The following is a 228979-nucleotide window of genomic DNA, read 5'->3' as shown; positions in this document are numbered from 1 at the left end:
GCGCCGAGCTGGAGCACGTCGCTGGCCGCGGGCGCCACGGCGACGATCGGCTTCACCGCGACCGGGCCGTCCTCGCCGGCCCCGAGCAACGTACGCCTCAACGGTGCGGCCTGCGCCTGACCTTGCCGCCCACCCGAGTACCGGCGCGTCCATCTGTTTAGGACAATGGACGCGCCGGGAACATGGCACCTGGCGTCCTGCATCGATCCCACCGGCGATCGCCGGAGATGGGCGCCAGGTCTCGCCGGCCCGAGTGCGACCGCCGCACCGGGCCGGCGAGGTTCTCACCCCGCCCCCACCTGCCGCAACTCTTAAAGAGTCGCGGCTTCACGGCCACCCCGTAGCCGCGACTCTTCAAGAGTTGCGGCACGGGTGGGACGGCGGCGTGGGGTTAGGAGGTGGGTGGGGTGAGGCCGGCGAGGCGGAGGAGGAGGGGTTTCACGTCGGTGGCGGCGAAGGCGTCACGCTGCTGGGACGGGTCGGAGCAGATGAGTAGGGGGCCGTCGGCGGCGTCGGTGGGCAGGCGGCCGTGGGAGCCGCGGACGGCTCGGGCGCCCGCGTCGAGGCCGACGACGTTCATCAGGTAGCGCATGCCCGCCTTCTTGCGGAGCAGGGCGGTGGCGGCGCGGCGTTTGGCGGCGGCGGGGGCGGCCGGGTCGAAGAACAGCTCGGCGGGGTCGTAGCCGGGCTTGCGGTGGATCTCGACTAGGCGGGCGAAGTCAGGGGCCTTGGTGTCGTCGAGCCAGTAGTAGTAGGTGAACCAGGCGTCCGGTTCGGCGACCAGGACCAGCTCGCCGGAGCGGGGGTGGTCGAGGCCGTAGGCGGCCTTGCCCGCCTCGTCGAGCACCTGGGCCACGCCTGGGAGGTTCGCGCAGATCTTGGCGGCCACGGCCCGGTCGGCGGGATCGGCCACGTAGACGTGCGCGACCTGGTGGTCGGCGACGGCGAAGGCCCGCGAGGTCCACGGATCGAGGTATTCCATGCCGGCCTGGGTGTGCACGCGCAGCAGGCCCTCGGCCCGCAGCGCCCGGTTGATGTCCACGGGCCGGCGCACCGGCGTGATGCCGTACTCCGACAGCGCCACCACGGTCGCCCCGCGTGCTTGCGCGGCGTCGAGCAGCGGACCGAGCACCTCGTCGAGTTCGCGCGCGGCCGCGGCGGCCTCGGGACCGTACGGGCCGAAGCGCTGCAGGTCGTAGTCGAGGTGCGGCAGGTAGACCAGGGTCAGGTCGGGTGAGTGGGCGGCCATGATGTGCCGGGCCGCGGCGGCGATCCAGCGGGTCGAGGCGATGCCGGCCCCCGGCCCCCAGAACTGGAACAGCGGGAACGTGCCCAGCTCGGCGGTGAGCGCGTCGTGCAGCTGCGGCGGGTCGGTGTAGCAGTCGGGCTCCTTGCGCCCGTCCGCCCGGTACACGGGCCGCGGCGTGACGGTCCAGTCGACGTCGGCGCCCATGGCGTACCACCAGCAGACGTTGGCCACCGTGTAGCCGGGGCGGGCCTTGCGCGCCGCCTGCCAGACCTTCTCGCCGCCGACCAGCGCGTGGTGCTGCCGCCACAGCAGCACCTCGCCGAGGTCGCGGAAGTACCAGCCGTTGCCGACGATGCCGTGCTGGGCCGGCATGACGCCGGTGAGCAGGGTCGACTGCGCCGAGCAGGTGACCGCGGGCAGCACGGTGCCGAGCGGGGCGGCGAAGCCGGTGTCGGCGAGCGCCCGCAGCCGGGGCATGTGCTCCAGCAGGCGGGAGGTCAGCCCGACGACGTCGAGCACGACCAGCGGGGTCACGGTGTCCACGGGCGGACCTCCTGCAGTTCCATCATCTCCAGCGGCGCGGTCGGGCCGCCCGGGGTCAGCCCGAGCGCGATCAGCTCGTCGCGGGCGAACGCCAGCTCCGCCGCGATCCCCGCGGCCAGCTGCGCGGGGGTGACCGGCCGCTGTGCCGGGGGCAGCACGTTCCAGGTGTACGTCTCCACGTCCACGTGGTCGCAGCCCGCGGTCGGCCCGCCGAACAGCTCCTTGAGCGCGACCCGCAGCTCGGGCAGGGTGCTGCCGAGCGGCGCGGCCGGTTCGGCGTGCAGCGGCACGTGGTAGTGCACCCGCCACGGCTGCGGGGTGCGGCGCGGGCGCGGCAGCAGCCGGTCCAGGGCTTCGCCGAGGTCGTCGGCGGCCTCGCCGCGCGAGCCCCGGGTCTGGTGCAGGAAACGCGGCTCGTCGTAGCCGCGCAGCACGGCCTGGGCCGCGACCGGGTCGTCGGCGGTCAGCGCGGCGGACACCTGCACCTTCATCACCGGCAGCCCGGCCCGCGCGAGCCGGGACAGCGCCTCGGCGGGCTCCTCCCACGCGCAGGCCAGGTGCGCGAGGTCGAGGCATACGCCGAGCCAGTCGCCGTCCATGCCGGCCCACAGCCGGGCGGCCTGCTCGGTGGTCTCCACCACGCAGCCGGGCTCGGGTTCGAAGCCGACCTGCACGGTGCGGCCGGTGCGCCCGGCGATGGCGGCCAGGCCGTCGGCCAGCTCGTCCAGCACCCGCCCGGCCGTGCCGGCGCGCTCGGTGTCCCAGGGTTCGCGCCAGGCCAGCGGCAGCGTCGAGATGGAGCCGCGCACCGCGTCGTCGGGCAGCAGGTCGGCCAGCACCACGGCCAGGTCCAGGGTGTAGCGCAGCCGCTCCGGGGTGGTCCAGTCCGGGTGGTACACCGCGTGCTTGACGACCTCGGCCTGGAACGACTGGTACGGGAACCCGTTGAGGGTGACCACCTCCAGCCCGCGCGAGTCCAGCTCCCGCCGCAGCGTGCGGCGCAGGTGCGGCTCGGCGGCCAGCGCGGACGCCGCGGGCGCGGCCAGCCACAGGCCCAGCCCCAGCACATCCGCGTCCAGTTCCCGGCGGATCGCGGTGCCGTACGTGTCGAGCTGCGCCACGATGCCGTCGAGGTCCTCGGCCGGGTGCACGTTGGTGCAGTAGCTCAGGTGCACGGTCTGCCCGTCGGGATGGAACAGCCGCATCAGGCGCCACCCCGCTTGATCGAGTTCCCGGCGAAGTCGGCGGGCGCGTCCGCGTCGGACAGGTCGAGCCGCCCGGACTGGCCGTAGAACTCGACCGGGTTGCGCCACAGCACCCGGTCCACGTCGTCGTCGCTGAACCCGGCCGCGAGCATCGCCTCGCCGGTGCGCCGGGTGAGCAGCGGGTCGGAGCGGCCCCAGTCGGCCGCCGAGTTGACCAGCATGCGCTCGGTGCCGTGGCGGCGCAGCAGCTCCACCATGCGCGGCGGCGACATCTTGGTGTCCGGATAGATCGAGAAGCCCAGCCAGCACCCGCTGTCGCGGACCAGCTCGACGGTCACCTCGTTGAGATGGTCGATGACCACCCGGGCCGGGTCTATGCCGGACTCCTTGACCACGTCCAGGCTGCGCTGCGTGCCGCGTACCTTGTCCCGGTGCGGCGTGTGCACCAGCGCCGGCAGATCGAACTCCACCGCCAGCCCCAGCTGTACCGCGAACGCGTGGTCCTCCTGCGGCGTCATCGAGTCGTACCCGATCTCCCCGACCGCGACCACTGCGTCCTTGTCCAGGTAGCGCGGGACCAGTTCGAGCACCTCGCGGCAGCGCGGGTCGTTGGCCTCCTTCGGGTTCAGCGCGATCGTGGCGAAGTGCCGGATGCCGAACTGCCCGGCCCGGAACGGCTCCCAGCCGATCAGCGCGTCGAAGTAGTCGGCGAAGGAACCCGGGCTGGTACGCGGCTGGCCCAGCCAGAACGCGGGCTCCACCACGGCACGCACCCCGGCGGCGGCCATCGCCTCGTAGTCGTCGGTGGTGCGTGAGGTCATGTGCACGTGCGGGTCGAAGATGCGCATCAGATCCCCTTCTCGGCTTTGAGCCGGGCCAGCAGCGCCGCGGCGTCGGCGGGCAGCTCGCGCCCGGCGGCGTGGCGCTCGTCGGCGACCCCGGCCAGCATCGCGGCGAGTTCGCTGTCGGCCCGGTGGTCCAGGTCGTCCACGCAGGTCAGCGCGATGCCCATGAACACGCACTTGACGACGGCCTGGCGCCAGGCGGCGGCGTCCAGATGTGCCGCGTACGGGCCCAGCGCCGCGGCGACCAGCCGGGTGTCGTTGGTGCGGATCGCGTCATGCAGCAGCTCGACCGCGCTCGCGCCGACCGGCAGCAGCGGCAGCGCGCGCAGCACGGCCCGCTTCTCCGCGGCGTCGCCGTGCCGGTAGAGCGCGCGGGCCTGCGCCACCGCCCGTTCGGCGGGCAGCGTGGCCAGCAGCACCGCGCGGGCTGCCTCGTCGGCGGTCCAGCCGGGCAGGACCTCGCCCCGTCCGCATCGGCGGGCCGCGGCCGGGAACAGCCGGCTGATCACGGACGGGTCGGCGGCCACCCGGCGCAGCGCCTCGTCCAGCCAGCCGCCGTCGTCCACGGCGGCCAGGGCTGCCCGCAGCACCTCCGGCGCGGGCACCGCCCCGGCCGGGCGGCGCTGCCCCGGGGCACGCTGCCCCAGCGTGGGGGCACGGTCGGCCGCGCCACCGGACTGCCCGGCGGCGGCGCGCAGGAACGTCAGCGAGCGCCCTGCCACGTCCGGGGCGGCGTGCGAGTGCCGGGGCAGTTCCACCCCGACCAGGCCGCGGTATCCGATGTCGGCCAGCGCCCGCAGCACCGGCGGGAACTCGATCTCGCCCTCGCCGAACTCCAGGTGCTCGTGCACGCCCCGGCGCATGTCCTCGATCTGCACGTTGACCAGCCACGGCGCGGCCGCCACGACGCAGTCGGCGACCGGCTCGGGCTCCAGGCACCGGCAGTGCCCGAGATCGAGGGTCAGCCCGAACGCGCGCGGCATGCCCAGCGCCCGGTGCAGCGTCCGCCACCCCGCCAGGTCCTGCACGAACATGCCCGGCTCCGGCTCGAAACCGACCGGCACCGCGGCCTTGGACGCCGCCTCGGTGAGCCGCGCACAGCCGTCGACCAGCCGGTCCCAGGCCAGCTGCGGATCGACCGACGGCGGGCGCACCCCCGACCAGCACGACATCGCCTCCGCACCCAGGTCGGACGCGATGGACACGGCGCGCAGCAGGAAGTCCAGCCGCACCTCACGCTCGTCGTGCAGCAGCGTCGGCGCGTGTTTGCGGCGCGGGTCGAGCAGGTAGCGCGCGCCCGTCTCGATCACCACGGACAGGCCCAGCTCCATCAGCCGGGTGGCCAGGCCGGAGACCCGGCGGGCCAGGCCGGGGGCGTACGGGTCGAGGTGGTGGTGGTCGAGGGTCAGCGCGACGCCGTCGTAGCCGAGGTCGGCGAGCACCGCCAGCGCGTCGCCGAGGCGGTGGTTGGCGAAGCCGTTGGTGCCGTACCCGAAGCGCAGGTTCATGTGGCCGAGATCCTCCGGACCAGGCGCCGGGCCAGCGGCGCGAGAGCGGCCAGCGCCAGCCCGGTGACACCTGCCCCGGTCCGGGCGGCCAGGGTGCCCTGCAACGTGGGCAGGCCGGTGATGCCCGAGCCGACGGCGGCGCGGACCCGGGCCGCGTCCGGCTGGGCCGCCGCGCGCGCCTGCGCCCGGCCGTAGTGGGTGAGATACCAGCCGGCCAGCGCCACGGGCAGCACGGCCCGCCAGCCCTTCTGCCGGCTCGCCCCGGCCGCGGTCGCGGCGACGGCCACCGTCCCGGCCAGCGTCGCCACCGGCAGGCTCGCGTCCGTGCCGGACACCTCGCGCCGCGACAGCGCGGTGACGGTGTACGTGTGCGCGGCCACCGTCAGCGCCGCGGGCAGCGCCTTCGCGGCCCGCCCGGTCGACGCGCCGAGCAGCACGTCCAGCCCCCGGCAGGCGGCCATGACGGCCGGTCCCGCCGCGGTGTTCTTGGCCTTCACGTCATACGCCCACACGGTGGCGGCCAGCGGCACCGCGGTGGCCAGCCCGCGGCGGCCGCCCGCCCACGCGGCCAGGCCCACCCCGGCAGCCGTCAGCCCGGCGGCCAGGCCGAGCGCGGCCCGGGGCGACACCCGTCCGCTGGGGATCGGCCGCTCCGGCCGCTCGACCGCGTCGAGGTCCCGATCGGCCCAGTCGTTGGCGGCCATGCCCGCCCAGTACAGGCACACCGACGCCGCCGCCAGCCCCGGCGTGCGCCGGTTCAGCGTTCCCGCGGCCGCCGCCCCGGCGATCACGTCCCCCGGCACCGACAGCGCCGCGGGTGCCCGCACCAGCTCAGCCAGGTCGCGCACCATGCCCGCCCAGCGGCTGCCCGCCCAGCGGCTGCCCGAGCCGCGCGCCGGAGCCGCGGCGACGGCTCCCTCGGCGCTCGCTCCGCGCCCGCCCGGCACCCCCCGACCATGGATCTTGTGCAGTTCGTGTCGCTCTGACGACCTCAACCGCACAAGATTCACTTCTCGCGGGCGGCGAGCGGTCATGCGCCGGCCCTGGGCGGCGCGCAGGGCGCGGGCGGCGGGCAGCGCCGCGGCGCGCTGCGCCTCGGTCAGCGCGGTCACGCCAGGCCCTCGACCATCCGGACCAGGGCGTCGAACTGGGCGGACAGCCCGTGCTCGACGTCGCCGAGCGGGTCCTTGAAGAAGAACGCCAGCTCCGGCAGCGGTCCGCAACGCCCGGCGCGGTGCGCGGCGGCGGTGAGCCGGACCAGGTCCAGCACGAGCGGGGCGGCCAGCGCCGAGTCGCAGCCGTGCCAGCTGAACTCCATCCGCATCGCGGTGCCCAGGAACCCGCGGAACGTGATCAGATCCCAGGCGGTCTTGAACTCGCCCAGGTCCTCGACGTACTCGATGCGGGTGTCGCCCTGCGGCTGGTGGCCCAGCGTCTCGGCGAGCACCCGCTGCTTGCTGGCTGCCTTGGCCGCGTTCGGCGCGGGCTGGGCCAGGTTGGCCCCGTCCCCGCCGCCGAGCAGGTTCGCGCCGGACCAGCTGCGCACATCCAGGCCGCGCATCGCGAACATGGGCGCGAGCACCGACTTGACCAGGGTCTCCCCCGTCTTGCCGTCGTGCCCGCCGTACGGCACGCCGCGCTCGTACGCCAGCTGCGACAGCGCCGGCAGCCGCGCCCCGGTCGAAGGCGTGAAGTCGACATACGAGCACCCGGCGGTGAACGCCGCGTACGCGTACAGCGAGCTGGGCGGCAGCACCGGCACCGGCCCGCGCAAGGCCTCGCGCAGCACGTCGAGGGCTGCGTGCGCCTCGTGCGGCTCGGCGGCGGGCTCGGTCGACGACACGTTGACGACCACCACCCGCCCCAGCTCGTGGCGGCGGCGGAACTCGTCGATGTCGGCGGCGACCAGCGCCGCGGTCTCGGCCTGGGTCGCCCCGCGCGGTGCGGGACGCACCTCGGCGTCGAGCGCGGCGAGCTCCGGCTGCAGGGCCGTGACCAGGCGGCCGGGCAGCACACCCGCGTCGGCGAGCGCCTCGGCCTTCTTGAGGATCGGGGTGGCGATCACGTCGTGCCCGCCGAACACCAGGTCGGCGAGCTGGGGCAGTTGGGGGTGCCGCAGTTGCGGCAGTTCCGTGACGCAGCCGGTGGGCTCGGCGAGCCCCGCGCGCAGCGCGACGGCTCCGACCATGCTGGTGACGGCGACCGACCCCCGCCCACCGACCAGCCAAACACCTGTTCGCATGCGGTCTCCCGGGGAGATGGAGGAGAAACCAAGACAGATTACTCGATTTAGCCGAGACTACCCAGATTCGGACCTACCGGCGTTTCGCGAATCATCGTCGCAGCTCACCCCCGCGTTTCGAACGAAGGAAGGGCACCTTCCCATCGCTTTGCGATGTAGAAGGTGCCCTTCTTAACGTTCGCTCCGGCTCCGGCGCTCCGGGTGCGGGCGAAGATCGCCGTTTCGGGTCAAGAACTGCGGTCAGACCGCAGGTTTCGACCGCAAACAGCGATCTTCGCCCGCACCGCGCGGCAGACCGCGCGGCAGACCTCGCGACTACTGCGCGACGGACCAAGTGTCGCCGCGGTGCGCGCACCGGCCGCAAGACCGACCAGTGCCGACCGGTGTGTGAAGCGGTGCAGGCCGACGCGGGGCGCGCCGGGGTCAGCAGGTGGCGCAGGCGGAGTCGGTCGGGGTCGGCTGGACGGGGGGCTTGCCGATGGTGGGCAGGCCGAGCATCACCCCGGCGGTACGCGCCACCCGCCCCGCCTCGTACGCGTCCCCGGCCCGGGTACGCCGGTGCGACACCAGCGCCCCGTCGCAGTTCAGGTGGTGCGGGGCCGCGTAGTCGACCACGGTGTGCACGATGTCGCCCGGACGCACCAGCGCGACCTGCTCCGGCGCCACCGCGAAGTGCACCAGCCGGCCATCCCGGGCCCGCCCGGACATCCGGCCCGTGGCCTGGTCCTTGCGGCCCTCGCCGACGGCGACCAGCACCTCGACCTCGCGCCCGACCAGCCGCTTGTTCTCCGCCCAGGTGATCTCCTCCAGGGTGGCCACGAGCCGCTCGTAGCGCTCCTGCACCACCGCCTTGGGCACCTGGCCGTCCATCGTCGCCGCGGGCGTGCCGGGCCGGATCGAGTACTGGAACGTGAACGCGCTGGCAAAGCGCGACTCCCGCACCACCCGCAGCGTTTCCTCGAAGTCCGCCTCGGTCTCCCCAGGGAACCCGACGATGATGTCGGTGGTGATCGCCGCGTCCGGCATGGCCGCACGCACCTTGTCGATGATCGACAGATACCGGTCGGACCGGTACGAGCGCTTCATCGCCTTGAGCACCGCATCCGACCCCGACTGCAGCGGCATGTGCAGCGAGTGGCAGACGTTGTCCGTCTCGGCCATCGCCTCGATCACGTCGTCGGTGAACGCCGCCGGGTGCGGGCTGGTGAAACGCACCCGCTCCAGCCCCTTGTCCCGCAGCTGCCCGGTGGCCCGCAGCAGCTTGCCGAACGCCAGCCGGTCGCCGAACTCGACGCCGTACGTGTTCACGTTCTGGCCGAGCAGGGTCACTTCGAGCACGCCCTCGGCGACCAGCGCCTCGACCTCGGCGAGCACGTCGCCGGGGCGGCGGTCCTTCTCCTTGCCGCGCAGGGCGGGCACGATGCAGAAGGTGCAGGTGTTGTTGCAGCCGACCGAGATCGACACCCAGCCGGAGTACGTCGACTCGCGCCGGGTCGGCAGCGTCGACGGGAACACCTCCAGTGACTCCAGCAGCTCGACCTGGGCCTGCTCGTTGTGGCGGGCCCGCTCCAGCAGCACCGGCAGCGAGCCGATGTTGTGGGTGCCGAACACCACGTCGACCCAGGGCGCCTTCTTGACGATCTCGCCCTGGTCCTTCTGCGCCAGGCAGCCGCCGACGGCGATCTGCATCCCCGGGTGCTTGTCCTTGACCGGGCGCAGGTGGCCGAGGTTGCCGTAGAGGCGGTTGTCGGCGTTCTCGCGCACCGCGCAGGTGTTGAAAACGACGATGTCCGGGGTGCGACCGGGCTCGGCGGCCGGGTCGAGCCGGACGTATCCGGCACCGTCGAGCAGCCCCGAGATGCGCTCGGAGTCGTGCACGTTCATCTGGCACCCGTACGTGCGCACCTCGTAGGTGCGGGCGGGTGCGCTCTGGGTTTCAGGCTGGCTAGTCATCTCAACCGACCAGGGTATCCGGTCGCGGGCACGGGCACGGAATCCGGGGAAGTTACCCGGTCGTGACCATCCAGCGCCGCTGCCGTCGCTTCGGCCGCACTAAGTTCGGTGGGACGACGATGTACGTACGCCGAAAGGACGGTGGCATGTCCCACGAACCGCTCATTGTGCTGGACGCGGTGAACAAGTGGTTCGGAGACCTGCACGTGCTGCGCGACGTGAGCCTGACCGTCGACCGCGGCGAGGTCGTGGTGGTGATCGGCCCGTCGGGCTCCGGCAAGTCGACGCTGTGCCGCGCCGTCAACCGGCTGGAGACGATCAACTCGGGCTCCATCCGCTTCGACGGCAAGGACCTGCCCGCCGAGGGCCGCGCCCTGGCGAAGCTGCGCAGCGAGGTCGGCATGGTCTTCCAGTCGTTCAACCTCTTCGCCCACATGAGCATCCTCGACAACGTGATGCTCGGCCCGGTCAAGGTCCGCGGCGAGAGCAAGGCCGCCGCCCGCGAGCGCGCCCTGGCGCTGCTGGACCGGGTGGGCATCGCCAGCCAGGCCGACAAGCTGCCGGTGCAGCTGTCCGGCGGCCAGCAGCAGCGGGCCGCGATCGCCCGCGCGCTGGCGATGCAGCCCAAGGCGATGCTGTTCGACGAGCCCACCAGCGCGCTGGACCCGGAGATGGTCGGCGAGGTGCTGGAGGTCATGACCTCGCTGGCCAAGGAGGGCATGACCATGATCGTGGTGACCCACGAGATGGGCTTCGCCCGCGCCGCCGCCGACCGCGTCGCCTTCATGGCCGACGGGCAGCTCGTCGAGCTGGCCCCGCCGGCCGAGTTCTTCGGCAACCCGAAGAGCGAGCGGGCGCGCGACTTCCTGTCGAAGATCCTGCAGCACTGACAGACTCCGCCGCCTCACCAGGCGGCGGCATGGAACGCCTGACGTCGCGCACGCGGCGCGCGGGCTCATAGGGAGGGACACCAATGCGCATCAAGCGTCTTGCCGCCATCGCGGCCGTCGCCGTGCTCGCGTTCGGGGCCGCCGCCTGCGGCAGCGACAGCGACACGCCGAGCACCCCGTCGGGCGAGAGCCCGCTGGTCGCGAAGGCGAAGGCGGGCCAGCTCAAGTTCGGTGTCAAGGCCGACCAGCCGGGCCTCGGCCTGCAGGCCGGCAGCGCCTACGAGGGCTTCGACATCGAGATCGCGAAGATCATCGCGAAGGGTCTCGGTGGCGACGCCGCCAAGAACACCTACGTGACCACCGTGTCGGCCAACCGCGAGCCCTTCATCCAGACGGGCCAGGTGGACATCGTCGTGGCGACGTACACCATCAACGACGACCGCAAGAAGAAGGTCAACTTCGCGGGCCCGTACTTCACCGCCGGCCAGGACCTGCTGGTCCCGACCGCCTCCACGATCACCGGCCCCGAGGGCCTGGACGGCAAGAAGGTCTGCTCGGTGACGGGCTCGACGCCGGCCAAGCGGATCAAGGAGAAGTACCCGAAGGCGCAGCTGCAGGAGTTCGACGCCTACTCCAAGTGCATCGAGGCGCTGAACACCGGCACCGTCGACGCGGTGACCACCGATGACATCATCCTCGCGGGCTACGCGGCGCAGTCGCAGTACGCGGGCAAGTTCAAGCTGGTCGGCAAGCCCTTCTCCAGCGAGCCCTACGGCATCGGCCTCAAGCTCGAGGACAAGGCCGGCTGCACCAAGATCAACGAGATCCTGAAGGCGTCGGTCACCGACGGCTCGTACAAGGCGGCCTGGGACGCCACGCTCGGCAAGAGCGGCACCCCGGCGCCGACCCTGGACGTCTCCAAGCTGACCAACTGCCCCGCCTGAGCTACCCCCGGGTGGGACGGGCACACGCCCGTCCCACCCGTTTCATGAAGTCCGATCTTTCTGGAGGAGCGGGATGGACGTCTTCCTCGATCCGGCGAACCGGCAGGCGTACCTTGACGGCTTCTTGACGATCCTGAAGCTGACCGGCGCGTCCGCGCTGCTGGCGCTCGTGCTCGGCATGCTGCTGGCGGCCTGCCGGGTGTCGCCGGTGCCGGTGCTGCGCGCGCTGGGCGCGGGCTGGGTGCACCTGTTCCGCAACACCCCGCTGACGCTGGTCATCCTGTTCTGCTTCTTCGGCCTCTACAGCGCGGTCGGCGTGGAGTTCTCCGAGGACATCCACATCAACAACTACTGGCTGGCGGTGACCGGCCTGTCGGCGTACACGGCCGCGTTCGTCTGCGAGGCGATCCGCTCCGGCATCAACACCGTGCCGGTCGGCCAGGCCGAAGCCGCACGCGCGCTGGGCCTGTCGTTCAGCCAGAACCTGCGCCTGATCATCCTGCCGCAGGCCATGCGCTCGGTGGTCGCACCGCTGGGCAGCATCCTGATCGCGCTCACCAAGAACGCCACCATCGCCGGGGTCATCGGCGTCGCCGAGGCGTCCAGCGCGATGAAGGCGCTCATCGAGAGCAACGGCGACCAGACCATCGCGATCTTCGCGGTGTTCGCGCTGACCTTCGTGGCCCTGCTGGTGCCGGTCGGCTACGCCTTCAGCGCCCTGGCCAACCGCCTGGTGGTGCGCCGATGAGCCGCACCCCGTCCCGCCACTACGTTCTCCAGGAGGCGTGATGAGCGCGAGCGTGCTCTACGACCACCCGGGCCCGCGCGCCCGGGCGCGCAACCGGGTGCTCAGCGTCGTGTTCGCCGTGCTGCTGGTCGCCGGGCTGTACGGGATCTACCGCGCGTTCGACAGCACCCAGCAGTGGACCTGGCAGAAGTGGCAGCCGTTCTTCGAGACGGTCACCGTCAACGGCCAGACCGCCAACTTCTGGACCGACTACGCCTGGCCCGGCCTGCTCGCCACACTGCAGGCCGCCGCCACCGCGATGCTGCTGGCGCTGGCCTTCGGCCTGGTGTTCAGCGTCGCGCGACTGTCGGAGCACTGGTGGATCCGGGTGCCCGCGGGCGTGGTGGTGGAGTTCTTCCGCGCCGTGCCCGTGCTGCTGATGATCTTCTTCCTGTCGTTCGGCGGGTTCTGGGTCTTCGGCACGCTGATCCCGCCGTTCTGGTCGGTCGTCATCGGCCTGACCCTCTACAACGGGTCGGTGCTGGCCGAGGCGTTCCGGGCCGGCATCCGGGCCGTGCCCAAGGGGCAGTCGGAGGCGGCGTACAGCCTCGGCCTGACCAAGGGCCAGGTCATGCGCGTCATCCTGATCCCGCAGGCGGCCCGCAGCATGCTGCCGGTGATCGTCAGCCAGCTCGTCGTCGTGCTCAAGGACACCGCGCTCGGCTACATCGTGTCCTACCCCGAGCTGATGCTCGAGGGCAGCAAGGGCTATGCCGTGTTCACCAACGCGGTGCCGACCTTCATGGTGCTCGCGCTGATCTACATCGTGATCAACGGTCTGCTGACCCTGGTCGCCCACCTGCTGGAGCGCCGCGCCAACCGCCTCGGCGTCACCAACCCCGCCACCAAGGCGGCCACGGCCGCGACGGCGGCCACCGGCCTCGGCGGCGGAGGCGGCGGCAGCGGAGCCTGACCGGCTCCCCCGCGCCGCTCCACCCGCCCCGCGCCTATCTGTCAAGATCGCTGTTTCGTGTCACAACCTGGGGTCTGACCCGAGGTTCTGACACGAAACAGCGATCTTCGTTTCCACCGTGACCACCGGTCAGCGGGCGATCTCCGTGGTACGGGATTCGCGGACGACGGTGATACGGATCTGGCCGGGGTAGGTCAGTTCCTCTTCGATCTGCTTGGCGACGTCGCGGGCGAGGACGGCGGCGCCGATCTCGTCGACCTCCTCGGGGCGGACCATGACCCGGATCTCCCGGCCGGCCTGCATCGCGAACACCTTGTCCACGCCGCTCTTGGCCCCGGCGATCTCCTCGATGCGCTCCAGCCGCTTGACGTACGCCTCCAGCGACTCCCGCCGTGCCCCCGGCCGCCCGCCCGAGCAGGCGTCCGACGCCTGGGTCAGCACGGCCTCGATGGTCTGCGGCTGCACCTCGTTGTGGTGCGCCTCGATCGCGTGGACGACCTCGTCGCTCTCCCCGAAGCGCCGGGCCACGTCCGCGCCGATCAGCGCGTGCGAGCCCTCCACCTCGTGGGTGAGCGCCTTGCCGATGTCGTGCAGGAACGCCGACCGCTTGATCAGCTCGGGGTCGAGCTTCAGCTCCGAGGCCATGATCCCGGCGATGTGCGCGGTCTCCACCAGGTGCTTGAGCACGTTCTGCCCGTACGACGTCCGGTAGCGCAGCCGCCCCAGCAGGGTCACCAGCTCCGGGTGGATGTCGGTGATGCCGACCTCGACCAGTGCGTCCTCCGCAGCGCGCTGGCACATCCGCTCGACCTCGAACCTGGCGACGTCGTACACCTCCTCGATGCGGTGCGGATGGATCCGCCCGTCGAGGACCAGCTTCTCCAGGGTGAGCCGGCCGACCTCCCGGCGCACCGGGTCGAAGCAGGACAGCAGCACCGCCTCGGGGGTGTCGTCGATGATCAGGTTGACGCCGGTGACCGTCTCGAAGGCCCGGATGTTGCGGCCCTCGCGGCCGATGATCCGGCCCTTCATCTCGTCGCTGGGCAGGTGCAGCACGCTGACCACGCTCTCGGCGGTCTGCTCGCTGGCCACCCGCTGGATCGCGTCGACCACGATGTGGCGGGCCCGGGACTCGCCGGTGGACCGGGCGTCGGCCTCGATGTCGCGCACCAGCAGCGCGGCCTCGCGCTTGGCCTGGTTCTCGATGGTCTCCACCAGCTCGCCCTTGGCGGCATCGGCGGTCAGCCCGGCGACCCGCTCCAGCTCCTTGCGCCGCTGCTCCTGCGCCTGGGCCAGCTCCTGCTCCTTACCCTGCAGGCTCAGCTCCCACTTGGCCAGCTCGGCTTCGGCGGCGGCGATGCGGCGGTCGCGCTCGGCGAGGCGCTCGGCCTCCTCCACGTTCTGGCGCTCGCGCTCGGCCAGGCGCTCGGCCTCGGCCGCGTGCATCCGTTCCCGCTCGTCGAGGCGCTGCAGCCGGCGCTCGGCCTCCGCGGCCTGGTCCTTGGCGGTGGAGGTGAGCATCGCGATCTCACGCTCGCCGGTGCGCCGGGCGGTCGACCGGACCTGCTCGGCGTCCTCCTCGGCCTGCCGGTGCGCCCGCTGGAGCACGGTGTCGGCCTCGGCGTGGGCCGCGTCCAGCACCCGCTGCGCCTCGGCGCGCGACGTGGTGACCTCGGCCTTGGCGGCGGCGTTCTCGGCGCGTACGGCGGTGGCCTCGGCGCGGGCGGCGGCTACGGACCGGCGCTCGGCCTCCAGCGCGGTCTGCGCGTCGGAGACGGAGTTCTGCAGCTCGACCAGAGTCTGGCGCTGGCGCTCGCGCTCGGCCACCGCCTCCGGGTCGTCCACGATCACGCTCAGCGGCTGACCGGTCGGGGCGGTGGGGGCAGCCAGCCGGCGCACCAGGCGCACGCCGATCGCCAGCATCCCCGCCACCATCAGCGCGAGGAGGACGATCGCCGCCAGCAGCAGCCCTTCCATCGTGGTCATGCCACTCGCCCGTCGTACTCGGTCATGGCCCGCCTCCTGACGTTCCGAACCGCCGACACGGTGGTGACGGCGCGGAGGCAACCCGACCAGGTGTGCGGACCCGCCACACGACGCGCACGGCACGGCCCGGCGACACCTGCCGTTTGGCGGGTGCGACCGACGCGCCGAAGCCCGCGAACCGCTTCAACGGCCCTGAGCTGCGACTACATGTAGGCAGCCGCAGGGGTACGGCGGCTGCACGTGTCCTCACCAGGAAAAACTGTTGTCGTACTGTTACACGTTCTATGTTGTGTGGTTTAACACGAACTGGTCGGTGATACCTCTCCTGCGAGGCTAGGTTGCCGATGGCGGTCCGGTCAAGAACTCATGATCGGACACCAAGACGGACGCATCGCCCATTGTGTCCGGTTGTCAGGCGGGCGGTCGATGCCGAACCGTGACCTGACCGGCGAACCGACGCCATGCCCGGCATGTCGCGAACCCGACCGAAGGCTGAGAAAATCACTGCTCCGGCGTGTCGAACAGATCGGGGTCGAGCAGCTCCGCCAGCTCCGCGTCCTCGGCACTGCGCGCGGCCAGGGCGTCCTTCACGGCACGCACCGCCACTCCGCCCGGGTAGCCCTTACGCGCGAGCGCGCCCACCACCCGCCGGAACACCGCGTCCGGCTCGCCGCGCGTCGTGCGCAGCTTGCGCACCGCCAGCTCGTACGCCGTCTGCGCCTGGGTCTCGTCGTCCAGCTCGGCGAGGGCCTCGGTGACGACCTCCTGGTCGACACCCCGTCGGCGCAGCTCCTGGCCCAGCGCCCGGGACGCCAGGCCCTTGCCGTGGTGGCGGCTGGACACCCAGGCCCGCGCGAACGCGGCATCGTCGATCATGCCGACCTCGTCGTAGCGGTCGAGCACCGCCTCGGCGACCTCGTCGGCCACGTCCTTGGCCCGCATCGCCGCGGCCAGCTCCGCCCGGGTGCGCGGACGCACGGAAAGCTGGCGCAGGCAGATCTCCCGCGCCAGCTCGTGTGGATCTCGTTGCGCCTGCCGGCGCGCGGCCCGCTCCGCCCGTGGCGAGGCGTCCTCGCCGGGACCCTCGCCTTCCGGCGAGCCGGTGCCGTCGTCGCCGGGGCGCGCGGACCTGGCCGGGGCGGACGGTTTCGCGTCCCATCCCCGGCCGGTGCGCGCACCTCGGCGTCGTCCCACCATGACGGTCGGTCAGCTGCTCAGGCGTCGATCAGAAGTCGACCGGCGGCAGCGCCGGGCCGCCCGCGGCGTCCGACACGCTCGACTGGCCGACGCCCAGCTTCTCCAGGATCTTCTTCTCGATCTCGGCGGCGACGTCCGGGTTCTCCTTGAGGAACTCGCGCGCCTTCTCCTTGCCCTGGCCCAGCTGGTCGCCCTCGTACGTGTACCAGGCGCCGGCCTTGCGGATGATGTTCTGCTCGACGCCGACGTCGATCAGCGAACCCTCACGCGAGATGCCCTTGCCGTACATGATGTCGAACTCGGCCTGCTTGAACGGCGAGGCGACCTTGTTCTTGACCACCTTGACGCGGGTGCGGTTACCCACGACCTCGGTGCCGTCCTTCAGGCTCTCGATGCGGCGGATGTCCAGGCGCACCGAGGCGTAGAACTTCAGCGCCTTGCCACCGGTGGTGGTCTCCGGGCTGCCGAACATGACGCCGATCTTCTCGCGGAGCTGGTTGATGAAGATCGCGGTGGTGTTGGAGCTGTGCAGGCCACCGGTCATCTTGCGCAGCGCCTGGCTCATCAGGCGGGCCTGCAGACCGACGTGGCTGTCGCCCATCTCACCCTCGATCTCGGCGCGGGGCACCAGCGCCGCCACCGAGTCGATCACGATGAGGTCCAGCGCGCCGGAGCGCACCAGCATGTCCGCGATCTCCAGCGCCTGCTCACCGGTGTCGGGCTGGGAGACCAGCAGGGCGTCGGTGTCCACGCCGAGGTTCTTCGCGTACTCCGGGTCCAGGGCGTGCTCGGCGTCGATGATCGCCGCGATGCCGCCGTTGCGCTGCACGTTCGCGATCGCGTGCAGGGCCAGCGAGGTCTTGCCGCTGGACTCCGGGCCGTAGATCTCGACGATGCGCCCGCGCGGCAGGCCGCCGATGCCCAGCGCCACGTCCAGCGCGATGGAGCCGGTGGGGATGATCGCCATCTGGACCTGCGGCCGCTCGCCGAGGCGCATCACCGAGCCCTTGCCGAACTGCTTGTCGATCTGGGCGAGCGCCAGGTCGAGGGCCTTGCTCTTATCGGGATTAGCCGCCATCTTCGTCGCCACCTCTTTTAGGGCACTGTCAGTCGCCGACTTCGCAGCCTTCTTCGTCACGCCGACACGCTAGGCGCTGGGTCCGACAAAGGCGATACGGGCACGCCGGGCCTGTGGACAACCGCGGCATGCACAAAGCACTGGTTGTGGACGATAGCCGAACACGTGTACGAGCGCCATCCTGCCACGCCGTAGGTGTGCTCGCACACGGAAACCCGCGCCGGTCGATCAGCGCAGGCGGCCAGGCACCCGTTCGGAGTACTGCTCGCACACGGCGCGCCAGATCACGTGCACTTCCTCCCCGTCGGCCAGGGCGGTGTCGATCGTCCGCCCGCCCAGCTGCGGGAGCACCTGGTCGGCGGCGACGCTGGCGGCGTAGGCGGGACCGAACACCTCGGTCAGCCGCTCGTAGAAGTCGGTCCGTCGCATCGGGCTAGTCTGCCACCTTCACCGCGGCGAGCGTGGCCGGCCGCAGCGCCAGCGCGATCAGCGGGATCGTGGCCAGCCCGGCGAGCAGCGCCAGCACCGCGTACCCGGACAGCTCGACGACGATCCCCGACAGCACCCCGGCGCTCGCTCCGGACAACCCGGTGACCAGGTCCGACAGGCCCTGCGCGCGCGGCTTGGCCGGGGCGGGCAGCGACTCGGTGAACAGCGTCGAGCCGGCGACCATGGTGCCGGACCAGCCCAGCCCCAGCATCAGCAGCGCGGTGGTGAGCAGCGCCGTGTCGTGGCCCGCGGTGGCGGCGACCGCGCACGCGGCGATGAGCAGCGCCACCCCGCCCAGGATCACCGGCACCCGACCCGCCCGGTCGGTGAGCCAGCCCACCACCGGCGCCAGGCCGTACATCCCGGCCACGTGCACGCTCAGCACGAAACCGACGATGCGCAGCGTGTCCGGTGCGCTGTGCGTCTCGCCGATGTGCACCGGCGTCATCGCCATCACCGCCACCATGACCAGGTGGCCCAGCGCCATCGCGGCCATGCCCAGCCGGGCCGCGGGCGAGGCCAGCACCGCCCGCGCCGCCGAGCCCAGGGTGTGCCGCTCGGCCTGCCCCGGCGGCCCGTCCCCGGCCGCATGGTCCGCCGCCCCGGCCCCGCCGGTCGCCGAGGTCGGCTCGCCCGGACCGGGCACACCAGCCGCCGCCTGTGCCGTGAGCAGCGGGTCGGGACGCAGGAACACAGTTAGCAGGAGGGCGCTGAGCAGGAACGACGCGGATGCGAAGGCGAACGGACCGGCCAGTTCCGGGATGCCGAAGCGCGACAGCGAGCCGCCCAGCGGGGCGGCCAGGTTCGGGCCGATCACCGCGCCGAGCGTGGTGGACCACACCACCAGCGAGAGCTGGCGGCCGCGGCGCTGCGGCTCGGCCAGGTCGGTGGCGGCGTAGCGGGACTGCAGCTTCGCCGTGCTGCCCGCACCGAACAGGAAGAAGCCGACGAACAGCAGCGGGATGGAGTCCAGCGACGCCGAGGCCAGCACCGCCACCCCACCCACCGCGCCGGTGAGATAGCACAGGGCCAGGCCGGGCCGCCTGCCGTACCGGCTCATCAGGGCGGCGGCGGGCACGGCCAGCACGCCGCCGCCGACGACCGCCGCACTCTGCGCCGCCCCGGACAGGGCGGTGCCCGCCATAGCCCGGGTGAGCAGCGCGCCGACCGAGATGCCCATGGCCACCCCCAGGCCGCTGACGACCTCGACGACCATGAGCAGGCGGATGGTCCTGGCCTGGACCGCACTGCGCACGGCGACGGCAGACGTCATGAGGAGGGCTCCCGGGGGTAAGGGGTGTGGGCGCTTCCCCTACCTTGCCCGATCTGCCCCGTCCCCGCCGCCCCGGCCCACCGCTTCCCCACCGGGCCGGCCCACCGCAAGATCGCTGTTTCGGGTCAGAGCCTGCGGTCAGACCCGGTCTTCCGACCGGAAACGCCGATCAGCGGGCCGCCGCGCCGCACCCTCAGCGGAGATCCTCGGGGAGGAGGTCCATCAGGAGGCCGTCGTGCCAGGAGCCGTCGGGGCCGAGTTCGTAGCGGCGCATCACGCCCACCGGCTGGAAGCCGACCTTGGCGTAGCAGGCGATGGCCGCGGTGTTGTCCGCGGCGGGGTCGATGACGAGCCGGTGGTGCCCCAGCTCGTGGATCAGGTGCCGGGACAGCGTGCGCACCGCGTCCGAGCCCAGGCCACGGCCGTGCACCGCCGGGTCGAGGTACAGGTCCATGCCCGCATGGCGGTACATGGCGTCGGTCTCCTCGTGCCACTGGATGGCGCCGACGGTCCGGCCCTCGTGCTCGATGGTCAGCAGTTCGAGATCGGGATCGGCCAGGTCGTCCTTGATCTCCGCGGCGAGGTCGTCGCCCTGCCACCGGACGCGGACCTCGGGCGTGGCCCGGATCGCGGCGAGGTCGTCCACGTCCGCGGGACCGGCCGGCCGCAGCGTGACCCGCTCGCCGTGCAACGTCGTCATGCCGTCACCGTACGGCCCGCTCCGCCTCCCGTCCCGCGGATTAGCCATGATCGACTATGGACGCGAGTGGGTAGGCTCGGCCGCATGCAGATGACATGCCCGAAATGCCATGGACAGATGCGGCAGTACGAGCGCAACGGCGTCACCGTCGACCAGTGCACCGAGTGCCGCGGCATCTTCCTCGACCGCGGTGAGCTGGAGCGGCTGACCGCCGCCGAGAACGCCTGGCACGGCAACCAGCAGCACGGCAGCCAGCAGCACGCCGCCCCGCCGCCCCCGCAGCAGCAGTACGGCTACTCCGACCCGTCGTACCCCCGCCACGACCAGCACCGCCACGACGACCACGGCCACCACAAGAAGCACAAGAAGCAGGAGTCCTTCTTCGAGGACCTCTTCGGCTGACCAACCCCGCGAGCGGGCCGCCACCCGGCCCGCTCGCCCCGCCCCACCCCCGCCTTACATAGACGTTGGCCTATTAGATCGATTATTCGTAGATCGAACTCGATGCAATAGGCCAACGTCTATCGCAAAGCCGAGCCGCGCCGCGCTCAGCGCAGCACCGCGGCCGGGGACGGGAGCACCGCGGCGGCCACGGCCTCGGCCAGCGGCTCGACCTCGTCGGGGCGCAGCGTCGCGACGGTGATCCGGATCCCCGGCCCGGTCACGGTGCGGTACACGTGCCCCGGCACCACCGCCCACCCGGCGTCGCGCAGCGCGGTCACCGCCCCGGTCTCGTCCGGCACCGGCACCCACACGTTGATCCCGGTGCGCCCGCTCGCAGCGACACCCCGCCGGCGCAGCGCCTCGACCAGCGCGGAGCGGCGTTCGTCGTACACCCGCCCGGCCCGCGCCACGGTCCGCTGCGCCGCCGGGTCCTGCCACAGCCCCAGCAGCGTGCGCTGGAGCAGCCCGGACACCCACCCCGGGCCGAGCCGCGCCCGCCCCGCCACCCGCGACACCGTCTCGGCGTCCCCGGCGATCACCGCGCAGCGCAGGTCGGGGCCGTACGGCTTGCTGGCGCTGCGGACGAACGCCCAGTGCGCCCCGCCGGCGACCGGGTGCGACGGCACCGCCGCCAGCTCTCCGGCATGGTCGTCCTCGATCACGAACACATCGCGCAGCAACGGCCGCAGCTCCCGGGCCCGTGCCGCGCTCACCGCGGCCCCGGTCGGGTTCTGCGCCCGGGTCGTGATCACCGCGGCCCGCGCGCCCGCGGCGACGGCTGCCCGCACCCCGTCGGGCAGCGGCCCCTCGTCGTCGACTGGCATCGAGACCGGCACCAGGCCCAGCGCGGCGATCAGGTGCAGCAGCGCGCCCCAGCCCGGATCCTCGACCGCCACCCGGTCACCGGGCCGCAGCCGGGCGCCGAGCAGCCGATCGATGCCGTCCAAGGCCCCACTGACCAGGGTGTACTCCGCCCCGTCCGGCAGCTCGGGCAGCCGGGTGCGGGCATGGTCGATCAGTTCCGGCAGCGGCCCGGCGTCGGCATACCGCAGCGGGGTCTCGCCTGCGGCGAACGCGTCGGCGACGTGCCGCAGCACCGGGGCCAGGTCCGGCAGCAGGGCCGGGTCCGGCTCGCCGTCGGACAGGTCGCGCACGCCCGCGGGCAGCGGCAGGGGGCGGACAGCCCGGCCGGTCGCGATCGGGGTCACCGGGCGCACCCGGGTGCCGTGTCGGCCTGCGGTCACCACGATGCCCCGGTCACGCAGCCGCTGGTACGCGGCCGCGACGGTGGCGGGGCTGACGGACAGCTCCTCGGCCAGGGCCCGCACGCTGGGCAGCGCGTCCCCGGGCACGAGCACGCCCCGGCGCACGCCCTCCTCCACGCAGGACGCGATAGCCGTTGCCGTGCCCCCGGTGATCGGATATCGTACTGTCACAAAGCCAAGTATGTACTAGTACATTATTCGAGTCAAGGAGGCGGGCGTGACCACCTACCCGCAGACTTCGCGCACCACCGCACTGCGGATGCGCGAGCGCATGTCCTACGAGCGCGACGCCGCGCACGCGATCCTCGACGAAGCCTGGCACTGCACCCTGTCCTTCGTGCTCGACGGCGAGCCGCGGGCGCTGCCCACCCTGCACATACGCGTCGACGACACGCTCTACCTGCACGGCTCCAGCGGCGGCCGGATGGGCCTGGAGGCGCGTCGCGGCCTGCGCGTGGCCGCCTGCGTCACCCACCTGGACGGCCTGGTGCTGGCCCGCTCGCAGTTCCACCACAGCGCCAACTACCGCTCGGTCATCGCGCACGGCACCGCCACGCTGGTCACCGACGAGCAGGAGAAGCTGCGCGTCTTCACCGCGCTGGCCGAGAAGATCGGCGAGGGCCACGCCGCCCGGACGCGCCCCCCGTCGGCCAAGGAGCTGGCCCAGACGGCGCTGCTGGCACTACCGCTGGACGAGGTCTCGGTGCGCGCCCGCACCGGCACCGCCGGCGACGACGAGGAGGACCTGGCCCTGCCGTACTGGGCGGGCGTGCTCCCGCTCAAGGTCACCGCCGGTCCCGCCGAACCCGCCCCCGGCGTCACCGTGCCCGCCCCCGCCTACCTGCGCGCCGATCGCGGCCCGTGGCACGAGCCCGTGATGCTGCGCGGCTCCGTGGTGACCCTGGAGCCGCTCGACATGTCCCACGTCGACGGCCTGTACGCCGCCGCCGGAAACGACGAAGAGGTGTGGCGCTGGCTTTTCAACCCCGCCCCGCGCAGCAGCGAGGAGATGGCCGCCGTCGTCTCCGACGCGCTGGCCGCGCAGGCGCGCGGCGAGCGGGTCCCGTGGGTGCAGCGGTCCACCGCCACCGGCGAGATCCTCGGCACCACCTCGTACTACGCCATCGACCCGGTACGCCGGCAGCTCGGCATCGGCCACACCTTCCTGGGCCGCAAGGCCTGGCGCACCGGCGTCAACACCGAGTCCAAGCTGCTCCTGCTCGAACGCGCCTTCGACGTCCTCGGGGCAGAACGCGTCGAGTGGCACACCCACCACAACAACCAGCGCTCCCAGGCCGCCATCGCCCGCCTCGGCGCGGTCCGCGAGGGCGTCCTGCGCCACCACCGCATGCACCACGACGGCCAGTGGCGCGACACCGTCACCTTCTCCATGCTCGCCGCCGAATGGCCCACCGCCCGCACCCGCCTGACCGCAGCAAGGCCGCCGTCGACGGGCCGGTGACGTAGGGCACCTCCGGGGTGTCCTATCGGCCGAGGCCGCCACCAGGTCACTCAGGAGAGGATGTAAGGCATGCTCGGCGTTACGGACCTGTACACCTTCGTGCTCGGCACGATCGCCATCGTGCTGCTGCCCGGCCCGAACTCGTTGTACGTGCTCGCCGTCGCGGCCCGCCGCGGAGTACGGCAGGGCTACCGCGGGGCGATGGGCGTCTTCTGCGGCGACGGCGTGCTCATGCTGGTTTCCGCGGCGGGCATGGCATCCCTGCTGCGGGCCGTCCCCGCGCTGTTCATGGTCGTCAAATACGCCGGTGCCGCCTACCTGGGCTTCGTCGGCGTCAAGATGCTGGTCGGCGCGATCCGCGGCTGGCGGGACCGGTCCGCCGGCCGCGTCATGGCCCAGGTCGCGGCGAGCCCGCCCGAGCCTGCGCCCAAGGCCGAGAACCCGTTCCGGCGGGCGTTCACGATCAGCCTGATGAACCCGAAGGCGATCCTGTTCTTCGTCTCGTTCTTCATCCAGTTCGTCGACCCCGGGTACGCCTACCCGGCGGTGTCGTTCCTGCTGCTGGCGATCATCGTGCAGATCTGCAGCGCCCTCTACCTCAGCGCACTGATCTTCAGCGGGAACCGGCTGGCCGCCGCGTTCCGCACCCGGCGCAGGCTGGCCGCGGCCGGCACCAGCGCCATCGGCGCCCTCTTCGTCGGCTTCGGCGTCAAACTCGCCACCTCATCCCTGACCTGACGCACCCGGGGAGCGCGGCGCCGCGTACCACAAAAAGACGTTGGCCTATCTGGATGACAATTCGGCGATCGAACTCATCCAGATAGGCCAACGTCTATGCCAAGTCGGGGCCGACGTCCATAAAAAACGGCGGTCGGCTTCAGGGAGCCGGTCGCACGTCGGCGGTTCGGGGCGGGGCTCAGGCTACGGCCGGCTCCGGGATCAGCAGGTCGTGGCGGCCGAGGTCGCGGATGATGTCGTTGACCACCCACACGTCCACGTGCGCGGGGCGCGCGTGCGTGTGCGGGTGCCGGGCGTCGCGGTTGCGCACCACGAAGTAGTGCACGGCGGCGCGCACCCGGGCCCGGTCGACGGCGCTGGCTCGCACCGTGTCGCGGATCAGCTGGCGCAGGTGCGCCGCGATGCGCTCGGCCAGGGCCAGTTCGTGGCCGGAGTGCTGCGTCTGGGACTGGCCTGCCTGCAGCCGGGCGAGGTGCCCGTCGAGCTGGCGCAGCAGGACGTCCGATTCGTGGCGGCTGTTCTTCCTGTCGACTGCCGGTGTGGTCTGTCGTTCGGTCATGCCTACCCTCCGCACACCGTGTTCGATGGACTACTCATCGTGAGCAAGACGGTACGTGATTCGGGCGCATCCGGGCAAGACTCCCAACCAAACCGTCTCATCCACTGGGCCTACCCCTGCGGGGAGTGTGGTTAACGCCTCACCTGCGGCATCACCCGTACGAGACCCGAAACATGTGCCAGGCGATTGTCGGTGGCTGGGGGCAGGATGGGCGGTGATGAACACGCCCGCCGCCCCGTTCGGCCCTGCCACGCAGGCCTGGTTCGACGCGGCTTTCGCCGCGCCCACCCCGGCCCAGGCGGGTGCCTGGAAGGCCGTCAGCGCCGGCGACCACGCCCTGGTGGTGGCCCCGACCGGCTCGGGCAAGACCCTGGCCGCGTTCCTCTGGGCGCTGGACCGCCTCGCCCACGAGCCGCTGCCCGAGGACCCCACGCGGCGCTGCCGGGTGCTCTACGTCAGCCCGCTCAAGGCCCTGGCCGTGGACGTCGAGCGCAACCTGCGCACCCCGCTCACCGGCATCAGGCACGCGGCAGCCCGGCTCGGCCTGAAAGAACCGGACATCACGGTCGGCATGCGTACGGGCGACACCCCCGCGGACGAACGCCGCACCTTCAACCGACGCCCGCCGGACATCCTGATCACCACACCGGAGTCGTTGTTCCTGCTGCTCACCTCGCAGGCGCGGGAGTCGCTGCGGGGCGTCGAGACGGTGATCGTCGACGAGGTGCACGCGGTCACCGGCACCAAGCGCGGCGCGCACCTGGCGCTGTCCCTGGAGCGCCTCGACGCGCTGCTGGCCAAACCCGCGCAGCGGATCGGCCTGTCGGCGACGGTCGAGCCGGTCGAGGCGGCGGCGCAGTTCCTCGGCGGGGCCGCGCCGGTGCGCGTGGTGCAGCCGAAGTCCGCCAAGACCATCGAGGTCAGCGTCGAGGTGCCGGTCGAGGACATGACCGCGCTCGACGAGGGCAGACCCGACGACGAGGGCCCGCGCCGGGCCTCGATCTGGCCGGCGGTCGAGGAGCGGGTGTACGAGCTGATCGGCCGGCACCGCAGCACCATCGTCTTCACCAACTCCCGCCGCGGAGCCGAGCGCCTCTGCGCCCGGCTCAACGAACTGGCCGCCGAGCACCTGGTCACGGCCGTGCCGCCGCCCGCGCAGATCATGGCCCAGTCCGGCGCGGCGTACGGCGCCACCGCCCAGATCGCCCGCGCGCACCACGGCTCGGTCTCCAAGGAGGAGCGCAAGCAGATCGAGGAGGAGCTGAAGTCCGGGCGGCTGCCCGCCGTGGTGGCCACCTCCAGCCTCGAACTCGGCATCGACATGGGCGCGGTCGACCTGGTCGTGCAGGTCGGCGCGCCGCCCAGCGTGGCCGCCGGGCTGCAGCGGGTGGGCCGGGCCGGGCACCAGGTGGGCGCGGTCTCGCGTGGCGTGGTGTTCCCGACGCACCGCGGCGACCTGCTGTCCTGTGCCGTGGTCGCGGGGCGGATGACCGCGGGCCGCCTGGAGCCTCTCGCGTTCCCGCACAGCCCGCTCGACGTGCTCGCCCAGCACATCGTGGCGATGACGGCGCTGGACGAGTGGACCGTCGCCGAGCTGTCGACGCTGGTACGCCGGGCCGCGCCGTTCGCCGCGCTGCCCGAGTCGGCACTGCACGCGGTGCTGGACATGCTCGCCGGGCGCTACCCGTCGACGGCCTTCGCCGAGCTGCGCCCGCGCATCGTCTGGGACCGCGCCGCGGACCGGCTCACCGGCCGCCCCGGCAACCAGCGCCTGGCGGTCACCTCCGGCGGCACCATCCCCGACCGCGGCCTGTTCGGCGTCTTCCTGGCCGGGTCGGAGAAGGCGTCGCGGGTCGGCGAGCTGGACGAGGAGATGGTGTACGAGTCCCGCGTCGGCGACGTGTTCGCGCTGGGCACCAGCTCCTGGCGGATCGAGGACATCACGCCCGACCGGGTGCTGGTCTCCCCCGCCCCGGGCCAGCCCGCCCGGCTGCCGTTCTGGAAGGGCGACCAGGCGGGACGGCCCGTCGCCCTCGGCAAGGCGCTCGGTGCGTTCCTGCGCAATCCGACCGGGATGGAGAACCTCGACCCGTCCGCCGTGGGGAACCTGACGGCATACCTGGAGGAGCAGCGAGCGGCCACCCGGCACCTGCCGGACGACCGGACCGTGCTGGTCGAGCGCTTCCGTGACGAGCTGGGCGACTGGCGCATCGTGCTGCACAACGTGCTCGGCGCGCCGGTCAACGCCCCGTGGGCGCTGGCCATCGGGCAGCGGCTGCGCGAGCGGTACGGCGTGGACGCGCAGGTGCACGCCGCCGACGACGGCATCGTGATCCGGCTGCCGGAGACCGCCGAGGAGCCGCCGGGCGCGGACACGTTCGCCTTCGACGCCGACGAGATCGAGCCGCTGGTCGCCGAGACCGTCGGCGGCTCGGCGCTGTTCGCGTCCCGGTTCCGCGAGTGCGCGGCCCGGTCGCTGCTGCTGCCCCGGCGCGACCCCGGCAGGCGCCAGCCGCTGTGGCAGCAGCGCCAGCGCGCCGCCCAGCTGCTCGACGTGGCCCGGGAGTACCCGGACTTCCCGGTGACCCTGGAGGCGGCCCGGGAGTGCCTGCGCGACGTGTTCGACCTGCCGTCGCTGGCCACGATGATGCGCGACATCGCCTCGCGGAAGATCCGCATGATCGAGGTGTCGACCCCGCAGCCGTCCCCGTTCGCCCGCTCGCTGCTGTTCGGGTACGTGGGCGCGTTCCTGTACGGCGAGGACACCCCGCTGGCCGAGCGCCGGGCCGCCGCGCTCTCCCTGGACCCGACGCTGCTCGGCGAGCTGCTCGGCCGGGTGGAGCTGCGCGAGCTGCTGGACCCGGCGGTCATCGAGGCGACCGCGCTGCGGCTGCGCTGGACCGACCGGCGGGTGCGCGACGCCGAGGACACCGTCGAGATGCTGCGCCAGCTCGGCGACCTGTCCCCGGACGAGCTGGCCGAACGCGGCGTGGAGCCCGGCTGGCTCGACGAGCTGGCCCGCACCGGCCGCATCCTGGCGGTCCGGGTCGCCGGGCAGGAGCGGTACATCATCGCCGAGGACGCGGGCCGCTACCGGGACGCGCTGGGCGTCGCGCTGCCGCCCGGCCTGCCCGCCGCGTACACCACGGCCGTCGCCGACCCGCTGCTCGACCTGATCAGCCGGTACGCGCGAACCCACGGCCCGTTCCGCGCCGATGACACGGCGATCCGGTTCGGGCTGGGTGTGGCGGTGGTCGAGCACACGCTGCGGCGGCTGTCCGCCTCCGGGCGGCTGGTGCAGGGCGAGTTCACCGCGTCGTCGGATGGCGGGTTCATCGAGTGGTGCGACGCGGAGGTGCTGCGTACCCTGCGCCGGCGCAGCCTGGCCGCGCTGCGCAAGGAGATCGAGCCGGTCCCGCCGGACGTGCTGGGCCGCTTCCTGCCCGCCTGGCAGCACATCGGGCGGCGCAGCGAGGGCATCGACGCGGTCGCCGCCGCCATCGACCAGATCCAGGGTGTGCCCGTGCCCGCCTCGGCCCTGGAGCGCCTCATCCTGCCCGCCCGGGTCGCCGACTACCGCCCGTCCTACCTGGACGAGCTGTGCGCCACCGGCGAGGTCGTCTGGGCGGGCGCGGGACCGATCGGCGGCAACGACGGCTGGATCGTGCTGGCCTTCGCCGACGCCGCCCCGCTGCTGCTGCCACCGCCCGCCGAACTCGCCCGGACCGGTGTGCACGAGTCGCTGCTGTCCGCCCTCGGCGGCGGCGCGCTGTTCTTCCGGCAGCTCGCCGACCAGGTCGAGGCCGAGCACGACGAGCTGCTGTCCGCCCTGTGGGACCTGGTCTGGGCCGGGCTGGTCGGCAACGACACGCTTGCCCCGGTGCGGGCGCGGCTGTCCGGCGGCGGCGCGCACCGGGCCAAACCGACTCCGGGCCGGGCCCGTTACCGGCGGCCGAGCCTGACCGGGGGCCGCTCCCTGGCGGCTGCCCGGGGCCCGGCGCACCTGCCCGCGGCGGCGGGTCGCTGGCATGCGCTCGACGAACGGGACACCGACCCCACCGCGCGGGCCGCGGCACTGGCCGACGCGCTGCTGGAACGGTACGGCGTGGTGATCCGGGGCGCGGTCGCCGCCGAGAACCAGCCGGGCGGGTTCGCCGCGGTCTACCCCGTGCTGGCCGCCCTGGAGGACCGGGGCGCGGCCCGCCGCGGCTACTTCGTGGAGGGGCTCGGGGCGGCGCAGTTCGCACTGCCGGGGGCGGTGGACCGGTTGCGCTCGTACGCCGACTTGCGCGACGGCACGCCCCGGGCGCTGGTGCTGGCCGCCACCGACCCTGCCAATCCGTACGGCGCGGCGCTGCCCTGGCCGCACAACACCGAGGGCCACCGCCCCGGCCGCAAGGCCGGCGCACTGGTCGTCCTTGTCAACGGAGCCCTCGCGCTGTACGTCGAGCGCGGTGGCCGCACCCTGCTGTCCTTCAGCGATGACGAGGCGGTCATGGCGGCCGCCGCGGCGTCGCTCACCGAGGCTGTGACCAGCGGTGCGCTCGGTCCGCTGACCGTGGAGCGGGCCGACGGCGAGTCCGTCACCGGCAGCCCGCTGGGCGCGGCGCTGGAGGCGGCCGGGTTCCGGATCACGCCCCGCGGGCTGCGGTTACGCGGCTGAGGGCGGTCCCCTAGGCGGCCATCAGGGAAAGACCGGGGAAACCCGTGTCGGATTCGCGCTGGCGGGTCGCGCCGCGCCGGTGGCATGCTGCGGTTCATGAGCACCGCCGCCGCCCCCGCGCGCCGTGACACCTATGTGGACTTCCTCCGGGCGTTGAGCCTGATCGTGGTCGTGGTCTGGCATTGGGCGTTCACGATCCTCGACTGGCGCGCCGACGGCCCGCACGCCACCAGCCCCCTCGGCTTCACCCGCGGCCTGTGGCTGGCGACCTGGCTGTTCCAGGTCATGCCGCTGTTCTTCTTCATCGGCGGCTTCGTGCACATCCGCAGCTGGGAGCGGGCACAGGCACGAGGCGTCAGCATGGGCGCGTTCGTCTGGCGGCGCATGCGCCAGCTGCTCATCCCGGCCGGCATCGTGCTGCTGGTGTGGATCGCGCTCGGCGGCCTGATCGGCAGCTACTTCAACCTCACCGGCGTCGGCCGGGCGGTGAAGCTGGTGGTGAGCCCGCTGTGGTTCCTCGCCGTGTACCTGATGCTGATCGCCCTGCTTCCGATCGGGTTGTGGCTGCACCGCAAGGCGGGGCTGCTGGCCCTGGTGTGGCTGGCCGGCGCGGCGATGGTGGTCGACGTGGCCCGCTTCGGCAAGGGCATGGAGGACATCGGCTGGCTCAACATGGTGCTGGTGTGGGGCCTGGCCCACCAGGCCGGCTTCTTCTACCAGAATGTCGTCGACTCGCCCCGGCGCAACGATTGGGCGCTGCTCTGGGCGGGCCTGTTCGGCCTGGTCGGGCTCGTCGGGTCGGGGCTCTATCCGGGCTCCATGGTCGGGGTGCCCGGCGAGCGCTTCTCGAACATGGCCCCGCCCACCTTCGTCATCGTGGCGCTGCTGCTGTTCCAGATCGGCTTCGCCGAGCTGATGCGCCCGCGGATGCAGATCCTGCTGGAACGCCCGCGCTGGAAGCGCCTCAACGAGCTGATCAACGAGTTCTCGCTGCCGCTCTACCTGGTGCACACCACCGGCATGGCGCTGTTCCTGTTCCTGACCTGGCTGTGGCTGCGCTACGACATGGACAAGCCCGCCGATGTCGACCTGGGCTGGTGGCTGACCCGGCCGCTTGCCATCATCGGGCCGCTGATCTGCACCATCCCGGTGCTGCTGCTGTTCCGCAAGATCCAGCGCCGGAACACGGCGAGCAAGGCGGCCACCGCCCCGGGCGCCGTCCCCGCCCAGCGCGGACAGGCGTTCGACGGATCCGCCGAGCGCGCTGCGGCGCCCGCGAGCGGGCCTGCCGGGGCCGGTGCGGCGCCGTCGGGCGGCGCGGACGCCGAGCGCTCCGACGCGGATGCGCAGGAGGAGATCGGCTCGCCGCAGCGACCATAGTGGACAACGGGCCGGATCGGTCTACCTTCATAGGCATGCCCGGATATGACTACATCTCGTTCACGACCGACTACGGGCTGTCGGACGGCTTCGTCGCCGCCTGCCACGGCGTGATCGCCCGGACCGCGCCGGCCGCCCGGGTCCTCGACGTCACGCACCTGATCGCGCCCGGCGACGTCACCCGGGGTGCGGCGGTGCTGGCGCAGACCGTGCCGTACCTGCCCGACGCCGTGCACCTCGCGGTCGTCGACCCCGGCGTCGGCAGCCCACGCCGTGCCGTCGTCGTGCAGACCCCGCGCGGGCTGCTCGTCGGGCCCGACAACGGGCTGCTCATCTGGGCCGCGCAGGCGCTCGGCGGCCCGTCCGCGGCGTACGAGCTGGCCAGCGAGGACTGGTTCGCCCCGAACGTGTCGCGCACCTTCCACGGCCGCGACGTCTTCGCCCCGGTCGCGGCCCGCCTGGCCCGCGGCGCGGACCCGGCCGACGCGGGCCCCGCGGTCGCCCTGGACAGCCTGATCGTGCTGCCCGAGCCGGTGGTGGCCTGGGGCGACGGCTGGCTGGAAGCCGAGGTGCTGACCGTCGACCGCTTCGGCAACGTGCAGCTCGCCGCCACCGGTTCGGCCCTCGAACTGCTCCCCGACCGGCTCACCGTCGGCGGCTGCCGCGCGATCCGCGGTACCACCTTCGCCGACGCGCCCTCCGGCGGCCTGGTCGTCTTCGCCGACTCCGCCGACCGTGTCGGCATCGCCGTCAACGGCGGCCGCGCCGCCGTCATGCTCGCCGTAACCCCCGGCGACCTGGTCCGCATCTCCTGACCCACCCCCACCCCCGCGTTGATCATGAACTTATGGCACGGCTCGACGGCGTGTCCCTGCCACAACTTCATGATCAACGCGGGGGTGTCAGCGCCCGGCGATCTAGGCGTTGACAAGTTTGCGGGTTCGTGAAAATCTTGTCGACGTCAAGATGCATTCTTAGTGTCACTACATTAGGGAGGTAGGCGATGTCCGAGACGGTGGCCCCGGCGCTGGTGCGTCGGATGTGGCAGGTGCTGGAGCCGGTGCATGCGGCGATCTACTACGCGCCGCAGGCCGATGAGGAGGCGGCGGCGCTGGGCTACGGCACCGAGGCGCGCTGGGCGAGCTACTTCGCGTGGCGGTCGGCGCCGCTCGGCGCGGCCGGTCCCGAACTGGTGACCGCGACCTACTACAGCTTCAGCCCCGCGATGATCCGCACCTACGTCCCCGCGATCTGGGAGACCGCCACACCGGATCAGGTGCTGGCCGCCCGGGTGCGGGCCGTGGACCGCAGCCTGCGCGCGCTGCTGCCCGACGCCATCGGCACCCCGGAACTGGCCGAGGCCGCAGCGCTCGCCCGTCACGCCGCGCAGGCGGCCGTCACCGCGGGCCGCCCGCTGGCCGCCGCCAACGCCGACCTGCCCTGGCCGGACGAGCCGCACCTGGTGCTCTGGCACGCCGCCTCGCTGCTGCGCGAACACCGCGGCGACGGGCACCTCGCGGCACTGCTCGCCGCCGGACTCGACCCGTGCGAGGCCCTGGTGTCGTTCGCGGCCGTCGGCGCGGCACCGGTCGAGGTCTTCGCCGGTCGCGGCTGGACCGCCGATGAGTGGCAGGCAGCACGGGAGCGGCTGACCGCCCGGGGCTGGCTCGGCGCGGACGGCCTCGCCACCGAGGCGGGACAGGCCGGGCGGGACGAGGTCGAGCGGCTCACCGACGAACTCGCCGCCGGCCCGTGGCGGGCACTCGGCCCGGCAGGCGCCGGGCGGCTGGCTCAGCTGGTCGGCCCGCGGTCACCCTGGCCCGCTCGGGGATCTTCCCCAGGCAGAGCACGCTGGGCCTGGGCGCACGGCGCTGACGACACGCAAGCGGGCGGCAGGCAGCACGGCAGCCGCCCGCTTGCGGACGGCTGTTAGCTGCGGCAGGCGGCACGCTCATCGCGTGCCCACGAGCCGGTGGAGCGTCCTCAGACGCCGACGACCTCGCGGCCGCGCGCGTTGCCGGCGTTGCCCGGACGCATGTTGCGGGTGGTCCGCAGCGTGGTACGCAGCGGATTGTCCCGCCGGACCGTGACCGAGACCTGGCCGTCGGTGGCCACCTCGGTCCGCGGCCGGTGCGTGATCTCCGCCACCTGCTGGTCACCGCGCGGCAGCGGCGTGAGCACGCCGTTGACCTGTTCGGCGACGGCCATGGTGTCGCTGACCTCGCGCAGGACCTCGGACAGCCGCGCGCCGAGGGCGTCGCAGATCGAGGTCAGCAGCTCGCTGGACGCCTCCTTCTGCCCACGCTCGATCTCGGACAGGTATCCGAGACTCACGTTGGCAGCGGTGGAGACCTCACGCAGGGTGCGGTGCTGTCCCTGCCGGCGGGCACGGAGGGCATCACCGATCACTCGACGCAGAAGCACCATGTTCGCACCCCCTGGACTGTTCCCCGTCACGACGCTGGTCGGCTGATATGCCGTCAGCCGCCGGTTGTCACCGACGGCTGAGAAGAACCGTACTCTCTTCATGCCAGTTCGACACCCCGCCCCGCCGGGGGCGGATCCCGAACTCACTCGGCGGCCGACGCCACTTTGATACACAGTACGACAGTTCTGCCAAACCTCGCACAGGTCACGAGGAGATCACGTCTCACGAATCGATCACGGCGGCGCGGAGCAGGCCCAGCACAGCCGCCACGGCGGTGTCCCGCACCTGCTGGCGGTCCCCGTCGACGTGCAGCTCACGGACGTCTGCCTGGCCGTCCGGCCCGGCCAGCGCGACGTACACGGTTCCCGCGGGTTTCCCGTCCTGCGGACCCGGTCCGGCCACCCCCGTGGTGGACAGGCCCCAGTCCGCGCCGCAGCGCTCGCGCGCCCCCCGGGCCAGCGCCAGCGCCACGTCCGGATCGACCGGACCCCGCTCGGCCAGCAGCGCGGCGTCGACCCCGGCCAGGCTGTGCTTGAGATCGGTGGCGTAGACCACCAGGCCACCCCGCAGCACCCGGCTCACCCCCGGCACGGTGACCAGGGTCGCGGTGAGCAGCCCGCCGGTCAGCGACTCCGCCGCCGCTACGGTCTGCCGCCGCGCGACCAGCCTGCCGACCAGGTCCTCGACCTCGGTCATCCCGCGGCCAGCGGAGCCGGCTCGGCCGGGCGGCGTGCCGCCGGCAGCAGGTCGCCGGCAGGCGGGGCGTCCGCGGCCTGCCGCTCGGCGAGCCGCCGTGCCGTCCACTCCTCATGTGCGGCCATCGCGCCGGGCCAAAGCTCGTCGAGGTCGTCGCCGGTCAGGCCGAAGAGCCCGGCGAGCACCTCCCGCCAGCGCTCGCGGGTCGCCAGGTGCTCCTCGCGACGCCCGGCGGCGTCGATGGTCAGCAGCAGGCAGCCGCGCAGGATCTCCACCCCGCCGGCGGTCCGCCGCTGGGCCGTGAGCAGCCGGGTGAACGGCGAATCGGCCGAGGTCGACAGGCGCTCGTGCGCCCCGGCGAAGTCGCCGAGCACGGCCGGCGCGGCGACGATGTCGCAGGCCGCGAAGGACCCCGCCGGGTCGTGGTGGAGCCGCCAGCCGCCCTCCGGGCGGGGCGAGGCTGCCAGGGTGTACCCGAAGGGACCCTGCACGTGCTCCCCGTCGACCAGCGGCAGCGGCTCGAACAGCGCGTCGCCGAGTCCGGCGTCGGCCAGCCACCCCCCGCCCGGGTTCGCCGGGTCCGGCAGGTCGTGCACCAGCAGGGCCAGGTGGTTCAGCGCCGGGTCCACCTCGTCGAGGGCCGCGATCACGTAGCCGCGGTGCAGGGTGACGGTGAAGCCCAGCGCCCGCAGCAGCTCGCTGAAGGCCGCGTTCAGGTGGAAGCAGTAACCGCCGAGCCCGGCCGTGATCCGGCGCAGCGCCTCGTCGGCCGTGACCGTGCCCGGCCTGCCCAGCATGATCTCCGCGTTGGTGTACGCCACCCGGGCCACGTGCGCCCGGTGCAGCTCGCGCAGGTACGCCGCCGAGGGCGCCCGTCGGGGCACCCCGAGCAGGCCCAGGTACGCCTCGATCACGAGATCGGTCGGGGCGCGCCGCGGCGCAGGCGGATCGCCGCGATCACATAGTCGACGCCGGTCACCACGGTCACCAGCAGCGCCGCTCCCATGAGCCACGGGCCGACCGCCGACCAGGGGGCCGGGAACGGCCACAGGTACCAGGCGATCGCCGCGATCTGGAGCACGGTCTTGAGCTTGCCGCCGCGGCTGGCCGCGATCACGCCGTACCGGATGACCCAGAAGCGCAGCAGCGTGATGCCCCACTCGCGGACCAGGATCACCAGGGTGACCCACCAGGGCAGCAGGTCGTACCAGCTCAGCAGGACCAGCGCGGACCCGGTCAGGGCCTTGTCCGCGATCGGGTCGGCGACCTTGCCGAACGAGGTGACCAGCTCGAAGCGGCGGGCGATCCAGCCGTCGACGTAGTCGGTGAACGACGCGATGCCGAACGTGATCGCGGCCGCGATCCGCCAGCGGTTGTCGGTCATCCCAGAAACGATCACCAGTGCCACGAAGACCGGCACCAGCACGATGCGCACGACCGTGAGGACGTTGGCGGCGTTGAGCAGCGGTGGCACCCGGCGTGAACGTTCCTGCACGGCAGACACGCTAACCAGCCACCACGGCCAGCGCGGGGCGACCGGCGGGAGCCGCGTCGAGCATTTCCACGGGCACGGCCACCAGGTCGACCCCCTCGGTCCCGGTCACCCGGGCCCGGACCAGGTCACCGGGGTGCAGCGCGCCCAGGTCGACCCCGTCGGCCCCGGCGACCAGCATGGTCGAGCCGTCCACCTCCGGCGCCTGGTGCGCAGCCCGCCCCTCGACGCCGTTGTCGTCGACGGTGTCGACGAGCACGTCCACGAAGCTGCCCAGGCGCTCCTCGGCCCGCTGGCCGCACAGCTCCTCGACCAGGCTCAGCATCTTGTCGTACCGGCTGCGGATCGTCTTCGCGCCGACCTTGCCGTCCATGGTCGCGGCCTCGGTGCCGTCCTCGTCGCTGTAGTCGAACACGCCGATCGCGTCGAGCCGCGCCTCGCTGACGAAACGCACCAGCTCCTCGTAGTCGGCGCGGGTCTCACCCGGGAAGCCGACGATGAAGTTGCTCCGCGCGCCCGCCTCCGGGGCCAGCTTGCGGGCGCTGTCCAGCAGCTCCAGGAAGCGCTCCGTGGAACCGAACCGGCGCATGCGGCGCAGCACCGGCTCGGACGAGTGCTGGAACGACAGGTCGAAGTACGGCGCGACGCCGGGGGTGGTGGCGATCGCCTCGACCAGGCCGGGCCGGGTCTCGGCGGGCTGCAGGTAGCTCACCCGCACCCGGACCAGGCCCCGGATCGCGGCGAGCTGCGGCAGCAGCTTCTCCAGCGCCCGCGGGTCGCCCAGGTCCTTGCCGTACGACGTCGAGTTCTCGCTGACCAGCACCAGCTCGCGCACGCCCGTGCCGGCCAGCCACTCGGCCTCGGCCAGCAGCTCGTCCGGGGTGCGGCTGACGAACGAGCCGCGGAACGCCGGGATGGCGCAGAACGAGCACCGGCGGTCGCAGCCGCTGGCCAGCTTCAGCGAGGCCACCGGGCTGCTGTCGAGCCGGTGCCGCAGCACGGGCCGCAGGTGCGCCGGGGTGTGCTCGTCGTTGGTGAAGGCCGCGTGGCCGGGCACGATCACACCGGTCTCGCGGCGCTTGGCCGGGGCGATCGGCAGCAGCTCGCGGCGGTCGCGCGGGGTGTGCGCGTCGTGCGCCTCGCCGCGCAGCACCGAGCCGAGCGCGGCGGAGATCGACGGATAGTCGTCGAAGCCGAGCACCGCGTCGGCTTCGGGCAGGCTCTTGGCCAGCTCGTTGCCGTACCGCTCGGCCATGCAGCCCGCGGCCACGACCTTGGCGCCGGTGTCGGCGGCGGCCAGCAGCGTGTCGATCGAGTCCTGCTTGGCCTTCTCCACGAAGCCGCAGGTGTTGACGAGGACCACGTCCGCGCCCTCGCCGTCGGTGCTGACCTGCCAGCCGTCGGCTGCCAGGCGGGCGGCCAGCTCCTCCGAGTCGACCTCGTTGCGGGCGCAGCCCAGGGTCAGCAGCGCGACCCGCCGCCCACTCTCGGGCACAGGAAGATCATGGAAAGACGGGGAGTTTACTGGCACCCGACCAGGCTACCGGGCCGACCCGACATCCCACCTACTGCCTTCCATGTAAGGAAGGGCACCTTCTTATCGTTATCCGTAGTAAAAGGTGCCCTTCTTAACTCGATCGAGCTAGCCTTGGCGGCGGCCGCGCCCTTCGGCGCCTGCCCCGGACGACCGCTCGCCGTACCCGGAACGACAAGACGGCGCGCAGAACACACGATCATGAACCACGACGTGCTGCAGATCATCGGCGCGCTGACCGTGCTCGCCGGGTACGTGGCGGGCCAGCTCGGCTGGACCACGCCCCGCTCGATCGGCTATCTGACCGCGAACACCCTCGGCGCCGGCGTGCTGGCCTGGCTCGCCTGGACCAGCCAGGACTGGGGCTTCCTCCTCCTGGAGGGCGTCTGGTCCGCCGTCAGCGCCATAGCCCTGGTCTCCATCCTGCGCACTCGCCACACGCCGCAGGCCACCCCGTCAGCCTGACCGGCCCCGCGCCCAGTCGTGTTGATCATGAACTTGTGGCAGCGACACGCCGTCGAGCCGTGCCATAAGTTCATGATCAACAGGGTGGGGGTCAGTCGTCGACGCCGAGGGAGGCGAGGACCTCGGCGAGCTCGTCCGGCTTGACCAGGACCTCGCGGGCCTTGGAGCCTTCGGACGGGCCGACGATGCCGCGGGTCTCCATCAGGTCCATCAGGCGGCCCGCCTTGGCGAAGCCGACGCGCAGCTTGCGCTGGAGCATGCTGGTGGAGCCGAGCTGGGACACCACGACCAGCTCGATCGCCTGGATGAGCAGGGTCAGGTCGTCGCCGATCTCCTCGTCGACCTTCTTCTTGGTGTCCTGCACCGGGGCCACCACCTCGGGGCGGAACTCCGGCTCGCGCTGGCGCTTGCAGAACGCGACGATGTCGTTCATCTCGTTCTCGCTGACCCAGGAGCCCTGGATGCGCTGCGGCTTGCTGGCGCCCATGGGCAGGAACAGCGCATCGCCGCGGCCGATCAGCTTCTCCGCGCCGGGCTGGTCCAGGATGACCCGGGAGTCGGCCAGCGAGCTGGTCGCGAACGCCAGCCGGGACGGCACGTTCGCCTTGATCAGACCGGTCACCACGTCCACCGAGGGACGCTGGGTGGCCAGCACCAGGTGGATGCCGGCCGCGCGGGCCAGCTGGGTGATCCGCACGATCGAGTCCTCGACGTCGCGCGGCGCGACCATCATCAGGTCGGCCAGCTCGTCGACGACCACCAGCAGGTACGGGTACGGCTTGAGCACGCGTTCCGAGCCCGGCGGCGGCTTGATCTGCCCGGCCCGCAGCTTGCGGTTGTAGTCGTCGATGTGGCGCACCCCGGCGGCCGCGAGGTCGTCGTAGCGCATGTCCATCTCGCGGACGACCCACTCCAGCGCGTCCGCGGCCTTTTTCGGGTTCGTCACGATCGGGGTGACCAGGTGCGGGATGCCCTCGTAGTTGGTCATCTCGACGCGCTTGGGGTCGATCAGCAGCAGCCGCACCTGGTCGGGTGTGGCGCGGGCCAGGATCGACACCAGCAGCGAGTTGAGGCAGGACGACTTGCCCGCGCCGGTCGCGCCCGCGATCAGGATGTGCGGCATCTTGGCCAGGTTGGCCACCACGTAGCCGCCCTCGATGTCCTTGCCGAGCGCCACCACCATCGGGTGCGTCTCGGAGGTGGCCACCCGGGAGCGCAGCACGTCGCCGAGGGCGACGTCCTCCCGGTCGGTGTTGGGGATCTCCACGCCGACCGCGCTCTTGCCCGGGATGGGGCTGAGGATGCGCACGTCGGGGCTCTTCACCGCGTACGCGATGTTGCGCGACAGCGCGGTGATGCGCTCCACCTTCACACCGAGCCCCAGCTCGACCTCGTACCGGGTGACCGTCGGCCCGCGGGTGAACCCGGTGACCGCGGCGTCCACGTCGAACTGGTCGAACACGTGCGCCAGCGCGGCGATGACCTCGTCGTTGGCCTTGGACCGGGTCTTGGCGACCTCGCCGGCCTTGAGCAGGTTGGCGGGCGGCAGCGTGTAGTCGCCGCCGAGGCTGGGCAGCAACAGCTGCTCGGTCTTGGTGGGCGGCGGGGTGTGCTGCGGCGGCTCCGGCTTGCGGCGGCGGGGCGTGCGGTCGATGGCGACCGTCTCCTGCGCGGCGAGCCGCTCCAGCTCCTCGGCGTCGAAGTCGTCGTCGGGGTCCGGCGGGCTGAACGCCGCGGGCGGGGTGAGCCGCTTGCGGCGGCGCGGCGCGGGGATGTCCTCGGCGTCCTCGGCGTCCTCTTCGGAGCGCTCCGGCGTGGCCACGCCCAGGAAGCTGTCCCGCAGGCCCGCCAGCCGCTCCGGGATCTTGTTCACCGGGGTCGCCGTGATAACCAATACGCCGAAGGTGAGCAGGAGGAGGAAGAGGAGCACTGCCACGAAGTTCGACAGCACGTTGCCGAGCCCGCCGCCGATGAACTTGCCGAGCAGGCCCCCGGCCTGTTCGAGCTGAATCACGTCGACCGGCGCACGGGCGATGTGCAGCAGCGCGGTCGCCGCGACGGTGAGCGCCGTCCAGCCGACGATGCCACGGCCCCGCTGGGCGGGGTCCGGTTCGGAGCGCATCGCCCGGATCCCGCTGACCACCAGCAGCAGTGGCAGCGCGGCGGCGGTGGCGCCGATGAAGAAGCGGGTGGTGTCGCCCAGCCAGATGCCGAACGTGCCGCCGCCACCCTGGCCGGAGCCCCAGATGGCGACGCCGAACAGGATGGCCAGGGCGATCAGCAGCAGGCCGAGTCCGTCACGGCGGTGCTCGGGGTCCAGATCGCGGGCCTTGCCCGCCTGGGTGCCGACGGCACGCAACATCCAGCCGAGGCCGTGCGCGATCGCCATCCAGATGCCGCCGAGCAGCCGGCCGAGCAGCGCCGCCGGGTTGACCGTCGCGCGGGTCCGGCGGCGCGCGGCAGGCCGCCGGGCCGGCGCACGACGGGCGGGCGCGCGCCCGGTCTGTCGGGTACGCGCGGCCGTCGCCTTCGTCGGCGTGGCAGCTCGACGACGGCTCGATGAGGAACTACGGCCCGCCATGTCCACACCGTAGTCCCTCCGCGTTGATCATGAACTTATGGAACGGTTCGACGGCGTGTCGCTGCCATAACTTCATGATCAACGCGGAGGGGGGATCCACGGCGGACTGTCGGGGTCAGACTTCCAGGACGTTGGGGACGATCATGGGACGGCGGCGGTAGGCCTCGTTGACCCAGCGGCCGACGACCCGGCGGACGATCTGCTGGAGCTGGTGGGAGTCGGTGACCCCGTCCAGCGCCGCGCGGTCCAGGGCCTCGGTGACCAGCGGGAGCGCGGGGTCGAAGGCGGTCGGGTCCTCGGAGAAGCCCTTCGCCGACAGCAGCGGGCCACCGACCACCTTGCCGGTGACCGAGTCGACCACCACGGTGACCGCGATGAAGCCGCCGTCGCCCAGCACCCGGCGCTCGGTGAGCAGGCTCTCGCCGACGTCGCCGATGGCCAGACCGTCCACATAGACGTACCGGCTCTTCACGTGGCCGACCAGCTTCGCGTGGCCCTCGACGAGGTCGACGACGTCGCCGTCCTCGCACAGCACCACCCGCGCCGGGTCCACCCCGGAGTCGACACCGAGCTGCGCGTGCGCGCGCAGGTGCCGCCACTCGCCGTGCACCGGCATCAGGTTGCTCGGCTTCACCACGTTGAGCAGGTAGAGCAGCTCGCCCGCGGGAGCGTGGCCGCTGACGTGCACCTTGGCCACCTCCTTGTGGATGACGTTCGCGCCGAGCCGGGCCAGCTGGTTGATCACCCGGTACACGCTGGTCTCGTTGCCGGGGACCAGCGAGCTCGCCAGTACCACGGTGTCGTTCGGGCCGACCATGATGTGGCGGTGGTCGCCGGTGGCCATCCGGCCCAGCGCGCTCATCGGCTCGCCCTGCGAACCGGTCGACATCAGCACGATCTCATTCGGCGGCAGGTTCGCCGCCTCCTCCATGTTGACGATCAGACCGGCCTTGACCTTCAGCAGGCCGAGGTCGCGGGCGATGCCCATGTTGCGCACCATGGACCGGCCGATCAGAGCGACCTTGCGGCCGTGCTCCTCGGCGGCGTCGAACACCTGCTGCACGCGGTGCACGTGCGAGGCGAACGAGGCCACGATGATGCGCCCGGTCGCCTTGCCGAAGATCGAGCTGAGCACCGGGCCGATCTGCTTCTCCGGCGAGACGAAACCGGGGATCTCCGCGTTGGTGGAGTCCGACAGCAGCAGGTCGACGCCCTCCATGCCGAGCCGGGCGAAGCCGGCCAGGTCGGTGATGCGCCCGTCCAGCGGCAGCTGGTCCATCTTGAAGTCGCCGGTGTGCAGCACCAGGCCCGCCTCGGTGCGGATGGCGACCGCCAGCGCGTCCGGGATCGAGTGGTTGACCGCGAAGAACTCCAGCTCGAACGGCCCGAGCCGCTCCCGCTGCCCCTCGGCGACGGTCAGCGTGTACGGCGTGATGCGCCGCTCGGCCAGCTTCGCCTCGATCAGCGCCAGCGTGAACTGGGAGCCGACCAGCGGGATGTCGTTCTTGTGGGCCAGCAGGTACGGCACGGCGCCGATGTGGTCCTCGTGGCCGTGCGTGAGCACGATGGCCTGGACGTCGCCGAGGCGGTCCAGGATCGGTGCGAAGTCCGGCAGGATCAGATCCACACCGGGCTGGTCGGCGGTGTCCGGGAACAGCACGCCGCAGTCGACGATCAGCAGCTTGCCGCCGAACTCGAACACGGTCATGTTGCGGCCGATGGCCCCCAGCCCGCCCAGCGGGATGATCCGCAGGCCGCCCTCGGGCAGCGGCGGGGGCGCGCCCAGATTGGCGCTACGCCCGGTCTCCAGTTGCGGCGCGGTCAATGAACATCACTCCTTATGTTCTCCGGCGCGGGTGCCGCCGTTTCAGGGCTGCGGCACGCGGCGCGCCGTTCGTGCTGGGGCTTCGCGCCCCGTTGGCGTCTTAGAGCGGCAGGCCGGCGTCCGCGCAGTCGATGCGCAGTTGCGCCAGCTCCGCCTCGGTCGCGTCGACCAGTGGCGGGCGGACCGGCCCGGCGGGCAGTCCGCGGGCGGTCAGGCCCGCCTTGACCAGGATGGTGCCCTGGGTGCGGAAGATTCCGGTGTACAGCGGGAGCAGCGCCAGGTGCAGGCGCTGGGCCTCGGCGACGTCTCCGCGCTCGTACGCCTCGATCATGTCTTTGGTGCCCACCCCGGTGAAGTGGGTGGAGGTGCCGACGACGCCGACGCCCCCGATCGCCAGCAGCGGCAGGGTGGCCGCGTCGTCGCCGCTGTAGTAGGCGAACTCGGCGCGCCGCTTGACCCAGGACGCGGCGGCCAGGTCGCCCTTGGCGTCCTTGACGCCCACGATGCGCGGGTGCCCGGCCAGGGTGACCATGGTGTCGGTGGAGATCGCGACGCCGGTGCGGTGCGGGATGTCGTACAGCAGGACGGGCAGGTCGACCGCGTCGGCGACTGCCAGGAAGTGCTTGACCAGGCCCGCCTGCGGCGGCTTGTTGTAGTACGGCGAGACGACGAGCAGGCCGTGCGCGCCCGCCTTCTCGGCCGTGCGGGCCAGCTCGACGGTGTGGTGGGTGCTGAACGTGCCCACCCCGGCCACGATCTGGGCGCGGTCGCCGACGGCCTCGACGACGGCCCGGATCACGGCCTCCTTCTCGGCGTCGGTCGTGGTGGGCGACTCACCGGTGGTGCCGTTGACGACCAACGCGTCGTTGCGCTGCTCGTCGACCAGGTACGCCGCGAGCCGGGCGGCGCCGTCGACGTCGACGGACCCGTCGGCAGCGAAAGGCGTCACCATCGCGGTGAGCAGGCGGCCGAATGGCCGTTGAGCGTTGTTCGTCATGCACACAACCTAGCGGAATACGGTGGGGGCCATCGTGGCCCTCAGGACTCCCAGGTGTAGACGCTGGAGGCGATCTCCGAGCCGTCCGGAAGGGCGCTGATCGAAAAGTCGTCGAACACGCTCGGTGCGAGTTTCTGCAGCTCGCGGAGGGTGGCGATGGCCAGCTCGCGGATCTCCACGTCGGCGTGCTCGGTCGCCCGCATGGCGATGAAGTGCCGCCAGGCGCGGTAGTTGCCGGTGACCACGATCCGGGTCTCGGTGGCGTTCGGCAGCACCGCACGGGCCGCCTGACGGGCCTGCTTGCGGCGCAGCGTGGCGTTCGGCACGTCCGCGAAGGTCGCCTCCAGCCCCTCCAGCAGGTCGTTGTACGCCCGCACCGCGGCCTCGCTGGCCTCGACGAACTTCTTGTGCAGCTCCGGGTTGGCCGCGATCACCTCGGGCTCGACCATGGCCGCGTCGCGCTCCGGGACGTAGCGCTGGGACAGCTGGGAGTACGAGAAGTGGCGGTGGCGGATCAGTTCGTGCGTGAAAGAACGTGAGACGCCCGTGAAGTAGAACGTCGCGGTCCCGTGCTCCAGCACCGACAGGTGGCCCACCTCGAGGATGTGGCGCAGGTAACCGGCGTTGGTCGCGGTCGCCGGGTTCGGCTTGGACCAGGACTGGTAGCAGGCCCGGCCGGCGAACTCCGCCAGCGCCTGGCCGCCCTCGGCGTCGGTGTCCCACGGCACGTCGGCCGGGGCCTGGAAGTTCGTCCAGGCGATCAGCTGCACAGAGGGCTTCACCATCTCAGTCACACGCGCCAGCTTAGCGGCTGGCCGGCGCCATCCTGCTGGTGGGATATAGCCACCGTTGTCCGAAAAGCGACGCCTGACCTTCCGGCGCTCGGTCGATGATCGCCGTTTAGTGGCAGAACCTGCGCTCACGCCTCACTTTCCGCCCACAAACAGCGATCTACCAGGGCACCCGAGGACGACGACGTCACACCGGGCGAGGCTGACGTCAGGCTGACACTTGCATGACGTCACCTTTGACGTCATAGTGGTGTCATGGACTTGTCCCCGTATCTCGAGTCGCTCCGGCGGGATCTCGCCGCAGCGGCCGCGCCCGCCGGCGACGACGTCGCCCGCACCGCCGAACTGCTGACCCTCGCCCTCGACGCGTCGGCCCGGCTCTGCCTCATCGAGGTGCTGGCCGACGCGAGCGCCGAGATCACCACCAAGCTCGACGGCCCGACCGTCGAGGTGCGTATCCGCGGGCGCGAGGCCGACCTGGTCGTCAGCACGCCCGCCGCCCCGGCCTACGAGGCCGCTCCGACAGCCCCCACCCCGCCACTCACCGAGGGCGGCGACCAGGCACGGCTCACCCTGCGCCTGCCCGAGCAGCTCAAGGAGGCGGCCGAGCGCGCCGCCTCGGCCGAGGGCATCTCGGTCAACGCCTGGCTGGTGCGCGCCACCGCGAACGCGCTGCGCCCGGTCGCCCCGCCGCCCACCTCCCACCTCGGCCGCCGGGTCACCGGCTACGCCCAGGCCTGAATCGAGGAGCAGACGATGAACCAGACCTTCCCCTGCACCGGAACCATCCGCGCCGACCTGCGCGTCTCCGCCGGCCGCCTTGAGGTGACCGCCTCGGAGCGCGACACCGCCACCGTCAGCGTCGTGGCCATGGACGCCTCCGAGGGCAGCGCCGAGGCGGTCCGCGAAACGAAGATCGACTTCAAGGACGGCCACCTGCTGGTCCATGCGCCCGAGCACGGCGGCTGGCGGCTGTTCCGGCGCGCCCGGCTGCACGTGCGCGTCGAGCTGCCCGCCGGCAGCGCGCTGTCGGTGCGAGTCGCCTCCGCCGACGCGGTCTGCGAGGGCTCCTACCACGACGCGGTGATCCACACCGCCAGCGGCGACGTGGTCCTCGGGCCGGTGGCCGGCGACGTCACCGTCCAGAGCGCCAGTGGCCACCTGCGCCTGGGCACGGTGGGCGGGGAGCTGCAAGCCAGCAGCGCCTCCGGCAAGATCCGGACCGGCCACATCGGCCGCACCGCCTTCGTGCGCACCGCCAGCGGGGACGTCGACCTCGGCGGAGTGGGCGGCGACGTGCGGGTCACCACCGCCTCCGGCGACATCGCCATCGGGGTGGCCCGCACCGGCGAGGCCAAGCTGAACTCCGCCAGCGGCGACATCAGCGTGGGCGTCGCCCCCGGCACGGGCGTCTGGCTCGACCTGAGCACCGCCGCGGGCCGTACCACCAGCGACCTGAACATGGCCGGCACCCACCCGCCGGCCGTGCCCGCCACTCCCACCAGCCTCACCGTCAAGGCGCGCACAGCCTCCGGTGACATCAACCTGCGCCGGGCCACCCTCGCCTGACCAACCCAGCGACGACGATCTGGCGCGGGTGTCCCCACGACACGACCGAAACGGGGTCACTCGCGCAGGATCGCGCCTCGCGCGGTCAGACGAAGAAGTACGTGAACGGGGCCCAGGGCAGGTTGCGCAGCACCATGAACACGGCCCACCCGCCCAGGAACCACGCCAGGTGCTTGGGCCCGATCTGCAGCTGGGGCAGCTTCCACTTGAAGGTGGTGTTGCCCGCCCAGGCCACGTACATGTAGATCAGGAACGGCACGGCGAAGACGAACATCAGGTGGTGGCGTGCCGCGGCGGGCAGGTCGCCCTGCATCAGGTACCACGCAGCGCGGGTGCCGCCGCAACCCGGACAGTCGAACCCGGTGAGCATTTTGACCAGGCAGGTCGGCGTGGCGTCCGCGCCGACGTTGGCCGGGTCGGCGAGCTGGGTGTAGCCGAGCGCGCCGCCGATGCAGGCCAGGGCCGCCAGCGGGCCCGCCCAGCGCGGCGTGTGCGCGCGCAGCCAGTCGGTGAACCGGGTGATCCGGTCGGCCGGCGGGGGCGTGAAAGGGTCGCCCGCGAACTGCGGGCCGTGGGGGGTCACAGCGGCGGAGGCCTCGGTCACAACACTGAACTTACACTGCCCCGCATACCCGCGTCGGCGAGCGCGGCAGCGAGGTCGCCCCGCTCCGGCGCGGCCACCTCGCCCAGCCCCAGCCACGCCGCCAGGCGGCGCAACTCGACCGCGAGAGCCTCGGCCGTGGCATGCTCGTCCACCCCGGGTTCGGCCCAGGCGGCGGGCACCCGCAGCACCCCCGCCCGGCGGTCGGCCTTCAGGTCGACCCGGGCCGCGAACCGGTCGCCGTGCAGGAACGGCAGTACGTAGTAGCCGTGCACGCGCTGCTCCTGCGGCACGTAGATCTCGATCCGGTAGCGCAGGTCGAACAGCCGCTCGGTGCGCGAACGCTCCCAGATCAGCGGGTCGAACGGGCTGATCAGCGTCGACACGGCCACCTTGCGTGGCAGCGCCGCGTCGCGGTGCCGCCACGTCTTCTGCTTCCAGCCCTCGACCTGGGTCGGGATGAGCACCCCGGCCTCGGCCAGCTCGCCGATCGCGGTGCGGGCCCCGGCCACCGGCAGCCGGAAGTAGTCGCGCAGCTCCGGCTCGGCGGCGACACCCAGCCCGCGGGCGGCGATCTCGACCAGCGCCCGGTACGCCGCCGCGGGCTCCGGGGTCGGCGTGCTCATCACCGCGGCTGGCAGCACCCGCTCGGTGAGGTCGTACAGCCGGGCGAACTGGCTGGTCCGCCCCGCCGAGGTGATCTCACCGGCGTAGAAGAGCCACTCCAGGGCCTTCTTCACGTCCGACCAGTTCCAGCCCCAGTTGTCCTTCGGCTTCGGCACGTCCTGCTCGATCACGGCCGCGGTCACCGGCCCCCGGTCGCGCACCTCCTGCAGCACCCACGCCACCAGCTCCGGCCGCTGCGCCGCGATGCTGCGCGGCCCGCCCCAGACCCCCTGCACGGTGGCCATCCGCCATCGCATCAGCGGCTGCAACTCCACCGGCAGCAGCGACGCCTCGTGCCCCCAGTACTCGAACAGCCAGCGCGGGCGCCGGGCGCTCGCCCCGTCCAGCACCGCCGGGTCGTACGCCCCGATCCGGCTGTAAGCGGGCAGGTAGTGCGCCCGCTGCAACACGTTCACCGAGTCGATCTGCAGCAGCCCCGTCCGACCGACCACCTTGCGCAGGTGCCGCGCCCCCACCGGCCCCTTGACCGCCCGGTCCGCGAACCCCTGCGCCGCCAGCGCCATCCTCCGCGCCTGCGCCACCGTCACCGTCTCCACGCCGCCCGACGCTACCCCCCTCCCCCGACACCTTGAGGAAAGGAAGGGCACCTACACATCGCTATGTGTAGAGGAAGGGCACCTTCTTAACCTCCCATCGCCGCGAGCAGGGCGTTCGCGGCCGGGTAGCCCGCCTCCCGAAGCCGCCCCCGTCAGTGCGCTGCCGCGTCAGGAAGGGCGCCTTCCATAACGCGGAGCGATGTGAAGGGGCACTTCCTTCGCACGGGCGCTCTTTCGTAGGCTCTGCGGGCATGGGGATCAGCGTTCGGGCGGAGACGCCCGCCGACTGTGCGGCCGTCGCGGCGGTGCACGTGCGCGCCTGGCAGACGGCGTACGCCGGAATCGTGCCCGACCACGTCCTGGCCGCACTCGACGTCGCCGCCCGGACCGCCTCGCGGCTCGACCGCCTGGCCGACCCGCACAGCCCCTTCCGCAACCTCGTCGCGCTCGACGGCGACACCGTCACCGGCTTCGTCTGCCACGGCCCGTACCGCGCCCAGGAGCTGGACGGCAGCCCGCTGCAGCCCGAATACGGTGAGATCCTCGCCATCTACGTGCACCCCGACCACTGGGGCACCGGCACGGGAGACGCCCTGCTGCTGGCCGCGCTCGACGCGTCACCGCAGCCCGAGGTACGCCTGTGGGCGCTCGCGGACAACCACCGGGCGCTTCGCTTCTACGCCCGGCACGGGCTACACCCGGACGGCCTTCGGGCGACGTACCGGCCGGACGGCAGCGACGTCGACATCCCCGAGCTGCGCTGCGCCCTCCGGCGCGGCTGACCCGTCGGGCCGGGCCGCCAGCGGCGTGCAGCACAGCAGGGCCAGACAGACCCAGACGTACAGGTTCGAGCCGAGCAGCGTGCCGAACCCGCCGACCTCGCCCTCCCACAGCCAGACGACCCGGCTGGACAGGATCACGTACGACACCCCGGCCAGGCCCAGCAGCGCCCAGCGCCGCCTGCTGCCCGGCGCGGCCGCGAAGCCGCGCTCGACCAGCAGCACCAGCGCCGGGATCAGCCACACCAGGTGGTGTACCCAGGTGACGGGGCTGATCAGCACGCCGATGATGCCGGTGAAGGCGAGCCCGGCGACCTCGTCGCCCCGCGCGACGGCCGCCCGGGACCGGACGAACCACACCGCCAGCACGGCCACCACCAGCACCGCCCACAGCGCCTTGCTCGGGTGACCGGCAGTCAGCCGGGCGACCACGCCCTGCAGCGACTGGTTCGAGATGAACGACAGCACGCCGACCCGGTCGGTGTCCCACAGCGCGCTGGTCCAGAACTCGCGCGTGGCGTCCGGCGCGACCGCCCCCGCGACCAGCGTCGCCGCCGCGGCCGTGCCGCTGGCCACCGCCGCGGCCCGCCAGCGCTTGGTGATCAGCAGGTACACGATGAAGATGCCCGGGGTCAGCTTGATCGCCGTGGCCAGGCCGATGCCGACGCCGCCCCACCTGCTGTCCTTGCGGGTGAACAGCAGCAGGTCCGCCGCGACCACCCCCAGCAGCAGCATGTTGACCTGCCCGAACAGGAACGTCTCGCGCATCGGCTCGTAGACCGTGACCAGGCACAGCGCCACCGCGACCGTGAACCAGGGCGTCCAGCGCTGCGCCGCGATCACCGGGCCGAGCAGCAGCCGCAGCAGCCACCAGGTAACCAGCGCCGTCGCGGCCGAACTCACCACGATCGCGGCAGGCCAGGACAGCACCGCCATCGGCAGCATGGCCAGCGCCGCGAACGGCGGATACGTGAAGCCGTACGTGCTGTTCGGCCGGACGAAGTCGTAGATCTCGCCACCGGAGGTCCAGAACCGGACCGCGCCGTAGTACACGTTGAGGTCGAAGAAGCCGTGCCGCTGCGCGAACAGCGCGACGAACACCAGTGCCGCCGCGCCCAGCGCCGACACCGTCGCGATCTGCCTTCCGCGGCTCAAGCTGGACCTCCTGATCAGTGCCCGGGTGGGCTCGGTACGCTTCGGGCGTGGCAGTCGGGTTCGTCCGACCGGCGCGTCCCGACGACGCCGGCGAGATCGCACGTATCCAGTTGGCGACCTGGCGGGTCGCCTATCGCCGGGTGCTGCCCAAACACGTCCTGGACGAGATCGACGAGGCTTTCCTGGCGCTGCGCTGGACGGACGCGGTCACCGCGCCGCCCACCGCCCGCCATCGGGTCCTCGTCGCCGTCGAGCAGAACGCGGTGGAGCAGGCCGTCCAAGAATACGTGGTGGGTTTCGCCGCCTCCGGTCCCTTCGACGACGGGGCGCTGGCCGCCGACGAGGATCACACGCCGGACCGCGAGAACGTGGCGGCCGTCACGGACATGCTGGTCGAGCCTCGCTGGGGCCGCCGCGGCCACGGCAGCCGGCTGCTGGCCGCCAGCGTCGACCTGTGGCGCGGCGACGGCTTCGACAGCGCCGTCTGCTGGGCCTTCGACGCCGACGCCGCCACCCGCAAGTTCCTCACCTCAGCAGGCTGGGCCCCCGACGGCGCCACCCGCGCCCTGGACGTCGACGACCTCCTGATCCCCCAGCTCCGCCTCCACACCACCCTCTGACCCACCCGCCCCGCGCCCCCGCCCCGCGCCCCCGCCCCGCCCGTCGCCGGCGGGGCCGGGCCGGCCGGGCGCGCTGCGTTGATCATGAACTTATGGCACGGTTCGACGGCGTTTCGTGTCCATAACTTCATGATCAACGCCGCGGATGTAGCCCCGGGCAGCCCGACCGCACAAGATCGCGACGATCTTGCGTGAGCCGTTGGGGATTCACCCGAAACGGGTGAGTCGTACCCACGGTTCGCGCAAGATCGTCGCGATCTTGGCGTGCGGTGCTTGCGGGGCGGGGCGGGGCGGGGCGGGGTTTGGGGCCGGTTACAGGAGGGGGGTCAGGCCGAGGGTCAGGCCGGGGCGTTTGACCACCTCGCGGATGGCCAGGAGGACGCCGGGCATGAAGGAGGCGCGGTCGAAGGAGTCGTGGCGGATCGTCAGGGTCTCGCCGGTGGTGCCGAAGAGGACCTCCTGGTGGGCGACCAGGCCGGCGGCGCGGACGCTGTGGATGCGTACGCCCCCGACCTCGGCCCCCCGCGCGCCGGGCATCTCGTCCGTGGTCGCGTCGGGCATCTCGGGCTTGCCGGCCGCCTTGCGGGCCTGCTCGATGAGCCGGGCCGTGTGCAGGGCGGTGCCACTGGGCGCGTCGACCTTCTTCGGGTGGTGCTGCTCGATGATCTCCACCGAGTCGAAGTAGCGGGCCGCCCGCTCGGCGAACTCCATCATCAGCACCGCGCCGATGCCGAAGTTGGGCGCGATCACCACGCCGACCTCAGGCTTGGCCGCGAGCCAGCCCTTGACCCGCTCCAGGCGCGCGTCGGTGAAGCCGCTGGTGCCGACCACCACGTTGATGCCCTGGTCGATGCACCAGTGCAGGTTGTCCATCACCACGTCGGGGGTGGTGAAGTCCACCACGACCTGGGCGGCGGCATCGGAGGCGTTGAACAGCCAGTCGCCCTGGTCGATCATCGCCACGAGGTCGAGGTCCTCGGCCCGGTCGACGGCCCGACACACCTCGATGCCCATCCGGCCGCGAGCACCCAGCACGCCGACCCGCACCGGCTCTACTTCATCAGTCACGCGCCCCAACCTAGCGGATCCGACCCGCCCCAGCGCGACGACCACGCGCATTCGGGACGCACCGCCGGCCCACGCCCGCCTCAGCTTTGATCATGAAGTTAGGCACACGACACGCCGCCGACCCGTGCCATAAGTTCATGATCAACCAGCCCAGCCCAGCCCAGCCCAGCCAGCCCAGCCCAGCCGGGGAGGCGCGGGGCGGGGCGGGCGGTCAGAGCTGGAAGGCGGTCTCCTCGAAGGGGCCGACCACGGCGAGGGACATGGGGGCGGTGAGGACCTTGGCGGCGATGTGGTTGACCTCGTCGAGGGTGACGGCCTCGATGCGGCGGAGGAGTTCGTCGACGGACATCAGGTCGCCGTGCATGAGCTCGCCCTTGCCGAGGCGGCTCATCCGGGAGCCGGTGTCCTCCAGGCCCAGCACCAGGGAGCCCTTGAGCATGCCCTTGCCGCGGCGCAGTTCCTCGGCGGTGATGCCGTGTGCGGCGGCGTCGGACAGTTCCTGGCGGATCAGGGCGAGGACCTCGTCGGCCTTGGCGGGGGCGCAGCCGGCGTACACCGCGAAGGTGCCGGTCTCGGCGTACTGCGAGGTGTAGGAGTACACCGAGTACGCCAGGCCGCGCTTCTCGCGTACCTGCTGGAACAGGCGGCTGGACATGCCGCCGCCGAGCACGTTGTTGAGCACCCCGAGCGCGAACCGGCGCTCGTCGTGGCGGTGCAGGGCCGGGCCGCCGAGCACCAGGTGGGCCTGCTCGGTGTCGTCGGGGCGCACCAGCGTGGCCGCAGGGCGGTGCTTGACCTTCGAGTGCGGCGAGCGGGTGGGCTCCGGGGAGGCCGGGGCCACGTCGCCGAGCGGGGTGCCGGCGAAGGCCTCGCGGACCTGCTTGACCACGGTCGCGTGATCGAGGTTGCCCGCGGCGGCGATCACGATCACCGGCGGGGTGTACCGCCGCCGGTAGAAGCTGTTGATCTGCTTGCGGGTCATCGGCGTGATCGTCTCGACCGTGCCCGAGATCAGCCGGCCCAGCGGGTGGTCGCCGTAGAGGACCTCCATGTGCAGGTCGTGCACCTCGTCGCCGGGTTCGTCGGCGTGCATGGCGATCTCTTCGAGGATCACCCCGCGCTCGGTCTCGACGTCGGCCTCGGCCAGCACCGAGTCGGCGACCGCGTCGCACATGACGTCGATGGCCAGCGGCAGGTCCTCGTCGAGCACCCGCGCGTAGTAGCAGGTGTACTCCTTGGCGGTGTACGCGTTGGTCTCGCCACCGACCGCCTCGATCTGCGCGGAGATGTCCAGCGCGGACCGCTTGCGGGTGCCCTTGAACAGCAGGTGCTCCAGGAAGTGCGAGGCCCCGCCGAGCTGGGGGGCCTCGTCGCGCGAGCCCACCCCGACCCAGATGCCGAAGCTCACGCTGCGCATCGCGGGCACGGCCTCGGTGAGGATCCGCATCCCGTTGGGCAGCACGGTACGCCGTACCGTCCCGCCGAGCGGGTCGCTGTCGAGCACCCGGGTCACCGCCCGCGGCGTGCCTGCACGGCTCGCGGGAGCGGCCGGCTCAGGAGACGCGCCGCCGGCACCGGCGGCCGCACGGGACGGGCCGGACGCAGAGCTCGCGGCTCCGTCCGTCCGGCCCGGGTACGGGCCTGCGGCGAGGTTCGCGGGAACAGTGCTCGGGGTGCCGGCCGACGGGCCGGTAGAAGTGGAACGCATGGCCTCGGCGGCTCTCCGGTGCAGGTAACGGGCACAGCCCGCGGGGAAGGAGGTCCTTCCCCGCGGGCTGTGTTCTAGCTGTTCTGGCTGGTCACCGACGAGTGTCAGTCGCGACGCTGGGTGCGCCGGCGCTCGCCGCCGCCCTCACCGCTGCGGGCCGGCCGGTCGCCGCCCTCGCGACGCGGGCCACGGTCGCCGCCGCGGTCGCCGCCCCGGTCACCCTCGCGGGGGGCCGGCTTGTCGCTGACGATCGGGTTCCCGTCGGGACCGATCTTGTCCAGGTACACCTTGCCGCGCGCGTCGATGTCGGCGATGACGACCTCGACCTTGTCGCCGACGTTGAGGAAGTCCTCGACGCGGTCGACCCGCTTGCCGTCGCCCACCTTGGAGATGTGCAGCAGGCCGTCGCGGCCCGGCAGCAGCGAGACGAAGGCGCCGAACGCCGCCGTCTTCACCACGGTGCCCAGGAAGCGGTCGCCGACCTTCGGCATCGTCGGGTTGGCGATGGCGTTGATCCGGTCCACGGCGGCCTGGGCCGAGGGGCCGTTGGTCGCGCCGACGTAGATCGTGCCGTCGTCCTCGATGGAGATCTCGGCGCCGGTCTCGTCCTGGATCGCGTTGATGGTCTGGCCCTTGGGCCCGATCACCATGCCGATCTTGTCGACGGGGATCTTGACCGAGGTCACCCGCGGGGCGTACTCGCTCATCTCACCCGGGGCGGCGATGGCCGCGGCCATCACACCCAGGATGGTCTGGCGCGCCTCGTGGGCCTGCTGCAGCGCGGCGGCCAGCACGTCCGACGGGATGCCGTCGAGCTTGGTGTCCAGCTGCAGTGCGGTCACGAAGTCCGGGGTGCCGGCGACCTTGAAGTCCATGTCGCCGAACGCGTCCTCGGCGCCGAGGATGTCGGTCAGCGTCACGTACTGGGTCTTGCCGTCCACCTCGTCGGAGATGAGGCCCATGGCGATACCGGCGACGGGGGCCTTCAGCGGCACACCGGCGCTCAGCAGCGACATGGTCGACGCGCAGACCGAACCCATCGACGTCGAGCCGTTGGAGCCCAGGGCCTCCGACACCTGCCGGATGGCGTACGGGAACTCCTCGCGCGCCGGCAGCACCGGGATCAGGGCCCGCTCCGCCAGCGCGCCGTGGCCGATCTCGCGGCGCTTCGGCGAGCCGACCCGGCCGGTCTCACCGGTCGAGTACGGCGGGAAGTTGTAGTTGTGCATGTAACGCTTGGTCTTCTCCGGCGAGAGAGTGTCCAGCGCCTGCTCCATGCGCAGCATGTTCAGCGTGGTGACGCCCAGGATCTGGGTCTCGCCGCGCTCGAACAGCGCCGAGCCGTGCACCCGCGGCAGCACCTGCACCTCGGCGGTGAGCTGGCGGATGTCCCGCAGCCCACGGCCGTCCATGCGGACGCCGTCACGCAGCACGCGGTTGCGCACCTCGGACTTGGTCACCGACCGGAACGCGGCCGAGACCTCCTTCTCGCGCCCCTCGAACTGCGGCGCGACCTGGCCGACGACCTTCTCCTTGACCAGGTCGAGGGCCTCTTCGCGATCGGCCTTGCCGGCGATCTTGAGAGCCTCGGTGATCTCGGAGCCCGCCGCCGACTTCACGGCCGCGTACACGTCGTCCTGGTAGTCCAGGAACACCGGGAATTCGGTCACCGGCTTCGCGGCGACCGCGGCCAGCTCGCTCTGCGCGCGGCACAGCTCGCGGATGGCGACCTTGGCGGCCTCGAGGCCACTCGCCACGACCTCCTCGGTCGGCGCCTGCGCGCCGTCCGCGACCAGCTTGACGGTGTTCGCGGTGGCCTCGGCCTCGACCATCATGACGGCGACGTCGCCGTCCTCCAGGGCACGGCCGGCCACCACCATGTCGAAGGTGGCGCGCGCCAGCTCGGCGTGGGTCGGGAACGCCACCCACTGGCCGTCGATGTGCGCCACGCGGGTGGCGCCGATCGGGCCGCTGAACGGCAGGCCGGACAGCTTGGTGGACATGCTGGCCGCGTTGATCGCGACCACGTCGTACGGGTGCTCGGGGTCGAGCGACAGGATCGTCTCGACGACCTGGACCTCGTTGCGCAGGCCCTTCACGAACGACGGCCGCAGCGGCCGGTCGATCAGGCGGCAGGTGAGGATGGCGTCCTCGCTGGGACGGCCCTCCCGGCGGAAGAACGAGCCGGGAATGCGACCGGCGGCGTACATCCGCTCCTCGACGTCCACCGTCAGCGGGAAGAAGTCGAACTGGTCCTTGGGCTGCTTGCCCGCGGTGGTCGCGGAGAGGACCACCGTGTCGCCCAGCTGGGCGATGACCGAACCGGCGGCCTGCTTGGCCAGCCGTCCGGTGGAGAAGGTGATCTCTCGGGTGCCGAACGCACCGTTGTCGATCACTGCCTTGCTGTGCTGCTCGCCGAGGTTTTGCTCGGTCATGAAGCTTTGTGCTCCTTCTGTCGCGGCACGTGCCGCCCGTTGCCGGGTAGGACAGTCGGTCTTCGATCGAAGCGCCCGGAGCTCACTCCGGACACCACTACCGAGGACCGACCCAAACCGGCTGGCCTGGGTGTGTTGCTTGCGCCAGGCCCGGTGTTTCTTCCCGACGGCGGGTCCGTGCCAGGTGTGGTCAAACATCGGGGGAGCGACTGGCGCCGCTCCCCCGTCAGAACTATCGGCGCAGGCCGAGGCGCTCGATGAGCGCACGGTAGCGGGCGATGTCCGACTTCTGCAGGTAGGCCAGCAGCCGCTTGCGGCGGCCGACCAGCAGCAGCAGACCACGACGGCTGTGGTGGTCGTGCTTGTGCAGCTTGAGGTGCTCGGTCAGGTCCTGGATCCGCTTGGTGAGAACGGCCACCTGGACCTCCGGCGAACCGGTGTCCCCTTCGACGACGGCGTAATCCGCCATGATCTGGGTCTTGACTTCAGCGTCGAGCGCCATGGTCTCCCTAACTGTGGGTTCTGTGCCACCCGATATCCCGCGGCGTCGTGCAGGCATACCGGGCCCACACCGGTGACCCGGTGTCCCTTCCAGGCTACCAGCCGGTGAGGTCACACTCCGGCGGGATACGCAAACCGCGCGTTCCCGCGCCGTCGCCTCGCCCGCCAAGATCGCCGTTTAAAGCCATGATCTGCGGTCTGACCCAACAATTCGACACCAAACGCCGATCATGAAGCGCAAGCTACGGCTTCGGCCCGTCCAGCACCGCTCGCGTGCGCGCGACGTCGTCGTCGATCGCTTCGACCAAGGCCTCGACGCCGTCGAACTTGAGGGTGGGGCGGAGGTGACTGACGAAGTCGAGAGCCAGGCGCTCGCCGTAGAGGTCGCCGGAGAAGTCGAGCACGTACGCCTCGACGCGGCGGTCCTGGCCCGCGAACGTCGGGTTCGTGCCGATGGACACCGCGGCGGGCAGCCGGTCGTTGCCGCGGACCAGCCAGGCCGCGTACACGCCGTCCGCGGGCACCGCGGCGTACTTGGCCACCATCAGGTTCGCGGTCGGATAGCCGATCTCCCGGCCGCGCTGGTCGCCGCGCACCACGACGCCCTCCAGCCGGTGCGGGCGGCCCAGCACGGCCGCGGCCGCCGCCACGTCACCGGCGTCCACGCAGGCCCGCACGTACGTCGAGGAGTAGACGGTGCCGTCGCCGGTGACCAGCGGGGCCGACTCGACCGCGAAGCCGAACGTGCGGCCCAGCTTGGCCAGCAGCTCCACGTCCCCGGCGGCCCGGTGGCCGAACCGGAAGTTCTCCCCCACCACGACCAGCGCGGCGTGCAGGTGCTCGACCAGCACGTCGTGCACGAACCGGTCGGCGTCGAGCTTCGAGAAGTCGAGCGTGAACGGCTGCACGCACAGCACGTCGACGCCCAGGCCGGCCAGCAGCTCGGCCTTGCGCTGCGGGGAGGTCAGCATCGCCGGGTGCGAGCCGGGGCGCACCACCTCGGACGGGTGCGGGTCGAAGGTCAGCACGACGGCGGGCAGGCCCAGCTCGCGGGCGCGTTTCACGGCGTGGCCGATGGTCTGCTGGTGCCCGGTGTGCACCCCGTCGAAGACGCCGATGGTGACGACCGCCCGGCCCCAGCCGCCCGGCGCCGCGTCGTACCCCCGCCAACGCTGCATCACTGCTCGCCTCCCACCAGGACGATCTCCGCCTTGGCCCGGCCGCCGCGCTCGGACATGACGGCCAGCGCGGCCCCGTCCGGGCCCACCACACCGTACGGCCCGTCCTGACCGACGGCGGGCAGCGGCCCGCCGTGCGACACGATCTTCGCGGCGTCCGCGTCGACCGTGCGCACCGGCATGGCCCGGCCCAGGGCCTGCGGCAGCGGCAGCGCCACCGGGTCGGCGAGCTCCGCGAGCTGTTCCAGGGTGTACGCCTCACCGAGCGTGAACCCGCCCACGGCGGTGCGCCGCAGTGCGGTGAGGTGACCGCCGACACCCAGCGCGGCGCCCAGGTCGCGGGCGATGGCCCGGATGTAGGTGCCCGACGAGCAGGCCACTTCCACGGCCACGTCGACCACGTCGCCGGTCCGGGTGATCTCGGACACGTCGATCCGGGAGATGGTCACCCGGCGCGCGGGCAGCTCGACCTGCTCGCCCTGGCGCACCCGGTGGTACGAGCGCACCCCGTTCACCTTGATCGCGCTCACCGCGGACGGCACCTGGTCGACCTCGCCGGTCAGCGCGGCCAGCCCGGCCCGGATCTGCTCGTCGGTGACGTGCCCGGCGGGCGTGGTGGCGGTGACGTCGCCCTCGGCGTCGTCGGTGACCGTGACCTGGCCCAGCCGGATGACTCCCCGGTAGACCTTGCCCACGCCCACCACGTACGTGAGCAGCCGGGTGGCCCGGCCGACGCCGAGCACCAGCACCCCGGTCGCCATCGGGTCCAGCGTGCCGCCGTGGCCCACCTTGCGGGTGCCCGCGATCCGGCGCACCCGCGCCACGACGTCGTGCGACGTCATGCCCCCGGCCTTGTCGACCACGATCAGCCCGTCGGTCACCGGGCGCTGTTCCCTCTTGGCACTGCTCATGACTGTTCCCCGCTCCGCTCGGCACAGCCGTGAGCCTCAGCCCCGGGTCCCATGGTTCGCTCGCTGCGCTCACTCACAACGGACCAGCCTAAGGCGAGGCCGGGACCGGTCCCGGGCTGGGCACGGCCCAGCCGCCGGTGCGCATGCGCAGCAGCAGCGCCACGAAGCGCACCACCATGAACATGGTCAGCCCGGCCCACACCCCGCTCAGGCCGAGCTGGAGGTAGTACGCCAGCCAGGTCAGCGGCAGGAAACCGGCGACCGCGGCGATGATGGTCAGGTTGCGCAGGTACGCCACGTCGCCCGCGCCGATCAGCACCCCGTCGAGCGCGAACGTGATCCCGCCCAGTGGCAGCAGCACGAGGAACCAGGGCCAGATCAGCGCGGTCTGCTCCCATACCGCGGGATCGTCGACGAACAGGGCCGGCAGCACCGCCACACCCGCGCCGAGCACGACGGCGAACGCGATCCCGCACCAGCCGCCGAGCCAGGCGATGCGGCGCGCGGTGCGCTTGGCCGCGGGCGCGTCACCCGCGCCCAGCTCCGCGCCGACCAGCGACTGGGCCGCGATCGCCACCGAGTCCAGCACGAGGGCGCTGAAGAACCACAGCTGCAGCGCGATCTGGTGGGCGGCCAGCGCGGCCGCGCCGAACCGGGCCGCCACCGCCGCCGCGGACAGGAAGCACGCCTGGAACGCCGCGCCCCGCACGATCAGGTTGCTGTTGACCGACAGCTGGCGGCGCAGCACGTCCCAGTGCGGCGCGAGCGGCACCCGCTCCACGACCAGCGCCCGCAGGAACAGCGCGCCGGACGCGGCCTGCGCGACCACGTTCGCCCACGCGGAGCCGACCATGCCCCAGCCCAGCCCGTACACCAGCAGCGGGCACAGCGCGGCGGAGGCGAGGTTCGCGCCGAGCACGTAACGCAGCGGGCGGCGGGTGTCCTGCACCCCGCGCATCCAGCCGTTGCCGGCCATCGCCAGCAGGATGAACGGCGCGCCCAGGGCGGCCACCCGCAGCCACTGCTCGGCGTACGCCGCGACCTGCGCGGACTCCGTCCCGTTGCCGGACAGCGCCCGGGTCAGCGGCCCGGCGAACACCTGCGCCGCCACCACCAGCGCCAGCCCGGCGAGCACCGCCAGCCAGGACGCCTGCACCCCTTCGCCTACCGCACCGGCCCGGTCACCCGCCCCGAACCGGCGCGCGGCCCGGCCCGTGGTGCCGTACGCCAGCACGTTGCCGAGCCAGACGGCCAGCCCGAGCACGGTGCCGGCCATGCCCAGCGCGGCCAGCGGCACCCGGCCCAGATGGCCCACCACGGCCGTGTCGACCAGGACGTAGAGCGGCTCGGCGGCCAGCACGACGAGCGCGGGCAGCGCCAGCGCCGCGATCCTGCGGTATCCGGTCGGCGAGGTCGTCACGGCGCTCATGCGGACTCGGCCGCCAGCGGTGGGCCGCCCTCCCCGGCGCGCTCGGCATCGAGCAGCGCAGGCCTGTCGTCCGCGGGGTCGGGTTCAGCCAGCGCGGCCCTGGCGTCGGCGCCCTCGGGTCCGAGGAACAGGGCCCGGCGGCGGGCCAGCTCGGCGGGCGCGCCGATCGCGGTCCGGTCCTCCGGGACGGCGTGATAGTGCCGCAGCAGGTGCACCAGGAACGCCGGGTCGATGTCGAGCAGGTCAAGCCGGGCGCGCACGGTCGTCAGGCCACTGCCGGGCCGGTCGACGGCCAGGGAGAGTTCGTCGGTCAGGCCAGAGCTGGTCACCCGCACCCAGGCGAGCTGCGCCCACGGCACCCGCCGCGTACGCAGCCGACGCACCAGCACCGCACCGGGAGTGATCACGATGCGCGCCGGCCGCTGCCCCACCGACGCGGCGAGCAGCACCAAGCCGAGCGTCGCACCGTAGCCGCCCACTCCCCACGCGTAACCGGCGGCTGCCAGCAGGTATACCAGCGCTGCGTGGTGGCGCGGCGAGGCGGCGGTGGCGAAGCCCGACGGCATCGTGGTGAGAACCGGTTCGCGACGCAGGCGCCACAGCGGCCGGACGGCGAGCGAGTAGGCGAAGCCGATGGCGAGCCCTACCGCCACCGAGACCAGGCGCCACCGCCAGAGGTCGCCCGGCAGGCCCGCGACAACCGCGGTGACCAGCATCCCTGCGACGCCGAAGATCCAGGCCGCGAGGCGCAGCCGGCGGGTCTGCAGTGCCAGGTCGGCGAGAACGTCGTCGATGGCGGGGGCCGCAGGCACGGCTGTCGAGGACATCACGACAGCCTAGACGCAGCGATCACCCCGCCGTGTCCCCGTTGCTTGCCGGGGCGTACTACTGCCGGGTGTCCATCGAGGTCTGCAGGGCGCGACGGGCCTGCTCGCGCTCACGCTCCTGCTCGGTGGGCTGCGGCTGGGGCTTCTTCGACGTAGGCATGGCACGGTCCTTCCAGGAACAACAACGGGTCAACTTCGTCGCGCGGTCACGTCAGGGACGCGCCGTGCTCTTCTGTAGTCCGCCGCCGCTCTCGGGATCGCCGAGCTGTGTCGCCGGTGTGACTGCCGCGGAGCCGCAGGTCGTTGTGGACCACACGCGGGTGCCGCTAGAGGCAAAACTATCGTTCAGGTCCACATCCTGCACAGTGGTTCCCACATCACGGAACGTCAGCCACGCGACAGCGCTGCTGGAGGTTGACTTAACGCACGACCAGTCCGACATGTCCGATTGCCGATCCGTCACACCCCGCCCTCGCCCCGCCCCCACCCGCCGCAACTCTTAAAGAGTCGCGGCCTCCAAGCCTCCCGAAGGCCGCGACTCTTTAAGAGTCGCGGCACGGGGTGTCCATGGCGGGACAAGCGGCGGCAGGGGTGGGTCAGCGGGCGAGGAAGTGCCAGCCGAGCCAGAACCAGAAGCTGAGGATGGCCAGGCGGCCGACCGGGAAACCGCCGACGTCGTAGCGCATGACCAGGGCCGAGACGTCGCCGATGGTCGGGATGCGGGAACCGGGGCGGCGAGCGGCCCACTCGACGGCGAGCACTGCCAGGGCGGCCAGGAGGAACCCTGCGATGGCGAGCAGGCGGGTCAGGCTCATCGGCGCACCAACCCCCAGAATCCCGCCAGCCAGCCGAAGTACGCCATGCAGCGCAGCAGGTAGCCGTCCAGCAGCGGATCGGCCAGCAGCGACAGCGTCGGGTAGTCGTGGGTGGAGCCCATGCCGAAGGTGACGAGTTCGACGACCACGAAGATGGCGATCGGCACCAGCCACCACGCGACACCGGGCAGCAGAGCCACCGGTGCGGCCCGGCGCGGCAGCCGCGAGGACATGCCCGCCAGCAGCAGGCCACCGCCCAGGGCCAGCACGTACAGGTTCGCGGCCAGCGAGAACGACGGGAGCAGCCCGCCGATCAACGCGAACGGCACGAACACCGGGAGCATGACCTGCGCACGCGCCCAGGGCGACACCGGCTCGACGGTGAGCTCAGGACGCTGTTCCATGACCTGATTGTGCTATGTTGCCCGGTCTTCCGGGACCCAGTCCGGGCAAGATCGCCACTTGGTGTCAGAACCTGCGGTGAGACCGCGGATCACGACACGAAACAGCGATCTTCCCTGCCAGCCCGCGGGGCAGAGGGTCAGCCCTGAGCGGCCAGCTGGGCGCGTACCGTGTCGATGATCTGCTCGGCCGTGCCACGGCCGGTGAAGCCGGCCGCCAACCGGTGCCCGCCACCGCCGAGGGCGACCGCGACCCGGCTCACGTCCGCGCCGCCCTTGCTGCGCATGGAGACCGCCCATTCGGTGGGCGCGACCTGCTTGAGCAGCAGTGCGACGTCGGCCTCGGACACGCAGCGCACCGAGTCGATCAACGCTTCCAGCACGTACGGCGGCTGGTCGTGCTTGGCCAGGTCGTCGAGGGTGGCCACGGCGATCACCAGCCCGCGCCCGCCCGCCGACTCCGGCTCCAGCCGGGCGCGGCCCATCACCTCGCCGAACATGCGGACCGCGCCGAAGGGGCGGCTGTCGAAGATGCGGCGTGAGATCGCGCCGACGTCGATGCCCGTCGCCACCAGCCGCGCCGCGAGCTCGTGCACCTCGGGCGTGGTCAGGTCGAACTTGAACGAGCCGGTGTCGGTGACCAGGGCGATGTAGAGACACTCGGCCATGTCCCGGTCCAGCGGCACGTCCAGCCGGCGCAGCAGCTCCGCGGCGACCACGGAGGTGGCGGCGGCGCACGGGTCTACCAGCGACACCTTGCCGAAGCCGGTGTTGGAGGCGTGGTGGTCCAGCACCAGGCTGACCGTCGCGGTCTCCAGCCGGTCCACCAGCGCGCCCAGCCGCGACTCGCTGGCCGCGTCGAAGGTCACCAGCAGGTCCGGAGCCGGGTCCGCCTCGGCCTCGGGGATCAGCAGGTCCATCGCGGGCATGTGCAGCGGCTCCGGCACGCTCAGCGGGCCGGGGAACGTGCACTGCAGCGAGGTCACCCCGAGCCGGCGCAGCCCCTGGGCGAAGCCGAGCATGCTGCCCAGCGCGTCGCCGTCCGGGTTGACGTGGCACACCAGCAGGACCCGGGCACCCGGCCGCAGGCCGGACCGCACCGCGTCGACCGCGGCGGCCCAGTCCTGCTCCGTCGGGCGGCCCGTGGTCCCCGCCGCCGGCATCGCCGTCGTCACCGCTGGACTGCCGCGCGCAGGGCCGGCTCCTCTTCGTCGTCGTCGTCCGCGCCCTCGTCGTCGTCTTCGTCGACCTTGTAGGGCTGCGCCTCGCCGGCGTACGCCGCGCCCGCGGCCAGCTGCTGCACCTGGTCGTCGCGCTGCTTGGCCTCGGCGAGCAGGTCGTCGATGTGCTTGACGTGCTCCTGGACGTCGTCGGACACGAACGCCAGCGACGGCGAGTGGCGCAGGCCCAGGGCCCGGCCCACCACACCGCGCAGCATGCCCTTCGCGCTCTCCAGCGCGGCGGCCGTGCCCGCCTGCTCCTCGGCGTCGCCGAGCACCGTGTAGAAGACGGTCGCCTCACGCAGGTCGGCGGTGATCCGCGCGTCCGTAATCGTGATCATCCCCAGGCGGGGGTCCTTGATCTGGGTACGAACCACCGATGCGACGAGCTCACGCACTCGCTCCGCATGCTTGCGAACCTTGGCCGGATCAGCCATCACGTCACCTCCGCGACCGACGACCACGACGCGCCCGCGCCGACTCACGCCGGCCGCGGTGACGAGCCAGGGTCGAAACCAACACCATGACACTACCCGCCGGGTCCGACCCTCACTCCTGAGAGCCGAGCCCGTGCGCCTACCCAGCCCACCGGCTGTGATCACGAATACAGGGGACTAGTCGTCGTCGCCGTACCAGCGGCGCTTCACCGACAGGACCTCGACCTCCGGGCGGCCCACCACCAGGCGCTCGCACTGGTCGAGCACCTCGTTGACGTGGGCGGCGTCGGCGGCCACCACGGCCACGCCGATCTCGGCGCGCCCGTGCAGGTCCATGGCGCCCACCTCGGCGACCGCCACCTCGTACTTCTTCAGCGCCGCGATGATCGGACGGATGTACGACCGCTTCTCCTTCAGTGACCGCGAGTCACCGGGCAGGAGCAGGTCGAAAACGGATGTTCCGGTATACACGAGCGATGACAGTACGCCAGGTCAGACCTTGCGGGCCACCAGAATGTCCCGGGTGATGGCCTGGTCGACGCGGTGCTCGAAGCCCTCGTAGTCGACCGCCTCCAGCCCGTGCTCCTCCAGCAGGTCCAGGGCGTCCTCACGCGGGGCCACGTGGGTGTTCCAGGACATGCCCAGCGCGCCGCCGGGGCGCAGCAGCGACGTCCAGCCGGGCAGCGCCTCCTCCAGCAGCTCCTGCGGGCCGCGGGCCAGGCCCTTGGCGCTGCGGCTGCCGTGCACCACGCCGTACGGCAGGTCGGCCACGATCACGTCGACCGAGTTGCCCTTGAGCAGCGCCCGGGAGGCGATCGTGTCCGCCTCGAAGAAGGACAGGTGCTGCGGGTCCTCGCGCACGTCGCCGATGCGGGCGTCGAAGCGGCGGCCCAGGCGCTTGCCCTCGCGGCGCAGCGGCGTCATGTCGGTGGTGTGCTTGATCCGCTTGTTCTTGAGCCAGGTCTTGAGGAACGCGCTGTACGCCTCGACGTCCTTGCCGTCGAGCTCGATGCCGACCGCGTCCCAGCCGTACATCAGCGCCTGGTTGATCGTGGTGCCCCGGCCGGCGACCGGGTCCAGGACCGCGAACCGCTTGGTGAGCAGCTGCTCGGCCCACGAAGTGGCCAGCACGGTGACGTTGAGCAGCAGCTTGGTGAAGTGCTCGTTGGTCTTGCCGGCGTACTTCTGGATGGTGATCAGATCGTCGTCGTACCGGTCCAGCGACGGCTCGCCGAGCGGCTTGAGCAGCCCGCCCTCGACCATCTCGAACAGCGCGTACGCCGACGACAGGTTCGCCAGCACCCGCAGGTCGTCGGTGCTGAGCGCACCGTCCTCGACCTCGAAGGTCAGGTAGGGCCGTCCCGCGAACTCCACGATCTCGGCCGGCTCGATCCGCCCGCCCAGCGCCCGCTCCGAGAACACCGCCAGCTCGGCCGCCATCAACTCCGGCGCCGACTGCGTGTAGACCCGGTTCGCCGACGGCGCCACCAGAAGCCCGTACCTAGCCACCTGTGCCAACTCCCTCCGCCGCCTTCTCAACGACGATCCAGCAAGTCTTGTCGTCCGCTCATCCACGGACACGGAGCGGGGCGGGACTCCGGTGCAGTTTCGCACCGGGGCCCCGCCCCGCGTCACGGGATCACACCCGCGGCTTCTCGCGCATCTCGAAGGTCTCGATGATGTCGCCCACCTGCAGGTTGTTGTAGCCACCCAGGGTCAGACCACACTCGAAGCCCTCGCGGACCTCGGTCGCGTCGTCCTTGAACCGCTTGAGCGAGCTGATCGTGGCGGACTCCGCCACGACCGCGCCGTCGCGGACGACCCGTGCCTTGCCGTTGCGGCGCAGCAGACCCGACCGGACGATACAGCCGGCGATGAGACCCACCTTGGACGAACGGAAGACCTCGCGGACCTCCGCCGAACCCAGGGCGACCTCTTCGTACTCCGGCTTGAGCATGCCCTTGAGGGCCGCCTCGATCTCTTCGATGGCCTGGTAGATGACCGTGTAGTACCGGATCTCCACGCCGTTGCGGTCGGCCAGGTCGCGTGCCTGGTCCATCGGCCGCACGTTGAAGCCGATGATGATCGCGGTCGAGTTCGACGAGGCCGACGCCAGGTTGACGTCGTTCTCCGTGATCGCACCGACGCCGCGGTGGATGATCCGAAGCTGGATCTCCTCCGGGATCGGCAGCGCGACCAGCGCGTCCTCCAGTGCCTCGACGGAACCGGACACATCGCCCTTGATGATCAGGTCGAGCGAGGTGCGCTCGCCCTCCTTGATCTTCTCGAGCAGCGTCTCCAGCGTCGCCCGGCCGCGCAGGTTCGCCTGCTCGGCAGCCCGCTTACGGGCCTGGCGCTGCTCGGCGATCTGACGGACCGTCCGGTCGTCGTCGGCGGCCAGGAAGGTGTCACCCGCACCCGGCACCGCGGTCAGACCGAGCACCATCACCGGACGGGCAGGGCCCGCCTCGGCCAGCGGGTGGCCGTTCTCGTCGAGCATCGCCCGGACGCGACCGTAGGCGTTACCCGCCACGATCGAGTCGCCGACGCGCAGCGTGCCCTTCTGGACCAGCACCGTCGCGACGGGGCCGCGGCCCTTGTCGAGCCGGGCCTCGATGGCCAGACCCTGGGCGTGCCCGTCGATCGGGGCCAGCATCTCCAGCGACGCGTCCGCGGTGAGCAGGACCGCCTCCAGGAGGCCGTCGATGTTGAGACGGCTCTTGGCGGAGATGTCGACGAACATGGTCTCGCCGCCGTACTCCTCGGCGACCAGGCCGTACTCGGTCAGCTGCTGACGCACCTTGCCCGGGTTGGCCTCCGGCTTGTCGACCTTGTTCACCGCGACCACGATCGGCACGTCGGCCGCCTTGGCGTGGTTGAGCGCCTCGATCGTCTGCGGCATGACGCCGTCGTCGGCCGCCACGACCAGGACCACGATGTCGGTGGCCTGGGCGCCACGGGCACGCATGGCGGTGAACGCCTCGTGACCCGGGGTGTCGATGAACGTGATAGCCCGCTCTTCACCCTCGTGCTCGACGTGCACCTGGTACGCGCCGATGTGCTGGGTGATGCCGCCGGCCTCGCCCTCGACCACGTTCGCCGACCGGATCGCGTCCAGCAGCTTGGTCTTACCGTGGTCGACGTGACCCATGACGGTCACCACCGGCGGCCGGCTGACCAGACGCTCCTGGTCGACGTCGGCATCGAGGTCGATGTTGAAGCGGGCCAGCAGCTCGCGGTCCTCGTCCTCGGGGCTGACGATCTGCACCTCGAAGCCGAGGTGCTCACCGAGCAGCTGCAACGTCTCGTCCGTGCAGGACTGCGTCGCCGTGACCATCTCGCCCAGGTTGAACATCTCCTGGACCAGCGAACCCGGGTTGGCGTTGATGCGGTCGGCGAAGTCCGACAGCGACGCGCCGCGCGGCAGCCGGATCTCCTGACCCTGGCCGCGCGGTGCACCCGAGCTCATCGTGGGCGCGGAGAGGTTGTCGAACTCTTGACGCCGCTGCTTCTTGGACTTGCGGCCGCGCGACTTGCCGCCGCCACGACCGAACGCACCGGCAGCGCCGCCACCACGGCCACGACCACCGGCACCGCCACCCGGACGGCCTGCGCCACCCGCCGGCGGGCCACCGGTGCCACCACCGGGACCACCGCGGTAACCGCCGCCGCCACCGGGCGCGCCGCCACCGGGACGGAAGCCCGTGCCGGCGCCACCGCCGCCACCGGGACCGCCACGGAAGCCGCCGCCGGTGCCGCCACCGGGACCGCCACGGAAACCGCCGCCGCCACCGGGACCGCCGGGACGGCCTGCGCCGCCGCCGGGACCACCGGGACGACCCGCGCCGCCACCCGGACGGGCGGGACGCTGGCTGGGCATCGACGCCGGGTTCGGCCGCGGCGGCATGGAAGCCGGGCTGGGCCGAGGCGGCATGGAAGCCGGGTTGGGACGGGGCATGCCCGCCGGGGACGGACGCGACGGGGCGCCGCCCTGCGAGATGCCGAACGGGTTGTTGCCACCGCTGCGCGGCGGACGAGCGCCACCGGGCGCGGCCGGACGACCCTCACGGGTGCCGCCGCCCTCGGGACGCGGACCGGCCGGACGGCCGTCACGGCCGCCCTCGGGACGCGGACCACCGGGACGGGCGTCGCGACGCTCGCCACCGGGCGCGCCGGGACGGCCGCTCGGAGCGGCCGGCGGACGGGCCGCGGTGGAACCGGGGCGGGGCGGCATGAAGCTGGGCTTCGGGCCGTCTCCGCGGGGCTGGTCCTCACGCTGCTTGGCGGCCTGCTGGGCCGCCCGGACGGAGGCCTCCTGCTCGGCCTTGAGCGCCGAGGCGCGAGCCTCGGCCGCGGCGACCTCGATGTCATGGGCGCTCGCCGGCTTCGTCACCGGGGCGGGCGGGACCATGGAGGTCGGCGCCTTCGGCTTCATGGGCGCCGAGGGCTTCTTGGGGGGCGCCGGCCGAGCCGTCACCCGTGGTTCGTTCGCGGTCGCCGCCGTGGTCGCCGCTGCCGCGGGCGCCGACGGCGCACTCGGGGCGCTGGGCGCTCCCGAGCCGGCCGCGAAGGCGTCCTTCAGCCGACGGGCGACGGGAGCCTCTACGGTGCTCGACGCGGACTTGACGAACTCGCCCATCTCTTTGAGTTTGGCGAGAACGTTCTTGCTCTCGACGCCGAGCTCCTTAGCAAGCTCGTGTACGCGGGCCTTGCCTGCCACTGCACTCCTCACTCCGAGGTCGCACGGGCAGTGACCCGCTGCGACCTCACTTGTGCACTTGAAGCCTGATCATTTTTGCGACTTCATCGTGTGCCCATGCCGGTAGTCCTACCTTGCTTGATCCTCAGACGGGGCTGATGAGGCCGCCGCCTACGGTGGGTCCGCCACCCCGTGACTGGTCTGGCGGTGATCCTTCGGATCGGTTCGTGACCCTCGGGCCGCGTCACGGTCCGTGGATCGCCTCGGCCAGCTCACCGGTGTCGATGACCCCGGTGGTGATCCGCAGCGCGCGCCCGAAGGCACGGCGCCGCAGCGCCAGCTCGAGACAGGCCGCTGTCGGGTGCACGTGTGCACCCCGGCCGGTCAATCTGCGTCGCGGGTCGGGTCGGAGACTGAACTGGTCAGCTCCCGACGCCACCGCCACGACGCGGAGCAGTTCGGTAGCGGACGCCCGCTGCCTGCATCCGACGCACGTGCGCACCGGAGGCGGCACAGGCGTGACTGATGAGGCCGCCACAAGCGGTGCGGGCCGCGAGCGTCGTACCACCTGATGAGTCTACCCCTATGCGGAGACGGGAGTGCCGCCCGGCTCCGTCTCGTGATCAGCCGCGGAACGCGGTCCACGCGGCTGCGCGGCTCCGGAGTCGGCCGCGTCGGAGCGGATGTCGATGCGCCAACCGGTCAGACGGGCAGCCAACCTGGCATTCTGCCCTTCCCGACCGATCGCCAGGGAGAGCTGGTAGTCCGGCACGGTGACGCGCGCCGCACGCGTTGCGAGATCCACCACTTCGACCTTCAGGGCCTTCGCCGGGGAGAGCGCGTTGCCCACGAACTCCGCCGGGTCGTCCGACCAGTCGATGATGTCGATCTTCTCGCCGTGCAGTTCACTCATGACCGCGCGCACCCGCTGGCCCATCGGGCCGATGCAGGCGCCCTTCGGGTTGACGCCCTGCACGTTGGATCGCACCGCGATCTTCGTACGGTGGCCGGCCTCGCGCGCGATCGCGGCGATCTCGACGGTGCCGTCGGCGATCTCCGGAACCTCCAGCGCGAACAGCTTCTTCACCAGGGCCGGGTGCGAGCGGGACAGGGTCACCTGCGGCCCGCGGAAGCTCTTGGCGACGTGCACCACCACGCAGCGGATGCGCTGGCCGTGCGGGTACGTCTCGCCCGGGACCTGCTCCGACTGCGGCAGCACGGCCTCGACCTTGCCCAGGTCGACCGAGACGATGCCCTTCTCGGTACGCGTCTCGTGCGCCTGGATCACGCCGGTGACCAGGTCACCGTCGCGGTTGACGTACTCGCCGAAGTGCACCTCGTCGGTGGCCTCGCGCAGGCGCTGCAGGATGACCTGCTTGGCCGTCATCGCCGCGATCCGGCCGAAGTCGTGCGGGGTGTCGTCCCACTCCCGCAGCAGCTCACCCTCGCCGCCGTACTCCTGCGCGTACACCACGGCCGCGCCGGACTGGCGGTTGATCTCCACCCGCGCGTGCGACTGCGCGCCGTCGGTGTGCCGGTATGCGGTGAGCAGCGCAGACTCGATTGCCTGCAGGATGGTCTCCTCGGAGATCTCCTTGTCACGTGCCAGCGCACGGAGCGCCGCAAGATCGATGTTCACCGCTCTTCTCCTTCATCGTCCAGCTCGTCGTCGTCGAGGTCCTCGTCGTCGGACGAGTCGTCGTCGAACTCCGCGAGCTCCTCATCGGAGATCTCGTTCATGCGCTTGAACTCGACCTGGACGCGCCCGGGGCCCAGCGCGTCGTAGCTCAGCGCGTGCTCCTCGCCGTCCACGTCGAGGGTGATCCCGTCGGCGTCGGCGGCCAGCACGCGGCCGGTCAGCGTCTTGTCCCCCGCCTTGACCTTCACCAGGCGGCCCGTGTTGCGGGCCCAGTGCCGCGGCAGGGTCAGCGGCCGGTCGACTCCGGGCGAGGAGACCTCCAGCTGGTACTCGCCCCGGATCAGGTCGGCGCCGGACTCCTCGGCCTCGTCCAGCGCCCGTGACACGGCGCGGGAGACCTCGGCGATGGCGTCCAGACCCACCCCGCCGTCACCATCGATGATCACCTGGACCAGGTGCCGGCGGCCGATCTGCTTGACCGTCAGCTCCTCCAGGTCGTAGCCGGTGCCGGCCACCACGGGGTCGATCACGGCCTGCAACCGGGCGCGGCGCGCCGTCAGTTCGGCCGGAGAGGTCCTGGCAGGAGCCGGTGCCGCCGTTCGGGCAGGCTTCTGGCCCGCCTGACGGCCTGAGGCACGGCCACGCTGAGCCATCTGGGGCACCCCTCTCGGTGATTCATCGACTGCGCAGAGCGTAACCCGCGAGCACGCGGCAACGACCAGCGGCGCGCTGCGGTCGAGACTTCGCTGGTGGCCGTCCCGGCGGCCTGCCGGAAACGGCGGGCCCCGGCGACTGTCCACCGGTGTCCGACACGTGATCACGGAGTGGCAGCAGCGGCTGGCTTAAGGAAGACTGGCGCGGTGCGTACGCGGGGAAATGATCATAGCTGGTCGGCGGGCTCCCGACCGAATCGACGGCGGCTGCTGCGGGCGGGCGCGGCGACGGCGGCGGCCGGGCTGGCCGCGACGGCGCTGGCCGGTTGCGACCTGCTCGACCCGACCCCGGACACCCCGCCCCCGCCGGACGCCCTGATGGGTCTGCTGGCCGGCACCCACGCGCTGGTCTCGGCGTACGACGCCGCGCTGGCGGCAGACACCACGCTCAGCACCCTGCTCACCCCGCTGCGCGAGACGCACCGCGTGCACGCCGCCGCCCTGGACGCGATCATGAGCCCGCGACCGTCGGCGAGCGCCTTCACCGCCCCGACCGGCGCCCCGGTCACCGGTGACCGCAAAGCGATCCTCAAGAGCCTGCGCACGGCCGAGGTGTCCGCCGCCAAGCAGGCCGCCGAGGCCTGTGTGGCCACCACCACGTCCCGCGCGGTGCTGGTCGGCGAGATCGCCGCCGCCCGCGCCACCCACGTGGAGGTGCTGGTATGAGCAACCGGATCACGCGGTCAGCCGACAAGGGCACCGGGGAGAAGGCATGAGCGAGAAGCTGGCGGAGCGGTTGCAGGCGGCGCTGAGCGCCGAGCACAGCGCGATCTTCGCGTACGCCCGGCTCGGGGTGCTGCTCGACAAGGCCGCGCAGAAGGACGCCCGGATCGGCGAGGAGATGCACCGGACCCGGCGGGACGCGCTGCTGGTGCAGCTGGCCGAGTTGAAGGTCGCCGCGCCGGTGGCCCAGGCGGGCTACGCGCTGCCGTTCCCGGTGACCGACGAGGCCGGCGCGCTGAAGCTCGCGGCCTACGTCGAGGACGGGGTCGCGGCGACCTGGCGAGCCGCGCTGGCCGACGCCGAGGGCGAGGTGCGCCGCCGGATCCTGGTCGCCTACACCGACGCCGCGGTACGCGGCACCCACTGGCGGCGGCTCGCCGAGGTCACCCCGGCCACCGTGCCCTATCCCGGTCGCAAGACCCAGTAGCAGCCGTTACACCTGGTCCCACGGGACCGCCTTGCCTTCGGCATACCGAGTATGCATACTCAGTAGCCATGTCCATCCGACATGGTTTGCTCGCCCTGCTCGAACGCGGCCCCCGCTACGGCTACCAGTTGCGCGCCGAGTTCGAAGACTCGACCGGCTCCACCTGGCCCCTGAACATCGGCCAGGTCTACACCACCCTCAACCGCCTCGAACGCGACGGCCTCGTACGCGCGCTGCCGGAGAACGACGGGGGGCAGCGCCCCTACGAGATCACCGGGGAGGGGCGCGCCGAGCTCACGCTGTGGTTCGCCACCCCGATCGCCCGCGCCGACCGGCCCCGTGACGAGCTGGCCATCAAGCTCGCGCTCGCGCTGACCACCCCCGGGATCGACGTGCAGGCGGTGGTGCAGACCCAGCGCAGCGCGACGATGCGCGCGCTGCAGGAGTACACCCGGCTCAAACGCACCGACGCCGAGCTGCCCTGGCGGCTCGTGCTCGAAGCGATGATCTTCCAGTCCGAGGCGGAGCTGCGCTGGCTGGACCACTGCGAGACGGCCCTGGTGCGCTACGAGAAACCCGCCGCCACCCCGCTGCCGTCACACGACGACACCCCACGGGAGGCCCGGCGATGAGCGCCGTCCTGCAACTGCGCGACGTGCACCGCACCCACGGCACCGGCGAGGCGGCCGTGCACGCCCTGGCCGGGATCACCCTCGACGTGCTGGCCGGAGAGCTGGTGGCCGTGATGGGCCCGTCCGGCTCCGGCAAGTCCACCCTGCTCAACCTCGCCGGCGGGCTCGACGCCCCGGACGCGGGCGAGGTGCTGGTCGAGGGCGTCGCCCTGTCCACGCTGCGCCGCGGGGAGCTGGCCGGGCTGCGCCGCCGCAGCGTCGGCTACGTCTTCCAGGCCCTGAACCTGCTGCCCAGCCTGACCGCCGCCGAGAACGTGGCGCTGCCGCTGGAGCTGGAAGGGATCGCCGCGCGCAAGGCCCGGCCGCTGGCCGAGGCCGCACTGGCCGAGGTGGAGCTCGTCGGGTACGCCGACCGCTTCCCCGATGAGATGTCCGGCGGACAGCAGCAGCGCGTCGCCATCGCCCGCGCCCTGGTCGGGCAGCGCCGCCTGGTGCTGGCCGACGAACCCACCGGCGCCCTGGACTCGGTGACCGGCGAGGCCGTGCTGCGCCTGCTGCGCGCCCGCGTCGACGCCGGGGCCGCCGCGGTGCTGGTCACCCACGAAGCCCGGCACGCCGCGTGGGCCGACCGGGTGATCTTCCTGCGCGATGGCCGAATCGTCGACGCCTCTGGGCCGTTGTCCAAGCCCGAGCAGCTGCTGGAGCCCGCGTCATGAGGTGGCTGCGCGGCTGGGCCCCCGCACTGCGCATGGCACGCCGGGAGGCACTGCGCTCCCGTGGCCGCTCCGCGCTGGTCATCGCCATGATCGGGTTGCCGATCGCGATGATGTCCTTCGTCGCGGCCGCGTACGACATGCACCGGCTCACCCCGGTCGAGGAGCTGACCCGCCAGATCGGGCAGTACGACGCCCAGGTCGAGTGGGTCGCCGACGGACCCATCACCCAGCCGCCCGTGGGTGACGGGTACGCCGCCGGCGGCGCGGTCGCGATGCGCCAGTCGCCGGCGACCGCGGCCGAGCTGCTGGCGGTGCTGCCCGCCGGGTCGTCCGTCAGCCAGGTCGCCGAGGGTGGCGTCGACGTGTTCACCCCAGACGGCATCGGCGGCGTGAGCGCCCGCGGCGTGGACCTCGCCGACCCGCGGCTGACCGGCTTCGTGGAACTCCTCTCGGGTGCCGCACCCGCCCGCAACGACGAGGTCGCCCTGAACGAGGGGCTGGCCGAACGGCTCGGGGTGGGCGTCGGCGGAACGATCCGCACGGCGAACCCCGAGTACACGTACCGGGTCACGGCCGTCGTCGAATTCCCGACCTCGCTGCGCGACACCGTCGTCTTCCGGCCAGGCGTGCTCCCGGCCTCGGCCCGCTGGCTGGTCCACACCCCGTCGCCCGTGCTGTGGGCCGACGTGCAACAGCTCAACGAGCACGGCATCGCCGTCCGGAGCCGTGCGGTTGCCCTCGATCCGCCTGCGGTCCCGGCGGATCCCACCGTGACCACCAGCAGCGAGATCGAGGAGGTCGCCCTCAGCGCGATCATGGTCGTGCTGATCATGTTGGAGGTGGTGCTGCTGGCCGGTCCGGCCTTCGCCGTCGGGGCGCGGCGGCGCAGCCGCGATCTCGCGCTGGTCGCCGCCACCGGCGGGACCCCAGCCCACCTGCGGCGCATCGTGCTGGCCGACGGCGTGGTGCTGGGCCTGGGCGCGGCGGTCGCCGCCGTCGGGCTCGGCATCGCCGCCGCCGTGCTCACCCTGCCGCTGTTCGAGCATTACCTGGTCCAGGCCCGCGCCGGGGGCCTGCGATTCTTCCCCGCCGCCCAGGCGGGCGTCGTACTGCTCGCGGTCGGCGCGGGCCTGGCGGCCGCGATGGTGCCCGCGTTCACCGCCGCCCGGCAGAGCGTGGTCACCGTGCTGGCCGGCCGCCGTGGCGTCACCCGGTCCCGCAAACGCTGGATCACGCTCGGCACCGTCCTCGCGGTGGGCGGTGCCGTGATCGCCGTCAGTGGCGCCGGGTTGCGCGTGACCACCGCCATCATGGTCGGCGTGGTACTCGGCGAACTCGGCCTGGTGCTGCTCACGCCGTCGCTGGTCGGGCTCATCGCCCGGGCCGGACGGTGGCTGCCGCTCGCGCCCCGGATCGCGCTCCGCGACACCGCCCGCAACCGGGGCTCGGCCGCGCCCGCGATCTCGGCCGTGATGGCCGCCGTCGCCGGCGCGGTGGCCCTGGGGGCGTACGTCGGCAGTGAGGAGCAGCAGCGCTTCGAAAGCTACGACCCGCGAATGCCGATCGGTAACGTGCTGGTACGGCAGGACGCCCCGGACACCGCGCAGGCACCGGACGTGGCCCGGATTCAGCAGGCGGTGCGCCAGGCGCTGCCCGACGCGCGCACGCACGTGCTGCTGTCACCCGTCTGCGCGGAACCGGCCGAGGGGCGCGGCTGCGCGCTCAGGCTCGACCTGCCGCCGGCCGCACGCTGTCCGGCCTGGTCCGATTCCGCCATGACCTCGCAGGCGCGCGACCAGGCCGCGATCGAGGACCCGCGCTGCGCTTGGGAGGAGGCCATCGGCTCAGTCCAGTTCGCGATCGTGGACGACGCGGAGGCCCTGGCGGCGATCAGCAGCGCGCCCGCGGCCGACCTGGCCCAGGCCCGGCAGATGCTCGCGGCGGGCGGCCTGGTCGTCGCTGATCCGCGATACGTGAGCGGCGGCACCGTGTCGGTCGTCGTGACCGACTGGCAGGAGAAGACCGCGCAGCGGGCACCGCAGGACCCGGTCGACCGCAACCCGGTGACGGTGCCCGCCACGGCGCTGCCCGGCAACTCGCTGAGCGCCGCGTTCGTCGTGGCCACCCCCGCCGCTATCGAGCGGCTGGGGCTGGGCGTACGCCGCGACATGGTGATCGGCGCCGTCGGGCACGTGCCCTCCGCCACCGAGACCGAGCGGCTCAACGCGGCCGTGCACGCCGCGGGCAACGACCTGCACGTCGAGGTCGAGCAGGGAGCCCAGTACCAGGAGGAGCCGATCGTCTGGATCCTCGGCCTGGTCGCGGCGCTCGTCGCGCTGGGCGCCGCGGGCATCGCCACCGGCCTGGCCGCCGCGGACGGCCGCGCCGACCTGGCCACGCTCGCCGCCGTCGGGGCGAGCCCGCGGGTACGCCGCCTGCTGTCGCTGAGCCAGTCAGGGGTGATCTCCGGGTTGGGCGCGGTGCTCGGGGTGCTGGCAGGCCTCGGCACCACCGCCGTGCTCATCGCCGCAGTCAACGCGAGCGGCAAACACATCGTCCACGGCGACGCCCCGATGCGGCTGCTGCTGCCCTGGGAGAACATCGCGATCGTGCTGGCCGTCCCACTGGTCGCGATGGCCGGCGCAGGCCTGCTCACCCGCTCCCGCCTCCCCATCGAACGCCGCCTCTAGCCGTCAGAGGGCCAGGGCAGAGGAAGGGCGCCTTCTCGACGCTCCGCGTTGAAGGAGGCGCCCTTCCTCTGCGTCGCACGCTCCTGACCCGCGTCGGGGCGGACAGCCGGCGCGCTGGCGACCGGCTCTTCCGCGTCCCCGCCGCTTGCGGCACACTGTGCCGATGCTGCCCCGCCTCGCCCGTTACCTGGGCCATCGCCGTTGGTTCGCCCGCATGGGCAGGTTCCTCGTCCCGGCCGACCGTGCGGTCGCGAAGCTCACCAAAGGGCGGGTCGTGGCGCTGGGCCTGCTGCCCACGCTGATCCTCACCACCACCGGCCGGAAGTCGGGTCAGCCGCGCACCCAGCCGTTGCTGTACGTGCGCGACGGAGAGAACTTCGTGGTCACCGGCTCGAACTGGGGCCAGCAGGGTCACCCGGCCTGGTCGACGAACCTGCTCGCCACGCCGGACGCGGTGGTCACCCTCGACGGCCGCGAGATCCCGGTACGCGGCGAGCCGGCCACCGGAGCCGAGCGCGAGCGCCTATGGCAGCTCCTCCTGACGGTGTGGCCGGCGTACGCGACCTACCAGGAACGCGCCTCGAATCGCGTGATCCGCATCTTCTCCCTCGTCCCCCGCTGACGCGCTGTCCCGGCCGTCGCGCCAGCGCGCACCGCGTCCGCAGCGACACGTAAAGGCGCAGCCAGCGGGCACCGCAGCGTTAACAAGGGCACCTTCTATAACGCGGAGCGTTAAGAAGGTGCCCTTCCTTCGTACGGGGTTAGGCGGTGTTGACGCCGATGGCGGCGCCGATGAGGTAGGTGGCGCCGGCGGCTGCGGCGCCGAGGAGGAGCTGGCGCAGGCCGGCGGACCACCAGCGGCGGCGGGTGAAGCGGGCGGTGAGGGCGCCTACGACGAACAGGCCGAGGCCGCCGATGGCCAGGGCCAGCCACAGGGACTCGCTGCCGAACAGGTAGCTGAGCAGCGGGATCAGCGCGCCGATGGAGAAGCAGACGAAGGACGAGATCGCGGCCGTCCACGGGCTGGGTTTGCTGTCGGGGTCGATGCCCAGTTCCTCGCGTACGTGCATGCGCAGCGCCTCGGCCGGCTGGGTGCTCAGGTCGTCGGCGAGCTGCCGGGCCAGGTCGGGCGAGATGCCCCGGTCGATCCAGCGCTGGGCCAGTTCGGCGGCCTCGGCGGCCGGGTTGTGCCGCAGCTCCCGGCGCTCCTTGGCGACCTCGGCCTCGATCTGCTCGTTGGCGGTGCGCACGCTGGCGTACTCGCCCAGCCCCATCGAGATCGCTCCGGCGACCAGGCCGGCCACGCCCGTGAGCACCACGGTGTGCGCGCTCACCCCGGCGCCGCCCACACCCGCGATCAGGCCGATGTTGGTGACCAGGCCGTCCATCGCGCCGAAGGTCGCCGCGCGCAGCCAGCCGCCGGAGACGTCGGCGTGCTCGTGGTCGATCGGCGACACGGCCGGGCGGTCGTCGCCCGGTCCGGACGCGAGCCGCGCACCGTCCCCGGGTGGAACAGGCCCGGCCGGGCGCACGCCGCTCTCGGCGGCCACGGCGGGGTCGGGCTTGTCGGGGTTCACGGCAGGGTCAGGATGTCCGCGCCGGACTCGGTGACCACCAGCGTGTGCTCGAACTGGGCGGTCCAGCGGCGGTCCTTGGTGACCACCGTCCAGGTGTCTCGCCAGGTCTCGTACGCGATGGAGCCGAGTGTGATCATGGGCTCGATGGTGAACGTCATGCCCGGCACCATGATGGTGTCCGCGTTCGGGTTGTCGTAGTGCGGGACGAACAGTCCGCTGTGGAACGACTGGCCGATGCCGTGCCCGCCGAAGTCGCGCACCACGCCGTAGCCGAAGCGCTTGGCGTACGACTCGATGACCCGGCCGATCACGTTGATCGGGCGGCCCGGCGCGACCGCCTTGATGCCCCGCATCATGGCCTCGTGGGTGCGCTCGACCAGCAGCCGGGCCTCCTCGGCGACGTCGCCGACGCAGAACGTCGCGTCCGTGTCGCCGTGCACCCCGTCCTTGAACGCCGTCACGTCGACGTTGATGATGTCGCCGTCCTCGATCACGGTCGAGTCCGGGATGCCGTGGCAGATGACCTCGTTCAGGCTGGTGCAGCAGGACTTGGGGAAGCCCTTGTAGCCCAGCGTCGACGGGTACGCGTCGTGGTCGAGCAGGAACTCGTGCACCAGCCGGTCGATCTCGTCGGTGGAGACACCCGGCTTGCAGTGCTCCCCGGCGAGCTGCACGGCCTGCGCCGCGATCCGCCCCGCGACCCGCATCTTCTCGATCGACTCGGCGTCCTGGGTCAGCGGGCCGTCCCAGCGCTTCGGCTGCTTGCGGCCGACATACTCGGGACGGGGGATGTGGGCGGGCACCTCCCGCCACGGGGAGAGCTTGCCAGGGGTCAGCGTCGCACGGCCGTTCATGCCCTGAACTCTAGCGCTCGGCGAAGACCGGGGCTCCGTCGATGCTGTGCGCGTTGCGGGTGGCCCGGTAGTGCTCGCGCTGTTCGGGCGTCTTGTGGTCCCAGAACTGGACGAGCAGGTCGCGGTCGCCCTCGTACGCCATCAGCGGCACGCCGTAGCCGCAGGAGTCCGACACGCGGGTGACGTCGATCACGACGATGCTGCGCAGGCCGACGTGCGGCGGGGCCGGGAACTGCTTGATCAGCTCGGCGGCGCGGGGGTCCTCGGCGAGCACCGACTCACCGTGGCCGTGCAGGCGGTAGATCTTGGGAGGGCCGTCGAAGGCGCACACCATCAGCACGATGCGGTTGTTGTCGCGCAGGTGCGCCATGGTCTCGATGCCCGAGCCGCCGTACTCGTAGTACGCCACCTGGTGGGGGCTGAGCACCGCGAAGGAGTCGGTCAGGCCCTTGGGCGAGAGGTTGACGTGGCCATCCGGGTCGGACGGCGCGGTGGCGACGAAGAAGACCCGCTGCGCCAGCAGGAAGTCGCGGATCCGGTCGTCGATCTGCTCGTACACCTTGCCCATGCCGATGACGCTACCCCCGCCACCCACTCGCCCGCCGCCCCGCACCCACGAGCTGGGACACCCGTTCCCCTGCCGTCGCGCGAGCCGTCGATTTCATAGACGTTGGCCTATCTGACTGAGAAATCGGCGATCACACTCATCCAGATAGGCCAACGTCTATGACAGGCGGGGTGCGGCGCATCGCCCCGATGAAGACCGGGTCAGACCGTGGCGAAGAACTCGGCGCGGTTGGCACGGGCGTGGCGGACCTGGGTGGCCGCGTTCACCAGGGCCAGGAACAGGGCGTTGGTCGCCATGTCCTCCGGGTGCCACTGCACGCCGACCGCGAACGGGTGGTCCGGGTGCTCGACCGCCTCGATCATGTCGTCCGTGGTGCACCAGCCCGTCGGCACCAACCGGCCCGGGTCCTTGACGGCCTGGTGGTGGTACGAGTTCACGACCGCCTCGCCGCCGTACAGCTCCCGCAGCCGCGAGCCGGTGGCGAACCGCACCGGGTGCTCGGCGTACACCTTGGTCGGCCCGTGGGTGGAGTGATCGCCGGTGCCGGGCACGTCGGGCAGGTGCTGGTGCAGCCGCCCGCCGCTGGCCACCGTCATGACCTGCAGGCCACGGCAGACGCCGAGCAGCGGCAGGCCGGTCTTCAGCGCGATACGCACCAGCGGCAGCTCGCCCGCGTCGCGCAGCGGGCTGGTGTAGACCTTCGGGTGGGGCGTCTCGCCGTAGCGGGCCGGCTCGACGTCGGCGCCTCCGGCCACGATCAGCCCGTCGAGGCCGTCGAGGACCTCCACGCCGCCGTCGGCCATCGGAGGGATGAGCACCGGACGGCCGCCTGCCTTGGCCACCTGTTCCGTGTAGGCCCAGGGCACCACCGCGGCGCGGGTGTCGTGCACGAGGAATCGGGTCGTTTCCACATAGGTGGTGATACCGATCAACGGTCTGGTCACATCGCTCACAACGGCGTCACGTATGCCCCGGTAATGCCTCCGTCGACGACGAACTGGGAGGCGGTGATGAATGAGGAGTCGTCACTGGCGAGAAACGCTACCGCCGCGGCGATTTCTGCGGGCTCGGCGAACCGGCCCATCGGCACATGGACGAGTCGGCGAGCCGCCCGCTCCGGATCCTTCGCGAACAGCTCCATCAGCAGCGGCGTGGCCACCGGGCCGGGGCACAGCGCGTTGACGCGCACCCCCTGCCGGGCGAACTGCACACCCAGCTCACGGCTCATCGCCAGCACGCCGCCCTTGCTGGCGGTGTAAGCGATCTGACTCGTGGCCGCGCCCATCAGGGCGACGAAGCTGGCTGTGTTGATGATCGAGCCCTTGCCCGCGGCGAGCATGTGCGGCAGGGCGTACTTGCAGCACAGGTAGACGCTGGTGGTGTTGACCCGCAGCACCCGCTCCCAGGCGTCGAGCCCGGTGTCGAGGATCGAGTCGTCGTCGGGCGGGGAGATCCCCGCGTTGTTGAAAGCGATGTCGAGCCGCCCGCGCCGGGCCGCGACGCCGTCGAACAGCTCGCGCACCTGCGCCTCGTCGGATACGTCGCACTGCACGAACTCGCCGCCGACCTCCTCGGCGATCTTCTTGCCCGCCTCTTCGGCGAGGTCGACGGCGACGACGTAAGCCCCCTCCGCCGCGAACCGCCGCGCCGTGGCCGCGCCTATGCCGCTGGCCGCACCGCTGATGACCGCCACCCGGTCCTGCAACCGCCCCATGCCCTGCCTCTCGCTGTCCTTACGACCGGTGGCGCCCGCGACCCGTGCTTACAGCGTGCGGGACGCGGGCGGTGCACCGCTGGAGTTTCACTCGGTGGAGATGAAGACGTTCTTGGTCTCGGTGAACGCCAGCGGGGCGTCCGGGCCCAGCTCGCGGCCCAGTCCGGATTGCTTGGCCCCGCCGAACGGGGTCCAGTAGCGCACCGAGGAGTGCGAGTTGACGCTCAGCACGCCCGCCTCGATCCCGCGCGCCAGCCGCAGCGCCCGGCCGACGTCGCGGGTCCAGATCGACCCGGACAGGCCGTACTCGGTGTCGTTGGCCAGCCGCAGCGCCTCGTCCTCGCCGTCGAAGGCGAGCACGGACAGCACGGGCCCGAACACCTCCTCGCGCCAGTGCCGCTCGCCCGGGTCGCGGGCTGCCAGCACCGTCGCCGGGTGCCAGAAACCGGCCCCGACGGGGGCTTCGCCGCGCATCAGCACGTCCGCGCCGTCCACGTAGCCTGCGACCCGCGTGCGCTGCTCGGCGGTGATGAGCGGGCCCATGCCGGTGGCCGGGTCCATCGGGTCACCGCAGCGCCAGGCCGCGACGTGCGGCTCCAGCAGGGCCAGGAAGTCGTCGTACACCTCGCGCTGGACGAGCAGGCGGGAGCGGGCGCAGCAGTCCTGTCCGGCGTTGTCGAAGACGGCCCCGGGCAGCGCGGCGGCGGCCTTGTCCAGGTCGGCGTCGGCGAACAGCAGGGTGGAACTCTTGCCGCCGAGTTCCAGGGTCACCCGGGTCAGGTCGGCCGCGCACGCCGCCATGATCTGGCGGCCCACCTCGACGGACCCGGTGAAGCAGATCTTGCGTACGCCCGGATGGGTCACCAGCGCGTGCCCGGTGACCTCGCCGTGGCCCGGCAGCACGGTCAGCACGCCCTCGGGCAGCCCGGCTTCCAGGGCCAGCTCGGCCAGCCGCAGCGCGGTCAGCGGCGTCGTCTCGGCCGGTTTCACGATCACCGTGTTGCCCGCGGCCAGCGCCGGGGCGAAGCCCCACGCGGCGATCGGCATCGGGAAGTTCCACGGCACGATCACGCCGACCACACCCAGCGGCTCGTGGAACGTCACGTCCACCCCGCCCGCGACCGGGATCTGCCGCCCGCACAGCCGCTCCGGCGCACCCGAGTAGTAGTCGAGCAGGTCCCGGACGTTGCCCGCCTCCCAGCGCGCGTTGCCGATCGTGTGCCCGGCGTTGCGCACCTCCAGCAGCGCCAGCTCCTCGACGTGCGCGTCGACCACGGCCGCGAAGCGGCGCAGCAGCCTGGCCCGGTCACCCGGGGACACGTTGCGCCAGCTCTCGAAGGCCTTGGCGGCGGCCCGCACCGCCGTGTCGACCCCGGCCGCGTCGACCGGCTCCACCGAGGTGATCAGCTCCTCGGTGACCGGGTTGATGATCTTCACAGCCGCTCGAACCCCCGCACCAGTTCCCAGTCCGTCACCGCGGCGTCGTACGCGGCCAGCTCCACCCGCGCGGCGTGCCCGTAGTGCTCCACCACGGCGTCGCCGAACGCCTCCCGGGCCACCGCGCTCGACTCCCAGCGCAGCAGCGCGTCGCGCAGCGTGGCGGGCATCCGGGCGGCCGCCGGGTCGTCGTACGCGTTGCCGGTGAACGCGGGCTCCAGCGGCAGCTCGTTGTCGACGCCGTGCAGCGCCCCGGCGACCAGCGCCGCGATCGCCAGGTACGGGTTCACGTCCCCGCCCGGCGAGCGGTGCTCCACCCGCAGCGCGTGGTCGTGCCCGACCAGGCGCAGCGCGCAGGTGCGGTTGTCGCGCCCCCAGCGCAGGGCTGTCGGCGCGAACGAGCCCGCCTGGTACCGCTTGTACGAGTTGATGTTCGGCGCGTACAGCACGCTCATCTCGGCCGTCGTCGCCAGCAGCCCGGCCAGCACCTGCTCGCCCAGCGGGCTCAACCGGTCGTGCTCGGCCATCACCGGCCTGCCCTCCTCGTCCCGCAGCGAGAAGTGGATGTGGCACGAGTTGCCCTCGCGCTGGTTCGGCTTGGCCATGAAGGTCAGCGACATGCCCTGCGCGGCGGCGATCTCCTTGGCCCCGTGCTTGTAGATGGAGTGCTGGTCGGCCGTCTTCAGCGCGTCGGCGTACCGGAAGGCGATCTCGTGCTGGCCCAGGTTGCACTCGCCCTTGGCGCTCTCCGGGGCCAGCCCGGCCCCGGCCATGCCCAGCCGGATCGCCCGCAGCAGCGGCTCCACCCGGGACGTGCCCAGCAGCGAATAGTCCACGTTGTAGCCGTTGGCCGGGGTCAGCCCCTGGTAACGCTTCGCGGCCGCCTGCTCGTACGTGTCCGCGTAGACCACGAACTCCAGCTCGGTCCCGATGTACGCGGTCAGCCCGCGCTCGGCCAGGCGGTCCAGCTGCCGGCGCAGGATCTGCCGCGGCGACTGCAGCACGGGACCGCCGTCGTGCCACAGCACATCGGACATCACCAGCACCGTGCCGGGCAGCCACGGGACCGGGCGCAGTGTGTCCAGGTCGGGCCGCAGCACGAAGTCGCCGTAGCCCTGCGACCAACTGGAGACCGCATACCCCTCGACGGGAGTCATCTCCACGTCCACCGCGAGCAGGTAGTTGCACGCCTCGCTGCCGTGCCCGACCACCTCGTCCAGGAAGTACGCCGCGTGCAGCCGTTTACCCTGCAGGCGGCCCTGCATGTCCGTCATGGCCAGCAACACCGTGTCGATGTCGCCCGCCTCCACCATCGCGCGCAGGCGCTCCACCGACCACATGCCCACCAGTCCTACCGCCACGATCCACCCACGTCAACAAACCCGAATACATCGCTGATCGTGGCGAGCCCCCACCACCCCCTGCCGCAACTCTTAAAAACTTGCCGCCTCAGCCGACGGCGAACGCCGCAAGTTTGTTAGGAGTTGCGGCGGGAGAGGGCGGGGCGGGCGGGGCAAAGTTGTGGCGGAGGGCTTCCGTTCGGAGGATGGAGCGGGTACGACTGACCAGATGGGAGCGAGTGCACGGGCGGTGATCATCGGGGGCGGCGTGGTCGGCTGCTCCCTGGCCTACCACCTCGGCCGGGCCGGGTGGCGCGACACGGTGCTGCTGGAGCAGCACGAGCTCACCGAGGGCAGCACCTGGCACACCGCCGGGTTCGTGACCTCCATGCGCGGACCGGACGGGCCCGGCTGGCACGCCCGGCTCGCCGGATACCTGCCCGCGCTGGCGGCCATGCTGCGCGCCGAGACCGGCCACGACCCCGGCTGGCGTCCGGTCGGCGGGCTGCGGCTCGCGCTCAGCCACACCCACGTCGACGAGCTGCGCCGGCTGGCCCGCCGCGCCGACGAGCTGGGCGTGCCGCTGGAGCTGCGCGGCGCGTCGGCGACCATGAACCTGGTCCCCCGGCTCGACCTGTCCGACGTGCAGGCCGCGGCCTGGCTGCCGGGCGAGGGCTTCGTGCGGCCGAAGGACTTCGTGAACGCGCTGGTCGCGGGGGCCGTCGCGCACGGGGTGAGCATCCGCACCGGAGTCCGGGTCACCGGCATCGACACCACCGGCGGACAGGTCCGCGCGGTGCACACCAGCGACGGCGTCATCGAGACCCCGCTCGTGATCAACGCGGCGGGCGCGGCGGCGGGCGCCGTCGGGGCCATGGCCGGCGTCGTGGTGCCGGTCGTGCCGATCCTGCACCAGTACGGCGTCAGCGAGGTGCTGCACCCCGCACTCGACCCGGACGCCACCCCCACCTGCCGCATCCCGGAGCAGTCGCTCTACCTGCGGGGCGCCAACGGCTGCGTCATCGTCGGCGGCAGCCGGCCCGACCCGGTGCCCGCCTGGCCGGCCGGAGACGCCGAGCCCCTGGCGAAGGCCCGCGAGCTGGCCGCGCCCGACGACGAGGCCTTCGCTCCGCTGTGGCAGCTGGCCGGTGAGCGGATGCCGGAACTACGCCGCGCCAAGCTCGCGAAGATCATGCACGGGGTGGAGGCGTTCACCCCCGACGGCGCTCCCCTGGCAGGCCGCTCCGCCCTGCCCGGCCTGTGGATCGCGACCGGGTTCGGCCTGCACGGCATGGGCCTGTCCGGCGGCATCGGCCGCCACCTCGCCGAGTGGATCACCTCCGGCACCCCGAGCTGGGAACTCGACGCCCTGCTCCCCGAACGCTTCGGCCCTCCCGCCGCCAACCGCGACTGGACCACCTCCCGCGCCCTCGACACCCTCCGCCGCTAACCCCCGCCCTTCCCCCCGAACCGCGCCCGCACCCGCGCCCGCACGCCGCACGCCCACCCCCGCCTCGCCCGAAGGAAGGGCACCTTCCCATCGCCATACGTGGAGGAAGGTGCCCTTCTTATCGCCGGCCGCCCATGGGACTCGGGCGGCGGCGGCAGAGATCGCTGTTTCGTGTCAGAACCTGTGGTCCGACCGCAGATCATGACACGAAACAGCGATCATCACGGCTGCCAGCAGCGGCACGATCGCCACGGCTGCCAGCAGCAGCATGATCGTCACAGCTGCCAGCAGCGGCATGATCGTCACAGCTGCCAGCAGCGGCATGATCATCACGGCCGCAGCCTTAGGCGGCTCGCCATCACTGTCGGCCGGCGATGGCGCTGGGTCACTCGGTGGACGGCTTCGCAGCCGGGGCGGGGGCGGCGGGGCCGGGGCTGGCTACGGTGCTGGCCAGCTGTTCCCAGATCATGCCGGTCTGGTGGGCCAGGGCGCCGACGACGGCGGGCACGACGGGTAGCAGCCAGTCGGCGACCCAGCCGTGGTGGGCCAGGTTGAGCACCACGATCGCGGCCACCGCCCCGCCCACACCGTGCGCGCTCGCCCGCCAGGCCGCACGTCCGGAGTGGGAGATCGCGGCGCGGCGGGCGGCCTTGTCGCTGAGGTTGGGGAACCCGGACAGCGCCTTGGCGTCCCGGCGGCCGAAGTTGAACCCGGAGACCGCCAGGGTGACCGAGCAGCCGACCACGACTGCGGCGAGGGTGTTGCGGGTGAGCATCATCAGCATGGCTGCGGACGCGCCGCCGGTGCCGATGGCGACCACTGCGCGGATCCACTCCTGCTTCTCTCCGGGATACCAGTAGTACTTCGTGGTCGTGTCAGAGAGTTGTTTAACGATCCGCCCCATAGGGGTTGTCACCTCGCCGGCCGTCACATCTGGTCAGCCACTATCGTTACTTAACGTAGTTAGCTAGGTGCGCAAAGTCACGAAACTGGTCGTGGCTTCGGCGTGGCGCGCCGTCCGGACTTACCGTCAGAACAGGACGGTCGCGAACGACCCCACCTGCCGGAAGCCCAGCCGCTGGTACACGCGGCGGGCCGGGGTGTTGAAGTCGTTGACGTACAGGCTCACGCTCGGCGCGACCCGGCGCAGCGCGTCACGCACCACGGCCGCCATCCCGGCGATCGCGAAGCCGCGCCCGCGCCAGGACGGGTCCACCCAGACCCCCTGCACCTGCGCGGTATGCCGGGTCACCACCGCCAGCTCGGCCTTGAACACCACCGTGCCGTCGACGATCCGGGCGTACGACCGCCCCGCCTTCACCAGCTCCGCCACGCGCCCCCGGTAGCCACGTCCCCCGTCGTCGCCCAGCGGCGACACCCCGACCTCCTCGGTGTACATCGCCACGGAGGCCGGGAAGACGAGGTCGACCTCGTCGGGCCGGACCTGGCGCACCAGCGGGTCGGCCGCCACCGCGGGCGGGTTGTCCACGACGAGCAGCGGCTGGTCGGCACGTACGGTGCGCTCGGGGCCCCAGGCGGGCTTCAGCAGCTCCCACAGGCCCAGCACGGCCTGCGACTCCCCCACCAGCGACGCGCACACCCGCGGCTGCCCGGAGACCATCTCGGCGAACGCGGCCACCGCGGCGGCATCGGCGCCGACCGGGGAGACCTGCCCGCCCGACCAGAGCACCGCGTCCGGATGCCGGCGGCTGCCGTAGCCGTAGAGCCGGCCGTCGGCACGCCAGCCCAGCCCACGTGTCGCGACCCGCTCAGCCACCTGCGCCGCCGCGATCGGATACGCCGCAAGCAGGCGTTCCACTGCGGCGCGGTCAGCTTCGGCCAGCTGCCGCACCGGAAGGGTGAGCATGACCACAGCCTAATGAGATCCGCGCGGGCCGCCAGTGGTATCCCCCGGAATCAGGGTTGTCGCCGACACGTTGCCGATATATCGTAAACACATCGCCGATAAGTCAGCGATACTCGAAAGAGGCCCGCGCCAGCGGGTCCTTCCCGAAAGAGGAGAACGACATGTTCCGACGACACGGACACGACGTGCACGATCACGGCCATGGGCCCGGCCACGACCCGCGGCTGTTCGCCTTCGGGCCGATGCGGCCGCCGTTCGGCCCGGGCGGTCCCGGCGGCTTCGGCCACGGCGGCCGCGGACACGGCCGGGGACGCGGCCGGCGCGGCAACACCCGCGCGGCGGTGCTGGGGCTGCTCCTGGAGCGCCCGATGCACGGCTACGAGATGATCTCCGAACTGGAGACCCGCACCGGCGGTGTGTGGCGGCCGAGCCCCGGCTCGATCTACCCGACGCTGCAGCTGCTGGAGGACGAGGGCCTGATCGTCAGCGAGGAGGCCGGCGGCCGCAAGCGCTTCACCCTCACCGACACCGGCCGCACCGAGGCCACCACGGTCAGCGAGTCCGGCGGCGGCCGCCCCTGGCAGGACTTCGACGCCGACCACATCGCCCAGTCCCAGGAGTTCCGCGAGGCGGGCTTCGCCATCATGAGCGCCCTGCGCCAGGTCGCCATGTCCGGCACCCCCGCCCAGCGCCAGCAGGCCCTGCAAACCCTCCAGGACACCAAGCGCAAGCTCTACTCCATCCTCGCCGAGTGACCGCCTACGCCCCCACGATCGCGACGATCTTGCGCGAACCGTGGGGACGACACGCCCCTACCGGGCAAAAGGGCAGCAGTTCACGCAAGATCGTCGCGATCATGGCAGTGGTGCGAGACGCGAGAAGGCCCCGTTCCTCCAGGAACGGGGCCTTCTCGGGGTGCAGGGTCAGTGGACCGTGACCACGGCGGGGGTCGGGGCGTCGGCGAGAGGGTCGATGCCCATGTCGGCGGCGATCTTCATGGCCTCCTCGACCAGGGTCTCGACGATCATCGACTCGGGGACGGTCTTGATGACCTGGCCCTTGACGAAGATCTGGCCCTTGCCGTTGCCGGAGGCGACGCCGAGGTCGGCCTCGCGGGCCTCGCCGGGGCCGTTGACGACGCAGCCCATGACGGCGACCCGCAGCGGCGCCGGGAAGCCTTCCAGGGCGGCGGTGACCTGCTCGGCGAGGGTGTACACGTCGACCTGGGCGCGGCCGCAGGACGGGCAGGACACGATCTCCAGGCCCCGCTCCTTGAGGTTCAGCGACTCCAGGATCGCGGTGCCGACCTTGATCTCCTCGACCGGCGGGGCCGACAGCGACACCCGGATGGTGTCGCCGATGCCCTCGGCCAGCAGCGCGCCGAACGCCACCGCCGACTTCACGGTGCCCTGGAAAGCCGGGCCCGCCTCGGTCACGCCGAGGTGCAGCGGGTAGTCGCACTGCTGCGCGAGCAGCCGGTACGCCCTGATCATCACGACCGGGTCGTTGTGCTTCACGCTGATCTTGATGTCACGGAAGCCGTGCTCCTCGAACAGCGAGCACTCCCACAGCGCCGACTCGACCAGCGCCTCGGCGGTGGGTTTGCCGTACTTCTCCAGCAGGCGCTTGTCCAGCGAACCCGCGTTCACGCCGATCCGGATCGGCACCCGGGCCGCGGAGGCCGCCGCGGCGATCTCCTTGACCTTGTCGTCGAACTGCCGGATGTTGCCCGGGTTCACCCGCACCGCCGCGCAGCCCGCGTCGATCGCCGCGAACACGTACTTGGGCTGGAAGTGGATGTCGGCGATCACCGGGATCGGCGACTTGCGGGCGATCGCGGGCAGCGCCTCGACGTCGTCCTGGGACGGCACCGCCACCCGCACGATCTGGCAGCCGGACGCGGTCAGCTCCGCGATCTGCTGCAGGGTCGCGTTGACGTCGGAGGTCAGGGTGGTCGTCATCGACTGCACGCTGATCGGCGCTCCGCCGCCGACCGGCACGCTGCCGACCATGATCTGCCGGCTCTGGCGCCGCGGCGCGAGCGGCACGGGAGGAGCAGCCGGCATACCAAGGTTGATCGCAGTCACAGCACACTCACTTGTAGATCGAGATGGGGTTGACGAGGTCCGCGGTGACGGTCAGCAGGGTGAAGGCACCGAAGATCAGGATGACCGTATAGGTCAATGGCATCAGCTTGAAGTAGTCGACCCGGCCCGGGTCGGGCTTGTGCAACCGCGCGTACACCCATGAACGAATTCTCTCGAACCACGCGATGAACAGGTGTCCCCCGTCCAGGGGAAGCAGCGGCAGCAGGTTGAAGATGCCGATGAACAGGTTGAACGCGATGAACAGCCCGACGAACATGCTCCACGCGCCCTCGTTCACCGCCTCACCGCCCAGCAGGCTGATGCCCACCACGCTGATCGGGGTGTTCGGGTCGCGCTTCTCGCCGCCGATGGCGGAGAACAGCGCCGGGATGCGCTGCGGGAACTGCTTGAGCGCCTCGAACGTGGCGGTGACCATCGAGCCGGCGTACTGGGCACTCGCCCCGAACGCCTCCCCGGGGCCGTACTTGATCAGTGGCGCGATCGTCGGGGTCAGCCCCACCCCGATCGCGGACACCGGGCGGATGCTGCCGTCGGTCATCTCGCGCTCGACCGGCAGCGGAGTGACCTTCAGGTCCAGCGGGGCGCCGTCACGCAGCACGCTCATCGTGGCGACCTGACCGGCCGCCAGCGGGCGGATGCTCTCGATGACGTCGCCGTAGTCGGCGACCGGCTTGCCGTTGATGGCGACCAGCTTGTCGCCGTCGCGCAGGCCCGCCAGGCTGGCCGGGCTCTTCGGGTCCTGGCCGGGCACGCAGTCGCGCTGCTCCGCCTTCGGCACCACGCAGTCGGTGACGTTGATGATCGCGGGCTGGGACGCGTTGCCCTCCGGCAGCTCCGGGTTCGGCAGGCCGGAGAAGACGGCCAGCCCCCAGATCGCGACGGCGGCCAGGATGAAGTGCACGATCGAACCCGCCGACATCACGATCGAGCGCTTCCACACCGGGAAGCGCCACATCGCCTTCGGGTCGTCGGCGTCCTCGTCCTGCGGCGTCATACCGACGATCTTGACGAACCCGCCGAGCGGGATCCCCTTGACGCCGTATTCGGTCTCGCCGCGGCGAAACGACCACAGGGTGGGACCGAAGCCCACGAAATAACGGGTCACCTTCATGCCGAACGCCTTCGCCGTGCCCATGTGGCCGGCTTCGTGCAGGCTGACGGAGATCAGGATGACAAGCACGAAAAGGATGAACCCCAGGGCGGTCATCAGGCGCTCTGCTCCTTGATCAGGTCGTGGGCGCGCGTGCGCGCCCAGTGCTCCGCGGCGAGCACGTCCTCGACGGTACCCGGTTCGTCGAAGTCGGGCGCACCGTCGAGGATCTCCCCGACGGTGTCGACGATGGCCAGGAACGGCAGACGGCCCGCTGTGAAAGCCGCCACACACTCCTCGTTGGCGGCGTTGTAGATCGCCGGCCGGCAGCGCCCGGCCCGGCCCGCGGCCTTGGCCAGCTCCACCGCCGGGAACGCCTCGACGTCCAGCGGGCGCAGCTCCCAGTTGTGCGCCAGCGTCCAGTCGACGGGCGCGGCCGCCTCGGGCACCCGGTCCGGCCAGCCCAGCGCCAGCGCGATCGGCAGCCGCATGTCCGGCGGGCTGGCCTGGGCCAGCGTCGAGCCGTCGGTGAACTCGACCAGGGAGTGCAGCACCGACTGCGGGTGCACCATCACCTCGATGTCGTCGTACGCCACGTCGAACAGCTCGTGCGCCTCGATCACCTCAAGGCCCTTGTTCACCAGCGTCGCCGAGTTGATCGTCACCACCGGCCCCATGTCCCAGGTCGGGTGCTTGAGCGCCTCCTCGACGGTGACCCCGCCCAGCTCCTCGCGGCGGCGGCCGCGGAACGCGCCCCCGCTCGCGGTCAGGATCAGCTTGCGCACCTCGGCCCGCGTGCCGCCGCGCAGGCACTGCGCCAGCGCCGAGTGCTCGCTGTCCACCGGCACGATCTGCCCCGGTTTGACCACCGCCCGCACCAGCGGCCCGCCGGCCACCAGGGACTCCTTGTTGGCCAGCGCGAGGATGCGCCCCGCCCGCAGCGCGGCCAGCGTCGGCGCGAGCCCCAGCGAGCCGACCACCCCGTTGAGCACGATGTCCGCCGGCCACTGGGCCAGCTCCGTCATCGCCTGCGGGCCGGCCAGGATCTTCGGCAACTTGAACTCGCCGGACGACCACCCGCGGCGCTGCGCCTCGGCGTAGAACGCCAGCTGCAGGTCCTGCGCGGCGGTGGCCTTGGCCACCCCGACCGCCTCGACCCCCAGCTCCAGCGCCTGCTGCGCCAGCAGGGCCACGTTGCCGCCGCCCGCGCCCAGCGCGACCACCCGGAACCGGTCCGGGTTGCGGCGCACGATGTCTATGGCCTGGGTGCCGATCGACCCGGTGGAGCCGAGCAGCACGATCTCGCGGGGGATCATGCCTTCCATTCTCGCCGACTCGCCTTCACCGGCACTCGGGCGGGCCCTCGCCCGTGTCACCACCACATGCCTGGGTGCTGTTTCCGGCGAAAATGGCCGAGAATGTCGGCGTGCCTGATTCTCCGCCGCACAAGTTCGCCCTTGTCCTGGAGCCGGGCTTCCAGACCTCGGATGTGAACGGGTCGGATATCAGTCAACGGGAGCGTGCTGCCGGGTGATCACGTACAGCTCGGCCTCGATGTCGTACCAGCGGTGGGTGCGGCCGATCCGGGTCATGCCGATGCGGCGCATCACCGCCAGCGAGGGCGCGTTGTCGGGGCGGGCGATCGCGTGGATCTCGGTCAGCCCGAGCGCCCACCCGTGCGCCAGCACGGCCCGTGCCGCCTCGGTGGCGTACCCGTGCCCCCACGAGTCGGGGTGGAGGTGCCAGCCGATCTCGACCTCGCCCCCGCCGGGCCCGTCGGCGGGCTCCGGCAGCGGCTTGAGCAGCACCGATCCGGCGACCATCCCGGTGTCGCGCTGCTCGACCGCCCACACCCCGTAGCCCGGTTCGGCGGTGTAGTACTCGTGCCGCCGGTCGATGACGAGCTGCGACTGCGCCGGATCGGCCAGCGGGGTCGGCATCCCGAGCCAGCGGGTGACCTCGTCAAGACGGTAGATGTCGTAGTTGCGGGCCAGGTCGGCAGGACTGTCGGTCCACTCCCTGATGACGAGGCGCCCGGTTTCGAGGAGCAAGGTCAGACCTCCGCCGGCGGGGGCATGTCGTCCGGCCTGCCGACCAGGTGGGCGTACCTGTCGACGACCGCCGCGATCGCCGCGTCGTCGGCGGGCGTGATCAGCCCTCTCGGCACGGTGATCCCGCCGGCTCCGGGCACCACGAAATGCCAGTCCTCCGCAGTACGCACGACCGGCGACATCAGCGCCCAGCGGCAGAAGTACTCCCCGCTCGCCTGGATCAGGCGGACACCGGCGGCGTCGATGCGCACCGTCATCGGCGAATACCAGAAGTCGGGAGACTTCCGCAGCGACAGCCAGGCGGACAGGGACACCTTCGCCACCAGACCGACCCCGAGGATCGACAGCCAGACCCCGCTGAACGGGCACGGGCCGCCCTGCTTGATCCAGAGGTCGAAGGTCCAGGCCGCGACGGTCAGGCTGACCAGCGCCACCACCACGTCGGCGCGGTTCCGTGAGGCCTTGTCCATCCAGGCGAGCCGCCGATACCCGGCACGGTCCCACATCCACGTCACCTGGACGAGGTCCTCGCTGTGGATCTGCATCGGGGCAGTATGTCCACCGCTCCTCCCATGGTCAACGCCGGTGGTCCCGTTGCACGTCAACGGATTGACACGCTCCGGAACGGGCCGGTGACCTCGTACGTGATGCCGCCGGAGCCCGACTTGGCGCCGGTGGCGCCGCGCTGGGACGAGAAGTAGAGCCGGTTTCCGGCCGGGTTGAACGCCGGACCGGTGATCTCGGAGGCGCCCTGCCCGTTGAGCCGCAGGAACGGCGCGACCACCCCTTCGGCCGTGATGACGTTGATCTCCATGTTGCCGCCGTCCTCGGCCACGTACAGGTCGGCGCTACGGGGCGCGCCGGTGATGTTGTCCACGCCGGTCAGCGGCGGTGTGCCGTCGACCAACGAGTCGTCGTACGCCAGGGCGATGGTCGACCCCGCGGCGTCGTACGCCCACACCCGGTTGTCGCCCTTGGTGGTGAAGTAGCAGGTGCCGCGGTCGTACCAGCAGCCCTCACCACCGTCGAAACGCATGGCCGCGCCCACCTGCCTGCGGGTGGGCACCGGAAAGCCGTCCCGGTCCGGGATGTCCTGCCAGGTGACCGGCCCGGAGGTGGCGCCCGCCGGGCCGCAGAGCACCTGGAGCCGGCCGGTGTTCAGGTCGCCCCACACGTCGGGCACGAAGCGGTAGAAGCAGCCGTCGCCCTCGTCCTCGGTGAGGTACACGACCCGGCGGTCGGGGTCGCAGGCGGCGGCCTCGTGCTTGAACCGGCCCAGCCGGGTGCGCTCGCGGGCCGGCTGCACACCCCACGGGTCGGTCTCCATGACCCGCCCGAGCGGGATCTCCTCGCACGACAGCCAGGTGTGCCACGGCGTCGCCCCGCCCGCGCAGTTGACGCTGGTGCCGGACAGGATCCCGTACGCCGAGTGCACGTTCCCGTCCGGGCTGAACCTGATCGCCGAAGCCCCGCCGACGACCGGGATCTCCGAGTTGGAGACGTAGATCCAGCCCGCGCCGTCGGCGAAGCACGCACCGCCGTCCGGTGCCCAGTGCCAGCCGTACCCCGTGCCCGGCACGTCCTGGCCGGAACGCGCGATCACCCGGCTGGTGAAGCCCGCCGGCAGCGCCAGTCCGTTGGCATCGGTCGCCGACAGGCCGCCGTACGGGCTCGGCCCCGGCTGGGCGACCGCGGCGAACGCCTCCTGCCACAGCGCGCCCGAGAACGCCACCGCCCCGACGCCGACGACCCCGGCCCGCAGCACCTGACGTCGGTCCATCAGGTTCCTCCCGTCGGCGCTCAGGACCGGAACGGCCCGGTGACCTCGTACGTGATCCCGCCGGACGAGGAACCCGAGGTGCCCCGCTGCGACGAGAAGTAGAAGCGGTTCCCGGCCGGGTTGAACGCCGGGCCGGTGACCTCCGAGGAGCTCTGCCCGGTGATGCGCAGGAACGGCGCGATGACGTCGTCCGGGGTGATCACGCAGATCTCCAGGTTGCCGCCGTCCTCGGCGACGAACAGATCCCCGCTGGTCGCGCTGCCGGTGATGTTGTCGACCCCGGTCAGCGGCGGCGTGCCGCTCACCAGCGAGTCGTCGTACGCCAGCTCGATCTGCGCGGTGGCCGTGTGGTAGGCCCAGACTCGATTGTCGCCCTTGGTGGTGAAGTAGACGATGCCGTTGTCGAACCAGCACCCCTCGCCGCCGTTGAACCGCTTCACGCCGCTGACCTGGTTGCGGGTCGCGGTCGGCGAGCCGTCCGGGTCTGGCACGGTGGCCCAGGTGAGCGTGACGGAGGTGCCGGAACCGCCCTTGGCCACCTGAAGGGTGCCGGTGGCGAGGTTTCCCCAGGTGTTCGGGATGAACCGGTAGAAACACCCGTCGGTCTGGTCCTCGGTCAGGTAGATGACGTGGTTCACCGGGTCGCAGGCGGCGGCCTCGTGCTTGAACCGGCCCATCGCCGGGCGGGCCGCGGCCGCGTTCACGCCCCACGGGTCGGTCTCCCAGACCCGGCCCGTCGTCGTCTCCTCGCAGGACAGCCACGTGTTCCAGGGGGTGTGGCCGCCCGCGCAGTTGGTGGAGGTGCCGGACAGGATGCGGTACGCGCTGGTGACGGTGCCGCCCGAGTTGAACTTCACCGCCGACGCCCCGCCCGCGGAGACCTCGGAGTTCGACACGTAGATCCAGCCCGAGCCGTCGGCGAAGCAGGCGCCGCCGTCGGGGGCACTGTGCCAGGTGTACGACGTGCCGGGCACGGTCTGGCTGGATCTCGCGATGACGCGGCTGGTGAAACCGGAGGGCAGCATGATGCCGTTCGCGTCGGCGGCCTGCAGCGCCCCGTACGGGCCCGGACCGGGCTGGGCCGGTGCGGCGAACGCCTCTTTCCACAGCGCGCCCGAGAATGCGGCGGCCGCGCCGCCCACGACCCCGGCGCGCAGCACGTTACGACGGTCCACGATAGACCTCCACGATGGTCGATGTCTGTCACCGGCACGCTAAGTGCCCCAGACGTCGCCCATCCCGTGGTCAGATGAACGCCTTATGTCCCAACGGTTTCCAGCGGCACCGTTTGCCGGTACGACAGCTCGTACCGGTGCGCGCCTTTGACGAGTACCCATGGGCGCCGAGCCGACAGACCACCTGTCGAACCTCCCGTACGGCGAGCTCGCCGTGGCCCTCCATCACTCCCGATGCCTGACGACGCGGCTTCGGTGCGGCAGGCGACACCGGCCCAGGTGGAGGACGCGGAAGATCGCTGTTTCGTGTCAGAAAGTGCGGTCGAACTGCGCTTTCTGACACGAAACAGCGATCTTGGCCCGGCAACCGCCTACGGCGGCCCCGGAAGTGGCCTACGGCGGGCGGGTCAGGCCTCCTTGAGGCCGTAGCGGCGGTAGACGAGGCCCAGGGGGCCGGGGGCCCACCAGTTCCAGCGGCCGAGCAGGCGCATGGTGGCGGGTACCAGTACGGCCCGGACCAGGGCGGCGTCGATGGCGACGGCGACGACCATGCCGATGCCGAGCACCTTGATCGTGGTCGTGCCTCCGGTGGCGAAGCCGCCGAGGACCACCATCAGCAGCAGCGCCGCCGCGGTGATGATCCCGCCGGTGCGCTGCAGCCCCGACGCGACGGCCTGGGTGTTGTCCCCGGTGGCGTCCCACTCCTCCCGGACCCGCGACAGCAGGAACACCTCGTAGTCGGTGGCCAGTCCGAACAGGACCGCGAGCATCAGCACCATGTTGCCGGGCTCCAGGAAGCCGGTGACGGTGAAGCCCAGCCACTCCGACAGGTGCCCGTCCTGGAAGATCCAGACGACCACGCCGAACGACGCCCCGATCGAGATGACGTTCATGATGATGGCCTTCAGCGGCAGCACGACCGAGCCGAACGCCAGGAACAGCAGCAGGAACGTGCTGACGGCGACCATCCCGAGCATCCACGGCAGCCGCCCGCCGATCGAGTCGAGCTGGTCCAGGTCGGCCGCGGTGCGCCCGCCGACCAGCAGCTGCGTGCCGTCGGGCACGGGCAGGTCCCGGATCGCCTGCACGACCTCACGGGCGCTCTCGTCGGCCGGTTCGCCCGGGTACGACGCCGTGATGAGGGTCGCATCGCCCTGCTGCGCCGCGATCATCGCGTTCGGCACGTCGGGCACGGCCTGGATGCGGGTCAGCATCGTGTCCGCGCCGGGGCCGAGGATCAGGACGCTGATCGGGGCGGCGCTGCCGCCGGGGAACTCGTCGGCGATGCGTTCGGTGACCGTGCGCGACTCGGTGCCCGCGGGCAGCACCCTCTCGTCGAAGCCGCCGAACTGGGCCCGCAGGAACGGGGTCGCGGTGAGCGCGAGGACCGCGGCGACACCGAGGGCGTACAGCACGGGCCGGCTCATCACACTGCGGGCGATGCGCGCCCAGCCGCCCTCACCCTCCGGGCGCGTCCGGAACAGCTTCGGCAGCGGCACCCGCAGCGCGTTGATCTTCGGGCCGAGCACGGCCAGCAGGGCGGGCAGGGCGGTGAGCGCGGCGAGCATGGCGACGAGCACCGCGGCCATGCCGCCCCAGGCCATGGACTTGAGGAAGTCCATCGGGAAGATCAGCAGGCTGGCCAGGGCGAGCGCCACGGTCAGGCCGGAGACCAGCACGGTGCGGCCGGCGGTGGACAGCGTGTGCGCGACGGCGTCGGCCGGGCTGCGCCCGGCGGCCAGCTCCTCTCTGAACCGGCTCACCACGAACAGCGCGTAGTCGATGGCCATGCCCAGGCCGAGCATCGTGATGATGTTGACGGCGAACACTGACACGTCGGTGACCTGTGCGAGCAGGCGTACTGCGATGAACGCGCCGAGTACGGCGAGCACCCCGACGAACAGCGGGGTGGCCGCGGCGACCAGGCCGCGGAAGATGAAGACCAGCAGTACCAGCAGGATCGGCAGGCTGATCAGCTCGGCCTTGGTGATGTCGCCGTTGATCTGCGTGTTGGCGTCGTCCAGGAACGGGATGAGCCCGCCGATCTCGGTGTGCACCCGGTCGGCGACCAGGTCGTCGCGCAGCGCGGCGAGGTCGTCGAGCTTGCTGTTCTCGTCCCCGTCGCGCAGCTGGATCGCCAGGTAGGTGGCGTGCCCGTCGGAGGAGGAGAACCTGCCGGGAACCCCCGGGGTGTAGGGGCCGACCACGCTGGACACCTCAGGCCGCCCGCTCAGCCGCGAGGCGACCTCGGTGACCGCGGCCCGGAACGGCTCGGCGTCGTAGCGCTCGGTGTCGGACGAGTACAGCGCCAGGATGTCGACGTCCTGGCGGCCCAGCTGGGCGGTGATCTCCCGGTGCGCCCGGCTGGACGCGCTGCCCGGGTCGTCGAACCCGCCGCTGATCAGATCGCCGAACACACCGCCGCCCCAGGATGCCCCGATGACCAGCACCGCCGCGGCGATCCCGAGCACCAGCCAGCGCCAGCGAACGACCGCACGCCCCCACCACGCGAACATCGGATTCCTCTCCGGAACCTATATGCTTGTTTACAGCACTCATTTGAGTGAACGGTGTTTACTTTCGCGGACGACGTTCACTGCCGTCAAGGGAGCTCTATGTCGGACACCTCACACCGCCGCGAGCGCCAGCGCGAACGGACCTTGACCGAGATCAAGGACTTCGCGCGGGCGCAGCTGGTCGCGAGCGGACCGGCGAGCATCTCGCTGCGCGCCATCGCCCGGGACATGGGCATGACCGCCGCCGCCCTCTACCGCTACGTGCCCGCGCTCGACGCGCTGGTCATCGAGCTGTGCACGGACCTGCACAACGAGGTGCGCATCGCCTGCGAGGCCGCCCGCGACGCCGATCCCGACACCGACCCGGTGCGGCAACTGCTCGTCATGGCACGCGAGCTGCGACGCTGGGCGCTGGCGCACCGGCCCGAGGCGACCCTGATCTTCGGACCTCCGCTGCCCGGCGTGGAGCAGTTCCATCAGCAGTGCGAAGACCTGCAGTGCGCGGGCGCGCAGTTCGGCCAGATCTTCGTGCAGCCCATGCTGGAGCTGTGGCAGGCCGGGCGGCTGCCCGCCGTCCCGCACGTCGACCTCGACCGGCTGGCCGGAGCGCTGCCCGCGCACGGCGAGCTGCCGATCGAGGTCACCGCCGTCTTCCTGACCTCCTGGACCCGGCTCTACGGCATCCTCGCCGCCGAACTCTTCGGCCAGCTCAGCTGGGCCGCCACCGACACCGAGCCGCTCTTCGAAGCCGAACTCGCCTCCTTCGCCGCCCAGATCCCGGCCACCGCCACGCCCGCCTCCCGCCGCAACTCTTAAAGAGTCGCGGGCTCAGAGCGCTCGGGAGGCCGCGAATCTTTAAGAGTTGCGGCAGGTGGAGGGTCGGGCGGGCGGCGGTTCACTGATTGACGGGTCAGGAAGGTAGGGTGGCGCGCTATGACGAGTGACACATCCGGTCCGCAGTTGCCCGAGCGTGCGCGCGTGGTGGTCGTCGGGGGCGGCATCATCGGCACCTCCATCGCGTACCACCTGGCGCATATGGGCTGCAAGGACGTGGTGCTGCTGGAGCGGGACAAGCTCACCTCCGGCACCACCTGGCACGCCGCCGGGCTCATGGTCACCTTCGGCTCGATGTCGGAGACGTCGACCGAGCTGCGCAAGTACACCCGTGACCTGTACAGCCGGCTGGAGGCCGAGACGGGCCTGGCCACCGGGCTGAAGCAGGTCGGGTTCGTGCAGGTCGCCACGGACGCGGACCGGCTGGAGGAGTACCGGCGCGTGTCGGCGTTCAACCGGCTGTGCGGCGTGGACGTGCACGAGGTCTCCCCCGGCGAGGTCAAGGGGCTGTTCCCACTCGCGAACGTCGACGACGTGCTGGCCGGGTTCTACGTGGCCGAGGACGGCCGGGCCAACCCGGTCGACGTCACCATGTCGCTGGCCAAGGGCGCCCGGATGCAGGGCGTACGCATCATCGAGAACGTCCCCGCCACCGGCGTCCTGAAGCAGGGCAACACCGTCACCGGCGTGCGCACCCCCTACGGCGACATCGAGGCCGAGTTCGTGGTCAACTGCGCGGGCATGTGGGCCCGCCAGCTCGGCGAGAAGGCCGGCGTGAACATCCCGCTGCAGGCCGCCGAGCACTACTACCTGATCACCGAGCCCATCGACGGCATGCACGGCGACCTGCCGGTGCTGGAGGACCCGTCGTCGTACGGCTACTTCCGCGAGGAGGGGGCCGGTCTCATGATCGGCCTGTTCGAGGCGCTGTGCGCGCCGTGGAAGGTCGAGGGCATCCCGGACACGTTCTCCTTCGGCGAGCTGCCCCCGGACTGGGACCGCATGGCCCCCTACCTGGAGAAGGCGATGGCCCGCATCCCGATCTCCACCGAGGTCGGCGTGCGCAAGTTCTTCTGCGGCCCGGAGAGCTTCACCCCCGACCTGGCCCCGATCGTGGGCGAGGCCCCGGAGCTGAAGAACTACTTCGTGGCGGCGGGCCTGAACTCGATCGGCATCCTGACCGGCGGCGGCATCGGCCGGGCCATGGCGCACTGGATCCTCAACGGCCGCCCCGACATCGACGTGACCGGCATGAACATCGACCGGCTGCACACGTACCAGAGCAACCCGGCCTACCGGGCGACCCGCACCGTGGAGTCGCTGGGCATGGTCTACGCGCCGCACTACCCGGGCAAGTCCATGGAGACCGCCCGCGACGCCAAGCTCTCCCCGATCCACGAGCGGCTGCGCGCCCAGCGCGGCTACTTCAAGGACGTCAGCGGCTGGGAGAGCCCCGACTGGTACGCCCCCGAGGGCCAGGAGCCGAAGGTCGCCAAGCTGTCCTGGGGGCGGCAGAACTGGTTCGGCAACTGGGCCGAGGAGCACCAGGCCGCCCGCGAGGGCGTGATCCTCATGGACATGTCGTTCATGGCGAAGTTCCTGGTGCAGGGGCGGGACGCGGGGGCGGCGCTGGAGCGGCTGAGCGCGAACCGGGTCGACGGCGAACCGGGCATGATCACGTACACCCAGTGGCTGAACGAGGGCGGCACGCTGGAGGCGGACCTGACCGTCACCAAGCTGGCCGACGACCGGTTCTGGGTGGTCGCCTCCGACACCGCCCACCGGCATGTCGAGACGCGGCTGCGCCGGCACTTCGAGGCGACCGGGGCGCACGCGTTCGCCACCGACATGACCGGGGCGTACGCCCAGATCAACATCCAGGGGCCGCGGTCGCGGGAGCTGCTGTCGGCGGTGACCACGGCGGACATGTCGAACGAGGCGTTCGGCTTCCGGACCGCCCGGGAGATCGGCCTGGGGTTCGCCCGCGCGCTGTGCATCCGGATCACCTACCTGGGCGAGCTGGGCTACGAGCTGTATGTCCCGGCCGAGCAGGCGGTGCACGCGTACGACCGGCTGGTCGAGGCCGGGCGGCCGCTGGGGCTGCGGCACGCCGGTCTCAAGGCGCTGTCTAGCCTGCGGATGGAGAAGGGCTACCGGGACTACGGCCACGACATCGACAACACCGACTCGGTGCTGGAGGCGGGGCTCGGGTTCGCGGTGGCGCTGGACAAGCCAGGCGGCTTCATCGGGCGGGAGGCGGTGCTGGCGAAGAAGGCCGAGGGGCCGCTGCGCCGCCGCCTGCTGCAGATCCTGGTCACCGACCCGGACGCGATGATGTTCCACGCCGAGGTGGTGCGGCGCGACGGGATGCCGGTGGGGTACATCCGGGCCGCGTCGTACGGGCACACCCTCGGCGGGGCGGTCGGGCTCGCGATGATCGACGCCGGGGACGTGCCGCTGGACCAGGCGTGGATCGACGCGGGCACGTGGACCGTGGAGATCGCCGAGCGGGTGTACCCCGCCACAGCCTCCCTGCGACCCCTCTACGACCCGAAGAACGAGCGCATCAAGATGTGACGCGCGCTCGAATCTGCTTGTTATAGACGTTGGCCTATCTGGATGAGCTGGATCCACGATTCTTCATCCAGATAGGCCAACGTCGTTGCAAGGCGGGCCCCCTCGACACGCCCTGCCGGTGCCCGGCGGGGTTCGGGGGTCTGAGAACCCCGCCGGAGCGTGGGGCGGTGCGGTCAGAAGTTGGCGGTGTAGAGGAGGCGGTTCGGGGAGCCGCTGCCCGGGGAGCCGACGACGCCCGTGGTGGCGTTGGCGATCAGCGCCGACTGCACCTGGGCCGGGGTCGCGCCCGGGTTGTTCTGCAGGTACAGCGCGACAGCCCCGGCCACGTGCGGGGTGGCCATCGAGGTGCCGCTGATGGTGTTGGTGGCCGTGTCGTTGGTGAACCACGACGAGGTGATGTTCACGCCGGGGGCGAAGATGTCGACACAGGTGCCCCGGTTGGCCCAGGAGACCTTGCTGTCGTTGCTCTGCGTCGCCGACACCGTGATCGCCTCGGGGACCCGGGCGGGCGAGTAGTTGCAGGCGTTGGCGGCGAAGATGCCCAGGATGCCGTTGCCCGCCGCGATGGCGTACGAGACGCCGTCCGCGATCGACGCCTTCACCGCGTTGTCCAGCACCGTGTCCGCGCTGCCACCGAGGCTCATGTTGGCGACCGCGGGCTCGCCCGGGTCGTGGTCGGCGGTCACCCAGTCGATGCCCGCGACGACCTGCTCGGTGGTGCCGCTGCCCTCGGCGTCCAGCACCCGCACCGCGACCAGGGTCACGCCCTTGGCCACGCCGTACGTGGTCCCGCCGACGGTGCCGGCGACGTGGGTGCCGTGCCCGTTGCCGTCGTCGGCCGTGCCGCCGTCGATGGCGTCGAAGCCGGAGACGGCCCGCCCGCCGAACTCGCCGTGCGCGAACCGGATGCCCGTGTCGATGATGTACGCCCGCACCGACGACGCGGTGTTGGAGTAGGTGTAGGAGTTGCTCAGCGGCAGGTTGCGCTGGTCGATGCGGTCGATGCCCCAGGTCGCGGGCGACTGCGTGGCGCTGGCCCGGTGGATCATGTTGGGCTGCACGTAGGCCACGGCCGGGTCGGCGGCGATGCGGCGGGCGGCCAGGGCGCTGCCGCTGAACGAGAAGCCCTTCAGGCCCGCCCGGAACGTCTTGCGCAGGCTCGCGCCGTGCCGGCCGGCCAGTCCGGTCGCGGCGGAGACGTCCGTGCCGGGCTTGAGCACCACGAGGTAGCTGTCGGCCACGACCTCCCCGCTGACCGCGAGCACAGCGGCCTCCGGGGGCGCTGCCGCGGCTGCCGCGGGCAGGGCGGTGGCACCGGCCAGCACCACCGCGACACCCAGCACGAACGTGCGGGCACGTTTCATGGTTGGTTCCTCCCCTGTCAGGCCGGCGGTCCGCGGCACTGGCTCGTAGCGCGTGGCAGGACCCGCCGGAACTGTTTTGGAGGAACGTATACAGCGGAAATGAATATTTGAAGACTTATATTTATCGCTGTCTTGCTATTCACTGGGAAGGTTGGACACCTCTCCCCGACCCGGCGTCCGCCCCACCTGCCGGGCCACCGCACCCATCAACCCCGGTTCGACCTGCATAAACGCCAACGGGCCGGGCTGAGGCGCGGTGACGGTCGGGCTCGGCCTTGACCGCATCGGCTTTCATGGCGGTGACTCGGGGGAGGTACGGGATGCAGACGACAGCGCAGCGGTGGTCCACCGCGTTCGCCTGGCTGGGCACCGGCACGCTGGTCGGCGTGCACGCCGGCGGGGTCGCGCTCTGGGTCGGGGTCGGCCTGCTGGGCGCGGGCCTGCTGCTCACGCTCGCGGGGCCCGGGAGCGGCGCGGACCTGCTGCCCGGTCCCGCGGGGATCCGCTCGGACACGCGGCCGGGGCTGGACGGCCTCGGCACCCGGGTGCAGCAGATCCTGCGGCTGGCCGAGGAGCAGGCTGACGACCACCTCGCGGAGGCCCGCAAGGAGGCGTTGAAGATCGTGGCCGCTGCCCACGCGGACGCCGCCAGGCTCAGGGGCGAGCACCCCTGAGCGCCGGGGCTCGGCGCCCGCCGGGCGGCCCAGGGGCGGTCAGGCGGCCGGGGCGGGCTGCTCCGCCGCGGGCGCCGACTGACCGGCGGGCTCGGCGCGGATCTCGTGGCCGACGCTGGTCAGGCAGCGGCCGGTCTTGAGGTTCCACTTCCAGCCGTGCAACTGGCAGGTGAGCTGGTCGCCCTCGACGATGCCGAAGCGGGTCAGGTCGGCCTTCAGGTGCGGGCAGCGGCGCTGGAACGACCAGTCGCCCACGGTGATGTCCTCGGCGTCGGGCCGCTGCGACTCGTACCAGCCCTCCGCGTACTGCAGGCGCTCCTCGGACAGGCACTTGAAGAACGCGTAAACGAACTCGTTGTACTGCCCGATCCGCGCCGCGGAGAAGCGGCAGGACAGGAACAGCGAGTTGACCCAGTCGCCCTCGTCGATGTGCAGCAGGTGCTCGATCAGCCGTCGCTCGGTCTTGAACCGGTAACGCACCTTCTCGTCGGCGGCGATCCGGACCTCCTTGTTCGGGAAGTCCACCAGGATCGACTCGACCAGCTCACCGGCGGGGTCGGTCAGGTCGAAGCGCACCGGGCCGCCCACGCCCTGCGCCAGCCGCACCGACTCGTCCAGCAGCGGCTCGATGCGGGCCTTCATGCCGGCCAGCACGTCGATCTCCGGGTGCGACCAGGACGCCTTCTCCCGCTCGATGACCGTCCGCTGCCGCTCCTGGTACGCCTTGAGGTGCTCCTCCTTGCGCGCGAAGAACTCCTCCACGTCCGGCACCGGGTGTGTCGTGTCGCAGGTCTGCTCGGTCAGCGTCGACACCGAACCCGGCAGCAGCACCACCCCGTTGTTCCCGCCGACCTTCGCGTACTCCCGCACGAAGTCCGACTGGTCCGGGAAGATGTTGCCCTCGTCGCCGTGGATGTCGTTGAACTGCCACAACTCGTCGTCGAGGAAACACGGCGGACCGGCGATCGGGAACACGTACGACGCCTTCAGGTCGTCGATGTAGCGCCAGGTGCGGTCGTACTGCCGCTCGCGCTTCTGCTTGCCGAACGCCGTCTTCGCCGACTGCGGCAGCTCGTACACCATCGGATACCAGATCGCCCCCGAGAACTGCAGCATGTGCGCGTGCACGTGGCCCAGCTCGGTGAAGCGGATCAGGTCGGTGGGGCGGGCGTCGTTCTGGTTGAGCACCCGGACGCCGTCGTGCTCGACCCACAGCGACGAGTCGCCGATCGGGCCGTCGGTCGGCGAGATCAGCGCCTGGATCATGATCTTCAGGCCGCCGTCGAGCTCGTGCACCTCGTCCGACACCGTCTTGAAGAACTTCGTGAAGCCCAGCTCCCGCAGCTCGTCCTCCAGCTGCGAAGTCGGATACTCCGGCAGCAGCACGGTCGCCTTCTTCGACACGAAGCGCTTGAGGTGCGCCGCGTCGAAGTGGTCCCGGTGCAGGTGCGAGACGTACAGGTAGTCGACGTCGCCCAGGTGCTCCCAGTCCAGCTGCGAGTTGTCCGGGAACGGGAACCACGAGGCGAAATACGCCGGGTTCACCCACGGGTCGCACAGGATCGAACCCGCCGCCGTATCGATGCGCATGCTGGCGTGTCCCGTACCGGTGATCCGCACTGCCCGTTTCCCTTCTCGCCGCGTAAGCCGACCTGGTAGACGCTACCTGAGCGCTCCGGTGGGCCCGCCCACCGCCACCTCGGCTGTGGGATGCCGGACTCCCCCCGGGCTCTCGATCACGACATGCCAGACTGTATTGCCGCCACCGCGACGCGCGCCGTCGGCGGAGGCCTGGAGTCGAGAGAGAAGGACCTGATCGTGGCCGCAGAAGAGCCGGTAACCTCGCCCGACCAGCACGCTCCCACCCCGGTGAAGGCCGCCCGGATCGCCGGGACCGTGGTGATCGTCATGCTGCTGCTGATGCTGTTCGGCAACCACGAGGGCAACGTCGAGACCCTCTGGCTGCTCGGCACCGCCGGCGTCCTCGCCGCGATCATGATCATCGACATCGTGCTGCGCCGCAACGGCCTGCGCGACTGACCTGGTAAAAAGGCCCCGGCCGCGCCCTTCGCAGGGCTGCGGCCGGGGCCTTCGTGCTTTCGCCGGTCAGCGCCGGCCGACGATGTCGCGCACCTCGCGCAGCGCCTGCTCGACCTCGGCCTCGTAGTAGCCGCCGGGCACCAGGTTGAGGCGGCCCGCGTCGAGCTCGCCCTCGTTGACCGTGCCGCCGGTGCGGCCGGACAGCGAGCCCAGCACGTTCTCGAAGAGCCGGTCGACCTGCTGCGGGTCGTAGCCGCTGCCGAACCGGCGCAGCTGGAACGTCCGCCGCAGCTGGTCCACCCGGGCCAGCTCGCCCGTGTAGGCCGGGCCGGCGGGGGCAGCCGGAGGCGGGGGCGGGGGCGGCGCGAAACCGCCGCCGCCACCGTACGTGGACGGGTTGGCCGAGGCCGGGGGCACCGCACCGAACGTGTTCGTGGCGTCGTTGTCGTAACCGCCGCGCTGCGGCGCGCCGCCGTACACCGGCTGCTGCGCCGTCACCGAACCGAAACCGCTGCTCGGCCCGTACGGGTCGACGCGCGGCGGCTCGTTGCGCGGCGGCTCCGGCATCCGCGGCGGCTGCGGCCGCTCCATCCGGATCTCACTGGTCATGTCGGAGCGGCCGTGGCCACCGCCGAAGCCGTCGAAGCTGCCCTGCGGGCCGGGCGGCACCGCGGGCGCCTGCTGGCGCTCAGGAGCCTGCTGGCGGTCCGGACCGGGGCCCATCGAGCTCTGGCCCGCGTACGAGGGTTGCTCGTCGAAACGCGGCTCGTAGCGCGGCAGGGCGCCGGTCGGCGCGTTGGCGGCCGGGGTGCGGGTCGGCAGGGGCGGGGGCGGCGGGCCCATCCGGTCCGGCGCGGGGGCGGGGGCCGGCGTCGGACCGCCCAGCCCGGCGCGCAGCTCGGCGCCGCGACCCGGCGCGGCCGGGCGCTCCTCCAGCTCGGCGAGCTGGCGCTCCACGCGGTCGAGGTGCAGGTCGACCTGCCACTCGTCGTATCCGCCGAAGCGCACCCGGAACACGACGTCCCGGACCTCCTGCGACCTCACCTCAGGACCGACCGGGGCGCCGTTGAGCGTCGCCTCCACCCGGTCGAGGAAGGTGTCCACCTCGTCGACCTTGTAACCGCGACGGACCGCCCGGCGGCGGAACCGCTGACCATGCGAGCTCACGACCGAACCTCAATCCTGTTATTGCCGCTCATGTCTTCTCCTCGCTGCGCTCGCACGCAGCCATGAGTCGAAGGTTTCATGATTCGCTCGCAGCGCCCGCTCATGCCTTCTCCTCGCCGCGCTCGCACGCAGCCATGAAGAAAGGTCCCATGAGTCGCTCGCAGCGCTCGCTCATCCCTCAACCTCGCTCGCAGCCAACTGTCCACATGCGCCGTCAATCTCGCGCCCCCGGGTGTCACGCACCGTAGTGGCCACTCCGGCCGCGCGCAACCTCCGGACGAACTCCCGCTCGACCGGCTTGGGACTGGCGTCCCACTTGCTGCCGGGCGTGGGGTTGAGCGGGATGAGATTGACGTGCGCCAGCCGCCCCGCCAGCAGGCGACCCAGCAGGTCGGCCCGCCACGGCTGGTCGTTCACGTCCCTGATCATGGCGTACTCGATACTGACCCGGCGTCCCGTGCGGGCGGCATACGCCCACGCGGCGTCGAGCACTTCGGCGACCTTCCACCGCTGGTTCACCGGCACGAGTTCGTCGCGAAGGTCATCATCGGGCGCGTGCAGCGAGAGCGCAAGAGTCACGGAGAGGTCTTCCTCGGCGAGCTTGCGCATCGCGGGGACCAGACCCACCGTGGAGACCGTGACGTGCCGCTGCGACAGTCCCAGGCCCTCCGGCGCCGGGCTGGTCAGGCGGCGCACCGCGGCGATGACCCGGTTGTAGTTGGCCAGCGGCTCGCCCATGCCCATGAAGACCACGTTGCTCAGCCGGCGCGGCTCGCCGCCCATGACGCCCGACTGGGCGACCCCGGCGAGATACACCACCTGGTCGACGATCTCCGCGGTGGACAGGTTGCGGGTCAGCCCCGCCTGGCCGGTGGCGCAGAACGGGCACGCCATGCCGCAGCCGGCCTGGCTGGAGATGCACACGGTGACCCGGTCGCCGTAGCCCATCAGCACGCTCTCGACCATGGCGCCGTCGTGCAGCCGCCACAGCGCCTTGCGCGTGTCGCCGTCGTCGCAGGACAGCTCGCGGACCGGGGTCAGCAGTTTCGGCAGCAGCTGCTCGGTCAGGCGCTCGCGTGCGGCGGCCGGGATGTCGGTCATGCCGGCCGGGTCGCGCTCCAGCCGCCCGAAGTAGTGCGTCGACAGCTGGGTGGCCCGGAAGGCCTGCTCACCGAGGTCGGACACGGCACTGCGCCGACCGGCGAGATCCAGGTCGGCGAGGTGTCGCGGGGGCATGGAGGAGCGGCGCGCGGTCGCGCCGTCACCATCGGTAACGGAAATCAGCGGAAGGCTCGTCATGACTGGTCCAGTGTCCCACGTTCGCCCGAGGGCGACAGCCCTCGATGGTGCCAACAGTGCTGCTCGGGGTCGTGCCACGCCTGCCTGTGCCGCCCGCTGTGTCTCACCTCACGCGGGCGGCGCGAGCACGGACAGCAACAGGTACGCCGTCGGCACGGCGAAAACGATCGAGTCGAGTCGATCCATGATGCCGCCGTGGCCCGGCAGGATGTTGCTCATGTCCTTGATGCCGAGGTCGCGTTTCAGCAGCGACTCGGCGAGGTCGCCGAGCACCGCCGCCACGGACACCACCATGCCGAACAGCACGCCCTTCCAGGGCGCCACGTCCAGCAGCGCCCACAGGATCGCCGCACTGCCCGCGCCGGTGGCGATGATCGAGCCGGCGAAGCCCTCCCAGGACTTCTTCGGGCTGATCGTCGGGGCCATCGGGTGCTTGCCGAACAGCACGCCGGACACGAACCCGCCGGTGTCGGAGAGCACGACCGCGGCCAGCGTCGCCACGATCCGCCACTGCCCGTCGTCGGGCGTGGTCAGCGGAGCGGCGAAGCCGAGCAGGAACGGGACGTACACCATGATCAGCGCGGCCGCGCCCATGTCCCGCTGATAGCCCGCCGGGCCGTCGCCCATCCGCCACACCATGGTGGCCAGCACCGTGATCAGCAGGCCGATGCTCAGCGCGTCGACACCGGAGAACCAGGCCAGGCACATCATCGCCACGCCGCCGCCGAGCAGCGGGATCAGCGGCGGCCGCGCCCCGGAGGTGCGCAGCGCCCGCGCCATCTCCCAGGTGCCCAGGCCGGCCGCGGCCACGAGGATCACCAGGAACAGCGGCTTGAAGAAGAACAGCGGCGTCAGGATGACCAGGAGCAGGCCGACCGCGACCAGGATGGAGACGGGCACGTTGCGACCCGCCCGGCCGTAGCCCTTCGCGGGCTCGGCGGGCTCGTCGGCGCCCGCGGCGGCGCCGTGGTGCTCGATCTGCTCATCCGGCTGGTCGGCGCCGTCGCCGTGGCGCGCGCCCCCGGCCCGGCGGCGGGTGCCCCGCGGCTCGTCGGCAGGCAGGTCGGAGGGGTCGTTATACGCGTCGGGCGCGGCATCGTAGGGCTGCCGCGCCCGGGACGCGCCGGACCGGCGAGGGTCCGCGTCGTATGGCTCGCTCATCAGACTTCGAGCAGCTCGACTTCCTTGTGCTTGATGAGCTCGTCGATCTGCGCCACGTACTTGGCGGTCAGGTCGTCGAGCTCCTTCTCCGCCCGGCGTCCGTCGTCCTCGCCCGCCTCACCGTCCTTGACGATGCGGTCGAGCTCCTCCTTGCCCTTGCGGCGCACGTTGCGTACGGCGACCTTGGCGTCCTCGCCCTTGCTCCGCGCGACCTTGGTCATGTCGCGGCGGCGCTCCTCGGTCATCGGCGGCACGAGGATGCGCAGCTGGGTGCCCTCGTTGCCCGGGTTGACCCCCAGGTCCGAGTCGCGGATGGCGCGCTCCATGGCGCCCAGCTGGGACGTGTCGTACGGCTTGATGATCACCATGCGCGGCTCGGGCACGCCGATCGACGCCATCTGCGGCAGCGGGGTGGGCGTGCCGTAGTAGTCGATAACGATCTTGGAGAACATCGCCGCGCTGGCACGGCCGGTCCGGATCGCCGCGAGCTCCTCCTTCGCGTGCTCGACCGCCCGGTCCATCTTCTCCTCTGCTTCGAGGAGCGTGTCGTCGATCACGGGCTTCTCCGTCTCTGATCGTGTGCCGCGTCCGACCCGGTGGCGGCGCGGTGGCCGGTAGGCCCCGTCCCGCGGCCCCACCTGGTCGCCGGGCACTGACTCCGTGCTGTGCTCTGTCTTCGATCATCCGCCTGACGGCGGCCTGATGCTCGCATCACGTCCGAGCCCGCGTGGACGTGTCCGCAGCCGCGCACCGTCTCCACGCCCGGAACCCGTCCGCCACGCGGCCATAGGGTACCGCCCGTCACGTCCGTCCCTGCGCGAGGCGTCCCACCCCACCCGTCCGAACCCGCCCAACCGGCCCTCCGGCCCTCACCCGCCCCCCACCCGGCGCAACTCTCAACGAGTCGCGCCTACCGGACCAGCCCTTCGCCGCATGTTCTTAAGAGTTGCGGCGGGGCCGAGGCCGGCGGGGCCGGGGCCCGTGGGGCCGGGGCCGGTGGGGCCGGGGGTGGGGGCGGGTGGTGGGTCAGGAGGCGGTGATCAGGGTGCCGATCTTGTCGCCGCTGACGGCGCGGACGATGGTGTCGTCGCCCTCGGCGCCGAAGACCAGCATCGGCAGGCCGTTGTCGGCGCAGAGGCTGAACGCGGCGGCGTCGGCCACCCGGATGTTCTGCCGCAGCACCTCGCTGAACGTGATCTGGTCGATCCGGACCGCGTCGGGATTGGTACGCGGGTCCGCCGTGTAGACCGCGTCCACGCCGTTCTTGCTCATCAGCACCACGTCGGCGTGGATCTCCAGCGCTCGCTGGGCGGAGACGGTGTCGGTGGTGAAGTACGGCATGCCGGCGCCGCCACCGAAGATCACCACGCGGCCCTTCTCCAGGTGCCGGATGGCGCGCAGCGGGATGTACTGCTCGGCGACCTGGGCCATCGTGATCGCGGTCTGCACCCGCGTCTCGATGCCCTCCTTCTCCAGGAAGTCCTGCAGCGCCAGGCAGTTCATCACCGTGCCGAGCATGCCCATGTAATCGGCGCGGGCGCGGTCCATGCCGCGCTTCTGCAGCTCGGCGCCGCGGAAGAAGTTGCCCCCGCCGACGACCACGGCGACCTGCACGCCGCGGCGCACCACGGTGGCGATCTGGCGGGCCACTCCGGCCACGACGTCCGGATCGACGCCTACCTCACCACCGCCGAAGACCTCGCCGGAGAGCTTCAGCACGACCCGATTGAACTGGTGTCCGGACATCAGCGACCTTTCGTCTCACCGTCGGCGACCCCGCGGACGGTATGGAAAAGGGAGGCCGTTGGCTGCCACCAGCGACCTCCCTCCTTAGTGCGTTCCGCTCGGGGCGGCTCAGGCCTGGCCGACCTCGAACCGCGCGAAGCGGGTGACCTCGATACCGGCCTCGGCCAGCACCTGCTTCACCGTCTTCTTCTGGTCGGTGACCGACGGCTGCTCGATCAGGACGAAGTCCTTGAAGAACGAGTTCACCCGGCCCTCGATGATCTTCGGCAGGGCGGCCTCGGGCTTGCCCTCCTCGCGAGCGGTCTGCTCGGCGATGCGGCGCTCGGACTCGACGACCTCGGCCGGCACCTCGTCACGGGTGACGAACTTCGGCCGCATGGCCGCGATCTGCATCGCGACCGAGCGGGCGTCGTCGGCGCCGGCCTCGTCGGCCTTGCCGGTGTACTGCACGGCCACGCCCACCTGCGGCGGCAGGTCGGCGCTCTTGCGGTGCATGTACACCGCGACGGGGCCCTCGAGCACGGCGAAGCGGCCGATGACCAGCTTCTCGCCGATCTTGGCGGACTGCTCCTGCATCAGGTCGGCGACCGTGCCGTCACCGAGCTTCGACGCGAGCAGCGCGTCCACGTCGGCCGGCTTGTTCTCGGCGACGTGGGCGACCAGCTGGTCGGCCAGCGCGACGAAGGCGTCGTTCTTGGCGACGAAGTCGGTCTCACAGTTCAGCTCGAGCAGGGCGTTGCCCTTGTGCGCGACCAGACCGTTGGCAGTGGAGCGGCCGGCACGCTTGCCGACATCCTTGGCGCCCTTGACGCGCAGGATCTCCACGGCCTTGTCGAAGTCGCCCTCGGCCTCCTCGAGCGCCTTCTTGCAGTCCATCATGCCGGAGCCGGTCAGCTCACGGAGCCGCTTGACGTCTGCAGCGGAAATAGTGGACATCAGTTCCCTCTTTGGTAGAAGACTTCGCAAGTCGTATCACACGGTGCGGGTCGGGGACCCGCACCGTGTGACAGCGGGTCACTCAGCGGCGGCGTCGGGAGCGGTCTCGGTCGGCGCGGCAGCCTCGGCGGCCGGGGCGGCCTCAGCGACCGGGGCGGCCGCCTTGTCTCCGGCCAGCAGCTCCTGCTCCCACTCGGCCATCGGCTCGTCGGCCGCGACGGTGCCGGGCTCCGGCTTCACGTCGCCGCCACGAGCGGCCTTGCCCGAGCGGGCGATGAGACCGTCGGCCACCGCGGTCGCGATGACCTTGGTCAGCAGCTCGGCCGAGCGGATCGCGTCGTCGTTGCCCGGGATCGGGAAGTCGACCTCGTCCGGGTCGCAGTTGGTGTCCAGGATCGCGATCACCGGGATGCCCAGCTTGCGGGCCTCGTCGACGGCGATGTGCTCCTTCTTGGTGTCCACGATCCAGACCGCCGACGGCAGCTTGGTCATGTCCCGCAGACCGCCGAGGGTCTTGGTGAGCTTCGTCTTCTCCCGCGACAGCTGCAGGGTCTCCTTCTTGGTGTACCCCGCGGCGGTGCCGGTCAGGTCGATCGACTCCAGCTCCTTCATCCGCTGCAGGCGCTTGTACACCGTCTGGAAGTTGGTGAGCATGCCGCCCAGCCAGCGGTGGTTGACGTAGGGCATGCCCACGCGCGCGGCCTGCTCGGCAACCGCCTCCTGGGCCTGCTTCTTCGTGCCGACGAACAGCACGGTGCCGCCCTCGGCGACGGTGTTGCGGACGAACGCGTACGCCTTCTCGATGTAGTCGAGCGTCTGGCGCAGGTCGATGATGTAGATGCCGTTGCGCTCGGTGAAGATGAAGCGCTTCATCTTCGGGTTCCAGCGACGGGTCTGGTGCCCGAAGTGAACGCCGCTCTCCAGCAACTGGCGCATGCTGACTACAGCCATGTGTAGGCCTATCTTCTCGGCACGGGCCAGGGCCCGCGCTTTCCCTGGTTGAACCGGCAGCCGGTGGCTGCCGCCTGGCGCCCGATCGTCGGCCATGGTGGAACCCCGCGAACGGGGACCAGGGAGGCCGCCGCCCTGCCTGTCTAAAGGCGGGAGGGCGCGCGAAGTCGACCACGTGGAGTGGTCGCGATACCCAAGTGTACGCGGTGTCCCGGGTCACCAGCGCCCGGGACACCGCCAACGCATACCGCTACGCGGCGGTGGCCGCGGCCAGCATCAGCACCGCGCCCACCAGCAGGTAGGCCAGCGGCGTACGCAGCCAGACCCGCGGGCCCTGGAACTGCACCGCGGTGGCCGCGCCCGTGGTCAGGGCGTACAGGCCGAGCGCGAGGAACGGGAAGGCGGTCATCGCCAGCAGCGGGGCCAGCGCCAGACCGGCCTGGGTCTTGAACAGGCCCGCCAACAGCGGGCGCACCATCAGCAACTCGCCGAGCCCGGCAAGTGCCCAGAACGCCACCAGCAGCGCCGGCCGCTTGCTGCGGTACAGCCCGTCGGACTCGGCCACCGAACGGCGCACCGCGGCCGCGTCGACGGTCGAGGTCGGCTGCTGGATCGGGTTCGGCTGCTGGATCGGGTCCGGGTGGCCCGTCGGCGGGCCCGCGAGCGCGGGCGGCGACACCGGTCCGCGCTCACGCGGGCTGCGGGGGGCGAAGTCGATGTCGGGCATCGGCTCGGCCGGCCGGCGGCTCGGCGGCGGCGCGAAATCGGAGTCCGGCGGCGGCATGGGCGCGCCCGACCGCGACCCGCGCGGGGCGAAATCCGGGTCGGCGGGCGGCAGCGCCTGCCCGGAGCGCTGCCCGCGGGGGGCGAAGTCCGGGTCGGCCGGGGCCTGGTACCGGTCACCGCCACGGTCCCAGTCACGGTCGTCGCGGCCGCCACCGGGACCGGGGCCGGCGCTCAGATCGGCCAGCGAGGCGTAGCGGCTGTCGCCGGAACGGGGTGCCGGCACCCGGGACTCCCCGTCGAAGTCGTATGCGTACTGGTCCGGTGCGCGCCGGTCGTCCCGGCCGCCGCGCTGCTGCTCGCGAAAAGGGCTCGGCCAGTCGGCGAAGTCGTCATGTCCGTCCACGGCCGCCCACCGTAGAGCAGATTTCATCTTCGCGCCAACGAGCCGCCGCTTTAACAGATCAACCACATGATCAGGCGTATATCCACAAGCACCCCACCATCCACAGCCGACCCCCTTGCCGCCGTGGCCATCCGGCCCGTCCACGGGTTGGCTCGGCGCTCATGACGAAGGTGACACAGGCCCTCGGCGCCTGGGGAGAACGCCTGGCCGCGGCCCATCTGCTGGCCGCGGGCATGGTGCTGCTCGACCGGAACTGGCGCGGCGCCGCCGGGGAGATCGACATCGTTGCGCGCGACGGCGACACGGTGGTGTTCTGCGAGGTGAAGACCCGCCGCGGTGCGACATACGGCACACCCGCCGAGGCGGTCGCCCGAGCCAAGGTCCGGCGGCTGCGGCAACTGGCGGCGCAGTGGCTGGCCGTCAGCGGCGTGCGCCCCGCCGAGGTCCGTTTCGACGTGGTCGGCGTGTACGCCCGGCACGGGGCCGACCCGGTCGTCGACCACATCCGCGGCGCATTCTGATGAGCGAGCGCAGCGAGCGAACCGGCAGCCACGGAGCTCATCGGGATCCGCAGCGAAGCGGAGGTTCGCGATGAGCTATGCGATGGTGCTGTGCGCGGCCCTGGAAGGGGTCACCGGGCAGCTCGTGCGGGTCGAGGCCGACCTGGCGGCGGGACTGCCGGTGATGGTGCTGACGGGCCTGCCCGACACCGCGCTCAACGAGGCCCGCGAGCGGGTGCGCGCGGCCGTCGTCAACTCCGGTGAGCCGTGGCCGCAGCGCCGCATCTCCGTCAACCTCGATCCCGCGGACTTGCGCAAACGGGGATCTGCCTTCGATCTCCCCATCGCCTTGGCGGTGCTCGGCGGCACGGGCACCCTCCCCCTGGCCGGGCTCGACGACGTGGTGGTGCTGGGCGAGCTGGGGCTGGACGGCTCGGTGCGGCCGGTGCGCGGGGTGCTGCCGATGGTGGCCGCCGCCGCACGCCAGGGCATCGCCAGAGCGATCGTGCCGGTCGGCAACGCCGCCGAGGCGGCGCTCGTGCCCGGGATGCGGGTGCTGGCCGCGGACCGGCTGGGCCGGGTGATCGGCTTCCTGCGGGGCGAGTGCGCCCTGATCGAGCCGCCGGACGCGCTGCCCCAGGCTGGTGGGCCGGAGCCGGACCTGGCCGACGTCGCAGGCCAGGAGACGGGCCGGCTCGGCCTGGAGGTCGCCGCCGCGGGCGGGCACCACCTGGCGCTGTTCGGTCCGCCGGGCGCGGGTAAGACCATGCTGGCGCAGCGTCTGCCGTCGCTGCTGCCGCTGCTGGACGACGCGGCCTCGCTGGAGGTCACCGCGCTGCACTCGATCGCCGGGGCGCTCGCGCCGGGCGAGCCGCTGCTGCGCCGGCCGCCGTACCAGGCTCCTCATCACACCGCGTCGGTGCCGGCGCTGGTGGGTGGCGGCAGCGGGCTGGCCCGGCCGGGCGCGCTGTCGCTGGCCCACCGGGGTGTGCTGTTCCTCGACGAGGCTCCCGAGTTCGCGCGGCAGGCGCTGGACACGCTGCGCCAGCCGTTGGAGGACGGGGTCGTGACGCTGGGCCGCTCGCGCGGGGTGGTGGTGTACCCGGCGCAGGTGCAGGTGGTGCTGGCGGCCAACCCGTGCCCGTGCGCCCGGCCGACCGGCGACGCCGCGTGCGCCTGCACGCCGCAGGTGCGGCGACGCTACCTGGGACGCATCTCCGGGCCGCTGCTGGACCGCATCGACATCCAGCTGGAGCTGCCGCCGCTGAAGGCGGCCCATCTGTTCACCGACGCGACGACGCGCGAGTCGTCGCAGGTGGTGGCCGGGCGGGTGGCCGTGGCGCGGGACACCGCCGCCGCGCGCTGGGCCGAGCTGGGCGCGCGGTGCAACGGCGAGGTGCCCGGCACCGTGCTGCGGCAGCGCCGCTGGCGGCTGCCCGACGACGTGACCCAGGAGCTGCGCCGGCGGCTGGACACCGGAGCAATGTCCGCCCGCGGCCACGACAAGGTGCTGCGCCTCGCCTGGACGCTCGGCGACCTGGCGGGCCTGGACCGGCCCGGCAAAGCCGAGATCAACATCGCCCTTTCCCTGCGTGACGGAGGCAAGCCGTGAACATCGTCGACATCCCCACCGACTCCGCCGACGAGCAGTCGGTCGGCGACGCCCGCCTGGTGCTCGGCAGCCTGGTCGAGCCGGGCAGCCGCCGCCTGCACGAGCTGGTCGCCGCGTACGGGCCGGTCGAGGCGCTGGACCGGCTAGCCGCGGGCCACGAGAGCGGGCCGCTGGCCGAGGCGGCGGCGCTGCGCCTGCATGGCCGAGCGCCCGCGGAGTTCGCCGCCCGGTTGCGGGAGCGCGCCGACCGGCTGGGCGTACGGGTGGTCACGCCCGAGTCCGGCGAGTGGCCGTCCCGGCTGGCCGAGCTGCGGCACATCAGCGTCGACGGCCCGAACCCGGTCGACCGTGACACGTATCCGCCGCAGTGCCTGTGGCTGCGCGGGCCGCACCGGCTCGACGACGCGGTCGAGCGTTCCGTGTCCATGGTCGGGGCCCGCGCCAACACCCTCTACGGCCAGTACGCGGCGACCGAGCTGGGCTACGGGCTGGCCGACCGGGGCTGGACGGTGGTGTCCGGCGGCGCGTACGGCATCGACGCGATCGCGCACCGGGCCGCGCTGTCCGCGGGCGGGCTCACCGTGGCGGTGCTGGCCTGCGGCGTGGACCGGCCGTACCCGCTGAGCAACACGGCGCTGTTCGACCAGATCGCCGAGGAGGGTCTGCTCATCAGCGAGTGGCCGCCGGGCACCGCGCCGTTCAAATTGCGCTTCCTGGTGCGCAACCGGGTCATCGCCGCGCTGTCGCGGGGCACCTTGCTGGTGGAGGCGGCCGCGCGCAGCGGGGCACGGCAGACCCTGCGCCGGGCACGTCAACTGCGCCGGGCCGCGATGGCGGTGCCGGGGCCGATCACCTCGCAGGCGTCCGTCGGCTGCCACGAGGAGCTGCGCCGCGAGCCGCACGAGCCGGTGCGGCTGATCGCCACGGTGGAGCAGGTGCTGGAGGAGGTCGGCGGGATCGGCGAGCTGGCCCCCGTGCCCCGCGGCGCGTCCCGGCCGACCGACGCGCTGGAGCCGGTGGAGCAGCAGCTCGTGGACGCGGTGCCGCGGCGCGGCGGGGCCTACGCCGAGCAGATCGCCGCCGACGCCGGGGTGTCGCTGCGCGCCGCGCTGGCAGTGCTGCCGTCCCTGGCCCTGCGTGGCCATCTGCGCGAGCACGGCGGTGGTTACGCCAGGCCCCTGCCGGCCCGGCACAAGCCCTAGACTCCGGGTACATGATCGGTGATCCCCCGGCCCCGCTGGACGGCGCCCGCGACCTGTTCGCGCTCGACCCGGCGGTCGCGCACCTCAATCACGGCTCGTTCGGCGCGGTCCCCGTGCCCGTGCGCGCGGCCCGGCAACGGTTGATCGACGAGCATGACGCCAATCCCACCCGCTTCGTCACCGCAGGCCTGTGGGAGCGGGTGGCCGCGGCGCGCGGCGCCTCGGCCGCGTTCTGCGGGGCGGACCCTGCGGGCAGCGCGTTCGTCGCGAACGCGACCACCGGCACCGCGCTGGTGCTGGCGGCGGTCGCGGCGGGTGAGGGCGACGAGATCGTGGTCACCGACCACGGCTACCACGCCGTCGAGCTGGCCGTCGACGACCAGCACCGGCGGCGCGGGGTACGCGTGGTGACCGCGCCGGTCGAGTTGGGCGCGTCCGAGGCCGACACCGTCGCCGCGGTGCTGGACCGGGTCGGCCCGCGCACCCGGCTCGTGATCGTCGACCAGGTGTCCTCCGCCACCGCGCAGCGGCACCCGGTGCACACGATCGCCGCCGCGCTGCGCGAGCAGGGGGTGCCGCTGCTGGTCGACGGCGCGCACGCGCCCGGCATGCTGGACCGCCCGGTGGCGGGCCTGACCGCGGACTTCTGGGTGGGCAACCTGCACAAGTGGGCGTTCGCGCCGCCGGGTACGGCGCTGCTCCAGGTCGCCCCGGACTGGCGGGACCGGATGGTGCCGCTGGTGGTGTCGCACTCCCAGCCCGACGGCTACCCGCTGTTCCTGGAGCAGCAGGGCACCCTGGACCACAGCCCCTGGCTCGCCGCGCCGGCCGGGCTGGCCCTGTTCGACCGGTTCGGCTTCGAGGCGATCCAGCGGCACAACGTCGCGCTCGCCGCGTACGGCCAGCGGGTGATCGGGCAGGCCCTGGGCCTGGACCCGGCAACGCTGCCCGACCCCGGCCCGGAGGTGCCGATGCGGCTGCTCCCGCTGCCCGCGGGAGCGGTCCGCGACATCACCGAAACGGCCGCGCTGCGCACCCGGATCAGCGTCGAACTCGGGGTCGAGCCCAATGTCATGTGGTGGCGCGATCACGCCTTCCTCCGCATCAGCGCCCAGATCTACAACACCGCCGCCGACTACGACCGCCTCGCCGCAGGCCTCCCCGCCCTCCTCCGCCACTGACCCGCCGCGCAGCCGCCCGCGGCGCTCGCGGGTCGCTTGCGCCGCCAAGATCGCCGTTTGTGGTCAAAACCTCGGGTCCAACCGCAGGTTTTGACCACAAATAGCGATCTTGAGGCCGCTCCGGCCGCATCTCCGGACCTCAGGCGGCTCCGGCCGCATCTCCGGACTCGCGCGGGCCGGGTCGGCGGCGCTTCAGGGCACGGCGCGCAGGGTGGCCCAGGCGGGGCCGGCGGGTCGGGGTTCGGCGGCCGGTGCGGGGTGAGGCGCCGCCGGGCAGCAGGCGGACGCGGGCCAGCCCGAGCACGGCCAGCGGGTCGAGGTAGACCGCGCCTCGCCGCAGCCCCCAGTGCAGGCACGCGGAGGCGGCGCAGCCGGGATGCCCGGCGGTCAGCAACCCGAGCACGGTCCCTGCGGCAACCATGTCACCGGCGGAGACCAGCGGTTCCACGGGTTCGTAGGTGGTGCGCAGGCCGCTCGGATGGTCGACGCTGACGACGCCGCGTCCGGCGAGCACGCCCGCGTAGACGACGGTCCCGCCGCCCGCGGCCAGCACCGGCATGCCCGGTGACGCCGCCAGGTCGACGCCGCGATGGCCCGGCAGCCACGGCTGCGGCGGGGGGTCGAATCGGCGGACCAGGTGCGGCGTGCCGGCCAGCGGCCACCGCCACCCGGCCGCAGCCCGCAGCCTGGTCGCCAGGCTCGGGTGCGTCAGGTTCAGGTACGCGGCGCTCTGTGCGGCGAGAACGCCAGCTGCCGACGGAGACTGTGCGGCAGGGACCGGCAGGGAGACGCTGATGATCAGCAGGAGCGCCGCGGCGGGCGCGAGGTGCTTTGTCACGGCGGCAGCGTGCCCGACGGCGGCCCAGCCTCGCGACGGACGCCGGGGCACACCTGTGGACAACCGGGCGGTTGTGGACAACCACCCGATCACCTGCCCGTTGTGCTAGGGCGAGACGGTCAGAATCCGCCCTCGGTGGGCAGCGAGATGTCGGGCTTCTCGAGCTCCTCGACGTTGACGTCCTTGAAGGTCATCACTCGGACATTCTTCACGAACCGGGCGGGACGGTACATGTCCCAGACCCAGGCATCGTGCATCTCGACCTCGAAGTAGACCTCTCCGTCGGAGTTGCGCACGTGCAGGTCAACCTGGTTGGCCAGGTAGAACCGACGCTCCGTCTCCACCACGTAGGAGAATTGGCGCACGATGTCGCGATACTCCCGGTAGAGCTGCAGCTCCATGTCGGTCTCGTACTTCTCGAGATCCTCTGCGCTCATCGTTCGCCCTCCTGCGGCCCACATCCTGCCGATGAACCGTACCGCGCCGCGCCCAGCGGCGCGCGTTTAGCCACGGAGGCCGGTCGACGCCGTCAGCTCGGCCACCCCGCGTTGCCCGTTTCGACCCCGCTCGGCCCGTGCCACGTTCTGGTACGAACGGCGGTGCACCGGGCTTGGCCCGTGCTCCTCCAGCGCCGCCTGGTGCTCGGCGGTGCTGTACCCCTTGTGCAGCGCGAAGCCGTACTGTGGATACACCATATCGAGCTGTGTCATGATCCGGTCGCGCGACACCTTCGCCAGCACGCTGGCGGCGGCGACACAGGCCGCGACCTGGTCGCCCTTCCACACCGCGAGATTCGGCACGCCGAGGCCGTCCACGGGGAAGCCGTCGGTCAGCACGTACGCCGGGCGGGTCGTCAGCGCGGCCAGCGCCCGCCGCATCGCGGCCACGTTGCACACGTGCAGCCCGCGCGCGTCGATCTCGTCGGGCCCGATGACCACCACCGCGTACGCCACCGCGGTCGCCTGCACGATGTCGAAGTACCGGTCGCGGGTCGCCGCGGTGAGCAGCTTCGAATCGGTCAGGCCCTCGATCTCGGCGCGCTTGGCGTCGGGCAGCACCACCGCCGCGGCCACCAGCGGCCCCGCACAGGCGCCACGGCCCGCCTCGTCGGCTCCGGCCACCACCGCGAAGCCACGGCGCTGCAGCGCGCGCTCCAGGGCGTAGACGCCGCCGTCCACGCGCAGCACCGGGCGCGACGGGCTCAGCACCGGCCGACCCCCGCGCCGTCGAGCACCGCGACCAGATCGGCCGGGTAGATCATCTCAGCGGTGTCGCGCAGCTCCGGCACGCCCCACCAGTGATGGCCGTGCACCCATTGGCGCTCGACCTCGTCGAAGCCGCTGGTGTCGACGTGCCAGGCCGGCACCCGTACCAGATAGAAGTCCTGCTCCTGGCGGTAGGCGACGCCGTCGAACGAGAACAGCGCGACCTCCGAGTGCACCGCGGGGCCAAGCTCGGCCAGGGGCACGGCCAGGCCCGTCTCCTCGTACAGCTCGCGGGCCGCCGCCTGCGCGGTCGTCTCGCCGTCGTCGAGGCCGCCGCCGGGGGTGAACCAGTACTGCACGCCGGGGTTGCGGGGGTCGCTGCCGCGGAACAGCAGCACGCGTCCGGCGGCGTCCACCAACAGCACCCGTCCGGCCCGCCTCGACCGGCGCTCCACCTGCATGAGATGCAGCCTAATTCGTGCGGCCGCCCCGGCACACGCCGGGCGCGGCAGCCTCACGCGGCCGGCGGCGACCCCGGCACGGCGTCGAAGGTCTCCGGCACGGTCAGCCAGGTGGCCCGGTCGAACGGCCAGAACAGCACGAAGGCCCGCCCGACCAGCGCCTCGATCGGGATCGTCGCCTGCATGATGTCCTGGTTGTGGCCGTTGTAGTTGGCCAGCGAGTCGGCGGACGCCTCGCGGTGGTCGCCCATCACCCACACCCGGCCGGGGGGCACGGTGATGTCGAACTTCTGCGGAGCCATCTTGTTGCCCGGGAAGACGTACGGCTCGTCCAGCGGCTGGCCGTTGACCGTGATCCGGCCCTGCGCGTCGCAGCAGACCACGTGGTCGCCGGGCACCCCGATGATCCGCTTGATGAAGTCCTCCTGCTCGACCGAGCTGCGCCAGGTCAGCGGGGCCTCGAAGACGACGATCTCGCCCCGCGCCGGCTCGCCGAACTCGAAGGCGAGCTTGTTGACCAGCACCCGGTTGTCGACGAGCAGCGTCTGCTCCATCGAGCCGGTGGGGATCCAGAAGGTCTGCACCACGAACTGCCGCACCAGCAGGGCGACGACGAGGGCCACCACCAGCAGGACCGGCAGTTCTTTCCAGAAGGATCCCCGGCCGCCGCGCGGCTTCTTCTTCTCGTCGTCGATCATGCGCGGAGCCTACGCGGCGTACGCGCCGCCGGTGGACCCCGGCTCGCCGAGTGTCAGCCTCCGGACGTCGGCTCCGGCACACCCGCGAACGTGTCCGGCACGGTCAGCCAGGTGGTCCGGCTGAACGGCCAGAACAGCACGAAAGCGCGCCCGATCACGGAGTCCAGCGGGATCGTGGCCTCCTCGATGTTCTGGCCGTGGTTGTTGTAGTTGGCCAGCGAGTCGCCGGAGGCCTCACGATGGTCGCCCATCACCCACAGCCGGCCCTCGGGGATGGTGACGTCGAACTCCTCGGGCGCCATCTTGTTGCCCGGGTAGACGTACGGCTCGTCGAGCGGGTGGCCGTTGACCTGGATGCGGCCCTGCGGGTCGCAGCACACGACACGGTCACCGGGCACGCCGATCACCCGCTTGATGTAATCCTCGTGCTCCGGGGTGTTCCGCCAGCTTTCGGGTGACACGAACACGATGATCTCGCCGCGCTCGGGCGTGCGGAAATCGTAGACGAGCTTGTTGACCAGCACCCGGTCGTCGAGGTCCAGGGTGTGCTCCATCGACCCCGAGGGGATGAAGAACGTCTGCACCACGAACTGCCGCACCAGGAATGCCACGATGATGGCCACACCCAGCAGGATCGGCAGCTCGCGCCAGAACGACCCTTTGCTGCTTTTGGTCTGCTCGTCAATCACGCACGGAGCCTACGCGGCGAAACTGAAAACGACGATCACCCGAGCTGTGTTGCCCCGCCGCGTGTAAGCCTGCGGCGTACCACCACCGCGCCGAGCAGCAGCGGCAGCGCCAGCGAGGCCGACGCGCCGGAATCCGGCGCGGCGGCGCCCGTGGCCAGATCGGCGTCCGGCACCCTGTCGAAGACCTCCTGGTGGGCCACCGAACCCCAGCGGCTGAACGGCAGCGCGACCACCATCGCCTTGCCGATGACGTCGTCGATCGGCACCTGGCCCTGGCAGCGCGAATCCTGCGACACCAGGCGGTGGTCACCCATCACGAACAGCATGCCGGGCTCGACGATGACCTCGTCGAAGTCACGGGAGTTGCAGGACTTGTCGCCCGCCTCGCCGCGCGGTGAGTTGCGGATCACGTACGGCTCGTCGATCGGGACGCCGTTGACGTAGATCCGACCGTCGACGTCGCAACAGGACACCCGGTCACCCGGCAGCCCGATGACCCGCTTGATGAAGTCCTTCTCCCCCGGCTGGCTGATGCCGACGAGGTCGCCGACGGTGCGGCCGAGCTTGGAGAAGAAGCCCGCGTCCGGGTCCGCGCCGTTCTCCGGTGCCCAGTTGTCGGGGCCCTTGAAGACGATGACCTCACCGCGGGTGGGGTCGCGGAACTCGTACACCACCTTGTTGACCAGGACGCGGTCACCGACCAGCAGGGTGTCCTCCATCGACCCGGAGGGGATGTAGAACGCCTGCATCAGGAAGGTGCGGATCAGCACCGCCAGGCAGAACGCCACCACCAGCAGCAGCGGGAGCTCCTGCCACAGCGGCATGCCCTTGCGGCCACGGCCACGACCACGGCGGCGGCGCTTCTTCCACTGCTCGCCCGTTATCCCGTCGTCGTGCCTGCTGCTGGGGAGGAGTGCCACAACTGCCGCCGCTCGTGAAGTTCGCCACTACGTGATGTCGGCCGCAAGCCTAGAAGAAGAGAGAACTTTTCGGGAGTCCCGTTCAGCCAGTGATACGAGCTTTAACAAACCGGCGGGTATACGAAACGGGCGGCGCCCCCGAAGGGGTCACCGCCCGTGCTCGTCGAGTACGCGGTCTCAGGCGACCTTGGCCTCGCGCAGCTCCTTGATCTTCGCCTTCTTGCCGCGAAGGTCGCGCAGGTAGTAGAGCTTGGCGCGGCGCACGGCACCACGGGTGACGACCTCGACCCGGTCGATGGCGGGCCCGTGGAGCGGGTAGGTGCGCTCGACACCCACGCCGAAGCTCAGCTTGCGGACCGTGAAGGTCTCGCGCAGGCCCGAGCCCTGGCGGCGGATGACGACGCCCTGGAAGACCTGCACACGGGACCGGTTGCCCTCGACGACCCGGGCGTGCACCTTGACGGTGTCACCGCCCCGGAACAGGGGAAGGTCGGTCCGCAGGGAGGCGGCGTCAAGTGCGTCCAGCGTGTTCATCGCTGCATCCTTGAATCTCAGCGCATCGGCTGCCGATGCGCGTGTGGGCGATACTGACCCAGGCGCGGGCCGCCCTGCGGCGGTGTCGGCTTGAGTCCTCGTCGTCGCGCACGGCGTGCCCGACAGACGGCATACGTCACCGTCCGCGGACGGCAACCCCTCTACTCTGCCACATCGACCTGGCGGGCCGGAAATCCGGCCCCGTCGAGTAGAGCGAGGTCACGCTTGTCCAGCGCGGCCGGGTCCAGCGCGGCCAGCAGGTCCGGCCGGCGGGCGGCGGTGCGCAGCAGTGCCTGGTCACGCCGCCAGCGGGCGATCTTCCCGTGGTCGCCGGAGCGCAGGATGTCGGGCACCTCGTGCCCGCGCCACGACTGCGGCTTGGTGTAGACCGGCGTCTCCAGCAGCCCGTGCGCGTGCGACTCGTCGGCCAGCGACTCGGCGTTGCCGAGCACCCCCGGGATCAGCCGGGTGATCGCCTCCAGCATCACCAGCACCGCGACCTCGCCGCCGAAGAGCACGTAGTCGCCCAGCGACACCTCGCTGACCGGCATCCGCTGCGCGGCATGGTCCAGCACCCGCTGGTCGATGCCCTCGTAGCGGCCGCACGCGAAGACCAGGTGCGCCTCGCCCGCCAGCTCGTACGCGGTGGCCTGGGTGAAGGGCGCGCCTGCGGGCGAGGGCACCACCAGCCGCGCGGGCGTGCCCTGCGGCACCAGCTCGTCCAGGGCCTGGCCCCACGGCTCGGGCCGCATCACCATGCCCGGCCCGCCGCCGTACGGGGTGTCGTCCACGGTGCGGTGCACGTCGTGCGTCCAGCCGCGCAGATCGTGCAGGCGCAGGTCGAGAACCCCGGTGGTACGCGCCTTGCCGATGAGCGACAGCTCCAGCGGGGCGAAGTACTCGGGGAAGATGGTGACGACGTCGACGCGTATGCCCGTCACAGGTCGAACAGCCCGCCGGGCGGGTCGACGACGATCCGGCCGCCGGGCACGTCAACCTCGGGCACGATGCGGCTGACGAACGGGATGAGGCCGGTCCGGCCGTCGGGCATGCGTACCACCAGCAGGTCCGACGCGGGCGCGTGGTCGATGCGGACGACCTTGCCCAGCGGCTCGCCGCCGACGGTGACCACGTCGAGCCCGACCAGCTGGTGGTCGAGGAACTCGTCCGGGTCCTCCGGCGCGGGGACTTCGGCGGAGTCGACGTTGAGTACCGCGCTCTTGGCCAGCTCGGCCGTGTTGCGGTCGGTGATCTCCGCGAAGGTGACGATCAGCTCGCCCGAGTGCGGGCGCGCCTCCTCCACCGTGAGTTTGCCCGGCAGTCCCGCCACGGTGGGCTCGACGATCAACGTCGAGCCCACCGCGAAGCGCAACGCGGGCTCGTCAGTGCGCGGATGCACCAGGACTTCGCCCCGGATGCCGTGCGCGCGCATGACATGTCCGACGATCAGAAGCATGTGACTGCTGATCCGCCGTCAGAACGCGTCGACGATGTCGACACGGATGCCCTTGCCGCCGACCGAGCCGACCACCTGGCGCAGGGCCCGTGCGGTGCGACCACCACGGCCGATGACCGTGCCGAGGTCCTCGGGGTGAACCCGGACCTCCAGCCGCGGCCCGCGGCGGTTGTCGACCAGACGCACCCGGACGTCGTCCGGGTGGTCCACGATGCCCTTGACGAGGTGCTCCAGCGCGGGCCGGAGCGCGGCGTCAGCTCTGCTGCTCGTCGCCGGCCGCAACAGTCTGCTCCTCAGCCTTGGCCTCGACCGGCTCGACGGCCGCCGGCTTCTCCGCCTTCGCGGCCTTCTTGGCCGGGGCGGCCTTGGCGGGCTCGAGGCCCGCGGCAGCCTGGGCGGCAGCCTCGTAGGTCGCCTTGCGGTCGGCCTTCGGCGCAGCCACCAGCAGCGGCGGCGGGGCCGGCAGGCCCTTGAACTTCTGCCAGTCGCCGGTCTTGGAGAGGATGGCGATCACGGACTCGCTCGGCTGCGCGCCGACCGACAGCCAGTGCTGCACCCGGTCCGACTTGACCTCGATGACCGAAGGGTCTTCCTTCGGCTGGTAGATACCGACGTACTCGATCGCCTTGCCGTCGCGCTTGGTACGCGAGTCGGCGATGACGATGCGGTACTGCGGGTTGCGGATCTTGCCCATCCGCAGAAGCCGGATACGAACGGCCACGGTTTTACACTCCTGTGGGATTGAGGTGAGCGCCATCGCCCTGCGTGGGGTTGCCGGGCTCCGTTGCTCGAGACATCGCCGCGCCCCGGAAGTTAGAGGGCAGCCGGAAACGCACCGAATATCAGCTAGTCATTGTGCCAGACGGAACGGGACGGATCGCACGCGGGCGGTCCCAACCCGCTGTGCGCCGCGGCACCGGCCAGGCGGGATCGGGACGGAAATCACACCAGGTCCCGTCGAACGGGAACCGCCCCGCCTCGGCGATCTCGACGAGCCGAGCGCCGTCGGCCCGGATCCGGGCCGCCCCGGCCTCGTCCCAGTAGTCCGCGTGACCGGTCTTCGCGGCAAGCTCGGCCTCGTCCTTCCAGCGCCAGCTCAGGTCGGGCTCGACCAGCACGTCGAGGGCGTTGTCGGCGAAGTCGACCCCGCACACGTCCCCGTCGCGCCAGCGGACGAACGGCTCCTCCAGGTTGCCGTACCAGCTGCCGAACTTCCCGTGCGGAAAGAACCACCACACCGACCACGGCTCGCCCGGCCGCTGCCACATCAGCAGGTCGTTGCCGGCCCAGACCAGCGGGCGCAGGACCGCGTCCGGGCCCAGCTCGTCGAGGGTGCCGTCGTGGTGACTGCGGCCGTCCTCGGTCAGGATCCGCCAGTAGGTCGTCCCGGCGGGCAGCCACAGCAGCAGCCCGCGCTCGCCGTCCTCGACCACCGTGGTCGCCTGGAGGAAAGTGATGCGCCCGCCCCGCCAGCAGCGCCGCAGGACGGTCTGCCCCGTCTCGAAGTACATGCCCCGCGACGCTACCGACCCGGCGGCGCCCGCGCGGTCCCGCCGGCCGTCCGCGGCCAGAGCATGATCGCTGTTTCGTGCCAAGATCTGCGGTCGCACCTCACTTTTCGACACGAGACAGCGATCAAGCCCGCGTGACCGCGACCAAGCCCGCGTGACGGCGACCAAGCCGGGGTGACGGCCGTCAAGCCCGCACGGCAGCGATCAGCGCCGCACGCGGGGCCGGTCCCAGCCCTGCGGGACCTCGGCGGGCACCGTCCAGGCCGGGTCGGGCTGGAAGTCGCACCAGGTGCCGTCGAACGGGAACGCGCCCGCCTCGATCAGCTTCACCACCCGCTCGCCCTCGGCCCGCACCGCCTCGCCGTCGGCCACCCAGTAGTGCAGCGGGTACGCCAGGCGCTCGGTGAACTCCTCCTCGTCCTTCCAGCGCCAGGCCCGGTCCGGCGTGACCACGATGTCGAGGTCCTGGTCCACGATGTCGACGCCGGCGACGGGACCGTCGTCCCAGCGCACCCCGGACTCCTCCAGGTTGACGTACCACCGGGTGAACCGGCCGTCCTCGTCGCGGAAGAACCACACCGAGTGGTCCTCGCCGCGCGGCAGCCACTTGAGCAGGCTCGGCCCCGACCAGGTGACCTCCCAGAGCTTCGTCTCCGTCTCGATCCACTCCGAGAACGGCATCGCCCGCAGGCCGCGCCGGTCGACGGCGAGCCGGTCCAGCATCGGGGCGCCGCGGGGCACCCACAGCAGCAGGCCCTGATCGTCGTCGGCGGCGACCACAGCGGTCTTGAGCAGGCCGATCCGGTGGCCGTGGAAGTGGCGGTGCAGGATCACCCGTCCGGGTTCGAAGCGCATGTGCCAACCCTAGCGAAGAACTTGATTGACCAAGTCGTACGACACTAGAGTCGATCCGACGCCACAGCACCACAGCACCATCCCGGCCGCTTATGGGAGAGCGGAAACGGGCGGCTCGCACCGGACGACCGGACCGGATTGGGAGTGCAGCCGCTCCTGAGTAGTCCCATTGCCGTCACACTCAGGAGGACGTGGGAATGTCGATTCCCGTCGAACAGCACCGGCACGCCGAACACCAGCGCATCCACAAGATCGATGAGGATGCGACCACGGTCATCGTGCAGGTCGGCGAAATTGCGGAGACCCAGCGCAAGCACACCGCGATGCTTGAGCGGCACACCGTGTACCACCAGCAGCACCGGTCCGACCTGACCGGGCTGCGGCGCGACCTGGAGGACACCCGCGCCGAGATGCACACACGCTTCTCGGCACTGGACGACGACGTCGCCGGCCTGAAGACCGACGTCGCCGTGCTGAAGACCGACGTGTCGCTGATCAAGGACACGCTCGGGGTGATCCTGTCGCGGCTGCCTGAGCAACCGGCCGCGTGAGATGACGAAAGCGGCCACCGGAGCCTGCCGGCGGCCGCTTTCGTGGCATTCAGGTCAGTAGGAGCGGGCCAGGATCGCGGTCAGGTCGGGCTCGTCCTGCGAGGCCGGGACCGAGCCGTCGGCCCGGAACAGGCAGCGCACCGTGATGGCGCGCTCGTTGGCCAGCGCCTCACCGTCGACACCGACCGCGGACCACGGCACCCGGGCCCAGCCGGTACCCGCCGCTTCCAGGGCCTCGTCCAGGGTGGACACCTCGACGGTGTTCGCCTCACGGCGGGCCAGCGCCTCGTCGTACAGCGCCTTCTGGTCGGCCTCCAGCGCAGCGGTGACAGCGCCGACGGCCTCGCCGAGCTGCAGCGGGGTCTTCGAGCCGTCGAAGCGGCGCACCAGCACGACCCGGCCCTCGGCCAGGTCGCGCGGGCCGACCTCGACCCGGACCGGGTAGCCCTTCAGCTCGGCGTCCACGGCGCGGCGGCCGAACGGGGTGTCGACCCGGTCGTCCAGCTTCACCCGGACTCCGGCCGCGGCCAGGTCCTCGACCAGCGTGCGAGCGGCCGAGGTGATGCTGCCGTCGGTCTCCTTGACCACGGTCACCAGCGCCTGGATCGGCGCGAGCGCCGGCGGGACGCGCATGCCGCTGTCGTCGCCGTGGCACATGATCAGACCGCCGAGCATGCGGGTCGAGGTGCCCCAGGACGTGGTCCAGGCGTGCTCGCGGGTGCCCGCCTGCGACGAGTACGCGATGTCGAAGGCCTTGGCGAAGTTCTGGCCGAGCTCGTGCGAGGTGCCCATCTGCAGCGCCTTGCCGTCGCCCATCATCGCCTCCAGCGTGTACGTGCTGGTGGCTCCCGCGAAGCGCTCACGGTTGGTCTTGCGGCCCAGCACCACCGGGATGGCGAGCAGCTCACGCATGTGGCGCTCGTACACCTCGTGGTGGATCTTCAGGGTGTATGCCTTGGCGTCGGCCTCGGTGGCGTGGGCGGTGTGCCCCTCCTGCCACAGGAACTCCGACGTGCGCAGGAAGATCCGCGGGCGCATCTCCCAGCGGACCACGTTGGCCCACTGGTTGAGCAGCAGCGGCAGGTCCCGGTAGGAGTCGACCCACTTGGCCATGAACTCGCCGATGACCGTCTCGCTGGTCGGGCGCACCACGACCGGCTCGGCCAGCTGCTTGCCACCGCCGTGGGTGACCACCGCAAGCTCGGGCGAGAAGCCCTCGACGTGCTCGGCCTCGCGCTTGAGGTAGCTCTCCGGGATGAACAGCGGGAAGTACGCGTTCTCCGCGCCTGCCGCCTTGATCCGGGAGTCCATGTCGGCCTGCATCCGCTCCCAGATGGCATACGCCGTCGGTCGGATGACCATGGTGCCCCGGACCGGGCCGTTGTCGGCCAGCTGAGCCTTGGAGATCAGGTCCTGATACCAGCGGGGAAAGTCTTCCGCCCGGGGAGTGAGCACACGCGCCATAGCGGGTCATCCTACTGACCCGTGCCGCGCCCGCTCCCCGCAGCCCGCCCGTGTCCCGCCCCACCACGCCACGCCGCGCCCGCCCGAAGTGCTCATGATCGCCCGACTTGCCTGGCACATGGTCGTGAGCGGGCTCAAGATACGCACACATGCCAGGCAAGTCCGACGATCATGAACGTCGTCGCCGCGCGACCTCCCGGCCACGCGGCGCGGGGACCACGCGCGGCGGGTTGGCCCGGCAGGGTGGCGCGGGAGCGGGGTGAGCCGGTCAGCGGATGACGCGGCCGCGCAGGACGATGCGCTGCGGGGCGAGCAGAGTGCGCAGGTCGCGACGGGGGTCGTCGGTGTACACGACGAGGTCGGCCAGACCGCCCTCGGTCAGGCCGGGGAAGCCCAGCCAGTCGCGGGCCCGCCAGGAACCGGCGGCGAGCACGTCGGACGCGGACATGCCGGCCGCGTGCAGGCGCAGCATCTCCTGTGCGGCGAGGCCGTGCGCGATGCCGCCGCCCGCGTCGGAGCCGACGTAGATCGGCACCCCGGCCTCGTGCGCCGCGGACACCACGGCCGGAAACCGGTCCCGCAGCGCGAGCATGTGCTTGGCGTACCCCGGGAACTTCGCCTCGGCCCGCTCCGCGATGTGCCCGAACGTCTCAATGTTGATCATCGTGGGTACCAGCGCGGTGCCCCGGCGGGCCATCTCGTCGAGCAGGTCGACCGACAGGCCGGTGCCGTGCTCGACGCAGTCGATGCCCGCGCGCACCAGCGTCGCGACGCTCGACTCCTCGAAGCAGTGGGCGGTGATACGCGCCCCCGCCGCGTGCGCCGCGGCCACCGCCGCGGTGAGCGTGGCCTCGTCCCAGGCCGGCGCGAGGTCCCCGCGGTCGCGGTCGATCCAGTCGCCGACCAGTTTCACCCAGCCCGTGCCCGCGGCCGCCTGCCGGGTCACCTCCGCGACCACCCGGTCTGCGGGCACCTCGACCCCGATCTCGGGCAGGTACCGGCGCGGCGGCGCGACATGCCGGCCGGCGCGGGCCAGTCGCGGCACGTCGCGGTCGTCGTCCAGCTCGGCGTACGGCAACGGCGAGCCCGCGTCCCGGATCGCCAGCACCCCGGCGTCCCGGTCCACCACGGCCAACTCCCGAGCCTGCGCCAGGCTGGTCACCGGGGCGCCGCCGGGCGCGATGCCGATGTGGCAGTGCGCGTCCACCAGGCCCGGCAGGATGTACCCGCCGTCGGAGACCGTCTGCGCCCCGGGCACCGGGGTAAGCGTCACCCGGTCGCCGACCAGCCACAGGTCCCGTACCTTGTCGTCGGGGAGCACCAAGCCCCGCACATGCAGCGCCGTCGCCATGCTGGCACTGTCCCACACGACTGGATCACCGCGACTACCGTGTGCGCCATGTCGCCTCTCCCTCGGTTCTGGCCTGCTGTCGTGGGCTTCGGGCTCTGCGGGTTCGCCATGCGACTCGGCCGGACCATCGCGATGGATCAGGTGGTCGAGGCAGAGAACCTCCCCTTCGCCGTGCTCGCGATCACCGCCGTGGCATCGACGCTCCTCGCCTTCTTCGTGCCGATCGGTGGATATCTGCTGACCGCCGTGGTCAAGCGCCCATACCTGGCCACCTTCACCGCGACCGGGGACTCGTTCGTCGCGCCGACGTCCCCCGCTTTCGGATTGATCGTGGTGCTGGTTTGCTCCTGGGCAGGCGCAAATGACTCCGTCGCCCGGTTGCTCGGCGCGGGACAGCGGGCCGCGTCCGGCTCGGACCTCACTGTCGGGGGTGGCCTCCTGGCCTCCTGCATGGCCTTGGGCCTGTGGGTGATCCTGCGCGGACCGTCGGTCACCCTGACTCCGGCGGGGATCGAATTCCGCACCTGGTGGCGTACCGGCCGATTGGCCTGGACGAAGCGGGCCGTCGACGCGACGACGGCAACGGCGACGGCGGACGCTGTGCCGGCACGGCACCCGGCCGGCGGCGAGCCCCGGCGGCTGCGCAGCGCCAAGGCGGTGGTGCACGTCTCCGGGCCATTCCTGAGCGGGGCGATCAAGTACTACGACGAGCACCCCGAGCACCGCGCCACCATCGGCACCGAGGCCGAGTTGCATCGCCTGCGCCAGGCGCTCGCGACGGCGGACGCGAAGCCGGTCGTCGTATGAGAGCCGCGCTGGGCGCGCTGTCGCGACGGGCCTGGGTTCCGGGTTCTGCCCTGCCGGCTCGTCGGCGATCTCGCCAGTTGTCACCCGGAAGAGGTCGTGACCGACGGATCGAGCACGATGGCTTGCCTTGTTCGAACATGTGTTCGATAATGGATGCAGGCGCGGGGCGTCGACACAGCTGAGTGATGGCAGTCAGCAACTGTGTCGGCGCCTCCCCGACTGCATGCATCGATCCCATGCAGACGAAGATCGCCACCTCAGGCCGGCGTCGGGGGGTGACCGGTTGCGGACCCTGAGGTGGCGATCTTCAAAAACCGCGTGGGCTACGGGACCTTACTTGTCCTTGTCCTTGTCGCCCTTCATGAGCTTGCCGAAGTCGAGCTTCGGGGCCTTGAACGGGCTGCCGCCACCCATCCCCATCTGCTGCTCCAGCGCCGCCGGGTCCATGCCCGGGGGCAGTTGCGGCATGCCGCCGCCCATGCCGGGCAGACCGGCCGGGAAGCCGCCGCGCGGGCCGCCGCCGCTCTTGGTGCCCTTGCGCTTGTTCTTAGGCGACTTGGTCGCCTTGCGGCGGCCTCCGCCGGGCAGGCCCATCATGCCGCCCATCTGCTTCATCATCTTCTGCGCCTGCTCGAAGCGGTTGAGCAGTTGGTTCACGTCGGTGACGGTGACCCCGGAGCCGCGGGCGATCCGAGCCCGGCGCGAGCCGTTGAGGATCTTCGGCGTGGTGCGCTCGCCCGGGGTCATCGAGCGGATGATCGCGGTGACCTTGTCGAAGTGGCTGTCGTCCAGCTCGGCCAGCTGGTCCTTCATCTGGCCCATGCCCGGCATCATGCCCAGCAGGTTCGCGATGGGACCCATCCGGCGTACGGCGATGAGCTGGTCCAGGAAGTCCTCCAGCGTGAACTGCTCGCCCCCGAGCAGCTTCGCCGCCATCTTCTCCTTCTGATCCTCGTCGAAGGCCTGCTCGGCCTGCTCGATGAGGGTCAGCACGTCGCCCATGCCGAGGATGCGGCTGGCCATCCGGTCGGGGTGGAAGACGTCGAAGTCCTCCAGCTTCTCGCCGGTCGACGCGAACAGGATCGGCTGGCCGGTGACCTCGCGTACGGACAGGGCCGCACCGCCGCGGGCGTCGCCGTCGAGCTTGGAGAGCACGACACCGGTGATGCCGACGCCGTCGCGGAACGCCTCCGCGGTGGCCACGGCGTCCTGGCCGACCATCGCGTCGATGACGAAGATGACCTCGTCGGGGTTGACCGCGTCGCGGATCGCGGCGGCCTGCGCCATCATCTCGGTGTCGATGCCGAGGCGGCCGGCGGTGTCGACGATCACGATGTCGCGCATGTGGCGGCGCGCGTGCTCGATCGAGTCCTTGGCGACCTGCACCGGGTCGCCGGTGCCGTTGCCGGGCTCCGGCGCGTACACCTCGACGCCCGCGCGCTGGCCGAGCACCTGCAGCTGGTTGACGGCGTTGGGGCGCTGGAGGTCGCAGGCGACCAGCAGCGGCTGGTTGCCCTGGGCCTTGAGCCAGCGGGCGAGCTTGCCGGCCAGGGTGGTCTTACCGGAACCCTGCAGACCGGCCAGCATGATCACCGTGGGCGGCTGCTTGGCGAACTGGAGCCGCCGCGCCTCTCCCCCGAGGACCGCCACCAGCTCCTCGTGCACGATCTTGATGATCTGCTGGGCCGGGTTGAGCGCCTGCGAGACCTGCGCGCCGCGCGCCCGTTCCTTGAGCCGGAAGATGAAGGCCTTCACCACCGGCAGGGCGACATCCGCCTCCAGCAGCGCCAGCCGGATCTCCCGGGCGGTGGCGTCCACGTCGGCGTCGGTGAGCCGGCCCTTGCTCCGCAGCTTGGAGAAGATGCCGGAGAGCCGGTCGCTCAGGGTGTCAAACACAGCGCAACATCCCCAATGGTCGAGTTCGTCTGAATGAGCGGCCACAGGCAGCCCTGGTAAGGGTAGCCGCTGCCCTCACCGCCCGATCCCACTGCCGTCCAGTCCCCGCCTACCCACCGCACCAACCCGCCGAACCGCCCCACCCGCGCCACGTCGACCCGCGCCACCGCGCCTTCCCCCGCCGCCCCGGCCGCGCGCCGCCCCGCCGCGCCGTCGCCGTCAGCGCGATCGGACCTCCAAGATCGCCGTTTCCGGTCAAAACCTGTGGTCCAACCGCAGATCGTGACCGGAAACAGCGATCTTGACGCGCGAACCCGGCCCGGCTCGACCGGATTCGCGCCGGGCGGGACACGGGCGGGACGGGGGTGGCGGTTGGTCAGGCGGCGACGAGGACGGCGGCTTCGACGGCGTCGCGGTCGACGTCTCCGACCAGGTAGAAGGCGTCGACGACGTCGGCGCCGAGGGTGGAGACCCGGGCGGTGCGGACGTCGACGCCGAGTTCGGCCAGCGCCGAGGTGACCCGGAAGAGCAGGCCGGGTGAGTCCGTGGCGCGCAGTTCCAGCAGCGTCGCCCCGGTGGCCTCGCCCCAGATCACCCGCGGCTCGGCCCCGGCGGCCGGCTTGCGACTGCCCGCGCTGCCCAGGCGGCGCGGCAGCGGCAACTGGTCCAGCCCGACCCGGCGCAGGTCCGCCGCGAGCAGCTCCCGGTCGGGCGGGGCGCCGTACCGGTTGTTGACGGCGCATTCGATGATGGCCCGCTCGCCCATGGTGGACGTGCCCGCGGCGACGATCTCCAGCTTGTGCGTGGCCAGGCAGCCGGCGACCGCGGCGAGCAGGCCGACCCGGTCGTGCGCGGCCAGCGCCACCCAGTCGTCGGCGACCTGCACCACCGGCAGCGGCCCGGCCAGCAGCGCCGGGTCCGGCGGGGTGGGTTCGGGCAGCTGGCCGCCGCCGAGCACCTTGTGTACCCGTAGGCACAGGTCGTCGATGAGCTTGGACTTCCACGCCGACCAGGCGGCCGGACCGGTGGCCTGGGCGTCGGCGCGCGCGAGCATCTGCAGCAGTTCGAGGGTGCCGGTGTCCCCGACGAGCTTGGCGACGTAATTGATGGTCGCCGGGTCGTCGAGGTCGCGCCGGGTCGCGGTGTCGGGCAGCACCAGGTGGTATCGCACCAGCGTGGCGATGGTGTCCACGTCCGCGGACGGCAGGCCGATCGCGGTGGCGATCTCGCGGGCCAGCTCCGCGCCGACCTCGCTGTGGTCGCCGGGCAGGCCCTTGCCGACGTCGTGCAGCAGCGCGCCGAGCACCAGCAGGTCCGGCCGGGCCACCTCGCGCGACCAGGTGGCGGCGTTCGCGGCGGCCTGCACCAGGTGCCGGTCGAGGGTGAAGCGGTGTACCGGGTGGTGCTGCGGGGTGCCCCGCAGCCGGGTCCACTGTGGCAGCCAGGCCGAGGTGAGACCGAACCGGTCGCAGGCCTCCCAGGCCGTCACCAGGCCGGTGCCGGCGCCGAGCAGGGTCAGCAGGGCGGTACGGGCCGAGGCCGGCCACGGGGTCGGCAGCGGCGGGCAGAAGCGGGCCAGCCATTCCAGCGTGGCGCGGGCGATGGGCATCTGGTGCTGGGCCGCGGCGGCCGCCACGCGCAACGACAGCGACGGGTCGGGGTGCGGGCCGACGGCGGCGCGGGCCAGCACGATCTCGCCGTCCGCGGCGACCACGTCACGGGCGATCGGGCGGCGTACGGACACCGCCTCGCGGGCGCGCGGGTCGCCGTTGCGGATGCCGGCGGCGTGCCAGCGCTGCACTGAGCGCCACGCGTCGGTCAGCGACCAGGACACGGCGCGGGCGTCGAGCCCGATCCGGCGCAGCAGCGTGTCGCCGTCGGCCAGCCCGAGCAGCTCCGCCACCTGGAGGCGCTCCTGTGCCCGCAGCCGGTCGTTGCGCCGGCCGATGCTGACGTGCAGCGCGTCGCGCACATCGAGCAGGCGGGTGGCGGCGGCGCGCACCTGGGGCGGCAGCGCGTCGGCCACCCCGGCGACGCCGATGCCGCGCAGCACGCCGACGTCGCGCAGGCCGCCGGCGGCCTCCTTCACGTCGCCTTCGAGCAGGTATGCCAGCTCGCCGTGTGCCGCGTGGCGCTCCTCGACCAGTTCCCGCAGCCGCAGCAGCTGGCGGCGCGCGGTGCGCCGCCACTGGTCCACGGCGGCGCGGCTGAGCTGGGCGGACAGTGCCGGATCACCGGCGATGTGGCGGGCGTCGAGCAGCCCGAGGGCCACCTTGACGTCGTCGTGCGCCGCGTCGAGCGACTCGGCGACGGTGCGGGTGGAGTGGTCCAGGCCCATCCGGGCGTCCCAGATCGGATACCACAGCGACGCGGCCAGCTCGTCGACCCGCGGCACCCCGGCGTGCACCAGGATCAGGTCCAGGTCGCCGTGCGGGGTGCACTCGCGGCGGCCCAGCCCGCCGACGGCCACCAGGGCGACCCCGGTGACGCCGTCGGGCATCAGCCGCCGCAGCCAGGCGTCGAGCGCGTCGGCTCGGGCCAGGCGCGCGGCCGGGCCGATGGAGGACTGCTCGCGCAGGGCGAGCCGAGCGTAGTCGGGCCCGGGGCCCGCCGCGCTGTCCGATGCGGAAGCTACGACGTTCCCCGGGCCCATGTGGTCCTCTTTCAGGTTGTTGCGACTACTGCGTCAGAGCGCGTCGAGCCCGCGCTCGCCGGTGCGGACCCGGACCACCTCGGAAACCTCGGTGACCCAGACCTTTCCGTCCCCGATCTTGCCGGTCCGGGCGGCGGTGACGATGGAGTCGACGACCTTCTCCACGTCCAGCTCGTCCGTGACGACCTCGATCCGGATCTTCGGCAGGAACTCCACCGTGTACTCGGCACCCCGGTACACCTCGGTGTGGCCCTTCTGCCGGCCGTAACCCTGGACCTCGCTGACGGTCAGCCCGGCGACGCCCATGGCGTGCAGAGCCTCCTTCACCGCGTCCAACTGGTACGGCTTGATGACGGCGGTAACCAGCTTCATGCTCAACCCCTCCATCTGGGAACCTTAGCCGGACACCTTTTCGGTGGCCGGTGCCGTCTCGTCCACATCGGCCTTGGGAGCCTTCGGCGTGCCGATACCGGCCAGGGCGAACGCGCCGGCGGCGCTGCCACCGCCCGCCGAGGAGGAGAGCTCGTACGCGCTCTCCGCGTGCTCGGCCACGTCGATGCCCTCGACCTCGGCCTCGGGCTTGACCCGGAAGCCGATGGTCTTGTCGATGACGAACGCGAGCAGTGCCGCGACCACGAACGAGAAGACCGTCACGATGCCGCTGGCCAGCGCCTGCCGGCCGAGCTGGGTGACCCCGCCACCGTAGAACAGGCCGTCCTGGCCGCCCAGGGTGGTGATGAAGGAGTTCAGCTCGGTGCTGGCGAACAGACCGATGAACAGCGAGCCGATCCAGCCGCCGACGAAGTGCACGCCGACCACGTCGAGCGAGTCGTCGTAGCCGAACTTGTACTTCAGGCTGACCGCCAGCGCGCAGACCGCGCCGGCCACCAGGCCGAGCAGCACCGCGGGCAGGGTCGGGATGAAGCCACAGGCCGGGGTGATCGCGACCAGACCGGCGACCGCGCCGGAGGACGCGCCGACCAGGGTCGGCTTGCCGTCACGGAACCACTCGACGATGATCCAGCCGAGCAGACCGGCGGCCGTGGCCACCTGGGTGTTCAGGAACGCGACACCCGTGATGGCGTCGACGGTGAGCTCCGAGCCCGCGTTGAACCCGAACCAGCCGAACCACAGCAGACCGGCGCCCAGGGCGACGAACGGCACGTTGTGCGGCTTGAACTTGTCCTTCGGCCAGCCGATGCGCTTGCCGAGCACCAGGGCCACACCGAGTGCCGCGGCACCCGCGTTGATGTGGACCGCGGTGCCACCCGCGAAGTCGAGCGCGAAGATCTTGGCGCCGATGAAGCCGCCGCCCCAGACCCAGTGCGCGACCGGGATGTAGACCAGGGTGACCCAGCCGAAGGCGAAGACCAGCCAGCCGGCGAACTTCGCCCGGTCGGAGATCGCGCCGCTGATCAGGGCGACCGTGATGACGGCGAACATCATCTGGAAGATGGCGAACACGTAGGTCGGGATACCCGTCGACGCGCCGGCCAGGAACCAGATCTCGCCCGTCTTGTCGATCGGCATCCCCAGGTAGGTGGAGAAGTTACCGATGTACGCGTTCAGGTCCGCGTTTTCGTTCGTGCCGAACGCGGCCGTGAAGCCGTAGACGACCCAGATGATGGAGACGAGCCCGATCGAGGCGAAGCTCATGATCATCATGTTGAGGACGCCCTTGGCACGGTTCAGGCCGCCGTAGAACAGCGCCAGACCCGGAGTCATGAGCAGCACCAGAGCGGACGACACCAGCAGCCACGCTGTGTTACCGGTGTCGATCGTCGGTGGATCTTCGACGAGCAGCACGCTGCCCTCCTAAGTGAGTGGGTTCCTCCCAGCCAGCCCCGAGGTCGACCGTCGTGGCGTCGCCGTGTCGGCAGGCCGCTCGTCGTGTCATCCCCGCCCGATCGCCGCAGTGCCATCGGTGCTGGTTGGGGGGCAGCATCGCCAACCCCTGTTTCGCGCAGTGACGCTGCTCGGTTTCCGGCACGTCACGATCTGTTTCGTACGTGTGAAGAAATGTTCACACGTGAGGAGACCATTCATGGCGCGTTTCAGCGCAGCGCGTGCTCCAGCGTGTACCGCTCGTAGTCAATCAGCCGAAGGTCGCGAAGCGGCCGACGAAGGTGGCCCTTCTGCACGATCCGTACGAACGCCGGCTCCCCCGCAGTGGCGAGGCGGCGGATGCCCTCGACGTGGTCCACGATGCGCTTGCGGATGGTCCGCACGAGCCGGTGCCGGTCGCGCGGGATCAGCCCGTACGCGTCGGCGAACAGGCGCAGTCGGCGCGGCCGGTCGGGCCGGTGCCAGCCGAGCGTGATCGAGTCCCGGTCGCTGAAGATCGGCACCCAGGTCCAGGCGGCGTAGGCGACGTCGTAGATGCGCGAACCGGGCGACGCCAGGTCGAAGTCGATCATCGCGAGGGTGCCGTCCGGCCGCCAGATGACGTTGTGCGGGGCGGCGTCGTGGTGGCAGATGATCTCCGCGTCCGGCGGGGGCGGCCCGAACGAGCGCCACACTCCGCCCGGCGGCGTGCGGAAACCCGCCTGCGCGTCGTGGAACATGCGCAGCATGGTGGCGACGGTGACCAGCGCCTCGTCGGTGACCCAGTGCGGGGCCAGCGGGTACTCCCCGCACTCGCCCGGCAGGTAGGACAGGACCTCGCGGTTCTGCTCGTCCATGCCGAGGGCGCGGGGGGAACCGGTGAACCCGGCGTACTCGAGATGGCGCAGCAGGGCATGCACGGTCGGCGTCCACGGACCGGCGTTGCGCCGGACCGTCTCGCCGACCCGCACCACCGTGCTGACGTTTCCGCCACGCAGCGGGATCTCGGTGGGATCCTGGAAAGGGGCTGTCACCATGGACTCGTCAGCTGCTCGTCGCTCGTCGGCTCGTCACTCGTCGCCCAGCAGGGCGGAGACGAACTGAGCGGGGTCGAAGGGCGCCAGATCGTCGGGACCCTCGCCGAGGCCGACCAGCTTCACCGGAATGCCGAGAGCACGCTGCACCGCGATCACGATACCGCCCTTCGCCGTGCCGTCCAATTTAGTGAGCACCACGCCGGTGACGTCGGCGACCTCGGTGAAGACCCGAGCCTGGCTCAACCCATTCTGTCCTGCGGTCGCGTCGAGCACCAGCAGGGTCTCCGAGACCGGGCCGTGCTTCTCCACCACGCGCTTGATCTTGCCCAGCTCGTCCATCAGGCCGACCTTGTTCTGCAGCCGGCCCGCGGTGTCGATGAGCACGGTGTCTACGCCCGCGTCGATGCCCTTCTTGACCGCGTCGAACGCGACCGCGGCCGGGTCGCCGCCCTCCGGACCCCGGACGACCTGCGCGCCGACCCGGCTGGCCCAGGTGGCCAGCTGGTCGGCCGCGGCCGCGCGGAAGGTGTCGGCCGCGCCCAGCACCACGGTGTGACCGTCGGCCACCAGCACCCGGGCGATCTTGCCGCAGCTGGTGGTCTTGCCCGCGCCGTTCACGCCGACGACCAGGATCACCGAGGGCTTTCCGTCGACGACGCCGGTGTGCAGCGAGCGGTCCATCTTCGGGTCGAGGGCCTCGGTCAGCTCCTCGGTCAGCAGCGTACGCAGCTCGGCGGTGTTGCGGGTGCCCAGCACGCGGGTGCGCTCGCGCAGCTTCGCCACGATCTCGGTGGTCGCCTGCACGCCCACGTCCGCGCTGATCAGGCTCTCCTCGACCTCGTCCCACGCGTCGTCGTCCAGGTGGTCGCGGGAGAGCAGGCCGAGCAGGCCCTTGCCGAAGACGTTCTGCGACCGCGACAGCCGGGCGCGCAGGCGCACCAGGCGGCCCGCGGTCGGCTCGGGCGTCTCGATCTCCGGCGCGGCCGGCTTCGGCGGCGCGACCTCGACCGGCGGGGCCGTCTCCGCGGGCGCGGGCGGGGCCGGTGCGGGCACGACGGCCGGCTTACCCGGCGCGGCCTTCTCGGGCGTCGGCTTCTCCGGCGCCGGGGCCGTGATCACGCTGGGCGGGATCTGCTCCCCGCGCTCGATCCCCGGACGCTGCTCGCCCGCGGGCGCCTCCGGCAGCGTGCCGCGGCGCGGCCGGCGGACCAGGAACAGCGTCAGCCCGGCCAGCAGCAGCAGGCCGATGACCACGAGTACGGGGACGAGCGCGTCTTTCATGCTCGGCATCCTCTCAAACCTGAGGGCGTCCGGCTGACACCGGAGGCCGCGCGCGCCGATACGACAGCCCCGGCCCTGGTCCCCACCGCCCCGATCACGGAGGATGTCCGCGTGGCGAACCTCCTCCTCGGCCCCCTCCTGCGCCGCGTCGACGGTGACCAGGCGGTCATCTGGGTACAGACCGACCAACCGGCGCAGGTGCGCGTGCGAGCCGGTGGGGCCGACGTGACGTCGGACACTTTTGAGGCGTTCGGGGTGCACGTGGGGCTGGTGGTGCTGGCCGGGCTGCCGGTCGGTGCGAGTGCGTACGCCGTCGAACTCGACGGCGCGGCCGTGTGGCCGCTGCCGGGATACCCCGATTCCTTGATCACCATCCGCGATCCGGAAGCGGCCGACGCGGTGATCGCTTTCGGCTCCTGCCGGGAGGCCAGCGCCCAGACGCACGCCGAGGCCGGGCACGATCCGGACGCCCTGGAGGCGCTCGGGCACCGGCTGCTGGCACAGGCCCGGACCGGGCAGGCGCACCTGCCCGACCTGCTGGCGCTGATCGGCGACCAGATCTACGCCGACGGGCTGTCCGCGCCCACCCGCAGCTGGCTGACGGGGCAGACTCGCCCGGAGTCGGCGCCGGAGGGACACGTCGTCACCTTCGCCGAGTACGTGCACCTCTACCACGAGTCGTGGACCGAGATGCCGGTCCGCTGGCTGCTGTCCACCGTGCCCAGCGTGATGATCTTCGACGACCACGAGATCATGGACGACTGGAACTCCTCGGCCGCCTGGCTCGCCGAGGTCCGCCGCGAGCCCTGGTGGGACGAGCGCAGCACCACCGGGATCGCCTCCTACTGGCTGTTCCAGCACCTCGGCAACCTGACCCCGGACCAGCTCGGCCGCGATCCGGTGTGGGGGCGCATCCGGGCCGGCGAGGACGCCACCGCGGTGCTGACCGAGTTCGCCGAGCGGGTCGCCACGCCCGCCGGACCGGACCCCTACCCCTGGGGGTACACCGTCGACGTCGGCCGGACCCGGCTGGTCATGCTCGACTGCCGCGGCAACCGGGTGATCGACGGGCCGGAGCGCCGGATGTGGCCCCAGGAGCACTGGGACGACCTCGCCGAGCAGGCCCGCGCCGACTGCGACCACCTCGTGCTGGCCTGCTCGCTGCCCTGGCTGCTGGCGCCCACGATCCACCACGGCGAGGCCGTGATCGAGGTGCTGGCCGCGAAACGGCCCGGCATGGAGCGCCTGCGCCAGAAGTACGACCTGGAGCACTGGGCCGCGGTCGGGCACTCCTTCGACGAGCTGACCGCCCTGATCGCCGCGGTGCGGGGACCGGCCACGGTCAGCGTGCTCGGCGGCGACGTGCACCACTCGTACGTCGCCCGTGCCGCCATTCCCGGCGCGACCGCGACCGTGCACCAGATCACCTGCTCGCCGCTGCACCAGAGCATCCAGGGCGTCATGCGCACGCTGCTACGGGTGGGCTGGTGGCGAGCGCTGTCCGGCCCGGCGGCGCTGGTCGCCCGCCTGTTCGGGGTGCCCCGTCCCGGCGTGCGCTGGAAGGCCTACGACCGGCCGTACTTCGGCAGCGCCATGGCCACGCTGACCCACCGCGGCCGCGCCGCCTCGGTCGTCATCGAGGGCACCGCCGACGGCACCGGCCTGTCCCCCGTCCTCCGCTACGACCTCACCGCCTGACCGCCCCGCCAGCCGGCCCCGTGTCGGAATGACGACACCCGCCCGACTGGCCCCGGGCGCGCCCACCCCGTTTTCCATTGACGCTGGCCTATTACATCGATTATTTCGAGTCGAACTCGATGTGATAGGCCAACGTCGATCAACAGACGGGCTGGTGGGCGGCAGTGGCATAACCCGGGCGGGTCGGGACGGCGGGCGTGGCCCGGCCACAGGGCCCGGCCCAGGATCAGACGCGCTCGGAGTCGACCGGGACGGTCACCGAGTGGTCGTCGGTGACCAGGGTGACCTTGCCGTTGGCGTGCTCGACGGACAGCAGCGTGCCCGGCGGCAGCACGTCCAGCACGTCCGGCGGCAGCTGCACGGTGCCGTCCCCGGCGATGACCGCGAACTCGCGGCCGTCGCGGCCCTCGGAGCCGACCCGGCCGTCGCGGATGGTCACCGCCCGGCCCAGCCGTGCGCCCACATCCGGGTCGTGCGTGACGGCGACGATGGTGGTGCCGCGCTCGGTGTTGACCGCCTCCAGCGCCGCCAGCACCTCGTCGCGGGCGGTCCGGTCGAGCTGGCTCGTCGGCTCGTCGACCAGCAGCAGCCCCGGCGAGGCGGCCATCCCGACCGCGATCGCGGCCCGCTGCGCCGCGCCGGGCGGCAGGTCCTGCACCTTGCGGTGGCCGAGCCCGGTCAGCCCCAGCAGCGACAGGATGCGCTCCGGCGGCTCCAGGTCGGCCGGGCGCACGTGCGCCGCGCGCCGCTGCGCCAGCCATACGTTGCTGAGCACGGTGGCGTACGGCAGCAGGTTGCGCCGGGCGCCCTGCAGCACCACGCCGAGGTCGGTGCCGCGCAGCCGGGCCAGTTCGGCCTCGCTGATCCGCCCGATGTCGACCAGGCCGATCTGCACCCGCCCGGCGCTGGGCCGCATCAGCCCGGCCAGCAGGGCGATCAGCGTCGACTTGCCGGAGCCGGACGGCCCGACCAGGGCCACCCGCTCCCCCGGCGCGATGTCCAGGTCGACACCGGCCAGCGCGACCACGTCGCCGCCCTCGGCGCGGTAGATGTGCACCACCCGGCGGCACACCACGGCCAGGCCGGTCAGGCTGGAGTTCTTCACGACGTCACTCCCTCGCTCCCGCGCGCCACCCTCGTGGCCAGCAGGCAGGTTGTCAACAGCACCAGCAGGGCCGCCGCGATCGGGGCGGTGACCAGCGGACCGGGCAGGTCGGGCGGCGGCACGGCGGTGCCTCCGTCGCCGAACACCGGCAGCACGCCGCGGGCCAGCGCCCACGACAGCACCGCGGCCAGCAGGCCGATCACGGTGCCCGCGAGCACCAGGGCGAACCGGCCGCCCAGGTCCGCACCGCGCAGCACCCGTTCGCTCACGCCCTGCCCGCGCAGGACGGCCAGCCCGCCGTCGCCGCGGCCGCGTTCGAGCACCGCGGTGACCAGCAGGCCGCCCGCGGCGAAGAGCACGCCGACGAGCGCGGCCGCGGCCAGGAACAGCATCGCCAGCGCGGGGGCCTGCTCCTCGTAGAGGTGCAGCTGCCCGGCCGCGTCGCGCTCGCCGAGCACCTTCAGCCCGTTGGCCTCCAGTCGAAAGACCAGGTCGGCGGGCGCGTCGGCGGACAGCCACACCTCGGCCTCCTGGGCGTCCGATTCGCCACCGACCCGCAGGTCGGCGTACTGCAAATCGACCAGCGCGCCCTGCGCCCCGTGCCGGGGCACCAGCGGCAGGGTGCCCGCCCGCGTGATCGGGACCCGCACCGTGCCGCCCGCCCCGAGCAGCTCGGGCGGCAGGTCGCCGGCAGCGACCAGGGGCAGCGGATCGGGTGCCGGGTCGGCGGCGGCGCGCATGTCGGGCGTGAGCACGCTGTCCACCCATACCCGCAGGCCACCGGGGGCGGGGCCCATCTGCGGCACCGGGCGGGCGGCGCTGGTCTGCGGCAGCCGCCAGTGATGTCCGGCGAGGTCGGCAGCGGCCAGCACGGTCTTGCCGGTGCCGTCGCGCAGGTCGCCGATGGTCAGGTCGATCAGGTAGCGCTTCTGGGTGAACAGGTCCACCGACAGCTGCCGGACCTGGCACGGACCGGCCGCGCAGGCGGGTGTGGCGACCCGGTACGCGTGCGTGCCGGCTCGCAGCTTGTCCACCCGGACCGTCGACTGGGCGCCCCCGACGCCCACCAGGCGCAGGGTGAGACCCGCGTTGGCGCCCGGCTCGATCCGGTCCAGGGTGACGGTGATCTCGACCTCGGCCGCGGTCAGCGCCAGCGGGGTGACCTCGGTGGGCCGCAGTTGCCGGGCCACCTCGGCCGGTGTTGTGGCGCCGTACGCGTCCGGCCACAGCGCCACCGCCGCGAACCGGGAGCTGTCCACGGCCAGCAGCTTCGTCTCGGTGTTCACGTTCACCCGCATGGCCGCCATCGCGTACCGGCCGTCCGGGTCAGCGGTGCGCACCGCGTGCAGCAGGCTGGCCGCGGGCAGCGACTCGACCCGCAGCACCCGGGCCGCGCCGACCTGCACCTCGGCCCGTTCGTGCCAGGCCTGGGCTGCCACGTCGCGGGCCGACAGCGCGAAGCCCAGCAGGCCGAACACGACGGTCAGCAGCACCACGACCCAGTGCGTGCCGCCGCCCCGGGCCAGCGTCAGCGCCGCCAGGCCGGTCCGCAGCCGTCCGCGGCGCAGCGCCCGGCGGCCCAGCCGCTCCGCCGGCACACCGATCGCGCGAGCGGCGACCAGACCGAGGCCCAGCGCGATGCACAGCGGCGCGAGCAGCCCGATGCCGCCCGAGCCGGCGTCCCCGCCCGCCGCGACCTGGTAGCCGGCGACCAGCGCGAGCGCGCCGACCATCGCCTCGACGCCGCCGACGAGGCCGCCGCGGCGGCGTACCCGGGCCCGGCGCAGCAGGCCCAGCACCGGCGTGGTGAGCGCCCGCACCTGCGCGAGCAGCCCGGCCAGCAGCGCGCCGAGCACGGCTATGGCGGTGTACAGCGCCGACGCCGGGTTCAGGTACACCGGCGGTGAGCCCGGTAGCGCGACGGCCGCCAGCAGCGCGGTCGCCGCGTACCCGAGCAGGTAGCCGGGGATCACCGCGACCAGCACCGGGACGGACGTCTCGGCGGTGGCCAGCCACCACCGGGTGCGGGCGGGCACGCCGCGCAGCGCGGTCAGGCCCAGCTCGCCGCGCCGCTGCTCGACTCCGCCGGCCACCGCGATGAACAGGACCAGCCAGCACAGCATCACCAGCGGCACGGCCGCCAGCAGCAGGCTCGACGCGAGCTGCGCCTCGCCGGCGCCGATCCGGCCGATGAGCTTGCTCAGCTCGCTGTCGGTGCCGAAGCCGCCGGCGTCCAGTTCCGCCTCGGCGTCGCCCAGGTCGTCACGCAGCCGGTCCAGGTCCTCGAACGCCGCGGGCGTGACCAGGAGGTCCACCATGCGCATCCGGCTGCCGCCGACGGCCGCCACGGTGCGCTCGGTGGCGAACGCGGCGGGCTGGTTCAGGCCGGTGAGGATCTCGCGATCGCCCCAGTACGGGTCGTCGAGCCGGACCGGCGAGTAGTAGCCGACGACGGTCAGACGCACCGGAGGTGGCTCCTCCTCGTCGCGCGAACCGGTCGGCGGCGCACGGAACTCCAGGTCCCGGCCGGGCGGCGCGTTGAGTTCACGACCGGCGTCCACCCGCAGCACGACCTCGCGCTCGCCGGTGGCGCAGCGCCCCTGGACGATCGTCAGGTGCTCGCAGATCCCGGTCCGGGTGGCCAGGAACATGCCCTGCTCACCCACCTCGCCCTGCTCGCCGGTGACGACGACCTGCGCCGAGGTACCGCTCAGGGTGAGCATGCCCGGCACGTACGGGCGCAGCGGCTGCTCTCCGCTCCCGCGCGGGTCGTCCGCAGTCTGCGCGGTGACCACCCGTTCGCCGACGGTCGCCGCGGCGACCTCAACGCCGCGCAGCGACACCGCGGCCGCGTCCTGGTAGAGCGGTCCCGCCGCGGCGGCGGCCGCAGCCAGTGCCGTCAGCAGCAGGGTGATGACGGCCAGCCCGCGCCGGGCCCGCACCATCGCCCACAGCAGCGCCGTCATCGCTGTCCCTCCTGGTTGCCGGGGCGGCCGGTGGCCCGCGCCAGCGAGCGTCCGGCCGTCAGCGCCGCTGCCAGCAGCACCGCGGTGGCCGCGACGACCGCTGCTCCGACCACCGCCAAGCCCGGTGCCGGCGGTGCGAGTCCTCCGCTGGCGGTGAGCATCTGCCGGGCCGGGCCGCTGACGGCCCAGGCCACGGCGGCGGTCAGCGCGCCCACCGGCGCGGCGATCGCGATCATGGCGAGGTTGCCCAGGCGGCCCGCACGGGCGGCCGCACCGGCGGGCAGTCCCTGCGTACGCAGGGCAGCCAGCTCGGCCGACCGGTTACGGCGGTCCGTCGCCGCGAGCACGAGCACGGCCAGCGCCACCAGCAGCACGCTGAGCACCGCCGCGGCCAGGTGCAGCCGCAGCGCCAGCCCGGCCCCCTGCTCGCGGTAGCGGTCGACGCGCTCGGCCACGACCTCGTCGCGTACCGGCACCAGGCCCGCCGCGCGCAGCCGGGCCACGGCGTCGGCGGGGGCGTTCTCGTTGAGCCACACCTGCAACTGGATCGCGTTGTCCCGGCTGCCGCTGAGCCGGTCGGCGGTCTGCAGGTCGAACAGCGCCCCGGCGTCGCCCGCACCCGGCAGCACCGGCGACAACCAGCGCAGGTCCACCGGCCGCGGCAGCGCCTGCAGTGGCTCGATCTCGGACAGCTCGCCGGTGTGCGCCAGCCACGGCGGCCCGGCCGCGACCACCGGCAGCGGCACGGGCGCGTCGGAGACGTACAGCCTGATGTCGGTGCTGATCTGGCGCGGGTCGCTGGGCACGTAGCGCAGGCCCACCGCGTCGTCGGAGCTGAGCACCGTGACCTCGCGCTCGGCGCCCAGCTCTGGCCGCCACCGCGACGCCGCGCCGATGGCCCGGCCTTCCAGCAGGGTGCGGTCCGGGCCGAGCTGGCGCAGGCGGTGCAGCCCGAAACCGTCGGGCGAGGAGGGGAAGCTCAGCCAGAACAGCCGGCATCCGGGGGCTACCGCACACGCCGGCAGATCCAGCCGGTACAGCGCGTGTTCTGCCGACCGCACGATCTCGACCACGCCGGTGACCGGCGCCCCGTCCGGCCCGACCAGGGCGGCGGTAAGCCGCATGGGGCCGCCGAAGTCCGCGGTGGTGCTCACCTCGAACTCCAGGGCGGCACCGGCCACGATCACCGGGTCGCCCGCGGGGGCGCGCAGGAGCCGTGCCGTGTCGGCCGCGGACACGGTCGCGTCGTCGGGCCACAGCGCGACGGCGGCCAGCCGCGTGCTGTCCACCCCCAGCAGCGTCATGTCCGGGTCGTCCTGGCGGGTCACCGCCATCGCCCAGGCCCCCGCCGGGTCGGCCTTGGCGACCGCCGTCAGCAGCGCGGTACGCGACTGCGCGTACACGGTCAGCGCCCGCGGCGCGCCCAGCGCCAGCTCGGCCCGTTCCTGCGCCGCGCCCGCGGCCACGTCCCAGGCGCTCACCGTGTACCCGACCAGCGCCACCGCCACGACGGTCAGCGCGACCAGGCGGTCCGCGCCCGGACGGCGGGCCACCTGGAGCGCGGCGAGCCCGTGCGCGAGCTTGCCGCGGTGCAGGCGGGACGCGCCGAACCGGGTCGCCGCGGAGCGCACCACCCGGGCGGTGAGCAGCCCGACCACGATCGCCAGCAGCAGCGGCGCGAGCAGCGGCAGCCCGCCCTCCTGGCTGTCGGAGGCGTACGACTGCCCGATCGCGGCTAGCGCGACCACCGCCACCGCCAGCTCGACCAGCCCGACCCGTCGCCGTCGCCGGGTCGGCACCTGCCGCAGCCCTTCCATGAGCGAGCCGGAGAACACCCGGCGTTCGGCGATCGCCGCGCTGATCATGACGACGAGCAGCGTGCCGCCGGCCGCCAGCAGCGCTCCGCGGTCGAGCACGACGTCCTGTGCCCGCGCGAACGTCGCCCAGGTCAGCAGGCGCACCAGCAGCCAGCCCAGCAGCACCCCGAACGGCGCGGCGACCAGCAGCACGAGCGCGGTCGGGCCCAGCGCCAGCAGCGCCCGGTGCCGGGGCGGCACCCCGCGCAGCAGGCCCAGCGCCAGCTCGCTGCGCCGCTCCGACGCCGTGTAGCCGATCGCCATCAGCAGCACGAACCAGCACACGACGAGCAGCTGCACCGCGCCGAGCGGCGCGGCGAGGCTCAGCACCTCGCGGGTGTCCTCGATGCGCTGCAGCAGCCGCGGCAGCCCGTTGTCGATCCGTACGCCGACCAGTCCCAGGCCGGGCTTGACCACCTCGGTCAGCCCGTCGAGGTTTCCGGCCGTGAAGGTCTCGTCCCCGGCGATCATGTCCACGGTCGCGACCAGCGTGCTCGCGTTCAGGGCCGCCACCGTCGGCGCGGCCACGAACAGCGGGTTGCCCGCCCGCTGCGGCCGCGGCGTGAAGTCGGCCCGCCCGGCCCAGTACGGGTCGCCCGTGGACAGCGGGCCCGTCGGGTCGTACACGGCGACCACACGCAGCGTCACCTTCTCCGGAGCCCGGTGGGCCTCGTAGACGAACTCGCCGCCGGTGCTCAGGCCGAGCCGCTGCGCGGTGGGTTCGCTGATCGCCACCTCGCCCGCGGCGGCCGGGCAGGTCCCGGCGGTGAGCACCAGGTGCTCGCACACGTCGGCCCGCATCGACAGCGGCGCGTCGACCGGCGACACCCCGGGCACCCGCCCGTCGGCGTGCACCGCGACGACCTCGGTCAGCCCGCTGCCGTCGGTGCGCTCGGCGACCTGGCCGCGCAGGCTGTCGAGCTGCGAGGTGTACCCGCTGGCCGCGGCGATCTCGGCGGTGAAGGTGATGGCGCGCTCGGCCGGGGTGGCGGCGCGCAACTCCGCGGCGACCACGGCGCGGTCGGCGGCGGAAGCGTAGAGCGGCGCCGCGGTCCCGGCGGCGACCGCCAGCACAGCCAGCACGGCCAGGGTCACTACCTGGCTGCGGCGGCTGCCCAGCACGCCGAGCACCAAGCGGAGCATGTGTTACCTCTTCGGGGGGTCCGGCTGCCGGAACGGCGCGGGGAGCGCTTCCACGGTCGGCGAAAGGTGGGCTCGGGTGGCCGTCAGGCCCGGACCAGCTCGGCAGCGCCGTCGAGCAGGTGAAGTTCGGCGTCGCAGGCCGCCGCGGCCTCCAGATCGTGGGTGGCCAGCACGACGCAGGCGCCCCGGTTCGCCTCGGCGCGCAGCAGGTCGAGCACCTTCGCCCGGTTGGCGGCGTCGAGCTCGCTGGTGACCTCGTCGGCCAGCAGCACCGCGCCGGACAGGGCCAGGCCGCGGGCGATCGCCGTACGCTGCTGCTGGCCGCCGGAAAGCTCCTCGACCAGCTGCCCGGCCTGCGCGGACAGGCCGACGTGCTCCAGCGACTCGGCCGTCGCGCGGCGGGCGTCCTCCGGGGTGAACCCGTTGGCCACGAGCACGACCTGCACGTTCTCGCCCGCGGTGAGGATGGTGGCGAGGCCGTTGTCCTGCGGGATCAGCACCACCCGGCGCGACACGGCGTCGTCACGGTCGCGCAGCGCCAGGCCGTCCACCGCCACCGCACCGCTGACCGGGCGCAGCACCCCCGCCATGGCCCGCAGCAGCGTCGTCTTGCCCGCTCCCGACGGGCCGGTCACCGCGAGCATGCGTCCGGCCATGGCCGTCACGGACACGTCACGCAGCACCGGCGCTCCGGCGGTGTACTCCACCGTCACGCGGTCCACTTCCAGCGACGACGACATCGCCGCGCTCCCCTCGCCGATTCGGGTCATGCACCCCCGCGCTCCCCGCCGGAAACCGCTCTCTGCACGCGAGGCGGCCCTGGAGATCGTCAAGGTCCGGTAGTAGTCACGCGCAGCCCGGAGATCCGGTTGTCACCGCCCCTTACCGATTCCACATCCCGAGAGAAACTTTCACACCCCCGCCCACCCGCCGGACACCCCGCCCCGCCCCGCGCGCCCCGCCCCGCGCGCCCCGCGCCGCGCGCCCCGCGCCACGCGCCCCGCCCGCCCTCGCCGCAACTCTTAAAAAGTTGCGGTCAACGGGCAGCCGAAAGGCCGCAAGTCTTTAAGAGTTGCGGCCGACGGGGGGGCCGCCGGCGGGCGGCGGGAGGGCGGGCCGGCGGGCGGCGGGAGGGCGGCGGGAGGGTCAGAGGCCGAGGGCGGCGCGGGCGTAGGTGAGGTCGGCGGGGCTGGTCCAGCGGAGGGCGGACAGGCCCGCGACGCGGGCGCCGCGGATGTTGCGGTCGACGTCGTCGATGAACAGGCAGCGGTCGGCGGGGGTATCCAGGGCCAGGCAGGCGGCCTTGAAGAACTCCTTCGACGGCTTGTGCACGCCCAGCTCCGCCGAGGAGACGATCGCGTCGAAGTCGTCCTTGAGGCCGAACAGCGCCAGGTCGTCGTGCAGGTCGTCGGTGGCGTTGGTGCCCAGGCCCACCTTGCGGCCGGAGGCGCGCACCTCGCGTACGAACGCCAGCACTGTCTCGTCGACGTACCCCCGGTAGGCGTCCCACTCGGTCAGCGCTGCGGCGGACGCGCCGGTGTGCGCGGCGATCTCGTCCAGCCACTGCTGCCGGGTCCAGTGACCGGTGATCGCCGGAATCTGGCGGGCCCACTCCAGCCCGGACTCCAGCAGCTTCGCGGGCGCGACGCCGTGCCGGGACTCGAAGTCGCCGTACACCGAGGAGTCGAAGTGGCGCAGCACCCCGTCGAAGTCGATCAGCAGGGCCTCGGCCGGCCTGCGCCTCATTCGGACTCGCCCTTCAGCCGCTGGCTGATCACCTCGGTGACACCGTTGCGCATGGTCACGCCGTACAGGGCGTCGGCGACCTCCATGGTGCGCTTCTGGTGCGTGATGATGATCAGCTGGCTGCGCGAGCGCAGCTCCTGGAACAGGGTGATCAGTCGGCCGAGGTTGACGTCGTCGAGCGCCGCCTCCACCTCGTCCATGATGTAGAAGGGGCTGGGGCGGGCGCGGAAGATCGCGCACAGCATCGCCACCGCGGTCAGCGAGCGCTCGCCACCCGACAGCAGCGACAGCCGCTTGATCTTCTTGCCCGGCGGGCGTGCCTCGACCTCGACGCCGGTGGTGAGCATGTTGTCCGGGTCGGTCAGCACCAGGCGGCCCTCGCCACCCGGGAACAGGATCGGGAAGACCACCTGGAACTCGCGGGCGGTGTCCTCGAACGCGGTCGCGAACACCTCCAGGATGCGGTCGTCGACGTCCTTGACCACGGTGAGCAGGTCCTTGCGCGTCGCCTTGAGGTCTTCGAGCTGGTCGGAGAGGAACTTGTAGCGCTCCTCCAGCGCCGCGAACTCCTCCAGGGCCAGCGGGTTGACCTTGCCGAGCAGGGCCAGGTCGCGCTCGGCCTTGGCGGCGCGCTTCTCCTGGATGGCCCGGTCGTAGGGCTCCGGGTCGGCGAAGTCGGTGGAACCGAGCAGGACCACCGGCACCGGCACGTCGGGGCCGTACTCGCCGAGCAGGGTCTCCACGTCCAGCGAGAACTCCTCGGCGGCGCGGGTCTCCAGCTGCTCGATGCGCATGCGCTGCTCGGCGCGGGCGACCTCGTCGCGGTGCACCTCGGAGGTGAGCCGGTTCAGGTCGTCGCCGAGCCGCTTGGCTCCGTTGCGCACCTGGGCCAGTTCGGCCTCGCGGGCCGTACGCGCCTCGGCGATCGTGTCCCGGCGCTCGGCGGCCTCCTCCAGCGCCACGTTCAGCCTGGTCAGCACCTCCCGGGTGCCGGATTCGACGGCCTTGGCGACGGCCGCCCCGCGCTCGCGGGCGGCCCGGCGGGCGGCGGCCCGCTCCCGGGCGGCACGCTCGGCGGCGGCCTGGCGCAGCAGCGAGTCGGCGCGGCCCGCGATCTGCGAGACGCGCTCCTCGGCGGTGCGCACCGCGAGGCGGACCTCGACCTCGTTCTGGCGGGCCTGCGGCACCAGCGCCGCGAGCTGGTCGCGCTCGGCGGTGGACGGGTCCTCGTCGACCGGCACCGCCTCGGCGGCCATCAGCCGCTCTTCGAGCTCGGTCAGGTGCTCCAGATCCTGCTCGCGGGCGGCGACGGCCTTGTCCCGGGAGGCGGCCAGGCGCTGCGCCTCGGCCTGGGCCGAGCGGGCCGCGGCGCCGACCTCGGCCAGGCGACGGGCGGCGGCGTTGCGCTCGCCCTCGGCGGCGCGCTTGGCCGCGGCGGCGGAGTCCACGTCGCGCTTGCGTTCGGTCGCGACTTCGCGGGCCTCGGCGATCTCCTCGCGCAGCACGGCGATCGACTCCTCGGCCGCGGCGCGTTTGGCGCGGGCCTCGTCGACGGCCGCCTGGACCTCGATGTAGCTGGGGGCCTTCGCCGAGCCGCCGGCTCCGGAGAACGCGCCGACCAGGTCGCCCTCGGCGGTCACCGCGCGCAGCGCCGGGTGTGCCGCGACCAGCGCCGACGCGGCCCGCAGGTCGGTGACCAGGACCACGTCACGCAGCGCGACCGTGATCGCGGGGCGGATGGTGTCGGCGCAGCGCACCACGTCCAGCACCCAGCGAGCGCCGGGCGGCAGGGCCACGTCGGGGCGGGACTGCGGGGTGGGCGTGCCGATCAGCAGCGCCGCCCGGCCCGCGTCCTGGATCTTGAGCAGCCGCATCGCCTCGGCCGCCTCGTCGACGCCGGACACCGCGACCGCGTCGGCCAGCGCGCCCAGCGCCGCGGCCAGCGCCGCCTCGCAGCCGGGCTCGACGGCCAGCAGCGACGCGACGCTGCCCAGCAGGCCGGGCACCTCGCCGCCGCGGGCCAGTAGCGCGCCGGCCCCGTCCTTGCGGTTGAGGCCGAGCGCGAGCGCCTCCTCGCGGGCCTTCCAGCCGGTGGCCTCCTTCTCGGCGGCGCGTTCGGCGTCGGACGCCCGCTTGACCGCCGCGTTGGCCTCGTCGTACGCGGCGACCGCGAGGGCGTGGGCGGTGTCCAGGTCGGCGTTGTCGCGGTCGGCGTCGGAGGTCTGCTCGGCGACCGCGTCGACCTGCTCCTGGGCTGCCTCGGCGCGCATCGCGGCGTCGCCGTACGCCGTGGACAGGCGCTCGATCTCCTCGGAGGCTGTCGCGGTACGCGTACGCGCGGCGTTGACCTGGCCGGACAGCTTGGCCATGCCCTCGCGCCGGTCCGCGATCGCCTTCACGGCGACGACCAGCGCCCGCTCCGCCCCGGCGAGCTGGCGCTCCAGCTCCTGGCGGCGTTCGACGGCCTCGGCCAGGCGCACCTGGTCGTCGGTGAGCGCCTCGCGCAGCGCCTCCTCCTGCTCGCGGACCGCCTCGGCCTCGGCTTCCAGCCGCTCCGGGTCGCGGCCGGACCGCTCCTCCTCGGTCGGCGCGGCCAGGTGGCGGTGCCGCTCGGCGGCCAGCTGGGCGGTGGAGCGGAAGCGCTCCTGCAGCGCGGAGAGCTGGTACCAGACGTCCTGGGCCTGGGTCAGCGCGGGCGCGTCGGCGGCGTGCGCCGTCTCCAGCGCCGACAGCCGCAGCTGGACCTGCTCGTACTCCTCCTCGACCAGCTCGCGCTTGGTGCGCAGGGCCGCCTCGTCGGCGACCTCCTTGTCCAGGGTCGTGCGCAGCGTGTACAGGTCGTCGGCGAGCAGCCGCAGCCGGGCGTCGCGCAGGTCGGACTGGATGGTCGCGGCGCGGCGGGCCACCTCGGCCTGCCGGCCCAGCGGCTTGAGCTGGCGGCGCAGCTCGTCGGTGAGGTCGGTGACGCGGTTCAGGTTGGCCTGCATCGCGTCCAGCTTGCGCAGCGCCTTCTCCTTGCGCTTGCGGTGCTTGAGGACGCCCGCGGCCTCCTCGATGAACGCGCGCCGGTCCTCGGGCTTGGCGTGCAGCACCGCGTCGAGCTGGCCCTGGCCGACGATGACGTGCATCTCCCGGCCGATGCCGGAGTCGGACAGCAGCTCCTGGATGTCCATCAGGCGGCAGGCGTCACCGTTGATCTCGTACTCGCTCTCGCCGGAGCGGAACATCCGGCGGGTGATCGAGACCTCGGTGTAGTCGATCGGCAGCGCGCCGTCGGCGTTGTCGATGGTGAGGGTGACCTCGGCGCGCCCCAGCGGCTGCCGGCCGGACGTGCCGGCGAAGATCACGTCCTCCATCTTGCCGCCGCGCAGCGCCTTCGCGCCCTGCTCGCCGAGCACCCAGGAGATCGCGTCCACCACGTTGGACTTGCCGGAGCCGTTGGGGCCCACCACGCAGGTGATGCCCGGCTCCAGCCGAAGCGTGGTCGCGGAGGCGAAGGACTTGAAGCCCTTCACCGTCAGGCTCTTGAGGTGCACGGCGCTCCGAAAATGATCATCAGCGATCCCGCCGGTCGGCGGGTGGCACATGCTATCTGGTCAAAGCTGCAGGGTACCCGGCGAGGAGATCGGCCTCCGGACGCGCCGCCGTTGCCGCCGCAGTCGTATGCCCTACCCTGCCCGACGGTTAAACCGTCCCGGGCGCGAAAAAGGCTCACGAGACGGGCGGGAACGGTGGGGCATGAAAAAGCGCGCCACCACAGGAGTGGAGGCGCGCATAAGGACTGGTGCACTGTGGCGACCCGCAATCAAGGGGTCGACCACGGTCCCGCTGACGCGGGAATCGTTCAGGTGAGAGCCGGTTCGGCGATCCGGAAGAACTCATCGGCCTCGGCAGCCGCAGCCGCCAGCCGATCATTCTCCGCACGCAACCGGGTTACCTCGAACTCCAGTGCCCGCACCGTGGCACGCAACCGGGTGACCTCGTCGAGCATACGCCGATCAGGCGCAGCGGTGACGTGGCCATAGAGGGCCTTCGCCATATCGTCTCCTTGTGAAGCGCTGCCGGTTCGCCGGCCAAACGCGCGCCCAGTTATTCGCGGCTCCCGGCCCGTGCCACCCGGAATGTTTCTCCGGATATGGCTGGCGAGCGCGGTCGGGCGCGACTGGCGACGTATCCATACTCCGCCGATAGACCCGTGACGTCAAGTTGCTCTGCGCCACATGTCACGGAAGGTGTCGGGAGCCGACAAACCGCCGCGACTTGCTAGCGTCAGACCGTGGCACTTCGTGGCCGTTATCCCGGCCGGCATCGTGCGTCCCTGCAGTGGCTGCCCGCGCTCGCCGGCTCGGGTGCGCTGGTCGCCGTCCTGCTCGGGGGCGTGCTAGCCCTGAACCGTCCGGCCGCCACCTCCGCCGCGCCCGGCGATCCGCCCGCTGCCGGCGCCGCCTATGTCACCGGTACGGGTGACAGCCCGGTCTCCCTTTCCGGTGACACTGCGTCATCGCGGATCACCCCAACGGCGTCCCGACCCGCGGCGCCGCGGACCGCCGCCACCACAGGGCGCACCAGCCCCGAAAGTGACCGGATCACGGTGCTGGAGGGCCAGGTCGCCACCCTGATCAACCGCGAGCGTGAGCGGGCCGGCTGCCGCCGTCTGCGCAGCGACCCGCGCATGGGCGCCGCGGCCCGGCGGCACAGCGCCGATATGGCCCGCAACGACTACTTCAGCCACACCGGGCGCAACGGCAGCAGCTTCGTCGACCGGTTGGAGGACGCCGGCTACCCGCGCCGGCACGCGGCCGGCGAGAACATCGCCTACGGCTACTCGACCGCGAACGCCGTCGTCGACGCCTGGATGGGCAGCACCGGTCACCGCAGCAACATCATGAACTGCGCCGCGCGGGCGAGCGGCGTCGGACTGGCCTACCAGGGCCGCACGGCGTACTGGACCCAGGAGTTCGGCCGCGAGTAGTTCCGGCACGGGTCGGTCGGCTAGCCGACAGTCACCTCCGGGCAGTCGCGGCACCCCGAGATCGGTCGTTGTACGAGCGTGACCCCCCTGCTGCCACTTCCCGCACACCCGCAACTGAACCCGGAGCTGTGGGCGACGATCGAGGCCGTCGGCGTCGGCGCCACCGTCCTGCTCAACATCGACGCCGGACCCGGCAGCGGGCTCGACCCGACCTGGACCGCGGCGACCACACGGCTGGCCCGCGCCGGGGCCGGCCTGCTCGGCTACGTCGACCTCGCGTTCGGCGCGCGCCCCGCCGAGCAGGTGCGGGCCGAGCTCGGCCGCTGGGCCGGCTACCCGGTCCGGGGCGTCTTCTTCGACCAGGCGCCGACCAGCCCGTACTCGATCGGCCCGGTCGCCGTCGCGGTGCGCGCCGCACGCCGCATCGGCTTCGACACGCTCCTGGTGAACCCCGGCCGCCCCACCGACTCGATCTACCGGGGCCTGGGGGCGGTGCTGTGCACCTACGAAGGCCCGTGGGACCGCTACCGGCACGGCACCGAGTCCGGCGTACGCCCCGGTGACGCGCACCTGGTGCACTCGGTGCCGCTGGACCAGATCGCCGCCTGCCACGAGCTGATGCGCGGCCGCGGCGCCCGGTTCGGCCTGGCCACCCACGAGGCCTCGATCCACGGCGCGTCCGCGGTCGTGCCGGTGCCGGTCTAGCCGTGCGCGTCGCGGGGGTACGCGTGCCGGTCAGCGCGCTGGTCGTGCTGGGCTGCGTCGCCTGTGCCACGCCCGCCCGGCCGTCGCACTGGTACGACGCCCCGCCGCCGGCCGCGGTGCCTGAGCTCCTGCGCTGGCAGTGGGCACTGGCCGAGCCGCCGGAGGCGTCCGCGGCGGACGTGTTCGTGCTGGACGGATTCACCACCGCCGCATCCACCGTCGAGGACCTGCACCGCGCCCGCCGCCGGGCGGTCTGCTACCTGCCGCTGGCCTCGGTCGAACGTGACTCGCCCGACGCCGCCCGGTTCCCCGCCGAGCTGACGGACGAGGCCGGGCGGGTCCGCTGGGACGCGCCCGAGGACGAGCTGCGCACCCGGATCGCCCCGATCCTCACCGACCGGCTGCGGCTGTGCCGGGACAAGGGCTTCGACGCGGCCGCGCTGGACCAGCTCGCCGGCGCGCCGCGCAGCGTGGTCGACCAGCTGGTCACCCAGGCACACCGGATGTCGCTGCCGGTAGGGCTGCTCGACGCCGTGCACGCCCACGCCGACCTGACCGTGCCCGACTCCCCCGACCGGCCGCCGGGCTGAGCGCCCTACCCGCTGTCCGGGTCAGGCCCGGCCCACCGTGCGCGGCCGGGGCTGGCAGCGGGGGCAGGAGTACGACGAGCGGTTCATGAACTGCTCGCGCCGGATCGGCGACCCGCACCGGCTGCACGGCTCACCCTCGCGGCCGTACGCGTTGAGCGAGCGGTCGAAGTAGCCCGACTCGCCGTTGACGTTGACGTACAGCGCGTCGAACGTCGTCCCGCCGACCTCGATCGCCTCGCCGAGCACGTCGCGCACGTGCCCGAGCAGCCGCGACGCGGCGGGTCTGGTCAGCTCGTCACTGGGCCGCTCGCCGTGCAGCTTGGCCCGCCAGAGCGCCTCGTCGGCGTAGATGTTGCCGACCCCCGAGATGAGCGTCTGGTCGAGCAGCGCCCGCTTGACCGCGGTGCGCCTGCGCCGCAGCGCGGCCAGGAAGTCCGCCTCGACGAAGGTGGGATCCATCGGGTCCAGCGCGATGTGCGCGATCTCCGCGGGCAAGGTCGCACCGCCCGGCGAGACGGCCAGACCGCCGAAGGTGCGCTGGTCGACGAAGCGCAGCTGCGGGCCGCCGTCGGCGAAGTCGAACCGGATGTGCAGGTGCTTCTCCTCGACCGCGTCGGCGGGCTGCACCAGCAGCTGACCGGACATGCCGAGGTGGCCGACGACCGCGTCCCCGCTGTCCAGCGGCAGCCACAGATACTTGCCCCGCCGCTTGGCCTCGGTGATCGTGCGCCCGGCCAGCACGTCGGCGAAGTCCTGCGCCCCGGCCGGGTGGCGGCGCACGGCACGCGGGTGCCGCACCTCCACGGTGGCGATGGTGCGGCCGACCACCCAGCGGGCCAGCCCACTGCGGACCGTCTCGACCTCAGGCAACTCCGGCATGGCTCCCGCCCTCTTCCCACGTCCCGTGATCAGGTGCGCGCCGGCCGGTGCCGGGCGCGCCCCACATCATGACCAACACCTCTGACGCCGGAGTCGGTGCCGGGCGGCTCACGCCTCGCGGGCCTCCGGGTGGGAGGTGTCCACGGCCCGGTGCGACAGCACCTGCCAGGCATCCTCGGCGGCGCGCTGCTCGGCGTCCTTCTTGGTCCGGCCGGTGACGCCGCCGAAACGCTCGCCGCCGACGACCGCCCAGGCGGTGAACATCTTGGCGTGGTCGGGGCCCTGCTCCTCGATGGCGTACTCGGGCACGCCCCAGCCGTGCGCGGAGGTCAGCTCCTGCAGGCTGGTCTTCCAGTCCAGGGACGCGCCACGGCGCGCGGACTCCGCCATCAGCGGGTCGAACAGCGCACGGACCACCTCGGCGGCCTTCTCCATGCCGTGCTCGAGGTAGATCGCGCCCAGCAGCGCTTCCAGCGTGTCGGCGAGGATCGACTCCTTGTCGCGCCCGCCGGTGGTCTCCTCGCCCTTGCCCAGCAGCAGGTGCGGGCCGATGCCCGCGGCGCCCAGCGAACGGGCCACCCCGGCCAGGGCGCGCGAGTTGACCACGCTGGCCCGCAGCTTCGCCAGCCGGCCCTCGGGCAGGTCGGGATGCGCCCCGTAGAGCGAGGCGGTGATGACCACGCCCAGCACCGAGTCGCCGAGGAACTCCAGGCGCTCGTTGGTGGGCAGCCCGCCGTGCTCGTACGCGTACGAGCGGTGGGTCAGCGCCCGCTCCAGCAGCTCGGGTTCGAGCGTCACACCGAACGCGGCGGCGAGATCGGCCGCGGCGGCCTCCGCGGACCGCTCGGCGGCACGCGCGTCCTGGGACGGCTTCGAGGCCATCATTCACTCCCCTCCCGGCGGCTGAGGGGCAGCACAGGTACGGCGACGTCGCCGGCTGGCGACAACCAGCCGGCGACGTGACGATTCAGAGTTCCCGGGGCCACCGGGAATCGCCTGATGCTCAGACCTCGAGAACCTGGCGGCCGTTGTAGGTGCCGCACACGCTGCACGCGGCGTGCGGCAGCTTGGCCGACTTGCACTGCGGGCAGGCCACGGTCGCGACCGCGGTCGCCTTCCACTGCGCCCGGCGGTGACGGGTGTTGCTGCGCGACATCTTGCGCTTCGGGACTGCCACTGTCTTACTCCTCAGTAGTAGTCGGCGGTCGCCGACCATTATCTCGGTACGGCCGCAGCCGTCGTACCCGGGTCTCGGCACCCGTCGCGGCGAAACGCGGCGGGCGACAGCCGATCTAGGGCGCCGGCTCGGCCGGCTCGTCCGGCCCTGAAGAGCCGGTCAGCTTGCTCAACTTCGCCCAGCGCGGGTCGATCTGCTCGTGGGTGTGACCCTCGGGCAGGTCGTCCCAGCGCACCCCGCAATCGGGGCACAACCCTGGGCAGTCCTCTCGGCACAGCGGGTTGACCGGCAGCTCCAGCACCACCGCGTCCCGCAGCGTCGGCTCAAGGTCGATCATGTCGTCCTGGAGCCGACCCACCTCGTGCTCGTCCGTGGTCTCGTCCGTGGCGCTGTCCGCGTAAGCGAAGAGCTCCTGGATGTTCACGGTCAGCGGCTCGCCGATGTCGGCCAGGCAGCGGGCGCATTCGCCCGTCACCTCGCCGGAGACGGTCCCGGAGACGAGCACGCCCTCCGACACCGACTCCAGCCGCAGATCCAGCGTCAGGTCCGCGCCCTCGGGCACACCGATCATCGCCAGGCCGAGCTCCGCCGGCGCCGGCACCACCCGCTGGATGGTACGCATCGACCCCGCGCCTCGCGGCAGGTCCCGAGTGTCGAGGACGAGCGGAGCGCGCGGGTCGAGGTGGTGTTTCGTCGAGTGTGCAGGCATGAGCTTTCACTGAGCAGGTAGATGGAGGCCGTTATCGCAGGCCGACGTAGAAGATTACCTGAAGCGGCAGGTCCCCGTCGAACCGGCCACGGCATGCGGGACCCGCCGGAGCGGTCGGCGGGCTCCCTCGTCAGAAGGGCAGCGGGCGGTCGTCGTCACCGGGGACGAACGAGCCGATCTCACGCAGGGCGTGCATCTTGTCCCGACCGCGCTCGATGGAGGCCAGCGCACGCGTCAGGAACTGCTCGAAGTTGCCCAGCGCGGTGTCGACGTACTCGTCGACCTCGTCGCGCAGGCGCTGCGCCTCGGCGCGGGCGTCGCCGACGATGCGCGAGCCCTCGTGCTCGGCCGAGACGGTGATCTCGTTCACCGATACGAGCCGGGCGTGTTCCTGCTCACCCTCGTGGATGATCCGGTCGGCCTCGCGCCGCCCGGAGTCGAGGATCTTGTCGCGCTCCTCCAGCAGGGCGGCGGATCGCCGCAGCTCGCCGGGCAACTCTGCCCGGAGCTGGTCCAGCGCGCCGATCAGCTCACCGCGGTCGACCATGCAGTTACGCGACATCGGCACCGATCGCGCGGCTTCCACCAGCGCGATGATGTCGTCAATACGGTCGAGTGGGTCCACCGACGGTCACTCCTTGTCCAGCGTTGTTTGTCCACACCATGATGCGTCCCCCGTCCACCCGCACGGCAGACCGGGGACCCCTGCGGCGCGTCGCCGCGACGGACCTGCGGTTCAGCCGGTTCCGACGTCCCGGAACTTCTCCAGCAGCCGTCGTTCCACCAGTTCGGGAACGAAGGAGGAGACCTCGCCGCCCCACTTGGCGATCTCCTTGACGAGGCTGGACGCCACGAACGAGTACAGCGGGTTGGTCGGCATGAACAGGGTCTCCACCCCGGACAGGCCGATGTTCATCTGCGCCATCTGCAGCTCGTAGTCGAAGTCGCTGACCGCGCGGATGCCCTTGACCACGACCTGGGCGTCGTTGTCCCGGCAGTAGTCGACCAGCAGCCCCTGGAAGGACTCGACCCGCACGTTGGGCAGGTTCTTGGTGACCTCGCGCAGGATCTCGATGCGCTCCGCGATGGAGAACAGGCCCTGCTTCGTCTGGTTCACCAGCACCGCGATGATCACTTCGTCGAACAGCCGCGACGACCGATCGATGATGTCCAGATGTCCCCGGGTGACCGGGTCGAAAGACCCGGGACAGACCGCACGCCTCACTAGCTGCTCACCCTTCCGGTAAGACCGCTCCGCCACTCTGCGCAACGGCGCGACCGTACCAAAGGGCGGTCTCCCCGTAGCGGCGGCTGCGCTCGCCAGTGACACCCTGCACCCAGCCGGGTTCCGGCGAGCGGCTGGAGCGCTCCACGACCAGCACCGCGTCGTCAGCGAGCCAGCCGTGCTCGGCCAGCCCGGACAGCACGGCGGTGAGGTCCTCCTCGCTCAGCGCGTACGGCGGATCGACGAAGACGACGTCGTAGGCCCCGTCGGCCGGGCCGCCCGCCAGCACCGTCGCCGCCTTGCCGGCCGCCACCCGGGCCACGGCTCCCGCGCCCAGCGTGGCGATGTTCTCCCGGATCACCCGGACGGCCTTGGCGTCGGACTCCACCAGCAGCACGTGCGCCGCACCGCGGGACAGGGCCTCCAGGCCCACCGCGCCGGAGCCGGCGAACAGGTCCAGCATCCGCGCGCCGGACAGGTCCGTCATCGCCTCCAGGGCCGAGAACAGCGCCTCGCGTACGCGATCGGAGGTGGGTCGGGTGTCGCGGCCGGTCGGGGCATGCAGTCGGCGCCCGCCGTACCGGCCGGCCACAATCCTGGTCACGATCTCGACGCTACGGCATGGCCGGATGGGGACGGTCGTCGTCCGCTCGGTGACGCTGGTTCACCTGTTCATGCGCGCAGCGCCACCGCGAGGAAGCCATTCTCGCAAATGCGATAACGATTCGGCAACGGTTCCTTTAACTGCTCTCTGAGCACTTCGTGCCCAGGTTGGCACTTCACTAGGGTCAGGCGGTCGCTTCACGCTTCACCCTCGTCCCACACACCCCGAACTGGAGCACGTGTGAAGAGCCCCCTCCTGCGCCGCCTGGCGGCCTACTCCGGCAGTGTGCTGCTCGGCCTCGCGGGCGTCGCCGTTCTGGCAAGCCCCGCCCAGGCGCACCACACCACGATCACCGCCAAGGCGAAGTGCACGCCGAACGAGTGGATCATTACTTGGACGGTCGAGAACTGGGACACCAAGATGAGCGCCGTGATCGACGTCGTGGACGACAAGTCGTCGCCCGACAGTGCGATCACGAACATCGTCGACGGCGCCACCCTGCCGGGCAAGGCTGACGGCAAGCTCGGCAAGCTCGTCGGCGAGCAGCACGTCAGCCTCGACACCACGACCGCCGACCTGACCGTCTTCGGCAAGTGGACCAACAACAACACGCAGACCAACTCGGGCCACATCGCACTGAACAAGGCCGAGTGCGGCAACTACAAGGCCGACCTCACCGGTCAGGCCGCGTGTGACACCGAGACCGGCAACTGGAAGGTCTCCTGGTCGGCGATCAACAAGCACTACACCGACCCGGCCAAGGTCACGATCATCAACAAGGCCGAGAACCCGAACGACCCGAAGTTCTCGGCGATCGAGTTCGGCACCGAGAACTGGGAGCCGCTGACGGATCTGGCCAGCGTCGTCGGCCTGTCCGGGGGCGTCAGCATCCCGGGCGGCGGCACGGTCCAGGCCACCCAGGCGGTGCCCGGCAACGCCACCGCGGTGCGCCTGAAGATCCGCCTTAACTGGGACGGCCAGCCGGGTGACACCCAGTCGCGCGTGGTCGCCTTCGAGGGCACCTGCGTGAAGAACGCGCCGAAGCCGTCGGCCGTGTTCGCCTCGGACTGCACCGGTGTCGCCACCGTCACCCTGATGAACGGCAAGGACGCCACCAAGGCGGCCGTGTTCGAGGTCAAGGGCGCGGGCGGCTTCACCACCGAGAAGATCACCATCCAGCCGGGCGAGGACCCGGTGAAGGTGACCGTGCCGAAGGCCGCCGCCACGGCGATCGAGGTGTACGAGAACGGCGTCAAGATCGACGAGTACCAGGCCGAGGCCAAGGAGTGCCCGTCGCCGACGCCGTCGGCCTCCCCGTCGGCCCCGCCGACCCTGCCCAAGACCGGCGCCAACGTCACGATCTTCGTGGTCGCCGGCCTGCTCCTGGTCGCCGTCGGCTTCGCGGTCTTCATGCTGGCCCGCCGCCGCCGTCTGAACCTCACCGAGGTCTGACCACACTGAGCACCTGAAAAAGGGCGGGTCCGTTCCGGACCCGCCCTTTTCCTGTCGCAACTCTTAAGGAGTTGCAGCTTCAGTAGCGCCGGGATGCCGCGACTCTTTAAGAGTTGCGGCAGGTGGGAGGCGTGGCCCGGCCGAAGGCCGGGGAGGGCGGGTCAGCCCTTTTGGAGGTATTCGGCGCGGTCGTCGTCGACGAGGCGGGTGATCTGGGCGGCGAGCAGCGGGTGGGCGGACAGGTCCGGGTCGCCGGTGAGCAGCGCCTCCGCCTCGGCACGGGCCTCGCCGATCAGTTCCCGGTCGCGCAGCAGCGACAGCAGCCGCAGGTGCGAGCGCCGGCCGGACTGGGCCGCGCCCAGCACGTCGCCCTCGCGCCGCTGCTCCAGGTCCAGCTCCGCCAAGCGGAAGCCGTCCAGGGTGGAGGCGACCGCGTCCAGGCGCTCGCGGGCCGGGGTGCCCGCCACGGCCTCGGTGACCAGCAGGCACAGGCCCGGCGCGCTGCCCCGGCCGACCCGGCCGCGCAGCTGGTGCAGCTGCGATACGCCGAACCGGTCCGCGTCGAGGATGACCATCGCGGTGGCGTTGGGCACGTCCACCCCGACCTCGATCACCGTCGTGGCGACCAGCACGTCGAGCTGCCCGGCCGAGAACGAGCGCATGATCGCGTCCTTCTCGTCGGCGGGCAGCTTGCCGTGCAGCACCCCGATCCGCAGCCCGCGCAGCGGGCCCTCGGCCAGCAGCGGGGCGACGTCCAGCACCGCCACCGGCGGGCGGCGCTCGTCCTCGACGGCGTCGTCGGGCGGCGGGGTGTCGTCGTCGGTGGCGTTGTCACCGATGCGCGGGCAGACGACGTACGCCTGATGGCCCTGCTGTACCTCTTCGACCACGCGCCGCCACGCCCGCTCCAGGAACGCGGGCTTCTCGGCGACCGGCACCACGTGCGAGGCGATCGGCGAGCGCCCGCCGGGCAGCTGCGACAGCGTCGACACCTCCAGGTCGCCGTAGACGGTCATGGCGACCGTGCGCGGGATCGGGGTGGCCGTCATCACCAGCACGTGCGGCGGCTGCTCGGCCTTGGCCCGCAGCGCGTCGCGCTGTTCCACCCCGAAGCGGTGCTGCTCGTCGACCACGACCAGGCCCAGGTCCTGGAAGTCGACGCCCTCGTAGAGCAGCGCGTGCGTGCCGATGACCAGCCCGGCGCTGCCGTCGGCGACCTTGGCCAGCACCTTGCGCCGCGCGGCCGCCCCCTGTGAGCCGGTGACCAGCGCGACCTGGGTGCCGTTCGGGTCGCCGTCGAGCTCGTCGGCGCGCCCGGCGGGGCCGAGCATCCGGCTGATGCCCCGGTGGTGCTGGGTCGCCAGCACCTCGGTCGGGGCCAGCAGCGCAGCCTGCCCGCCCGCGTCGACCACCTGCAGCATGGCCCGCAGCGCGACGAGCGTCTTGCCCGCGCCGACCTCGCCCTGCAGCAGCCGGTGCATGGGGTGCGGCACGGACAGGTCGGCGGCGATCTCCTCGCCGACCGCGAGCTGCCCGTCGGTGAGCGTGAAGGGCAGCGTCTCGTCGAACCCGCCGAGCAGGCCGTCGTCGCGGCGTGGCCGTGGCCTGGCGGGCCACGCCGCCGCCTCCCGCTTACGCCGGACCAGCGTCAGCTGCACCGCGAACGCCTCGTCCCAGGCGAGCCGGCGCTTGGCGATGTAGAGCATCTCCTTCGACGACGGGCGGTGGATCTCGCGCAGCGCCGTGTCCAGGTCGAGCAGCTTGCGTTCCGCGCGGATGCGGGACGGCATGGCGTCCGGCGGCATCGTGATCGTGTCCAGCACCACCCGTACGCAGCGGGCGATCACCCAGGTCGGCACGGCCGCGGCAGCCGGGTACACCGGGATCAGCGCCCCGGCGAACTCCTCCACCTCGGCGGCCACCTCGCCGTCGGCGGCGCCCTGGTCGAGCAGCACGTACTCGGGGCTGTTGAGCTGGCGGCGGCCGCGGAAGTCGCTGACCTTGCCCGCGAACAGGCCCCAGCGCCCGGGACGCAGGTCGCGCTCGCGCCAGGCCTGCTGGAAGTACGTCAGCACGAGCTGCCCGCCCGCGCCGTCGCCGACGACGACCTCCAGCATGCTGCCGCGCCGCTGCCGCATCGGCCGGGTCGTCGTGCGGAGCACCTGGGCCAGCACGGTGACCTCTTCGCCGATCTCCAGCGTGCGCATGTCGGTGTGCTCGCCGCGCTGGTCGTAGCGCCGGGGCACGTGATACAGCAGGTCACCGGCGGTGTACAGGTCGAGGTGCGTCTTCAGCGCCTTGGCGGTCTTCTCCCCGACCAGCTTGCCCAGGTCGGTGTCCACGTCCGCGGAGGTCATACCCGATCCTCCCGCGGCCCCCCGACAGCCCGCCCGCTCACTCGACGCCCACCAGCAGCGGGTAGTGCGGCTGGCCACCCGCGTACGCGTGCACCTCGACGAACGGCCAGCGCGTCGCCACGTGCGCGGTCAGCGCCTCGACCAGGCCGTCCGGGGCCTGCGCGCCGGTGAGCAGGGTCACCAGCTCGCCGCCGCTGGCCAGCATCCGGTCCAGCAGCCCGCAGCACACCGTGTGCAGGTCGTCGCCGATGAGGTTGACCTCGCCCTCGACCAGGGCGATGACGTCCCCGGGGCGGCAGCGCCCGGCCACCGTCAGCGCCTCCCGGCTGGCCGTGGTGACCTCCGCCGAGCGGCACGCGCCGGCCGCCTCGGCCATCGCGATCACGTCGTCCTCGAAGCGGCGGGCGTGGTCGCGCACCGCCAGCGCGGCCAGGGCCTGCACCGGCGAGCGGGTGGGCACCACGCGCACCTTCACGCCCTCGCCGAATGCCTCCTCGGCCGCGGCCTGGCACACCGCGCGCAGGTTGGAGTCGGTGGGCAGCACCGCCACCCGGCCCGCGCCGGTGGCGAGGATCGCGTCCAGCACCTCCGCGGTGGACGGGTTGCCGCCGATGGCCACCGCGCCCTCGGCGATGAGCAGCTCCTCGATGCCGTCACCGGCCGCGGTGACGACCACAGCCCGGGCCGTCGGGTCGGGCCGCCGGGGCGCGCCGTCGGCGGTCGAGCTGGTCAGGTGGGTGACCTGGATCTGGTACGGCCGCCCGGCCGCGAGCCCCGCCTCCAGCGCCGCGCCCGCGTCGTCCACGTGCACGTGCACCCGCCAGGTCGGCGCGCCGCCGACGATGACCAGGGAGTCCCCCAACCGGTCCAGCGCGCCCCGCAGCTCCGCGATCTCCGCGGCGCCCGTGTCGAGCAGGAACTGCACCTCGTACGCGGGCCCGCGGTAAGTCAGCGCCGCCCGCCCCGCCCCGTGGCCGTGCCCGGCATGATCATGGTCATGCCCGTGGTCGCCGTCGCCCACCGCCGCGCCGTCGACCTCGCTCTCGTCGTGCTCGCCGGTCAGCGCCTCCAGCAGCGCCTCCAGCAGCAGCACCAGACCCTGCCCGCCCGCGTCCACCACCCCGGCCGCGGCCAGCACCGGCAGCTGCTCCGGCGTGCGGGCCAGCGCCTCCCGCGCGCCCAGCACCGCTGCGCGTACCGCCGACGGCTCGTCGGAGCCTTGATCGGCCGCCTCGGCAGCCGCTCGGGCCACGGTGAGGATCGTGCCCTCCACCGGCCTCGCCACCGCGGCGTACGCCGACTTGGCAGCCGCGTCCAGTGCCGCCGCCAGCCCGTCGCCGTCCACGGTGTCGGCCAGGCCGGCCAGCCACTGCGCACTGATGACGCCGGAGTTGCCGCGCGCGCCGAGCAGCGCGCCACGGGCCATGGTGCGCAGCACCACCCCCGCCGACGGCGCTTCGGTCAGCGAGCCGGCCAGCGCCTGCTCCGCGGCGGACAGCGTCAGCAGCAGGTTGGTGCCGGTGTCGCCGTCGGGCACCGGATACACGTTCAGCTGGTTCAGCGCCCGCTCGTGCCTGCTCAAACCGGCCACGGCCAGCGAGCTCCAGCGCCGTACCGCCGCGATGTCCAGGACCTCCAGCACGGGCGTCAGCCTATCTGTGCCGCACCCGGTTCTCACGTCGGCGTGGCGGACGGTAGAGTGAGTCAGCCGTCGTACGCGCCAGAAGCCGTCGTGCGGCTCCGCCCCGATTGGGCACGTGCCCGGCGAGTCAGGTAACCTGGCGAAGTTCCCGGCACAGTGACGCTTGGTCGGGTTGTTTGATCAAGACGAACTCAGGAGATTTCCGTGGCTGCCGTGTGCGACGTCTGTGGCAAGGGACCGGGCTTCGGTCACAACGTGCCCTGGTCGAAGAAGAAGACCAACCGCCGCTGGAACCCGAACATCCAGACGGTGCGTACCCCCGCTGGTGGCGGCAACTCCCGCAAGGTTCAGGCGTGCACCTCGTGCCTGAAGGCCGGCAAGGTCACCCGCGCCTGACGCGAGACTTCAAAAGGCCGCCGAGCTCCGCTCGGCGGCCTTTGCCGTGCCCTGCACCCCCACCACCCCGCCCCGCCCCCACCCCCACCTGGCGCAACTCTTAAAGACCTGCGCCTTCACGAGCGGAGTGAAGGCGCGAGTGTTTAAGAGTTGCGGCCCGGAAGGGGCCGGCCGGGCGTGGACGGCGGGTGGGGCGGGTGGGGGTCGGGGGTCGGGGGTTGGTCAGAGGTCGCGGCCGAAGGAGCGGCAGCCGGGCTCGTCGCGGTAGTGGCCGAAGTTCTTGATCAGTTGGTAGCCGATGGCGTGGTACAGCGCGATGGCCTCGGGCTGGGCGGTGCCGGTTTCGAGGATCGCGCGGACCCGGCCGTGCGAGCGGGCATCGGACTCCAGCGCCGTCATGATCGCCCTGCCCACGCCCTTGCCCCGCACCGCGGCCGAGGTGTAGACGCGCTTGATCTCGGCGATCTCCTCCGAGCCCGCCCAGCTGCGCCAGCCGCCGCAGCCGACCGGCGAGCCGTCGAGGTACGCCACGAAGAAGCCGCCGTCCGGCGGGTCGAACTCGACGGCCTCGATCGGGGTCGCGTCGGAGTCGCCGTAACGTTCGGCCAGGTCGGCCATGAGTTCGGCGATCAGCTTTCGGGCGACCGACCCGCCGTAGCGGGTCGCTTTGATCTCTATCTCGGTCACGGCGCAGAGGATACTGCGCATGCCCGCTATGCCCGGAAGTGGTCCCACCCCTTCGGGCCGTACCAAGGCCGGTTGTCCAGCGTGACCGTGCTGCCCTCGATCACCTCGCCGATCACCTGCCAGCCCTCCGGCAGCGCCACGTCCACCGGGAACGTCGCCGCCAGCGCGTGATCGTCGCCACCGGCCAGCAGCCACTGGTACGGGTCCACGCCCAGCGCGAGCGCCGCGTCGCGCATCTGCTCGGGCACCTTGAAGGCGCTGCGGTGCAGGTTGACGCCGACCTTGCTGGCGTGCGCGATGTGCCCGAGGTCGGCGATGAGCCCGTCCGACACGTCGATCATCGAGGTCGCCCCGGCCCGGCCCGCCGCCGGGCCGAGCGCGTACGGCACCAGCGGCCGACGGTACGCCTCGACCAGGATCTTCGGGGTCCGGAAGCCGCGTGACAGCACCGTGTACCCGGCTGCCGCGAAGCCGACCCGCCCCGCCAGCGCCACCACGTCACCGACCCGCGCGCCCGAGCGCAGCACCGGCGGCAGCCCGTGCAGGTCGCCGAGGGCGGTCACCGCGATGGTCAGCGTGGGGCTGGCGGTCATGTCCCCGCCGACGACGCTCGCGCCGACCAGCGCGGCCTCCATGGCCAGCCCGTCGGAGAGCTGCTCGGCCCAGGCCACGTCCAGGTCCGGTGGGGCGCACAGGCCCACCAGCAGCGCCGTGGCGGTGGCGCCCATCGCGGCGATGTCGGCGAGGTTGGCCGCGGCCGCACGACGGCCGATGTCCTCGGCCTCGGCCCAGTCCCGCCGGAAGTGCCGTCCCTCGACGAGCACGTCCGTGGAGGCGACGACCCGCCCGTCGGACGCGATGACCACGGCCGCGTCATCGCCCGGACCGATGATCGTGGCAGGTCCGGTGCCCAGTCGCGCGACCACCCGCTCGATCAGCCCGAACTCACCCGTCCGCGCGATGCTCATGTTTCATCCCCGCTGCGCCGGCTCAAATTGGCTTCCTTCCTCACCCTTGCGCCTCCTGCCGCAGCCTGTGCACCCTCAGTGAGGTACTTTCACAGGCGGCACGTGTGAAGGAGTCGTCCGTGGTACACGCTTACATCCTGATTCAGACGTCGGTCGGCAAGTCCGTCGACGTCTCCGCGGCCATCGGCGAGATCCAGGGTGTCACCCGGGTGGACGCGGTGACCGGCCCCTACGACGTGATCGCGATGGTCGAGGCGCACACCGTCGACGAGCTCGGCAAACTGGTGCTGTCACAGATCCAGTTGATACCCAACATCACCCGCACCCTGACGTGCCCCATCATCCACCTATGAACAACGACCAGACGGCACGGTCGGGCCGAACGTCTCCCAAGACGATCGCGACCGTGGTCGCCCTGCCGCTCGCGCTGCTCGCCGGGTTCGGCTTCTTCCAGGCCATGCGCCCGCCGACGGAGCCCGCACCGGCGCCCAGCACTGCGGCCGGGCCGCAGGTGATGCCGACCACGCCGGTGACGATGGCCGCCCCCGCCCTGAACGAGCGGCAGGCCACGGTGTGCCGCGCGCTGCTGTCGCAGCTGCCCGACCAGGTGCGCGACCTGCCGCGCCGCGAGGTCACGGCGGGCCACGAGCAGAACGCGGCGTACGGCGAGCCGGCGCTGACCGTGGCGTGCGGGGGCCCGACGCCGAGCTACCCGCCCACCGACGACGTGTACACCCTGGACGGTGTCTGCTGGCACAAGGGCGGCGGCGCGTGGACGACGGTCGACCGCGAGGTGCCCGTGCGGGTCACCGTCCCGGCGGAGCACAACGAGCAGTTGCTGATCAACTTCTCCAAGACGCTGATAGCCACCGTGCCGCACGCCGAGCGCATCCCCGTGGGCTGCGGCAACCGCGCCTGACCCGCTGCTCTAGTGCAGGCCGGTGCCGCGGCGCTGGGCGGTGCGGATCAGGCGGGAGACGAGCTTCGGGTAGTCGAGGCCGCTGGCCGCCCACATCCGCGGGAACATGCTGCTCGAGGTGAAGCCCGGCATGGTGTTGATCTCGTTGAGGTAGACCTTCAGGTCGTCGGTGACGAAGAAGTCGACCCGGGCCAGGCCCGCGCAGTCCAGCGCGGTGAACGTACGCACCGCCAGCTCCTGCACCTCGGCGGCGATCTCGGCGGGCAGGTTCGCGGGCAGGTCGTACTCGCAGTCCTCGCCGAGGTACTTCGCCTCGAAGTCGTAGAACTCGTGCCCGCCGGCGACCACCCGCACCTCGGCCAGCACGGAGGCCTCAGCCCCGCCGCCCGCCTCGTTCTCCAGCACGCCGCACTCGACCTCACGGCCCACGATGCCCGCCTCGACGAGCACCTTCGGGTCGATGGCGCGCGCCTTGGCCAGCGCCGCGTCGAGCTGATCCCAGCTGCTCACCTTGGTGATGCCGAACGAGGACCCGGCCCGCGACGGCTTGACGAACACCGGCAGGCCCAGCCGGTCCTTGTCGGCCTCGCTGAGCTCCTGGCCGTTGCGCAGCACCGTGTAAGGCCCGATCGGGATGCCCTCGGCGGCGGCGAGCTTCTTGGTGAACTCCTTGTCCATGGCGGCCGCGGAGGCGAACACGTTGGCCCCGACGTACGGGATGCCCGCCATCTCCAGCAGCCCCTGGATGGTGCCGTCCTCGCCGTACGCGCCGTGCAGGGCCGGGAAGACCACGTCGACCCCGGCCAGCGCGGCGGCGCCCTCGGCCGGCTCCAGCACGACCAGCTCGTGGCTGGTCGGGTCGGCGGGCAGCACGATGGCCTGCCCGGAGGCGGCGGTGATCTCGGGCAGGCTGCGACCGGAGATGGCGAGCTGCGCCGGGTCGCCCGAGGTGAGCACCCAGCGGCCCTCCTTCGTGATGCCGACCGGCACGACCTCGAACTCGGCCGGGTCGAGCGCGGCCAGGATGCTGCCGGCGCTGACGCAGGAGATGGCGTGCTCGGTGCTGCGACCGCCGAAGACGACGGCGACACGGGTCTTACGCTGGCTGCTTTCACTCACGCGGCTGACCCTACCGTGCGTTGTGGTGATCCGGTGAAGAGCACGTCGCACGGCACCCCAGGGTGGCACTACCCTCTCGGAGCGTGACCCCTCAGGCGCGCCTGCGGCGCATCCGGCAATGGATCGTCTTCTTCATCATCGGCCTCGTGCTCAGCGGCGTGACCGCCTTCCCCCTGCTCACCGAGCTGCGCTTAGTGGACGGGCTGCTGCACGAGGACTGGGTGCCCGCTCCGGGCGCGCTGGTCGACTTCATCGGCACGGTCCGCGTCGGCGTCGAGACCGCCGACCGGGACTTCCCGTTCCTGGCGTACGGCACGGACTGGCTGGCCTTCGCCCACCTGGTGATCGCGATGGCCTTCTACGGCCCGCTGCGCGACCCGGTCCGCAACCTCTGGGTGATCCACTGGGGCATGCTCTGCTGCGTCGCGGTGGTCCCGCTGGCGCTGATCGCCGCCCCGATCCGCGGCCTGCCCTGGTGGTGGATCCCGATCGACATCTCGTTCGGCCTGTTCGGCATCATCCCGCTGCTGATCGTCCGCCGCCACATCCTGGCCCTCGCCGCGACCGAACCCGGCCCCACCCCGGCCGTCCCGGCCGCGACCCCGGCCGCCGCCGTCTAGATACACCGACTTGCCTGGCAACCGGTCGTATCCCGCCTCAAGATACGCACGATTGCCAGGCAAGTCCGACGATCAAGGCGTGCCGCACGCGCCTGACGCGCTGGATGCGGTCCGCGACCGGCGCGGTCCGCGCGGTGGCGTGAGTGAGCGCGGGGTCAGAGTTTGGCGGCGGTGTCCAGGGCCTGGGTCAGGTCGGCGAGGAGGTCCTCGGTGTCCTCCACGCCGCAGGAGAAGCGCACGAAGCCGGGCGGGACGCTGTCACCCCACTGGTGGCGGCGGTCGGCGCTGGAGTGCAGGCCGCCGAAGCTGGTGGCCGCGGCGACCAGCGCCGACGCGCGCAGGAAGGCCGCCACGTGCTCGGCCGAGGGCAGCTCGAACGAGACCAGACCGGGAATGATGCGCATCTGCCGGGCGGCCAGTTCGCTGTCACCGGCCCACCGGACCCTGCCGGCCAGCGGGTGCTCGCGCAGCAGCTTCGCGACCGCGGCCCCGCTGGCCGACTGCTGCCGCAGCCGCAGCGCCAGGGTGCTCATGGACCGCCGGGCCAGCCAGCAGTCGAACGGGCTGGGCACGGCCCCGGCCAGGGTACGGAACTGCCGCATCGCGTCGAGCAGCGTCGCCGAGTTCGTCGCGGCGTACCCCAGCAGCATGTCGGAGTGTCCCGCCAGCGCCTTGGTGCCGGAGGCGACGACCACGTCCGCGCCGAGTTCCAGGGGCCGCTGGCTGAGCGGGGTGGCGGTGGTGTTGTCGACGGCGACCAGCGCCCCGGCGGCGTGCGCGGCGGCGGCGATCTCGGCGATGTCGACCAGGTCGAGACCCGGGTTGGCCGGGGTCTCCAGCAGCACCAGCCGGACGCCCTCGAACGACGGGTACGGCCCGGCGGTGGGCGCCTCCACGGTGGTGATGCCGAGCTGGGCCAGCGTCGAGGCGGCGAAGGACCGGACGTTGTAGTACCCGTCCGACGGGACCATCAGCGTGTCCCCGGCGCGCAGCACCGACAGCAGCAGGGCGGTGATGGCCGCCTGGCCGCTGGCGAAGGCGAGGCAGTCGCCGCCCTCCAGCTCCCCGATCGCGCCCTCCAGCAGCCGCCGGGTGGGGTTGTCGCCCCGCCCGTACCCGTCGACGCCGGGCGTGTAGCCCTCGGGGTCGAGGTGGTAGGGGGCGGCGAACACGGGACCGGGCAGCATCGGCGCCCCCGGGACGGGTTCGGGCATGCCTGCATGGAGGGAACGGGTGCTGTCCCCGTACTGCGATGTCATGCAGAGAACGTAGCGCCTGGTCACTCGGCCTTGGTCGAGCGGGACATCAGGGCCGCGACGGCGGCCTTGGGGTCGACGCCCTCGTGGCAGACCCGCTCCACCTGCTCGGTGATCGGCATCTCGACCCCGTGCGAGCGGGCCAGGTCCCGGATGGCCAGGCAGCTCTTGACGCCCTCGGCGGTGTACTTCGTCGCGGCCTGCGCCTGCTCCAGGGTCTTGCCCCGGCCCAGGTGCTCGCCGAAGGTGCGGTTGCGCGACAGCGGCGACATGCAGGTGCCGACGAGGTCGCCGAGCCCGGCCAGGCCGGAGAAGGTCAGCGGGTCCGCGCCCAGTGCGACGCCCAGCCGCGCGGTCTCGGCCAGCCCACGCGTGATCAATGTCGCCTTGGTGTTGTCGCCCAGGCCCATGGCGTGCGCGATGCCGAACGCCAGCGCGATCACGTTCTTGACCGCCCCGCCCAGCTCGCACCCCACCACGTCGTCGTTGGTGTACGGCCGGAAGTAGGGCGTGGTGATGGCGTGCTGCACCCGGGTGGCCCGGTCGATGTCGCTGCAGGCGACCACGGTCGCGGCCGGCTGCTCCAGGGCGATCTCCCCGGCCAGGTTAGGCCCGCTGACCACGGCGACGCGATCCGGCGCGACCCGGGCCGCCTCGACGATGACCTGGCTCATCCGCTGGGTGGTGCCCAGCTCGATGCCCTTCATCAGCGAGATCAGGGTGGAGTCGTCGGTCAGGTCGGCGGCCCAGTCGCCGAGGTTGACCCGCAGCGTCTGCGACGGCACCGCGAGCACGACCAGCTCCGCGCCCTTGATCGCCTCGGTGGCGGACGCGGTGGCGGTCACCCGCTCGCCCAGCGGCGTGGTCTCCAGGTACTCCGGGTTGCGGCCGGTGTCGCGGATGGCGGCGGCGATCTCCGGCCGGCGCGCCCACAGCACCACGTCGTTGCCCGCATCGCCGAGGATCTTCGCGAACGCGGTGCCCCAGGACCCCGCGCCGAGCACGGCCGCCCTCATCGGGCACCGTCCTTGGTGGCGGCATCCGTCGCGACCGGGTTCGCCGCGGCGGCGTCGCCGTTCGCGGCGCGTTCGGCGACGGCATCGCTGCCGCCGGGGCTCCAGATCGGCGGGGCCTGGCCGCCGCGGATCTCGGCGAGCAGGTCGCGCAGGCGGATCATGACCGCGTCCGTCATCTCGTTGAGCACCGTCGCGGTCGGCTCGGCACCGGCCCACTTGGACAGATCCACCGGCGGTCCGGCCCACAGCGACACCGGGATCTTCGGCAGCAGCCGGACCTTCTTGGTACGCGGGTCGAAGATCTTCTCCGGGCCCCAGGTCGCGATCGGGATCACCGGGGCGCCGGTGGCCAGCGCCAGCCGGGCCACCCCGGTCTTGCCCCGCATCGGCCACAGGTCGGGCTCCTTGGTGGTGGTGCCCTCGGGGTAGATGACGACCGCGCCGCCGGCCCGGACCGCCTCGACCGCGGCGTCGAGCGCCTTGACCGCGTCGGCCGTGCCCCGGTGCACCGGGATCTGCCGGCACCAGTACAGGATCTTCCCGGCGAGCGGGATGCGGAAGACGCTCTCCTTGCCCAGGAACTGCGGCCAGCGGCCGGAGTCGTAGACGTAGTGGGCTGTGGTGAACGGGTCCGCGTGCGACACGTGGTTGACCGCGAGGATCACACCGCCCTCGGCCGGGATGTGCTCCCAGCCGCGCCAGTCCCGCCTGGTCAGCGCGATCATCGGCGGCTTGACCAAGCACACCGCGAATCGTGACCAGAAGCCCAGCCTGCGCCGCGCCAACGAAGCCTCCCTGTCGTCCACCCGTTCGCATGCCCGCGCCAGGGTGTCTGTAACACCGCCCGCGAGGGAAACCTCACGGATCATGGTCCCTCCCCCGGCGTTCCGCCACGCACCGGGGCGCTCGGCCGGGCGGCCTGTCGCTGTCGCGACCCGCCGTCGTGCCGTCCCATGTTCAGCGCATCATGCCATGTCCGCCCGGGTGACGGCCTCAGCCGCCGGAGGCCGCCGCCCCGCTGACCGACCGGACGGGCTGCCAGAATGGCCGAGTGTACGCACCCGGAGTCACCCTGCTGGTGCCGCTGAAGCCGCTGGCCGAAGCCAAGACCCGGCTGCGCGGTGCCGCTGCCGGGCACGAGGATCTGGTGCTGGATCTCGCCCGCGCCACCGTGTCCGCCGCGCTGGCCGCAGCCGGGGTGGCCCGGGTGCTGGTGGTGACCCGGGACTCCCGCGCCGCGGCGGCGCTGCGTGCCTGCGGCGCGGGCGTGCTGCCCGACGAGGGCCGGGACCTGAACGACGCGCTGCGCCGGGCCGCCGCCCTGGTGGCCGGCCGGAGCGACGGATCAGGCCGAGCCGTGCACGGCCGTCGGCCGGCCGAGGATGTGCCGCTGGTGGCGGCGCTGCCCGCCGACGTGCCGGCCCTGCGGCCCGAGGAACTGGCCCAGGCGCTGGCCGTGGCCGCCGGGCGGCGGGCGTTCGTGTCCGACGCCGCGGGAGTCGGCACGGTGCTGCTGGTGGCCGCGCCCGGCGCCCCGCTCGACCCGCGGTTCGGCCCGGGGTCGGCCGCCGCGCATGAGCACTCCGGCGCGCTGCGGCTGGCCGGGGGTTGGCCGACGCTGCGCCGCGACGTCGACACCGCCGACGATCTCGCCGTGGTACGGGCCTGGGGGGTGCTCCACGCGGACGTGACCCAGCAGTCCGAGGTGGTTCGCCGTCCAGGCGGGCCACCGGGACGAGCCGCCGGCGGAGTAGCGTGAACGCCATGCAGGGCACCGTCGCGACATTCGACCCCGAGACCCGGACCGGCTCGCTGCTGCTCGACGACGGCACCCCGGTCGCCTTCGACCGGGCCGCGTTCGACGCCTCCGGGCTGCGGCTGCTGCGCCTGGGCCAGCGGGTGCGCCTGGAGCACGACGGGCAGGGCCGGTTGTGCCGGGTCACCATCCCCACCATGCCCTGATCCGTGCCGGATGCGACCGGCGTCCGGTTGCTGCGCGTCCGACATCGCCGCGCTCAGCCGAGTTCATCTCTTGTTCACCCCGATAGGGCAAAAATGAGCTGGTGAGCGCAGCCCCGCGACGTCCCCGCAAAAAGGCCGGAAATGCCCCGACACCGGCCCCGTCCCCACCTGTGGAAGCCACGACGGCTTCCGCGGACGTCCCCTCGCCCCCGTCCGCCGCGCCCCTCGTCGTGACGGACGTCCCGGCCCCGCCCGCCGACACCGCCGTCGCGAAGGGCTCACCCGAACAGGCCGCGCCCCTTGTCGTGCGGGCCGCGCCCGAACAGGCTCCCCGGGCGCACCCGGCCTCCCCACCGGTCACCGTGGTCGTCCCGGAGTTCGCCAGCACCGCGCTGACCGAGCTGCCCGAGGATCGCTACTTCAACCGCGAGGTCTCCTGGCTCGACTTCAACGCCCGGGTGCTGGCGCTGGCCGAGGACCCGCGCCTGCCGCTGCTGGAGCGGATGAAGTTCATGGCGATCTTCGCCAGCAACCTCGACGAGTTCTTCATGGTCCGCATCGCCGGGCTGCGCCGCAGGCTGGAGACCGGGCTGCCGACCCGTGGCGCCGACCGGCTGCCGCCCCGGGCGCAGCTGGAGATGGTCTCCGAGCGCACCGCCGAACTGGTCGCCGACCACGCCGCCGAGTTCACCAAGGTGATCCGTCCCGCGCTGGCCAAGGCCGGCATCCACATTCTGGGCTGGGCGGACCTGGAGCACGCCGAGCGCGAGCAGATGCGGGTCTACTTCCGCGAGCACGTCTTCCCGGTGCTGACGCCACTGGCGTTCGACCCTTCACACCCGTTCCCGTACATCTCCAACCTGTCGCTCAACCTCGCCGCGGTGGTGCGCGAGCCGGAGACCGGCCAGGAGCTGTTCGCGCGGGTCAAGGTGCCCAACAACGTGCCGCGTTTCGTCCGGATCGAACCGCTGGCCCGCACCACGGCCGACGGCCGCAGCACCTACCGCTTCCTGGCGATCGAGGAACTCATCGCCAACGAACTCGGCCAGCTCTTCTCCGGCATGGAGGTGGTGGAGCGGCACGCTTTCCGGGTGACCCGCAACGCCGAGGTCGAGATCGACGAGGACCGCGACGAGGACCTGCTGCAGGCCATGGAGCGGGAGCTGATGCGGCGGCGGTTCGGCCCGCCGGTGCGGCTGGAGGTCGCCGCCGACATCTCCGACAACGTGCTGCAGACCCTGGCCACCGAGCTGGAGGTGGACTCACGGGACGTGCTGCGGGTGCCCGGCCCGCTGGACCTGTCCGGGCTGATGCAGCTCTACGACTGCGACCGCCCGGATCTGAAGGACCCCCCTTTCGTCCCGGCCACTCACGCCCGGCTGCGTGAGGGCGAGTCGACCCGCAGCATGTTCAACATCCTGCGGGACGGCGACATCCTGGTGCACCACCCGTACCACTCGTTCTCCACCAGCGTGCAGCGCTTCATCGAGCACGCCGCGGCCGACCCGCACGTGCTGGCCATCAAGCAGACGCTGTACCGGACCTCGGGCGACTCCCCGATCGTCGACGCGCTCATCGCCGCGGCCGAGGCGGGCAAGCAGGTGGTGGTGCTGGTCGAGGTCAAGGCGCGGTTCGACGAGAAGGCCAACATCGGCTGGGCCCGCATGCTGGAGCGGGCGGGCTGCCACGTCGTCTACGGCCTGATCGGCCTGAAGACGCACTGCAAGACCGCGCTGGTGGTACGCGAGGAGGGTGGCCAGATCCGCCGCTACTGCCACGTCGGCACGGGCAACTACCACCCCAAGACCGCCCGGCTGTACGAGGACTTCGGCCTGCTCACCGCCGATCCGGAGGTCGGCGCGGACCTGACCGACCTGTTCAACACGCTGACCGGGTACAGCCGCCAGACGGCGTACCGGCGGCTGCTGGTGGCGCCGCATGGCATCCGGGCGGGCATCATCGAGCGCATCGAGCGCGAGGTCGAGCACGCCCGCGCGGGCCGGCCCGCACTGGTGCAGATCAAGGTGAACTCGCTCGTCGACGAGCAGGTCATCGACGCCCTCTACCGCGCCTCGCAGGCGGGGGTGCAGGTCGACCTGCTGATCCGCGGCATGTGCGCGCTGAAGCCCGGGGTGCCGGGGCTGTCGGACAACATCCGGGTGCGCTCGATCCTGGGCCGGTTCCTGGAGCACTCGCGGCTGTTCCGGTTCGGCAACGGCGACGTGGCCGCGGGCCGGGGCCGGGCCGAGTTCTGGATCGGCTCGGCCGACATGATGCACCGCAACCTGGACCGCCGGGTCGAGGCGCTGATCCAGGTGACCGACCAGCCGTCCCGGACCGAGCTGGCCGAGCTGCTGAACGTGTCGATGTCGGACCGGATCGAGGCGTTCGACCTCAATCCGGACGGCTCCTGGACCCGGCACATCTCCACTTCGGAGCAGCCTCGGGTGGATTTGCAGGCTTCGCTGCTGGAGCGGATGCTTAAACGGTGACCTTGGAGGAGGAGCGCAAGTACGACGTCCCGCCGTCGTTCGCGCTGCCCGAGCTGACCGTCGAGCAGGTGCGCCCGGTGGCTCGGGCTGCCGTGACCCTGACCGCGACCTACTTCGACACGGCGAGCCTGCGGCTGGCGCGGGCCGGGGCGTCGCTGCGGCACCGGGTCGGCGATCCGCTGCCGTGGACGGTCAAGCTGCCCACCGCGGCGCCCGGGGTGCGGCAGGAGATCTCGCTGCCGGGGGCCGACCCGAACTCGCCACCGGAGGCGCTGACCTGGCTGGTCGCGGCGCTGACCAGGGGGTCGCCGCTGACCCCGGTCGCGGTGCTGCGCACCCGGCGGCAGCGGGTGGACCTGTGCGACGCCGCGGGTTCCCGGCTGGCCGAGGTCGCCGACGACACCGTCGAGGTGCTGTCCGGCACGGCGGTGCGGCACACGTTCCGCGAGATCGAGGTCGAGCGGCTGGGCGGGCCGCCAGAGCTGCTGTCCGCTGTGGAGGAGCAGCTGCTGGCGGCGGGGGCCCGGGCGGGCGGGTTCACGCCCAAGCACGTGCGGGCGCTGGGGGCCGCGGCGGCGTACCCCCCGGATCTGCTGCCCCCGGCCGCGACCCTGCCGCCGACCGCGCGGGCCGCCGACGTGGTCATCGCCGCGGTGCGCGGCGCGGTGGCGCGCATCGTCGCGCACGATCCCCTGGTACGCCTGGACGAGCCGTTGCCGGACGGGGACACCGCCGTGCACCAGATGCGGGTCGGCGTCCGCCGGCTGCGCTCGGACCTGCGCACGTGCAAGCCACTGGTCGATCAGCGCTGGGCCCGGCCGCTGCGGGCGGAGCTGGCCTGGCTCGGCGGCCTGCTGGGCGCAGCGCGCGACGCCGAGGTGCTGCGCGACCGGCTGCGTGCCACGGCCGCCGCCGACCCGGCGGGCCCGACCGACGGCGGCGACCTGGCCGCCCTCGACACGGTCCTGGCCGCCCGGCGCGAGCAGGCGCGCACGGCCCTGCTGGCCGCGATGCGCACCCGCCGCTACCTGGCCCTGCTGGAGCGGCTCACCGCCGCCACCCGCCGCATCCCGCTGTCGCCCGCGGCCGCAGCCCCCGCCGCGCAGGCGCTGCCCGGCCTGGTCGCCCGTCCCTGGCGCCGCCTGGTCCAGGGCACCAAGGACGTGCCCGGGGCGGCCGCCCTGAAACGTTCCGCGCCCGATGTGGACTGGCACCGGGTGCGCATCCACGTCAAGCGCGCCCGGTACGCCGCCGAAGCCGCCGCGACCGCCGGCGACCGCCGGATCGGCCGCCTGGCCAAGTCCCTGGCCGGCCTCCAGGACGCCCTCGGCGAGCACACCGACGCCGCCTTGGCCGCCGCGACCTGGCTGGAGCTGGCGGAGTCCCACCCCCACCTCGCCGCCACCCTCGGGCGCCTCGCCACCCACGAACGCACCCTCGCCACCCACGCCCGCACCACCTACCCCCGCCGCTGGCGCAAGACCGCAAGGAAAGGCGCCTTCTTGTCGCTGCGCGAATAAGAAGGCGCCCTTATCAAACCTCACCCGGTGATCCGCTAGGTCAGAAGCGGCCGATCGCCACGAACAGCGCCAGCGCGCCGAGCACCACGTTGAAGACGATCCCGGAGTACTCCTTGCGCCGTGCGTGCACCACGGCCGCCAGCACCATGATGAGGACGAGGCCGGACGCGGCCAGCGGGGTGAGGATCGGGGCGATGCCGGTCGCCCACGGCAGGATCAGGCCGATGCCCGCCAGCAGCTCGGTGACACCGATCAGCCGCAGCGTGCCGGTCGAGTAGTCGTTCACCCACGGCAGCTTCGGGGCCAGGTCCTCCTTGCTCTTGGTGGACTTCATCAGGCCGGCCCCGAGAAAGGCCGCGCCGAGCAGGATCTGCACGACCCAAAGGGCGATGTTCACGGAAATCTCCTTGTCGAACGCGAGGCTAAGTGGTGGATCTCCTCCGTTTGCGTCGCGACGGTAGCACTAACCGGAGGCGCTCCTCCAGTCCTGCTACCCTAGTGATCATGGTGGAACCCCCGCTGCGCGCCGACGCCGCCCGCAACCGCGAGCGCATAGTCGACGCCGCCTGCGACGCCTTCGCCGAACGGGGCTTCGACGTGCCGCTGGAGGAGATCGCCGCGCGGGCGGGGGTCGGCATCGCCACCCTCTACCGCCGCTTCCCCGCCCGCGACGACCTGATGGTCGCGGCAGCCTCGCGCAAGTTCGACCAGTACGAGCACGCGCTGCACGAGGCCCGGCAGGCCCCCGACGGCTGGACCGGCTTCGCCGGCTACGTGCAGGAGGTGTGCCGGATGCAGGCCGCCGACGGCGGACTCGCCGACGTGCTCACCATGTCGTTTCCGGGGGCGCGGGAGTTCGAGGCCCGCCGCACCGCGCTCTACCACGGTTTCGTGGGCCTGGTGGAACGCGCCAAGGCCGAGGGTTCGCTGCGCGAGGACTACGTGCCCGAGGACCTGCCGCTGATGCTGATGGCCAATGCCGGGGTGCTGCGCGGGACGGCCCAGGCGGCGCCCAAGGCGTGGCAGCGGCTGGTCGGCTACCTGCTGCAGGCGTTCCGGACCGGCGGGGAGGCCGAAGCGCTGCCCGCGGCCCCGACGCCGCGCCAGACCTACCGCGCCATGCTGCGCATCTCCGGCTGCCAGGGCCGCGCCCAGCCGCCCCAGCGCTGACCAGGTTCGCACAGAGCTGCGCCCACGCCTTGTCTCAGATCGGCGTGGGCGCGGCTTTATTCAGGAAGGGATAACGGGACCGGTCAGCGTTTGGCGGCCTTCTTGGCGGGGGCCTTCTTGGCCGTGGTCGCCTTGGCGGTCGTCTTCTTCGCCGCAGGCGTCGCCTTCGCGGTCACGGTCTTCTTGGCCGGAGCCGTCTTCGCCGCCGCGGTCTTCTTGGCGGTGGCCTTGACCGCGGTCGCCTTCGCCGCGGTGGCCTTGGCAGTGGTGGCCTTGGCGGTGCTCTTGGTCGCGGTGCTCTTGGTCGCGGTCTTCTTGGCCGGGGCCGTCTTCGAGGCGGCGGTGGCCTTGCTCGCGGCCGGGCGGGTGCTGGCGCCGGCGGTCTTCTTGGCGGCGGACTTCGTCGCCTTCTTCGCCGGGGCGGCGACCTTGCCGACCGCCACCGTGTCCTTGAAGCCCGCGCCGGGCCGGAAGGCCGGCACCGACGTCTTCTTCACCTTGACCGCCTCGCCGGTGCGCGGGTTGCGCGCCATGCGAGCGGCCCGGGCCCGCTTCTCGAAGACACCGAAGCCGGTCAGCGAAACCTTGTCGCCCTTGGTGACCGCGTTCTGGATCTCGGTGAGCGTGGCCTCCAGCACGGCCGCGGCGGTCTTCTTGTCGACCACGGTCGGGTGAGCGGCGATCGCGTCGATCAGCTCAGTCTTGTTCACGGATTCCTCCCGTATGGTGCTACTGGACTCATAACAGTCATTCTGTGCGCACATTAGGCCCAACGTCAGCAATATGCCAACAGGAGGGTTAAAAACCACCTATGTGTCGCAAAGAAAATTGCCCCCATCCTGATAACAGGACGGGGGCAATTACGTTGCTGTCGTGGTTCAGCACCTATCCGACAAGTACTCCGAAAGCCGGGCGATGGCCCTCGAACGCGGTGATCGCCTCTTCGTGGCGAAGCGTCAAACCGATGTCGTCCAAGCCTTCCATCAGCCGCCAGCGCAGGAAGTCGTCGAGGTCGAAAGCCCAGCTCTGACCCCCGGCGCGCACCTCGCGGGCGACCAGGTCGACCTCGATCGCGGTGGCCGGGTCGGCCTCCACGAGGTCCCACAACGTCTCCACGGCCGCCTGCGGCAGCTCGACCGTCAGCAGACCCTGCTTGAGCGAGTTGCCCCGGAAGATGTCGCCGTACCGGGGGGAGATGACCACCCGGAAGCCGTAATCGTTGAGGGCCCAGACCGCGTGCTCCCGCGAGGATCCGGTGCCGAACTCCGGGCCGGCGAGCAGCACGCTGGCCCCGTCGTAGACCGGGTTGTTCAGCACGAAGGACGGGTCCTCACGCCAGGCGCTGAACAGGCCGTCCTCGAACCCCGTGCGGGTTACCCGCTTGAGGTACACCGCCGGGATGATCTGGTCGGTGTCCACGTTGGAACGCCGCAGCGGCACCGCGGTGCCCGTGTGAACGGTGAACTTCTCCATTTCGATCTACCTCGGTTCAGCGGGCGCCGACGGCGTACAGGTCGGCGGGAGCGGACAGGTGGCCGGTCACGGCGGTCGCCGCGGCCACCGCCGGGGACACCAGGTGGGTACGGCCGCCCTTGCCCTGCCGCCCCTCGAAGTTGCGGTTGGACGTCGACGCCGAGCGCTGGCCCGGCTTGAGGGTGTCCGGGTTCATGCCCAGGCACATCGAGCAGCCCGCGAAGCGCCACTCGGCGCCCGCCTCGGTGAAGACCTCGTGCAGGCCCTCCTCCTCGGCCTGCGCGCGCACCGCGGCCGAACCCGGCACCACCAGCATCCGCACGCCGTCGGCCACCTTGCGGCCACGCAGCACGTCCGCTGCGGTGCGCAGGTCCTCCAGCCGCCCGTTGGTGCAGGAGCCGACGAAGACCACGTCCACAGCCAGGTCGCGCAGCGGCGTGCCCGGGGTGAGGTCCATGTACTCCACGGCGCGGCGGGCCGCCGCACGCTCCGACTCGGACGCGAACGACTCGGGATCGGGGATCACCGCGTCCAGCGAGGCGCCCTGGCCAGGGTTGGTGCCCCAGGTGACGAACGGCGTCAGCGCGCTCGCGTCGAGGAACACCTCCTTGTCGAACACCGCGTCGGCGTCGGTGGGCAGGGTCCGCCAGTAGGCCACCGCGTCGTCCCAGTCGGAGCCCTTGGGCGCGAAGTTGCGGCCCTTCAGCCAGGCGAACGTGGTCTCGTCCGGCGCGATCAGGCCGGCCTTGGCGCCCCACTCGATGGACATGTTGGAGACGGTCATCCGCCCCTCCATGCTCAGCTTCTCGATGGCGGGGCCGCGGTACTCCACCACGTAGCCCCGACCACCGCCGGTGCCCTCCTGGGTGATCAGGGCCAGGATCAGGTCCTTGGCCGAGACGCCCGGGGGCAGCTCGCCGGTGACGGTGACCGCCATCTGCTTGGGCAGCGCCTGCGGCAGCGTCTGCGTCGCCAGCACGTGCTCCACCTCGGAGGTGCCGATGCCGAAGGCCAGCGCGCCGAAAGCGCCGTGCGTCGAGGTGTGCGAGTCGCCGCAGACGATCGTCATGCCCGGCTGGGTCAGGCCCTGCTGCGGGCCCATGACGTGGACGACGCCCTGCTGCGGATCGCCGAGCGGATGCAGTTTCACGCCGAATTCGGCGCAGTTTCCGCGCAGTGTCTCGATCTGCGTACGCGACACCGGGTCGGCGATCGTCAGCAGGTTGTCGGTGGGCGTGTTGTGGTCCTCGGTCGCGATCGTGAGATCGGTCCGGCGGACCTTGCGCCCGGCCAGCCGGAGGCCGTCGAAGGCCTGCGGGCTGGTCACCTCATGCAGCAGATGAAGATCGATATAGAGGAGGTCCGGTTCACCGTCAGCTCGGCGTACCACGTGTGCGTCCCAGACCTTCTGGGCAAGGGTCCTGCTCACTGGGTTGCTCCCACCATCTGGACATCCCGCATCTTGGGAGGTATGTTTCGGTCTGTGGGACACAGTATGTCTGGCGTGGGCGTCCTTGACAAGGCGGTAGTGATCCTTGCCGCGTGTGTCGACGGCGCCAGCCTCGCCGAACTCGTCGATCGCACCAAGCTGCCGAGAGCAACGGCGCACCGGCTGGCGCAGGCGCTGGAGATTCATCGGATGCTGGTACGGGACACGCAGGGACGCTGGCGTCCCGGTCCCCGCCTCGGAGAGCTAGCGAACGCCGCCCCCGACGTCCTGCTGACAGCCGCAGAGCCGCTGCTGTCCGCACTGCGGGACGCCACCGGCGAGAGCGCACAACTTTACCTGCGCAGGGCCGACGAACGGCTCTGCGTCGCCGCCGCCGAGCGGGCCAGCGGCCTGCGCGACACCGTGCCGGTCGGCGCGATCCTGCCGATGACGGCCGGGTCGGCGGCCCAGATCCTGCTCGCCTGGGAACCCCCCGAGGCGGTCATGCCCCTGCTCCCCCGCTGCAAGTTCACCGGCCGCACGCTGGCCGAGGTGCGCCGCCGCGGCTGGGCCCAGTCGGTGGCCGAGCGCGAGGCCGGGGTGGCCTCGGTCAGCGCCCCCGTGCGCGACCGCACCGGCCGCGTCATCGCCGCGATCAGCGTCTCGGGCCCGATAGAGCGTCTCGGCCGCCGCCCCGGCGACCGGCACGCGATGGCCGTGGTACGCGCCGGGCAGCGGCTCTCCGGACTCTGAAAGGGGGATCCACACTCCGATGATCGTCGTTGACCAGGGCCTCTAACCTGAGCGCGATCTTCAACGGGGAAAGGAACCCTCCATGGCAGACCCCTTGGCGCCGGTGGACGACTCGTCCACCGGCGCCTCTGCATCCGTGCCGCCCACCGAGCCGACGGACCCCGCCCCCCCGGCCGAGCCCGGCACGGCCGCCGTGATCACGCTCGACCGGGACGGATCCGTCCCCGCAATCGACGCCCCAGCCCGGCCCCGCCGGATGCCCGTGCTCATCGCCGCCGCCGTGGCGGTGGTGCTGCTGCTCGGCGTCGGCGCGTACGCCGTCTACCGTTTCGCCTTCGCCGACGGCCGCAAGGCTGAGGAGTTCACCCCGGCCTCGGTCGTCGCGTTCGCCTCGATCGACCTGGAAGTCGGCCTGGAGCAGCAGCTGAAGCTGCTGAAGCTGGGCGCGAAGACGCCGCAGTCCACCGGTGGCGACACCGAGGAGCAGCGCGACAAGGCGATGGGCGACCTGCTGCACCGCCTCGGGCTGGACGGCGTGGACGTCGACCGGGACCTGCTGAGCTGGCTCGGCCGCCGGGTCGCGGTCAGCTTCTGGCTCGACGGCGAGGACGGGTACGCCCTCATCACGGCGAGCAGCACCGACTCCGGCGACGCCGAGGCCGGGCTGGGCCGGGTGCGCGCCGGGCTCAAGGACGCCAGCCTGGGCTTCGTGGTCCGGGACGGGGTGGCCCTGATCGCCGTCGGCGCCAAGAACGGCCAGCAGGCGGCTGAGAAGGCCTTCGCCGAGGCGGAGCGGGCCCCGCTGGCGACCGCAGCCTCCTTCTCCGCGGACCGGGCCTGGCTGCAGGGCGACCAGCTCGCCGTGATCTGGGCCGATCTCGCCCGCTACGGCGACGCCGTCACCTCGATGATCCAGGTCGGCATGACCGCCGAGGAGAAGGAGATGATGGGCCTGACCTCGGCCGAGACCTCACCGGCCGAGCAGGGCCGCTTCATCGCCGGAGTCCGGGCCACCGACCACGGCGTCGAGGCCCGGTACCGCACCTTCGGCGCGAAGGCGACTCCGTCGGGCCTGCGCGACGCGGTGGCCCGGCTCGGCGCGCTGCCCGCGGACACCCACGTCGGTGTCGTGGCGCAGCTGCCCCGCGACCTGTCCGCGAGTGCCGGCGCGCTCGGCTCCCCGTACGGCCTGCTGATGGCCATGGCCATGGGCGGGATGACGTCCGGGATCGGGGACGAGGTCGACCTCGACGCGCTCGACGAGCCCGTGCCGACAGGGGTGGTCGACACACCCGTGATCCCGGAGAGCCCCGAACTGACCCCGGCCGAGGAGGCGGAGCTGGACGCCCTGCTGGACAAGGGCTTCGACAAGCTCACCCCGGCCGAGCGCAAGCGGGTGGAGAAGCTGCTGGGCCTGCCTGCGGACGCCATGGGCGACATCGGCGACGGCCCACTGGGCGGTGCGGGCCCGTTCGCGGCGCTGCCCGCGCTCGACGGGGCGGTGCTCAGCGTCGCGGTGCGCACGAAGGCGCAGCAGGACCCCGCGGTCCGGATCGTCGCGGAGGCGCTCGACGCCGCGGCGGCGGGCAAGCTCGTGGAGATGCTCTCCGGTATGGGCTCGTCCGGCCTGACCGCCACGGCCGAAGGCACCGTCGTCACCGCCACCAGCAGCGGCTACACCGCCGGCTCCGGCACGCTGGCGGGCCAGACGGCCTTCCAGCACGCCGTGGCGGACGCTCCGGCGGGCACCGACGTCGCGGTCTACGTCAACCTGGCGGAGCTGCTGCCGCCCGCTGAGCGGGCCAAGACGCCGTTCCAGGCGCTGGTGCTGCTGCAGGGCGTCGACAACGGCGACCAGACCGGCGTGCTCCGCCTGGTCATGAGCTGACGGACTGGCTCAGACGCGGAACGCCGGCCACGGTCGTGGCCGGCGTTCCGCGTCTCTGCGCTCGCCGACGGCGTTGACGCGGCTTGACGGCAGTGCCGGCAGCCCCCTCGCACGGCTACACCCCGCCGCCGCCCATGGCGCCGCCGGTCGTGTGAGGGCTGTCGACTTCGCGCGCGGCATGGATCATCGGGTTGCCGTCGTAGTAGTCCCGCGGCGGGTTGACGTGGCCGTGCCGTTTTCCGCGGCGGTCCGCGATGAACGCCAGCACCAGGATGAACGCCAGCAGTGCACCGGCAAAGAGCAGGAACTTCATGGACGCGGACGGTACCTGACCTGCGCAACCGCCGCTGCCCCGGATCGTCGGCACAACGAAAGAAGCCCACGAGCCTGGCTCGTGAGCTTCTTGAAAACCTGGTAGCCCCGAAGGGATTCGAACCCTCGCTACCGCCTTGAGAGGGCGGCGTCCTAGGCCGCTAGACGACGGGGCCAGGTCGATGTTCCGGAGAACATCTTCTTCAGTTTTCGACCGCCTTGCTGATCACTCAGCTCGGCGGCCCGCTGAACTTTAGCAGGTCCAGCACCCTCGCGCGAATCAGGCAGCTGCCCGATCTTGCTTGGTTGCTGGGGTACCAGGACTCGAACCTAGACTAACTGAACCAGAATCAGTTGGGCTGCCAATTACCCCATACCCCATTGGCACCGTTTCCGCTGCCGGGGATGAACTTTACCTGACCTCCCCGGCAGCGCCAAATCGGTATCCCTATCGCGCGGCGACGGGGTTTCGCAGCTCCCCCAGACCCTGGATCCGCACGGCCACCACGTCCTTCGCCACCAGGGGCGACACCCCGGCGGGCGTGCCGGTGAGGATGACGTCGCCGGGCAGCAGCGTCATGACGTGGGACACGTACGACACCAGCGTCGGCACGTCGAAGACCATCTGCGAGGTGCGGCCGAGCTGGCGCACCTCCTCGTTGACCTCGCAGCGCACCTCGGCGTCGGAGACGTCGACGGCGGTGTCGATCCACGGGCCGAGCGGGCAGAACGAGTCGAATCCCTTGGCCCGGGTCCACTGGCCGTCGCTCTTCTGCAGGTCTCGAGCGGTGACGTCGTTGGCGATGGTGTACCCGAAGATCGCCTTCTCGGCCCCGGCCCGGTCCACCCGGCGGGCGCCGGTGGCGCCGATCACCACGGCCAGCTCGGCCTCGTGCTCGACCTGGTGCGACTGCTCGGGCAGCCGGATGATGTCGTGCGGCCCGATCACCGATGTGGACGGCTTGAGGAACAGCAGCGGCTCCTTGGGCACCTCCGCCTGGTGCTCGGCGGCGTGGTCGGCGTAGTTGCGCCCGACCCCGATCACCTTGCTGGGCAGGATCGGGGACAGCAGGCGTACGTCGGCCAGCGCGTAGCGCTGCTCGGTGAGATCGAGGTCACCGAAGGGGTGGCCGTTGATCGCGCGTACGGTCAGCGCCTGGGCGCCGGCCTCCGGATCGCCCTCCACCACCCCGAACGACATACCACCCGGATGAACAAAGCGTGCGATGCGCACCACAGCCCCCAGCTGAAGATCTTTATCGGGATTTCAGCTCCAACTTACGCCGTGGGCACGGTGTGACCTCGCTCGCTCCACCCGCGACGGACTCCGCGGCCGCTTCAGCGCCGGGCGACGAACCGCAGGTGTGACCGCTGCCGCAGCCGGTATCCGGACGCGATCGCCACCACCGCCAGCAACGCCGCCAGGCACACCACCGCATGGAGCAGCCCGCGGGTCAGGTAGCCGCCGTCGGTGTGGTCCACCGCGTAGGTGCCTATCTCCCGGCTGAACCAGAACGGAAGCAGCCGCGAGGCCGAGTCCGCCGGATCCATCATCATCTGCAGCCCCACGATGATGAGCAGCACCAGCATGCCTTCCAGCTCCCGCGGCAGGGCCGCGCTGAGCGCCAGCCCGAACGGGGCGGCGACCGCCACGGTCAGCACCATGATGAGCCCGATCGCGCCGTACCGGACGCCGTCGGTGTCGATGCGGATCAGCACGTAGTAGGGGGCGGCCAGCAGCAGGCCGACGGTCCACAGCGCCACCAGCCGGCCCAGGTACAGGTGATGCCCCCGATAGCCGGACAGCCGCAGCCGGGGTTCGATGGACCGTGCCGCGCTGCCCGCGAACAGCGCCGCCGTGCTCAGCGCCCAGCCCAGGCCCAGGCACACGAAGCGGATCGACTGCCCCAGGTGCGAGTCACGGCGGGACAGGTAGAACGCCAGCGGGAAGAGCACCAGGATGGCCAGCACCCCGCGCCGCCGCGCGATCTCCCGCAGCGCCGTCTCGGCAACCGTGAACGTCTTCCTCATGCCCGCTCCTCGCTGCGCTCGTCGCGGACATGTCCGCTGAGCCTCATGATTCGCTCGACAAGCTCGCTCATGCCCGCTCCTCCCTGCGCTTGCCCAGGTCCAGCACGATGTCGACGCCGTCACGGGTGTTCAGCAGGTGGGTCACCACCACGATCGCCTTGCCCGAGTCGCGCCAGCGCCGCACCTGCTGCCAGAAGTCGAGGTACGAGCCCTGGTCGAAGCCCTGGTACGGCTCGTCCAGCAGCAGCACGTCGGGGTCCCCCAGACCGGCCATGACCAGGTTGAGCTTCTGCCGGGTGCCGCCGGACAGATGGCGGGCCTGCGTGCCGTCGCGCGGATCCCAGTCCAGCGCCGCAGCGCCCGCCCGGCCGGTGTCCCGGGCGTCCGCCCGCGACATCCCACGTCCCGCGCCGACCAGCACGAAGTGCTCGTCGGGCACGAGGAAGTCGCTGGTGCCGCCGCCCTGCGGGCAGTAGCCGAGGCTGCCGTGCACCCGCACCTCGCCCCTGTCGGGGCTGACCAGCCCCGCGCAGATGCCGAGGAACGTGCTCTTGCCGGACCCGTTCGCGCCGACCACGGCGGCCACCTCGCCCGCCCGCACGCTCAGGCTCACCTCCCGCAGCACGGTCCGGCGGCCGTAGCGCTTGGTGATCCCGTCGACTTCCAGCCGCACCGGCCCCGCCTGCGCGCGCCGGGGCAGGTCCGCGCGCACGCTGTCGGCGACGGTCGCCGCGTACGCCTGCGGCGGGCCGAACGCCCGGACCGGGTCGTCGCCGCTCTCCCACAGGTGGGCGGCGGTCTCGGCGAGCACGTTGCCCGCCGTCTCCGGGGCCACCCCGTGCCGGCGCAGCTCGCCGGCGAGGGCATCGAGCCAGGTGTCGTGTCTCACCGTGCCGCCACCTCTCGCAGAATCGCGCTCACCCCGCCCGCGAAGGACTCCCAGTCCGCGGCGGAACGCCGCAGCGTCTCGGCGCCCTCGGGGGTGATCCGGTAGTACTTGCGGGCCGGACCCGACCCGCCCTCACGCCAGTGCGCGGCAACCTGACCGCCACGCTGCAACCGCAGCAGCACCGGATAGAGGGTGCCGCCCTGGATGCCGTCCAGCCCCGCCGCGTGCAGCGACTGGATCAGCTCGTAGCCGTAGGACTCGCGCTGGGCGAGCACGCCGAGCACGCACAGGTCGAGCACTCCCCGCAGCCATTGACTGCGCCGCTCCAGCTCCATGGCGCGAGACGGTAGCACAGCAAGCTAGTTGGTGTAACTACCTAGTGCCCGCCACTCGGTACCCTGGCCTGGTGGAAACCGCCGCGCCCGCCGTCGAGATCCTGGCTCCCGACGTCTGGCGTGCCCGCCGGCAGGCGCACGAGAACCTCGTGGACGGCTGGCTGGCGTTGCACCTGGCACGCCGCCGCGACGGCGTGAAGCACCCGGTCCACGACTTCCTGTTCACGTACTACTCGCTGCGGCCCGCGCAGCTGCGCCGCTGGCACCCCGGCCACGGCGTGCTGCTGCGCGACGGCGAGCCGGACCGCGACTACCTCGCCGTCGACGGCGGGGTGCGGCTCGACCCCGCGCTGCTGGCCAAGCGGGCCGACTCGGTGCGCTGGATCCGCGACCTGCTGGCCGCGACCGCCTCCCGCCCCGCCCAGCTCGGCTGCTTCGGCATGCACGAGTGGGCCATGGTCTACCGGCAGACCCAGCAGGAGGTCCGGCACAACTCCTGGCCGCTGCGCCTGTCGCCCGCCGCGACCGCCGAGGTCGTGCAGGACCGGGGCGTACGCTGCACCCACTTCGACGCCTTCCGCTTCTTCACCGCCCCGGCCCGCCCCCTCAACGCGCACCAGCCCACCCGCGAGCTGCAACCGGTCCTGGAACAGCCCGGCTGCCTGCACGCGAACATGGACCTCTACAAGTGGGCCTACAAACTCTCCCCGCTGGTGCCGAGCGAGCTGGTCACCGCCTGCTTCGCCCTCTCCCGCGAGATCCGCGAACTCGACATGCGCGCCAGCCCCTACGACCTCGCCGACCTGGGCTTCCCCCCGGTCCGCATCGAAACCCCCGAAGGCCGCGCCGAGTACGCCGCCGCCCAGCGCTCCTTCGCCGACCGCGCCGCCCCCCTCCGCGCCGCCCTCACCACCGCCTGCGACCACCTCCTCGCCGCCCACGGCTGACCCGGCTCCGGCTCCGGCTCCGGCTCCCGGCTCCCGGCTCCCGGCTCCCGGCTCCCGGCTCCCGGCTCCCGGTCATGATCGCTGTTTCGTGTCAAGATCTGCGTTTTGACCACAGGTTTTGACCGCAAACAGCGATCTTCGCCCCTGAACCGGCGCACGGCCGCACTTTCCGCCCGCGAGCAGCGATCACCGCCCCGCAGGCGTACTTCCGACCGGAAACGGCGATCACCGTCGGCCGGGACGGCGCGACGGTGATCGGGGCGAGCAGGCGCTGGTGGCGCCGGGTCAGGCGATGCAGGCGCAGACGATGAGGGCCGCGCCGAAGTGGGTGGCCGCGGTGACCTTGGCGGCGGGGTGCGGCTCGATCTCGGCGATCATCTCGCCCAGGCGGCCCGGGGTCAGCCAGTCCAGGGCCAGGAAGGCCAGGGCCATCAGGCCGATGCCGAGCACACCGAAGATCACCGTCGAGGCCAGGCCCTTGCCGAAGTCCTCGTAGCTGGTGAAGATCGCGGTGAACACGATGAGGGCGATGCCGAGCTGGTTCGCGGCCAGCAGCAGCGCCGCGTTGCTGCTGCGCTGGTGCCAGATCAGCTCCCGCAGGCGCCCCGGCGTCAGCAGGTCCACCACCACGAAGCCGACCGCCATCAGGCAGATCCCGGCCACCCCGAACACCACGCTCTGCCACGCACCCGTGACCAGGTCCTGCACCATGTACGCCTCCACTGCATCCGATGTCGCTCGGGAGGCTAGCGGACGCCCGCAACACGGGCGTCCGCACGGGTCAGGCCAGGTTGTCTACAGCGCACCCAAGTACTTGATCCGCTCGTACGGGGTCACCTCGCGCCGGTACTCCTCCCACTCCGCGCGCTTGTTGCGCAGGAAGAAGTCGAACACGTGCTCGCCGAGCACGTCGGCGACCAGCTCCGAGCCGGCCATGACGTCGATCGCCTCGGACAGGTTCTCCGGCAGCGCCGAGTAGCCCATCGCACGGCGCTCGGCGTTCGACAGCGCCCACACGTCGTCCTCGGCGCCCGGGGGCAGCTCGTAGCCCTCCTCGATGCCCTTCATACCGGCCCCGAGCAGCACCGCGAAGGCCAGGTAGGGGTTGCAGGCCGAGTCCATCGAGCGGACCTCGACCCGGGCCGAGTTCGGCTTGCCGTACGCGGGCACCCGCACCAGGGCGGAACGGTTCAGGTGGCCCCAGCAGACGTACGCCGGGGCCTCGCTGATCCGGTCCGGGATCATCTGCGGGAACAGCCGCTTGTAGGAGTTGACCCACTGGTTGGTGACCGCGGTGAACTCCCGCGCGTGGGTTAGCACGCCAGCGATGAACGCCTTGGCGGTCTTGCTCAGCTTGTGCGGGTCGGCCGGGTCGTGGAAGGCGTTGCGCTCGCCCTCGAACAGCGACAGGTGCGTGTGCATGCCGCTGCCGGGCTGGTCGGTGAACGGCTTGGGCATGAAGGTGGCCCGCACCCCGTGCGACAGCGCCACCTCCCGCATCACGTGCCGGAAGGTCATGATGTTGTCGGCGGTGGTCAGCGCGTCCGCGTACCGCAGGTCGATCTCCTGCTGGCCGGGGGCGACCTCGTGGTGGCTGAACTCCACGGAGATGCCGATGCGCTCCAGCGCCAGCACCGCCTGGCGGCGGAAGTCGCGGGCGATGGCGTGCGTGGTGTGGTCGAAGTAGCCGCCCGAGTCGACCGGGGTCGGCACGCCGCCGTCCGCGGGCGCGTCGGCGAGCAGGAAGAACTCGACCTCGGGGTGGGTGTAGAAGGTGAAGCCCTTGTCGGCCGCCTTCGACAGCGCCCGGCGCAGCACGTGGCGCGGGTCGGCCCAGCTCGGGGTGCCGTCGGGCATGAGGATGTCGCAGAACATGCGGGCGCTCTCGCCGGAGCCGCCGCCCTCGAACGGGAACACCTGGAACGTGGTCGGGTCCGGCATGGCGATCATGTCGGACTCGTACACCCGGGCGAAGCCCTCGATGGCCGAGCCGTCGAAGCCGATGCCCTCCTCGAAGGCCGCCTCCAGCTCCGCCGGGGCGACACTGACCGACTTCAGGGTGCCGAGCACGTCGGTGAACCAGAGGCGCACGAAGCGGATGTCGCGCTCCTCAAGCGTACGCAGCACGAACTCCTGCTGACGATCCACGGCATGCCTCTCTCGGACGAGATCTCCGGGCCAGTCTGGCGCGGCCTCATTACGCGCACGTTACGCCATCCTCCAGCTGTACGCCGGAGCACGGTGATGCCGCAACTTCGACGCCCTTCACCCCGTTGGAAGGGTCAGTGACACGGAGCTCCCCTCGATGCGCAAGGAGCGCCCATGAACCGCCTGGACTCCCTCTTCCCGGTGCGCCACCGCACCATCGCGGGCGGTATCGCCCTGGGTGGGCTGCTGATCGGCGCGCTCACCCTGGCCGGGGTGCTCGGCGCGACGCATCGCCAGCAGCAGGCCCAGGCGACCGAGGCGATCCGCAAGACCCTGCCGATCACCGCCACCCAGCCGCAGCTGCAGGCGGCGCTGCTGGCCGAGGTCGACCTGCCGGCCAGCTACGCCCCGCAGCTGCCCAGCCCGTCGCCGCGGGTCCGCGCGCCCCGGCCGGAGCGCTGCGCGGCCCTGCTGGGCGCGCCGGACGAGCTGATCCGCACGGCCGCGGCGACGGTGGCCACCCACCCGAAGGCCCGCGTGCAGCCCTCCGCCCAGGCGGTCTCCGGGCACCGCGGACCGACGTTGATAACGCAGGTGCTCAGCACCTTCTCCGGCGACGGCGCCCTGGGCACCCTGAACGAGCTGCGCCGGATGGGCCAGCGCTGCCGGGACTTCAACGCGGTGCTCGACGACGGCACGGCGGTGCGGGTACGCGTCGAGGACGTGCCCCGTGACCGGCTCCCGGCGGACCTGCTGAAGCTGGAGGGCGACGCGTACGCGCTGCGGTTCACGCTCACCGGCAAGGACCGCACGATGACCGGATATCTGGCGCTGGGCCGGGTCGGCGGGGTGCTGTCGATGCTGCGCGAGATGGAGTCCGGCGAACGCCGGGGCGCGGTCGCCGACCTGGGCCGGTTCACCGGGCTGCTGGAGCAGGCCGCGAAGAAGCTGCTGCCCATCACCCTCGGCGGCGCACAGCCGAGGCCGCAGGGCTGACCTGGACATTGATCACCATTGAGGCGTCCGTTTAGGATGGCGGGGATCTCGGCCTGATCCGGCCCCACCCCTCCCCCAAGGTGTGTCCATGCCCCCGTCTGACAACGCGCCCGCGCAGCCGAAAGCGGTCTGGGCGGAGCGGTTCGCCGGCATCCTCGCCGGGTCGTTCGCGATCCCGCTGCTCGGCGAGATCCTGCTGGCGGTGCTGAACAACGAGGACTTCGACTACCTGCGCACCGCCATCACGGCCATGGTGCTGGGCGTCGGCGCGGCGATCCTGTACGCCTCGCAGGTCGGCCGCATCGTCTTCCAGCGGGCGCGGGCGGGCTTCCTCATCGTCGCCGGTTTCGCCACCGCCACCCAGGGCTTCCTGCAGGCGGCGCGGCCCGAGTGGCTGCGCGGCGACCCGATCGAGGGCATCGTCGGCATGATCACCCTGATCCTGGGCCTGTCGGTGTTCGCCATGGGCTGGTTCTACTTCCGGGTCGAGGCTCCGGTGGCGGAGGCGGTCGCGATCCCCGCCCCGCGCGAGCCGCTGCCGATCGAGACGGTCTCGTTCGTACGCGCCCAGGGCCGCTACGACACCGCCAAGCACACCAAGTACTTCGACGCCTGCCGGGCCGCGCTCAGCCTGGACGTGCTGCACTACGTCGCCTATTACGAGGGCCGCAACCAGGTCTTCGCCATCGACGTCTTCGACCGCCTGGAGGACTTCCAGCCGGTGGAGACCACCCAGGCGCAGCGGCGCGAGAAGTACCACGAGAACGGGCCGCAGATCATCGACCTGATGGCGGAGCTGGACGGGCGGTTCAGCCCGCTGGAGACGGGTCCGCTGATCCGCATGGTCTTCGACGTGGAGCAGGGCGCGATCTACTACTACATGATCAACAGCAGCCCGGCCGTGCACGTCATCGGCGTCACCCTGGACCAGGCCCAGATCCACACCGCCGACGACGCCCTGGAGAAGCTCTCCGTCGAGCTGCGGCGGCGCTCCGGCCGCCTGCCCATCACCCAGCAGAACACCTAGGGGGTACACGTTGCGCCGCCTGGCCTGGCTCGCCCTCGCCGTCCTGATCGGCCTCGGCACCGCCGCGGTCACCGGTGTCCGGATCGCCGACGCCACCGACTCGACGCCCTACCTGCTGGCCACCGCGGCCCTGCTGGCGATCGGCCTGTACGGCAGCACGTACGGCATCGACCTCGCGGCCGCCCGGCAGGACCGTCGGCTCATCGTCACCGCGGTCACCGTCGGCGTGGTCGTCAAGGCCGCCGTGATCGGCGTCGCCCTCGCGCTGGCCTGGCAGGACCCGTTGTTCCTGCTGCTGGGCATCGTGGTGGCGCAGATCGACCCGCTGTCGGTCGCCGCACTGCTGGGCGACGACCGGCTCTCGCCGCGGGCGCGCACCGTGCTGGCCGCGTGGTCCTCGTTCGACGACCCGATCACGGTGGTGCTCACCGTGTACGCCGCCGCTGTCGCGGTCGACACGTTCGGCCTGGGCACGCCCGGCGCGCAGGGGGTGCACGTCGCGGACGGGCTGCTGGCGTACGCCGCGGATCTGGCTTTGAATCTCGCCTTCGCGGGCCTGGTGTGGCTGCTGTGGCGGTACGGCGTCCGGAATCGGCCCCGCTGGGCGACCGCCCTGCTCGCGCTCGCCGTGGCCGTGGCGGTGTGGCAGTTCTGGATGCTCGGCCTCGCGCTGGTCGGCCTGTTCCTGCGCCCCGCCTGGCTGGAACGGCTGCTCCCCCGGATCACCCAGGGCGCGCTGTACGCCGCGACGGTGCTGCTCGGGCTGCTGCTCATCGGCGGGATCGCGCTGCCGCAGGGCATCAGCCTGGGCGTGGCCGCGTTCGCCGCGCAGATCCTGGTCGGCTGGCTGCTCACCCGGAACATGCCCGCCGCCGACCGGCTGCACCTGGCCTTCGCCCAGCAGAACGGGATCACCGCGATCATCCTCGCGCTGCGCCTGGAAGCCCAGTTCGCCGGCGTGGTCGCCGTCGTCGCCCCCGCCGTCCTGGTCACCAACCTGACCCACTACGCCGCAAACCACCTCCTCGACCGCCGCGCCCGCACCCGCACCCCCGCTTGATCGCCCGACTTGCCTGGCAAGTGGCCGAATGCGGTCCCGCGCGCCCCAGACCCGCCCATGATCGCCCGACTTGCCTGGCAGGTGGGCGAATGCGGTCGCAAGATACGCTCAGGTGCCTGGCAAGTCGAGCGATCATGGGGCGGGCCGACCGGAAGGGGTCGGGCGGGACTGTGGCAGGGCACACGCCTGGTGGGAAACACGCGGCGGGTGGGGTGTGCGAGAAGATGAGGGCATGACCGCCACGCTGCGTCTCGCTCTCGCCCAGGTCAACCCGACGGTCGGCGACCTCGCCGGCAACGCCGCCATCGTGCGCGAGTGGTCCGCGCGGGCCGCCGACGCCGGCGCGCACCTGGTCGCCTTCCCGGAGATGATGCTGACCGGATACCCGGTCGAGGACCTGGTGTTCCGGCAGTCCTTCGTCGAGGCCTCCCAGCAGGCGCTGTTGAAGCTGGCCGCCGACCTGGCCGCCGACGGGCTGGGCGAGCTGGCCGTGATCGTGGGTTACCTGGACGCGGACGGCCCGGCGCGGCTCGGCGCGGACTCGACCTCCCCGGTCGGCCCCCGCGACTCGCTGGCGCTGCTGCACCGCGGCGTGGTCGCCGCCCGCTACGACAAGCACCACCTGCCCAACTACGGCGTCTTCGACGAGGACCGCTACTTCGTGCCCGGTGACACGCTGACCGTGGTGCGGGCGCAGTGGGCCGACGGCAGCCAGGCCGACCTCGCGTTGACCATCTGCGAGGACATCTGGCAGGCGGGCGGCCCGTTCGCGGTGGCGGCGTCGGCCCGGGTCGGGCTCGTGATCAACATCAACGGCTCGCCGTACGAGCTGAACAAGGACGACCTGCGGTTGCCGCTGGTGCAGCGCCGGGCCGCCGAGGCCGGGGCGGCCGTGGCGTACGTCAACATGATCGGCGGCCAGGACGAGCTGACCTTCGACGGCGACTCGATGATCGTGGCCACGGACGGCACGCTGCTGGCCCGCGGCCCGCAGTTCCACCAGGCGCTGCTCGTGCACGACCTGCACCTGCCCGAGGCCGACCCGGACGCCCCCGCCGGGCACCTGGGCACCATGCGCGTCGCCCGGGTCCCGCTGACCACCTCCTGGGCGGCCCCCGAGGGACCTGCCGCCGACGCGGGTCTCGCCGACCGCCTCGCCGACGAGGCCGAGGTGTGGAACGCCCTGGTGATGGGCCTGCGCGACTACGTACGCAAGAACGGCGCGAAGTCGGTCCTGCTGGGCCTGTCCGGCGGCATCGACTCCTCGGTCGTCGCCGCCATCGCGGTGGACGCGCTCGGGGCCGAGCACGTCGTCGGCGTATCCATGCCCAGCGGCCACTCGTCGCAGCACTCCCGCGACGACGCCGCCGAGATGGCCCGCCTCACCGGCCTCGACTACCGGGTCGAGCCGATCCAGCACATGGTGGACGCCTTCCTGTCCAACCTGAACCTGTCCGGCCTGGCCGTGGAGAACCTGCAGGCGCGAGTGCGCGCGGTGATCCTGATGGCGCTGTCCAACCAGGAAGGGCACCTGGTGCTCACCACCGGCAACAAGAGCGAGCTGGCCGTGGGCTACTCGACGCTGTACGGCGACTCGGTGGGCGCGTTCAACCCGCTCAAGGACGTGCCGAAGACGCTGGTGTGGAAGCTCGCGCACTGGCGCAACACGGTCGGCGAGGTCATCCCGGAGAACTCGATCACCAAGCCGCCGAGCGCGGAGCTGCGCCCGGGGCAGCTGGATACCGACTCGCTGCCGCCGTACGAGCAGCTGGACGCGATCCTGGCCGGTTACGTCGACGGCGACCAGGGCCGCGACGAGCTGGTCGCCGACGGGCACGACCCGGCGCTGGTGGACCGGATCCTGCGGCTGGTCGACGGGGCGGAGTACAAGCGCCGCCAGTCCGCGCCCGGCACCAAGATCTCGTTCAAGGCGTTCGGCCGCGACCGCCGCCTGCCCATCACCAACCGCTGGCGCGAAAGCTGAGCAGCGCTGAGTGAATTAGTGCACTGAACCCTGACATCGGGTGTTCAACAGGTGGAAACATTCTCCTGAGACCCGGGGACCGTGAACGCGGCCTCGAGGCGAGAGGAGACAGCGATGTCCGACAGTGTGCCCTCCCTCTACGGCGGGCCGGCCGGCTCGCGGGTGCGCACCCGCCACCTGCAGCTGGCCAAGGAGCGCGGCGAGAAGTGGGCCATGCTCACCTCGTACGACCAGTACACCGCGCAGATCTTCGACGAGGCCGGCATCGCGGTGCTGCTCGTCGGCGACTCGGCGGCCAACAACGTGTTCGGCTACGAGTCGACCCTGCCGGTGACCGTCGAGGAGATGCTGCCCCTGGTCCGCGCCGTGGTCGGCGCCACCAAGCGGGCGCTGGTCGTCGGCGACCTGCCCTTCGGCACGTACGAGGAGTCCCCCGAGGTAGCGCTGCGCACCGCGGTGCGCTTCATGAAGGAAGCCCGCTGCCACGCGGTCAAGCTGGAAGGCTTCCGCCCAGCCCAGATCGAGATGATCACCGGCGCGGGCATCCCCGTCATGGCCCACCTGGGCTTCACCCCCCAGTCCGAGCACCAGCTCGGCGGCTACCGGGTCCAGGGCCGCGGCGACGACGCGGCCGCCACGCTGCTGCGCCAGGCCCGCGAGGTCGTCGACGCGGGCGCGTTCGCGGTCGTCCTGGAGATGGTCCCCGGCGACGTCGCCAAGCAGGTCACCGCCGAGATCGGCGTACCCACCGTGGGCATCGGCGCGGGTCCCGACACCGACGCCCAGGTCCTCGTCTGGCAGGACATGGCCGGCCTGCGCCCCGCCTCCGCCGGCCCCACCCCCCGCTTCGTCAAGAAGTACGCCGACCTCCACAGCGTCCTGGCCCGCGCGGCGGCCGAATTCGCCGCCGACGTCCACGACGGCGCCTTCCCCACCGCCGACCACACCTTCTGAAGCGCCGGAAGGGCGCGCCCACGCCCGCCGCAGGCCGCAACTCTTAAAGAGTCGCGGCCTGCAGGCGGTCGTGAAGGCGCGACTCTTTAAGAGTTGCGCAGCGGTGGGCGGTGGGCGGTGGGGGTGGGTCAGACGTCGGTGACGCGGATGCCGGAGTGGGCCTTGTAGCGCTTGTTCATGGCGATCAGGTTGGCGGTCAGGGATTCGACCTGGCCCGCGTTGCGCAGGCGGCCCGCGTGGATGCCTCGCATGCCGGGGATGCGGCCCGCCAGCGCCTGCACCACGGCGACGGCGTCGCGGTCGTCACCGAGCACCAGGATGTCCAGGTCCATGCGGGCCACCGCGGGGTCGGCCAGCAGCTCCGCGCTGACGTGGTGGAACGCCGCGGTCACCCGGGCCTCGGGCAGGATCGCCGCCGCCTGCTGCGCGGCACTGCCCTCGTCGACCTTCAGCGCGTACGGCCCCTGCTTGTCGAAGCCCAGCGGATTCACGCAGTCCACCACGATCTTGCCGACGAGCTGCTCGACCAGCCCGGCCAGCGTATCGGCGTGCCCGGCATAGGGCACCGCCACGATCAGCACGTCCGAGCGCCCCGCCACGTCGGCGTTGTCGCCGCCGCTGACGTCCCCGCCGGACAGCTCCGCCAGCTCGGCCGCCGAGGCCGCCGCCCGGTCCGCGCTGCGGGAGCCGATCAGCACGCGCTGCCCGGCCAGTGCCAGCCGGTACGCCAGGCCGCGGCCCTGATCGCCGGTGCCACCGAGGATGCCGACGGTCAGCTCGCTGACGTCGGGAAGGGAAGCCAGGTCCAATGCCATACCCGATCTTCGCACTGAACGGGCGTTCATCGCGCTATGACATGGCTCGCAGGAACAGCACACCTGCGACAGTGACCCCGAAGGCCACGATGACCGCCCGCAGCGTCCGCGCCGGCAGCCGGCGCCCCACCCGCGCGCCCGCGAACCCGCCCAGCAGCGTCGCCGGCACCAGCACCGCCACCGCCGGCCAGTAGACCGGCCCGAACAGCGAGTACATCGTCGTGGCGACCAGGCCCACGACGAGCTGGAGGATGTTCTTCAACGCCACGATGCGGTTCATCGACTCGACGACGACCACGCTCAGCACCGCGATCAGGATGACGCCGAGCACCGAGTTGAAGTAACCGCCGTACACCCCGACGGCAAAGAGCAGCACGAACCGCAACCAGCCCGGCTGCGCGTGCGGCTCGCCCACCAGGCGGCCCACCCGCTCCTGGAACGCCAGCAGCAGCGACGCGGCCAGCACCAGCAGCGGCATCAGCCTGGCGAACACGCCCGGCGGCGTATGCAGCAGCAGCACACAGCCGGTGACCGCGCCCAGCAGCACCGTCGGCGCGAGCGCCCGCAGCCGCGCGCCCTGCCCGTACAGATCCTGCCTGGTTCCCAGCACGCTGGCGGAGTATCCCCCAGTCACCGAGACCGAGTTGGTGACCGTGGCCTGCACCGGCGGCACGCCCAGCGCCAGCAGCGCCGGCAGCATGATCAGCGACCCACCCCCAGCCACGGCGTTGACGCTCCCGGCTGCCGCGCCGACAGCCCCGAGCAGCACCAGCGCAGAGAAATCCATCGCCGCCGAGGCTATCGCCCCTGCCCCGCCCACCCCCGCCGCACCCGCCGCACCCGCCCGCGCGGCGGCGGCGGCGGCAAGATCGCTGTTTGGTGTCAGATTGTGTGGTTCGGCCACAGCTTTCGACACCAAACAGCGATCTTCGCCGTCGGCGGCGCGCCGGGTCCGGCCGGGTGCGGTCACCGGGCGGGAGAGGTGGGGCGCGGTGGGACGTATCATGGTCAACGCGACGGACGAGTCGGCCGGGCGGTCGCGTCATCACGGGCTCCGGCCCGGCGGTGCCGAGGAACGTCCGGACTCCACAGGGCAGGGTGGTTGTTAACGGCAACCCGGGGCGACCCGCGGGACAGTGCCACAGAGAACAGACCGCCCGCCGCCCCCCGGGGCAGCGGGTAAGGGTGAAACGGTGAGGTAAGAGCTCACCAGCACCCCGGGTGACCGGGGTGGCTAGGTAAACCCCACCCGGAGCAAGACCAAGAAAGGCCGCTCGATCCGCTTCGGCGGGCGGGTGGCCGCGCGGACGTTCGAGGGTGGCCCGCCCGATGTCCGCGGGTAGGTTGCTCGAGCCTGCCGGCGACGGCAGGCCTAGATGGATGGCCGCCGCCGCGCGCGAGCGCGGCACAGAATCCGGCGTACAGGCCGACTCGTCCGTCCCTGTACCGGCCGCCGAGCTTCGAACGTCACTGACCTGCGAAGACTCTGGGCAGTCGCCGCCGTTGGCCGTCGTCGTCGGCCATCATTTGCCGCCCCGTGACGGCCCGTGCCACCTCCGACGGCCCGGCCGCGGCCCAGCACGGCGACCGGGCAGAACTGAAGATCGTGCGGCGAGACCGCTGTCACGTCCAGCTCGATATGCTGGCCAGCATGAGCGAAGTCGGCGCGTACACCGTGGATCTTGCATTTGAGGTGACCACGACTGACCACGATCCCGACCGGCTCGCTCGAATGGCAGCAAGGTTTGCCAAGCAGCTCCCTGAGGGATCCCAGACCTTGCGCGTCAGCGCAGCAGATGATGCAGGAGTGGCGAGGGTGGCCGCCAGGGTGCCGGCGACCAGCCTGGCGCGAGCGTTACACGGCGTGGCCACAGCGCTGGAGTTGGCCGCCTCGCAGGAACCCACCGGGATGGCCTCGCTCGGCCACATGTGCCACGCCGTCATCGCCTTGGAGCAGTAAGCCAAGGTGGCGTCCCAGGCGACGCAGCGCTCCACGGTGCGGGACCATGCCGCGTTCATCACCGCATGAGCCATCCTGGCTATCCCGCCGCACGCAAGGGGTTAAGAAGGTGCCCTTCCACAACCTATGGCGATGTGAAGGTGCCCTTCCTTGACTGGGGGCGGGGGGACGGGCGCGGGAGTGGCGTGGGGGTCGGGGTGGGCAGGTGCTGGAGGTGCTGGGCGGCGGCGTACACGAAGAGCACCACGCCGAGCATCTCGCACAGTTCCTCGGCCGAGGCCGCGAGCACATAGCGCAGGGAGGCCCAGCCGGGAGTGAAGCCGATGTTCTCGCGGCCGGAGTACGCGCCGAGCACTTCGATCCCGGCCGCGCCACCGAGGAACAGCGCGGCCGCGCCGAGCATGAGCCAGCGCACGCGCGGCGGCAGGGCGAGCAGGAAGCGCAGGTACGACAGGCCCAGCACGAGCACCAGCGGGGCGGCGAGCACCAGCCAGGACAGGTACGACGCCCCGCCCGCGTCGAGCACGTCGGCCTGCGCCCCGAGTTCGTGGAACTGCGAGAACTCGTCCAGCGACAGCGCGGTGAAGACGACTGCGAGCACCCGCCAGTGCCGGTGGAAACGCCCGCCGGACGCCCGGTCCGCGCCGCCGAGCTGCCACAGCAGCAGCGCCGCGAGGAACAGCAGCCCGCTGGAGAACCAGGTGGGCAGGTTCTGCTCCTTGTCGACGTAGAAGAACTTGACGATCCGGCCCCAGTACGGAATCAGGTCGTACAGCCCGAAACCGTGGTAGACGACGGTGAAGCCGAGGCTCAGCAGGTGGATCGCGGCCACGCTCCACAGCAGCACGCGTAGCAGCTTCGAGGCGGGCACGTCGAGTCTCATGCCTGACCAACGACCCGGCGACGGTCCGCAGCACGGTGTACGCAGGTTCCTCCCCCGACCGGTTCTGTGCCATAGTCGCACCGTGTCCGATACCCCCGCACGGATGCTCGCGCTCGCCGGTGTCCTGATCGCCCTGCTGAGCCTGGCCGTGGCCCTGGCCGGCTACCGGCGCACCCGGCTGGCCCTGAGCGCTCGGCTCTACCACATCAACAACTTCGGGCCCGGTGACGCGAAGGAGTTCCTGATCGCGACGACGGTGACGAACGGGACACTCGGCGCGGTGCAGGTGGTGACCTGCGAGTTCGAGGTGAAGGGCCTGCGCGGGCGGCACATGGTCGGCGGGCAGAGCCGCAAGGGACCGGATTTCCCGTACAAGGTGGAGGGTCACCACTCGGCCACCTGGACGGTCCCGGTCGCCGACGTGGCCGAGCTGCTCAAGGTGTATGGCAAGCAGACCGCGAAGATCCGGGCGGTGCTGGCGCTGGGCAGCGGGCGGGTCGTGAAGGGCGGCTGGTTCCGCTTCGACCTGGACAAGTGGGCGGCGGGTGGCGAGAAGGCGAAACCGGCCGGGGCGCGCCCGCAGAGCCCGGCGAAGTCGAAGGCCTGAGCCCGTGACCGGCGTGGACATGTACTGGCAGCGGGTGCCGGAGGCGGATCTGGCGGGTTCGCCGCGCCGGCTGTGGGACGGCTCGCCGGTGTTCGACGACGCGGCGTGCGAGCGGGCGCTGGCCGACGGCACGTTGCGCGCGGTCCCGGAGCACTACCTGCTGCTGGAGGTGCTCTTCGCGGGCAGCGCCGGGCCGGGCCACCCGGTGGCGGGGCTGGTCGTGTCCGGCGGGGCCTGGCATCCGGTGGACCTGTCCGGGGCGTCCGACGACGAGATCGGCGTGCTCACCGCAGGTGAGGTCCGCTCGGTGTCGGAGTTCCTGCGGGAGACGCAGCCGTCGTCGTGGATCGCGCAGCGCGAGGGCGAGCTGGCCGCGGTGCTGCGCGGCTACTCCACGCGCTCCTGGGACGAGCTGCTGGCGCGGCGGCTGGCCCGGCACGCCGACGGCCTGGCCGAGTTCTACCACCGCGCGGCCGCCGACGGCGAGGCCGTCGTGAAGGTCCTGCTCGGCTGACACCGTGCCCACCACCGCGTATGTCATCGACTGGCCCGCCGCGGGACGGCTCGCGGTGATGCCCCGTCCCGCGGGCGGGGAACGGCTGCCGGACGAGGTCGACAGCCTGCGCCGCAACGGGGTGGACACCGTGGTCTGCGCGCTGACCGCCCCCGAGTGCGGCCTGCTGGGCCTTTCCGGCTGGGAACAGGCGGTGCGCGCGGCCGGGATGCGGTTCGTCTCCTTCCCCATCCCCGATTTCGGCGTGCCGGACTTCACCGCGTACCGGGAGCTGACCGGGCGGCTCGCCGAGGAGGTGGCGGCCGGGCGGTTCGTGCTGGCGCATTGTCACGGCGGCGTCGGCCGGGCCACCGTCATCGCCGGCGGGGTGCTGATCCGGCTCGGCGCGAGCGCCGCGGACGCGATGGCCGCGATCGGTGCGGCACGAGGGCTTCCGGTGCCGGAGACCGAGCCGCAACGGGCGATCCTGGCGCGGTTGGCCGGGATGACGGGTCCCTGCTAGACCTGCGCCCCGCGTGCCGCAAAGCGCGGCGGGGCAAGCGATGCCGCGATACGTGCACTGTGGAGTGGTCACATCGGCAGTCATAGCAATTTGACTTTTTTACGGATTTCGCCAGCACATGGGTCTTTTGCGGCGCACAGTGATGTCTGGAGCAGCAGTGCGCGGACAAAGCGCCGTGGCCACCGCTGTTTCGCGGTTCCGCCGGAGACATTCCGGCAGGACGTTCCCGTGAGGAGGACAAGCGATGGCCGTAGCCAAGGCCGCAGCGAAGAAGGCCCCAGCGAAGAAGGCCGCTGCCAAGAAGGCGGTAGCCAAGAAGGCGCCGAGCCGGCCGGCCGCGGCGAAGAAGGCCGCGCCTGCCAGGAAGACCTCGCCCGCCAAGAAGACCACGACAGCGCGGAAGACGACGACGGCGAAGAAGACCACCGCCAAGAAGACGTCCCCGGCCAAGAAGGCCACCGCGAAGAGGACCACCGCGGTCAAGAAGACCACGGCCGCGAAGAAGACCACCGCCGCGCGCAAGACCACGGCGGCGGCCCGCAGCACCGGCGTCAAGAAGGTGACCGCCGCGGTGAAGAAGACGGCGGCCAAGAAGGCCGTGACCGCCAAGAAGACCACTGCCGCCAAGAAGACGACGCCGATGAAGAAGGCCGCGGTGGCCCGGAAGACGACGACGGCGAAGAAGACCACCGCCGCAAAGAAGACGTCCCCGGCCAGGAAGGCCACCGCGGTCAAGAAGACGACCGCGGCCAGGAAGACCACCGCCGCGAAGAAGACCACGACCGCGCGTAAGACCACGGCGAAGAAGGCGACCGCCAAGAAGACCACGGCGGCGGCCCGCAGCACCGGCACCCGGACGATCACTGCTGCGGTGAAGAAGACGGCTGCCGCGAAGAAGACCACGGCTGCCAGGAAGTCGACGCCGATGAAGAAGGCCGCGGCAGCCCGGAAGACGACCGCCAAGAAGGCGTCGCCTGCCAGAAAGTCCACCGCCGTGAAGAAGACCACGGTCGCCAAGAAGTCCTCGCCCGCCCGCAAGGCGACGGCCCGCAAGACGACCACGGTCCGCAAGACGACGGCCGCGAAGAAGACCGCACCCGCGCGCAAGGCGACCGCCCGGAAGTCGGCCACCGCCAAGAAGACCACCATCGGGGTGAAGAAGACCACCGCCACCCGCAAGGCGACCGGGGCCAAGAAGATCACCGCGGCGGTACGCCGTACCGCCACCGGCCGCACCACGGCGAAGAAGGCCATGGCCGCCAAGAAGGTGACGCCGATGAAGAAGGCGACCACCGCCCGCAAGAGCGCGCCGGCCCGCAAGGCCATGGCGAAGACCGCCCCGGCCCGCAAGACGACCATGCGCAAGACGGCCATGAAGAAGATGACCCGCAAGGCCGTGCGTTAGCGGGGCAGTGTCGCCCTGATCGGTGTCATCCACAGCGTGACCTGCGGATGGCACCGAGTCGCGTCCCCGACGGCGGTACCGCCCGTACGGGCGGGGCGGCGGCTCGCGGACACCTGGTAAGAATGACCAATGGCATACCGCCGCCTGCACGCCGAGGCCATCGACTTCACCGCACTGCGTCACGAGCTGGAACTGCCCGACGGCTTCCCGCCCGCCGCGCAGGCGCAGGCCGAGGCGGCGGCCGCCGAGGTGAAGCTGCCCGACGCCGACCGCACCGAGCTGCCCTTCGTCACCATCGACCCGCCCGGCTCGCGCGACCTCGACCAGGCCGTGTGCCTGTTCCGCCGGGACGGCGGCTACCGGGTGCACTACGCCATCGCCGACGTCGCGTCGTACGTGGTGCCGGACAGCCCACTGGAGGCCGAGACCTGGCGGCGCGGGCAGACCGTCTACCTGCCCGACGGCAAGGTGCCGCTGCACCCGCCGGTGCTCAGCGAGGGCGCGGTCAGCCTGCTGCCCGGCGTGGACCGGGCCGCGGTGGTGTGGACGATCGACGTCTCCGCCGACGGCGACACGGTCGGCGTGCACATGCAACGGGCGCGGGTGCGCAGCCGGGCCAAGCTCGCCTACGAGGGTGTGCAGGCCGATGTGGACAAAGGCATGCTCGCCGAGCCGATCGCGCTGCTGCCGGAACTGGGAAAGCTGCTGACCGCGCGGGGCCTGGCGCGCGGCGCCATCAACCTGCCCATGCCGGAGCAGGAGATCGAGCCGCACGGCGACGGCTGGCAGCTGCGCCTGCGCGCCCCGCTGCCCGCCGAGGAGTGGAACGCCCAGATCTCGCTGCTCACCGGCCGTGCAGCCGCGGACATCATGCTGGCGGGGCGGATCGGCCTGCTGCGCACCATGCCCGCCCCGGACCCGGAGGCGGTGGCCCGGCTGCGCGTGGCGGCCAAAGGCCTGGGCGTGGACTGGCCTGCGGACATGACCGTGGGCCAGGTGCTGGCCCGGCTGGACCCGGCCCGGCCCAAGGACGCCGCCTTCGTCGACGAGGCCGCGGAGCTGCTGCGCGGCGCGGGTTACACGGCGTTCGCCGGGCAGCTGCCGGACCAGCCGTTGCACAGCGCGGTCGCGGCGGCGTACGCCCACGTGACGGCCCCGCTGCGGCGCCTGGCCGACCGGTACGTCACCGAGGTGTGCCTGGCCCTGCACGACGGCCGTGAGGTGCCCGCCTGGGCCGCCGCGGCGCTGCCCGAGCTGCCCGCCGTCATGTCCGGCACCGACCGGGTCTCGTCCGCCGCCGAACGCGGCGCGATCGACCTCGTCGAGGCGACCATCCTGGCCGACCGCATCGGCGAGACCTTCCCCGCGACCGTGCTGGACACCAACCACGGCAAGCCCGGCGGCACGGTGTCCCTCACCGAGCCCGCCGTCCGCGCCCGCTGCGACGGCCAGCTCACCGCGGGCGACCAGATCACCGTCCGCCTCACCCAGGCCGACCCGACGAAGCGCCTGGTCCGCTTCACCCTCGCCTAGCACGAAGGAAGGGCACCTTCACATCGCTATGCGTTGTAGAAGGTGCCCTTCTTAACGCCTGTCAGGGCCTGGGCAGCAGGTGGGCGGTGTCGTTGACGGAGCGGACCGAGATGCCGCCGTCGGGCCAGACGTCGACGATCGAGATGCCCGCCGGGTCGAGCAGCAGCCGGTACAGGAAGGCGTCACCGGCCGCGAGCGCGTCCCGCAGGATCAGCTTGATCGGCGACACGTGCGACACGATGACGACCGTCTGTCCCTCGTACGCCTTCTGCAGCCTGCCCATGGCCCCGCGCACCCGCTTGGCGACCTGCTGGAACGACTCGCCCTTCGGCGGCGCGACCGACGTCGAGGCCAGCCAGGCGTCCAGCTCGGCCGGGTACTGCTCGCGCACGTCGCTGAAGGTCAGGCCCTCCCACACGCCGAAGTCGCACTCGATCAGGTCGGCCTCCACGCCTACCGGGATGCCGCCCGCGGCCGCCGCGATCGCCGCGCCGGTGGCCCGGCACCGGCTCAGCGGCGAGGTGACCACCCGGTCGGGGCGCAACCCCGCGACGCGCCGTCCGGCGGCTGCGGCCTGCTCCTCCCCGATCGCCGACAGCGGCACGTCGCCGCGCCCGGAGTAGCGCTTCTGCGCGGTCAGCGCGGTCTCCCCGTGCCGCACCAGCACCAGCCGGGTGGCCGGGGACGTGCGCGGCGCCCAGTCCTCGCGGGGCCGCGCCGACGCGGCGGCCTCCGCCTTGCGCCCCGCCGACGTCACAGTGGCGGACAAACCCGCTGCCCCGTCCGCCTCGGCGATCCCCGGGTAGGCGTCGGAGTCCCATGCGGTGACGATCCCCAGGGCCGTCGTGCCCTCCTCGGCGACCGCGCCGCCGCGCGCGGCCGCGTCCATGGCCGCGTTGGCCAGGGCGTCGGCGGCGCGGTTGCGCTCGCGCGGGATCCACGTGTACGTGACCTGGTCGAACTTGCGCACCAGCGTGGCCACCTCGGCCGCCAGCGGGCGCAGGCCCGGGTGCTTGATCTGCCAGCGGCCGGACATCTGCTCGACCACCAGCTTGGAGTCCATCCGGGCCTCGACCTGCGACGCGCCCAGCTCGGCGGCGGCCTCCAGCCCGGCGATGAGCCCCCGGTACTCGGCGACGTTGTTCGTGGCCACCCCGAGGGCGGCGGCCCGCTCGGCGAGCACCTCGCCGCTGGCCGGGTCGCGCACCACAGCCCCGTACCCGGCCGGGCCGGGGTTGCCGCGCGCCCCGCCGTCGGCCTCGATGATGACCTTCCCGATGGTCACAGGCCGGACTCCGCGGTGCGGACCATGATGCGCCGGCACTCCTCGCAGCGCACGACCTCGTCCGGCGGGGCCGCCTTGACCCGGTTGCGGTCCGCGCCGAACAGCTCCAGGCGGCAGCCGCCGCAGCGGCCGTGCTGCACCAGGGCAGCGCCGAGCCCGCCCGACGACTCACGGATCTTGTCGTACAGCTGGACCAGCTCGGCAGGCAGATCGGCGGCCAGCGGGCGGCGGGCGTTCTGCTTCCACTCCGCCTCCTTGGTGATCTCGGAGACGGCGTTGTCCCGGCGGTTCTCCGCGGCGATGCGCTTCTCCCGGGCGACCGAGATCTTCTCGTCGACGGAGTCCAGCGCGCCCTGCGCCGACTCGCGCTTCTCCATCAGCTCCAGCTCGGCGTCCTCCAGCTCGCCCTGCCTCCGCTTGAGCGAGCCGATCTCGTGCTCCAGCGCGGTCAGCTCCCGCGCCGGCAGCCGGCCGTCGACGAGGCGCTGCTGGTCCTTGGCCTGGCGCTGGCGTACGGTGTCGACCTCGCGTTCGAGCCGGGCGATGTCGCGGTCCAGGTCGTCGACGTCGACCTCGGCGCGGGCCCGTTCGTCCTCCAGCCGGCCGATGGCCTTGCCGAGCACGTCCAGCTCGGCGATCTCCGGCAGGCTCTTGCGCCGGTGCGCGAGCTGCTGCAGCGTGGTGTCGATCGCCTGCAGGTCGAGCAACCGCTGCTGGTCCTTGGGGTCGGCCTTCACGTCGGCACTCCTTCTTTCGCGGTTGTCCAGTTGTCAAAGGCCACGTTCAGGCGACCGGGTCAAGTGTCGCGCACGCGTGGAAACCGAACGGATCGGTCGTGGTCTCGGAGACGATGGTCTCAAGTCCGGTCGCCGCGCGCAGCCAGGCCGCCAGCGGCGTCAGCCAGGGCCGCTCGGTGCCGTAGTGACCCGCGTCGACCAGCGCCGGGCCGCCGGTGGCCAGCAGGTCGGCGACGCGGTGGTGTTTGAGGTCGCCGGTCAGGTAGACGTCGGCTCCGGCGGCGACCGCGTCGGGGATGAACTCGTCGCCCGAGCCGCCGCAGACCGCGACGGTGGACACCGGCCGGGACGGATCGCCCGAGACGCGTACGCCCCAGCTCGCGACCGGCAGCGCCGTGGCCGCGAGGTGCGCGAACTCGCCCAGGGTGAGCGGCGCGGGCAGGCGGCCGACCCGCCCGAACCCGCGGCCTTCCTCGGTGGCCCGCAGCGGGCGGGTGTCGGTCAGGCCGAGCAGGTCGGCGAGCGCGTCGCTGACCCCGGGCTTCGCGACGTCGGCGTTGGTGTGCGCGACGTACAGCGCCACCCCGTTGCCGATCAGGTCGTGCACGATCCGGCCCTGGTAGGTGGTGGCCGCCACCGACGACACGCCGCTCAGCAGCAGCGGATGGTGGGCGATGATCATGTCGGCGCCGGCGTCGAGCGCCTCGGCGACCGTGGCCGGCAGCACGTCGACCACCGCCAGCACCCGAGTCACCGGCTGCTCCGGGCGTCCGGTCACCAGCCCGACGCGGTCCCACGGCTCCGCCCACCGGGGCGGGAACTCGGTCTCCAGCAGGGCGGTGAAAGACGCGACAGTCCAGGTCACCCGGACAGACTACTGCGCAGCGGGCGGCCTGCCGTGTGGCGCGGGCGGCTCAGGCTCCCGGCGGGCAGAGCTTCTCCACCGCGTCCAGGGCCAGCGTCCAGCCGAACTCGTGACGGTACGCGTCCCCCTCGCCGGGAGCGGGCAGTTTCAGCACGTCGTCGCCGTACAACACGGTGATGCCCCAGCCGCGCAGCCGGACGATGTTCTCCTGGAACGCCGGGTGCCGGGCCATCGCCGCGTTCGTGAACGGCATCGCGACGATCGGCAGCCCCTTGCCCTGGCTCTCCACGATCAGCCCCAGCGCCAGCGTGTCCGCGATGCCGGCGCCCCACTTGTTCACGGTGTTCACCGTCGCCGGCGCCACGATCAGCGCGTCCGGCGACGGGAGCACGTCGGGATCGCCGGGATTCTTGTACGTGCTGCGCACCGGGTGCCCGGTCTGCGCCGCGAGCGCCGGCACGTCGACGAACTTGCGCCCGTCCGGCGTGACCACGACGCACACGTCGTACCCGCGCTCCTGCGCGAGCCCCACCAGCAGCCCGACGTCCCGGGTCACCGGTGATCCGCAGGCGATGACGTAGAGCACCGTCACACGCCCACCCCCATCTGCTCGGCCAGCTCCGCCAGCGCGGCGGTGGGCGTGCCGCGGGTGCGCCGCAGCACGTCGCTGAGCACCTCGTGCGCGATCGGCCGGCAGCGGATCTCGGCGGGCGCCAGCAGGTCGCCCTCCAGCAGCATCTCCCCCGCCCGCTCGACCTCGCCGACCTGCGCGAAGCCGCGCGCCATGTCGAGGTAGTGGTGGGCCCGGCGCTCCGGCAGCAGCGCGTTGAACGCGGCCGGGTCCAGCCCGTCGTGGATGGAGATGGCCAGGCCGCCCTCGCCCAGCTCGACCGCGGCGGCGGCCCGGTGCACCAGCACGTTGGTCGGGCCGAAGCTGGTCCAGTAGTGGTTCTTGTCGCCGCCCAGACCGGCCGCCGCGTCCGCGGCCGCGGACAGCAGGTCGCGCATGGTCGCGCTGTCGCCGATGCAGGAGGCCGCCATCGCGCCCTGCAGCAGCAGGAAGCCGTACACCGACAGCTGGTCGTCGGCCGTCTCGCCCGGGGTCGGGCAGAGCCGGTTGGCGATGTTGACGTTGACCTCCAGCGCCGCCCGGTGCCGGCCCAGGGCCCGCAGCGCGTTCGCCACCCGGGTGGTGGCCACCCCGGCGAGCAGCTGGTCGCCCGCCCGCTGCGACACCGCGATGGAACGGTCCGCGGCCAGCCAGCTCAGGTCCAGCTCGCCGAGCTTGCGCAGCACCGACGAGGCCAGCTGATACACCTGGCCGAGCAGGTGGGCTGCCTCACGGGAGTCGTCGGAGTGGGCGTACGCCGTGTCGGCGGCCTGGGCGTCGCGCAGCAGCTTGGGCAGCGCGCGGGCCAGCACGCCGTAGCGGCCGTGCTCCCAGGTCTGCCAGGCGTGCAGGGCCGCCTTGCGCATCTCCGCGATCGGCGGCGGCTCGGGGGCCGCGTAGAAGAACGCGCTGATCTGGTCGTAGCGCTCCAGCGCGGAGCGGATCTCGGCGACCTCGATCTGGTCGATGCAGTTCATGCTGTCGGGGCGGCGCTCCGGGTCCTTGCCCAGCAGCAGCTGGACGTCGAGCTGGAGCACGTCGGCGATCTCGTACACGACCGAGAACTTGTCGAGCCGGCGCACGCCGCGCTCCACCTTGTCGACCCAGCTCTTCGACTTGCCCAGGCGGTCGGCGAAGACCTGCTGCGACATCTTGCGGCGGTTGCGCCAGTACGACACCCGGCGGCCTATCGGCAGCTCGTCCATCCTCCAGCCCTCCCCTCATCGGGTCGGTCTGACCGAGTCGCACAGTCTGTGCGCCCACATCCGGTCCGACACTCGTATCTTCAGATGCAAGTTGCAGTTGGACAATGCATTCAGACGGTTGCTCTGGACTGTTGTCGATGTAACGACGACTCGGCGCGTCGGTGACGGCTTTCGTGGATGTCGATCTCTAGGATCGACGCCCTTAACCCGGAAGAGGGGGTCGGACTCATGCGGTGGCCACAGGCGCCGTTCGGCAGAGGCCTGTTACGGCGGCGGTTGCGCCTGGCGGCGCAGCGTTTCGCCGACCACGGCTGGTCGGTGATGCCCGGCGGATACTTCAACGGCCGACGCATGGCCTGCGACCGCGTGAACTGCTTCGCCACCAGCAGCCACCCGCTGTACGACGACTGGGAGACCCGGACGAGCACCAGCTCCGAGCAGTTCGACGAGTGGTGGAGCGAGCGCCCGCACGCACTGCTGCTGCCCACCGGCCACGCCTTCGACGTGCTGGAGGTGCCCGCCCTGCTCGGCTCACGGGCCGTGTGCGGGCCGCCGACCGGCCCCGGCCGCGCGACCTCCGCGGGCCACGTGCGCGGACCCGTCGCGGTCACCGCCACGGGCAGCTGGATGTTCCTGATGCGCTCGGGCGGCACGCTCGCCCCGGAACTGGACCACCGGGTCGACGTGGTGCGCCACTCGCTCGGCTCGTGGATCCCCGCCCCGCCCACGGTGCTGCCCGACGGGCCGATCCGCTGGAAGGTGTCGCCGCAGAGCATCGGCTGGCAACTGCCCGACCCGGACGAGTTCCAGGCCGCCCTGGTGCAGGCACTGGTGGCGCTCGACGCCTCGTTCCTGGACCTGCCCGTCACCGCGCGCCGCCGGCTCGCCCCACCGGCCCTGCCCCGGCCCGCCGCCCTCAAACCCACCCCGACCCTGCGCCGAGCCGTCTGAGCAGCAGCCCTTCCACCCCTCGAACCCGCCTGGTGACGTGCACCGGGCAGCGACCGCCCGGCAGCGCGGTCGTTAGGTGAGGTATCGAGGAGGTCCGACATGGCACCTGACAACGTAGAACGGCACCTGGCGCACGTCGAGTCCCAATTTGGGGTCATACGATCGTCGGCAGCGCGCTGGGCAGGCACCCGACCCGCCGGAACCCGCCCGCACGGTTCCCGCCCTTCGGGATCCCGCCCCACCAGCACCCACCGCCCCACCCGCTGACAGGCGAAGGAAGGGCACCTTCCCATCGGTTTTCGTAGAGGAAGGGCACCTTCTTAACTCTGCTTAACTCCGGACCACGCGGACGCTGGTGCGGAATCCTCGTCTCAGCGTCGCGGCTTCGGTGACGATGCGGCGTACCTCGTTCGGCTGACGTGACACGAACGAGGGCGTGAAGTGCAGTACCTGCACACCGTGCCGCCCGAGCACGTTGTGCCGCTCCAGCGAACGGGCCCAGTCCTCGGGGCTCAGATGGAACTCCCGCGAATCCACCTCGATCGCCAGCGCCGCGCCCGGCAGGTAACCGTCGGGCGTGGGCAGCGGCGTCCCGTCAACCAGCGCCAGCCGCGGGTTCCACAGCACCGTGCCCAGCTCCGGCCGGTTGGCGAGCAGTGCCCGCGCCTGCGCCTCGGGAGCCGAACGCGCCCCGCCGGCGATCTCGGCGAGGACCTTGCGCACCACCGCGGTGCGGCTGCGCGCGGCTCGCCGGATCTCGTCGTCTAGCCCCTTCAACGGCACCCGGAAACGCTGCACCGCCTCGGCCATGACCGCCCGGACGACGCGCAGCTCGCGCACCTCCCGGCAGGTGTCGACGACCGCGCGGGCCGGGCTGACGACCCGGTAATGGTCGGTGTGCCGGGCCCGGTGGTCCAGGGACAGCGCCCGCTTGACGATGGCGAAGCCGTTGGAGCGGCAACGGGTCGCGTGCGGGACGAGCAGGGTCACCTCAGGCGCGGGCGGCAGGGCGCGGAAGCCGTACCAGGTCAGTGCGCTGGGGCCGGTGATCTGCGCGTCGGGGCCGGCGTACAGCGCGGCCGCGGCCCGGCGCTGCTCGTCGGTGAGGGTGCCGCCGTGCACGCAGTAGACACCGGACAGCACGCGCTGCCAGCGGCCGGTCTGGATCCGGCGGTAGATCATCATGTCGGTGTGCCCGGCGGCGAGCACCTGTGCGCGGGTCACCAGCTGCTGCTGGCGGTGCGCCAGCTCGTCCAGCACGGCGGCGGAGTCGGAAGTCATGCACGGCAGGGTCGCCGCGCCTCCGAGGGCTGGACAACCATGCGACCCGGGCTGCCTGTGGACAACCCACCGCTTGTGGACAACCACCGCCGACCGGTGTTGATCTGCTATGCCGCCACCTGCGCGCGAACGGCGGGCGAATTCCCTCCAGCCGGATCATCCCAGCTCAAGACACTAATGACGTTAAGAAGGGCACCTTCTATAACGCGGAGCGTTAAGAAGGTGCCCTTCCTTTGCACTCAAAAGCGGTTAGAGGGTGGAGGTCCAGCCGTAGGGGTCGGCGGCGCGGCCGTACTGGATGTCCACGAGGGACTGGCGCAGGCCGGCGGTGACCGGGCCGGTGCCGCCGTCGCCGAGCTTGAACTCGCCGTCGACGCCGCGCACGGTGCCGATCGGGGTGAGCACGGCGGCGGTGCCGCAGGCGAAGGTCTCCACGATCTCGCCGCTGCGCGCGCCGTCACGCCACTCGTCGATGGTGACCGGGCGCTCCTGCACGTCGCGGCCCTGCTCGCGGGCGAGCGTGATGATCGAGTCGCGGGTGATGCCGGGCAGGATCGACCCGTTCAGCTCCGGCGTGAACATCGAACCGTCCTTGCGGACGAAGAAGACGTTCATGCCGCCAAGCTCGTCGACGTACTTGCGCTCCACGGCATCGAGGTAGACGACCTGGTCGCAGCCGTTCTCGGCGGCCTGGGCCTGGGCGAGCAGCGAGGCGGCGTAGTTGCCGCCGCACTTGGCCGCCCCGGTGCCGCCGGGCGACGCCCGGGTGTAGTCGTCGGACACCCAGATGGTGACCGGCTTGAGGCCGCCGGAGAAGTACGGCCCGACCGGTGAGGCGATCAGGCAGTACAGGTACTCGCGGGCGGGGCGCACACCGAGGAAGACCTCGCTGGCGTACTGGAAGGGGCGCAGGTACAGGCTGCCCTCGGCGCTGGTGGGGATCCAGTCCTGGTCGATGCCGACGAGCTGCCGGACCGAGCTCAGGAACAGGTCCTCGGGCAGCGGGGCCATCGCCATGCGGTGGGCCGAGGCGGCGAAGCGGCGGGCGTTGGCGTCGGGGCGGAAGAACCCGACCTGGCCGTCGGCCCGGCGGTATGCCTTCATGCCCTCGAAGATCTCCTGGGCATAGTGCAGTACGGCCGTGGCCGGGTCCATCGGGATCGGCGCCCGTGCTTCGACGCGCGCGTCGTACCAGCCTTTGCCCTCGGCGTACCGGATGGTCACCATGTGATCGGTGAAGATCCGCCCGAAACCGGGATTGGCCAGCAGCGCTTCGCGCTCCGTGGCCGATACCGGCTGCGAACTCGGACGGATCTCGAAGTCGATCGTGCCACCGCCACTCATGCGCGCTGCCCTCCATCGTTCGGGGATCTGGGGGAAAACTTACCTCTAACGGTCGTTCAACCCCAGCCCGGTCGATGACCTGGGCAGTTTGTACGCATCAGCCCCGGTCACCGGCGGACCGAGGCCCGACGGTCATGCTACGAGTACGGATACCCGGTCGCCGACCTCGGCGGTGCGGATCGGCTCGCCGGTGCGCCCGGAGAGCTCGGTGGACACGGCCTCTTCGATTTTGCGAGCCTCGTCGGGATGGCCCAGGTGCTCCAGGCACAGCGCCACGGACAGGATCGCCGCCACGGGGTCGGCCTTGCCCTGGCCCGCGATGTCCGGTGCGGAGCCGTGCACCGGCTCGAACATCGACGGGTACGCCCGGGTCGGGTTGATGCAGCCGCTGGCAGCCAGGCCGATGCCGCCGGTGACGGCGGCCGCGATGTCGGTGAGGATGTCGCCGAACAGGTTGTCGGTGACGATCACGTCGTAGCGCTGCGGGTTGGTCACCATGAACATGGCGGCGGCGTCGACGTGCTGGTACTCCGTCGCGATGTCCGGGAACTCCTCGGCCACCTCGGCGAAGGTGCGCGCCCAAAGACCGCCCGCGTGGGTAAGCACATTGGTCTTGTGCACCATGGTGACCTTGCGGCGGGTGCGGCCGCCGGCCCGCGCGAAGGCGTCGCGGATGACGCGCTCCACGCCGTGGCGGGTGTTCAGGCTCTCCTCGGTGGCGATCTCCGCCGGGGTGCCCCGGTGCAGGCCGCCGCCGGCGCCCGCGTACAGGCCCTCGGTGCCCTCGCGCACCACCACGAAGTCGATCTCGCCCGGCTTGACCCCGGCCAGCGGTCCGCTGGTCCCGGGCCACAGGCGCGACGGGCGCAGGTTGACGTACTGGTCGAAGTCGAAGCGCAGCTTCAGCAGCAGGCCCCGCTCCAGCACACCCGGCGGCACGGACGGGTCGCCGACCGCGCCGAGCAGGATCGCGTCGTGCTGGGCCAGCTCGTCGCGCACCGAGTCCGGGAACACCTCACCGGTCCGGTGGTAACGCGCCGCGCCCAGGTCGTAGGGAGTCGTCTCCACGCCCGGCAGCACCGCGTCGAGGACCTTCAGCCCCTCCGCCACCACCTCGGCGCCGATCCCGTCCCCTGCCACGACCGCAATACGCATGCCAGCCCGCTCCCTACCGCTCATGCCCACATGTCTACCGAACGTTAAGCCCCACTCCCACCCAACGGTACATCCGTTCCAGAATATGGAATCTCATCACGGGTTGCGGTGGTCGCCGAGGAGGCGGCCGCTACGGATCAGCGGGCGCTTGGACACGCCGCGTACAGCTCGACCGGGGTCCTCGCCAGGCTGGCTGCTGCGGACGAACAGGGTGACGGTGACCGCCGGGGCGAAGCCGTTGCGCGACATCAGCGTCGCCGAGGCGCTGTTGGACGACTCGACGTCGGTCACCACCCGGCTCGCCCCGCCCGCGAACAGCGCCTCACAGCACGCGTTGACCAGCCGTCCGGCGATACCCCTGCCCTGGTACGCCGGATCCACCGCGATCCACTCCAGGTAGCCCCAGTCGTCGCGCAGCTCGAACGTCTGCGAGCCGAGCACGAAGCCGACCACCTTCGTGCCGTCCAGCGCGACCCAGCAGGCGCTGTCCCCGCTGTCCAGGTGCTCGGCGACGGCCGTCAGCGACCACGAGGTGTACGGCTTCACGGTCGTGTCGAAGACCCGGTAGCCGAGGTCCAGGACCTGACGCAGGTGCTCGAAGCCGACCGGCTCGATGACGATGTCCGTCTGGGACGACTCACTCATGCCGGAATGCTGCCACGTGCTGGCCCCCATCGGCCGGATTACGGCCGCCACCAGGGCCGCGAGGCACCGGCGTTCACTGTTGTGAGATAACTAACCGATCGGTCGTTCTTATTTGTTGCTAGCCTGCCGCCATGAAGGCAGCGATATTCCTTACCGGCCGGCTGCTCAACGCCGCCGCCGTGGTCGCCCCGCCGCTGGCCCGGCGAGCCGCGTACACGCTCTTCTTCCACCCCACCGGTCGCGCCCCGGTACACCCCCGCGAGCAGGACGCGCACGCGGCCGCCACGGTCGGACGGGTCGATCTCGACGGTGTCCCGGTCATCACCTACACCTGGGGCGACGGCAGCCGCCCGGTGCTGCTGGTGCACGGCTGGAGCTCGCGCGGCTCCCGCTTCGCCGGCATGATCGCCGACCTGCTCGACCGGGGCTTCAGCCCGGTGACCTTCGACGCGCCCGGCCACGGCGACTCCGGCGGCGCCACCACGAACCTGCTGCAGTACGAGCGCATCATGCGCCTGCTGCAGGAACGGCACGGCGACTTCGCAGCGATCGTCGCCCACTCGTTCGGGGTGCCCTGCGCCTTCCACGCGCTGCGCGGCGGACTGCGCGCCGGACGCCTGGTCGCCGTCGCCGGTCCGGCCGAGTTCGAGCACCTCGTCACCGAGTTCTCCCGGCAGCTGCGGCTGCGTCCCGCGCTGGCCGCACACCTGCGCGACCACTCGGTGCGCGATCTCGGCGTCGCCGACCTGTGGCAGCGCTTTTCCAGCGTGTTCGCGCCCGAGGCGCTGACGATCCCGCTACTCGTCGTGCACGACACCGACGACGACGTGGTCGGCGTCGACCACGCCCGGCGGATCCATGCCGCGTACCCGGGATCGCAGCTTCTGATCACGAGCGGCCTGGGCCACCGCCGGGTCCTCGGCGACCCGCAGATCGTAGGCCCGGTGGGCGCGTTCCTCGACGGTCACCACCAGCCCCAGTCGCCCTGGACGGCGAACTCCGCCGCCGGCGGGTGAGTCGCCTGGTAGGCCAGCGCCGCGGCGAGCAGCTCATCAGCGGGTTCGCGCAGGAGCCGCTCGTCGACGACGATCCAGCGGTTGCCACTGCGCAGGCCCCACAGCAGATACCGGCGCAGCGGGCGCGGGTAGGCACTCCGGGCCACGATCCGGTCGGGGTCGCGCACCTGCACCGCCAGGCCCACGCCGTCGCGCCGGCTCGGGCCCACCGTGTGCAGGCCGGTCACCTCGGTCCAGGGGACGGTGGCCCGCAGCCGGCGGATCCAGATGCCCGACTCGTCCACCCGCACCGCAGGCCCCCGGTCGAAGGGCTTCAGCCGGTACGCATGAACCAGGCCGATCGACGCGGGGACGAGGATGGTGAACGCCCACACGATCGCCCACCCGCCGACCGCGCCCCAGTCGAGCGGTTCCCCCGGGAACATCTCCGCCTGCATGTCCTGCTCGAAGCGGATCGAGGAGACCACCAGCGACAGGTAGGTCACCGGCACGCCGAACACGAGCAGGGCGATGATCGGCGAGCCGAGGCCCGGCTGCCGCACCGCCGTCGGCACGGCCCCGCGCGGGTTCCGCAGCGCGGCGGCCACCCGGGCGGGTGCGACCAGCCGGGCCCACCGGGAACCGGCCACCTCCACGCCGAACATGACTGCCGCGGCCAGCGCCACGACCGCGATGCCCGCCAGCGCCGCCCGGGACTCGGCCGCGGAGCGGAAGCCGGTCGTGCGGAAGGTCCCCGGCCACACCAGCGGCAGCAACGCCACGACCGTCCACGTCAGCCACCGGCTACGGCGCAGCCAGGCGTGATGGCGGACGACCATCGCGTCCTGCACGGCGGGGTCGGCGGGCACCGCCCCGGCCCGGCCCGCGCGAAGGGCTTGCGCACGCAGGGCGTCCGGCAGATCGCGCCACGCGGTCCCGGGCTCAGGCATCGGCATGGCGGTCATGATGACGCGGCCGCGCAACCTGCCGGGGTACGGGTAGACAATCGGCCCGATGAGCTGCGGCAACAGCTCATCGGGCCGATCGGTGCTCGTCTGGCTGCTCGTCACCCGCGTCGGCAGAGGTCACCCGAAGACCCGTCCCGGACGTGTGGCGAGCGTGTCCGCAGTGGACACCTGTGCAGGTTACCCAGCGAACAACACGCTACGCAAGCGTGTGCTCACTCTTCGGTGAGATCCACCGCGCTGACCGATACCGCGCCGATGTTCTCGGCGGCCCGCTGCAGCAGGTCCGCCGCGACCGGCGAGTCGACGGTCAGCGTCATCAGCGCCTCGCCACCGGCCTCGCGCCGGGCCACCTGCATCGCCGCGATGTTCACGCCGACCGCGCCGAGCACGGTGCCGACCGCGCCGACCACGCCGGGCCGGTCCTGGTAGCGGAAGAACAGCAGGTTGCCGTCGGCGTCCAGCTCCAGGTCGAAGCCGTCCAGTTCGGTCAGCTTGATCTGCTCGCGCAGGCCGTGCGTGACGACCGCTCCAGCGACCGAGACGGTGCGGCCGTCCGGCAGCGCGCCGCGTACCGTCACCAGGTTCTTGTGCTCGTTGGCCTCAGGGTTGGTGGTCAGGTCGATCTCGACGCCCCGGTCGGCCGCGATCAGCGGCGCGTTGACGTAGGTGACCTGCTCCTCGACGATCGCGCTGAACAGGCCCTTGCTGGCGGCCAGCTTCAGCACCGACACGTCGTGCTGGTTGACGATCTCGCCCCGCACCTCGACGGTGACCCCGGCCGCGACGCCACCGGCCACGGCCGTGAAGACCTTGCCCAGCTTCTCGGCCAGCGGCAGCAGCGGCCGCACCTCCTCGGCGACCAGGCCGCCGGCCTGGACGTTGACCGCGTCCGGCACGAACTCGCCCTGCAGCGCCAGCTTGACGCTCTTGGCCACGGCCAGGCCGGCCTTGTCCTGCGCCTCGTGCGTCGACGCGCCCAGGTGCGGGGTCGCGACCACGTTGTCGAACGCGAACAGCGGCGACGAGGTGCACGGCTCCTTGAGGTACACGTCGACGCCGACGCCGGCGACCCGGCCCTCGGCCAGCGCCTCCGCCAGCGCGTCCTCGTCGATCAGCCCACCACGCGCGGCGTTGATGATCCGCACGTCGGGCTTGACGAGCTGGAGCTCCTTCGCGCCGATCAGGCCGACGGTCTCCGGGGTCTTCGGCAGGTGGATCGAGATGAAGTCGCTCTCGCGCAGCAGCTCCTCCAGGCCGACCAGGCGTACGCCGAGCTGGGCCGCGCGGGCCGGCTGCACGTACGGGTCGTACGCGATCAGGCGGGTGCCGAACGCGGCGATGCGCTGCGCGAACAGCACGCCGATCCGGCCCAGGCCGACCACGCCGACGGTCTTGCCCTGCAGCTCGACACCGGTGTACTTCGAGCGCTTCCACTCGCCGTTCTTCAGCGCCGACGACGCCGAGGCGGTGTTGCGGGCGACGGCCAGCAGCAGCGCGATGGCCTGCTCGGCGGCCGAGACGATGTTGGACGTCGGCGCGTTGACCACCATCACGCCACGGGCGGTGGCGGCGGGCACCTCGACGTTGTCCAGGCCGATGCCCGCGCGGGCGATGACCTTCAGTCGCGGCGCGGCGGCGATGGCCTCGGCGTTGATCTGGGTGGCACTGCGCACGATCACGGCATCGGCTTCGGCCAGCGCGGCAAGCAGTGCCGCCCGGTCCGTGCCGTCGACGTGACGTACGTCGAAGTCGTGCGCCAGCACGTCGAGCGCGGCGGGTGCGAGTTCTTCGGCAATGAGAACGACGGGAGTCACAGCTTGCCTCACGGAGAGAGTTGGATGACTTCAGCCCGGTTCGCCGCACTGCGTTTCGGGCCCTACCCACGCGATGCTACGGGCTCCCGGGTGCTTCGCATGTCCAAGCCACCGCGTGACGGTACTCACGTTCGTGCTGCTCAGTCCGTTTCCGGCCGTCTCTGGAACCGGTCAAGAACGCGGTGAAGCACGGGGAAAGCGCTGACCGGGCGAAACGACATGATCAGAAAAAACCGGGCCGTGCCCAGGGATCGCCTGGGCACGGCCCGGTAAGCCCGGCCGCAAGGTTGCGCGGCCGGACACCTATGGGAGAGGAAAGTCTTTACGCGGTCTCGGTGATCGGCCGGTCGACCCAGCTCATCATGGCCCGCAGCTTGGCGCCGGTCTCCTCGATCGGGTGAACCGCGCCCTGCTCCTGCAGCTTGGTGAAGTTGGGGCGGCCGTTGTCGTCCTCGGCGACCCACTCACGCGCGAACTCACCGTTCTGGATCTCGCCGAGGATGCGCTTCATCTCCTCCTTGACCCGGCCGTCGATGACGCGCGGGCCGCGGGTGACGTCGCCGTACTCGGCGGTGTCGGAGACGCTGTAGCGCATGCGGGCGATGCCGCCCTCGTACATGAGGTCCACGATCAGCTTCAGCTCGTGCAGGCACTCGAAGTACGCCACCTCGGGGGTGTAGCCCGCCTCGGTCAGCACCTCGAAGCCCGCCTGGACCAGCGCGGACGCGCCACCGCAGAGGACCGCCTGCTCGCCGAAGAGATCCGTCTCGGTCTCCTCCTTGAAGGTGGTCTTGATGACGCCGGCCCGGCTGCCGCCGATCGCCTTGGCGTAGGACAGCGCCAGCGCCTGCGCGCCGCCGGTCGGGTCCTGCTCGATGGCGATGAGGCAGGGCACACCCTTGCCGTCGACGTACTGGCGGCGCACCAGGTGGCCGGGGCCCTTCGGGGCGACCATGGCGACGTCCACGTCCGCGGGCGGGGTGATCAGGCCGTAGCGGATGTTGAAGCCGTGGCCGAAGAAGAGCGCCTTGCCCGAGGTCAGGTTCGGGGCGATGGACTCGGCGTAGATGAAGCGCTGCGCGGTGTCCGGCGCGAGGATCATGATGACGTCGGCCTCGGCCGCCGCCTCCGCCGGCGTGACGACGCGCAGGCCCTGCTCCTCGGCCTTGGCGCGGCTCTTCGAGCCCTCCTTGAGGCCGACGCGCACGTCGACACCCGAGTCGCGCAGGGACAGCGCGTGGGCGTGACCCTGGCTGCCGTACCCGATCACCGCGACCTTGCGGCCCTGGATGACGGACAGGTCCGCGTCGTCGTCGTAGAAGATCTCAACCATTTTTCGTTCCCTCTCAAGGTCACTCGCCGGGCCAGGGCATCTTCGCCCCGACCACCGGCAGTCGGTGCACGCGGCCGTCCCGCGTCCCACCTGTTGATCGTCTTGTCCCGCCCCGGGCCCCACCCCTTGCCGCAACTCTTAACGAGTCGCGGCCTCAGAACCCCTCCCCTGCCGCAAGTCTCAAAGACTTGCGGCCTCGGAGGGCCACTGTCGGCGCGACTCTTTAAGAGTTGCGGCGGGAGTGGGGTGCGGGCCGGGCGGCCCGCCGGGCGGGTGGGTGGTCAGGCGGCCAGGCGCAGGGCCGGGTTGGCGGTGATGCTGCGCGAGCCGCGGCCGATGGCGACCAGGCCCGACTGCACCATCTCCTTGATGCCGTACGGCTCCAGGTCGCGCAGCAGCGCGTCGAGCTTCTCCGCGGTGCCGGTCGCCTCGATGGTGAGCGCGTCGGGGGCCACGTCCACGACCTTGGCCCGGAACAGCTCGACCGTCTCCAGCACCTGCGAGCGCACCGGGCGGTCGGCCCGGACCTTCACCAGCAGGAGTTCGCGCTGCACCGCGGTGGCCGGCTCCAGCTCCACGATCTTCAGCACGTTGACCAGCTTGTTGAGCTGCTTGGTGACCTGCTCCAGCGGCTGCTCGTCGGCGTTGACGACGACCGTGATGCGGGAGACCTCGGGGTGCTCGGTCTCCCCCACCGCCAGCGAGTCGATGTTGAACCCGCGCCGCGAGAACAGCCCCGCCACGCGCGCCAGCACACCGGGCTTGTTCTCGACCAAAACAGAGAGCGTGTGCTTACTCATCAGAGGTCATCCTCGTCGAAGGTCGGGCGGACGCCGCGGGCGAACTGGATCTCGTCGTTGCTGGTGCCGGCGGCGACCATCGGCCACACCATCGCGTCCTTGCCGACCACGAAGTCGATGACCACGGGCGCGTCGTTGATCGCCATGGCGGCCTCGATCGTCTTGTCGACGTCCTCGGCCGACTCGCAGCGCATGCCGATGCAGCCCAGCGCCTCCGCGAGTTTCACGAAGTCGGGGATGCGGTGCTTGTGCGTGCCCAGGTCGGTGTTGGAGTAGCGCGAGTCGTAGAACAGCGTCTGCCACTGCCGGACCATGCCCAGGTTGCCGTTGTTGATGACGGCCACCTTGATCGGGATGCCTTCGAGCGCACAGGTGGCCAGCTCCTGATTGGTCATCTGGAAGCAGCCGTCGCCGTCGATCGCCCACACCACCGCGTCGGGCCGGGCCACCTTGGCGCCCATCGCGGCCGGGACCGCGTAGCCCATGGTGCCCAGGCCGCCGGAGTTGAGCCAGGTGGCCGGCTTCTCGTACGAGATGAACTGGCTGGCCCACATCTGGTGCTGGCCGACACCCGCCACGTAGACGGCGTCCGGACCGGCGATCTCGCCCAGCCGCTTGATCACGTACTGCGGGGCGAGGGTGCCGTCCTCCGGCTCCTCCCAGCCCAGCGGGTAGCGCGTGCGCAGATCGTTCAGCTGCGCCCACCACTCCTCGCGAGGCGGGTGGGCCTCGGCCTTCAGCGCCGCGATCAGCTCTTCGAGCACGTGCTTGACGTCGCCCACGATCGGCACGTCCGCGTGGCGGTTCTTGCCGATCTCGGCCGGGTCGATGTCGGCGTGGATGACCTGGGCGTCCGGGGCGAAGCTGTCCAGCTTGCCGGTCACCCGGTCGTCGAAGCGCGCGCCCAGCGTGATCAGCAGGTCGCTGCGCTGGAGGGCGTACACCGCGGACACCGTGCCGTGCATGCCGGGCATGCCGACGTGCTGTGCGTGCGAGTCGGGGAACGCGCCCCGGGCCATCAGCGTGGTCACCACCGAGATGCCGGTCAGCTCGGCCAGCTCCAGCAGCGCGTCGGTGGCCTGCGCCTTGATCACGCCGCCGCCGACGTACAGCACCGGGCGCTTCGCCGCCATGATCAGGCGGGCCGCCTCCCGGATCTGCTTGCCGTGCGGGTGCAGGGTCGGCCGGTAGCCCGGCAGGTCCAGCGCCGGCGGCCAGCTGAACGTGGTCTGCGCCTGCAGCACGTCCTTGGGGATGTCGACCAGGACCGGGCCGGGCCGGCCGGTCGCGGCCAGGTGGAACGCCTCGGCCAGCACTCGGGGCAGGTCGTCGGGCGACTGCACCAGGAAGTTGTGCTTGGTGATCGGCAGCGTGATGCCCTGGATGTCCGCCTCCTGGAAGGCGTCGGTGCCGATGGACGGGCGGGCCACCTGACCGGTGATCGCCACCAGCGGCACCGAGTCCATGTAGGCGTCCGCGATCGGGGTGACCAGGTTCGTCGCCCCCGGCCCCGAGGTCGCCATGCACACCCCGACCTTGCCGGTGGCCTGGGCATACCCGGTCGCGGCGTGGCCGCCGCCCTGCTCGTGGCGGACCAGGATGTGGCGCAGTTTCGAGTCGAACAGCGGGTCGTACGCGGGCAGGATGGCGCCACCGGGAATGCCGAAGACCACCTCTACCCCGAGCGCCTCCAGGGACTTGACGAGGCTCTGCGCTCCGGTGGCCGCGACGGGGGCGGACTGGGCGCTGGTGGCGGCGGGGGGCGCTGATCGTTGCGCCGCGGCCCGCTGGGCCAGGGACTCCGGGCTGGGTCTAGTCATTTTCCGATCACCTTTGGCATCTGGAAGGTCTCAGGTCGTCCGGCCAACAAAAAAGCCCTCGTGCAAAGTTCGCACGGGGGCCAGCGCACTCTCGTCAGTGGGAGAGTGCGCTCAGGTAAGTACTCGGGCGGACGGCCGAGAAGTCGACATGGCCTCAGCTTGACGCATCTCAGCCGATGAGTCAACTGCTCCCGGATGTTGGGACGGCCGTGTCGTGGCGTCCCGCTGAGCTGCTGTTCGCCTCGCTGACGCGAGACGGCGGGAGCCCGTTGAGCGGCTGCCCCAACGGCAGCGACTTGGCTGGTGAGGTGCTGTTGCCCGGGGCGCTCTGCGCGCTGGGAAGCATCTTGGTCGGGGTCGCCGCGCCACCCGCGGGCGGCACGCTCGGCAGCGGCCGGGCCGGTGCCGCCGGCAGGGCCTTGGGGCCCCCGTTGGCGGAGGACGCCAACCGTGCTTCCAGGTGCTCGGCGGGCACGCCCATGCCGAACAGCTGGCCCTGCCCGTACGGGCAGCCGGTCGCCTCGACCAGGCGGCGGTGATGCGGCTCACTGATGCCCTCGGCGATCACCTGCAGGCCGAGGCGCTGCCCGAGACGCACCGCGACGTCCACCATCGGCGCGCCCGGCCCGTGGTCGGACGGCGCGTCGATGACCAGGTCACGGTCGATCTTGAGGATGTCCACCGGCATCTGGCGCAGCTGTCCCAGCGACGAGTAACCCGCGCCGAAGTCGTCCAGCGCGATGCGCAGCCCCAGCGCGCGCAGCGCGGCCAGGGTGCGCCGGAACTCGTCCAGGTCGGTGGCCACGGCGTGCTCGGTGACCTCCAGCACCAGCCGCGACGGCGGCACCCGGTGCTTGCGCAGCACCTCCTTGACGCCGGTGACGTACTTGGTGGAGTGCAGCTCCCGCGGGGAGATGCTCACCGACACCCAGACGTCGTAGCCCTCCTGCACCCAGCGCGACAGCTGGCGGCAGGCCTGGTCCAGCACCCACGCGCCGAGCACCTGGATCTGGCCGGTCTCCTCGGCGATCGGGATGAACTCCAGCGGGCCGACCGGGCCCAGCTCCGGGTGGTTCCAGCGGATCAGCGCCTCCGCGCCGACCGGGCGGGTCGACGGCAGGGCCACCACCGGCTGGTAGGCCAGCGACAGCTCCTGGCGGTCGATGGCCCCGCGCAGCTCGTGCTCGATCGCGGTGCGGCGGCGCAGCTGCTTGTCGTACACCTCGTCGTAGAGCTCGACCCGGTTCTTGCCGCGCTGCTTGGCGGCCCGCAGCGCCAGGTCTGCGTTGCGCAGCAGGGTCGGGATGTCGTCGGCGGCCCCGCACCCGGCCAGGCCGATGCTGGCCGACAGGAAGATGTCCGCAGCCCCGTGCTGGTACGGCCGGGACAGCACGGCCAGCAGGCGCTGGGCGACCTTCGCCGCCTCGCCCGGCTTGCTCCACATCAGCACCGCGAACTCGTCGCCGCCCAGCCGGGCCGCGAGGTCGCCGGGACGCAGGTTGAGCCGCAGCCGCTGGCCGACCTCGATCAGCACCGCGTCGCCCGCGTCGTGGCCGCGCATGTCGTTGACGTTCTTGAAGCCGTCCAGGTCCAGGGTGAGCAGCACGCACGGCGGGCCGCCCGCGGCGTCGAGATACATGGTGCGCAGCAGCCCGCGGCGGTTGGCCAGGCCGGTGAGCGGGTCGGTGTGCGCCAGCTCCCGGAAATGCGACTCGCTGTCGGCCAGCCGGTTGTTGGCCTTGCGCACGTCCACCACGGCCAGGTACTGCCGGCCGACCATGAAGAAGCCGTTGAAGATGCCGACCAGGGCGGTCACCAGCTCGATGCCCATGTTGCGGCTGTACCCGAGCACCGCCACGATCGAGATCGTCAGCACCGGGGCGAGGCCCGTGGCCAGGCCGGAGCTGGGCGAGACCGACTCGGCGTCACTGGCCCGCGGCGGCGGGGGCGGCCCGACGAACCACAGCCCCGCGCCGATGGGGACGGCCAGCGCTCCCGCCAGCACCACGAGTGTCACGCCGTAGCACGCACCGCCAGCGATGCCGGTCATGCCCAGCGACAGCAGCCCCGCGCCGACGCAGTGCCGCAGCAGCGGGCCGCGGCGCAGCTGGGCGCGTACCACCAGCACCGCGCTCAACCCCAGCACCACGCTGCACAGCACCGAGGCCACCAGCACCGGCACGCACGCCCCCGGCACCGGGTGGTGCCCGGGCTTGTCCGGAGCCAGCACGAAAGTCCAGGCCACGATGAACAGGCCGGAGGCCACCATCAGCGATTCGAGCATCAGCCGCAGCCGGGCGCCGTCACCCACCACCTGGTCGGTGATCTCCAGCAGCGCGGCCACCAGCAGCAGCGCCGCTATCGACGCGGGCAGGCCGAGCAGGCCGCCCAGCACCATCCGGCTGCCCAGCCGGTCCACCCAGCCGTCCGGCCAGCCGGCCGTGTGCAGCCACGCGATCGGGGCGGCGAGTGCGTACACCATCAGCGCACCGGCGGTCAGCCGGTTCGCGCGGACGACCAGGCCGTGCTGGTCGACCAGCCGATTCGTCGCCAGTGCCCAGACCACAGGCACAGCGGTCAACACGCTCGCCAGTACGGCTATCGCGAGCCCCGGGGGGAGGTCCACGTCACCACTCTGCCGCAGCTATGAGCACAAAGCGAGACACGTTGTGCGACATTCCCGCATCACCACCGTCCCGGGGTGTGGACACAACAATGCTGAGCTGGGCGCGTGCTCGGACGAGTGACACACTTACGACATGCCCGAGCTGCGTTCCCGCACCTCCACTCACGGTCGCACCATGGCCGGCGCCCGCGCGCTGTGGCGTGCCACCGGTATGACCGACAGCGACTTCGGCAAGCCGATCATCGCCGTCGCCAACAGCTACACCCAGTTCGTGCCGGGGCACGTACACCTCAAGGATCTCGGGGGTCTGGTCTCCGACGCGATCGCCGAGGCCGGCGGTGTCGGCCGCGAGTTCAACACCATCGCCGTAGACGACGGCATCGCCATGGGCCACGGCGGCATGCTCTACTCGCTGCCCAGCCGCGAGCTGATCGCCGACGCGGTCGAGTACATGGTGAACGCGCACTGCGCCGACGCGCTGGTCTGCATCTCCAATTGCGACAAGATCACGCCCGGCATGCTGCTGGCCGCACTGCGCCTCAACATCCCCACCGTGTTCGTCTCCGGCGGCCCGATGGAGGCCGGCAAGACGGTCGCCGTCGAGGGCGTCGTGCACACCAAGCTCGACCTCATCGACGCGATGATCGCGGCCTCCAACGACGCGGTCAGCGACGAGCAGCTCGGCCAGATCGAGCGGTCCGCCTGCCCGACCTGCGGCTCTTGCTCCGGCATGTTCACCGCGAACTCGATGAACTGCCTCACCGAGGCGATCGGCCTGGCCCTGCCGGGCAACGGCTCCACGCTGGCCACCCACGCCGCCCGCAAGGCGCTGTTCGAGCAGGCCGGCACGCTGATCGTGGACCTGTGCAAGCGCTACTACGACGGCGACGACGCCTCCGTGCTCCCCCGGGCCGTCGCCAGCCGCGAGGCGTTCGAGAACGCGGTCGCGCTCGACGTCGCCATGGGCGGCTCGACCAACACGATCCTGCACCTGCTGGCCGCGGCCCGCGAGGCCGAGATGGACTTCAGCGTCGGCGACATCGACGCCATCTCGCGGCGGGTGCCGTGCCTGGCCAAGGTCGCACCGAACAGCCAGCAGTACCACATGGAGGACGTGCACCGGGCCGGTGGCATCCCCGCCCTGCTGGGCGAGCTGAACCGGGCCGGGCTGCTGCACACCGGCGTGCACGCGGTGCACTCGCCGGACCTGGCCGGCTGGCTGTCCGATTGGGACATCCGCAGCGGCGCGACGCTGCCCGAGGCGGAGCGGCTGTTCCACGCCGCGCCCGGCGGGGTGCGCACCACGCAGCCGTTCAGCACCGAGAACGTGTGGTCCACGCTGGACACCGACGCGGCCAACGGCTGCATCCGGGACCTGGCGCACGCGTACTCCGCCGACGGCGGCCTGGCCATCCTCTTCGGCAACCTGGCCCCGGACGGCGCGGTCGTGAAGACCGCGGGCGTCTCCGAGGAGAACCTGCGCTTCACCGGCCCGGCGAAGGTGTTCGAGTCGCAGGACGACGCGGTCACCGCCATCCTCGGCGGCGAGATCGTGGCCGGCGACGTGGTCGTCATCCGGTACGAGGGCCCGCGCGGCGGCCCCGGCATGCAGGAGATGCTCTACCCGACCTCGTTCCTCAAGGGCCGGGGCCTGGGCAAGGCCTGCGCGCTGATCACCGACGGGCGTTTCTCCGGCGGCACCAGCGGCCTGTCCATCGGGCACGTCTCGCCCGAGGCGGCCGGCGGCGGCCTGATCGCGCTGGTCGAGAACGGCGACACCATCGCCATCGACATCCCGGCCCGATCGATGGTCCTGGAGGTCCCCGAGCAGGTGCTCGCGGAGAGGCGTATCGTTCAGGACAAGCGGGAAAAACCGTACACCCCGGCCGACCGGCAGCGCCCCGTCAGCGCAGCCCTCCGGGCGTACGCCTCGATGGCCACGAGCGCCAGCGACGGCGCCTACCGCCGAGTCCCGTAGAGCCCTCAGTCCCCCGCGCAGGCACGCCCCCGCGGGAGGACTCCCTCACGCTGGTTGACCATGAACCCAAGTTCATGGTCAACCAGCGTGCCCAGGCCCATTCGCTTGGGTTGATCATGAACTTATGGCACGGCTCGACGGCGTGTCATGTCCACAACTTCATGATCACCTCCTGGGCGGCGCGAGCCGGTGATCATGAGGTTGTGCCGGGGACACGCCGGTGAGCCGTGCCATAAGTTCATGATCAACCCGGGAAGGGGCCTGGGGCTGGTGATCATGGGCGGCATAGGATCGGGTGGCACCGAGCAATAGGAGTGACGCCATGCACGAGCCCAAACTGCCGCACCTGACGGCCGCCGACCCGGCGCTGGCCGCGCTGATCGAGGGCGAGGCGAAACGCCAGCACGACAAGCTGCGGATGATCGCGTCGGAGAACTACGTGTCGACCGCCGTGCTGGAAGCCTGCGGGACGGTGCTCAACAACAAGTACTCCGAGGGTTACCCGGGCAAGCGCTACTACGAGGGCCAGCAGTTCTGCGACCAGATCGAGACGCTGGCCATCGAGCGGGCCAAGGCGCTGTTCGGCACCGCGCACGCCAACGTGCAGACGTACTCCGGCTCCCCCGCCAACCTTGCCGTCTACCTGGCCTTCATGCAGCCGGGCGACACCTTCCTGTCGCTGGAACTGGCGCAGGGCGGGCACCTCACGCACGGCTCGCCGGTGTCGGCGACGGGCAAGTGGTTCCGGCCGGTGCACTACACCGTAGGGCGGGACAGCGGCCGCATCGACATGGACCTGGTCCGCGACATCGCGCTGGCCGAGCGCCCCAAGATGATCTTCTGTGGCGGTACGGCCATCCCGCGCACCATCGACTTCCCGGCCTTCGCCGCGATCGCCCGCGAGGCCGGCGCGATCCTGGTCGCCGACATCGCGCACATCGCGGGCCTGATCGCGGGCGGGGCGCACCCGTCGCCGGTCGGCCACGCCGACGTGATCACCAC

213 protein-coding genes, 2 tRNA genes, 1 other RNA gene and 1 riboswitch (2 of these 217 cut by a window edge) are annotated in these 228979 nt (G+C 71.9%); of the genes, 68 read left to right on the top strand and 148 right to left on the bottom strand.

Translation table 11 applies throughout. The features are described 5' to 3' along the window. A protein-coding gene (locus F6W97_RS21300) for a cellulase family glycosylhydrolase (protein ID WP_155372193.1) crosses the window boundary here: on the top strand, positions 1-120 show its end. 1578 nt of this gene lie to the left of the window's left edge; the window shows 120 of its 1698 coding nt (coding positions 1579-1698); its start codon lies beyond the left edge, outside the window; the stop codon is at positions 118-120. Positions 121-391: 271 nt separating this feature from the next. On the opposite strand, the gene F6W97_RS21295 is transcribed toward F6W97_RS21300, so the two are convergent. The 7 genes from F6W97_RS21295 to miaB form a co-directional block, all read right to left on the bottom strand. Then, the gene (locus tag F6W97_RS21295) at positions 392-1792 is read right to left on the bottom strand and encodes an alkaline phosphatase family protein (protein WP_269059705.1); all 1401 of its coding nucleotides are present in this window, start codon (positions 1790-1792) and stop codon (positions 392-394) included. Beyond that, positions 1780-2997, bottom strand: coding sequence for a metabolite traffic protein EboE (gene eboE / locus F6W97_RS21290; RefSeq protein WP_155372192.1), 1218 nt, complete (start codon positions 2995-2997; stop codon positions 1780-1782). Before eboE ends, F6W97_RS21295 begins: the two co-directional genes overlap by 13 nt. Further along, positions 2997-3845, bottom strand: coding sequence for a TatD family hydrolase (locus F6W97_RS21285; RefSeq protein WP_155372191.1), 849 nt, complete (start codon positions 3843-3845; stop codon positions 2997-2999). Before F6W97_RS21285 ends, eboE begins: the two co-directional genes overlap by 1 nt. Next, a complete protein-coding gene (locus F6W97_RS41420) occupies positions 3845-5350 on the bottom strand; it encodes an EboA domain-containing protein (protein ID WP_155372190.1) in 1506 nt (501 codons plus the stop codon). Before F6W97_RS41420 ends, F6W97_RS21285 begins: the two co-directional genes overlap by 1 nt. Next, positions 5347-6201 carry an SCO3242 family prenyltransferase gene (locus F6W97_RS21275; RefSeq protein WP_155373015.1) on the bottom strand — a complete coding sequence of 285 codons (855 nt, stop codon included), beginning with the start codon at positions 6199-6201 and terminating at the stop codon, positions 5347-5349. Before F6W97_RS21275 ends, F6W97_RS41420 begins: the two co-directional genes overlap by 4 nt. 257 nt (positions 6202-6458) lie before the next feature. Continuing rightward, a complete protein-coding gene (locus F6W97_RS21270; RefSeq protein ID WP_155372189.1) occupies positions 6459-7592 on the bottom strand; it encodes an inositol-3-phosphate synthase in 1134 nt (377 codons plus the stop codon). Between the two features lie 423 nt (positions 7593-8015). After that, the gene (miaB, locus tag F6W97_RS21265) at positions 8016-9545 is read right to left on the bottom strand and encodes a tRNA (N6-isopentenyl adenosine(37)-C2)-methylthiotransferase MiaB (protein WP_155372188.1); all 1530 of its coding nucleotides are present in this window, start codon (positions 9543-9545) and stop codon (positions 8016-8018) included. A 146-nt stretch (positions 9546-9691) separates the two neighbouring features. Between miaB and F6W97_RS21260 the strand changes: the two genes are divergently transcribed. From F6W97_RS21260 to F6W97_RS21245, 4 genes are all read left to right on the top strand, one after another. Continuing rightward, positions 9692-10435: an amino acid ABC transporter ATP-binding protein gene (locus F6W97_RS21260; RefSeq protein WP_155372187.1), complete on the top strand. Its 744-nt coding sequence runs from the start codon at positions 9692-9694 to the stop codon at positions 10433-10435. An 83-nt stretch (positions 10436-10518) separates the two neighbouring features. Then, the gene (locus F6W97_RS21255) at positions 10519-11379 is read left to right on the top strand and encodes a glutamate ABC transporter substrate-binding protein (RefSeq protein ID WP_120318600.1); all 861 of its coding nucleotides are present in this window, start codon (positions 10519-10521) and stop codon (positions 11377-11379) included. Between the two features lie 73 nt (positions 11380-11452). After that, entirely contained in the window at positions 11453-12127 is a 675-nt protein-coding gene (locus tag F6W97_RS21250; protein WP_155372186.1) for an amino acid ABC transporter permease, read from the top strand. Positions 12128-12164: 37 nt separating this feature from the next. Further along, on the top strand, positions 12165-13079 hold the full coding sequence (locus tag F6W97_RS21245) for an amino acid ABC transporter permease (RefSeq protein ID WP_155372185.1): 915 nt from the start codon (positions 12165-12167) through the stop codon (positions 13077-13079). A 129-nt stretch (positions 13080-13208) separates the two neighbouring features. Here the strand turns inward: F6W97_RS21245 and rny are convergent, their stop codons facing one another. From rny to F6W97_RS21215, 6 genes are all read right to left on the bottom strand, one after another. After that, positions 13209-15065: a ribonuclease Y gene (gene rny, locus F6W97_RS21240; protein ID WP_155372184.1), complete on the bottom strand. Its 1857-nt coding sequence runs from the start codon at positions 15063-15065 to the stop codon at positions 13209-13211. Between the two features lie 501 nt (positions 15066-15566). Next, on the bottom strand, positions 15567-16262 hold the full coding sequence (locus F6W97_RS21235; RefSeq protein ID WP_155372183.1) for a regulatory protein RecX: 696 nt from the start codon (positions 16260-16262) through the stop codon (positions 15567-15569). Between the two features lie 28 nt (positions 16263-16290). Beyond that, the gene (gene recA, locus F6W97_RS21230; RefSeq protein WP_120321744.1) at positions 16291-17340 is read right to left on the bottom strand and encodes a recombinase RecA; all 1050 of its coding nucleotides are present in this window, start codon (positions 17338-17340) and stop codon (positions 16291-16293) included. A 228-nt stretch (positions 17341-17568) separates the two neighbouring features. After that, on the bottom strand, positions 17569-17769 hold the full coding sequence (locus tag F6W97_RS21225; RefSeq protein WP_155372182.1) for a DUF3046 domain-containing protein: 201 nt from the start codon (positions 17767-17769) through the stop codon (positions 17569-17571). Between the two features lie 4 nt (positions 17770-17773). Then, positions 17774-19102, bottom strand: a complete 1329-nt coding sequence (locus F6W97_RS21220; protein WP_155372181.1) for an MFS transporter — start codon at positions 19100-19102, stop codon at positions 17774-17776. Between the two features lie 193 nt (positions 19103-19295). Next, positions 19296-19802: a GNAT family N-acetyltransferase gene (locus F6W97_RS21215; protein WP_155372180.1), complete on the bottom strand. Its 507-nt coding sequence runs from the start codon at positions 19800-19802 to the stop codon at positions 19296-19298. Positions 19803-19886: 84 nt separating this feature from the next. Here F6W97_RS21215 and F6W97_RS21210 point away from each other — a divergent pair, with 84 nt between their 5' ends. Further along, a complete protein-coding gene (locus tag F6W97_RS21210) occupies positions 19887-20204 on the top strand; it encodes a TFIIB-type zinc ribbon-containing protein (RefSeq protein WP_155372179.1) in 318 nt (105 codons plus the stop codon). Between the two features lie 146 nt (positions 20205-20350). On the opposite strand, the gene F6W97_RS21205 is transcribed toward F6W97_RS21210, so the two are convergent. Beyond that, positions 20351-21682 carry an aminotransferase class I/II-fold pyridoxal phosphate-dependent enzyme gene (locus F6W97_RS21205; RefSeq protein WP_155372178.1) on the bottom strand — a complete coding sequence of 444 codons (1332 nt, stop codon included), beginning with the start codon at positions 21680-21682 and terminating at the stop codon, positions 20351-20353. 88 nt (positions 21683-21770) lie between these two features. On the opposite strand from F6W97_RS21205, the gene F6W97_RS21200 reads away from it, so the two are divergent. Both F6W97_RS21200 and leuE read left to right on the top strand, forming a co-directional pair. Further along, on the top strand, positions 21771-22973 hold the full coding sequence (locus F6W97_RS21200; RefSeq protein ID WP_155373014.1) for a bifunctional pyridoxamine 5'-phosphate oxidase family protein/GNAT family N-acetyltransferase: 1203 nt from the start codon (positions 21771-21773) through the stop codon (positions 22971-22973). Positions 22974-23042: 69 nt separating this feature from the next. After that, the gene (gene leuE, locus F6W97_RS21195) at positions 23043-23711 is read left to right on the top strand and encodes a leucine efflux protein LeuE (RefSeq protein WP_155372177.1); all 669 of its coding nucleotides are present in this window, start codon (positions 23043-23045) and stop codon (positions 23709-23711) included. Between the two features lie 178 nt (positions 23712-23889). On the opposite strand, the gene F6W97_RS21190 is transcribed toward leuE, so the two are convergent. Then, positions 23890-24270, bottom strand: a complete 381-nt coding sequence (locus tag F6W97_RS21190) for a hypothetical protein (protein WP_155372176.1) — start codon at positions 24268-24270, stop codon at positions 23890-23892. Between the two features lie 217 nt (positions 24271-24487). Between F6W97_RS21190 and F6W97_RS21185 the strand changes: the two genes are divergently transcribed. The 4 genes from F6W97_RS21185 (at position 24488) to F6W97_RS21170 (ending at position 32246) form a co-directional block, all read left to right on the top strand. Further along, positions 24488-28933, top strand: a complete 4446-nt coding sequence (locus tag F6W97_RS21185; RefSeq protein ID WP_155372175.1) for an ATP-dependent helicase — start codon at positions 24488-24490, stop codon at positions 28931-28933. A 96-nt stretch (positions 28934-29029) separates the two neighbouring features. Further along, complete coding sequence (locus F6W97_RS21180; RefSeq protein ID WP_155372174.1) at positions 29030-30313, top strand: acyltransferase family protein; 1284 nt, start codon at positions 29030-29032, stop codon at positions 30311-30313. Positions 30314-30348: 35 nt separating this feature from the next. After that, positions 30349-31128, top strand: coding sequence for an SAM hydrolase/SAM-dependent halogenase family protein (locus tag F6W97_RS21175; protein WP_155372173.1), 780 nt, complete (start codon positions 30349-30351; stop codon positions 31126-31128). Between the two features lie 188 nt (positions 31129-31316). Then, positions 31317-32246, top strand: a complete 930-nt coding sequence (locus F6W97_RS21170) for an SCO6745 family protein (protein ID WP_230686847.1) — start codon at positions 31317-31319, stop codon at positions 32244-32246. 50 nt (positions 32247-32296) lie between these two features. Here the strand turns inward: F6W97_RS21170 and F6W97_RS21165 are convergent, their stop codons facing one another. The 5 genes from F6W97_RS21165 to rimO all read right to left on the bottom strand — a co-directional run bounded on the left by F6W97_RS21165 (position 32297) and on the right by rimO (position 36424). Next, positions 32297-32740: a helix-turn-helix domain-containing protein gene (locus tag F6W97_RS21165; RefSeq protein WP_155372172.1), complete on the bottom strand. Its 444-nt coding sequence runs from the start codon at positions 32738-32740 to the stop codon at positions 32297-32299. Positions 32741-32963: 223 nt separating this feature from the next. After that, the gene (locus F6W97_RS21160) at positions 32964-33437 is read right to left on the bottom strand and encodes a CinA family protein (RefSeq protein ID WP_155372171.1); all 474 of its coding nucleotides are present in this window, start codon (positions 33435-33437) and stop codon (positions 32964-32966) included. Continuing rightward, positions 33434-34351: an arylamine N-acetyltransferase family protein gene (locus F6W97_RS21155; protein WP_155372170.1), complete on the bottom strand. Its 918-nt coding sequence runs from the start codon at positions 34349-34351 to the stop codon at positions 33434-33436. The genes F6W97_RS21160 and F6W97_RS21155 overlap by 4 nt, the downstream gene beginning before the upstream one ends. Then, a complete protein-coding gene (gene pgsA, locus F6W97_RS21150) occupies positions 34348-34932 on the bottom strand; it encodes a CDP-diacylglycerol--glycerol-3-phosphate 3-phosphatidyltransferase (protein ID WP_196279252.1) in 585 nt (194 codons plus the stop codon). The genes F6W97_RS21155 and pgsA overlap by 4 nt, the downstream gene beginning before the upstream one ends. Before the next feature lie 10 nt (positions 34933-34942). Beyond that, positions 34943-36424 (bottom strand): 30S ribosomal protein S12 methylthiotransferase RimO, encoded by a 1482-nt coding sequence (rimO, locus tag F6W97_RS21145; RefSeq protein WP_155372168.1) that lies wholly within the window; start codon positions 36422-36424, stop codon positions 34943-34945. 160 nt (positions 36425-36584) lie between these two features. Continuing rightward, positions 36585-36652: riboswitch (guanidine-III (ykkC-III) riboswitch) on the top strand. A 12-nt stretch (positions 36653-36664) separates the two neighbouring features. Here rimO and F6W97_RS21140 point away from each other — a divergent pair. Beyond that, positions 36665-36928 (top strand): CBU_0592 family membrane protein, encoded by a 264-nt coding sequence (locus F6W97_RS21140; protein WP_155372167.1) that lies wholly within the window; start codon positions 36665-36667, stop codon positions 36926-36928. Between the two features lie 91 nt (positions 36929-37019). Here the strand turns inward: F6W97_RS21140 and F6W97_RS21135 are convergent, their stop codons facing one another. The 4 genes from F6W97_RS21135 to thyX all read right to left on the bottom strand — a co-directional run bounded on the left by F6W97_RS21135 (position 37020) and on the right by thyX (position 43116). Continuing rightward, positions 37020-39509 carry a DNA translocase FtsK gene (locus F6W97_RS21135; protein ID WP_155372166.1) on the bottom strand — a complete coding sequence of 830 codons (2490 nt, stop codon included), beginning with the start codon at positions 39507-39509 and terminating at the stop codon, positions 37020-37022. A 115-nt stretch (positions 39510-39624) separates the two neighbouring features. Continuing rightward, positions 39625-41295, bottom strand: a complete 1671-nt coding sequence (locus F6W97_RS21130; RefSeq protein WP_155373013.1) for a ribonuclease J — start codon at positions 41293-41295, stop codon at positions 39625-39627. Positions 41296-41434: 139 nt separating this feature from the next. Further along, positions 41435-42331 carry a 4-hydroxy-tetrahydrodipicolinate synthase gene (gene dapA / locus F6W97_RS21125; protein WP_155372165.1) on the bottom strand — a complete coding sequence of 299 codons (897 nt, stop codon included), beginning with the start codon at positions 42329-42331 and terminating at the stop codon, positions 41435-41437. A 41-nt stretch (positions 42332-42372) separates the two neighbouring features. After that, entirely contained in the window at positions 42373-43116 is a 744-nt protein-coding gene (gene thyX / locus F6W97_RS21120; protein ID WP_155373012.1) for an FAD-dependent thymidylate synthase, read from the bottom strand. A gap of 261 nt (positions 43117-43377) precedes the next feature. Here thyX and F6W97_RS21115 point away from each other — a divergent pair, with 261 nt between their 5' ends. Continuing rightward, the gene (locus F6W97_RS21115) at positions 43378-43863 is read left to right on the top strand and encodes a toxin-antitoxin system HicB family antitoxin (protein ID WP_155372164.1); all 486 of its coding nucleotides are present in this window, start codon (positions 43378-43380) and stop codon (positions 43861-43863) included. Between the two features lie 15 nt (positions 43864-43878). Continuing rightward, entirely contained in the window at positions 43879-44691 is an 813-nt protein-coding gene (locus F6W97_RS21110) for a DUF4097 family beta strand repeat-containing protein (RefSeq protein ID WP_155372163.1), read from the top strand. A gap of 85 nt (positions 44692-44776) precedes the next feature. On the opposite strand, the gene F6W97_RS21105 is transcribed toward F6W97_RS21110, so the two are convergent. After that, a complete protein-coding gene (locus F6W97_RS21105) occupies positions 44777-45295 on the bottom strand; it encodes a DUF2752 domain-containing protein (protein WP_155372162.1) in 519 nt (172 codons plus the stop codon). Beyond that, a complete protein-coding gene (locus F6W97_RS21100) occupies positions 45292-46482 on the bottom strand; it encodes a winged helix-turn-helix domain-containing protein (RefSeq protein ID WP_155373011.1) in 1191 nt (396 codons plus the stop codon). Before F6W97_RS21100 ends, F6W97_RS21105 begins: the two co-directional genes overlap by 4 nt. Before the next feature lie 284 nt (positions 46483-46766). Here F6W97_RS21100 and F6W97_RS21095 point away from each other — a divergent pair, with 284 nt between their 5' ends. Further along, positions 46767-47297: a GNAT family N-acetyltransferase gene (locus F6W97_RS21095; RefSeq protein WP_155372161.1), complete on the top strand. Its 531-nt coding sequence runs from the start codon at positions 46767-46769 to the stop codon at positions 47295-47297. Here F6W97_RS21095 and F6W97_RS21090 read toward each other — a convergent pair. Continuing rightward, positions 47208-48464: a glycosyltransferase 87 family protein gene (locus tag F6W97_RS21090; protein WP_155373010.1), complete on the bottom strand. Its 1257-nt coding sequence runs from the start codon at positions 48462-48464 to the stop codon at positions 47208-47210. The genes F6W97_RS21095 and F6W97_RS21090 overlap by 90 nt on opposite strands. 32 nt (positions 48465-48496) lie before the next feature. Between F6W97_RS21090 and F6W97_RS21085 the strand changes: the two genes are divergently transcribed. Continuing rightward, positions 48497-49069, top strand: a complete 573-nt coding sequence (locus tag F6W97_RS21085) for a GNAT family N-acetyltransferase (protein WP_155372160.1) — start codon at positions 48497-48499, stop codon at positions 49067-49069. A 312-nt stretch (positions 49070-49381) separates the two neighbouring features. Here the strand turns inward: F6W97_RS21085 and dapB are convergent, their stop codons facing one another. The 18 genes from dapB to rimP all read right to left on the bottom strand — a co-directional run bounded on the left by dapB (position 49382) and on the right by rimP (position 68990). After that, on the bottom strand, positions 49382-50137 hold the full coding sequence (gene dapB / locus F6W97_RS21080) for a 4-hydroxy-tetrahydrodipicolinate reductase (protein WP_269059704.1): 756 nt from the start codon (positions 50135-50137) through the stop codon (positions 49382-49384). Positions 50138-50348: 211 nt separating this feature from the next. Further along, complete coding sequence (locus F6W97_RS21075; protein WP_230686967.1) at positions 50349-51584, bottom strand: M16 family metallopeptidase; 1236 nt, start codon at positions 51582-51584, stop codon at positions 50349-50351. A gap of 365 nt (positions 51585-51949) precedes the next feature. Further along, positions 51950-54280, bottom strand: coding sequence for a polyribonucleotide nucleotidyltransferase (locus F6W97_RS21070; protein ID WP_155372157.1), 2331 nt, complete (start codon positions 54278-54280; stop codon positions 51950-51952). Positions 54281-54512: 232 nt separating this feature from the next. Next, entirely contained in the window at positions 54513-54782 is a 270-nt protein-coding gene (gene rpsO, locus F6W97_RS21065) for a 30S ribosomal protein S15 (protein ID WP_120318568.1), read from the bottom strand. Positions 54783-55023: 241 nt separating this feature from the next. After that, positions 55024-55959 (bottom strand): bifunctional riboflavin kinase/FAD synthetase, encoded by a 936-nt coding sequence (locus F6W97_RS21060; protein ID WP_155372156.1) that lies wholly within the window; start codon positions 55957-55959, stop codon positions 55024-55026. Beyond that, entirely contained in the window at positions 55959-56870 is a 912-nt protein-coding gene (gene truB / locus F6W97_RS21055) for a tRNA pseudouridine(55) synthase TruB (protein WP_155372155.1), read from the bottom strand. Before truB ends, F6W97_RS21060 begins: the two co-directional genes overlap by 1 nt. Positions 56871-56958: 88 nt before the next feature. Continuing rightward, positions 56959-58299: an MATE family efflux transporter gene (locus F6W97_RS21050; RefSeq protein ID WP_155372154.1), complete on the bottom strand. Its 1341-nt coding sequence runs from the start codon at positions 58297-58299 to the stop codon at positions 56959-56961. Then, positions 58296-59126, bottom strand: coding sequence for a hypothetical protein (locus F6W97_RS21045; RefSeq protein WP_155372153.1), 831 nt, complete (start codon positions 59124-59126; stop codon positions 58296-58298). The genes F6W97_RS21050 and F6W97_RS21045 overlap by 4 nt, the downstream gene beginning before the upstream one ends. Positions 59127-59722: 596 nt before the next feature. Further along, the gene (locus tag F6W97_RS21040; RefSeq protein WP_196279251.1) at positions 59723-59941 is read right to left on the bottom strand and encodes a DUF6186 family protein; all 219 of its coding nucleotides are present in this window, start codon (positions 59939-59941) and stop codon (positions 59723-59725) included. Continuing rightward, positions 59938-60345: a hypothetical protein gene (locus F6W97_RS21035; RefSeq protein ID WP_155372152.1), complete on the bottom strand. Its 408-nt coding sequence runs from the start codon at positions 60343-60345 to the stop codon at positions 59938-59940. The genes F6W97_RS21040 and F6W97_RS21035 overlap by 4 nt, the downstream gene beginning before the upstream one ends. A 137-nt stretch (positions 60346-60482) precedes the next feature. Further along, entirely contained in the window at positions 60483-61505 is a 1023-nt protein-coding gene (locus F6W97_RS21030) for a DHH family phosphoesterase (protein ID WP_155373008.1), read from the bottom strand. Positions 61506-61513: 8 nt separating this feature from the next. After that, positions 61514-61999, bottom strand: coding sequence for a 30S ribosome-binding factor RbfA (gene rbfA / locus F6W97_RS21025; protein WP_155372151.1), 486 nt, complete (start codon positions 61997-61999; stop codon positions 61514-61516). A gap of 177 nt (positions 62000-62176) precedes the next feature. Next, complete coding sequence (locus tag F6W97_RS21020; RefSeq protein WP_155372150.1) at positions 62177-62470, bottom strand: DUF503 domain-containing protein; 294 nt, start codon at positions 62468-62470, stop codon at positions 62177-62179. Positions 62471-62491: 21 nt separating this feature from the next. Then, positions 62492-63508 carry a TRM11 family SAM-dependent methyltransferase gene (locus F6W97_RS21015; RefSeq protein WP_155372149.1) on the bottom strand — a complete coding sequence of 339 codons (1017 nt, stop codon included), beginning with the start codon at positions 63506-63508 and terminating at the stop codon, positions 62492-62494. A 130-nt stretch (positions 63509-63638) separates the two neighbouring features. Beyond that, entirely contained in the window at positions 63639-66719 is a 3081-nt protein-coding gene (gene infB, locus F6W97_RS21010; protein ID WP_155372148.1) for a translation initiation factor IF-2, read from the bottom strand. 223 nt (positions 66720-66942) lie between these two features. Next, complete coding sequence (locus F6W97_RS21005) at positions 66943-67212, bottom strand: YlxR family protein (protein ID WP_330164986.1); 270 nt, start codon at positions 67210-67212, stop codon at positions 66943-66945. A gap of 69 nt (positions 67213-67281) precedes the next feature. Continuing rightward, complete coding sequence (nusA, locus tag F6W97_RS21000) at positions 67282-68337, bottom strand: transcription termination factor NusA (protein WP_155372147.1); 1056 nt, start codon at positions 68335-68337, stop codon at positions 67282-67284. Beyond that, positions 68334-68990, bottom strand: a complete 657-nt coding sequence (gene rimP, locus F6W97_RS20995) for a ribosome maturation factor RimP (protein WP_155372146.1) — start codon at positions 68988-68990, stop codon at positions 68334-68336. The genes nusA and rimP overlap by 4 nt, the downstream gene beginning before the upstream one ends. Before the next feature lie 207 nt (positions 68991-69197). Between rimP and F6W97_RS20990 the strand changes: the two genes are divergently transcribed. The 6 genes from F6W97_RS20990 to F6W97_RS20965 all read left to right on the top strand — a co-directional run bounded on the left by F6W97_RS20990 (position 69198) and on the right by F6W97_RS20965 (position 74860). Then, positions 69198-69716, top strand: coding sequence for a hypothetical protein (locus F6W97_RS20990; protein ID WP_155372145.1), 519 nt, complete (start codon positions 69198-69200; stop codon positions 69714-69716). Positions 69717-69762: 46 nt separating this feature from the next. Next, complete coding sequence (locus F6W97_RS20985) at positions 69763-70200, top strand: ferritin-like domain-containing protein (protein ID WP_155372144.1); 438 nt, start codon at positions 69763-69765, stop codon at positions 70198-70200. A gap of 68 nt (positions 70201-70268) precedes the next feature. Beyond that, the gene (locus F6W97_RS20980) at positions 70269-70832 is read left to right on the top strand and encodes a PadR family transcriptional regulator (RefSeq protein WP_155372143.1); all 564 of its coding nucleotides are present in this window, start codon (positions 70269-70271) and stop codon (positions 70830-70832) included. Then, positions 70829-71548, top strand: a complete 720-nt coding sequence (locus F6W97_RS20975) for an ABC transporter ATP-binding protein (protein WP_155372142.1) — start codon at positions 70829-70831, stop codon at positions 71546-71548. The genes F6W97_RS20980 and F6W97_RS20975 overlap by 4 nt, the downstream gene beginning before the upstream one ends. Beyond that, positions 71545-74238, top strand: coding sequence for an FtsX-like permease family protein (locus F6W97_RS20970; protein WP_155372141.1), 2694 nt, complete (start codon positions 71545-71547; stop codon positions 74236-74238). Before F6W97_RS20975 ends, F6W97_RS20970 begins: the two co-directional genes overlap by 4 nt. Before the next feature lie 163 nt (positions 74239-74401). Further along, positions 74402-74860 (top strand): nitroreductase/quinone reductase family protein, encoded by a 459-nt coding sequence (locus tag F6W97_RS20965; RefSeq protein ID WP_407924596.1) that lies wholly within the window; start codon positions 74402-74404, stop codon positions 74858-74860. Between the two features lie 139 nt (positions 74861-74999). On the opposite strand, the gene F6W97_RS20960 is transcribed toward F6W97_RS20965, so the two are convergent. The 7 genes from F6W97_RS20960 to F6W97_RS20930 all read right to left on the bottom strand — a co-directional run bounded on the left by F6W97_RS20960 (position 75000) and on the right by F6W97_RS20930 (position 81728). Beyond that, entirely contained in the window at positions 75000-75695 is a 696-nt protein-coding gene (locus tag F6W97_RS20960; RefSeq protein ID WP_155373005.1) for a VIT1/CCC1 transporter family protein, read from the bottom strand. A 116-nt stretch (positions 75696-75811) separates the two neighbouring features. Next, entirely contained in the window at positions 75812-76669 is an 858-nt protein-coding gene (gene map, locus F6W97_RS20955) for a type I methionyl aminopeptidase (protein ID WP_155372140.1), read from the bottom strand. Positions 76670-76679: 10 nt separating this feature from the next. After that, the gene (locus tag F6W97_RS20950; RefSeq protein ID WP_155372139.1) at positions 76680-77237 is read right to left on the bottom strand and encodes a pyridoxamine 5'-phosphate oxidase family protein; all 558 of its coding nucleotides are present in this window, start codon (positions 77235-77237) and stop codon (positions 76680-76682) included. 200 nt (positions 77238-77437) lie between these two features. Further along, a complete protein-coding gene (locus F6W97_RS20945) occupies positions 77438-78181 on the bottom strand; it encodes a gamma-glutamyl-gamma-aminobutyrate hydrolase family protein (protein WP_269059703.1) in 744 nt (247 codons plus the stop codon). 5 nt (positions 78182-78186) lie between these two features. Beyond that, entirely contained in the window at positions 78187-78951 is a 765-nt protein-coding gene (locus F6W97_RS20940) for a 3-oxoacyl-ACP reductase (protein ID WP_155372137.1), read from the bottom strand. 87 nt (positions 78952-79038) lie between these two features. After that, positions 79039-80382: an aldehyde dehydrogenase family protein gene (locus tag F6W97_RS20935; RefSeq protein ID WP_230686965.1), complete on the bottom strand. Its 1344-nt coding sequence runs from the start codon at positions 80380-80382 to the stop codon at positions 79039-79041. A 2-nt stretch (positions 80383-80384) separates the two neighbouring features. After that, positions 80385-81728: a glutamine synthetase family protein gene (locus tag F6W97_RS20930; protein ID WP_155373004.1), complete on the bottom strand. Its 1344-nt coding sequence runs from the start codon at positions 81726-81728 to the stop codon at positions 80385-80387. Between the two features lie 229 nt (positions 81729-81957). On the opposite strand from F6W97_RS20930, the gene F6W97_RS20925 reads away from it, so the two are divergent. Beyond that, entirely contained in the window at positions 81958-83178 is a 1221-nt protein-coding gene (locus tag F6W97_RS20925; RefSeq protein ID WP_155372135.1) for an NAD(P)/FAD-dependent oxidoreductase, read from the top strand. Between the two features lie 174 nt (positions 83179-83352). Here F6W97_RS20925 and F6W97_RS20920 read toward each other — a convergent pair whose 3' ends face one another. From F6W97_RS20920 to F6W97_RS20910, 3 genes are all read right to left on the bottom strand, one after another. Further along, positions 83353-83511, bottom strand: a complete 159-nt coding sequence (locus tag F6W97_RS20920; RefSeq protein WP_155372134.1) for a hypothetical protein — start codon at positions 83509-83511, stop codon at positions 83353-83355. 52 nt (positions 83512-83563) lie between these two features. After that, positions 83564-84082 carry a hypothetical protein gene (locus tag F6W97_RS20915; protein ID WP_155372133.1) on the bottom strand — a complete coding sequence of 173 codons (519 nt, stop codon included), beginning with the start codon at positions 84080-84082 and terminating at the stop codon, positions 83564-83566. Between the two features lie 126 nt (positions 84083-84208). Then, the gene (locus tag F6W97_RS20910; RefSeq protein WP_155372132.1) at positions 84209-85045 is read right to left on the bottom strand and encodes a GNAT family N-acetyltransferase; all 837 of its coding nucleotides are present in this window, start codon (positions 85043-85045) and stop codon (positions 84209-84211) included. Between the two features lie 161 nt (positions 85046-85206). On the opposite strand from F6W97_RS20910, the gene F6W97_RS20905 reads away from it, so the two are divergent. Beyond that, positions 85207-85800 (top strand): PadR family transcriptional regulator, encoded by a 594-nt coding sequence (locus F6W97_RS20905; protein WP_155372131.1) that lies wholly within the window; start codon positions 85207-85209, stop codon positions 85798-85800. Between the two features lie 168 nt (positions 85801-85968). Here F6W97_RS20905 and ispG read toward each other — a convergent pair whose 3' ends face one another. The 8 genes from ispG to F6W97_RS20870 form a co-directional block, all read right to left on the bottom strand. Further along, positions 85969-87132 carry a flavodoxin-dependent (E)-4-hydroxy-3-methylbut-2-enyl-diphosphate synthase gene (gene ispG / locus F6W97_RS20900; RefSeq protein ID WP_155372130.1) on the bottom strand — a complete coding sequence of 388 codons (1164 nt, stop codon included), beginning with the start codon at positions 87130-87132 and terminating at the stop codon, positions 85969-85971. 7 nt (positions 87133-87139) lie between these two features. Continuing rightward, positions 87140-88363, bottom strand: a complete 1224-nt coding sequence (locus F6W97_RS20895) for a M50 family metallopeptidase (protein WP_407924603.1) — start codon at positions 88361-88363, stop codon at positions 87140-87142. After that, the gene (dxr, locus tag F6W97_RS20890; RefSeq protein ID WP_155373003.1) at positions 88360-89541 is read right to left on the bottom strand and encodes a 1-deoxy-D-xylulose-5-phosphate reductoisomerase; all 1182 of its coding nucleotides are present in this window, start codon (positions 89539-89541) and stop codon (positions 88360-88362) included. The genes F6W97_RS20895 and dxr overlap by 4 nt, the downstream gene beginning before the upstream one ends. A 207-nt stretch (positions 89542-89748) precedes the next feature. Then, positions 89749-90294 (bottom strand): GNAT family N-acetyltransferase, encoded by a 546-nt coding sequence (locus F6W97_RS20885; protein ID WP_230686843.1) that lies wholly within the window; start codon positions 90292-90294, stop codon positions 89749-89751. Between the two features lie 2 nt (positions 90295-90296). Continuing rightward, positions 90297-90839 (bottom strand): hypothetical protein, encoded by a 543-nt coding sequence (locus F6W97_RS40195; protein ID WP_196279333.1) that lies wholly within the window; start codon positions 90837-90839, stop codon positions 90297-90299. A gap of 56 nt (positions 90840-90895) precedes the next feature. Beyond that, entirely contained in the window at positions 90896-92074 is a 1179-nt protein-coding gene (locus F6W97_RS20880; protein ID WP_155372128.1) for an alkaline phosphatase PhoX, read from the bottom strand. Positions 92075-92094: 20 nt separating this feature from the next. Next, positions 92095-93249, bottom strand: coding sequence for an alkaline phosphatase PhoX (locus F6W97_RS20875; protein ID WP_155372127.1), 1155 nt, complete (start codon positions 93247-93249; stop codon positions 92095-92097). 407 nt (positions 93250-93656) lie between these two features. Further along, complete coding sequence (locus tag F6W97_RS20870; RefSeq protein ID WP_155372126.1) at positions 93657-95765, bottom strand: MMPL family transporter; 2109 nt, start codon at positions 95763-95765, stop codon at positions 93657-93659. Positions 95766-95864: 99 nt separating this feature from the next. Between F6W97_RS20870 and F6W97_RS20865 the strand changes: the two genes are divergently transcribed. Continuing rightward, positions 95865-96581 (top strand): TetR/AcrR family transcriptional regulator, encoded by a 717-nt coding sequence (locus tag F6W97_RS20865; RefSeq protein ID WP_155372125.1) that lies wholly within the window; start codon positions 95865-95867, stop codon positions 96579-96581. A gap of 117 nt (positions 96582-96698) precedes the next feature. After that, positions 96699-99176, top strand: a complete 2478-nt coding sequence (locus F6W97_RS20860; protein ID WP_155372124.1) for a GcvT family protein — start codon at positions 96699-96701, stop codon at positions 99174-99176. 173 nt (positions 99177-99349) lie between these two features. On the opposite strand, the gene F6W97_RS20855 is transcribed toward F6W97_RS20860, so the two are convergent. Next, on the bottom strand, positions 99350-100540 hold the full coding sequence (locus F6W97_RS20855; RefSeq protein WP_155372123.1) for a S8 family peptidase: 1191 nt from the start codon (positions 100538-100540) through the stop codon (positions 99350-99352). Positions 100541-100860: 320 nt separating this feature from the next. On the opposite strand from F6W97_RS20855, the gene F6W97_RS41415 reads away from it, so the two are divergent. After that, positions 100861-101214 (top strand): hypothetical protein, encoded by a 354-nt coding sequence (locus F6W97_RS41415; RefSeq protein WP_155372122.1) that lies wholly within the window; start codon positions 100861-100863, stop codon positions 101212-101214. 39 nt (positions 101215-101253) lie between these two features. On the opposite strand, the gene F6W97_RS20845 is transcribed toward F6W97_RS41415, so the two are convergent. Further along, on the bottom strand, positions 101254-102828 hold the full coding sequence (locus F6W97_RS20845) for a Rieske 2Fe-2S domain-containing protein (RefSeq protein WP_196279317.1): 1575 nt from the start codon (positions 102826-102828) through the stop codon (positions 101254-101256). 204 nt (positions 102829-103032) lie between these two features. Here F6W97_RS20845 and F6W97_RS20840 point away from each other — a divergent pair, with 204 nt between their 5' ends. Next, positions 103033-103254, top strand: a complete 222-nt coding sequence (locus tag F6W97_RS20840; protein ID WP_230686963.1) for a DUF2631 domain-containing protein — start codon at positions 103033-103035, stop codon at positions 103252-103254. Between the two features lie 66 nt (positions 103255-103320). Here the strand turns inward: F6W97_RS20840 and F6W97_RS20835 are convergent, their stop codons facing one another. From F6W97_RS20835 to F6W97_RS20800, 8 genes are all read right to left on the bottom strand, one after another. Beyond that, positions 103321-104421: a DivIVA domain-containing protein gene (locus F6W97_RS20835; protein WP_155372119.1), complete on the bottom strand. Its 1101-nt coding sequence runs from the start codon at positions 104419-104421 to the stop codon at positions 103321-103323. Positions 104422-104592: 171 nt separating this feature from the next. After that, a complete protein-coding gene (rlmN, locus tag F6W97_RS20830) occupies positions 104593-105720 on the bottom strand; it encodes a dual-specificity RNA methyltransferase RlmN (protein ID WP_155372118.1) in 1128 nt (375 codons plus the stop codon). A 108-nt stretch (positions 105721-105828) separates the two neighbouring features. After that, positions 105829-106881 (bottom strand): phosphatidate cytidylyltransferase, encoded by a 1053-nt coding sequence (locus tag F6W97_RS20825; RefSeq protein ID WP_155372117.1) that lies wholly within the window; start codon positions 106879-106881, stop codon positions 105829-105831. Next, positions 106881-107438 carry a ribosome recycling factor gene (frr, locus tag F6W97_RS20820; protein WP_120318523.1) on the bottom strand — a complete coding sequence of 186 codons (558 nt, stop codon included), beginning with the start codon at positions 107436-107438 and terminating at the stop codon, positions 106881-106883. Before frr ends, F6W97_RS20825 begins: the two co-directional genes overlap by 1 nt. A 469-nt stretch (positions 107439-107907) precedes the next feature. Further along, complete coding sequence (gene pyrH, locus F6W97_RS20815; RefSeq protein WP_120318522.1) at positions 107908-108627, bottom strand: UMP kinase; 720 nt, start codon at positions 108625-108627, stop codon at positions 107908-107910. Positions 108628-108735: 108 nt separating this feature from the next. Further along, entirely contained in the window at positions 108736-109563 is an 828-nt protein-coding gene (tsf, locus tag F6W97_RS20810; RefSeq protein WP_155372116.1) for a translation elongation factor Ts, read from the bottom strand. A 78-nt stretch (positions 109564-109641) separates the two neighbouring features. Beyond that, the gene (gene rpsB, locus F6W97_RS20805) at positions 109642-110514 is read right to left on the bottom strand and encodes a 30S ribosomal protein S2 (RefSeq protein ID WP_155372115.1); all 873 of its coding nucleotides are present in this window, start codon (positions 110512-110514) and stop codon (positions 109642-109644) included. A 250-nt stretch (positions 110515-110764) separates the two neighbouring features. Continuing rightward, positions 110765-111643, bottom strand: coding sequence for a hypothetical protein (locus F6W97_RS20800; RefSeq protein ID WP_155372114.1), 879 nt, complete (start codon positions 111641-111643; stop codon positions 110765-110767). Positions 111644-111804: 161 nt separating this feature from the next. Between F6W97_RS20800 and F6W97_RS20795 the strand changes: the two genes are divergently transcribed. The 4 genes from F6W97_RS20795 (at position 111805) to F6W97_RS20780 (ending at position 116138) form a co-directional block, all read left to right on the top strand. Continuing rightward, positions 111805-112164: a YraN family protein gene (locus tag F6W97_RS20795; RefSeq protein WP_155372113.1), complete on the top strand. Its 360-nt coding sequence runs from the start codon at positions 111805-111807 to the stop codon at positions 112162-112164. A 70-nt stretch (positions 112165-112234) separates the two neighbouring features. After that, positions 112235-113755 (top strand): YifB family Mg chelatase-like AAA ATPase, encoded by a 1521-nt coding sequence (locus F6W97_RS20790; RefSeq protein WP_155372112.1) that lies wholly within the window; start codon positions 112235-112237, stop codon positions 113753-113755. Continuing rightward, complete coding sequence (dprA, locus tag F6W97_RS20785; RefSeq protein WP_155372111.1) at positions 113752-114957, top strand: DNA-processing protein DprA; 1206 nt, start codon at positions 113752-113754, stop codon at positions 114955-114957. The genes F6W97_RS20790 and dprA overlap by 4 nt, the downstream gene beginning before the upstream one ends. 11 nt (positions 114958-114968) lie before the next feature. Further along, on the top strand, positions 114969-116138 hold the full coding sequence (locus tag F6W97_RS20780; protein ID WP_155372110.1) for an aminotransferase class V-fold PLP-dependent enzyme: 1170 nt from the start codon (positions 114969-114971) through the stop codon (positions 116136-116138). A 139-nt stretch (positions 116139-116277) separates the two neighbouring features. On the opposite strand, the gene F6W97_RS20775 is transcribed toward F6W97_RS20780, so the two are convergent. The 14 genes from F6W97_RS20775 to F6W97_RS20710 all read right to left on the bottom strand — a co-directional run bounded on the left by F6W97_RS20775 (position 116278) and on the right by F6W97_RS20710 (position 125305). Then, on the bottom strand, positions 116278-117027 hold the full coding sequence (locus F6W97_RS20775) for a murein hydrolase activator EnvC family protein (protein ID WP_155373001.1): 750 nt from the start codon (positions 117025-117027) through the stop codon (positions 116278-116280). 68 nt (positions 117028-117095) lie between these two features. Continuing rightward, positions 117096-117413: a DUF2469 domain-containing protein gene (locus tag F6W97_RS20770; RefSeq protein ID WP_020523399.1), complete on the bottom strand. Its 318-nt coding sequence runs from the start codon at positions 117411-117413 to the stop codon at positions 117096-117098. 66 nt (positions 117414-117479) lie between these two features. Beyond that, a complete protein-coding gene (locus F6W97_RS20765) occupies positions 117480-118184 on the bottom strand; it encodes a ribonuclease HII (RefSeq protein WP_155372109.1) in 705 nt (234 codons plus the stop codon). Next, entirely contained in the window at positions 118178-118642 is a 465-nt protein-coding gene (locus F6W97_RS20760) for an NUDIX hydrolase (protein ID WP_155372108.1), read from the bottom strand. Before F6W97_RS20760 ends, F6W97_RS20765 begins: the two co-directional genes overlap by 7 nt. 53 nt (positions 118643-118695) lie before the next feature. Then, on the bottom strand, positions 118696-119340 hold the full coding sequence (gene lepB / locus F6W97_RS20755) for a signal peptidase I (protein WP_155372107.1): 645 nt from the start codon (positions 119338-119340) through the stop codon (positions 118696-118698). 53 nt (positions 119341-119393) lie between these two features. Further along, complete coding sequence (gene lepB / locus F6W97_RS20750; RefSeq protein WP_155372106.1) at positions 119394-120029, bottom strand: signal peptidase I; 636 nt, start codon at positions 120027-120029, stop codon at positions 119394-119396. Between the two features lie 35 nt (positions 120030-120064). Next, on the bottom strand, positions 120065-120913 hold the full coding sequence (gene lepB / locus F6W97_RS20745; RefSeq protein ID WP_407924602.1) for a signal peptidase I: 849 nt from the start codon (positions 120911-120913) through the stop codon (positions 120065-120067). A 213-nt stretch (positions 120914-121126) separates the two neighbouring features. After that, on the bottom strand, positions 121127-121483 hold the full coding sequence (gene rplS, locus F6W97_RS20740) for a 50S ribosomal protein L19 (protein ID WP_155372105.1): 357 nt from the start codon (positions 121481-121483) through the stop codon (positions 121127-121129). Between the two features lie 161 nt (positions 121484-121644). Further along, the gene (gene trmD / locus F6W97_RS20735) at positions 121645-122415 is read right to left on the bottom strand and encodes a tRNA (guanosine(37)-N1)-methyltransferase TrmD (RefSeq protein ID WP_155372999.1); all 771 of its coding nucleotides are present in this window, start codon (positions 122413-122415) and stop codon (positions 121645-121647) included. Positions 122416-122420: 5 nt separating this feature from the next. Then, positions 122421-122939: a ribosome maturation factor RimM gene (rimM, locus tag F6W97_RS20730; protein WP_155372104.1), complete on the bottom strand. Its 519-nt coding sequence runs from the start codon at positions 122937-122939 to the stop codon at positions 122421-122423. An 18-nt stretch (positions 122940-122957) separates the two neighbouring features. Continuing rightward, complete coding sequence (locus F6W97_RS20725; protein ID WP_120318507.1) at positions 122958-123221, bottom strand: RNA-binding protein; 264 nt, start codon at positions 123219-123221, stop codon at positions 122958-122960. After that, positions 123193-123660, bottom strand: a complete 468-nt coding sequence (rpsP, locus tag F6W97_RS20720; protein ID WP_155372103.1) for a 30S ribosomal protein S16 — start codon at positions 123658-123660, stop codon at positions 123193-123195. Before rpsP ends, F6W97_RS20725 begins: the two co-directional genes overlap by 29 nt. Positions 123661-123781: 121 nt before the next feature. Further along, complete coding sequence (locus F6W97_RS20715; RefSeq protein ID WP_155372102.1) at positions 123782-124450, bottom strand: DUF402 domain-containing protein; 669 nt, start codon at positions 124448-124450, stop codon at positions 123782-123784. Positions 124451-124654: 204 nt separating this feature from the next. After that, positions 124655-125305, bottom strand: coding sequence for a ribonuclease FAU-1 family protein (locus F6W97_RS20710; RefSeq protein ID WP_155372101.1), 651 nt, complete (start codon positions 125303-125305; stop codon positions 124655-124657). A gap of 197 nt (positions 125306-125502) precedes the next feature. On the opposite strand from F6W97_RS20710, the gene F6W97_RS20705 reads away from it, so the two are divergent. Continuing rightward, on the top strand, positions 125503-125856 hold the full coding sequence (locus F6W97_RS20705) for a hypothetical protein (protein WP_155372100.1): 354 nt from the start codon (positions 125503-125505) through the stop codon (positions 125854-125856). 54 nt (positions 125857-125910) lie between these two features. On the opposite strand, the gene proS is transcribed toward F6W97_RS20705, so the two are convergent. Then, positions 125911-127320 (bottom strand): proline--tRNA ligase, encoded by a 1410-nt coding sequence (gene proS, locus F6W97_RS20700; RefSeq protein WP_155372099.1) that lies wholly within the window; start codon positions 127318-127320, stop codon positions 125911-125913. Between the two features lie 268 nt (positions 127321-127588). Further along, positions 127589-128671: an amidohydrolase family protein gene (locus tag F6W97_RS20695; RefSeq protein WP_155372098.1), complete on the bottom strand. Its 1083-nt coding sequence runs from the start codon at positions 128669-128671 to the stop codon at positions 127589-127591. 81 nt (positions 128672-128752) lie between these two features. Here F6W97_RS20695 and F6W97_RS20690 point away from each other — a divergent pair, with 81 nt between their 5' ends. Further along, positions 128753-129478, top strand: coding sequence for a hypothetical protein (locus tag F6W97_RS20690; protein WP_155372097.1), 726 nt, complete (start codon positions 128753-128755; stop codon positions 129476-129478). Positions 129479-129811: 333 nt separating this feature from the next. On the opposite strand, the gene ffh is transcribed toward F6W97_RS20690, so the two are convergent. The 6 genes from ffh to ftsY form a co-directional block, all read right to left on the bottom strand. Next, entirely contained in the window at positions 129812-131374 is a 1563-nt protein-coding gene (gene ffh, locus F6W97_RS20685) for a signal recognition particle protein (protein WP_155372096.1), read from the bottom strand. Positions 131375-131750: 376 nt separating this feature from the next. Further along, positions 131751-134027, bottom strand: a complete 2277-nt coding sequence (locus F6W97_RS20680; RefSeq protein WP_155372095.1) for a [protein-PII] uridylyltransferase — start codon at positions 134025-134027, stop codon at positions 131751-131753. 33 nt (positions 134028-134060) lie between these two features. After that, positions 134061-134399 carry a P-II family nitrogen regulator gene (locus tag F6W97_RS20675; protein WP_166386781.1) on the bottom strand — a complete coding sequence of 113 codons (339 nt, stop codon included), beginning with the start codon at positions 134397-134399 and terminating at the stop codon, positions 134061-134063. A 24-nt stretch (positions 134400-134423) separates the two neighbouring features. Beyond that, a complete protein-coding gene (locus F6W97_RS20670) occupies positions 134424-135752 on the bottom strand; it encodes an ammonium transporter (RefSeq protein ID WP_230686961.1) in 1329 nt (442 codons plus the stop codon). Positions 135753-136081: 329 nt separating this feature from the next. Further along, entirely contained in the window at positions 136082-136888 is an 807-nt protein-coding gene (locus tag F6W97_RS20665; RefSeq protein ID WP_155372093.1) for an aminoglycoside phosphotransferase family protein, read from the bottom strand. 33 nt (positions 136889-136921) lie between these two features. Beyond that, positions 136922-138169 (bottom strand): signal recognition particle-docking protein FtsY, encoded by a 1248-nt coding sequence (gene ftsY / locus F6W97_RS20660; protein ID WP_155372092.1) that lies wholly within the window; start codon positions 138167-138169, stop codon positions 136922-136924. A 111-nt stretch (positions 138170-138280) separates the two neighbouring features. Here ftsY and F6W97_RS20655 point away from each other — a divergent pair, with 111 nt between their 5' ends. After that, a complete protein-coding gene (locus F6W97_RS20655) occupies positions 138281-139867 on the top strand; it encodes an alkaline phosphatase D family protein (RefSeq protein ID WP_230686841.1) in 1587 nt (528 codons plus the stop codon). 226 nt (positions 139868-140093) lie between these two features. On the opposite strand, the gene F6W97_RS20650 is transcribed toward F6W97_RS20655, so the two are convergent. The 7 genes from F6W97_RS20650 to F6W97_RS20620 form a co-directional block, all read right to left on the bottom strand. After that, on the bottom strand, positions 140094-140957 hold the full coding sequence (locus F6W97_RS20650; protein ID WP_155372997.1) for an ABC transporter ATP-binding protein: 864 nt from the start codon (positions 140955-140957) through the stop codon (positions 140094-140096). An 11-nt stretch (positions 140958-140968) separates the two neighbouring features. Then, positions 140969-143938, bottom strand: coding sequence for an FtsX-like permease family protein (locus F6W97_RS20645; RefSeq protein WP_155372091.1), 2970 nt, complete (start codon positions 143936-143938; stop codon positions 140969-140971). Next, positions 143935-146937, bottom strand: a complete 3003-nt coding sequence (locus F6W97_RS20640) for a hypothetical protein (protein ID WP_155372090.1) — start codon at positions 146935-146937, stop codon at positions 143935-143937. The genes F6W97_RS20645 and F6W97_RS20640 overlap by 4 nt, the downstream gene beginning before the upstream one ends. A gap of 83 nt (positions 146938-147020) precedes the next feature. Further along, the gene (locus tag F6W97_RS20635) at positions 147021-147707 is read right to left on the bottom strand and encodes an ABC transporter ATP-binding protein (RefSeq protein WP_230686840.1); all 687 of its coding nucleotides are present in this window, start codon (positions 147705-147707) and stop codon (positions 147021-147023) included. A 376-nt stretch (positions 147708-148083) separates the two neighbouring features. Beyond that, positions 148084-148683: an HAD family hydrolase gene (locus F6W97_RS20630; protein WP_155372089.1), complete on the bottom strand. Its 600-nt coding sequence runs from the start codon at positions 148681-148683 to the stop codon at positions 148084-148086. Beyond that, complete coding sequence (gene smc, locus F6W97_RS20625; RefSeq protein WP_155372088.1) at positions 148680-152219, bottom strand: chromosome segregation protein SMC; 3540 nt, start codon at positions 152217-152219, stop codon at positions 148680-148682. The genes F6W97_RS20630 and smc overlap by 4 nt, the downstream gene beginning before the upstream one ends. A gap of 308 nt (positions 152220-152527) precedes the next feature. Beyond that, positions 152528-152722: a hypothetical protein gene (locus F6W97_RS20620; RefSeq protein ID WP_155372087.1), complete on the bottom strand. Its 195-nt coding sequence runs from the start codon at positions 152720-152722 to the stop codon at positions 152528-152530. Between the two features lie 237 nt (positions 152723-152959). Between F6W97_RS20620 and F6W97_RS40815 the strand changes: the two genes are divergently transcribed. From F6W97_RS40815 to F6W97_RS20605, 3 genes are all read left to right on the top strand, one after another. After that, positions 152960-153655, top strand: a complete 696-nt coding sequence (locus F6W97_RS40815) for a CAP domain-containing protein (RefSeq protein ID WP_230686839.1) — start codon at positions 152960-152962, stop codon at positions 153653-153655. Between the two features lie 78 nt (positions 153656-153733). After that, on the top strand, positions 153734-154360 hold the full coding sequence (locus F6W97_RS20610; protein WP_196279250.1) for a spherulation-specific family 4 protein: 627 nt from the start codon (positions 153734-153736) through the stop codon (positions 154358-154360). Positions 154361-154362: 2 nt separating this feature from the next. After that, positions 154363-154950: an endo alpha-1,4 polygalactosaminidase gene (locus F6W97_RS20605; protein WP_196279249.1), complete on the top strand. Its 588-nt coding sequence runs from the start codon at positions 154363-154365 to the stop codon at positions 154948-154950. A 21-nt stretch (positions 154951-154971) separates the two neighbouring features. On the opposite strand, the gene mutM is transcribed toward F6W97_RS20605, so the two are convergent. From mutM to rsmD, 7 genes are all read right to left on the bottom strand, one after another. Continuing rightward, complete coding sequence (gene mutM, locus F6W97_RS20600) at positions 154972-155829, bottom strand: bifunctional DNA-formamidopyrimidine glycosylase/DNA-(apurinic or apyrimidinic site) lyase (protein WP_155372084.1); 858 nt, start codon at positions 155827-155829, stop codon at positions 154972-154974. 108 nt (positions 155830-155937) lie between these two features. Then, complete coding sequence (gene rnc / locus F6W97_RS20595; protein WP_155372083.1) at positions 155938-156711, bottom strand: ribonuclease III; 774 nt, start codon at positions 156709-156711, stop codon at positions 155938-155940. Positions 156712-156832: 121 nt separating this feature from the next. Next, entirely contained in the window at positions 156833-157006 is a 174-nt protein-coding gene (rpmF, locus tag F6W97_RS20590) for a 50S ribosomal protein L32 (protein WP_144120517.1), read from the bottom strand. 115 nt (positions 157007-157121) lie between these two features. Continuing rightward, a complete protein-coding gene (locus tag F6W97_RS20585; RefSeq protein ID WP_155372082.1) occupies positions 157122-157715 on the bottom strand; it encodes a YceD family protein in 594 nt (197 codons plus the stop codon). 130 nt (positions 157716-157845) lie between these two features. Next, a complete protein-coding gene (locus F6W97_RS20580) occupies positions 157846-158340 on the bottom strand; it encodes an ATP synthase subunit B family protein (RefSeq protein WP_155372081.1) in 495 nt (164 codons plus the stop codon). A gap of 111 nt (positions 158341-158451) precedes the next feature. After that, positions 158452-158940 (bottom strand): pantetheine-phosphate adenylyltransferase, encoded by a 489-nt coding sequence (gene coaD / locus F6W97_RS20575; protein ID WP_155372080.1) that lies wholly within the window; start codon positions 158938-158940, stop codon positions 158452-158454. Between the two features lie 7 nt (positions 158941-158947). Beyond that, entirely contained in the window at positions 158948-159544 is a 597-nt protein-coding gene (rsmD, locus tag F6W97_RS20570) for a 16S rRNA (guanine(966)-N(2))-methyltransferase RsmD (RefSeq protein ID WP_155372079.1), read from the bottom strand. 240 nt (positions 159545-159784) lie between these two features. Between rsmD and F6W97_RS20565 the strand changes: the two genes are divergently transcribed. Beyond that, complete coding sequence (locus F6W97_RS20565) at positions 159785-160996, top strand: LPXTG cell wall anchor domain-containing protein (protein ID WP_155372078.1); 1212 nt, start codon at positions 159785-159787, stop codon at positions 160994-160996. A gap of 161 nt (positions 160997-161157) precedes the next feature. Here F6W97_RS20565 and recG read toward each other — a convergent pair whose 3' ends face one another. Both recG and F6W97_RS20555 read right to left on the bottom strand, forming a co-directional pair. Then, positions 161158-163353: an ATP-dependent DNA helicase RecG gene (gene recG, locus F6W97_RS20560; protein WP_155372077.1), complete on the bottom strand. Its 2196-nt coding sequence runs from the start codon at positions 163351-163353 to the stop codon at positions 161158-161160. Between the two features lie 37 nt (positions 163354-163390). After that, positions 163391-164995 carry a DAK2 domain-containing protein gene (locus F6W97_RS20555; protein ID WP_155372076.1) on the bottom strand — a complete coding sequence of 535 codons (1605 nt, stop codon included), beginning with the start codon at positions 164993-164995 and terminating at the stop codon, positions 163391-163393. A gap of 204 nt (positions 164996-165199) precedes the next feature. Between F6W97_RS20555 and rpmB the strand changes: the two genes are divergently transcribed. Then, on the top strand, positions 165200-165391 hold the full coding sequence (gene rpmB / locus F6W97_RS20550; protein ID WP_120318479.1) for a 50S ribosomal protein L28: 192 nt from the start codon (positions 165200-165202) through the stop codon (positions 165389-165391). 222 nt (positions 165392-165613) lie between these two features. Here the strand turns inward: rpmB and F6W97_RS20545 are convergent, their stop codons facing one another. Both F6W97_RS20545 and F6W97_RS20540 read right to left on the bottom strand, forming a co-directional pair. Then, the gene (locus tag F6W97_RS20545) at positions 165614-166078 is read right to left on the bottom strand and encodes a GNAT family N-acetyltransferase (RefSeq protein ID WP_230686838.1); all 465 of its coding nucleotides are present in this window, start codon (positions 166076-166078) and stop codon (positions 165614-165616) included. Between the two features lie 26 nt (positions 166079-166104). Then, on the bottom strand, positions 166105-167046 hold the full coding sequence (locus F6W97_RS20540; RefSeq protein ID WP_155372074.1) for a thiamine-phosphate kinase: 942 nt from the start codon (positions 167044-167046) through the stop codon (positions 166105-166107). Positions 167047-167165: 119 nt separating this feature from the next. On the opposite strand from F6W97_RS20540, the gene F6W97_RS20535 reads away from it, so the two are divergent. After that, entirely contained in the window at positions 167166-167399 is a 234-nt protein-coding gene (locus F6W97_RS20535) for an Lrp/AsnC family transcriptional regulator (RefSeq protein ID WP_120321724.1), read from the top strand. Continuing rightward, positions 167396-167965 (top strand): DUF3515 domain-containing protein, encoded by a 570-nt coding sequence (locus F6W97_RS20530; protein ID WP_155372073.1) that lies wholly within the window; start codon positions 167396-167398, stop codon positions 167963-167965. The genes F6W97_RS20535 and F6W97_RS20530 overlap by 4 nt, the downstream gene beginning before the upstream one ends. A gap of 9 nt (positions 167966-167974) precedes the next feature. Here F6W97_RS20530 and F6W97_RS20525 read toward each other — a convergent pair whose 3' ends face one another. Further along, positions 167975-169084: a D-alanine--D-alanine ligase family protein gene (locus F6W97_RS20525; protein ID WP_155372072.1), complete on the bottom strand. Its 1110-nt coding sequence runs from the start codon at positions 169082-169084 to the stop codon at positions 167975-167977. 83 nt (positions 169085-169167) lie between these two features. On the opposite strand from F6W97_RS20525, the gene F6W97_RS20520 reads away from it, so the two are divergent. Then, complete coding sequence (locus tag F6W97_RS20520; RefSeq protein ID WP_155372071.1) at positions 169168-169704, top strand: hypothetical protein; 537 nt, start codon at positions 169168-169170, stop codon at positions 169702-169704. 155 nt (positions 169705-169859) lie between these two features. Here the strand turns inward: F6W97_RS20520 and F6W97_RS20515 are convergent, their stop codons facing one another. From F6W97_RS20515 to F6W97_RS20505, 3 genes are read right to left on the bottom strand one after another with little or no spacing between them, the layout of a single operon-like run. Then, complete coding sequence (locus F6W97_RS20515; RefSeq protein WP_155372070.1) at positions 169860-170963, bottom strand: cystathionine gamma-lyase; 1104 nt, start codon at positions 170961-170963, stop codon at positions 169860-169862. A gap of 20 nt (positions 170964-170983) precedes the next feature. After that, the gene (locus tag F6W97_RS20510; protein WP_155372069.1) at positions 170984-171976 is read right to left on the bottom strand and encodes an NAD(P)H-dependent glycerol-3-phosphate dehydrogenase; all 993 of its coding nucleotides are present in this window, start codon (positions 171974-171976) and stop codon (positions 170984-170986) included. Beyond that, positions 171973-172761 carry a lysophospholipid acyltransferase family protein gene (locus F6W97_RS20505; RefSeq protein ID WP_155372068.1) on the bottom strand — a complete coding sequence of 263 codons (789 nt, stop codon included), beginning with the start codon at positions 172759-172761 and terminating at the stop codon, positions 171973-171975. The genes F6W97_RS20510 and F6W97_RS20505 overlap by 4 nt, the downstream gene beginning before the upstream one ends. A 266-nt stretch (positions 172762-173027) precedes the next feature. On the opposite strand from F6W97_RS20505, the gene cofC reads away from it, so the two are divergent. From cofC to F6W97_RS20490, 4 genes are all read left to right on the top strand, one after another. Next, positions 173028-173735, top strand: a complete 708-nt coding sequence (gene cofC / locus F6W97_RS20500) for a 2-phospho-L-lactate guanylyltransferase (protein ID WP_230686837.1) — start codon at positions 173028-173030, stop codon at positions 173733-173735. Positions 173736-173740: 5 nt separating this feature from the next. Beyond that, the gene (locus tag F6W97_RS40810; RefSeq protein WP_230686836.1) at positions 173741-173938 is read left to right on the top strand and encodes a cold-shock protein; all 198 of its coding nucleotides are present in this window, start codon (positions 173741-173743) and stop codon (positions 173936-173938) included. Positions 173939-174168: 230 nt separating this feature from the next. Continuing rightward, the gene (locus tag F6W97_RS20495; protein ID WP_407924595.1) at positions 174169-176430 is read left to right on the top strand and encodes an RNA degradosome polyphosphate kinase; all 2262 of its coding nucleotides are present in this window, start codon (positions 174169-174171) and stop codon (positions 176428-176430) included. After that, positions 176427-177950, top strand: coding sequence for a CYTH and CHAD domain-containing protein (locus F6W97_RS20490; RefSeq protein WP_155372066.1), 1524 nt, complete (start codon positions 176427-176429; stop codon positions 177948-177950). Before F6W97_RS20495 ends, F6W97_RS20490 begins: the two co-directional genes overlap by 4 nt. A 40-nt stretch (positions 177951-177990) precedes the next feature. Here F6W97_RS20490 and F6W97_RS20485 read toward each other — a convergent pair whose 3' ends face one another. Then, the gene (locus tag F6W97_RS20485; RefSeq protein WP_155372065.1) at positions 177991-178347 is read right to left on the bottom strand and encodes a DoxX family protein; all 357 of its coding nucleotides are present in this window, start codon (positions 178345-178347) and stop codon (positions 177991-177993) included. Positions 178348-178454: 107 nt separating this feature from the next. Here F6W97_RS20485 and F6W97_RS20480 point away from each other — a divergent pair, with 107 nt between their 5' ends. Beyond that, on the top strand, positions 178455-179120 hold the full coding sequence (locus tag F6W97_RS20480; protein WP_155372064.1) for a TetR/AcrR family transcriptional regulator: 666 nt from the start codon (positions 178455-178457) through the stop codon (positions 179118-179120). Between the two features lie 83 nt (positions 179121-179203). Here F6W97_RS20480 and F6W97_RS20475 read toward each other — a convergent pair whose 3' ends face one another. From F6W97_RS20475 to leuC, 3 genes are all read right to left on the bottom strand, one after another. Then, the gene (locus F6W97_RS20475; RefSeq protein WP_196279248.1) at positions 179204-179884 is read right to left on the bottom strand and encodes an HU family DNA-binding protein; all 681 of its coding nucleotides are present in this window, start codon (positions 179882-179884) and stop codon (positions 179204-179206) included. A gap of 121 nt (positions 179885-180005) precedes the next feature. Next, a complete protein-coding gene (gene leuD / locus F6W97_RS20470) occupies positions 180006-180593 on the bottom strand; it encodes a 3-isopropylmalate dehydratase small subunit (RefSeq protein ID WP_155372062.1) in 588 nt (195 codons plus the stop codon). 16 nt (positions 180594-180609) lie between these two features. Further along, a complete protein-coding gene (leuC, locus tag F6W97_RS20465) occupies positions 180610-182022 on the bottom strand; it encodes a 3-isopropylmalate dehydratase large subunit (protein WP_155372061.1) in 1413 nt (470 codons plus the stop codon). A gap of 66 nt (positions 182023-182088) precedes the next feature. On the opposite strand from leuC, the gene F6W97_RS20460 reads away from it, so the two are divergent. Both F6W97_RS20460 and F6W97_RS20455 read left to right on the top strand, forming a co-directional pair. After that, positions 182089-182775 carry an IclR family transcriptional regulator gene (locus tag F6W97_RS20460; RefSeq protein ID WP_120318463.1) on the top strand — a complete coding sequence of 229 codons (687 nt, stop codon included), beginning with the start codon at positions 182089-182091 and terminating at the stop codon, positions 182773-182775. An 82-nt stretch (positions 182776-182857) separates the two neighbouring features. Beyond that, positions 182858-184663, top strand: a complete 1806-nt coding sequence (locus F6W97_RS20455) for a hypothetical protein (RefSeq protein ID WP_155372060.1) — start codon at positions 182858-182860, stop codon at positions 184661-184663. Between the two features lie 115 nt (positions 184664-184778). On the opposite strand, the gene F6W97_RS20450 is transcribed toward F6W97_RS20455, so the two are convergent. The 7 genes from F6W97_RS20450 to F6W97_RS20420 all read right to left on the bottom strand — a co-directional run bounded on the left by F6W97_RS20450 (position 184779) and on the right by F6W97_RS20420 (position 188230). Then, on the bottom strand, positions 184779-184976 hold the full coding sequence (locus F6W97_RS20450) for a hypothetical protein (protein WP_155372059.1): 198 nt from the start codon (positions 184974-184976) through the stop codon (positions 184779-184781). Between the two features lie 99 nt (positions 184977-185075). Beyond that, positions 185076-185151 (bottom strand) — tRNA-Glu (locus tag F6W97_RS20445). Between the two features lie 133 nt (positions 185152-185284). After that, positions 185285-185356, bottom strand: a tRNA-Gln gene (locus F6W97_RS20440). Positions 185357-185423: 67 nt separating this feature from the next. After that, positions 185424-186209 (bottom strand): fumarylacetoacetate hydrolase family protein, encoded by a 786-nt coding sequence (locus F6W97_RS20435; RefSeq protein ID WP_155372994.1) that lies wholly within the window; start codon positions 186207-186209, stop codon positions 185424-185426. A 104-nt stretch (positions 186210-186313) separates the two neighbouring features. Next, positions 186314-187006: an ABC transporter permease gene (locus F6W97_RS20430; protein WP_155372058.1), complete on the bottom strand. Its 693-nt coding sequence runs from the start codon at positions 187004-187006 to the stop codon at positions 186314-186316. Between the two features lie 67 nt (positions 187007-187073). Continuing rightward, a complete protein-coding gene (locus F6W97_RS20425) occupies positions 187074-187895 on the bottom strand; it encodes an ATP-binding cassette domain-containing protein (RefSeq protein WP_155372057.1) in 822 nt (273 codons plus the stop codon). Then, positions 187892-188230 (bottom strand): PadR family transcriptional regulator, encoded by a 339-nt coding sequence (locus F6W97_RS20420; RefSeq protein ID WP_155372056.1) that lies wholly within the window; start codon positions 188228-188230, stop codon positions 187892-187894. Before F6W97_RS20420 ends, F6W97_RS20425 begins: the two co-directional genes overlap by 4 nt. Before the next feature lie 71 nt (positions 188231-188301). On the opposite strand from F6W97_RS20420, the gene F6W97_RS20415 reads away from it, so the two are divergent. Continuing rightward, positions 188302-189177 carry an RNA-binding protein gene (locus tag F6W97_RS20415; protein ID WP_155372055.1) on the top strand — a complete coding sequence of 292 codons (876 nt, stop codon included), beginning with the start codon at positions 188302-188304 and terminating at the stop codon, positions 189175-189177. Between the two features lie 285 nt (positions 189178-189462). Here the strand turns inward: F6W97_RS20415 and F6W97_RS20410 are convergent, their stop codons facing one another. Both F6W97_RS20410 and F6W97_RS20405 read right to left on the bottom strand, forming a co-directional pair. Next, positions 189463-189888: a DUF350 domain-containing protein gene (locus F6W97_RS20410; protein ID WP_155372054.1), complete on the bottom strand. Its 426-nt coding sequence runs from the start codon at positions 189886-189888 to the stop codon at positions 189463-189465. Positions 189889-189972: 84 nt separating this feature from the next. Further along, positions 189973-191325, bottom strand: a complete 1353-nt coding sequence (locus tag F6W97_RS20405; RefSeq protein WP_155372053.1) for a glutamine synthetase family protein — start codon at positions 191323-191325, stop codon at positions 189973-189975. 174 nt (positions 191326-191499) lie between these two features. Here F6W97_RS20405 and F6W97_RS20400 point away from each other — a divergent pair, with 174 nt between their 5' ends. The 5 genes from F6W97_RS20400 to panB all read left to right on the top strand — a co-directional run bounded on the left by F6W97_RS20400 (position 191500) and on the right by panB (position 197346). Next, positions 191500-192321, top strand: a complete 822-nt coding sequence (locus F6W97_RS20400) for a hypothetical protein (RefSeq protein ID WP_155372052.1) — start codon at positions 191500-191502, stop codon at positions 192319-192321. Positions 192322-192409: 88 nt separating this feature from the next. Next, positions 192410-193348, top strand: a complete 939-nt coding sequence (locus F6W97_RS20395) for a hypothetical protein (protein ID WP_155372051.1) — start codon at positions 192410-192412, stop codon at positions 193346-193348. 10 nt (positions 193349-193358) lie between these two features. Next, positions 193359-194408 (top strand): hypothetical protein, encoded by a 1050-nt coding sequence (locus F6W97_RS20390; RefSeq protein WP_155372050.1) that lies wholly within the window; start codon positions 193359-193361, stop codon positions 194406-194408. 232 nt (positions 194409-194640) lie between these two features. After that, a complete protein-coding gene (locus tag F6W97_RS20385; protein ID WP_155372049.1) occupies positions 194641-196392 on the top strand; it encodes an NAD+ synthase in 1752 nt (583 codons plus the stop codon). 114 nt (positions 196393-196506) lie between these two features. Then, the gene (gene panB / locus F6W97_RS20380) at positions 196507-197346 is read left to right on the top strand and encodes a 3-methyl-2-oxobutanoate hydroxymethyltransferase (protein ID WP_155372048.1); all 840 of its coding nucleotides are present in this window, start codon (positions 196507-196509) and stop codon (positions 197344-197346) included. Between the two features lie 128 nt (positions 197347-197474). On the opposite strand, the gene npdG is transcribed toward panB, so the two are convergent. Further along, positions 197475-198161 (bottom strand): NADPH-dependent F420 reductase, encoded by a 687-nt coding sequence (gene npdG, locus F6W97_RS20375; RefSeq protein WP_155372047.1) that lies wholly within the window; start codon positions 198159-198161, stop codon positions 197475-197477. Positions 198162-198195: 34 nt separating this feature from the next. Further along, positions 198196-198948 carry a sulfite exporter TauE/SafE family protein gene (locus F6W97_RS20370; protein WP_155372046.1) on the bottom strand — a complete coding sequence of 251 codons (753 nt, stop codon included), beginning with the start codon at positions 198946-198948 and terminating at the stop codon, positions 198196-198198. A gap of 234 nt (positions 198949-199182) precedes the next feature. On the opposite strand from F6W97_RS20370, the gene rnpB reads away from it, so the two are divergent. Next, positions 199183-199599, top strand: an RNA gene (gene rnpB, locus F6W97_RS20365) — RNase P RNA component class A. A gap of 99 nt (positions 199600-199698) precedes the next feature. Beyond that, positions 199699-200121 carry a hypothetical protein gene (locus F6W97_RS20360; RefSeq protein ID WP_155372045.1) on the top strand — a complete coding sequence of 141 codons (423 nt, stop codon included), beginning with the start codon at positions 199699-199701 and terminating at the stop codon, positions 200119-200121. A gap of 124 nt (positions 200122-200245) precedes the next feature. Here F6W97_RS20360 and F6W97_RS20355 read toward each other — a convergent pair whose 3' ends face one another. Continuing rightward, on the bottom strand, positions 200246-201004 hold the full coding sequence (locus F6W97_RS20355) for a hypothetical protein (protein WP_155372044.1): 759 nt from the start codon (positions 201002-201004) through the stop codon (positions 200246-200248). Between the two features lie 82 nt (positions 201005-201086). Here F6W97_RS20355 and F6W97_RS20350 point away from each other — a divergent pair, with 82 nt between their 5' ends. The 5 genes from F6W97_RS20350 (at position 201087) to F6W97_RS20330 (ending at position 205565) form a co-directional block, all read left to right on the top strand. Beyond that, positions 201087-201611: a hypothetical protein gene (locus tag F6W97_RS20350; RefSeq protein WP_155372043.1), complete on the top strand. Its 525-nt coding sequence runs from the start codon at positions 201087-201089 to the stop codon at positions 201609-201611. A 4-nt stretch (positions 201612-201615) separates the two neighbouring features. Next, entirely contained in the window at positions 201616-202125 is a 510-nt protein-coding gene (locus tag F6W97_RS20345; RefSeq protein WP_155372042.1) for a DUF1877 family protein, read from the top strand. 4 nt (positions 202126-202129) lie between these two features. Continuing rightward, positions 202130-202627, top strand: a complete 498-nt coding sequence (locus F6W97_RS20340) for a protein-tyrosine phosphatase family protein (protein ID WP_155372041.1) — start codon at positions 202130-202132, stop codon at positions 202625-202627. A 244-nt stretch (positions 202628-202871) separates the two neighbouring features. Further along, entirely contained in the window at positions 202872-204032 is a 1161-nt protein-coding gene (locus F6W97_RS40190; RefSeq protein ID WP_196279247.1) for a hypothetical protein, read from the top strand. A 129-nt stretch (positions 204033-204161) separates the two neighbouring features. Continuing rightward, positions 204162-205565, top strand: a complete 1404-nt coding sequence (locus F6W97_RS20330; RefSeq protein WP_155372040.1) for an RNB domain-containing ribonuclease — start codon at positions 204162-204164, stop codon at positions 205563-205565. A 61-nt stretch (positions 205566-205626) separates the two neighbouring features. On the opposite strand, the gene F6W97_RS20325 is transcribed toward F6W97_RS20330, so the two are convergent. The 5 genes from F6W97_RS20325 to F6W97_RS20305 are packed head-to-tail and all read right to left on the bottom strand — an operon-like array spanning position 205627 to position 210267. Further along, positions 205627-206850 carry a bifunctional RNase H/acid phosphatase gene (locus tag F6W97_RS20325; protein ID WP_155372039.1) on the bottom strand — a complete coding sequence of 408 codons (1224 nt, stop codon included), beginning with the start codon at positions 206848-206850 and terminating at the stop codon, positions 205627-205629. Then, positions 206847-207587 carry a zinc ribbon domain-containing protein gene (locus F6W97_RS20320; RefSeq protein ID WP_155372038.1) on the bottom strand — a complete coding sequence of 247 codons (741 nt, stop codon included), beginning with the start codon at positions 207585-207587 and terminating at the stop codon, positions 206847-206849. Before F6W97_RS20320 ends, F6W97_RS20325 begins: the two co-directional genes overlap by 4 nt. Before the next feature lie 46 nt (positions 207588-207633). After that, positions 207634-208452, bottom strand: a complete 819-nt coding sequence (locus F6W97_RS20315) for a Nif3-like dinuclear metal center hexameric protein (RefSeq protein WP_155372037.1) — start codon at positions 208450-208452, stop codon at positions 207634-207636. Positions 208453-208501: 49 nt separating this feature from the next. Next, the gene (locus tag F6W97_RS20310) at positions 208502-209044 is read right to left on the bottom strand and encodes a flavoprotein (RefSeq protein WP_155372036.1); all 543 of its coding nucleotides are present in this window, start codon (positions 209042-209044) and stop codon (positions 208502-208504) included. Then, on the bottom strand, positions 209041-210267 hold the full coding sequence (locus tag F6W97_RS20305; RefSeq protein ID WP_155372035.1) for a helix-turn-helix domain-containing protein: 1227 nt from the start codon (positions 210265-210267) through the stop codon (positions 209041-209043). The genes F6W97_RS20310 and F6W97_RS20305 overlap by 4 nt, the downstream gene beginning before the upstream one ends. A gap of 228 nt (positions 210268-210495) precedes the next feature. Here F6W97_RS20305 and F6W97_RS20300 point away from each other — a divergent pair, with 228 nt between their 5' ends. After that, positions 210496-211218 (top strand): bifunctional DNA primase/polymerase, encoded by a 723-nt coding sequence (locus F6W97_RS20300; RefSeq protein WP_155372034.1) that lies wholly within the window; start codon positions 210496-210498, stop codon positions 211216-211218. Between the two features lie 330 nt (positions 211219-211548). Here the strand turns inward: F6W97_RS20300 and F6W97_RS20295 are convergent, their stop codons facing one another. The 4 genes from F6W97_RS20295 to F6W97_RS20280 all read right to left on the bottom strand — a co-directional run bounded on the left by F6W97_RS20295 (position 211549) and on the right by F6W97_RS20280 (position 215643). Then, entirely contained in the window at positions 211549-212499 is a 951-nt protein-coding gene (locus tag F6W97_RS20295) for a type IV toxin-antitoxin system AbiEi family antitoxin domain-containing protein (protein ID WP_155372033.1), read from the bottom strand. Positions 212500-212748: 249 nt separating this feature from the next. After that, positions 212749-213843 (bottom strand): branched-chain amino acid aminotransferase, encoded by a 1095-nt coding sequence (locus tag F6W97_RS20290; protein ID WP_155372032.1) that lies wholly within the window; start codon positions 213841-213843, stop codon positions 212749-212751. A gap of 132 nt (positions 213844-213975) precedes the next feature. Continuing rightward, a complete protein-coding gene (locus F6W97_RS20285; protein ID WP_155372031.1) occupies positions 213976-214998 on the bottom strand; it encodes a 3-isopropylmalate dehydrogenase in 1023 nt (340 codons plus the stop codon). A 96-nt stretch (positions 214999-215094) separates the two neighbouring features. Next, on the bottom strand, positions 215095-215643 hold the full coding sequence (locus F6W97_RS20280) for a GNAT family N-acetyltransferase (RefSeq protein ID WP_155372030.1): 549 nt from the start codon (positions 215641-215643) through the stop codon (positions 215095-215097). Between the two features lie 131 nt (positions 215644-215774). Here F6W97_RS20280 and F6W97_RS20275 point away from each other — a divergent pair, with 131 nt between their 5' ends. Next, positions 215775-216659, top strand: a complete 885-nt coding sequence (locus F6W97_RS20275; protein WP_155372029.1) for an alpha/beta fold hydrolase — start codon at positions 215775-215777, stop codon at positions 216657-216659. On the opposite strand, the gene F6W97_RS20270 is transcribed toward F6W97_RS20275, so the two are convergent. From F6W97_RS20270 to F6W97_RS20245, 6 genes are all read right to left on the bottom strand, one after another. Further along, on the bottom strand, positions 216608-217594 hold the full coding sequence (locus tag F6W97_RS20270; protein ID WP_155372028.1) for a hypothetical protein: 987 nt from the start codon (positions 217592-217594) through the stop codon (positions 216608-216610). The genes F6W97_RS20275 and F6W97_RS20270 overlap by 52 nt on opposite strands. A gap of 224 nt (positions 217595-217818) precedes the next feature. Beyond that, positions 217819-219420 (bottom strand): phosphoglycerate dehydrogenase, encoded by a 1602-nt coding sequence (serA, locus tag F6W97_RS20265; RefSeq protein WP_155372027.1) that lies wholly within the window; start codon positions 219418-219420, stop codon positions 217819-217821. Positions 219421-219742: 322 nt separating this feature from the next. After that, the gene (gene ilvC / locus F6W97_RS20260; RefSeq protein WP_144120462.1) at positions 219743-220753 is read right to left on the bottom strand and encodes a ketol-acid reductoisomerase; all 1011 of its coding nucleotides are present in this window, start codon (positions 220751-220753) and stop codon (positions 219743-219745) included. Between the two features lie 281 nt (positions 220754-221034). Further along, positions 221035-221553: an acetolactate synthase small subunit gene (gene ilvN / locus F6W97_RS20255; RefSeq protein WP_155372026.1), complete on the bottom strand. Its 519-nt coding sequence runs from the start codon at positions 221551-221553 to the stop codon at positions 221035-221037. After that, the gene (locus F6W97_RS20250) at positions 221553-223373 is read right to left on the bottom strand and encodes an acetolactate synthase large subunit (protein ID WP_155372025.1); all 1821 of its coding nucleotides are present in this window, start codon (positions 223371-223373) and stop codon (positions 221553-221555) included. Before F6W97_RS20250 ends, ilvN begins: the two co-directional genes overlap by 1 nt. Positions 223374-223554: 181 nt before the next feature. After that, entirely contained in the window at positions 223555-225999 is a 2445-nt protein-coding gene (locus F6W97_RS20245; protein WP_155372024.1) for an EAL domain-containing protein, read from the bottom strand. A gap of 133 nt (positions 226000-226132) precedes the next feature. On the opposite strand from F6W97_RS20245, the gene ilvD reads away from it, so the two are divergent. Then, positions 226133-227977, top strand: a complete 1845-nt coding sequence (gene ilvD / locus F6W97_RS20240; protein WP_155372023.1) for a dihydroxy-acid dehydratase — start codon at positions 226133-226135, stop codon at positions 227975-227977. A 322-nt stretch (positions 227978-228299) separates the two neighbouring features. Beyond that, positions 228300-228979, top strand: the 5' portion of a protein-coding gene (locus tag F6W97_RS20235; protein WP_155372022.1) for a serine hydroxymethyltransferase. Its footprint extends 586 nt past the window's final position; the window shows 680 of its 1266 coding nt (coding positions 1-680); the start codon lies at positions 228300-228302; the stop codon falls past the right edge of the window.

The sequence above is a fragment of the Catellatospora vulcania genome, assembly GCF_009720385.1.
Lineage (GTDB): Bacteria > Actinomycetota > Actinomycetes > Mycobacteriales > Micromonosporaceae > Catellatospora > Catellatospora vulcania.
Note: the sequence above shows the minus strand (reverse complement) of the source record. Positions and strands in the feature narration are given on the sequence as shown.

Bases quoted from the DNA above. Each gene is read 5' to 3' on its own strand.
- F6W97_RS21200 (WP_155373014.1), top strand. From the start codon at position 21,771: ATGCGCGAGCGCATGTCCTACGAGCGCGACGCCGCGCACGCGATCCTC.
- F6W97_RS21255 (WP_120318600.1), top strand. From the start codon at position 10,519: ATGCGCATCAAGCGTCTTGCCGCCATCGCGGCCGTCGCCGTGCTCGCG.
- F6W97_RS20985 (WP_155372144.1), top strand. From the start codon at position 69,763: ATGAGCGAGAAGCTGGCGGAGCGGTTGCAGGCGGCGCTGAGCGCCGAG.
- F6W97_RS20910 (WP_155372132.1), bottom strand. From the start codon at position 85,045: ATGCTCACCCTTCCGGTGCGGCAGCTGGCCGAAGCTGACCGCGCCGCA.
- F6W97_RS21160 (WP_155372171.1), bottom strand. From the start codon at position 33,437: ATGACCGAGGTCGAGGACCTGGTCGGCAGGCTGGTCGCGCGGCGGCAG.
- recA (WP_120321744.1), bottom strand. From the start codon at position 17,340: ATGGCGGCTAATCCCGATAAGAGCAAGGCCCTCGACCTGGCGCTCGCC.
- F6W97_RS21250 (WP_155372186.1), top strand. From the start codon at position 11,453: ATGGACGTCTTCCTCGATCCGGCGAACCGGCAGGCGTACCTTGACGGC.
- F6W97_RS21215 (WP_155372180.1), bottom strand. From the start codon at position 19,802: ATGACGACGTTGCACGGCGAGCGGGTCACGCTGCGGCCGGCCGGTCCC.
- F6W97_RS20780 (WP_155372110.1), top strand. From the start codon at position 114,969: ATGATCGGTGATCCCCCGGCCCCGCTGGACGGCGCCCGCGACCTGTTC.
- F6W97_RS21260 (WP_155372187.1), top strand. From the start codon at position 9,692: ATGTCCCACGAACCGCTCATTGTGCTGGACGCGGTGAACAAGTGGTTC.
- proS (WP_155372099.1), bottom strand. From the start codon at position 127,320: ATGGCGCGTGTGCTCACTCCCCGGGCGGAAGACTTTCCCCGCTGGTAT.
- F6W97_RS21115 (WP_155372164.1), top strand. From the start codon at position 43,378: ATGGACTTGTCCCCGTATCTCGAGTCGCTCCGGCGGGATCTCGCCGCA.
- F6W97_RS20975 (WP_155372142.1), top strand. From the start codon at position 70,829: ATGAGCGCCGTCCTGCAACTGCGCGACGTGCACCGCACCCACGGCACC.
- leuE (WP_155372177.1), top strand. From the start codon at position 23,043: ATGCTCGGCGTTACGGACCTGTACACCTTCGTGCTCGGCACGATCGCC.
- F6W97_RS20710 (WP_155372101.1), bottom strand. From the start codon at position 125,305: ATGCGCTTCGAACCCGGACGGGTGATCCTGCACCGCCACTTCCACGGC.
- F6W97_RS20930 (WP_155373004.1), bottom strand. From the start codon at position 81,728: ATGTGGTCGGTGGAGCGCCTGCGCGCGATGGTGGAGGCGGGCGACATC.
- F6W97_RS20475 (WP_196279248.1), bottom strand. From the start codon at position 179,884: ATGTGCGCACAGAATGACTGTTATGAGTCCAGTAGCACCATACGGGAG.
- F6W97_RS20395 (WP_155372051.1), top strand. From the start codon at position 192,410: ATGCCCCCGTCTGACAACGCGCCCGCGCAGCCGAAAGCGGTCTGGGCG.
- F6W97_RS20855 (WP_155372123.1), bottom strand. From the start codon at position 100,540: ATGAAACGTGCCCGCACGTTCGTGCTGGGTGTCGCGGTGGTGCTGGCC.
- rplS (WP_155372105.1), bottom strand. From the start codon at position 121,483: ATGAACACGCTGGACGCACTTGACGCCGCCTCCCTGCGGACCGACCTT.
- F6W97_RS20670 (WP_230686961.1), bottom strand. From the start codon at position 135,752: ATGACTCCGGGTCTGGCGCTGTTCTACGGCGGCCTGAACCGTGCCAAG.
- F6W97_RS20300 (WP_155372034.1), top strand. From the start codon at position 210,496: ATGCGGTGGCCACAGGCGCCGTTCGGCAGAGGCCTGTTACGGCGGCGG.
- F6W97_RS20905 (WP_155372131.1), top strand. From the start codon at position 85,207: ATGTTCCGACGACACGGACACGACGTGCACGATCACGGCCATGGGCCC.
- F6W97_RS20585 (WP_155372082.1), bottom strand. From the start codon at position 157,715: ATGCCTGCACACTCGACGAAACACCACCTCGACCCGCGCGCTCCGCTC.
- F6W97_RS21175 (WP_155372173.1), top strand. From the start codon at position 30,349: ATGCCCGGATATGACTACATCTCGTTCACGACCGACTACGGGCTGTCG.
- panB (WP_155372048.1), top strand. From the start codon at position 196,507: ATGTCCGACAGTGTGCCCTCCCTCTACGGCGGGCCGGCCGGCTCGCGG.
- F6W97_RS20705 (WP_155372100.1), top strand. From the start codon at position 125,503: ATGTCGATTCCCGTCGAACAGCACCGGCACGCCGAACACCAGCGCATC.
- map (WP_155372140.1), bottom strand. From the start codon at position 76,669: ATGAACGGCCGTGCGACGCTGACCCCTGGCAAGCTCTCCCCGTGGCGG.
- F6W97_RS20480 (WP_155372064.1), top strand. From the start codon at position 178,455: ATGGTGGAACCCCCGCTGCGCGCCGACGCCGCCCGCAACCGCGAGCGC.
- rimM (WP_155372104.1), bottom strand. From the start codon at position 122,939: ATGCTTCTGATCGTCGGACATGTCATGCGCGCGCACGGCATCCGGGGC.
- F6W97_RS20280 (WP_155372030.1), bottom strand. From the start codon at position 215,643: ATGAGTGAGTCGTCCCAGACGGACATCGTCATCGAGCCGGTCGGCTTC.
- lepB (WP_155372107.1), bottom strand. From the start codon at position 119,340: ATGATCGACGACGAGAAGAAGAAGCCGCGCGGCGGCCGGGGATCCTTC.
- F6W97_RS21170 (WP_230686847.1), top strand. From the start codon at position 31,317: ATGTCCGAGACGGTGGCCCCGGCGCTGGTGCGTCGGATGTGGCAGGTG.
- F6W97_RS20285 (WP_155372031.1), bottom strand. From the start codon at position 214,998: ATGCGTATTGCGGTCGTGGCAGGGGACGGGATCGGCGCCGAGGTGGTG.
- F6W97_RS20965 (WP_407924596.1), top strand. From the start codon at position 74,402: ATGCTGCCCCGCCTCGCCCGTTACCTGGGCCATCGCCGTTGGTTCGCC.
- F6W97_RS21285 (WP_155372191.1), bottom strand. From the start codon at position 3,845: ATGCGCATCTTCGACCCGCACGTGCACATGACCTCACGCACCACCGAC.
- F6W97_RS20680 (WP_155372095.1), bottom strand. From the start codon at position 134,027: ATGGGCCCGGGGAACGTCGTAGCTTCCGCATCGGACAGCGCGGCGGGC.
- F6W97_RS21045 (WP_155372153.1), bottom strand. From the start codon at position 59,126: ATGTCCTCGACAGCCGTGCCTGCGGCCCCCGCCATCGACGACGTTCTC.
- F6W97_RS20400 (WP_155372052.1), top strand. From the start codon at position 191,500: ATGAACCGCCTGGACTCCCTCTTCCCGGTGCGCCACCGCACCATCGCG.
- ilvD (WP_155372023.1), top strand. From the start codon at position 226,133: ATGCCCGAGCTGCGTTCCCGCACCTCCACTCACGGTCGCACCATGGCC.
- F6W97_RS20355 (WP_155372044.1), bottom strand. From the start codon at position 201,004: ATGAGACTCGACGTGCCCGCCTCGAAGCTGCTACGCGTGCTGCTGTGG.
- F6W97_RS20270 (WP_155372028.1), bottom strand. From the start codon at position 217,594: ATGCCGATGCCTGAGCCCGGGACCGCGTGGCGCGATCTGCCGGACGCC.
- F6W97_RS20450 (WP_155372059.1), bottom strand. From the start codon at position 184,976: ATGAAGTTCCTGCTCTTTGCCGGTGCACTGCTGGCGTTCATCCTGGTG.
- F6W97_RS20275 (WP_155372029.1), top strand. From the start codon at position 215,775: ATGAAGGCAGCGATATTCCTTACCGGCCGGCTGCTCAACGCCGCCGCC.
- dapA (WP_155372165.1), bottom strand. From the start codon at position 42,331: ATGACGAACAACGCTCAACGGCCATTCGGCCGCCTGCTCACCGCGATG.
- F6W97_RS20915 (WP_155372133.1), bottom strand. From the start codon at position 84,082: ATGGGGCGGATCGTTAAACAACTCTCTGACACGACCACGAAGTACTAC.
- F6W97_RS20330 (WP_155372040.1), top strand. From the start codon at position 204,162: ATGGCATACCGCCGCCTGCACGCCGAGGCCATCGACTTCACCGCACTG.
- leuD (WP_155372062.1), bottom strand. From the start codon at position 180,593: ATGGAGAAGTTCACCGTTCACACGGGCACCGCGGTGCCGCTGCGGCGT.
- F6W97_RS40190 (WP_196279247.1), top strand. From the start codon at position 202,872: ATGGCCGTAGCCAAGGCCGCAGCGAAGAAGGCCCCAGCGAAGAAGGCC.
- F6W97_RS21275 (WP_155373015.1), bottom strand. From the start codon at position 6,201: ATGGTGCGCGACCTGGCTGAGCTGGTGCGGGCACCCGCGGCGCTGTCG.
- miaB (WP_155372188.1), bottom strand. From the start codon at position 9,545: ATGACTAGCCAGCCTGAAACCCAGAGCGCACCCGCCCGCACCTACGAG.
- F6W97_RS20715 (WP_155372102.1), bottom strand. From the start codon at position 124,450: ATGTACTTCGAGACGGGGCAGACCGTCCTGCGGCGCTGCTGGCGGGGC.
- F6W97_RS21110 (WP_155372163.1), top strand. From the start codon at position 43,879: ATGAACCAGACCTTCCCCTGCACCGGAACCATCCGCGCCGACCTGCGC.
- rpsO (WP_120318568.1), bottom strand. From the start codon at position 54,782: ATGGCGCTCGACGCTGAAGTCAAGACCCAGATCATGGCGGATTACGCC.
- F6W97_RS20645 (WP_155372091.1), bottom strand. From the start codon at position 143,938: ATGACGGCGCTGCTGTGGGCGATGGTGCGGGCCCGGCGCGGGCTGGCC.
- F6W97_RS20250 (WP_155372025.1), bottom strand. From the start codon at position 223,373: ATGACTAGACCCAGCCCGGAGTCCCTGGCCCAGCGGGCCGCGGCGCAA.
- thyX (WP_155373012.1), bottom strand. From the start codon at position 43,116: ATGGTGAAGCCCTCTGTGCAGCTGATCGCCTGGACGAACTTCCAGGCC.
- F6W97_RS20760 (WP_155372108.1), bottom strand. From the start codon at position 118,642: ATGCAGGTGGAGCGCCGGTCGAGGCGGGCCGGACGGGTGCTGTTGGTG.
- F6W97_RS21235 (WP_155372183.1), bottom strand. From the start codon at position 16,262: ATGGTGGGACGACGCCGAGGTGCGCGCACCGGCCGGGGATGGGACGCG.
- F6W97_RS20630 (WP_155372089.1), bottom strand. From the start codon at position 148,683: ATGAGGCGCAGGCCGGCCGAGGCCCTGCTGATCGACTTCGACGGGGTG.
- F6W97_RS20290 (WP_155372032.1), bottom strand. From the start codon at position 213,843: ATGAGTGGCGGTGGCACGATCGACTTCGAGATCCGTCCGAGTTCGCAG.
- F6W97_RS20790 (WP_155372112.1), top strand. From the start codon at position 112,235: ATGAGCTATGCGATGGTGCTGTGCGCGGCCCTGGAAGGGGTCACCGGG.
- F6W97_RS40195 (WP_196279333.1), bottom strand. From the start codon at position 90,839: ATGCAGATCCACAGCGAGGACCTCGTCCAGGTGACGTGGATGTGGGAC.
- F6W97_RS20385 (WP_155372049.1), top strand. From the start codon at position 194,641: ATGACCGCCACGCTGCGTCTCGCTCTCGCCCAGGTCAACCCGACGGTC.
- F6W97_RS20795 (WP_155372113.1), top strand. From the start codon at position 111,805: ATGACGAAGGTGACACAGGCCCTCGGCGCCTGGGGAGAACGCCTGGCC.
- ilvN (WP_155372026.1), bottom strand. From the start codon at position 221,553: ATGAGTAAGCACACGCTCTCTGTTTTGGTCGAGAACAAGCCCGGTGTG.
- F6W97_RS21035 (WP_155372152.1), bottom strand. From the start codon at position 60,345: ATGGAACAGCGTCCTGAGCTCACCGTCGAGCCGGTGTCGCCCTGGGCG.
- F6W97_RS20510 (WP_155372069.1), bottom strand. From the start codon at position 171,976: ATGAGGGCGGCCGTGCTCGGCGCGGGGTCCTGGGGCACCGCGTTCGCG.
- rimP (WP_155372146.1), bottom strand. From the start codon at position 68,990: ATGGCTCAGCGTGGCCGTGCCTCAGGCCGTCAGGCGGGCCAGAAGCCT.
- F6W97_RS20420 (WP_155372056.1), bottom strand. From the start codon at position 188,230: ATGGAGCTGGAGCGGCGCAGTCAATGGCTGCGGGGAGTGCTCGACCTG.
- F6W97_RS21135 (WP_155372166.1), bottom strand. From the start codon at position 39,509: ATGGCGGGCCGTAGTTCCTCATCGAGCCGTCGTCGAGCTGCCACGCCG.
- F6W97_RS21060 (WP_155372156.1), bottom strand. From the start codon at position 55,959: ATGCAGCGTTGGCGGGGGTACGACGCGGCGCCGGGCGGCTGGGGCCGG.
- F6W97_RS20410 (WP_155372054.1), bottom strand. From the start codon at position 189,888: ATGGTGCAGGACCTGGTCACGGGTGCGTGGCAGAGCGTGGTGTTCGGG.
- ftsY (WP_155372092.1), bottom strand. From the start codon at position 138,169: ATGAAAGACGCGCTCGTCCCCGTACTCGTGGTCATCGGCCTGCTGCTG.
- F6W97_RS21220 (WP_155372181.1), bottom strand. From the start codon at position 19,102: ATGACGTCTGCCGTCGCCGTGCGCAGTGCGGTCCAGGCCAGGACCATC.
- F6W97_RS21210 (WP_155372179.1), top strand. From the start codon at position 19,887: ATGCAGATGACATGCCCGAAATGCCATGGACAGATGCGGCAGTACGAG.
- F6W97_RS41420 (WP_155372190.1), bottom strand. From the start codon at position 5,350: ATGAACCTGCGCTTCGGGTACGGCACCAACGGCTTCGCCAACCACCGC.
- F6W97_RS20620 (WP_155372087.1), bottom strand. From the start codon at position 152,722: ATGGCGAAGGCCCTCTATGGCCACGTCACCGCTGCGCCTGATCGGCGT.
- F6W97_RS21050 (WP_155372154.1), bottom strand. From the start codon at position 58,299: ATGAGCGCCGTGACGACCTCGCCGACCGGATACCGCAGGATCGCGGCG.
- F6W97_RS20865 (WP_155372125.1), top strand. From the start codon at position 95,865: ATGTCGGACACCTCACACCGCCGCGAGCGCCAGCGCGAACGGACCTTG.
- eboE (WP_155372192.1), bottom strand. From the start codon at position 2,997: ATGCGGCTGTTCCATCCCGACGGGCAGACCGTGCACCTGAGCTACTGC.
- mutM (WP_155372084.1), bottom strand. From the start codon at position 155,829: ATGCCGGAGTTGCCTGAGGTCGAGACGGTCCGCAGTGGGCTGGCCCGC.
- F6W97_RS21165 (WP_155372172.1), bottom strand. From the start codon at position 32,740: ATGGTGCTTCTGCGTCGAGTGATCGGTGATGCCCTCCGTGCCCGCCGG.
- F6W97_RS20870 (WP_155372126.1), bottom strand. From the start codon at position 95,765: ATGTTCGCGTGGTGGGGGCGTGCGGTCGTTCGCTGGCGCTGGCTGGTG.
- F6W97_RS20295 (WP_155372033.1), bottom strand. From the start codon at position 212,499: ATGACTTCCGACTCCGCCGCCGTGCTGGACGAGCTGGCGCACCGCCAG.
- F6W97_RS40810 (WP_230686836.1), top strand. From the start codon at position 173,741: ATGCAGGGCACCGTCGCGACATTCGACCCCGAGACCCGGACCGGCTCG.
- F6W97_RS21190 (WP_155372176.1), bottom strand. From the start codon at position 24,270: ATGACCGAACGACAGACCACACCGGCAGTCGACAGGAAGAACAGCCGC.
- F6W97_RS21185 (WP_155372175.1), top strand. From the start codon at position 24,488: ATGAACACGCCCGCCGCCCCGTTCGGCCCTGCCACGCAGGCCTGGTTC.
- F6W97_RS20925 (WP_155372135.1), top strand. From the start codon at position 81,958: ATGGGAGCGAGTGCACGGGCGGTGATCATCGGGGGCGGCGTGGTCGGC.
- F6W97_RS20515 (WP_155372070.1), bottom strand. From the start codon at position 170,963: ATGACATCGCAGTACGGGGACAGCACCCGTTCCCTCCATGCAGGCATG.
- F6W97_RS20305 (WP_155372035.1), bottom strand. From the start codon at position 210,267: ATGGACGAGCTGCCGATAGGCCGCCGGGTGTCGTACTGGCGCAACCGC.
- F6W97_RS21075 (WP_230686967.1), bottom strand. From the start codon at position 51,584: ATGCGGATCCTCACCGAGGCCGTGCCCGCGATGCGCAGCGTGAGCTTC.
- F6W97_RS41415 (WP_155372122.1), top strand. From the start codon at position 100,861: ATGCAGACGACAGCGCAGCGGTGGTCCACCGCGTTCGCCTGGCTGGGC.
- F6W97_RS21140 (WP_155372167.1), top strand. From the start codon at position 36,665: ATGAACCACGACGTGCTGCAGATCATCGGCGCGCTGACCGTGCTCGCC.
- F6W97_RS20950 (WP_155372139.1), bottom strand. From the start codon at position 77,237: ATGGGCAAGGTGTACGAGCAGATCGACGACCGGATCCGCGACTTCCTG.
- F6W97_RS20970 (WP_155372141.1), top strand. From the start codon at position 71,545: ATGAGGTGGCTGCGCGGCTGGGCCCCCGCACTGCGCATGGCACGCCGG.
- ilvC (WP_144120462.1), bottom strand. From the start codon at position 220,753: ATGGTTGAGATCTTCTACGACGACGACGCGGACCTGTCCGTCATCCAG.
- recG (WP_155372077.1), bottom strand. From the start codon at position 163,353: ATGACCTCCGCGGACGTGGACACCGACCTGGGCAAGCTGGTCGGGGAG.
- npdG (WP_155372047.1), bottom strand. From the start codon at position 198,161: ATGGCATTGGACCTGGCTTCCCTTCCCGACGTCAGCGAGCTGACCGTC.
- F6W97_RS20980 (WP_155372143.1), top strand. From the start codon at position 70,269: ATGTCCATCCGACATGGTTTGCTCGCCCTGCTCGAACGCGGCCCCCGC.
- F6W97_RS21095 (WP_155372161.1), top strand. From the start codon at position 46,767: ATGGGGATCAGCGTTCGGGCGGAGACGCCCGCCGACTGTGCGGCCGTC.
- F6W97_RS20640 (WP_155372090.1), bottom strand. From the start codon at position 146,937: ATGCTCCGCTTGGTGCTCGGCGTGCTGGGCAGCCGCCGCAGCCAGGTA.
- F6W97_RS20455 (WP_155372060.1), top strand. From the start codon at position 182,858: ATGGCAGACCCCTTGGCGCCGGTGGACGACTCGTCCACCGGCGCCTCT.
- F6W97_RS21100 (WP_155373011.1), bottom strand. From the start codon at position 46,482: ATGGCGCTGGCGGCGCAGGGGTTCGCGGACCGGGCGGTCAAGGGGCCG.
- truB (WP_155372155.1), bottom strand. From the start codon at position 56,870: ATGAGCAGTGCCAAGAGGGAACAGCGCCCGGTGACCGACGGGCTGATC.
- F6W97_RS21270 (WP_155372189.1), bottom strand. From the start codon at position 7,592: ATGCGAACAGGTGTTTGGCTGGTCGGTGGGCGGGGGTCGGTCGCCGTC.
- F6W97_RS20860 (WP_155372124.1), top strand. From the start codon at position 96,699: ATGACGAGTGACACATCCGGTCCGCAGTTGCCCGAGCGTGCGCGCGTG.
- rnc (WP_155372083.1), bottom strand. From the start codon at position 156,711: ATGGCCTCGAAGCCGTCCCAGGACGCGCGTGCCGCCGAGCGGTCCGCG.
- F6W97_RS20530 (WP_155372073.1), top strand. From the start codon at position 167,396: ATGAACAACGACCAGACGGCACGGTCGGGCCGAACGTCTCCCAAGACG.
- F6W97_RS21180 (WP_155372174.1), top strand. From the start codon at position 29,030: ATGAGCACCGCCGCCGCCCCCGCGCGCCGTGACACCTATGTGGACTTC.
- F6W97_RS21225 (WP_155372182.1), bottom strand. From the start codon at position 17,769: ATGCGACGGACCGACTTCTACGAGCGGCTGACCGAGGTGTTCGGTCCC.
- F6W97_RS20675 (WP_166386781.1), bottom strand. From the start codon at position 134,399: ATGAAGCTGGTTACCGCCGTCATCAAGCCGTACCAGTTGGACGCGGTG.
- F6W97_RS20940 (WP_155372137.1), bottom strand. From the start codon at position 78,951: ATGGGGCGGTTGCAGGACCGGGTGGCGGTCATCAGCGGTGCGGCCAGC.
- F6W97_RS20880 (WP_155372128.1), bottom strand. From the start codon at position 92,074: ATGGACCGACGTCAGGTGCTGCGGGCCGGGGTCGTCGGCGTCGGGGCG.
- F6W97_RS21030 (WP_155373008.1), bottom strand. From the start codon at position 61,505: ATGCCGGCGGCGGGGACCACGGGCCGCCCGACGGAGCAGGACTGGGCC.
- F6W97_RS20770 (WP_020523399.1), bottom strand. From the start codon at position 117,413: ATGAGCGCAGAGGATCTCGAGAAGTACGAGACCGACATGGAGCTGCAG.
- F6W97_RS21070 (WP_155372157.1), bottom strand. From the start codon at position 54,280: ATGACCGAGCAAAACCTCGGCGAGCAGCACAGCAAGGCAGTGATCGAC.
- F6W97_RS21040 (WP_196279251.1), bottom strand. From the start codon at position 59,941: ATGAGCCTGACCCGCCTGCTCGCCATCGCAGGGTTCCTCCTGGCCGCC.
- F6W97_RS20430 (WP_155372058.1), bottom strand. From the start codon at position 187,006: ATGAGGAAGACGTTCACGGTTGCCGAGACGGCGCTGCGGGAGATCGCG.
- F6W97_RS20540 (WP_155372074.1), bottom strand. From the start codon at position 167,046: ATGAGCATCGCGCGGACGGGTGAGTTCGGGCTGATCGAGCGGGTGGTC.
- tsf (WP_155372116.1), bottom strand. From the start codon at position 109,563: ATGTCCACTATTTCCGCTGCAGACGTCAAGCGGCTCCGTGAGCTGACC.
- rlmN (WP_155372118.1), bottom strand. From the start codon at position 105,720: ATGACGAGCCTTCCGCTGATTTCCGTTACCGATGGTGACGGCGCGACC.
- pyrH (WP_120318522.1), bottom strand. From the start codon at position 108,627: ATGTCCGGACACCAGTTCAATCGGGTCGTGCTGAAGCTCTCCGGCGAG.
- F6W97_RS20695 (WP_155372098.1), bottom strand. From the start codon at position 128,671: ATGGCGACGGCGCTGCATGTGCGGGGCTTGGTGCTCCCCGACGACAAG.
- F6W97_RS20370 (WP_155372046.1), bottom strand. From the start codon at position 198,948: ATGGATTTCTCTGCGCTGGTGCTGCTCGGGGCTGTCGGCGCGGCAGCC.
- F6W97_RS20825 (WP_155372117.1), bottom strand. From the start codon at position 106,881: ATGAGCGAGCCATACGACGCGGACCCTCGCCGGTCCGGCGCGTCCCGG.
- F6W97_RS20665 (WP_155372093.1), bottom strand. From the start codon at position 136,888: ATGGTGACAGCCCCTTTCCAGGATCCCACCGAGATCCCGCTGCGTGGC.
- F6W97_RS20460 (WP_120318463.1), top strand. From the start codon at position 182,089: ATGTCTGGCGTGGGCGTCCTTGACAAGGCGGTAGTGATCCTTGCCGCG.
- F6W97_RS20635 (WP_230686840.1), bottom strand. From the start codon at position 147,707: ATGACCCGAATCGGCGAGGGGAGCGCGGCGATGTCGTCGTCGCTGGAA.
- rny (WP_155372184.1), bottom strand. From the start codon at position 15,065: ATGACCACGATGGAAGGGCTGCTGCTGGCGGCGATCGTCCTCCTCGCG.
- rpsB (WP_155372115.1), bottom strand. From the start codon at position 110,514: ATGGCTGTAGTCAGCATGCGCCAGTTGCTGGAGAGCGGCGTTCACTTC.
- rbfA (WP_155372151.1), bottom strand. From the start codon at position 61,999: ATGGCTGATCCGGCCAAGGTTCGCAAGCATGCGGAGCGAGTGCGTGAG.